This window comes from Kouleothrix sp. 19917, from assembly GCF_057073505.1.
On sequence record NZ_CP097099.1, the window covers coordinates 6,169,607 to 6,399,092 of the forward strand.

Genomic DNA, 229,486 nt, shown 5'->3' on the forward strand with positions numbered 1-229,486 from the left:
AGTGGCTGGTCGATCTTTCCAGCGCCAACCTGTTCAAAATCGGCGCGCTGGAAATTCGCGTGATGGTGGTGGCGGCGCTGATCATCGTCGCGATCTTTCAGCTGATGCTGACCTATACGCGCTTTGGCCGGCGGCTCTACGCAATCGGCTCCAACCCCGACGCGGCGCAGCTGGCCGGCATGCCTGCGCAGCGCACGCTGCTGGCGGCCTATGCGCTGTGTGGCGCGCTGGCCGGGCTGGGCGGCTTTATGTTCCTGGCGCGCTTTGGCACGATTACTGTCGTGGCCGCGCAGGGCATGGAGCTGCAAGTTGTGGCGGCGGTGGTGGTTGGCGGCGTCACGACCTTTGGTGGCTCGGGCACGATGGTTGGCGCGCTGCTTGGCACGATTCTGATTAACACGCTGGAACAAAGCCTGATCCGCTGGCCCGAGATCAGCGAGTTCTGGCGCGACGCAATTCAGGGCTTGCTTATTTTGCTGGCCGTCGCCACCGATGCCGTGATTATCGAGCGGCTGCGGCGCTTTTGGGCGCGCGGCGAGGCCAAATCGCAGCCAGCCGCCGAGGCCGCGCCCGGCAAGCCAGTCTGATACCCATGGGGTTTGTGCCTGGTGTGTTTTTGCGGCAAAAATGCAAGACTGGCAATGCAATGGCAAAATTTTCGCAAAAAAATGCCAGACCGGCAATGCAATGGCAAAATTTTCGCAAAAAAATGCAAGACCGACAATACAATGACAAAATTTTTGTCAAAAAATGCAAGACCGACAATGCAATGACAAAATTTTTGTCAAAAAATGCAAGACCGGCAGTGCAATGGCAAAATTTCTGCCAAAAAATGCAAGACTGGCAATGCAATGGCAAAATTTCTGCTTGAAAGGGACTCGTATGGCGCGTGCCTGGTCGCGGCTGCGTAGCTGGGAAGGCTTGCTGCTGGCCATCCTGATCGTTATCGTGCTGATCAACGTTGCCCAGGTGCCTTCCTACCTCGGGCTCGATAACCAGATCAACCTGTTTCAGCTTTCGATCGAGAAAATCATGATCGCGCTGATTATGACGGCGATTATCGTGAATGGCGAGATCGACCTGTCGGTGGCGTCGATTATGGGCCTTTCGGCGTGCGTGCTGGCCGCCCTGCACGAGCGCGGTGTGCCGGTGCCGCTGGGCATCGCTGCCAGCCTGCTGGTGGGCTTGCTGTGCGGCGCGTTCAATGGCTACTGGGTCGCCTATGTCGGCCTGCCCTCGCTGGCGGTCACACTGGCCGGCCTGATCGGCTACCGCGGCCTGGCGCGCGTGCTGCTGGGCGACCGCTCGGTGGGCGCGTTTCCCGCGTGGTTCAACGCGCTCGGCCAGCAGCCTTTTCTCGGCCCCTTTCCGCTGGCGCTGATCCTGTTTTTCGTGCTGGTGGTGCTGGCTGTGATTGTGCTGCAACGCTCGGCCTTTGGCCGCTACACCTACGTGATCGGCATCAACCGCGACGTGGCGCGCTACTCGGCGGTGAAGGTGCCGCGCGTGAAAATGCTGCTCTACGTCGTTTCGGGCGTGGTGTCGGCGCTGGCCGGCCTGCTGCTGGCGGCGCGCCTGGGCGCGGTGCGGGGCAACACGGCAGAAGGCTTCGAGCTGGATATCATCACCATGGTGCTGCTGGGCGGCGTGAGCATTTTCGGCGGCACCGGCACGCTCGTCGGCGTGATCCTGTCGATCCTGATCATTCTGAACCTGCGCAACGGCATGTCGCTGGTGAATATCAGCGGAAACACGCAAACCGGCGTGATCGGCGCGCTGCTGATTCTTTCGGTGCTGGTGCCGAACTGGGCGCGCAGCCTGCGCGGCGCATTCGCAAAACGCGCGTAGACCGCCCGACGAAACGAAAGGAGGCTTCTGCTCATTCGTCCACCGTGTTCGCCCGCTGTCATTGCCGACATAAGTCTGAATGGACTACGAAAGGATAGGTTCATGAGCAGATTCTTGAAACTGCTAAGCCTGCTTGTTCTTGCCACGCTGGTGCTGGTGGCCTGCGGCGGCACGCCCGCTGCCGCGCCAACCAGCGCGCCGGCCCCCACCGCTGCCGCCGCCGAAGCGCCAACTGCTGCGGCTGCCCCCACCGCTGCCGCCGCCGAAGCGCCAACCGCCGCCGCTGCGGAAGCGCCCACTGCTGCATCCGCGCCGGCTGGCGGCGTGGTGAAGGCCACCCCGGGTAAATCGCTGAAGATGATCCTGCTGCCGAAGTTCCTGGGCATCGCGGTGTTCGATCAGGCGAATGATGGCGCGCAGGAAGCCGCCAAGGAGCTGCAAAACCCAGGGCCAACGCATTATGAATGAAGCATAAAACGACGTTTTGTCTGTCAAACGCTTTCAGTATGGGCGAAACAAAGCAATGTGGTTCTTTATGCTGTTTTTCGTGCACTCGTGCATCAGAGTGAGCAACTCGCCATCGCGTTTCTGATGCTATAATCACCTCTCTGAATGGTTTCCAGCAGCAGGAGGTGTGTGGTGGAATTACCGACGTCGCTTTCTCGCCATTTTGGCGATCTGCCCGACCCGCGTATCGACCGCTGTAAACACCACAAACTGATCGACATCATCTCGATTGCCATTTGCGCGGTTTTGAGCAGTGCTGATGGCTGGACCGACATCGAAGCCTATGGCCACGCCAAACACGCCTTGCTGGAGCAGTTTCTCGAGTTGCCCGCTGGCATTCCGTCGCACGACACCTTCGCCCGTGTCTTTGCGCGTCTTAATCCCACCGCGTTCCAATCCGCCTTTCTCGCCTGGGTCGACACCATTCGTGCCAAACTGCCCGGCGATGTGATTGCGATTGACGGCAAAACCGAACGTCGTACCCACGACCGTGCGATCGACCTGTCGCCACTGCATATCGTCAGCGCGTTCTCGGCGGCCAATCACCTGGTTCTCGGTCAGGTTCGCGTGAACAGCAAATCGAATGAGATCACCGCCATCCCGCTGCTGCTCTCGCTGCTCGACATCAACGATTGCATCGTGACGATTGATGCGATGGGCTGCCAGGTGGCGATTGCCGAACAGATTGTGGCGCAGGGTGGTGACTATGTGCTGGCGTGTAAAGACAACCAGCCGCAACTGGCGCGCGACATTGCACGCATCTTTGCCGAGCCGATTGAAGAGGAACACCTGGATCGATGCATCATCACAATGGAAGGTCACGGACGGAGCGAACGGCGCGAATATCGCAGCTGTGACCAAGTGGAGAGCATCGTCGACCGCGCGCGCTGGTCGCAGTTGCGCTCGGTTGTAAGGGTGCATTCGACGCGCACGTGTGATGGTGTGACGAGCGAGGAGACACATTCGTACATATCAAGTTTGCCGCTGGGAGCCGAGCGGGTTGCAGACGCCATTCGGCAGCATTGGGGGATCGAAAACCGGCTGCATTGGGTGCTGGATGTGGTGTTTGCCGCCGATGACAGCCGCGCGCGAATTGGTCACTCAGCGCATAATCTGGCAATTATTCGGCACTTGGTGTTGAACCTGCTGCGCGAGGAAACGACGTTGAAGGCGAGTGTACGTCAGAAGCGGCTGCGTGCGACTTGGGACGATGCCTATGCGATGAAAGTGCTTCAGGTTGAGCCACGTCTGTAGAACATTTGTAATGCGTTGGCCCTGCTGCAAAACCCCGAGGCGCTCAACTTCACCGGCCCGACCGCCGAGAATAGCGTCGCCGGCCAGATCGAGATCATGACCAACGCCAAAACGCAAGGCGTCAACGCCGTGATGATCTCGAACAATGCCGGCGACCAGATCGGACCCTCGGCCAAGGCGGCTGCCGACGCGGGCATCAAGGTCGTGAGCTGGGACTCACCGGTTCCCTCGGCCGATGGTGAAAGTGTCTTTGTCGCGCAGGTCGACTTCAAGGAAACCGGCACGGTGATGGCCGACATGGCGCTCGACATTCTGGGCGCGGATGGTGGCAAGTTCGCGGTGCTGTCGGCCTCACCCGACGCGGCCAACCAGAACTCGTGGATCGCGGCGATGAAGGACGCGCTCAAGGATCCGAAATACAGCAAGCTGGAGCTGCTTGATGTGGTGTATGGCAACGACCAGAGCGAGGCGAGCTACAAGCAGGCGCTGGCGCTGGTGGACAAGTACCCCGACATGAAGCTGATTATGGCCCCGACCACGGTCGGCATTGCGGCGGCGGCCAAAGCCATGCAGGACGAAAACCTGTGCGACAAAGTCAAGGTGTCGGGTCTGGGCTTGCCGGCCGAAATGGCCAGCTACACCAAAAACGGCTGCGCGCCTGAGTTCGCGCTGTGGTCGTTCAAGGACCTCGGCTACCTGACCTACTACACAACCTACCTGCTGGCGTCGGGCGCGCTGAAAGGCGAAGCGGGCGAGCAGTTCGAGGCCGGGCGGATGGGCACCTACACCATCGAGAAAGACCCGACCCGCGACAAGGGCTTGCGCGTGCTGATGGGACCGTTCACCAAATACACCAAGGACAATGTCGAGGGCGAGGCAGGCGGCACACCGGCGGCGGGCAATGTTGCGAAAGCCACGCCCGGCAAGTCGGTCAAGATGATCCTGCTGCCGAAGTTCCTGGGCATCGCGGTGTTCGATCAGGCGAATGATGGCGCGCAGGAAGCCGCCAAGGAGCTGCAAAACCCCGAGGCGCTCAACTTCACCGGCCCGACCGCCGAGAACAGTGTTGCCGGCCAGATCGAGATCATGACCAACGCCAAGACGCAGGGCGTGAATGCCGTGATGATCTCGAACAACGCCGGCGACCAGATCGGACCGTCGGCCAAGGCGGCTGCCGACGCGGGCATCAAGGTCGTGAGCTGGGACTCGCCCATTCCCTCGGCCGATGGCGAAAGCATTTTCGTCGCGCAGGTCGATTTCAAGGAAACCGGCACGGTGATGGCCGACATGGCGCTCGACATCCTGGGCGCGGATGGTGGCAAGTTCGCGGTGCTGTCGGCCTCGCCCGATGCGGCCAACCAGAACTCGTGGATCGCGGCGATGAAGGACGCGCTCAAGGATCCGAAATACAGCAAGCTGGAGCTGCTCGATGTGGTGTATGGCAACGACCAGAGCGAGGCGAGCTACAAGCAGGCGCTGGCGCTGGTCGACAAGTACCCCGACATGAAGCTGATTATGGCGCCGACGACGGTCGGTATTGCGGCGGCAGCCAAGGCCATGCAGGACGAAAACCTGTGCGACAAAGTGAAGGTGTCGGGTCTGGGCTTGCCGGCCGAAATGGCCAGCTACACCAAAAACGGCTGCGCGCCTGAGTTCGCGCTGTGGTCGTTCAAAGACCTCGGCTACCTGACCTACTACACCAGCTACATGCTCGCCACTGGCGCAATCAAGGGCGAAGCGGGCGAGCAGTTCGCGGCCGGGCGGATGGGCACCTACACCATCGAGAAAGACCCGACCCGCGACAAGGGCTTGCGTGTGCTGATGGGGCCGTTCACCAAGTACACCAAGGATAATGTCGACAAGTAGGCGGTATTCAGGCGTCAGGCGTCAGGAGTCAGGAATCAGCGTATTCCTGGCTCTCTGAAAGCTCTGGTAAGCCTCACCTGATTCGCCAGAAAACGGCAGGGCTCGCGGAAATGAATGTTTCTGCGAACCCTGCTGTTTTGGAAACTATTGTCCAACCGCAAAGAGTTGAAAGTTGTGTGTTTGAAGGTTGCAAGTTTACAAGTTCCACGTTCGCATGTTAAAGACTACTGCTGACTGCTACGTGCCAACTGGCTACTTTCACCCTTTCACCCTTTCACCCTGTCATCTTGTCACCCGCTCACTGCTTCACACGCCCTCGCGCACAACCTGCTGCGCGCCCCGCGCGGCCTGCCGGCGGTACAGCAGCAGCATGCCCGAAGCCGCCACCAGCCCCACGCTTGCGAAGGTTAGCCACGGCAAGCCCGGCATCTCGCCCGCGCGCCCCAGCCCATACAGCAGCCCACCGCTGTAGTTCCCCAAACTGCCGCCAATCGCCAGCGCCAGCGAGTTCACACCAAAGTACGAACCAAGCGCGCTTGGGTTGGCGAAACTTGCCGCCACAGTCTGCTGGCTGGGCGCGGCCAGCAACGCGCCAGCCGAAAACAGCGCCACGCACAGCAGCAGCGCCGCCGTGCTCGTCACAAACGCCACGCCGCCCAGGCCGGCCGCCATAATCGCCACGCCCAGCACCAGAATCAGCAGCGGCGGCAAGCGGCGCTCGGCCAGGCGCAGGAGCGGGTATTGCAGCAGCACGCTCATGCCGGCGTTCAGCGCATACACCCAGCTCACCGCGTCGCTGGTGCCGCTCACCGCGTGCGCCTCCAGCGGCAGCGAGATCGAAAGCTGCACCCACATAAACCAGTAGCCCATCAGCAGCACATTGAAGGCCATAAATGGCCGGTCGCGCAGCGCCAGGCCGATCCCGTAGGTCAGGTTGTGGCGCTCGGTGGCAACCTGCACCGGCGGCAGGAAGATCAGCGTCACCAGAAATGTAACGATGTAGCAGCTGGCCGCTGCCAGCACCACAATGCGGAAATCCCAGCGCAGCAGCAGCGCGCCGATCAGCGGGCCAAGCGTCATGCCCAGGCCGCTCGCCACCCCTTGCAGCGAAAAGTAGCGCCCACGATTTTCGCTGGTGGTGAGCGCAGCCACCGCAGCCGCCCGCGGCGACTCGAACAGCGAGCCGCCAAACGCTGCCAGCACCGCGCTCGCAATCAGCAGCGGCAGCGAGCTAGCCCACACCATGCTGGCGAACCCCACGCAGCGGATCAGCATGCCCGTGCAGATCAGCCCCTTCGCGCCAACGCGGTCGGCCAGCATGCCGCCCGGCAGCGTCAGACCCTGCTGCGTAAGCTGCCGCAGCGCCAGCACCAGCCCAATCGACGCCGCCGGCCAGCCCAGCCCATCCACATAGTGCACCGAAATCAGCGGCACGACCATAAAAAAGCCGCCCCACATGAAAAACACATCGACCAGGATGGTGAGCAGCCCGCGCCGCCGCGCCGCTTCGCTCAGCGTAAATGGTGGGTTCATAGGGCTATCCTGTCAGGGCCGCGAGCCGGCAAAGGGCGTATTGCTATGCGCCCAGACTGAAGGGCGTATTGCTATACGCCCAGACTGAAGGGCGTATTGCTATACGCCCAGACCGAGAACGGCAAGAGGGTTTAGGGTCTGGGGTTTTGGGATTAGGCTTGCACCTGCAACCTTCTAAACCTGCGAACCTGCAACCTTCTAACCTGCAACCTGCAAACCTTCGCGCCCTTTGCGTTCTTTGCGGTGAAATATTCGGTTGTCGGTCGTCACGCAACCTTCGAACCTGCAACCTTCTAACGTGCAACCTGCAAACCTTCGCGCCCTTTGCGTTCTTTGCGGTTAATTTTTCTGTTGTCGCTCGTCACGCAACCTGCGAACCTGCAACCTTCCAACCTGCAACCTTCCAAACTAAGGTTTTGCAGAAATAGGCGAAAGCTCAGGGTAAAGCCAAACGGAGCTTGATATCGGACAGAGTCATGCCTTGGTGCGATTGTTCGATGGCCCAAGCAAGCGTTTTGCCCAAGGTCTCGCGAGCGATGGTGCGACAGGACTCGCCAATGGTCATCAGGCGTGTGTGAGCCCATTCGAAGGCACGATCATGCTTCAATTGGCGCATCAGAGCCGTGTACGCCAGGACGACGAGGTGCATGTGCCTGGTCTGGCCCATCCCGTCCCTGAGCTGACACTCGCCCATGCCCAAATGCTGCTTCCCGTCCCGATGAAAGGTCTCCGTCCCTGTCCAGCGCTTTTTGTAGACCTTCAAAATGCGATGAGCTTCCCACTGGGTTCGGTTGCTGATCAGGATCTTGCGTGGCGTCGCAGCTTCTGCTTCTGACCACAACACCAGAATACGCACTGGGTGGTTGACATTGGGCAGACGAACGGACTTGGTGAAGCTACCATTGCGTGTGACCGCCGACCGTAAACTTGGTGCGAACAAGCGGCGTGAGCGTTTTGACCCACTCAGTCACGCTGGTCTGCTTCCCGCTGACTACAATCACTCGGTTGGCTTTCAAATCACCGATGTAGCTGCGACCTTTGGCGTGGAGGGTGTTCATAATTGGCGCGTTGGTGAAGTAACTGTCGAAGGTGAAGTCGCCCGGTATGTCCTCAGCGACAACCCAATCGATCAGTTCCTTAGCGAGGTCGGTGTGATTCTTGAACGGGCGCTCGTCGTCGCACTGCTCGCGCTTGCGGAAGCGCCGGAAATCGAGCGGATAATGCTTCCCACTCGGGTTGACGTAGTTGGCAAACAGGTAATCGTGGGCGATCAGGTGGCGTTTGTCGGCATGGTCCCAGAAATAGCCGACATCCTCTATCAGTTTGCCGTCATGATCTATCAAAGTGTTATCGATCGCGATAACGCCGTCGTGACGATAGCGCGTTGCAGCGTCCTGTTGAAGCCATTCGAGCCGGTGCGCGTTGATGCGCTGGACATCCCAGGGCGCTTCAGTCAACCATCGATTGAGAGTGGATTGGTCGGGTGGGGCGGCAAACTCTCGCGTGATACCGCTCACGGTCTTGTGCTCCGCTACAAACAGCCCGGTCAGGTATTCGGCAAAGTGGCGGCGTGAAGGCTCATTTGGAAACAGGTCGGCGAACTGGACCAGCAGTTCCTCGACCACCTGTGGTATCGCGACAATTGCTGGCACCTGTGCCTCCCAACTGGTAGACCAACGCTCGCCTGATCATATGCTCAGAAGCTTGTTGCCGCAAATCTGCAAAAGTCCAGTTCCAACCTTCGCGCCCTTTGCGTTCTTTGCGGTGAAATATTCGGTTGTCGGTCATCACGCAACCTGTAACCTGCAACCTGCAAACCTGCAACCTGTAACCTACCCGCGCATTTCCATCAAATTGCCCGACTCATAGCGGCGCAGGCCCACGTAGAACACCAGCACGCCCGCCGCCAGCACGCCCAGCGCGCCGCCAAAGGTCAGCAGCGCATAGCGCGGTGCCAGGTCGCGCAGTGCCAGGTCGCGCAGTGCCTGCACCGGCAGGTAGCTCACAAAACCGCCGGCACCAGCGTATACAGCAGCAGCTTGATCGCGCCCTCGAACAGCACCGACGGATAGGTGCTGAACGTAATCATCGCAAAGCGCCACTGGTCGGCCAGGCTCGACGCATTGCCCATGAAAAAGCTCAGGCTGCCGGTCAGCACGCCAAAACCCACAAACACCAGCATGGCCGAAAGCGTCAGCAGCACAAACAAGAGGAAATGTGGCAGATCGGGCCGCACAAACAGCAGGTACACCACATAGCCGAACAGCGCGTCGCCCCAAGCGCTGGCGTGCATGCGGCCCAGCAGCATATGCGGCAGCAGCGCGCGCGGGTAGAGCATCCATGCGTCAAGCTGGCCCTGCGCCACCATTCCTGCCAGCATCAGCACATTGCCATAGACAGCGTGCGCCAGCCCAAAGCCCGAGGCTGTGAGCGCCCAGACCGTAATCACATCGGTGATCGACCAGCCGCGCAGCACTGGGAAGCGCGTGAAAAACAGCGTCCAGAACACCAGCCACACGCCGTCGTTCAGGAACATCGCCGCCACCTGCATCACAAACGCCCCGCGATACTCCAGCTGCGCGTTCAGGTTCAGGCGTGTATATGCGCCCACCAGGCCCAGGTAATTCGCAAAGCGTTTCAGCATATTTCTACCCGCCATTCGAATGAATGCGCCGCACGCCCGCGCGATACACCAGCGCAATAACGCCCGCCAGCACCGCAATTGCCAGCACCTGCCGCAGCGCCAGGTCGGCCAGAAACGCTGCGTCGGGGTGCACAAACATGCGCGCCGGCCCATAGATAATACTCGCAAACGGCAGCGCGCGGAGCCACGGCTGCGCCGCGTCGGGAAATAATTCCAGCGGAATGAGCATGCCACCCAGGATCATCGTAATGCGCGAGTAGATCAGCAGCAAACCACTGGTATCTTCCAGCCAGAAAGCCGCCAGCCCAATCAGAAACTGGTTCATGAAATCAAGCGTGAACGCTAGTGGCAGCGCCAGCGCAAACAGCAGCAGCCCGCCCACCGAAAACACAATCGGCCCAACGAACACCAGCGCAATCAGCGACGCCACGACCGTGTTCAGCGCAAAGCGCACCACCCGCTCGCCCAATGTCGTCCACAGGCGCGCCAGCGGGTAGCTCAGCGGGCGAATCAGCTGCACCGCCAGCGCGCCCGTGCGCACATCCTGGTCTACTTCGGGCGCAATGCGTGGCGTGGAAAGCGTGAGCGTCTCGGTCATCGCCAGGTACCAGAGCATCTGCGGCAGCGTCAGCCCGCCCAGTTGCGTCGCGCCGGTTTCACCATACGTTACCTGCCACAGCCGCAGGAAGATATAGAGGATCACGCCCAGAAAGACCATGCGCGCCACCACCTCGCTCAGGTAGGCCAGGTTCGAGCGCGCCGCCGTCAAACCGATCCATGTGTATTTTCGCAGTGCAAGCATATGCGTCACGAGCCAGAAATGAGGAGCTCAGAGTCGTTCTGATTCCTGATCCCTGGCTCCTGACTCCTCCCATAAATATGCGCGATCACTTCTTCCAGCGGCGGGTCTTCAATCGCAATATCGGCCACCGAACCCGCGCGCAGCACCTCGGTCATCACCTGCTCAATCGGCGTCACGCGCGTGTCGACTTCGAGCTTCAGCGCATACTCGCTTGCCTTCAGCGTCGTCACGCCCGGCAGCGCAAATGCGGCCGGCGGCGCGTGGAACTTCACGCTCAGAATTTTCGAGCCGAGGTACTGGCGGCGCAGCATCGAAACTTTGTCGTCGAGCACCACGCGCCCGTGGTTAATCACCACCACGCGCCGCGCCACCCGCTCGATATCGCCCGCGTCGTGGCTGGTCAGGAACACTGTCACGCCTTCGTCGCGGTTCCACTCAAGGATCAGGTCGCGCAGCTCCTGGCGGGCGATCACATCCAGCCCAATCGTCGGCTCGTCGAGAAACAGCACGCGCGGTGCATGGAGCAGGCTGGCTGCCACCTCGGCGCGCATGCGCTGCCCCAGCGAGAGCTTGCGCACAGGAGTTTGCAGAAATTCGCCCAGCCCAAAGCGCTCGATCAGCATGTCGCGCCGGCGCACGAAATCCGCGCGGTCGAGGCTGTAGATCCGCGCCAGGAGTTCGAAGGTATCGCGCGGCGGCAGGTGGTACCACAGCTGCGAGCGCTGCCCGAACACCGCGCCAATATGCCGCACCAGCGTGCGGCGTTCGCGCCAGGGCGTGTAGCCCAGCACCTGCGCCTGCCCCGAGCTGGGGTGCAAAATGCCGGTCAGCATCTTGATCGTCGTCGATTTGCCCGCGCCGTTCGGCCCAATAAATGCAACCGTCTGGCCGGCCGGGATGCTCAGGCTGATGCCATCGACTGCGATCACGCTTTTACGCACGCGGTTGCGGCCCCAGCCGCTGCGCAGCTCAAAGGTTTTCGAAAGATTTGCGAGCTCGACCGCTGTGTTTTGCTGTGTCATCGTGTGGTTCTCGCTGGCTGCCGGGCGCAATACACCGCGCCCGCTTGCTCATGAGGCGTTTGAAGCGAGGAAATAGTTACTCGCCAGCGCCCGATCTTCACTTCGCATATATCGTGTCAGCGTTTGGTATTATAGCGCCATGAACGAAACACGCTACGATGTAATTGTGATCGGCGCGGGGATTGGCGGCCTGACGGCGGCGGCGCTGCTCGCGCGCGACGGCTGCCGCGTGCTGGTGCTCGAAGGGCATATCGCGCCCGGCGGCTGCGCCTCTTCCTACGAGCGCAAGCGCCCCGATGGCGGGCGCTATATCTTCGACGTGGGCGCAACGCTGTTTGCTGGCTTCACGCCCGGCGGCGCGCACCACTGGGTGGGGGAAAAACTCGGCATTCGCTGGCCGGTGCGCCCGCTCGAACCCGCCATGGAGGTCTGGCTGCCCGACCGGCGGGTGACGCGCTATGGCGATGCGCGCTGGCGCGACGAACGGCAGGCCGCCTTTCCCGCGCAGGCGTGGGAGGCCGAAAAATTTTGGCGCGAGCAGGAACAGATTGCCGACATTGCCTGGCGTTTTGCCGCGCGTCAGCCGCCGCTCCCGCCCGAGCGACCGTCTGATCTGCTCGGTATTGGCCTGCGCGCCCGCCCCGAGATGGCACGGCTGCTGCCGCACCTGTGGCGCACTGCCGGGCAGGCGCTCCGCGCGCGCGGCATCACCGACCGGCGGCTGCGCGCCTACATCGACGGGCAGTTGCTGATCAGCGCGCAAACCGTCGCCGCCGACTGCTCATGGCTCTATGGCGCGGTCGCGCTCGATTTCGCGCGCATCGGTGCGCATTATGTAGAAGGCGGGGCGTGGAACCTGGCGCGCACACTTGAAGGAGCATTTCTGCGCGATGGGGGAGCGATTCGCTACCGCAGCTGGGTGCGGCGCATTCTGACGAAGGAGCGGCGCGCTGTGGGGGTGGAAACTGAGCGCGGCGAACGATTTAGCGCCCGGCACATCATTGGTAACCTGACCCTTTGGGACGCGCGGCGCCTGCTTGAAGGCGCAGCGTCTTCGCGCTTCGGGCGGGCAATCAATACCGCGCCGCAGGGCTGGGGCGCATTCACACTGTACCTGGGTGTCGACGCCAGCGCCCTGCCTCCTGGCATGGGCGAACATCACCAGATCATTGCCGACTACAACAGGCGGTTGGGCGAGGCCAACAGCGTGTTCATCTCGGCGCACCCGCCCGACGATACCAGCCGCGCACCGGCAGGTCACCGCGCCATCACCATCTCAACCCACACCAACGCCGAACGCTGGTGGCAGCTGCGCCAGGGCGAGGCAGCGCGCTACCGCGACGAAAAAGCCGCCATGACCGAGCGCCTGCTCAGCACGGCGGCAATCGCCCTGCCTGATCTGCGGCCCAATATCCACTACATCCAGGCTGGCACGCCATTCTCGTTCTGGCGCTACACCCGCCGGCACAGCGGAATGGTCGGTGGCCTGCCACAGCACCTCGCCAACTCTGGCCTGTTTAGCTTGGGGCCGCGTGCCGCGGGTGTGGATAATTTCTGGCTCGTGGGCGACAGCACCTTCCCTGGGCAAAGCACCGCCGCCGTCAGCCAGAGCGCTATTCGCACCTACCACGCTATTCGCGGCGATCTATAGGCTGCGCACACGCCGCAGGATCGCCTGCATCAGGCGGCGGCTGGGCTGTGGGGCGCCGGCCGGAGTAGAGCCCACATACTGTGCTGGTGCTGCTGGTGCCGACATTGTTGGCTGCTTCGCTGGCTGCGCGGCCGGTGCGGGCCAGCTTGTCTGTGCTCCAAAGGCTAGTTCCAGCCCTTCCTCGCAAGGGCAGAGCTCAAAGCGCTGCCGCGTGCTTGGGCATGGCTGCCCAGCGGAAATCACGCGCGTCGCAGACAAACGCATACGCCGATACTGATTGTCAAAACGCTCCGATGCAGGGCCAAACGTGCTCAGATCGTGCGAGAACGTGCAATCGACTTTGATGGGGGAAGTAATTGATGCCATTGGGAAGGATTTACTGGCGCTCGGCCGCACCGGGCCGAGCTGCACCAGATCTTCCGCGTCGCGAAAAATCGTGACAGGGCGATACAGCGTCGACCGATCGGGTTTGAAAACAAACTGTGCATCTTCCCAGTTGAAAACCTGGGCAATTGCTTCATCGCCACAAGCGATGAGCTGCTGGTGGGGCTGTTGCACTACCACGGCATCGATAACCCGGCCCATCGTGACGTAGAGCGAGGCGCGCTGTGCTGGGGCAAAGAGCTGGAGAATTCCCGATTTGCGATCCAGGTGAAACACTTCGAGCAGATCGGTAAGGGGCATGTCCTGGAGGGTACCTTCGAGTGACATTGCAGTGCTCTCTTTCTTGGAAAGCGGGTACAGCATTTCAGGGCTGTACTAGGTCGCAAAGTTTGACAACGTTGTATCGATGAGCCTAAAGTATACCGCGGCCATACTGGGGCGCGGTTTTTACTTTAGGACAGTGGAGCATTTCCTTGGCTCCCTGGGAGTATAGCAGCTAGGAATTACAAAAACATACCATCCACCGTTGGCTCTGGGGGTGGCTCGATTGTTTCTTCGGGAATACTACGGTCGATATGATCAAGCAATGTTATCAACACGTTTTTGACGCTTTCGCGCTCGGTGGCAACGCAGGGAAGCACTGGCACTTCGAATGGCAGCTGTAGTCGCCGCCGTATGTAGCTGATTGGTAGAGCCGTTGGATCATCCTGCTTGTTTGCCGCCACGACAAACGGCGCATCTGTGATAGTAGCAAATCGTGCTAATAGATTTTGTGTTTCAACAAAATGTGCCGGGCGGCAGCTATCCACCATCACAACGTACCCTACGCAACCTTCGCTCAGAACTTCCCACATGAAATCGAAGCGCGCCTGCCCAGGGGTTCCAAATAAATAGAGAACTACCTCGTCCGATATTTCAATTTTACCAAAATCCAGCGCAACAGTCGTATGATGCTTTAACTCACGCTCTTCGGCGTCAGTAACCTCATACTCCGTTGAAACCGGATCGATATCGCTAATCGAGCGAATAAAATTGGTTTTCCCGGCGGAATACGCGCCAGTGATAACTATTTTTACGGCTTGCACCCAGCGTTCTCCTATAATCCGCGCACTCGGCGCATGATTGCATTCATCAAGCTTTTACCCGGGTGGGCAGTTGAGCCCACGGCAGCGGCAGAAAGACGCCTTTGCGGGGCTGTATCGGCCGCTTGTGGCAGTAACGACCCTACGGGTTGCCGGATGGTCGGGGTGTGCATTGCCATAGAATGTATTGATGGCTCGGTATGAACCTCGATCAATCCAATGGCTATCAGCTCGGATGCAATTCGCAGCACTTCTTCGGCAGATACACTCACGTTTGCGCAAACTTCGCGCAGCGTGCTACAGATCGAGATCTGGCTAAGAATACGCCATTGATCAAGGTTTAAATTGACACCCTGATTGGATTGGGCCGAAAGTGTGGCCATAACCAGTCGTGAATCCAGCGTCAGCTGGTTTGCCGGGGGGCACTCATCCTTCTGGCTGCGCTGACGCAACCCTTCAATAATGAGTTCTTCAGTATCGCGGAAGATGCGCTGGGGGCGAGAAAGGATTTTGTTGTCGGCATTAAAAACAAACGTGGCTTCGTCCCAGCTAAACAGCTCGAGGAGGGCAGTTTCTGCCTCCATGAGAATATGCGCGGTTGTAGCATGTAAAACAGCCGCATCGACTGGGTTGCCATTGGCGACATAAACAATTGCGCGTTCTGGCGGCTTATTTAGCAGCAGGACACCTGTTTTGGGACCCATTCGAAACACATGGAGTAGGTCGACAAGTGACATGTCCTGGACGGATCCTTCAAGTGCCATGCTGTACTCCTGCCGCCACACCACACAAAAGATATACCAGCTTCCAAGTGAATCATACGGCGAGGTGTGAAGGATTGACGCCCTTCACACCTCGGTAATTGTGCTATCAGGCGCTGCAAAGCCATAATCGCAGGCGACGATGCTGGAAATTAGAGCGCGACCGGTTCGATGACATAGACGCACTCTTTTGCGCCACACGCTACACAGGAAGTTTCGTGGCCGCGCATTGGAATACCGGTAATGGCGTGGAGCGCGCCAATAAAGACGCCCAGTGTGAATGCGCAAATCGGCGTGCTCGAGACCTGGCCGGCTGTGCAGGCACCCTCAGTCAGGTGGACCTCGTAGCTGCCTTTGCTCTTTTGAATAATGCTTTTCACCAGGCACAACCGAGTGCCTTTCGGCCCGAGCGCTTCTTCAAGCTTGCTCTGAATAAGGCCAGGGTCTTCCGATGAACCAAGCAACTGTAGACTTTCGATCAAGTCGTAGCCACGCTTGCGGCCAGCAGCGACTATCGGTGCTCGATCGGCAACTTCTTCAGTACCAACACGCAGATACTGGAAACAAGTGAGGCTCATAAAGTTGCCAAGAGTTGGACGCTCGTTGGTTGCCATAGTGCTGTCTCCTCAAAGCCGTTATGGGTTGATATGGGACGCTAACCGTAGAGAATGGACAGGGAATGCTAGATAACTTTGCTGATCTCGCTCGCAGCATCCCGCGCCTCGATTCGCACCATACCCAGGTTTGCGCCCTGCTTGAGATTGACAGCCAGCATGGCCTGGTCGCCCGCTGGCAGCACAATAAACAGCCCATTGTTCGCTTTCAGAATCGCCTCTTCAGTCAAGCCCAATTTGAGCTCGCTCGAGACGCGTCGGCTCACGCCGACCATCGTAGCTGCCACTGCGCCGACGCGGTCGGCATTGACATCGCTGGACATGCGCGAAGCCAGCACAATGCCGTCCATGCTTACCGCGACGCTGCCGGTAATGTCGGCGCCGCCATTGGATGACAGGCGATCAAGGATTGCCAAAACTTGCTCTTGCCGTGTAGCCATGTTGAGCTGTCCTTTCGATAGTATTTCGATGTTTATGAGGGGGTTTCAGTGCCGAGCGGCATGCATCGAACTGGGGCTAGTGTATGCTCGTTGGATGCATTTGTGCATGCCAATTCATCAGCGAAAAGATTTCCAAACCGGATCGGCATCGCGTGCCAAAGCTCTATTTCGAGAAGGATCTAGCCTTTGCCTGAGAGAAGGAGACGCGCCAGACGTTCGCCGCCGACAAGCTCGGCGAGGTGCTTGAGCTGGTTATCTTCGTAGGCCTGATTGAAGATCGCGATGTCGAGCGCAAGAACCTTGTGAAAGGCTTTGAGCGCCGCATCCGAGTTGGCGCTGGTTTTGGCAACCTGTTCGCCAAACGGCATAATGACATCGATCATTGCGAGCGGGTAGCGCACTGGCAGACCGATCCGAACGTGAACATCGCCGATTGTCAAACGTTTTTTGGCGTATTGCTCGTCGTATGTGCCGCTGAACAGGTCGGTAAACCAATTTGCTACAGCCGCATGCAGGCGATCCATTGAGGCTTGCTGCAGGTATTCGGCGGTGTTGCTGTGGCTGAGCAGCCGCTGGTAAAAGGCGTCGAGCAGCGCGGGGGCTTGTGCGCGCGCCGCGCCCTGAAGCGCGCCAAGAGCAGCCTTTTCTTCGGCGCTAAGGCCCATCATTGCAATCAGTTCGGTCAGGATGTGATCGCCTTTGATGTGCCAGCTTGCATGGTCCATGGACATAATTGTTTGCCTCCTTTGTATAGGCGTGAAGCCAGGATTGTGACAGTTGAGCGCGGTGCTAACGCTTTGGCGTTAGCGAGAAGTTCGGGCGAAGGTGGGCAACCCTGCCGTGGGTGAACTGCGTGTATTGTAGGCGTGAGTGGATTTATATGGCAGTAACAATTCGGCAACGAAAGAATTCCAAACCAGCACTTTTCGCGGCAAACAAAAAGCAGCACCAGCTGATGCTGCCCAGGGGGAAAGCGATTGTTGCGCCTAGAATGGCTCGGGCGGGCGAATGCGCCAGGCCAGCGCGCCCAGCCACAGCGTGGCGCTGACCCAGACGAGGTAGCCGCCCATGGCGAGCACGATCCAGCGCCCGCCGCGCCCGCTGCGCCACAGCAGGGTGGCCACGCTGGATGCGCCAACTGCAATCGCCCAGGCCGAGAACATCAGCCAGCGGGTGGAGAGCGTTGAGCCGGAGAGGAACGGCAGCATGGCAAAGAACAGCGCGATCACAAACGTTCCGCCCGCCAGCAGCGCAACTGCCCGGCGAACCGATAGATTTGCGCCGCGCGGCCACGGCAGCGCCATGCTGAGGAGCGCCAGCGGAATGGCGAACAAGCCAAAGTGCACACGGAAGCCGGCATCCCACAGGGTGTTCCACAGCAGCGTGCGATCAACTGCGCCGCGCCCGGCCAGGCCAGTGAGCCCACCCGACGCAGTGGCGCGCGCCTGATCGAGAAACAGGCCGGTGTAGGCGCTGTAGAACAAGAACACGGCAACAAGCTGCGCCGCCACAAAAACGCCCAGCAGCCGCCAGCCCACGCCCCAGGCTACGCGCCCCCGGATCGCGGCGATGAGCAAGGCCAGCAAGCCCATGCCGCTGAGCAGCGACATATTCATCCAGAAGCCAAAATGCCCCAGGAAGACCAGCGATTGCATCACAAAGAGCGTGGCGAGCGCCAGCGGCCATGCGACCTGTGCGCCTGATTTCGTGCTGGCGAGCGCGCGCCAGAGCAAAACTAGCGCGGTGATCAACAGCAGATGGGCCCACTGCGCAAAGATGTGTGTGCTGAAGTTCCAGAACGTAGTCATGAGCGTGGCGGCGCTAAAGCTGTAGATGCCGGCAGCCAGCAGTCCGCGCTGGGCATGTTCCTTCGAGTTGCGTGCGCTGAGGCTGGTGGCAATGGCATAGACGAGCACAGGGCTGGCAGCGTCGAGCAGGGCGCCGCCGAGCTGAAGCAGCACGCGCCGATCGAGGCCGGTGAGCGAGAAGGGCGCGAGCAGCAGGTAAAAGGCTGGCGGGTAGGGGAAATCGACGCCGCGATTGCGCGAAAGCAGCAGCACGTTGCCATTCAGCACGTCGAAGTAGCGATTCATGTGGAAGCCAATGTCGCCCCACATGGCGAAGGGGTAGATTTTGCCGGCGTAGTGCGTGGCAAACACTGCCAGCGCGATCAGCAAGAGGCCAGCGCGTGCAAAACCCGGCACGGGCGGGGCCAAACGCGCGTACAGCGCGCCAAGCCGTGGGCGCAGCCAGCCGGCCAGCACAAGCGCCAGCGCGGCACCAGCCAGCGTCGCGCCAATCAGCGCGCCATCGCCGCCGAGCGGGATGAAGCGCGCCACCAACGCCAGCCCGGCCGCGCCAGCGCCAGCAAGCAGCAGGCCAGCCGGCGCCACCGTGAGCAGCAGCACGAACACTAGTCCCAGCGCGCCAATGGTCAGGGCAGTGGCGCTGCCAAACGCAAAGCGCGGCGGGTCGAGCAGGGCGGCGACGCACGCCAGACCGATGATGGGCAGCACGAGCTGGAAAGCGCGTGATGCACGCAGCCCGGTGCGGCGAATTGCCAGCCACAGGAGCACCGCCGCGCCAAGCCAGGTCGCGTCGGTTTGCCAGGGTGGGGCATAGGGGCCAGCAGCGGTGGAAATGCGCAGATCGTCGACGGGGGTGCCGAGCGCGCGCAGATCGCCGCTGGGCGTATAGGTTGGGCTGCTCAGAATGATCGTGTGATCGCTGGAGCCGGGTGGCGCGGGCGGCACCAGAATGCGGTAGCTCGCGCCAGTGCGCGGACGCAGTTCCAATGCGCCCAGCGTCTGGCCGTCGGCGCTGATGGCGAGTGCTTGCGGGCCGTGCTGGGCCACTTCGTCGTTTACGGGGAGCAGGCGCAGCGTGAGTTGGAGCGGGCGCGGGCCAAGGCCGGGCAGGCTGATTGTGGATTTTTCGGATGTCCAGCGCAGGTTGAGCGTTTCGTTGTTGGCCAGCTCGAAGGGGAAGAAGCCGGTGAGCATGGGCAGGTCGCTCGCGTAGCCTTCTTCCAGGCCAACATCCACCCGGTAGTCGAGCGGGGCTTGCTGGGCGACCAGCAGCAACGCGGCGAACAAAGCCAGCGCCAGCCAGAGCTGCCGTTCGCGCAGGGCGGCCAGCGCACACCAGAATTCGGCGCGCAAGGCACGGCCACCCGAACCGAGCAGTTCCATTCATTCCTCACAGGGCATCCTGCACCGGCGGGCGATTATCGCAGGGGCGCGGGGGCTTGTCAAACACAAGCGGGCGGCCGCGTGTGCAGCCGCCCGCCGGTTATGTTCGGGAAGAACGCGCTAGAGACCGAAGAAGGCGCGATTCTTGGCGGTGAACGAGTCCTGCCCATCGGGCACGGAGTCTTCGGCGAAGATGGCGCTCACCGGGCACTCCGGCTCGCACGCGCCGCAGTCGATGCACTCGTCGGGGTTGATGTAGTACTGGTCGTCGCCCTCGTAGATGCAGTCGACCGGGCAAACCGCCACACACGCCGCGTCCTTGGTGCCGATACAGGGCTCGGTAATCACGTAGGCCATTGGGGAACCTCCTCGTTGAACACGCGAATCGGGAGAATATGCTTCAGGAACATACCGCTATGCCGAGAAAAACGTGCGGTTCTTCTCCACAAAGGGCTGCCAATCCTCAGGCACAGAATCTTCGGCGAAAATCGCCTCCACCGGGCATTCCGGCTCGCACGCGCCACAGTCGATGCACTCGTCGGGGTTGATGTAGTACTGGTCGTCGCCCTCGTAGATGCAGTCGACCGGGCAAACCGCCACGCACGAAGCGTCTTTGGTGCCGATACAGGGCTCGGTAATGATATATGCCATAGCGTTTGCTGCCTGCCCTTCCGTTCAGGGTGAAACATCGCAACGATAGCACCGAGCGCGCATCCTGTCTGCTACTTTTGTTCCATTTCGTACAGATTTTTAACCAGCTGTGGCTAGCCATTGAGGATGCGCGCGAGCCCGGCCCGGTCGAGCACGATCACGCGGCCGCGTTCCAGCCGCACAAGCCCTTCCTGGGCCAGCTGGCGCAAGGCGCGCCCTGCGATCTCGCGCACGGTGCCAGTACGCTCAGCAAGCTCCTGGTGCGTCAGCACTGCTGCCCCTTCTCCGGCTTCGTGAAGCAACTGGCGTGCCAGGCGTTCGCGCACCGAGCGGAAGGCCAGGTCTTCGACCAGCACGACCAGATCGCGGAGTTGGCCGGCCATCTCGCGCAGCGCGGCCAGCGCCAGAGCCGGGTGACGGTGCAAAAGTGAAAGGAGCGCGTCGCGCGGCAGCAGCAGGCAGTGGACCGGGCTCATTGCGCGGGCGGTGGTGGGGTTGGGGTTGTCGTCGAACAGCGGCACGGCGTTGAAATTTTCGCCCGCGCCGACCATGGCCAGCACCTGCTCGCGGCCATCGGGGGCGGTGCGCGAAAGGCGCACGCGGCCGCGCTGCACAAAGAACAGGCCGGGCGGCTGCTCGCCTTCAAACAGGATGTGCTCGCCCGGGCGGTACTCGCAGCGCTGCACTTTGCGCGCAACATCCGCCAGCGTCTGGTCGTCCAGGTCGGCAAAGAAGGCAAGCTCGCGAAGTTCGCGTGGTGGCACCATGACCAATCCCTTTGCTGGCGCGTGCGCAGCATGCCCGGCATGTGCGACTTTTCACAGATGCCAGTATACCACGCTGCTGTTCGGGCGTTGCGTGGGGTATAATGCGGCCCGGCGAGAAGAAGAGGAGTTCTTTATATGCACATACGCCCCTGCCTGGCCGCGCTGGCGCTGGCAACCCTGGCGGCTTGCGGCCCGGCCGGCGCAGGCCCGGCCCCAACCGCAGCGCCGCCTGCCGCTACAAGCGCGCCCACCAGCGCACCAACTGCTGTGCCGCCAAGCGCAGTTCCCACGCTTGCGCCAACGGCCGCACCGCCGACGGCAGTTCCCACCAGCGCGCCAACTGCGCCGCCCACAGCTGCCCCAACAGCTGCCCCGCCGACCGCAGAAGCCAGCCCGGCCGCGCAGAACAGCGCGCTTGCCCCGCTCGACCCGCAGGCGCAAACGGCGGCGCTGCGGCCCGAGTTCGCGGGCGACATGGCGCGGGCGGGCGAGTGGAACCGCTACACCATCGCGGCCGAAGCTGACCCGGCGGCGCGCACGCTGAGCGGCCAGCTGCGCCTGGAATATACCAACCGCGACAGCGCGGCGCTCGATCGGCTGTACTTCCACCTGTACCCGAACTTGCCCGATTTCGGCGGGCGGCTCGACGTGCAGAACGTCGCGGTGGACGGCGCGCCGGCCGAGGTCGTGTACGAAACCAAGCGCTACCTGCTGCGCGTGAACCTGCCGCAGCCGCTCGCGCCCGGCGCGGCCACGGTGGTGGAGCTGAGCTGGAAAACCACCACCCCGCAGAATGCCGGCGATCGGCTGTATGGCGCGTTCAACAGCGAGGCGGGGCTGATGACCCTGGCCTCGGCCTACCCGATTGCGGCGGTGGTGCGCGGCGGGCAGTGGGACATTGCCTGGCCCGACCCGAAGGGCGATTTCGTGAATAGCGAGACGGCATTGTACGACGTGACGCTGCGACTGCCCGGCGACTGGCAGGCCGTTTCGACTGGCGTGGCAATTGACCGACAGGAAGCGGGCGGCGCGCAGACCCTGCGGATTGTGAGCGGGCCGCAGCGCGATTTCACCCTGGCGCTGGCGCAGTTCCAAGTGCTGAGCGCCGAGGTGGAAGGCACGCGCATCAACTCCTACTTTCGCGCCGCCAGCGCCAGCGGCGGCCGGGGCGCGCTTGACGCGGCGGGCAAGGCGCTGAGCGCCTTCAACAAGCGCTACGGGGCCTACCCGCTGCGCGAGCTGGACGTGATTGAGATCCCGGCGAACACCTTTCTGGGCGTCGAATACCCCGGCATGATCATGATTGCCGAGGGGTTGTATGGCGGCGGGCCCGACCTTGAGTTAACGGTTGCGCATGAAGTGGGCCACCAGTGGTGGTTCAGCCAGGTGGGCAACGACGTGCAGCTCAGCTCGTGGCTGGACGAGGCGCTGGCGAGCTACTCGCAAATTGTGTATCAGGAAGAATATGGCGGCGCCGCCGCCGCCGAGCGCGAGCTGAACGGCTTCCGCGAGCGCTACCAGCGCGCGCTGGCTTCGGGCCGCGACGCGCCGGCGCAGCAGGCCAACAGCCAGTTCCAGAACAATTACGTGCTGCTGGTGTATGGCAAGGCGGTGCTGTTCTTCCAGGCGCTGCGCCAGCAGATCGGCGACGACGCCTTCGACCATTTTTTGCACGATTACTATGCCAACAACCGCTACCGCTACGTCACAGGTGCGGACCTTGTGGCGGCGGCCAATCAGGCGTGCAGCTGCGATATTCAGCCGCTCTACGACGACTGGATTACGCGGGCGGTGCCGCTGGCGGTGCCGTAAGCGCGGGGGATGGGGGATGGGAGTTGGGGGATGAGGCGGGAGCAAGTGTAGTAGTTTATCCACAGATTTCGCAGATTACGCAGATATACCCATTTTTGTAGAACCAAGAACCAAGTAGTGCTTGGTTCTTAATGCCGTCACCACGCGCTCGAGCAAGGCCAGAACCATTCATGCAGAAGCATATGCCAGACAGAAGGCATGGCTCGATTTTGCAATTATTAGCGCATCTGCGTAATCTGTGAAATCTGTGGATGTTCTCGGCTTATTCCGCCACCACGCGCTGCAGCAGCGCCCACAGCGCTTCGACATGCGCGCGCTCGGTGCTGATGCTGCCAATCGACACGCGCACCATCCACTGGCCATCCAGCACTGCCGGCGTGAGGTAGGCCGCGCCCGAGCGGTTGGCGCGCTCGGCCCAGGCTTGTGTGTGCGCGTCGAGCGCCGCGCCGGCCAGCCCGGCTGGCTCGTGGCGGATGCAGATTGTCTGGAGCGGCACCGGCGCGAGGAGCTGCCAGCCCGGCGCGGCGCGCACATGCGCGGCAAACCAATGCGCGTTGAGCATGTCGCGGCGCAAACGCGCCTGCAGGCCACTCACTCCCTGCTCGCGGATCAGGCACCACAGCTTCAGCGCCCGGAAGCGCCGCCCCAGCGGGATGCCCCAGTCGCGCAGGTTCTTCACCTGGCTGTCGACCGTGCTTTGCAGGTAGCTCGGGTTGGTGCTCATCACGCGCACCAGGTGCTGCGGGTCGCGCACATAGTAGAGCGAGCAGTCGAACGCCGCGCCGAGCCATTTGTGCGCGTTCAGCACAATCGAGTCGGCGCCTTCAATCCCTTCCCACATCCAGCGACACTCGGGCAGGATCATGGCCGAGCCAGCCATGGCCGCGTCGACATGCAGCCAGATACCTTCGCGCCCCGCGATTGCGGCAATCGCCGCCACCGGGTCGAGCGCGGTGGTTGCGGTTGTGCCGGTGGTGGCGACCACCGCGCAGGGCAGCAGGCCCGCCGCGCGGTCGGCTGCAATCGCTTCGGCCAGGGCGTCGGCGCGCATGGCGTAGGCGTCGTCGGTGGGGACGACATGCACGTTGGCGCGGCCAAAGCCCGCCAGCAGCGCGGCCTTCTCCACCGAGCTGTGGCTCTGCGCCGAGGCATACACCACCAGCGGGCGCGGCTCGGCCTGCAAGCCGCCGCGCGCCAGCGAGTAGTTGCTGGCCCGTTCGCGGGCACTCAGCAGCGCCAGCAGCGTGCTGGTCGAGGCGGTATCCTGAATCACGCCGCTCCACGCTTCCGAAAGCCCCACCATCTGGCGCATCCAGTCGGCCACCACTTCTTCCAGCTCGCTCAGCGCCGGGCTCGACTGCCACGACAGGCCCAGCACGCCCAGCCCGGTGCTCAGGTAATCGCCCAGCACCGAGGCCAGCTCGCTGTTGGAGGGGAAGTAGCCAAAAAAGCTCGGGTGCTGCCAGTGCGAAAGCCCCGGCACGATAATCGCCTCAAGGTCGCGCAGCACGCCCGCAAAGGGCTCGGGCGCGTCGGGCGGGGCAGCGGGCAGCTGCGCGCGCACCTCGCCCGGCGCAACCGGTGACATCACCGGTAGCTCGGCCACGCGGGCGCGGTAGTCGGCAATCCAATCAATCAGCTCGTGGCCGGCCTGGCGAAATTCTTCTGCATTCATCGGGCGCTCCTGTCTGGCGGTTTTGTTCGCGCCATTGTACCGCGTTCACGGCGCACGCAAAACCGGCGGCCGAGCAATCTGCTCGGCCGCCGGTGCGCAAAGGAGATTTCGGGTTATCCGGCAACTGGTTCGGGCACCAGGTGGGCGCGTCGCAGCACCTTCAGCTCAATCGGCCGGGCGAAGAAATCCAGCCCGTAGTAGCCGACCGCCACGCCGCCCGCCAGGAAGATGACCATCCCGACGACCAGCAGATTCGGGTTGGTGCTGGTGGTGCCGGCGAACAGGTAGGCCAGGTTCATCAGGATGCCCATCAGCGCCGCGAAGTGGGTGAAGATGCCCAGGATGAGCGCCGCGCCAACCAGCAGCTCGCCAAAGGCCACCATGTAGCTAAACGTCGCCGCATTCGGCAGGAACACATCGCGCACCAGGTAGGCGTACCATTCCTGCACGGCCGGGTGCGGGTTCTTCACCGGGTCGAAATCGGGGGCCAGCGCCGACTTGGCCAGCGCGCCCTTCAGGAAGCCAGCGACCGCCGTGCCCGCCTTGGGGCCAACCCACACCGCGCTGCCTTCGCCAAAAACCTTTTCATACCCCGCCATCAGCCACTCGTAGCCAAGCCAAACCCGCGCGACCATCCAGAGGATGCCGGTGAACTTCGGTTGATTGAGCGCTTTCATCGTGTTTCTCCTGTATGTTTGGTGAAGAATTGTTTGTTCCGATGGACACAGCATACGCCATGGCGGTAGCCTTGTAAGAGAAGGCCGCGCAATTGTGGGTGAAGAAAAAATAACGATTTGTGATATATTTCACTTTACTCTATTGCCCCGCCGATGCCCGCATTTCAACCCCGAAAATGGCATTTCTTCGCCGCGAATGTGGTAGGATGGCCCGCGCCGAGCATAGACAGGAGGACCGGCTCATGTTCACGATCGAGAAGCTTTCCGCCCGCATCCCCGAGATCATCGCCGCCGCCGTGCGCGACCGCAGCCCCATCGACGGGGTTGCCACCGCCGTCGCGCCCGGCCCGGTGGCGCAAAGTGCTATGGCCCCGCCGCCCGCCGCCGACGACCCGGCCTGGCACCCGCTGGCCCTGCGCGAGCTGTGGGGCGGCCCGCCCGGCGGCGACCTCAACGCCCCGCGCGAAGAAATTGGCTGGGGCATCCCGGCCAGCGGCGGCGGCAACCACTGGCTGCGCGCCAGTTTCAGCGTGCCCGAGGCATGGCGCGGCCAGTCGGTGCACCTCGCGCTCGGCTGGGAAGGGCGCGACCAGGCCAGCCTGGAGGCGATCGCATACCTCGACGGCGCGGTGCTTTCCGGGCTCGACACCTACCACCGCACGATCCTGCTGTCGCCCGCCGCCCACGAGGGCACCCATGAGCTGATCATCCGCTGCTACACGCCCTACCCGCAGCCTTTTGGCGGCCTGAGCCTCGTGCTGCGCGACGAAACGATCTTTCGCCTGGGCCAGACCATGCGCGCCATGCTCGAAGCCGCGCCCACCTTCCGCGACAGCGAGCTCGCCGGGCACGATCTGCTCACGCGCCTCAACCGCGCCTACAACACGCTCGACCTGCGCGCAGGCTGGGCAAGCCCGCAATTCGCCGCATCGGCGCAGGCAGCCTGGGATGAGTTGCAGGTTGGCACGTTGGCCGGTTCGCAAGTTGGCGGAGCCGCTTCGCACCCTTCAACCATGCCAACCGTCATCGCCACCGGCCACGCCCACCTCGACGTGGCCTGGCTGTGGCCGCTGTGGCGCACGCGCCAGAAGGTCGCGCACACGGTGGCGAACGCGCTGCACCTGATGGAGCGCTACCCGAATTACCACTTCAGCATGTCGCAGCCGCAGGTGTATTCTTACCTGAAAGAAGACGACCCCGCGCTCTACGCCCGCATGAAGGAGCGCATTGCCGAGGGGCGCTTCGAGCCGGTGGGCATGATGTGGCTCGAACCCGACTGCAACGTCACGGGCGGCGAGTCGCTGGTGCGGCAGCTGGTGCAGGGCGCGCGCTTCTTCACCGAAGAGTTTGGGCGCACCAGCGAGATTGTGTGGCTGCCCGACGTGTTTGGCTACTCGGCCGCGCTGCCGCAGATCATGCGCGGCGTGGGGATCGCCTGCTTCATGACGACCAAAATTAGCTGGAATCAGTTCAACCGCATGCCCAACGACACCTTCCGCTGGCGCGGCATCGACGGCAGCGCGGTGCTGACGCACTTCATCACGGCCTCGCCCGACCCGGTCAGGCCGCCCGCCGACGCGCAGTACTACACCTACAACGGGCGCATGTCAGGCGCGGAGTCGTTTGGCTTGTGGAACCACTACCGCCAGAAGCCGATCAACCACGAGCTGCTGTATAGCTTCGGCTGGGGCGACGGCGGCGGCGGGCCGACCGAAGAGATGCTGGAGGCGGCGGGCGCGCTCGATGCGCTGCCGGGCTTCCCACGCATCGAGCTGGGGCGCGTCGAGGGCTTTTTCGAGCGGCTGTACGAGCGCGTGTGGGACGACCCGCGCCTGCCGACGTGGTCGGGCGAGCTGTACCTCGAATATCATCGCGGCACCTACACCAGCCAGGCGCGCGCCAAGCACAACAACCGCCAGGCCGAGCTGCTGTTCCGCGAGGCCGAGTGGCTGAACGCCTGGGCGCTGAGCAATGGCGCGGACAGCCAGCAGCCCATGCTCGACGCAGCGTGGCGCACGATCCTGCTCAACCAGTTCCACGACATCCTGCCGGGCAGCAGCATCTGGCAGGTGTATGCCGACAACAACGCCGACCACGCCGAAGTGCAGCGCATTGGGCAGGAAGTGCGAGAAGAAGCGACTCGCAGCATTCTTGGTTTGAACCAGGAACCAGGCGACGAAGCAAGCAGTTCTCAGTTCTCGGTTCCTGGTTCTACCGTCGTTCTGAACAGCCTGCCGTGGTCGCGCAGCGAGCCGGTGCTGCTGCCGCTCGCGGAGGGCGCGGCCGTGCCGGAAGGCGCGCAAACGGTGGACAACAGCGACGGCACGCGCGCGCTGCTGATGGAGGCAACGGTGCCATCCTATGGCTACGCGCCACTCGCCGGCACCGAGCGCGTTCACGAAGCCATGCTGATGGTGAGCAAAACCTCGCTGGAGAATGCCGAGCTACGCCTGGAGCTGGATGAAAACGGCGAGATTGCGCGCCTGTACGACAAAATCGCGGGCCGCGAGCTGCTTGTGGCGGGCGCACCAGCCAACCAGCTGGTCGCCTACGAAGACCGGCCAATGAAGTGGGACGCCTGGGACATCGATATTTTCTACGAAGAAAAACCCTACGCTGTGCGCGAGATCACCGACTGGCGGGTGAGCGAAGAAGGCCCGCTGCGCGCCGCCATCAGCATCACGCGGCGGCTGGGCGCGAGCACGATCACGCAGCACATCCGCATGTGGCGCGACTCGCGGCGCATCGACTTTGTCACCGAGGTCGACTGGCACGAGCGCCAGACGCTGCTGCGCGCCCTGTTCCCGCTCGACATCAACGCCACGCGCGCCACCTGCGAAATTCAGTTTGGCGCGGTGGAGCGACCCACGCACCGCAACACCAGCTGGGACTGGGCGCGCTTCGAGGTTTGTGCCCAGCGCTGGGTTGACCTGGGCGAGGGCGATTATGGCGTGGCGCTGCTGAACGACGGCAAGTACGGCCATAGCCTGCTGCACAACACGCTGGGCATTTCGCTGCTCAAGGGCGCAATCTTCCCCGACGCCAACGCCGATGTTGGGCAGCATCGCTTCACCTACAGCCTGCTGCCGCACCAGGGCGACTGGCGCGCAGCTCAGGTGACACGCCGCGCCTACGAGCTGAACGCGCCGCTGCGCGCGGTTGCGGGCACAGTCAGCGCCGCCGAGTCGTTCCTCAGCACCCCAACCGACAACATCGTAGTCGAGACGGTCAAGGCCGCCGACGACGGCAACGGCCTGATCGTGCGGCTGTACGAAGCGCACAACCAGCGCGGGCCAGCGGTGCTGCGCTTTGGGCGGGCGGTCGCCAGCGCCACCGAAACCGACCTGATGGAACGCGAAGTTGGCCCGGTCGAGGTGGAGGGCAACGAAGTGCGCTTCAGCGTGCGCCCGTTCGAGATCAAGACGCTGCGCGTGCAGCTTGCCTGACGGAGTTTTTAACCACGAAGACACCAAGGCACCAAGATTTTGCATGCTCAGCATCTGCTCAGTGAGCGAGCTTGGCTTTCGGCAGAGCAGTGCCTACTTTCTTTGTGTACGTTTTCCGCGCGTAGCGCGGAAAACGTACACAAAAATAATCAAAGGTACCTTGCTGCCGAACTTCCTGAGCTTGCCGAAGGGCAGGCAAAATTCCAGGCACTGGTGAGTTGGTGGTGTAACCTAGCGGAGCGACCATGAAAATTACCGACCTGAAATGCGCAATCATTGGCAACAACCCGATTGTGCGCATCACAACCGACGAAGGCATCTACGGCCTGGGCCAGGCGGAGTCGTTCAAGCCCTACCTCAAGCCGCACGTCATGTTCTACAAAAATTACATCCTCGGCGAAGACCCGACCAACGTCGAGCGCGTAATGCAGAAGATTCGCCGCATGGGTAGCTTCAAGCCCTGGGGCGCGGCGGTAAGCGCGATCGAGATGGCGCTGTGGGACATTGCGGGCAAGGCGGCCGGCATCCCGGTGTACAAGCTGCTGGGCGGCAAAGTGCGCGACCGCGTGCGGATCTACAATGGGGGAGTGCGCTTCGAGATGCCGGGGCACACGCCCGAGGATTACGCGAACGACGTCGCCAAAATGAAGGCCGCGCCGCAGGGCTTCACGATCATCAAGCAGGCGATTGGCTTCCACAGCCCCATGCCGAGCAAGGTGCCGAACTTCTTCTATGGCGACGTAGTGACTGGCCCGCCGCACCCGAATCGCGGCCTGATGACCGAGCGCGGGCTGAACCATGTGGTGGAGTGCGTGGCGGCGATGAAGGAAGTGCTGGGCGACGAGATCGGGCTGGCGCTCGACTGCGGGCCAGGCTGGACCGTCACCGACGCGATTAGGCTCGGGCGCGCGCTGGAGCCATACCACATCCTCTGGCTCGAAGACCTGATCACCGGCGACTACACGCCCTATGCGCTGGCCGATGTCTACCGCGAGGTGACGCGCAGCAGCCCCACGCCCATCCACACCGGCGAGCAGCTGTACCTGCGCCAGAACTTCAAGGAGCTGATTGAGAAGCACGCCGTCAATGTCGTCGGCCCCGACCCGGCCGACGTAGGCGGGCTGGCCGAGCTGAAGTGGATCGCGGAGTATGCCGACCTGCACGGCATCATGATGGCGCCACACGGCGTGTTCGACGGGCTGATTGGCCTGGCCGGGCTGGTGCACGTGAGCGCGGCGATGCCCCACAACTTCATCGCCTTCGAGTGCCCGATTGCGCGGCCAGCCTGGATGGCCGACATCGTGACCGGTCTGCCCGACCCAATCGTGAAAGATGGCTTTATCGAGGTTTGGGACACGCCAGGCCTGGGCGTTGACCTGAACGAAGAAGCGACGCGCCCCTACCTGGCCGAAGACGACGCCGACTTTTTCGCGTAACCGAATATTGTTTAAATAACCACCAAGGCACCAAGACACCAAGATTTTTAAGCATCCTGAAAACCTTGGTGTCTTGGTGGTATATTTCTTGAGGCTCTTATTTGATAAGCTTGCGTGGTCGGCGTTTTAGCCTTCGGCAGAGCGGTACTTTACGATTAAGGTGTGCCAATTTTGGCGCGGAGCGCCAAAATTGGCACACAAAATCAGGTAATTACCTTGCTGCCGCAGGCTAACGGCCACGTCACGCGGGTCACCGCGTAAGCCCTGTTATTTGAAGCGTAGCGCTCGGCCTTACACAGGCGGCTTGCCGCCATGCATATCCTCCACCAGATGCGAGCGCGTCTCGACCTCGGCCAGGCGTGTCGAGGCGTAGAGCGAGGCGGCGCGCATCAGCATTTCGGCCTGCGCGGGCGGCAGCGTGGTGAGCGCCGCCAGGCTGGTGCCCTGGCTGTGCAAATACTGCTCGATGTAGGCGCGTTCGAGCTGGCCCGGCTCAAAGGGAACCGGGGTGGCAGTTGGTTCGCGTTGCATGCTGCACCTCCTTGTGACTCATGCTGCCGCAATTGCGCCAACGGCTGGCCATTTCACTATAGCGCGCCAGGGGCGGCGGCGCGATACGCTTTCTGCACGCGCCGTGAACACATGGCTACGCAGCTTCGCCCGCCAGAATGCGCTCGATCTGCGCCAGCTCGTCGGCGCTGAGCGCGAGGTTGGCAACCGTGCCCACCGCGTCGTCGATCTGCTCGGGCCGGCTTGCGCCAATCAGCGCCGAGGTGACGGCCGTGTGGCGCAGTACCCACGCCAGCGCGAGTTGCGCCAGTGTCTGGCCGCGGCCCTGCGCCAGCGCGTTGAGCTTTTCGACCTTGGCGAGCTTTTCGTCGGTGACATGCTCGGGGCGCAGGAAGCCATGCGCCTTGGAGGCGCGCGAGCCTTCCGGAATGCCACCCAGGTATTTGTCGGTCAGCAGGCCCTGCGCCAGCGGCGAAAACACGATCCCACCAATGCCTTCGTCATTCAGCGTGTCGATCAGGCCATCCTCAACCCAGCGGTTGAACATGCTGTAGCTGGGCTGGTGGATCAGGCAGGGCGTGCCGAGATCGCGCAGGATCTTGGCGGCGCGGCGCGTTTCTTCCGGGCGGTAGTTCGAGATGCCCGCGTACAGCGCCTTGCCGCTGCGCACGATCTGGTCGAGCGCGCCCATGGTTTCTTCCAGCGGCGTGTCGGGGTCGGGCCGGTGGTGGTAGAAAATGTCGACATAATCGAGCTTCATACGGCGCAGGCTCTGGTCGAGGCTGGAAATCAGGTATTTGCGCGAGCCCCACTCGCCATACGGCCCGGGCCACATGTAGTAGCCAGCCTTGCTCGAAATAATCATTTCGTCGCGCCACGGCCGCAGATCCTGTGCCATAATCTGCCCAAACGTTTCTTCGGCCGATCCGGCTGGCGGGCCATAGTTGTTCGCCAGGTCGAAGTGCGTGATGCCCAGGTCGAAGGCGCGGCGCAGCATGGCGCGCGCATTCTCCAGCCGGTCGACGCCGCCAAAATTGTGCCATAGCCCGAGCGAAATGGCGGGCAGACGCAGCCCGCTCCGGCCGCAGCGGCGGTATTGCATAGTTTCGTAGCGGTTGTCCGCTGGCGTGTACATTCTGGCCTCGCTTTGTATCAGGTGGAAACAGGTGCGGCGATTGTACCACGCTTGCGGCGGCAGGGCGCGCGGCGCGACCACCGGGCGCGTTGGGGCGTCTTACTAGCAGCACGATCTTTTGCGCGCATTCAACCACCAAGGCACGAAGGCACCAAGATTCTATTTGAATCGCTTTATTAGCTAGCTTCGTTTAACCTGATCCTTGGTGTCTTGGTGTCTTGGTGGTAAAGACGTAGAGTTTTGCGTTGGAAAAGGAGCCGCCCATGCTGTACCGCGAACTCGCCTGCCACTACACCTGGTGGCGCGGCGACCCGTTGCCCGCGCTGGCGCCACTGGCCGGGTTTCGCGCCGCGCCCTGCGCCGACCTTGCGCTGCTGGCGCGGCTGCATGGCCTGGGCGACGACGAGATGGCCCAGCGTGTAGCTGGCGCAAACCATCCCTACGTGGCGTGGCTGGGCGATGAACCGGTGGCCTACGGCTGGGCGGCAACGGTGGCGTTTGGCGTGCTCGACGCCGGGCTGCACTGGGATCTGGAGCCGGGCGAGTGCGGCCTGTGGGACTTCGCAACCCTGCCGGCGTGGCGCGGCCGTGGCGTGTACCCGCGCCTGCTCCAGGCAATTTTCGAGCAGGAAGCCGAGGCTCGGAGCTTCTGGATCGGGCACCTGGGCGAGAACACTGCGTCGCGGCGTGGCATTTGCGCGGCGGGCTTCCAGATGATCGGCCTCACGGTTACGAATGCTGCGGGCGTGTGGCTTGAAGTGCCACGCGGACCGGAAGGGCGGGCCTACGCAAACCCAATGGCGCAGGGCCTGCCCTTCACAGATGCCGACGACGAAGAGATTTTATTCTACGCAGCGGAAAATTAACGCCGCGCAATGCGCACATGCATCACCGCTGGCGAGCAGATGTGCTCAACGACATGGTAGTGCTCGGGCAGGTGCGCCAGGTCGCCAAAGAGGCGTTCGCCCGTGCCAAGCAGAACCGGCGCAATCGCGAGGTGCAGCTCGTCGATCAGGCCCGCCGCGAGATACTGGCGAACCGTGGACGCCCCGCCCGCAATCTTGACATCCTGGCCGCCAGCCGCCTCCATTGCGCGCCCAAGCACTGCTTCGATCCCGTCATCCACGAAATGGAAGGTCGTGCCGCCCTGCATTGGCATCGACGGGCGCGGATAGTGCGTGAGCACAAAAGTCGCGTGGTGGTAGGGTGGCTCGTCGCCCCACCAGCCCTGCCATCCGTCGTCGGGCCACGCGCCGCGCTGCGGCCCAAACATATTGCGCCCCATGATCGTCGCGCCCACGCCCACATCGCTCGCCAGCAGGAAGTCGTTGTCGAGGCCTGCGCTGCCACCGGTTTCGCCAACCCGCTCGTGCCAGGAACGCGTCGCAAAGACCCAATCGTGCAGATCATGGCCGTGCTCGCCAATTGGCGCGTCGAGGCTCTGGTTTGGCCCGGCCACGTAGCCGTCGAGCGAGATCGCGAGGTTGCGCACTACTACTCTTGCCATTGTGATTTCCTTTTGTATAACCGCTTTTATAACCGCAAAGAGCGCAGAGAACGCAAAGTTTCTTGTGATATTTGCGGCCTTTGCTTCCTTTGCGGTTCAACCGTAAGAATACAACCGCAAAGAACGCAGAGAGAGAGCAAAATCTCTTAATTTATAATCTTTGCGGCCTTTGCGTCCTCTGCGGTTCAAAATTACTGCGTCCTTTGCGGTTCAAACTTCTACGCCATGGTTGCGAGATGTTCGGCGAGGTGTGCCAGCGTCTGGTAGCCGATCTCGACCGCGCCAAACGCCTGGTTGGCCTCGCGCTGCGCCACGGTGGGGAAAAGAACGCGCATGGTCAGGTGGGTTTTGCTGTCCCGCTCGCTGAACGTGACCGTCACCACAAACTGCTCGGGATCGTCGTCCTTGTCCGTGCCGTGCAGGTACACGATACGCTCGGGTGGGGTGAATTCGCGGAAGGTGATGCGATTGTCGTAGTCAGTGCCGTCGGGCGCGTGCATCAGGTAGCGCCACATACCGCCCGGCCGCACATCGATTGCGAGCGTGGTAATGGTGAAGTCGCGCGGCCCCCACCAGTGCGGAAGGTGCTCGGGCTCGGTCCATGCCCGCCACACCAGCGCGCGCGGCGCATCGAAATCGCGCTCCATGATGAGTTCGCGGTCGGCTTCAGAAGTCTGATCTGCCATATGATTTCTCCCGTTTCCCTGTAGGCAGCTTTGCAGTGGTACAATACTCGTGCGCCAAAACGGCGTTATGAGGTGCCGTATGAGTGTTCTTAATGAGATGGAACAGCTGCTTGGCGAACTGAGCCGTGCGGAAAAAGCGCAGTTGCTGCAATGGGTTGTGCGCGATTTAGGCGATGCGTTTCCCGGCATCGAGAGCCTGCCAGACGTCAATGGGGGCGAGCCTTGCATTGTTCGCACGCGCATTCCCGTGTGGGTGCTTGTGCAGGCGCGGCAGCTTGGCGCATCCGAAGCCGATCTTCTTCGCAACTACCCCAGCTTACGTGCTGAGGATCTGGCAAACGCCTGGGCATATGCTCGCGCCCATCGCGACGAAATTGAGCAGCAGATTGTTGAAAACGAAGCTGCGTAAGGTATGGCGCTGATCTACGCGAACGAAAATTTACCTCTGCGGGTTGTCGCCGCGCTTCGCGTGCTTGGGCATGATGTGCTGACTACCTCGGAAGCGGGTAATGCCGGCAAAGCAATTCCTGACGATGAAGTGCTGGCGTTTGCCGTGCAATATCAGCGCATTGTAGTAACGCTCAATCGTAAGCACTTCATTCGGCTCCACAATCAGCATCCCGAACATTATGGCATTGTGGTCTGCTCGTTCGACCTTGACTACGACGCCCTGGCTCGGCGTATTCACGAAGCAATAATTGCGGAGCCCCACATTCGCAGCCGGCTACTCCGCATTAATCGCCCAGGGTAGATCCAGCCTCACCTCAGGAAAACGCCTTCGCACTGCCTTATTCGGCACGTACCATATTTGCCGTGTAGCCCCCGCCCGGCCAAACCCACCCGCCGCTCACGGCGGTGCCGTCGGCGCTGAATGTGCCGCGATAGTAAGCTGGCGAACCGCGCTGGCCGCCCCAGATCGTCAGGGTATCGCCCTCAAGCTCGTAAACATAGTCCAGCGTGTCTCCATTGCTGGCGTAGAACCGCGACTTGACATCTTCGCTCGGAGCTTCGGAGCCGAATGCGCGCTCGTGGCCGATCACTTTGAGGCCCTGAATGTGGTTGCCGCCGTGGTCGATATCGACGTGCTGGAGCAGGAAGAAACCGCCCGGCAGCCACTCGTAGCGCACCTGGCCCACCGCCTCGCCCGAAACGTTCCATGTGCCGATCAGCCGATTCAGCGCCTGCATGTCGGCGGCGGGTGCCGCGCTTGTGTGCTCATAGCTCGTCATTAGTGTGCTCCTTCCATTGCATTCAAATGCGCTTCCAGTCGATCCATCGTTTCGCGCATGCCGCCTTCCATGCCCGAGGCAACATGGCCGTCGCGATCTTCAAACGATTGATACGCGCCGTGGCTCGTCAGCGTTGTGGTGCCGTCCTGCTCCACGAACGTGAGCGTGACGAGGTATTCGTGGCCGGGCATGCCTTCGTAGCCCTCGGTATACACCAGCCGCTCGGGTGGCACGATCTCGCGATATTCGCCGCCAAAGCCGTGCTCGCTGCCATCGGGCGCGCGCAGCACATAGCGCCAGCGCCCACCGGGCCGCAGATCGATCTCGCAGGTGGTGAATGTCAGGTAGCTCGGGCCGTACCAGTGGCGCACATGCTCGGGCTCGGTCCAGGCGCGCCACACCAGCGCGCGCGGGGCGCCGAAGGTGCGCGTGATCACGACGGTTGGCTCATCTGGCGCGACGGCGATGTGGGTGGGTTTATCCATCGTTGCCCTCCTGCTGTTTCATCGTTTCGAGGTAATCGGCCAGCCGGTCGAAGCGCTCGCTCCACATGCGCTCGAAAGGCTTGACCCAATCGTAGAGCGGCTTGAGGTTCTGGCCGTTCAGGCGATAGAGGCGCTGCTGGCCGGCGCCGCGCACGCTCACCAGCCCCACTTCCTTGAGCACGCGCAGGTGCTTGGAAACCTGCGGCTGCTTCATGCCCAGCGCCTCGACGATCTCGTTCACCGAGCGCTCGCCATCGGCCAGCAGGTTCACAATTGCGCGCCGCCCCGGCTCGGCCACGGCGTTGAAGACATCGGTTGTGGTTGCGAGTCGTGCCATAGCGCAATATTCAGCCGTCAGGTGTCAGAAGACAGTATGGTTTTAGCTTTTTGAAGCCTGCTTGCAGAACAAAGCTCGTTTATTGAAGCCAAATCATCCATGCACTTATTATATTCTTATATGGGAATATGTCAAGGGCGTTTTAGCACGAATTTTCGGAAATGTGGCGGCTAGTTCTTTCGGCATAGCGCAGAAAAGCCGCTGCGGGACGATGCACGGCGCGCGGGCGCGTGCGACACTATGGGCATTCTGCCTGTTTGGAAAGCGAGAAGCCCATGTATAAGCGAATTGTGCGCGGTATTCTGGCCGGGGCATTTGCGGGGCTGAGCGAGGGGCGCATCGGCGCGGTGACGGGCAAATTTTCGCGCGACGCCGAGCACTATTTCATTGGCGAACACGCGCTGGCGGGCACGCGCCGCACGCCCGCTTCCATCCAGCGCTGGTACGAGCGGCTGCTGCTGGTGTTTCCCGATATTCGCTTCACCGTGCGGCGCATCGACGTGAGCGGGCCGCCGTGGCGCACGCTGGCAACAGTTGACTGGCAGGAAACAAATACCGGCACCGACGGCGTGCGCACCACCAACACGGGCGTGAATGTGCTGGAAATACGCTGGGGCCGGGGGCGGCGCGTGTCGATCTACACCGACACGGCAATGCTCACGCGCACGCTCGACCGGCTGGCGCTGGCGGGCAACCCACACGCCCACGCCGCGCCAATCGTTGATCCGTGAGAATGCCGCAAAGACACAAAGACTCGAAGATCATAAAACCTTCGAGTCTTCGAGCCTTTGTGGCAAACGGGAAATATCAGCTCACCCCACCACAGGCCGCACCTCGATCGGGCCGCCGCGCGCCTGGGGCATTTGCGCCGCGATCTGAATCGCCGCGTTGAGGTCGCGCGCTTCGATAAAGAACAGGCCTGCCAGTTGCTCGCGGCTTTGCGCGTGCGGGCCGGCATCAAGCTCAACAGCGCCACCCTGCACGCGCACAATGGTTGCCATTGCGCCGCTTTGTAAAGCCTCAGCCGCCAGCAGGTGGCCGCTGGCGCGCAGCGCGGCGTCGTTGGCGGCGCAGGCATCGCACAGCGCGCCGCGCTCGGCGGGTGGCAGCGCATCGAGCAGCGCGTCGTCGCTGTAGGTCAGAAACACGTATTTCATGCGATGACTCCGTGCTGCTTCGTGGAGATTTAGCCTGCCCGCCCGTAGCGCAGCAGAACCGCTCCGGCAGGGAAGGGCCGCGCTTCGAGCAGCGCCAGCTCGGCGGCTTGCGCGAACAGCGGCAGCCCACCGGCCAGCACAACCGGGTGAACAATCACAGCGTACTCGTCGATCAGGTCGCGCTCGGCCAGCGCCTGCATAAAGGTTGGCCCGCCGTGGAGCAGGATCGGCTTGCCCGGCTCCTGCTTCAGCCGCGCGACCTCTTCGGCAAGGTCGCCGCTGGCGAAGCGCGTGCCACTCCAATCGGATTCGCTGAGCGTGTGCGAGAAAACGACCTTGGGGATTTCGTTCATCGGCGGGGCGAAGGGCTCGGTGGAATTTGGCCAGTAGGTGGCCATTTCTTCGTAGAGCTTGCGCCCTATGATGTGCGTGCCAGCCGCCCACAGCGTCGCAACTTCCCATTGTTGCAGTTCGTCGTCGTAGGTTTTGAACACCCAGTCCATCACATCGCCGTCGGGGCCGCGCACATAGCCCTCGAGCGAGGCGTGGATTTTCAGGATGAGCTTGCGCATCGAACGCTCCTTTCGTTTGCCTGTTCGTCAGGTAGTCGTTCGGCGCGCACGAAAATCGACAATCGCGTGCGGTTATTTCTTGCTTTCGCGCAATGTGCTGATCGCCTTTTCGATGCGGCGCTGGCGCGTTTCGGCCGATTTCGCGCCTTCGATTGCGAGCGTGTGCTGGCGCTTGTTGCTGTAGGAAAGGCGCTCGAACGCGCTCCGCGCATCGGGGTCGGCGTCGAGTGCGGCCTGGAAATCGGGCGGAACCTCGACCTCGCGCGGCGCAGTGTCGAGCTCGACCGTCACTTCGACCTCGTCGCCGGCCTGCACGCCTGCCGCCGCGCGCACCTCGGCGCTGACCGGCAGCATAAACACGCCGCCCATTTGCGCAACGGTGCTGCGATAGGTGTAGCCATTGAGCGTGACGCTGACGGCGGGGCGCTTGCCCGCGCCAAGGGCCTCGACCACTTCGGGCGGAACTTGCATGCCGGTGGCGGTTTTGCCGTTAAGCTCGATGGTAGTGCGGAATTTCATCTGTGCCTCCGAAATACCACGAAGACACAAAGACTCAGTGCAGGCAAATTCGCTCCCTGGGGGTCTTTGTGTCTTCGTGGCAGAAATGCGTTAGGCCCCGAAAAAAGCCGCCAGCGCCGGGCCGATCACATTCGGGTCGACATTATGCTGCTGGTCGGGCAGAACCTGATATTGCGCGCCGGGAATGATTTCGGCCACTTTTTCAGCGGTTGTCACGATAAACGGGAAGCTGGCGCTGCCTGCCAGCACGATTGTTGGCGTCTGGATTTCGGCGAGCCGATCAGCAGGGATCGAATAGTCGCCCATCACCTCGGCGTCGTAGGCCAGCGTGTGCGCGATGGCTTCCTGCTGCGCCCACCAGGGCTGCGTGCGCGCAAAGGCGGCGAACTCGGGCGGCAGGCCAACCAGTTCCGTCATAAAATACTCGGCAGCTTCGCCGCGCTTGCCCTGCGCTATGAAGTCGCGGAAAACCTGGGCGGTGTTTGCTGGCGGGAAGGGGCGCGTGCCTTCGACGATGTAGGGCGGCTCCCACAGCGCAAGCTTGCTGATCGTGCCGGGAAGTGTGCGGGCCGCCTCGGCAGCCAGCGCCGCGCCCGACGAGGTGCCGTAGAGAAAGGCGGTGCCGCCAGCCGCTGCTACCATCGCGGCAATGTCGTCGATCTCGCGCTGTATGGCGTACTCGGCGTTGTCGCCGCTGTCGCCGCGGCCGCGCCGGTCGTAGTTGTAGACAGTGAAGTTCGATGCCAGCACGTCGGCCAGCCCGGCGTTCGACGTGCGGTCGACCGAGCCGCCGCAGACGAGGATGACGGCCGGGCCGCTGCCGAGCTTGTCGTAGGCGAGCGTGGTGCCGTCGGTGGAGGTGGTGTGTTCCATGGTTATGTCTCCTGTTGGGGCGCAGCAGCCTGTAGTGCTTGCTCACGCAGGCAGAATCTACGCTGCTGCGCCCGTACTTCTGCTGGTGGGGCGTCGATAGCGTCGGCGTTGTCGTTGGGGCGAAGCATTGCTGCGATTTCGTTGTCGCTGGGTCGAAGCATTGCTGCGATTTCGTCGTCGCTGGGGCGAAGCATTGCTGCGATTTCGTTGTCGTTGGGGCGAAGCATTGCTGCATAAATGTAATCATCAAATACAAAGCCACACCTGCAGCAATGCTTCGCCCTTACAACGTCGCCTCCGATGATGATCTGCGGCGATGCTTCGCTCCTACCCGATGGTGAACGGCGCTTCGCCCTCGCGGTTGGCGCGGAAGCGCAGCGCCGACCATGTGTCGTCGATGGCGATCTGCGAGTTCGGGCGCAGGCCATACTCGGCCACGATCTTCCACAGACTGTCGCGGTTGATGTCGGTTTTGTTGCCCTTCGGGTAGGCGACCCACAGGATGCCCGGTGTGGCGAGATCGTTGCGGTGCGCGTCGAGCTGCTCGCGCAGGGCGGCGGCGCTGTCGCCAAAGATGATGCCGAGCGCGGCGCTTGCCAGGGTTTCGGCCACCTGCGCGCCTGCGGGCAGCGGGCCAATCAGCGCCTGCCGGTCGGGGTGCGAAAACCAGACCGCTGTGTTCGGCTTGATCTGCAATTTCTCGGCAATTGTTTTTGCCACGCTGTTCACCTCTCTGCGCATGCGCGCTGGCCCTTACCGGCGGAACGGGAAGATTTCGCGCAGACGCGCATCGCGCAGGAACAGGCCGCCCCACACCATCAGGCCAACGAGGATGGGGAAGATGACCGAGAAGGCCGGCGAGCCAGCGCGCACATGCGTGGCCATTGCGCCGCCGAACCAGCCGGTGAGCAGGATCGCGCCAAGCACGGCGGTGCGCGGGAATGCATACAGCGCCAGGCACACCAGCTCGGCCAGCCCGAGCGTGACGATGATGCCAGCCGGGTAGCCGAGCTGCACAGTCGATTCCACGGCGGGCGCGGCCTGCACGACCTTGATGATCGAGTCGAAGAGCAGGAAGGCGATTGCGAGGCCGCTGAGCGCATAGCTAGCCCATGTCATCGGTTTCGAGCTGGTGGTGTTTGCGGTGGTGACCATGATGTTTCTCCTTGGGGCAGAGTATGCTCTGCCCTTACGCTGGGCTGGGGCGAAGCATTCTTTCATGGCACTGAGGTGCCATGAAAGAATGCTTCGCCCTTACGATGATGGTGACGATGATGCGCCGGGCCATCGCGCCCCTACGCTGAGCCCGGGTCTTCGAGGTCGGCGTCCTCGACGACCTGGCGGATTTCGAGGCGGACGTTGCCGAGCACTTCGGCGTAGCGCCGGGCCCACTCGATCGCGGCTTGTTTGGAGGGCAGGTCGACGATGACGAAGCCGGCGATGAGCTCTTTTGCCTCGGCGAAGGGGCCGTCGGTGACGGTGAACTTGCCGTTTTCGTGGGTGAGGCGCGCGCCCTTGGAGCTGGCGTGTACGCCTTCGCCGGCCAGGAAGATGCCCTGCTGGATGGCTTCGCCCAGCACCTTGCCGACACCGGCGATCATTTCTTTGCTTGGCCGGATGCCCGCCTCGTTGTCTTCGTTGCTGTTGTGAATGATCATGAACCGCATCCCTGTGCTCCTTCTTGTGTCTTTACAGCTAGTCGTTCGGGCTTCAGCGAATTCGACAGATTGCCCGATTCGTTTTTGTTGCAGTTTGTGGTTCTCGCGCCACCGGCTTCATTTTTTCCTATTCACTGTATAGTCGCTTGAGCGCGGCCGAATTCGACAGTTGCGCCGACGAGTTTTGCCAGAATGCGCCGCTTTCTTGCGAGCGCTCAGATTGTAGCGCATCCTGGCAATTGACACGCGCCGCCGCCCGGCCTATACTCGCTGCGTTACCGCCTCGCCACCTGCAAAAGCCCAATCGTAACTGTGCTGTCCACTGGCTCTGCTATGATCAGCGCCGTGTGGAAATGTTCCCCGGAACAATGTCGATCAGGAGGCCCGCATGAGCGAGATACGCACCGATTCCGGCATCGAGGTGAAGCCCGTGTACCGCGCCGAGGATGCCGGCCCACCGCCGCCCGACCCCGGCCACTACCCCTACACGCGCGGCGTGTACCCAACGATGTATCGCGGGCGGCTGTGGACGATGCGCCAGTACGCGGGTTTTGCGTCGGCGCGCGAAAGCAACCTGCGCTACCGCTACCTGCTGGAAAAAGGCCAGACCGGCCTCTCGGTCGCGTTCGACCTGCCGACGCAGCTTGGGCTCGATTCCGACGACCCGCGCGCCGAAGGTGAAATTGGCAAAGTTGGCGTGGCGATCGACAGCCTGGAAGACATGGCTGTGCTGTTTGACAGTATCCCACTCGACAAAGTCACCACCTCGATGACGATCAACGCGCCGGCTGCCGTGCTGCTGCTGCTCTACGAGCTGGTGGCCGAGCGCCAGGGCGTTGCCTCGAACCTGCTGGGCGGCACCATCCAGAACGACATCCTGAAGGAATACGCGGCGCGCGGCACCTACATCTACCCGCCGCGCCCGAGCATGCGCCTGATCACCGACACCTTCGCCTACTGCCAGCAGCACATCCCGAAGTGGAACACGATCTCGATCAGCGGCTACCACATCCGCGAGGCTGGCGCGACGGCCGCGCAGGAAATCGCCTTCACGCTGTCCGACGGCATTGCCTATGTGGATGCGGCGATCCGGGCCGGCCTGCCGGTGGATGAGTTTGCGCCGCGCTTGTCGTTCTTCTTTGTGAGCAACCCGAACCTGCTGGAAGAAGTGGCGAAGTTCCGCGCGGCGCGGCGCATGTGGGCGCGCATTATGAAGGAGCGCTTTGGCGCGAAGAAAGACGCCAGCATGATGCTGCGCTTCCACACCCAAACCTCGGGCGCGAGCCTGACGGCGCAGCAGCCGCTCAACAACGTCGTTCGCACCACCATCGAGGCGCTGGCCGCCGTGCTGGGCGGCACGCAAAGCCTGCACACCAACGGCTTCGACGAGGCGCTGGGCCTGCCCACGCAGGAGGCGGCCACGCTGGCGCTGCGCACCCAGCAGATCATTGGCTACGAAAGCGGCGTGGCCGCCACCGCCGACCCGCTGGCTGGCTCGTATGTGGTCGAGGCCATGACCGACGCGGTGGAGGAGCGCGCCTGGAAGCTGATCGAGCAGATCGACGGCATGGGCGGCGCGGTGCCCGCGATTGAGCAGGGCTGGGTGCAGGCGCAGATTGCCGACTCGGCCTACGATTTCCAGCTACGCATCGAAAGCGGCGAGCAGGTGCTGGTGGGCGTGAACCGCTTTGCCGACGCGGGCAGCGCGGGCGTGCCGATCTTTGCGCCAAACGAGACGGTGGCGCAGGAGCAGGCTGCCGGGCTGGCGCGGCTGCGCGCCGAGCGCGACAATGCGGCAGTGAGCGCGGCGCTCGATGCGCTGCGGGCGGCGGCGCAGGGCAGCGAGAATGTGCTGTACCCGATGCGCGCCGCGCTGGGGCAGCTTGCGACCGTGGGCGAGGTGTGTGGGGTGCTGCGGGAGGTGTGGGGCGAGTACCGGCCCGAGGTGAGGTTGTAGTTATATTTTTGCGCATGTCGTGGGCGGACCTATGTGTCCGCCCTCCATCTTCCTGCGAGGGCTGCGCGCCCTCGCGCTCCGCGGTTAAGGGCCGCCGCCGGCCCCTAACAACCCCGCCGTCGGGGCCTTGCCCCGAACCCCATAAAGAGCGTGGTCGATAGATGGTATGCCCGTGGTCATGCCTCCGTTGTGCCAAAGGCTGGCAACAGACGATTAAAGAATCGGTGTTGATCGAAGCTATTAATCTGGCACATGCTATATCGTCAGATGCCGGCGCGGCCCGTAACGGAGGCATGACAGCCCGACGTCGTCATAGCCGACCACATCGAATTCGGGGTTCGGGGCGAAGCCCCGACGCCGGGTGCCGGGGCGGCGCGAGCCCCGGCGGCCCTGCGGCCCGAGCAAGCAGCATAACGGGTTGGCACAGTCCGTCCAGACATGCGCAGCGCCTAACAGAGTATGGTACACTTCACCACGATCCACCGACCTGAACAGAAACGCGTACCATGAGCATAGAAACTGCCCGCGAGCTTGACTTTGCACCCTACGGAATCGACTCGCTCTGGCTCGACCGCGCGCCGCGCCCGCGCACCATCCTGATCGCCTACCCGCACCCCGACGACGAGAGCTTTGGCAATGGCGGCACGATTGCGCGCTATACCGCCGAGGGCGTGGCGGTGCACTACGCCTGCGCCACGCGCGGCGAGTGCGGCACCGTCGATGCGCCGATGCTGGAGGGCTACGCCGACATTGCCGAGCTGCGCACCGCCGAGCAAACCTGCGCCGCCCAGGCGCTGAACCTTGCGGCGGTGCACTTCCTGGGCTTCCGCGACTCGGGTATGCCTGGCACTGCCGACAACCAGCACCCAAACGCCTTTATCCAGGCGCCGCTGGAGCGCGTGGCCGGCCAGCTTGCCGCGCTCATCCGCGCGCTGCGCCCGCAGGTGGTGCTGACGTTCAATCCCTACGGCGGCTACGGCCACCCCGACCATATCCATATTCACTATGCCACGCGCGCGGCCTTTGCCGCCGCTGGCGACCCGGCCCGCTACCCCGAGCAGATCGCGGCCGGGCTGGCACCCTGGCAGCCGCAGAAGCTCTACTACCCGACCTTCAGCACGCGCTTTGTGCGCACGGCGGTGACGGCTATGCGCCTGGCTGGCCGCGACCCGCGCCGCTTCGGGCGCAACAACGACGTCGATATGGTGCGGATCATCGAGGAGACGACGCCAATTACCACCACCGTGGCGTGCGGCGACCAGCTGGAGGCGAACCTCCAGGCGCGCGCCTGCCACCGCAGCCAGGGCGGCGGAATGCCGTTCGGTGGGCGCGTGCCGCGCCCGATCCTGCGGCGCATGTTTGGTTCCGAAAGCTTTACGCGCGTGGTGCCGGCCTGGAATGGCGGCCCGATCGAGCGCGACCTGTTTGCAGGGACGACAGCATAGGAGGCAGCCATGCTTGAGATCGACACGAACTCCGAGTGGGGCGCACGCGTTGCGCGGCGTTTGCGCGACGAGACCATGATCTGGCTGACGACGGTGAACGCCAGCGGCGCGCCGCAGCCCAGCGCGGTCTGGTTTCTGTGGTATGAAGGGAATGTCCTGATCTACAGCAAGCCCGACATGCCCAAGCTGCGCAATATCGCCCAAAACCCCTCCGTGGCGCTGCATTTTGACGGCAATGGGCGCGGCGGCGACCTGATAGTAATCACGGGGAAGGCCGAGGTGGGCCCGCAGACGCCGCCCGCCGACGAGATGCCGGCCTATGTCGAGAAATATGCGCCGAACATCGCGGGAAATGGCTGGACGCCGGCGCAGTTTGCGCAGATGTACTCGGTGGCGCTGTGGGTCACGCCGCTCCGTGCGCGCGGACATTAGGGGAGGACGAACGAAAAATTTACCACAGAGGCACAGAGGTACGGAGGGTAAGGATTTACGATTGACGATTGACGATTGACGATTGGGCCGAGCGACCACTGACAAGGGACGACGAGATGTATACCGCAAAGAGCGCGAAGGGTTGCATGTTTGCGAGTTGCAGGTTGTAGACCCAATCCCAAAATCCCAGACTCTGAACCCTCATGCGTTCGCAGACCCAATCCCTAAACCCTAAACCCCAGACCCTAAACCCCGATCAGGCTGATCGCCTCGGGGCGCAGCACCAGCGCAATGCGCTCGCCCACAGCGGGCAGCGCGTCGGCGCTAAGCTCGAAGGCGAGCGGCGGGCCACCGGCGGGCTGCACCACCACGCGCGTGTGGCTGCCGCGAAATGATCGCTCGGCCAGCGTGCCGCGAATGCGGTTTGGCCCTTCCTGAAACCCCGCGCCCGCCAGCTGTGCCGCCTCGGGCCGCAGCACCAGCAGCACGCTCGACCCGCGCCCCACGCCCGGCACGGCACCGGCGCTGATGAAGCGGCCCAGCGCGGTATCGACGATTACTTCTTTTTCTCCCACCCCCTGCACCCGCCCTTCCACCAGGTTGCTATGCCCCATGAAGCGCGCCACAAAGGCGCTGACCGGCTGGCGGTACACCTCTTCGGGCGGGCCTTGCTGGGCGATCTGGCCGGCCTGCATTAGCACCAGCCAGTCGGCGATGGCGAAGGCCTCGGCCTGATCGTGGGTGACGTAGATGCTGGTGACGCCGACGCGCTTGAGGATGTCGCGCAGCTCGTCGAGCAGGCGCTCGCGCAGCGCGCGGTCGAGCGCGCCCAGCGGCTCGTCGAGCATCAGCAGGCGCGGGCTGGGCGCGAGGCTGCGCGCCAGGGCCACGCGCTGGCGCTCGCCGCCGGAAAGCTCGTAGACGCGGCGGCGCTCGTAGCCGCGCAGGCCCACAAGGTCGAGCATTTCGGCCACGCGGGCGGCGATGCGCTCGGGCGGCAGGTTTTGCATGCGCAGGCCAAACGCGACATTGCCGGCCACGTCGCGGTGCGGAAAGAGTGCGTAGTCCTGAAACATCAGCCCGAAGCCACGCCGGTGGGTTGGCGTGTCGCCCAGCACGCGCCCCTCAAACGCGAGCGTGCCGCTGTCGGGCTGCTCCAGCCCAGCGACCAGGCGCAGCAGGGTGGTTTTGCCGCATCCCGACGGGCCAAGCAGGCAGACGATTGCGCCGGGCGCAACTTCGAGGCTGACGCCACGCAGCGCGGGCGCGCCATCGTAGGCTTTGTGTACGTCGCGGATGTCGAGGATGGGCGGTTCGGTGTGGTTCATAAGCTTGTGGAGCGGGTGAAGGGAGCGAGTTTGCAGGTTGCACGTTTTGAATGTTGAATGTTGCGAAGGTTCAGGGTCTGGGGTTTTGGGATTGGGCCTGCAACTACAGCCTGCAACCTTCAAACCCTTTGCGGTTTGGGCATGATGCATCGTGCCCTGACGGACAGACGGCACCGTCGTTGGTCGTCCTTTGTCAGTCGTCGCACAACCTGCAACCTTCAAACCTGCGAACGTTCCGCCGCAAGGTCGCGAATGCCGCCCAGCCCGATCTGAAAGCCGCAGCGCTCGTAGAAACCCACGTTCTCGGGCGTGAAATCGACATGGACGATGGTGATGCCCGCCGCAGCAACGTGCGCCACGGCGCGCTCCACCAGCGCCCGGCCAACGCCGCGCCCATGCCAGCGCGGGTGCACCATCACATCGAGCAGCACCGCGTGGCGCACGCCGTCGCTTATGATTGCGCACCACGCCACCAGCGCGCCGCCGGTCGTGCGCCCCGCAACCGTGGCCCAGTAGCCAGCCAGCGCGGCGGGGTAGTCGGCTTCCAACGCGCCCCAGCCCACAGCTTCGCGCAGCGCGACGATCTCATGCGCGGCAATGGGCGAGTTGACGGCGAAGGCAACGGGTTGTGCTGGCGGGGTGTGTGTGTTCATGCGGTCGGCAGTCGGCAGTTGGCAGTCGGCAGTCGGCAGGCGGCAGTCGGCAGTTGGCAGTTGGCAGTTGGCAGTTGGCAGTTGGCAGTCGGCAGTTGGCAGTTGGCAGTTGGCAGTTGGCAGTCGGCAGTCGGCAGTCGGCAGTTGGCAGTCGGCAGTCGGCAGTTGGCGGCGAGGGAGCGCAGAACCGCGAAGGGCGTATGCCATACGCTCAGACCAGGAACCTGGCAACCTGCAACCTGCAAACTTGCAACTCCAAAAATTTATCCGTGGTGAGCCTTCTAGCCAGTGCCGCGCGCAAACACATTCGGCCAGGCCTTGAAGCGCGTGAAGAAGGTCTCGGGCGTCTTCTGCACGCCGTTTTCGGTGATCACGCGATACACCGAAATATCCATCCCGCGCCGCGCGTGGTCGGTCTGCTTCACAGTGCCAGCCGCCAGCGTGTTGTCGTCCACATACACCGGGTTGCTGGGCGCAGGCACAATTTTCGTCACCTCCGGCCCGCGCACTTCGACGGTGCGGTTGGGCTTGGTGCCATACAGGCCCACCGTCAGCACCTGCGCCGCCTCATCGACCTTGGCCTGCATCAGCAGCCAGTGGCCGGTGTCGTTGACGAATTTCAGGTCGAGCACGCCCGTGAAGATTGTCGCGTCCATGCCGGGAGCAGAGTCGTTCGGGAAGCTGAAATCGTCGTACCAGCTGATATAGAAGGGGTGCGTGTGGCGCTCGGTGATTGGCAGGCCAGCCCAGAACGCCGCCCGAAACACCGTGGTCGAGTCCTGGCAGACGCCGCCGCCCCATTCGAGCTGGGTGCGGTTGCCGATCACGGCATAGCCCTGCACAAAGCCATTGCTTTCGTCTACCGCGCCAAGCTGCGTGTTGAACGAGAACTCCTCGCCCGGCGCGATCAGCACGCCATCCATGCGCGCCGCGCCGGCCTTGATGTTGGTGACGCGGTAGTCGGCCGAGCCGGCGAAGCTGGTTTTTCCCTCGCCCACCAGCTCGAGAATGCCGAGCGACGGCAGGCTTTTCGCCGTCACCTGCGGCGCGATTTGCTCGACGGGCAGGGCGATCTCGCGCTGCGCGAGCTGCAGCGTCTGGCTGATCTCCTGCGCGGCGGCTTCCTGCTTGAGCTTCCAGCCGTCCTGGCCGGGTTTAGCGATCTGCACCTTGCCCGAGCGGAAGGCCAGGCGCGGCTCGCTGGTGCCAGTGTCGACAACCTGGGCGAGCTTCTGCACAGCCTTGTTCAGCCGGTCGGCGTCGACGCGCACGGCCAGCTGGCGGCCTTCGGGCGCAATGGCGATCAGCTCCGCGATCTTGTTCGCGTCCCACACCCACTGCTGCTCGCCCTGGCGCAGCGTGAGCGGCTGGCTGAGCAGCTGCTGCGCGGTGGCCGTGGCGGGCGCGAGCGCCGCGTCGGTGATGCGCGGCTCCAGCGTGCGCGTGCGCAATGTCACAGCTTGCGGCGCAAGGGTTTGCAGCGCGCGCGCGATCTCGGCGGTGGTGTCGCTGGCCAGCACCTGCCGGCCAATCTGCGCGGGCGTGGGCAGCACCTTGCCCTCGGCAATGCTCAGTGCCGCGTCGCGCGGCGGCTGCTCAATTGTGGTGGCGACCGTGTTGAGGTAGGCCTGGAGCGCGCGCGTGTCGAGGCTCATGCGCGGGGCCACGTCCAGGCCGCCGCGCCAGATCGCCCACAGCTCGCGGGCGCGCGTGAGCGGGCCGCCGCTGTGCCCGGCCGCCAGTACCTCGGCGGCAACGTCGGCCGGGTCGAAGCGCACCCCCAGCTGCGCGAGCGTGGGCGTCCAGCTGCGCCCTTCAAAGGTAAGCGTGATCGGGGTGCGCTGGAACGCGGCATAGCGTGTGTCGAGCAGGGCGCGCACTTCGGCGGCGCTCTTGCCGGCCATTGGGACGCCTTGCAGGCTCACTCCGTCGGCCACGCGGTCGCCCGACCAGAAGCCCAGCGCGTAGGGCAGCGTGGCGAATACTGCCACGCCGAGCAGCACCACAAACAGCAGCACGCCCAGCCCACCCCGGCGGCGCGCTCGTGGTCGCGCGCGGCGGGCCGCCTGTGGCTGCCAGCTTTCATCCTCAAACGCATCGTCGTCGAGCGGCTCGACCGTGGTGGGGGCGGGATCGTCATACGGGCGGCGCGCAGTGCGGCGGCGGCTCATCGGCCCGTATTCCTGGTAATACTTATCGGGCATTGGCGCTTCCTGGGCGACGAATGGTTGGCTGAATCAGGCTTTATGAGAACATGAATTGCGTGTGGTTGTAAAGCCTATCACGTTTGCATGGCGCTGTCAAGAATCGGACCACCTCCGCCAGCGCGGCTGTGTGCAGGCGCGGCGCGGCGATTAGCCCTTTGCTTCGTGCCAGCGCCAAACGCGATGTGTGGTACTCTGTAAGCGCATTCAGGAAGGACGCTGCCGCCTGGCACACATGCGGGCGACGCCGAGCTTGCAGAGGAGGAAACCATGAAGGTTCTGTTCATTGGCGGCACCGGGCTGATCAGTTCGGCCTGCGTCGAGCTGGCGGTTGCGCGCGGCATGGACGTTGTGCTGCTGAACCGTGGGAACGCGCCGCGCCCCGTGCCCGCTGGCGTCACGGTGCTCCAGGGCGATATTCGCGACAAAGAAGCGGCTGCGCGCGTGCTCGGCGATATGAAGTTCGACGTTGTGGCCGAGTTTATTGCCTTCACGCCCGAGCATATCGCGACTGATCTGGAGCTGTTTCGCGGGCGCACGAAACAGTATATCTTCATCAGCTCCGCGTCGGCCTACCAGACACCGCCGGCAAGCTGGCCCGCCGTCGAATCGACGCCGCTGCGCAACCCGTTCTGGGCCTACTCACGCGCCAAAATCGCCTGCGAAGACATGCTGATGAAGGCGTACCGCGACGATGGCTTCCCCGTGACGATCGTGCGGCCTTCGCACACCTACGACGAGCGCTCGGTGCCGCTGGATGGGCGCTACACCGTGCTGGATCGCTTGCGCAAGGGCAAAAAAGTGATCGTGCACGGCGATGGAACCTCGCTCTGGACATTGACGCACCACCGCGATTTCGCCAGGGCCTTTGTTGGCCTGCTGGGCAACCCGCACGCGCTGGGCGAGGCCATTCATATCACCAGCGATGAGGCGCTGACGTGGAACCAGATTGTCGATTGCCTCGCGAACGCCCTGGGTGTCGAGCCCAACGTCATTCACATTCCGTCGGATTTGATCGCGGCCTATGACGAAAACTGGGGCGCTGGCCTGCTGGGCGACAAAGCGCACAGCATGATCTTCGACAACAGCAAGGTCAAGCGCCTGGTACCCGATTACGTCGCCACGATCCCATTCCATCAGGGCGCAACCGAAATCGTCGCCTACTACGAAAGCCACCCCGAGGCGCAAAAGGTCGACGAGCGGATGGACGCGCTGATGGACACGATCATCGCCGCGTACGAAAAGGCATGGCCGAAGTCGTAAGTAGCCCGAAGCTGGTGCAAACAACAGCCCGGCTGGCTTGCGCCGCCGGGCTTGTTTGTTGTGCGGGCGAGTGCCAGCCGCGCTAGACGTTCGCTTCCCTGGCGACGGGAATGCGCGCCTCGATCCACTGCACAATATCAGCCATTACGATCTCTTTGTCGGCATCGTTCAGCAGTGGCAGCCGGGCAGGGCTGGGCCGAGCAAGCCGCGCGACTGCTGGCAGCGGCCAATGCGCTGCGCACGCACATGGGCACGCCCGTGCGCCCGGTTCATCAGGAAGCCGTGGAAGGGGCATTGGCCGCCGCGCGCGCAGCGCTTGGGGAAGCAGATTTCGCCGCTGCCTGGGCCGCCGGGCAAACGCTGCCGGTGGATGAGATCGTTGGCGCTATAGCGTGATTTCACTAAATTTACCACAGAGGCACAGAGGGCGCTGAGATGTTTATTTCTCGCGCCCTCTGTGCCTCTGCAGCTACACTTCTGGCATGGTTCTGCGCTTACCCCATCGCGGGAATCACGCCCAACTGCTGCATCAGCCCCATGTCGTCGCTGTTGCCCCAATGCTCGGCGACCTTGCCATCCACCACGCGAAAGATGTTGATGCCAGAAATTTCGCCGCTGCGCCCGGTCGGCGGGATGCCGAAGAAATCGCCGCGGTGCGTGCCGCCCGCGTGAAAGCGCTCGACCACGCGGTCGCCCTCAGCGATGACGTCATCCACCACCGAATACACATCCGGGAATGCCGTCTTGAAGATATTCACCCACACCTTCACGCCCTCCGCGCCAGCGGGCAATCCGGGCGGCGCGCTGTGCGACACGAAATCGGGCGCGACCAGCTCGTCAAGGGCGGAAAGGTCGCTGTCGGCGTTCCAGAGCGCCGTCCACTGGTGCGCAATGCTTTTGATGTCGGCCACGGTCATGAGCATGCTCCTTTCGATTGAGAAATTACAGCCGTTCATACTAAATCCGCTATTAGAGCTACGCACTACGTACTATATTCTTCGCATCATAGTGCGTAGTGCGTATATTCGAGTGTTCACTCAGATAGAGTATCACCCTTTCACCTCCGTCACCCGTCACGCCAGCACCGCCTCGATCACATGCAGCGGCGCGGGTAGCTGCACGACGCGCGCCAGATCGAAGCCCGCCGACCGCAGCAGTGCGCGGTATTCGGCTTCGTTGCGCTCGCGCCCGCCGATCAGCAGCATCTGCATGTCGAGCAGCTTGCCGGGCGAAGGCGCATTGCCCGCTGGCAGCACTTCCTGCACAATCAGCAGGCGCGCGTTCGGGCTCATCGCCCGGCGGATGCTGCGCAGAATCGCGGCGGCCGGCTCGTCGGCGAAATCGTGAATGATGTTCTTGAGCAGGTAGGCATCGCCGCCGGCAGGTACGCCCTGGAAGAAATCGCCCGCCGCCAGCTCGCAGCGATCCGCCACCCCAAAGCGGTCGAGCAGCGCGTGCGCGCCATCCACCACTGGCGGCAGGTCGAACAGCACGCCATGGAGCGCCGGGTATTTTTGCAAAACTGAGCCAAGCAGGTAGCCGTGGCCGCCACCAACATCCACCAACTGGCCGATGCCGGCAAAATCATAGCCCGCGACCACTGCGTCGGCTTCAGAAACTGAGAAACTGGTCATGGCGCGGTCGAACAGGGCGAACTGCTCGTGGTGGCTCATGAAATACTCGAACACGCTTTGCCCGGTTGCGTGCACAATCGGTGTTTCGCCGGTCTGGACGCCGTGGAGCAGGCTGTTCCACACATCGGAGTGCCAGGGCGCGCCATAGAATTGCGCCAGCGCACGCAGCGAGCCGCTTGTGTCTGAGCGCAGCGTTTCGCCCATTGGCGTGAGGCCGAAGCGGCCCTGCTCATCTTCCTCAAACACGCCAACACTCGCCAGTGCGCGCAGCACCCGCCCGAGCGCGGGCGCGAGAGCGTTGCACGCCTCGGCCAGCGCCGCCACCGAGCGTGGCCCTTCCGCAAGCTGGTCGGCCACGCCAAGCTCGGCCGCCACATACAGCGCCCGCGAGAGGAACACGCTGCCCGCAATCATCTGGCTCATCGCCACCACCGGAGGAGTTGTGTCCATGTTCAAATCTCCTTGTTCCATGTAAAAACGAGTTCGCCATGGGTTTCAGCCACCATCGCCAAATCCACGCCCAGCAGCAGCCGAATTTGCTCGCACAGCCAGCGGTCGAATGGCGTGCCGGACGCGGCCAACTCGGTCAGCGCACCGGCAGGGTGCGCGGCGTCGAGCCAGATCAGCGCGATTTCGCCACGCATGCCCGGCAGCACCCAGGCGCGCAAGGAGCGAATGCCCAGGCCGCACGCGCTGGCGGCAAATGCCTCGGCCCGCGAGCCGGCCAGCTCCTGGCACAGCCGCCGCCACGCCTCTGCGCGCCCCGGCAGGATCGGCGCTGCCAGCATCACCACCACTCGCCGCTCCTTTCCGCCGCCGCCCGGGCTGCGCTATAATGACCGCGTCCACGTTGCGGATACTAGATTTCGGGCGATACAAGAGCGTTACAATAGGCGTTACATGCCATGAGCCGCTTGCATCTGGCCCTGCTCGGCGCGCCGCAGGCCGCGCTCGATGGGCGCGCGCTCAGCTTCCCCACGCGCAAAGCGCTGGCGCTGCTGATCTACCTAGCTGTCGAGAATGGCGCGCACACCCGCGCCCAGCTTGCCGCGCTGTTCTGGCCCGGCAGCGACGCCGCGCACGGTCGCCTCTCGCTGCGCCGCGCGCTTGGGCAGGTCCGCGACACGCTGGGCCAGCGCGCCGCCGAAAGCGCCATCCTGCGCACCGACGCCGAGATCGTCCAGTTCGTCGCCCAGGAAATCACCTTCGATCTCGATCTGCTGCGCGCACAGGCCACACGCGCCGACGTTGAAGCCGCGCTGCGAGCCTACCGTAGCGATTTTCTCGACGGCTTTGCGCTGCCCGACGCGCCCGAGTTCGACACCTGGGCCGGCACCGAGCGCGAACGCTGGCACCGCCAGCTTGCCCTGCTGCTCGGGCACGCTTCGGCGGCGGCGCTTGCGGGCGGCGACACGGCCTTTGCCATTGCCGCCGCGCAGCGCTGGGCCGCGCACGACCCGCTCGACGAAGCGGCGCACCGCCGCCTGATCGAAGCCCACGCCGCAAGTGGTTCGCGCACCCTGGCCCTGCGCGCATACGACGCGCTCAAAACGCTGCTTGCGCGCGAGCTTGGCGCCGCGCCCGCCACCGAAACCGACGCGCTGATCGCCCGCGTGCGCCACGCGCCAGAAGCCAGCGCCGCGCCGCGTGCGCCGCGCAGCGCGCCCGCGCAGCTTCCCGACCTGCCAATGGTTGGGCGGGTGGGCGAGCTGGGAACATTGATCGATGCCTACCGGGCGCTCGGGGCCGGCGGCGCGCGCGTGATTGCAATCGAGGGCGAGGCGGGGATTGGCAAGACGCGGCTGGCGACCGAGTTTGCCCACTGGGCGCGCGCCGCTGGCGCGGATGTGCTTGGAGGCCGCGCATTCGAAGCGGGCGGGCGCGTGCCCTACCAGCCGCTGGTCGATGCGCTGCGCCCGCGCCTGGATCGCGAAAACGCGCCCGACGACCTGCTGGATGATGTGTGGCTGGCCGAGCTGGCGCGGCTGCTGCCCGAGCTGCGCGGGCGCTACCCCGATCTCGCGCCCGCCGACGCCGACGAAAGCACCGCCCGCGTGCGCCTGTTCGAAAGCGTGGTGGCGCTGTGCGCAAGCCTGAGCGCGCGCGCGCCGTGCGTGTGGGCCGTGGACGACGCGCAATGGGCCGACGCAGCCTCGCTCGACCTGCTGCGCTACTGCGTGCGGCGGCTGAGCGAAATTGGCGCACCTTTCCTGCTGGTATGTACGATCCGCGCCGAGGATGTGCTGGCCAACGCCGCGCTGACAAGCTGGCTGGCTGGCCTGGAGCGCGACGGCGGCTTGTTGCGCATTGAGCTGTCGCCGCTGAGTGGGAACGACACGCATGGCTTGCTGGCGGCCTTTGCCAACCGTTCGGGCGGCGAGGCCGAGCGGTTCGCGGGCTGGCTGTTTGCGGAAACTGGCGGGCAGCCGCTGTACATGGTCGAAACACTGAAAGTGCTGCTCGACCGTGGCGTGCTGGCGCTCGAAACACGCGCAGGCGAGCCGCCGCGCCTCGTGCTGGCGAACGACCTCGCGGTGCTTCGCGGGCTGGTGCCGCCAACCGTGCGCGCAATCATCCGCGCGCGCATCGGCCAGCTCGCGCCCAACGCGCAGACCTTTCTGGCGGCGGCGGCGGTGCTGGGCCACGCCAGCGGCTTCGAGCAGATCGCGCGCGTCGCGGCCCTGCCCGAAGCCGCCAGCCTCGATGCGCTTGACGAAGCGCTGGCGCGGCGGCTGCTGGTCGAGCAGGCCGCGCAGCCCGGCCAGGGCAGCCCCGCGCGCTACACGATCTCGCACGACAAAATCCGCGATGTGGCGTACACCGAGGCCGGCGACGCGCGGCGGCGCATCTACCACCAGCGCGCATTTGCCGCATTAGCAAGCGCACCGCCCGCCGAGCGCGCCCACCATGCCCTGGCCGGCGGCATGGCCGAAGAAGCGTTTCGCTTCAGTATCCTGGCGGGCGACGAAGCGATGCGGCTGTTCGCCATCGACGACGCGATTGGCGCGTACCGGCAGGCGCGCGCACTGCTCGACACACTTTCGCGCGACCATGGCACGGCTGCCGAACAGGTGCCACACCTGTTTCTCCAGCTTGGCCGCGCCCACGAACTGCTCAGCGCGCTTGATCAGGCCGCCGCAATGTATGAAGAATTGCGCACCCTGGCGCGGGCGAACGGCTGGCCGGCCGCCGAAGGCGCGGCCCTGAACCGGCTCGCCACGCTGAAGGCGCAGCGCGCGCTCGACCTCGCCGCCGCGATTGAGTTTCTGCACCAGGCCCAGGCGCTGGCCGAGCGCAGCGGCATGGCTGCCGACCTGGCCGAAACCGAGTGGAACCTGGCGCAGCTGCATTTCTACAACTCGCAGCCCGCGCTCACGCTCCAGCACGGCCAGCGCGCCCTCCAGCTTGCCCGCCAGCACGATTTGCCCGAGCTGGCCGCGCGCAGCCTGAACGTGCTGGCGCTGGCGTGGTCGGCGCTGGCGCGCCCGGCTTCCTCGCAGCGCGCCGCCGAAGAAGCGAGCGAACTTTACCAGCGCCTCGGCAACCGCGCGCTCGAAGCCGACAGCCTGACGCTGGCCGGCAGCATGCAGATCAACCAGGGGAATGTGCTGGCCGGTTTGGCGCAGGCGCGCGCAGCCTATGCGCTCAACCAGGCGATTGGCAATGTGTGGGGCATGGCCTCAAGCGCGATGACACTGGCTGGCGGGTTCTGCGATGCCGGCCATTTGAGCGAAGCGCTGCGCCACGCCGCCGAGGCGGTGCAGCTTGTGCGCGAGCGCCCGCTCACCATGCTGCAAATTCTCACGCTGGGCGTGCTTGGCGCGGCGCAGCGCGCGACCCAGCAATTCGCAAACGCCCGCACCACCCACGAAGAAGCCTGGGCGCTGGTGGTGCCGACCGGCGCGCGCCTGCTGATCGACATGATCGCCGCCGAGCTGTGCGCCGATTGCGTATTCGCCGGCGATATGCCCGCCGCCGCTGGCTATGCGCGCGCCGGCCTCGATGTGCGCGACTACATTATTACGCTGTATATGGGCCGGGCGCAGTGGCAGCAAACAGCCGCGCTGGTGTGGGCTGGCGAGGCCGAGCGCGCTCGCGATGATCTCCAGCACTTCGCGGAGCGAATTGGCGATCAGCCGCGCTACCGGGTCGGCTTCTGGTGCGCGCAGGCCGAGCTGGCCCGCCACGACGGCGACGACACGGGCGCGCTCGCCGCATTCGAGCGGGCGTTGGGCGCTGCCGATTCGCTCAATCTTCCCGGCGAGCAATGGCCGATTCTCGTGGCGTTGGCGCGGCTGCACGCGGCGCGCGGCGATATCGGACCGGCGAATGAAGCGCGGGCGCGGGCTGCTGCAATCATCCAGCGCCTTGCCGCCGCCATTGATGATGCAGCGGGGCGCGCAACGTTTCTGCGCGAAGCTGATAAAGCCCTTTTATAAGCCACAGAGCGCACAGAGATCACGGAGGAGAATTACTCAAACTCGGTGATCTCTGCGGCTTACTCTACTGGCACTCGGCTCACATCCCAATACTGTTCCGATAAAACACATGGGACGTTAACCACGAAGGGACGAAGACACGAAGGGCTTCAGGAAGCTATAAATTTGGCGCCTTGGTGTCTTGGTGGTTATTTGAAGGTATTGGCACTAATCCCGCAATGAAGGCTGGGGCACTGCCACAAAACTCAGCAGCAAGCCCACAACGCCCGCCAGCATGGCCGCGCCCGTCCACAAATTCGTCGACCAGACGAGCTCGCCGCGCGCTTTGAGCAGCAGAAAATAAATCAGGTAGAGCGCGGCTGGCAAAGCAAACGAAAACACGCGCAGCGCCAGCGGTCGAAGGTATGCGGGCCGCAGCGCAAAGACCAGCACATCGCCAAATATGCCAGCCAGCAGCGCCGTCGGCAGCAGCGCATAGGTGTCGTGCTGTGTCGTCATCAGGAGCGCGTTGAGCGTAAACAGCAGCGTGACGCCACCGGGCAGCAGCAGCCCGCGCCGCAGCGCAAACAGGGTCGCGCCCACCAGCAAGGCCGACTGAACCAGCACGCCGGCAACGCCCATCGCATGCCCCAGAATGCCATCGTCGGTTGTGCTGGCCCACACATCGACAAAGGGGTTGGCAAACTGCGTCAGAAACGTCATCACCGAGAGCGCCCAGATGAGCGCCAGCAGAGCGGGTAGACGATGGAGCATCCCGCCCGCTGCGCCATTTCTTCCAACCGCCCGCAGCGGCGCGCTCACAATCATCGCCATGCCGGTGGCCAGCAGCAGGTGCGAAGGGCTCAGCAGCGGCTCGATGCCCACTTCAAAGCCAAACATCTGGTGCCAGATCAGGTCAAACACGCCGCCAAACGCAAACAGCGGCACGCCCAGCAAGGCCAGCTCGTAGCCCGCTGGCGCAGCATCGAGCCACGCGCGGCCACGCAGCAGCGACAAGGCGGCGGCACCAAGCACCAGCAGCGCCACCGCCAGAAAACCCGAGTAGAACACGGCGTGCCAGGGCGTGAAAAAGGTATTATCGACGCGGTGGTGATTATGTGCCCAACCGTCGAGAAACAGCCCGCCCACAAACCAGCCCGACAGCACAGCCATAGCCCAGTTGAGGCGCGTGCTGGCGGCGGGCTGCGCGACTACACGCGCCGGGGCTGCCTGTTCGGCAAGCTGGCTCGTCCCATTGATCAGCATAGCAAAGCTCCTTCGCAGCTATCGAAAGCCAGGCGAACCTGGCGTTTCTGGTCGTGATCCCTGTCGTTGCTTTCTGATTCAGCATAGCTGCAAAGTCGGCTTTTGTCATCAGCACATAGTCGCGCACCACGGCCACGTCAATGTGGGAGTGAGGAGCGAGATCTATCCACAGATTACACAGATTACGCAGATTATAGATTCATATCTGTGTCATCTATGGATACATGGTAGGACTTACGTAGTTGCGTTATTTGGCATACCAGCGCCGTACTTTTCGCCTGCGGCAGCAAAGTGGAAACGATCATTTTTGTGTGCGATTTTTCCGCGCTACGCGTGGAAAAATCGCACACAAAGAAAAAATCGAGTACCGCGGTTCCCGAACTTGATGAGGGGCTGCCGAAGGCTCAGCAGGCCAACTGCGTAAATTCTACATGCATGTCGTTCAAAATCGCAATGCACATGTTTGAATCAAACGATCGCTACGGTGCGACCGCCAAGGTGCCCAGCATGCCCGCCTGGCGCTAGCCCAGCAACGTGCCGTTAAAAGGCTTGCGGGCGGCTCAGCCAGCGATTGCGTCAGGCAGTGGCGCAACCTCGCGGCGCGGGCCGGCCAGCCGCCCGCCAAGCACTGCGCCACCCACCAGCGCAGCCGCTACGTCGCCGGCAAACAATACAGTAATCATCGTAGCGCGCTCCTCGGCACCCGGCCCGCCAACCTGCCAGCCGAGCGCTTCCATCCCCAGGTTCACCGCCAGAAACGCCAGCGCCGCCGCCAGGCCAGTGCGCGCGGCCAACGCGAACGATGCCCGACCCATTCGCAGCGCCCAGCCCAGCACCAGCGCGCTCGAACCCGCAATCAAGCCAACCGATGGCACGAACAGCGCGGTGAACAGGCGGTGCACGGGCAGTTGGGCGCTAAACACAAACGGCTCTGCCAGCGTCAGGCCCGCCGACACAAGGATCGTCATTGGCACGAAGCCGAGGATGCCGGCCCACCAGACGCGCCGGGTAAGGGCAGCGCCGGCCAGGCGTGCCATTCCAACACTCCAGAGCGTGCTGCCAAGCAGCATCGCCAGGCTGGCGCTGATTGTGGCGAGCACGCGTTGCAAGCCGGTCGATACCTTGAAATCCAGCGCACTATTTACGACCGACCCGACGACAAAGGCCAGCACAAGACCGCCGACAAGCGCAAACACTGTCAGAACTGCACCAAGGATCGCCTCGCGAACACGTGATCGGTGCATGTCGCCCTGCCTTTCTGCAAGAACACGGTCCTTGCGCGCGCCGGACTTCGATAGGCCAGCTACTCAACAATCAGCGTGCCGTGCATGCCTTCGCCAGTGACTTTATTATAGTGCGGCGTGCAGTAGAACCTGTATGTGCCGGGCTGCATCGGTTTGAACAAGGCCAGGCTGTTGCGGCCCGCAAGAAGTGGCGCATTCACGCCGAGTTCATCCACCACAAAGGCGTGCGCCACCGGGTCGGTATTTTCCAGGCGGAACGCAGCAGCCTCGCCGGACTTGACGCGAATCGTGCCGCCGTCGAACGCGGCGAGTGTGATCGCGGGCAGCGCCGCCAGCGTTTCCGCGCTCACACCCGACACATCGCCGCGTTGCGGGATGGCGCTCACCGCCGCCGCGCCCACGCTCAGGCCAGCCACCAGCAGCAGCGCGCCTGCCGCCCAGCGCGGGAAACGCCGCTCAGCCGAGCAGTAGTTCTGCACCGTTGCGCCAATGCTCGCGGCAAAGCCAACCGCCACCAGCGGTATCAGCAGCAGCACCAGCGGCACGATCGGCCCGCCAGCGTGCGTCAGCGTGTAAACGACCTCGCCCCCGACGCCGCCCACCAGCAGCAGCAGGAGCAGGCCAAAGACGAACGCGCCCAGAATTGGCGCCCAGCGCCAGCCGAGCGCCACTACGCCCGTAACAAGCAACGGCAGGGCGATGATCACGACCAGCAACAGATCAACTGCGTCGGCCAGCCGGAAGAGGATAATGCCCAGGAGCAGAGCGGTTCCAAGCAGTGCGGCGATTGTCAGGATGCCAAGCCCGGCCAGCGAGCGGCGCGTTTTCTGCGCGGGGTGTGCAATTGCGTGGGTAGCCATAACGAGCCTCCTTGGCGTTTGTATGTTGCGATTGATGCCCGCAGCATACCGCCCGACCGTCGGCTAATCGTTACGTGCAGCGTTACGAGAACCCACTTCGCGCAGCCAGATCCCGAGAAACTCCGGCTGCATGGTGCTGTCCACCACGCGCGCAAGCTCAGCAGTCAATCGTTCGAGGTCGGTTTCGTCGCGGGCGGCCAGCGCAAATGCCGCCAGCACCTGCTGGGCATCGTATTTGCGGCGGTAGAAACGCCGGTCGATGATGTTCTGAATGCGGCGGCGCAGCGGCAGGAGCAGCGCGGCGATCAACAGGGTAGAGGCTACAAGCGCCAATTCCGATCTGCCGATAATTGAAGTTAAGATTGTTTGGCTGAGTAGAATGCACCCGACATACATCGTGCCCAGCGTCAGCGTCAGCGCGCCATAGATCAGCGTGCGCCGGATGAGAATGTCGATATCCCACAGGTGGTAGCGTAGTACGGAAATACCGATGCACACTGGCAGCAGGCAAAACGGCAGCACCAGCAGGAACGTTTCGCTGAAGAGCAGGTAGAGCGCGTGCGCCAGCGTTGCTTCTTGCAGCGCAGGAATAATGTTTGGCAGCAGCGCGTATGCGAAAGGGCCAGCCGCCGCGCCGGCGAAACCAAGCACAACCCACTTGGTTTGCTGCCGTTCGACATGGTTCGATACGCGCCGGTACCGATACACCTGAGCCGCAATGCCAATCAGCATTCCACCGGGTATCAGCACGCCAAACCACAACATCGACGCACCGGTATCTGTACCGCCAGTGTATGGTGTGAGCAGCGACACAATGATCCAGATAACCCAGCCAATCACCAGAAAGCGCGTCCAGCGCGGCACCAAGCGCCCATTGGGAAACAGGTAGGTCAAGATCGGGAAGAAGCCAAGCGCAGCATTTTGCAGAAAGCGCACTGGTAACAACCAGGCTGGATGCGCAGAGATGAGCGGCTCCAGTATTGGCGATCCATTTACGCCAAACAGCGCCAGCCACAACGAGATCAACCAGGTGATGCGATCGTCGGAGCGGCGCCAGAACAGCAACCCGGCGGCTGTGATGAACAGTGCCGCAAACACGGCGATCTGGGCGGTTTGATAGATTGCGTAGAAGCCGGGCGAGAACCCCCATTGCTCCAGTAGCCGCACATCGTCAATCGTCAGACCCGTCACAGACGAAGCTTGCGGGTCGATAATTGTGCGCGTGGTGCGATAGAACAACGGGAGCGCTGCGATCACTGCCACGATGCTCAGGCCAACTACCGCGAACCAGAAAGCGCGCGCCGCAATGAGCCAGCCGCCACTGAGGCGCGTGCTGGTTGCTGGTTCTGCGCTCCTATCGAAACCATCGACCATGCTCATACCCGCCTACACTTCGTCACAGCGTTTTGATACACACAGCATACTGATAGATCGTCCGCTGATCGTTACGAAACATTCTAAAGCAAAAATTCCATCTTTCGGCGGATAATAACTAACGTTACTTACGATACTATTCCCGCAGGAAATATGCTGTAAAGATGGAAAAGCTATGGCCTTGTTCACCGCCACCGACGCCGACGAGCTGTATGACATTGTTCGCCGGCATTATGCCGCGCTTGGCGGGGCGCTTGGCAGCACGCCAGCGGCTGACCCGCCCGACACCGCCAGCCCGCTGTACCGCGACATCCAGCTGCTGATCGACGTGGCGAATGGCGTGCACACGCGCACCGACGCGCTGGTTGCGCACACCGAGCAGGCGCTGCTGCGCGTGCGCAGCTTGCTGCTTGCCAATGCCTTACACGCGCCCGTCGCTTTGCCCGAAGCCTTCTGGCAAACGAGGCCGGGCTGGCTGCTTTCGCGAACAAGCTGGTGGGTGTGGATGGACGACCTGATTACGATCAGCAACGCGGCAGCGCTGGCCTTTGGCGCGAACACGCAGGCCAACCGCATGCGCATCGCCCGCGCAATCGACAGCGGCGCGCTGGACTGGGTGCCCGACCCGAGCGTTTCCAACCGCCAGCACAACCGGCGCGTGCGGCGCTCGCAGGTGGAATGGCTGGCCGAAATGCGCCAGCTGCCCGGCAGTGATTGACGCACTATATGAATAGCCACGAGCAAAACGATTAAGCCACAGAGCGCACAGAGGACATTGAGTACTCTGGAAAATAAATTTCCTTATGCTCAGCTTCCAGGAAGCTCAGGCCTGTTTGCCTTCAACCTGATACCCAGATGAGCTTCCTGGAAGCTTGCCCGTTGGTGTTCTCTGTGGCTCAGGTATTTTGTTCTCGACAACAGAAATCGAGGGTTATTATGAACGATGTTCTTGCGGCGCTGCCGGCCGAGGTGCAATCGCGCGTCGCTCAGGCCCTGGCCGCCACCTTCCCCGGCGCGCAGATCGATGCGCTCGAATCGCTGAACGGTGGGCTTTCTGGCTCGCCTATGTACAAGCTCGCGCTTGGCGGGCAAGCCTATGTGCTGCGCGTGATGATGAAGCGCAGCCTGCTCGACGACCCTGCGCGCCAGATCGCCTGCGTGCGGCTCGCATCCGAGCGCGGAATCGCGCCGCGCCTGATCTTCGCCAGCACCGAGCTGGCCGTCAGCATCAGCGAGTTTGTTGCTCAGCCACCCGGCCCGCGCAACCTGCGCGGCAATCCAGAGCAGATTATGCAATTGGGCGGCCTGCTGTGCCACCTGCACACTGGGCCAGCGTTTCCGCCATTTCTCAGCCCGTTCGACATGATTCGTGGCGGGATGCAGCACCTGGCCCAGCACGATGTTCCCCTGCCGCGCACCACGCAAACTGCGCTGGCGCAGCTCGATGCCGTGCAGAGCGCGCTCGGGCCGCACCTGGTTGCCGCGCCCTGCCACAACGACCTCAACCCCGGCAATGTGCTCGCCGATGGCGCGCGGCTCTGGCTGGTCGATTGGGAGGCGGCGGGCATGGGCGAGCCAATGTTCGACCTGGCCGGCGCGATTCACTGGTTTATGCTTGGCGCAGAACAGGAAGCGACGCTGCTGCACGCCTACTTCGGGCGCGGCCCCACCGCCCACGAGCAAGCCAAACTTGCCCTGGCCAAGCATGTGTCGTGGTGGATGTACGCCGTGACCTTCCTGCTGGTGTGTTTGCAATGCGCCGGGCCGGGCAGCTTTGCGTCGGGCGAGCCAGAAGACGCGCCGAGTTTTGCGGCAACCATGGCGGCGGTTGGGCGGGGCGAGCTGCGCATGGGCGACCCAGCCACGCAGCAGCGCATGAGTCTGGCGATTGCCCGCCAATCGCTTAATGCGATGCAGGGGCCGGAGTTTGGCGCGGCGCTGGCGCAGCTGCGCGGGGCGTAACATATTCAGGCGTGCTGTTCGGTTTCGCCGAACAGCACGCCTGAAATGAGCGGGAAACAAAAATTCTTGTACTCAGCTTCCAGGAAGCTCAAGCTAGTTTTCCTCCAAGCTGATAGCCAGACAAGCTTCCAGGAAGCTTGCCCGTTGCATAAAAGAACTTTCTTTCCAGAGTAATCATGCCGCAGCGCGGCGTTCCCTGACGGGTAGCTGCGTGCCCAGGCCCGCCGCCTCGGCCGCCAGCACGAAATACTCCGTGCCCATCATTTCGGCCAGCAGCGCGCCGGGCAGCAGATCGGGCGCGATTGGATACTGGGTGCGGTGCGCGGCCACGGCAGCCATTTTTTGTGCCATAAACTCTGCCACATCGACGGTGAGCAGCACGTCGCCAAACTGCTCGCCAGCGCCGCCACCGGCCAGCGCCAGGGCATCGGGCCGCGCGTCGGCGCCGCGCCCGGCAAACGCGCTGGGCGCGCCCGGCGCAAGCACCAGGCAGGTCACATCGCCCGCTGCGATCACGTGGGCCGTGCGCGACACCTGATGCACAATCGCCAGTTCGCCAAAGAACTCGCCCGCGCCCAAGCGGTTCAGCACCTTCTCCGCGCCGCCCTCGTCTTCCTGCACCACCTCGGCCTGCCCCGAGAGGATCAGGTAGAGCTTGGCGCCGGGCTCGTTCTGCTCGACAATATGCGCGCCGGCCGGGTACCATTCCACGTCGGCATAATCGCTGGCATAGCGCAGCGTGGTCGCTTCTTCAACAAACAGCGGCAGCGCGCGAACGAACTCGGCGGTGCCCTGAAAGCGGGCGGGCGCTTCGGCCAGCCAGTGCGCCAGCCGATCACCGAGGCGCAGCCGGCTCGGCGGAAAGTAGCTGTAGTATAATTGCCCGGCCTGGTGCGGGCGCAAACCCGCGCCGAGCTGCTCGGGGAAAGCGCGCCGGCTGCCGGCCTGCGCAAAAGCGCGCTCGGTTGCCGCGCCAATCGCAATATGATCGGGGTGGCCATACGCGCCATCTGGCCCAAAGGTTATCATGGTGTCGGGCTGGAACTCGCGAATAATCGCAACCACCGACCCGGTCAGCTCGTGCAGGTCGATTTCCTGAAGCGTTCCGTCCATGTAATCGAGCGCGCGCGCATGGCGCACACCCAGCTGCGCGCAGGCCGCGAAAAACTCGCGCCCGCGCACTTCGCCAAGCGTCCGTCGCGTCGCCGCCTGCGGATCGCGAATCTGCCCGGCTTGCCCGGTCGTCGCTGTCACCACCATCACATCCCAGCCTTCCGCCACATACTTTGCGAGCGTGCCGCCTGCGCAGAAGGTTTCGTCGTCGGGGTGGGCAAACACCGCAAGCAGGCGCGGCTGCCGCTGTTTTTGCATTGAATACTGCATATCAGTCACTCCTTGTATTTCACGAAAGCGAGGGGTGGCTGCAAAACGACGAGAATACCTCGTTGGGTACAGACGAACCACGGCTGCAAAAGGCCGCATGAAATTTCCAATTGCGTGCGACCTGCGCGGCAGCTCGTTCGTCCTACTCTGCACAGCCATTGATTCGGCAATAGCGCGGAGGAAGTGATGACCGTTCTCAAAGAGCGCGCGCGCGGCTACAGCACACCGTTTGTCGGGCGAAAAGCCGAGCTGGCCAGCCTGGCCACGCGCCTCACCGACCCCGACTGCCGCCTGCTGACGATCACCGGGCTGGGCGGCTGCGGCAAAACGCGCCTGGCGCAGGAAGTCGCCGCCGCTGAAGCCGGGCACTTCGCCGATGGCGCGACCTTTGTCGCATTGCAATCCATTCCGCGCGCCGACCTCATCCTTTCGGCGATTGCGCAAAGCCTGGGGCTGGTGTTCTATGGCGATGCCTCATTCGAGCAGCTCGCCGGCTTTCTGAGCGCGAAAGCCATGCTGCTCGTGCTCGACAATTTCGAGCACCTGCTCGACGGCGCTGCGCTCGTCAGCGATCTGCTGGCCGCCGCGCCGGGCCTGACGGTGCTGGCCACCTCGCGCGAGCCACTGCACCTGCAGGAAGAATGGCTGTTCCCATTGGGTGGCCTCTCCGCGCCGCTCAGCGTTTATTCCAGCGCGCTGATGGAGTACGAGGCAGTGCAGCTCTTTCTCGCGCATGCCCGCCGCGTGCAGCCCTCTTTCGACGCGCAAAGCGAGAACGAGGCGGTGATCCAGATCTGCATGATGACGGGCGGACTGCCGCTCGCGCTGGAGCTGGCCGCCTCGTGGCTCAAGGGCCTGCACGCCTCGCATATTGCGCAGGCCATGCGCCACAACCTCGACCTGCTTTCGACCAACATGCGCAACATCGAACCGCGCCACCGCAGCATGCGCGCCGTTTTCGACCACTCGTGGGAATTACTGAGCGAGCGCGAGCGCCAGATTTTCGCCTGGCTGTCGGTATTTCGCGGCGGCTTCGCCAGCGCAGCGGCCGAGCAGGTGGCTGGCGCAACACTGGCCGACCTGGCCGGGCTGGTGGAAAAATCGCTGCTGCAGCTCGACGCGACCGGGCGCTTTGGCATCCACGAGCTGCTGCGCCAGTATGGCACCATGCAGCTCGCCACGCGGCAGGAAACCGATGCCGCGTTCGCCGCGCACAGCGGCTTCTACGCCACGCTCATGCGCCACCACGAAGCATCGCTCAAAAGCCCGCAGCAGCTCGAAACCATGCAGGCGATCGAGCTGGATTTTGAGAACTACCGGCAAAGCTGGGAATGGGCGCTGGCAAAGCAGCACAGCGCCAACCTGCACACCATGATGCACGGCCTGTACCTGTTCGGCTTTCTTGGCAGCCGCCATGTCGATACGATCCATATGTTTCAGCAAACCCTTGCCCAGCCAATTGCCGACGAGCGCCTGCTGGGGCGCTTGCTGGCGCGGCGCTGGGGTTCGCTGCACTGGTGGTTCCAGGCCGAAACCGACTACCGCGAGGCATTTACCGCAATCGAGCGGGCGCTCGCCATCGCCCGCGCCGCCAGCGACGATTTCGAAACTGCGTTCTGCCACCTCATGGCGGGCTATGCGCTTGGCGGCATGGGTCGCCGCGCCGAGGTTGCCCCGCACCTGGATGCCAGCCGGGCCCTGTTCGAAAAACTGGGCGAGCCCTACTATGTCGCCTGGGCGCTGAGCCGCCTGGGCTACCTCTACGCCGTTTTGAACGACCCCGACAAAGAAATCGTGTACACCGAGCAGAGCCTGGCCATTGCGCGAACCATGCACAACCGCTTTGTGCTGTTTACCTGCCTGTACAACCTCGGCTCCGACTATATTCTGAATGGCGACTACAGCACGGGCAAGCAGTATGGCCCCGAGGTGCTGCAGTTCGCAACCGAAACCGGGCAGATCTGCCAGATTTCACACGCGTGGAGCCTGCTGGCCTTGCAGGCCTTCTGCGAGGGCGATTATTCGGCCTGCCAAGAATATTCCGATCAATCGGTCAAGGTGATCGAAGAGATTATTCTGGTGGTTGTGCAGCCCTACAGCCTGGCGCTGCTCACGCTGCTGGCCTGCCTGCGCGAAGATTATGCCGAGGCTACTCGCATCAACGATTTTTCGAAACATCACAGTGTCAACACCATGGCGTTTCAGCTGCACCACTGGGCAAGCGCCGCGCTGGCGTGCGGCCTGGGCAACCTGGAAGAAGCGCGCAGCGCCATTCGCAAGGGGCTGGAAAGCATCGGCAGCAACCTGACGGCCACCAGCAGCATCTGGATGGTGCCATGCGCCGCCGCAGTTCTCGCCGCAGGCAAGCCGGCCCGCGCAGTGGAGCTGCTGGCCTGGGCGCTCGGCAACCCAACCCCGGCGCTGAACTGGGCGCGCCAGTGGCCCCTGCTGGGGCGCTTGCAGGCCCAGCTCGAAGCGGCGCTTGACCACGATACTTTTGCGGCGCACTGGGGGCGCGGCGCGGCGCTTACGCTTGAAGATGTCACCGCCGAGCTGCACCGCGAGTTTGGCGCGGCCCCGCTCCCCGCGCAGGCGCACAGCTACCTGCTCACCAGTCGCGAGCGCGAAATTCTGCTGCTGCTGGCGGCGGGCAAAACCAACCCGCAGATCGCCGATCAGCTGATTATTGGCGCGGGCACGGTAAAAACCCACACGCTCAATATTTACCGCAAGCTCGAAGTTGCCAACCGCACTCAGGCGATTGTGCGCGCCCGCGAGCTGCACCTGTTGGCGGCGTAGGGCGAAAGGAGCCACAGAGCGCACGGAGGCCACCGAGCTTTTGGCTTCTGTGTTTTCATATGCCACCGACGAGAAACGCTTTCTGGCGCGGAAAATGCAACTGCCTCCTGCCAACTGCTACACTATCAACCTTGCTTCACGGCCAAGGTCGCCGCGTCGCGCACCCCAAGCAGTTGACCAGCCGCAAATGCGCCCGCAAATGCGGCCTCGCCCAGGCCAGCTCGCACGGTATCGATACACTGTTGCAGATAGTCGGCGTGCGAGCCTTCAAGAAGGTCGCGGCGGAAGTGAAACTCGCTGTAGATCTGCTTTGCCGTCCCAAGTAGTGTTGCAGCGCGCGCCGCATCATCGCTCAACCATGCCAGGTCGGCTGCTATCGCCAGCGTGTCCGCAAGCGCCTCCATGTTCCACACATCCAGAAAGGTCTGCACGCACAGCGCCATCGATGCCTGTGCCTGCGCGTAGTCGCCCCGGCGCAAGGCCACGCGCGCGAGCTGCACATGCCAGTCGGCGGCGGCCGAGCGATTATTGGCAGCGCTCGTGATCGCGATGCTTTCCTCAAATGCCGCCTGGGCCGCCGCATCGTCGCCACGCGCAAACGCGATACGCCCGAGGTTGCCGATTGGGAAAGCGATGATATCCTGGTCGCCTGACGAGCGAAATGCCACGACGCTCTCACGGTATAGCTGCTCTGCACGTGCCATATCGCCAGCGCCGCGAAAACGGTCGCCCAGGTTGTAGAGAATGTTGCCAGCGTTCCAATGGTCGCCAGCCAGGCGCGCCAGCCGCAAGGCGTCTTCGTTCATCGCAATCGCTGCTGCTGGCTCTTGTTCGAGGTAGCTGCCTGAAATGCGCGCCCAGGCCATGGTCGCCGTGTCGTTGAGCGCGTCGCTCATGGGCCACCCTTGCCTGAGCCATGCGCTGAACGTCGCAAAATCGCCCATGCGCCCCGGCAGGCTCGACACCCCCACCAGCGCCCGCGAATACCAGAGCGGGTCGGCATCGCCGGGAAGCGCAAAGACGCTGCGCGCCCATTGGGTGCCTTCGGCCCAGTGCCCGCGCCAGAACCAATAGAACCACATGCCGGCGATCAGCCGAACTCCCTGCTGCTTGTCTTCGCGTTTGATCGCCCAGGCGAGGGCGGAGCGGATATTCTCGCGCTCGGCTTCGTAGCGCGCATACCAGTGCCGCTGTTCCGCTGTGCGCAGCTGTGGCTCGGCGTGCTGAAGCAGATCGGTGAGCCAGCTCAGGTGTGTGTCGTGCGCCGCCGGTTCTTCTTCAGCCAGGCGCAGTTTCTCGTGCGCGTAGTCGCGGATCGTCTCCAGCAGCTTGTAGCGCGTTTCCTCCGCGCGCTCCTCGACCACAACCAGCGATTTATCGACCAGCGATGTCAGGAGATCCAGGCAGACAGCCGCATTGCTGTGCTGGGGTACGCGCCCGGCGACAATTGCCTCGGCTGCTTCGAGCGTCCAGCCGCCCGAAAAGACCGACAGAGCGCGCAATAGTGCTCGCTCGTCGTCATTGAGCAGGGCGTAGCTCCAGTCGATTGTGGCGCGCAGGGTTTGCTGGCGCGGCGCTGCGGTGGTGCGCGCGCTGGTCAGCAAATTCAGCCGATCAGTCAGACGTTCGGCGATTTGCTCAACCGATAAGGCCCGCACGCGCGCTGCCGCCAGCTCGATCGCGAGTGGCATGCTGTCGAGGTGGGCGCAGATAGCCGCAACGACTGGTGCATTATGCGGAGTAAGAACAAAATCATGCCGGGCGTGGCGGGCGCGGTTGGCAAATAGTTGCAGCGCATCATCGTCGCTCAGGGCAGGCACGCGCCACGTCAGCGCGCTCAGGGTGCCGAAGGCTTCGCGGCTGGTTGCCAGAATCTGGAGGTGGGGGCAGGCCCGCAGCAGAGTTTCTGCCAGATGCGCGCAGGCCATTAGCAGATGCTCGCAATTGTCGAGCACCAGCAGCGTGTGGTGTGGGCGCAGATGGTCGATCAGCACACGCTCTGCAGCCCGGTCGCTGACGTGCAGCAGACCGAGGGCGGCCGCGATTGTTTCGCTCAGGCGCGGTGGATCGCTGAGTTGGGCCAGCTCGGCAATCAGCACGCGCTTGTCGCCGTGGGAAGCCACGCGCGCGGCAAGCTCGTAGGCCAGGCGTGTTTTGCCCATGCCGCCTGCGCCAACCAGCACCAGCAGGCGCGTTTGTTCGAGCAGGTGCAAACCCTCGCGCACTTCGTCGGCGCGACCAATGAAATGCGTTAGTGCAAGCGCGTGATGCGCGAACAGGTCGGAGGCATCGTTCTGCTCGCTTGGAGTGCCAGGATTCTCCTGGCTGGCAGGGCGCGTGGTAGCACTGGCCAGCGCAATGAGCTGTTCGGCAAGGGCCGGGTTGCGTTCAAGCCCGAGCGCTTCCACAAAAAGCGAGCTAACGACATGCAGATCGGGCAATCGCTGGCCGTTTTCCAGGCGGTTGATCTGCTCGCGGCTGTAGCCTACCGCAATACCGAGGTCGCTCTGGGTCAGCCGGGCAGCGCGGCGCGCATAGCGCAACGCTTCGCCAAATGTTGTCAGTGTCGGCAGCGAGGCAGGGCGCGATGCACGATCCATAAGCTTGCCCATGTAAGCCGCACACCAACTCGATCACATGCATTGGTCACATCATGTCACCTGTGTGCGGGTGTTTGCTGCTATGCTGCTCGTGTGGCTTCGGTAAGAATGCAAGGAGTACAATACCATGACCATTCAGGAGCGGCAACTGCGTGCGGTTCGCGACGGTGAGGACACACTCTACCAGTCGATGACCGACCAGTTTCGGATCAAGGCCAGCAGCGCGGATACCGACGAGGCGTATACCGTGCTGGAGGTAATTGTGCCGCCCGGCGGCGGGCCGCCCGGATTGCACACCCACCCGCAGCAGGAAACGTTTTACATCCTTGAAGGCGAGTTCGCCATCGACACGCTGCGCGACGGCAGCCCGGCCAGCGAAGTGGTGCATGCCGGCGATGTGGTCAATGTCCCGGGAATGGCCCCGCATAACTATCGCAACGTTGGCGCAACGCCCGGTCGTTTCATGAGCGTGCAGGTTCCGGGTGGCTTTGATCGCTTCCTGCTCGAGCTGGGGGTGCCAGTCACCGACCCTGCCAACCCACCACAATTTTCCGAGGTGCCCGATATGCAGCGTGTGATGGAGATCTGTGCAAGGCATAACGTGAGCTTTGTACAACCCTAGTGCGCTTTCGGCGCAGGGATTAGGGGATGGGGAATAGGGGGTGGTGACTGCAATGCAGACGTTCTTCCATGATTTCCGCATCGCTTTATTGATAATTCACTGGCCCTCATCAAAGTCCCAAAAATTTATCCGCAGATTACGCAGATGAGAGACATCTATCTGCGTAATCTGCGTAATCTGCGGATTGATGGCGTTCCCATTCCAACCTTGACATGACCCTGATTACTGGTCGCCGCCTTGTTCGTGCCGAATACTCAGCGCGAGCGCTACCCCAGCGCAGGCATTCGGTCGGTCAGAATAAGCATGAGCTGCGAGGGATCGCGCAGCACCACGCCATCGGCGCTGCGCTCGGCCGCAATGCCCGCCGCCTGCGCGCGCTCCACCAGCCGCTCGATGTCGGCGGCGCTCGGCAGCACCAGCGTGAAGTAGCGCATTCCAAGGGCATCGGCGGGCGCTGGCGGGATATTTTCGCCCTTCCAGGTGTTGAACGCCACGACATGCGGCTGCTGCGCATCCAGGCCGACTTCGCCCATGCGAAACGCGCTGAACATCGGCCCTTGCTCGAAGCCAAGCACGCCCGCGTAAAAACGCATCGAGCTGTCGAGGCCCGCCGCGTACAGGTGCATATGCCCGATGCGCATGCCTTCGGGCAAGGGCGTATCAAGCTGGTCGCTTTCGTCCAGCTCGGCAAACAGCGCCTCGACATCGAGCGGGTCGCGCCCGCTGCCCACGCGCCCGTCGGCGTAGCGCACGCGCATCTGGCCGTTGTGTACCTCAAACACGGCGTCGTCGAGCGAGCGCACATACAGCTCGATTGTATTGCCTTCAAGATCATCCAGGTAGGTCGTTTTCGAAACGCCATGGTCGGTGGGCGAATTGGGGTAGCGCAGCGCAAACAGCCGCGCAATCGCGCGCGCCAGCTCTTTGCGGCTGGGGTAGAGAATGGCGAAGTGGTACATGCCCGTGGCGCGCTGCACGCGCCGCGCAGCCGGGTTCTCGCTCAGGCGCAGCAGCACCTCGGCGGCCGTGCCAAGTGCGGCTTCCGCACCGTCGCGCCAGTGCAGCGTGAAGCCGAGTACCTGCGTGTAAAAGGCGATCTGCCGCTCCAGGCTCGCGACGGTGAGGTGAACGTGGCCGATGCGCGTGGTGGACGGGATGCGGAACGGAATGGTTTCGGTGGATTGAATATCGCTGATCATTGTTCTATGCCCTTGAATGCTGCTGAAAGTAAACTACTGGCCCCTGATTCCTGGCCTCTGACTCCTGCCTCCTGACTCCTGGCATCATTATATCGCAGCGCGGCGGGCTGTGCTGCCCACTACGCGCCAAACGCATACCTCAGCAGCAGCCCAAGCAGGCCCGCGCCCAGCACAATCCCGGCGACGGCGGTTTTCGCCTTCCAGGTGTACACTGCCAGCAGCGCCACGCCAAAAATCAGCGCCGCCTGCCAGCTTGTGAGCGTGGCGCGCGCAATATCGAGCGCCACCGCCGCGATCAGCCCCACCACGCCCGCCGTCACACCGTCGAGAAAGGTGTGCACGCCCGGCATGGAAATCAGCCGCTCAAGGTAGTCGTGCCCGACCAGCGTGAACGCAAAGGCGGGCAGGAAAATGCCGAACGTGATCGCCAGCGCGCCGAGTGCGCCGCCGCCCGCGTAGCCAACAAATGTCGAAAAGATGATCAGCGGGGCCGGCAGAATGCCCGACAGCGCGATGCCGTCGAGGAACTGCTGGTTGCTCATCCACCCGCCAGCCACCACAGCGTCGTTCTGCAAGAAAGGGATGGCCGTGTACGCGCCGCCAAAGGTCAGCAGGCCGGCGCGCAGCCCCGAAACCAGCAAGCCCAGCGTCGAGGTTGTTCCCGGCGCGGTGGCACTGCGCGCTGCTGCTGCCGCCGCCACAGGCGCGCCTGCGCCACTGAAGAAGAACAGCGCCGCGCCGACCAGAAAAGCAATTTCCAGTGCAATGGCGGCTGCACGCCAGCCGCGCCTGGAGCACACATAGGCCGCGCCCGCCACCAGCAGCGTGATCGCAAAATGTACGCCCAACGTGCTGCCAATGCCCGCCGCCAGCGCAATCGCAAGCAGCCAGCGGTCGACGAGCGCGTGCGCGCCAATGCGATGGATGGCGCGAATGATCAGCGCGACGACGGCGGCCTGAAAGCCAAAAAACACGCCCTGAAACAGCGCCGAGCTGATGCCGTAGGTGAAATAAAACCACGACAAGGCGAACATCAGCACGAAGCCCGGCAGCATAAAGCCCAGGCCAGCCAGAAAGCCGCCGACGCGCCCGCCAGCCAGGTAGCCAAAGTACACGCACAGCTCGTGCGCTTCCGGGCCGGGCAGCACCTGATACACCGCCAGCACGCGGTTGAAGCGCTCGTTCGAGACCCAGCGCTCTTCGTCTACCAGCTCCTGGCGGATCATGGCGATCTGCGCGACCGGGCCGCCCCAGGCCAGCAGCCCAAAGCGCAGAAAACGCAGGAACAGCCGCCGGTACGATTCGCGTGGCGGCTGCTCGGCGGCAATGGCCGTTTCATGCATAGTCGTTTGTTTCTCCGCCGTTTTGCTCTCGGCTGTAGCGAATTATCAGGAAAGTTATGAGGAAGTCTGAAAAAATTTCCGCATTGTAATCACCAAAACCTATCCGCTATCCCTTATCCCCTGCGCGGAAAGCGCATTAGGGAGTGTAACGGCAGCCGCGTGCTTACGCAAATCGAAACCGACGCAAGGCGAGCACAAGGCTAGCGCTGCGTCGGTGTGCAGAGCAATATAATTTTGCGCGTATCAGAGCGTAATTGGCTGCACATCCGCGGCGGCCAGCGCGCTTTGCACTAGCCCCAAAGCCAGAAATGCTGCGCGCATCTCCCCATTCTCAAGCTCGGCAACCAGCCCTTCCAGCAGCACGGTCGCCTGCGCAAATGCCGCCTGCGCCGCGCCCGCGTCGCCCGCGTGGGCGAGGGCCTGCCCAAGCGCAACCAGCGCCTGCGCCTGGTGGAACGGGTAGCCAATCGCCTGCCATTGCGCCGCCGCCTGCTGCAAGTGTTCCACGGCGCGTGCCATATCGCCCTCGCCCCACGCGACAATCCCACGCGCTTCGCTCAGGCCGGCGGCAGTAGCCGGCGCGTGAAACTGGGCGTCGGCGCGCTCGATCTGCGCGAGGCTGGCGCATACATCCGGCTCCATCGCGTCTGCGCGCCCGGCCAGCCAGCGGCACACCACCAGGTGCGACATCTGCGTGTCCCAATACACATGCTGGCCGCACAGCGCAACAAACTGGCGTGCCGCGCTGGTGGCCTGTTCGGCCTGCCCAAGCGCCGCGAAGGTGCGGATCTGCTGGGCGAGGTGCGGCCCGGTGGTGTGCAGCTCGGCGCGGTTCGCCACCAGGCTCTGCGCTTTTTCCAGCATCTCGCCCGCCTGCCCGGTGAGGCCCAGGTCGTTGCACATCCATGCAAACGCAATATCGGCCAGCAGTTCCAGGTAGCCGCTCGACTGGCCCTGCCCGATCCACGCGACCAGCTCTTCGTAGCGCATCAGGGCGCTTTCCCAGCAGCCGCAGAGCCAATCCAGCTTGGTGAGCGAAAGCAGTGCAAGGCCGGCATTCAGGTACATATAATGGCGCATCGCGTAGGCGTGCATGTCGGTGAACACCGCGCGCGCCTCGTCGGGCATGCCGTAGTAGGCCAGGCTGACGCCCAGGTTGTTGGCCGCCCGGCACGCGTCGTTAGGCAGAATAAGCTCAACTGAGCGCTGCCAACTGCGCCGCAGCATGGCGCGGCCCTGCTCGGCATCGCCAGCGCCAAAGCAGGCCGATCCGATATTCGCCAGGGCGTGGACCGCAACTTCCTCCGCGCCTAACTGCTCGGCCACGCTCAGCGCGCGCCGCCCCCAGGCGATCGCTTCGTCGTTTTCCGAGGCGAGCATGTGCATCTGCGAGATCGAACTAACGGCCCAGGCCAGCTCGACGCTTGTGGGGCACTGCTCCAGCAGCGCCAGGGCGCGCTGGTAATGGTCCAGCGAACGCTCGCGCTGGCCCATTTCCCAGAACAAGCGGCCCAGCAGGCGTTGCATCGCGCCAGCGCCTTCCAGATTGCCCAGCTTTTCATACAGCGCGTATGCCGCTTCGATCTGCGCGCGCGCTTCTTCCAGATGCCCGCGCTGCCACTGGCATTCGCCAAGCATGCGCGTCGCGCCAGCCCGCCCGCGGAGATCGGCCTGCGGCCAGGCTGCGAGCGCCACCGCGTAGAAATGCACTGCTTCCACCAGCGCCGCCGCCCGGCGCGCCTGGTTGCCAGCTTCCAGATAGTAGGCGGCGGCCTGCGCGGGCAGCTGCGCCGCGCCGAAATGCCAGGCCAGCGAACCAGCAATTTCGGTGGCGCGCTCGCCATAGAGCGATTCGAGCGCGTGCCCAACGGTTTCGTGCTGGTAGACGCGCTCGATCTCGTCGAGTGTGTTGTAGAGGTAGCGCTGAATCAGGATGTGCTGGAAACGGTAGCGCGAAAGCCGCAGATCGCCGTCGCGCCGCACGCCCAGCGCCTGCACCAGCCGGTGCGTCTGGTCGAGCTCGCGGCTGATCTGGCGCACAATGTCGTGCTCATTGGTGCCAAGCGCGCGCGCAAGCACCTCGGCGGTGAACTCTTCGCCCTCGACGCTCGCAACTTGCAGCAGCTCGCGCAGCCGCGCATCCAGCCGCCCAACGCGCTCGCCAATCGCGCCTTCCACGCGCGCGGGCAGGCTGCTCCACACCAGCTCGGGCAGCGCTTCCCACAGCCCGGCGGCGTTGCGCGCCAGCATGCCATGCTCTTGCAGGTCGCGCAGCAATTCGATTGTGAACAGCGGGTGGCCGGCAGTTTGCTGGTACAGCGCGGCGCGAAACGCTTCGTCGAGCTGGTTTGGCTCGGTGTCGATCAGCGCATCGACAAACGCCCGCCCTTCGGCGCGGCTCAGGTCCAGCACGATCTCGCCGAAATCGCGCCGCAGCTCGTTCAGCACGCGCTGGAGCGGGTGGCGCTGCCCGTCGCGACCGATCGCAACCTCGGCGGGGCGGTACGCGCCCACAATCAGCACGCGCTGCCCGCGCAGCCGCCGCCCAAGGTGCAAGAGCAAATCGCTTGAGCCTGGGTCGGCCCACTGGAGGTCGTCGAGCAGCAGCAGCAGCGGCGCGTGGCGGGCCAGCGCCTGCAGCACGCGCGCATACTGGTCGAACAGGTCTTGCTGCTGCTGGCCGCCCGGCGCGCTGGCCCGGCGCTCGGCGAGCGCGTGCAGCTCGGGCACGAACTGCGCCGCTGCGGCCGTGCGCGTGGCGCGCTCAAGCAGGCGCGGGGCCGAAACAAAGGTTCCCACCAGATCGGGGCCAGCTTCGAGCAGGGCTTGGGTAGCGGCGGGCAGCAAGTCGCGCAATCGCTCGGATGGCCCGCCCGGCAGGTCGGCTGCGGCGTTGCGCGCTTCAACATTGCCGGTCAGCAGTTCAAGAATTTCGCGAAATGGCAGGTATGGGTCGCCGTGGCCGGTGTAGGCGTTGCAACTGCCCCAGGCCACGAGAAGATCGGGATGCGCCTGCTGGGCCTGCCTCGCAAAGGCGTGGAGCAGCGCGCTCTTGCCCTGCCCGGCGTCGCCCACCACAAAAAGCACGCCGTTGCGCCCGGCCACGGCAGCGTCGAGCAAACCGTGCAGGCGGTCGAGCTCCTGCTCGCGGGCGACATAGCGCAGCGCCCCGGTGTCGGCGGGCTGCGGCGGATTCGTGGCTGGCGCGCGCTCGATTTCGGGTGCAGGTGTGGGCGGCGGTGGCGCAGCAGCGGGTGGGAGGGCGCTCGCGGCGGGGGCTGGCGCGGCAAACTGGCGGGCACGAATGCTGGCATGCAGCGCAGTTGTTTCTTCCTCGGGGCTGGCGCCCAGCTCGGCCTCGAGAATGCGCGTGCATTCCTGATACTGCCGCAGCGCGGCGGCGTGCTGCCCGGCCCAGGCATACAAACGCATCAGCGTGCGGTGCGCCGGCTCGTGGAGCGCGTCGAGCGCCACCCAGCGCCGCCCGACCAAAATCGCCGCTTCCCATTCCTGCTGCGCGCGATACGCCTGAATAAGCTGCTCGAGCACCTGGCCGTAGAGCTGGCGCAGGCTTTCGCGCTGGAAAAACTGCCACTCATCAAAGGCCGGGCTGTCGGGCAGCGTAAAGCCTTCCAGCATGTCGTCGGCATACAGGTCGGCGGCGGCGCGCAGGCGCGCAATGCGGGCAGTTTGGTCGTCGTCGGCGGTGGCGGCCAGGCCAGCGGTGGCGTGCTGGCGAAACGCGGCGCTGTCGAGCCAGATGTCGGCGCCGGGCGCGATGCGCAGCGTTTCGCCAGCGCTTTCGATTATGCCCTCGCCAATGGCCTGGGTGAGCCGGTGCAGCGTGCGGCGCAGGCGCGTGCGGCCCTCGCGCTGATCGCTTTCGGGCCACAGCATGGTCGCAAGCGCATCGCGGCTATACACGCGACCGCTCACCGCAAGGTAGGCAAGCAGCGCGAGCGCCTTGCGCAGATTGATCTCAAGCGGCCGGCCGTCGCGTTCCAGGCGGGGCTGGCCGAGAACGAACACATTCAGACGCGCCATGATGCACTCCTGTTGTGCCGCAATCGTAGGGAATTTTCGCCATTTCGGCAACCTTCTTAAGAACGACATCTGTTGGACGCGCCAGGCGACACGCAGGGGACAGGGTCATCTTACACTAGCGATCAATCAGTGCGATGCACTATCGCTGGCTATAGAGAGGAAAACCGATGACGCAGGGGCAACAGTTCACCTCACAGCCGCCCGTCTTTCGTACCCGGCACGGCGCGTTTGTGCGCATGCACCAGGCTAACCCAAACGATGCAGTGCTGATTTATACACTGCTGAGCCAGGCATCCGAGCGCGCGCTTCAGCTGCGCTACATGCGCTCGGGGCAGTTCCATACCGAAATGCTCTGGCTCGAAGCCCAGCGCATGGCGCAAACTGCGTCGCCGGAACAAACAACGCTGCTGGCGACGACCTGGCACAATGGCTTTGAAGAGTTCATTGCTGTTGCCGAAATGGTGCGCGACACGCGGCTGGGTGGCGGGGCGGAGATCGCGTTTCTGGTGCGCGACGACATGCAGCAGCAGGGTGTGGCGACGCGCCTGTGCCGGCGATTGATCGACATCGCGCGCGGCCAGGGCATCAGCCACCTCGACACTGCAATGTTTGCCGAGAACTTCGGCATGCGTCGCCTGATCACCAGCCTGGGGCTGCCGTACACCTCCTCAACGTCGTATGGCGAAACCACCATGCGCATCGCGCTGCTGGATCATGCGAAAGAAGCGAGTGTCGCCTCTGCTGCGTACAAGCTCGCCGCATAACCATTCGTTATTCGCACAGGCAGGCGTGCACAGCGCCTAACGTACAAAAGGAAAGAAAGGCTTCTCATGAAAAGCGTTCGTTCGCTCCCGGCCAGGATCGTGATCGTTGCGATGCTGCTGCTGGCCCAGGCGCTGATGGTGCCATTCGCGGCCGCTGCCGAGCCGCCCGCCGTGCCCAGCAAAATCGCGGTGCCGGCTGGCTCTGCGCTCTTATTCAGCCGCCATGCGCGCGGTGTGCAGGTGTATGCGTGTGTGAATAGCGCGTGGGCGCTGCATGCGCCGCGTGCCATCCTGTTCAACCCCAAGAGCAATAGGGCCGATGGCTTTCACTACGGCGGGATCGACCGCGACCGGGCGGCCGGCCCGTGGTGGGAATCCATTCGCGACGGCAGCGCAGTGCGTGGCGCGCGTGTCGACGGCGTGCCCAGCCCCGACCCAAACAGCATTCCGTGGCTGTTGCTGGCCGTGGTGGAGCATAGCGGCGCGGGCGAGTTCTCGCCGGTCACGCACATTCAGCGCCTGAACACCAGCGGCGGCGCCAGCCCAAGCGGCGCATGCAAGCCCGGCATGATGCGCAGCGTGCCCTACACCGCCGATTATTTCTTTTACGCGGCGCCGTAATAGCACCGACGACTGGAACGCAAAGGCGCGAAGGGCCACGATTTTGTGGCCCTTCGCGCCTTTGCTGTCAGATCGCGCTAAAGCTAGCCAGCCGCCGGCCAGATATTCACTTTCACCGGGCGCAGGGTCACCACCACGCGGCTTTCATCCGGCCCGTCCATTGCGCGCAGGTCTGCGCCGCCATATTTCGCGCCGAGCTTGCTGGCGAAAACGTAGTCGGTGTCGGGCGCGATCTCGGCGATGGCGCGAATTTCCAGCGTGCGGTAGGGGTTCGCAGGGTCGAGCACGAAAAAGGTGCATTCGGCGTGCCGCCCGAGGTTTTTGGTCTTCTGCCGGGTGGTATTCAGCGAAAGCTTGACCAGGCCATCGTCGTCGTAGAGAAACCACAGCGCGGTGACTTGCGGGAAGCCGTCGTGGCCCTGCGTGGCAAGCATGCCAACGCCCGCCGCCAGCAGATCGGCGTGCGATCCGGGAATTGTGGGATGTGTTGTCATAAGTTTGGAAACGTCCTTCGCTGTGTTTATGCAGTAAATCGACCATAGGCCACAAAGGCAGCCAGCAATAATAATACCAGATTGACAACAAGCATCGGGTTTTCGTGGCGGCGCAGGTGCGTTGCCATCGCGCCCAGCATGGTTAGCACCAGGCCCGCCGCCGCCAAGGGCGTGAGCCAGGGCAGAATGCCGGTGACCAGCGGCAGAATCAGGCCAATCGCGCCCAGCAGCTCCAGGCCGCCGATCAGCTTCACCGTATTTGGCGCAAAATCGTTAACCCACGGCATCTGCGCGGCGAGTTTCTCTTTTGGCTGGGTGAGCTTCATCAACCCGGCCATTCCAAAGGCCAGCGCGAGAAGCCCTTGGACAACCCAGAGTGCTACGTTCATGGTACCATTCCTTTTGTTTTTTAGGCCATAGTTGTTGGCTAGGCAACAAGTGTTGTGAATAGTATGCGCGTTGCCAGTAGCGCCTGTCAACCATCAGATATGCGGCTTTGTCGCTTAGGCAACAAAACTGGTAAAATGTCGTTTAACCTGCTTCAATGTTCAGGGAATCTCGGTGGCTGGCTATTCTGGAGCTGTGTAAGCGCATTTGGCAATATCTGTTGACTAGGCAGCACGCGTCGGGTATAGTTGGTGACGACCGAAGACTGTAGGGTTCACCACGGAGACACAGAGGCACGGAGGTTTTGAGTTCTTGGTTCTCGGTTCTCGGTTCTGAGGTTCTTGGTTCGTAGCTCACTAAAAACTCAGCACTCAACATTCAAACCTGTCACGCGCCCAGGAGTTAGCCCATGATCGCTGCCGAAGCCCGCATCGACCCGCGCATCACCCGCACGCACAAGCTGCTGGTGGATGCCTTTGTCGCGCTGCTGTCCGAAAAGGACTTTGAAGACATCACCGTGCAGGACATTGCCGCGCGCGCCACGGTCAATCGCGCCACCTTCTACGCGCACTTCACCGACAAATACGCCCTGGTCGATGAGCTGACGCGCATGGGCTTCACCCAGATGCTGCAGCAGCGCCAGTCCACCCGCGCCACCAACGCGGTCGATCAGCTCCGGCAATTGTTTCTGGCTGTGTGCGACTATCTGGCCTTTCTGCAAGACCACTGCAAGCACAAGAGCGTCACCATATTTGACTCTCTGGCGGAGGTGCAGATCAAAGCGCAGCTCCGCGAGCAGGTGCGCGCGGCCATGCTCGAGCGCAGCGCGCCCCGCACGCATAGCCACCCGCGCCTGGAGCTGCTGACGACGATTGTCAGTTGGGCGATCTATGGCGCGGCAATGGAGTGGAGCCAGCGCCCCGGCGCGCAGCCTGCCGAGGCCTTTGTGGACGAGGCGCTGCCGCTGATCGCGGCCAGCATCGGCGCGTTCGAGGAGCAGGCTTGTTAGCGATGCGGAAATTGGGAAAGAACAGCTGCATTGCAATCGCCAATCCCTATTCCCCAGGGCCATGTCAAAGTTGGATTGGGGACCAGATCTATCCACAGATTACACAGATATGGGAACTATAATCTGCGTAATCTGCGTAACCTGTGGATGAATTTTGGGACTTTGGCATGACCCTGCCCATCCCCTAACCCCTGCGCTGAAAGCGCGCTAGCGTGGTATCATCTCAGGCGCAAGACGACTGGCCAGAAGAGGATGCCATGAAGCTGATCAATGCCGTGCCCGCAGGCTGGCGCGACGTGCTGGCCGAGGAATTCGAGCAGCCCTACATGCACGACCTCGCCGCCTTTGTGGCCGAAGAGCGCCGCTCCTACACCGTCTACCCGCCCAAAACCGAGGTCTTTAGCGCGCTGGCGCTTACACCCTACGACGACGTGCGCGTGGTGATTCTGGGCCAGGACCCCTACCACGGCCCGAATCAGGCCCATGGGCTGGCCTTCTCGGTGCGCAAAGGTGTGCGCCCGCCGCCCTCGCTGGTGAATATCTTCGCCGAGCTTGAAACCGACCTGGGCATCGCGCCTGCGCCGCACGGCTACCTGGCCGAGTGGGCCGAGCAGGGCGTGCTGCTGCTGAACACGGCGCTGACGGTGCGCGCTGGCGTGGCCAATTCGCACAAGGGCCACGGCTGGGAGCAGCTCACCGACCGCATCATCGAGCTGGTGAGCGCGCGCGAGCAGCCGGTGGTGTTTGTGCTGTGGGGCAGCCCGGCGCAGCGCAAAATGGCACTGATCGACACCCGCCGCCACACGATCATCCGCTCGGTGCACCCTTCGCCACTTTCCGCTGCAAATGGCTTCTTTGGCAGCCGCCCCTTTTCCAAGGTCAATGCCGCGCTGGAGCGCTATGGCGAGCCACCGATCGACTGGCAGCTTTCGCCCTGACAGTATTCAGGAAAGGTCTTACGCAGTTGCGCTACTTGGCATTCCAACGGCGTGCTTTTCGCCTGCGGCAGCAAGGTGCTTTCTATTATTTTATATGCAGTTTTCCGCGCTCCGCGCGGAAAACTGCATATAAGAAAACGTTGAGTACCGCTCTGCCGAAGGCTAAAAATGCGGACCGCGTAAGTCCTGTCAGTAAGCGGTTTTAGTACCACATGCAATCATCCGTAGCTGAGCATCAGGTGTTGACAACGTAGCAGCTTCACAATATACTCCACAAATGAATGAACGATTCATTCATTTGCGGAGTGAGCCATGCAACAGCCCGACCAACCTACACGCATACCCCCCGAAGCGCAGCGCAGCAACATTCTCGCCGCCGCCCGGCGCGTGTTTGCGCACAAGGGCAAGGCCGCCACCATGGCCGATATTGCGCAGGCGGCTGGCGTCAGCCAGGGGCTGGCCTACCGCTACTTTCCCGGCAAAGACGCAATCTTTCGCGAGCTGGTCGAACAGGCGCTGACGCAGGCGCAGATCGACACAACTTCCCCCGCCGACGCGCCATCTTCAACGCCCGGCCAGCGCCTGGCAGCCCTGGTCACGCAGATGGTCGAATACCGGCGCGACAACGTCGAGTTCTTCCAGCTGCTCGATCAGGTCGTCAACTCCGGCCAGCCGCCCGACGACATCACCGCCATGATTCGCAGCCGCCGTACGGCATTTCTGGCCGAGCTGCGCGCGCTGATCGTTGCGGCGCAGGCCAGCGGCGAGTGCGCCCCCGACGACCCCGACCAGCTTGTGCTGGCGATTGCTGCCTGTCTCGACGGGCTGACACGCTTTGGCCTGCACCAGCCCGAACGTTTCGCCGCGCTATGCCCCCGCCCAGAAATCATTCTGCGCTTGCTCAGGCCGTAAGCGCACACTAGCGAGAAAGAAACACCCATGCGCGCCAAAGGCATCAACTACGACACGGGCTTTTTCAACAAGGGCGCAAGCTCGCGCGAGCCGTTCGACCTTGCGGAGGTGCGCCGCGAACTGGCGATCATTCGTGACGATTTGCATTGCAACGCGGTGCGCGTGACTGGCGGCGACGCCGCGCGACTGGATGCGGCTGCGCAGATTGCCGCCGAGCTTGGGCTGGAGGTGTGGTTCGCGCCCTTCACATGCGACCTGAGCGAGGACGAAATGCTCGACCTGCTGGCCGATTGCGCCGAGCGCGCCGAGCGCATACGCGCACGGGGTGCGGCGCTGGTGCTGGTGCTTGGCGCTGAGATCAGCCTGCTGAACCGGGGCTATATGCCCGGCGACACCCTTGGCGAACGGGTCGAGCTGCTGGCCGACCTGCCACGCCTGCGTGCGGCCATGCCCGCTGTGCCAGCGCGTGTAAATGCGTTTTTCGCCCGCGCCGTGCCGCTGGTTCGCGCGCGCTTCGGCGGGCCGATCACCTATGCGGCCATGCCTTTCGAGCAGGTGGATTGGGCGCGCTTCGACGTCATCGCGCTCGACAACTACCGCACCGCCGAGGTGGCCGACCGCTATGCCGACGCGATGCGCGCGCTGGCTGCGCAGGGCAAGCCGGCTGCAATCACCGAGTTTGGCTGCACGACCTACCGTGGTGCGGCCAGCCGCAGCTCGCGCAGCGGGGAGATTGTGGTGTGGGACGCCGAGACGGCCATGCCGGCCGGGCTAAATGGCGACTACGTGCGCGACGAAGCCGAGCAGGCGACCTACATCCGCGAGCTGCTGGAGATCTTCGACGCGGCAGGTATCGACAGCGCGTTTGTTTTCACGTTTGTGCAGTATGTGCTGCCCCACCGCGCCAACCCGCGCGACGACCTCGACATGGGTTCGTATGGCGTGGTGAAGGTGTATGAAGACCGCTTTGGCACGACCTACCCGGATATGCGCTGGGAGCCGAAGGCCGCGTTTGCGGCGCTGGCAGAGCACTACGGGCGCTGATCGCGCAAAAGCTGTGTAATGCGCTCGATCTGCCTGAGGTGCGGGCGCTCGTGCAGGGCGAGCCGATTGGCATAGGAATGCACGGTGAGTTCAAGCGGCTTGCCCGCGCCTGTGACTGTTGCGCCGCGCTGCCAATCTGCCGCTGGTAGCGATTCCAGCGCGGCCAGCAGCTCGGCGCGCTGCGCGGTGAAGGCCCGCAGCGAGCTGAAAAACTCCTGCGCGGGGTAGTCGGTGCGCTTGATCCAGGCGCGCGGGTTGATCGCGCGAATGGTCGGGTGCTGGCTGGCGAGCATGGCCGCGATCGCGCTGCCCCACATATCGGCGCAGGCGCGCATGTGCGCCAGCACCTCGTTCACCGACCATTCGCCGGCTTTGGGCGCGGCCTGCACTTGTGCGGCGGGCAAACCGGCGCAGGCGTCGGCGATGCGCTTGGGCGCGGCGGCAAGCAGGGCGACAAGCTCGGCGCTGGGGAGTGTTTCTTTCGCGATGGTGTGCTCCTTTCCGCTTCTGCTAGCGCCCGGTGCGGCTTTCTCTGGGGCATAGTCTATCATATTGTCGGTTTCACAGCGAGGGTTGTGCTGTGGCATTGTGCGCTTCGAGCTAGTTTGCTCGGCCCGCAGGATTGCCTGCCGGCACGGCTATGCTTTGATAGTGAAGCCAGTGCCACATTCAAGGCAGTTTGCTCAGGCCGCTGGCTGGGGTTTGGGGACTAGGGTTTGGGGTTTGGTACTGCGCCTGTTGCTGCCTCCAAACCCCCAGACCCAATACCCTAAACCCAAGAGTGCAGCTTGCTCAGGCCGCTGGCTGGGGTTTGGGGACTAGGGTTTGGGGTTTGGTGCTGCGCCTGTTTCTGCCTCCAAACCCCCAGACCCAATACCCTAAACCCAAGAGTGCAGCTTGCTCAGGCCGCTGGCTGGGGTTTGGGGACTAGGGTTTGGGGTTTGGTGCTGCGCCTGTTTCTGCCTCCAAACCCCCAGACCCAATACCCTAAACCCAAGAGTGCAGCTTGCTCAGGCCGCTGGCTGGGGTTTGGGGACTAGGGTTTGGGGTTTGGTGCTGCGCCTGTTTCTGCCTCCAAACCCCAGACCCAATACCCTAAACCCAAGAGCGCAGCTTGCTCAGGCCGCTGGCTGGGGTTTGGGGACTAGGGTTTGGGGTTTGGTACTGCGCCTGTTGCTGCCTCCAAACCCCCAGACCCAATACCCTAAACCCAAGAGTGCAGCTTGCTCAGGCCGCTGGCTGGGGTTTGGGGACTAGGGTTTGGGGTTTGGTACTGCGCCTGTTGCTGCCTCCAAACCCCCAGACCCAATACCCTAAACCCAAGAGTGCAGCTTGCTCAGGCCGCAGGGCCGCAGGGGCGGCGCCCGCCCCTGCACCCCGGCGTCGGGGCTATCGCCCCGAACCCCGAATTTCAGGTGGCCGCCACAGTATAAGATTGCTTCTCATGCCTCCGTTGTGCCAAAAAGCTGGCAGCAAACGATGAACGTATCATTGTTTATAGAAGCATTCAGGCTGGCACGCACTGTATCGTGTGATGCCTTGGCTGCATCCACAACGGAGGCATGACACACAAACATTTCGTTCTTGTGCCACGTTCTTTTTGGGTTCCAGGGCAGCGCCCCGGCAGAGTAGTGAGGCGCAGAGGACCGACACACTTGCGTACAAAGAAAGCCCTTAGCCTGCTTAGTCCTTTGCCTGCCCGATCCAGCCGGGCTCGGAGCCACGCTGCTGGCCGAGGTACATACGCATTTGCGCGCCATGTTCCTGAACGTGGCGCATGTTGTAGATGAGCAGTTCTGTATAGGTTGGTTCGCCCCAGTTAAAGCGCAACCGCCGTTCGGCCTGCTCGGCGGTTAGCGTGCCGAGGGTCGTGCGGCATTTCTGCCGGCAGTAATCGAGGTAGGTGCGCAGCTCAGCCTTGGCGTACACTCGCGCGGGGAGCAGCCCATTGGGATCGAATTCCGAAAGGTCAAACGGCTCTGGCGGCGTGAATGTCTCGGCATCGCCGGAAAGATAGAAATCGAGCCAGAACAGCGTGTGGTAGGCCACATACCAGAACTCCGCGAGATCCGGCCGCTCGGAGTGCTCGCCCCACATGGACTGCTGCCACAGCTCGTCGGGGCACTCATTCATCGCCTGCCCGAACATATCGATCGTGGCACCAAACTGCCGCCAGAGTATGCTGTTCAAACTGCTTTCCATCGTGCCTCCTTTGATGTTCGCTCGTCCTTCAAAATCCCCCTGCTTCTGCCGTCAATCGTGCGGGCATCAGGTGCCGGCCTGCGCGTTAAGCTCCAGCGACGCGCGCAGATAGCTCAGCGCCGCCGCGTCGTCGCCAGCGGCGCGGGCAGCCTCGGCGGCCAGCTCCAGCGCGCGCAGGGCGCGGGCCGGCTCTTCGGCCTGAAGCCAGTGGTGTGCGAGCTGCTGCCCATTGGTGGCGGCATCGCCAGCCGCTTCATACCATTCTGCGATGGCGCGGTGAATCTGCCGCCGCTGCGCGTACAGCAGCCGCGAGTACACCAGCTCGTGCGCGGCGGCATCGGCAAAGGCCCATCGCCGCGCTGCATCCTCCGCAGTGGCCGGGATCAGCAGGCCCAGCGTGGCCAGCGCGGCCAGCTCGGCCTTGCGCACTGCGCTGTCGGCAGGAAGTGGATGCGCCACCTGCACCATCGCTTCTTCAAACACCAGGCCAAGCACGCTGGCAACCTTGAGCGTAAGCTGAATCGCTGGCTCCAGCCGATCCACAACGCCGCTCAGGGCGTCGGGGCGGCGCTCGGCGAGCGGGCGGAACACCGTGACCGGGCGGGCTTTGCCCTTGACCGTGAGCGGCGGCAGCGTTTCAAATTGAACCTGGGCGCGCGCCAGCTCGTACACAGCCTCATCGCACAGAATGTCGTCGGCGGCCTGCATGAGCCGGGCAGCGAGGTTGGTGCGGTCGCTCAGCACGCCATAGGTGCGGCGGGTTGGACCGCCATACGCGCCGGCACGCATCTGCCCGTAGCTCATGCCAATGCGTACCCGCGAGACAAACGGCAGCTCGGGTGGTGGCGTGCGCAGTTCCAGTGCCGCCCGCACCGCCCGCAGGGCATCGTTCTCGTGGGCGATTGGCGCGCCAAAGGCGGCGTACAGGTAGCTGCCCTTGTCGCCAACGCTAAGCTGGATGAGCGCCGCGCCATAGCGTGCCAGCACGCCCTGCACCCAGCGCGTGATTGCGTCGAGCCGCTGCTGGGCAGCGGGGTCGTGCTCGTGATCCACGCCGTCGAAGGCGAGAAACAGCGCCGCCGCTGGCCGCAGCTCCGACAGAAAGGCGCTTTGCCCGCTGCGTACCCGATCATAGATTGGTTCGAGCAGCCAGGGGCGGAGCGTGGCATCGGCAAGCTGGCCGGGCGCAATTGGCGACCACGGCGCGGGCCGGGCCGGTTCGCGTACCGTCACGGGCGCAAATGCCACACCCGGCAGCGCGCTTGCGCGCCATTCACCCGGCAGGGCAGCCATGCCCGCTTCTTCCAGCGATGCAGCATCGGCCAGCACTTCGCCGGGGCCTGCCAGCTGCTCGCCCGCCGCCAGCCGATCCATGATCTGCCCGGCCAGCAATTCGATCTGCTGCACTGCCGGGTCGCCAACCAGCATGCGCCGCGCGCGGCCCGCCGCCACCGCCACCTTCAGGGTAAGCTGCACTTCCAGCCCGCCCGGCGTCGTCACCTGCCCAACGGCGGCCATGGCGCGCTGGAGTGCTGCGCCACAAGTAAGCGCGCGCGCCGCCGCCCCCCCATCAGGAGCTTCGCCAAACCAGCAGGTGATCGCATCGCCAGTGAATGTGATCACGCTGCCGCCATACGCATCGACTTCGGCGATCAGCGCGCCAAAAATGCGGTTGAGCCGCCGGGTTAGTTCTTCCGCGCCGCGCTGCAAACCCATTTCGCTGGCGAGTGCTTCGGTCAGCGGGGTGAAGCCAGACAGATCGGCTTCCAGCGCTGCGCCGTTCGCGCTGGGCGGCAGGTCTGCGCCGTGCAGCAGCGCGTGGCGGCGATCCAGGGGCAGGTAGACCGACACATCTTCGCCGCTGGCCTGCCGGCGCTCTTCGATATCCATGCGCAGCTGTTCGAGCTGCAAGCGCAGGCGGCGCTCGCGGGCATAGATCTCGGTGGCCATGCGCTGGAACACGCGCGCAAGCTGGCCTAGCTCGTCGGGGCGCTCGGCCACCGGGTCGAGGCTGGCAGGCTCGAAGCTAGTGTCTTCCACGGCAGCGGCGGCGCGCGTCACGCGGGTGACATTTTGCAGGTAGGCGCGCTCCTGGTCGCGCAGGTGCTTGGCTGCCAGCGAGGTGCTGAGCCGCGCGCGCAGCAGCGCGGCATTGAAGGGCTTGTGCAGGTAGTCGGTCGCGCCAAGCTCGATGCAGCGAATCGCGCTATCCAGCTCGTCTACGGCGGTAATCATGATCACCGGCAGCTCGCGCAGCGCCGGGTCGCCTTTGATCGCGGCCAGCACTTCGTAGCCGTCAAGGCGCGGCATCAGCACGTCGAGCAGCACAAGGTCGAAGGTTTCCGGCTCGGCGCGCAGAACCTCCAGCGCCGCTTCGCCATCGGCAGCGGCCAGGGTGCGGTGGCCCAGGTCGGCCAGGGCGCGGGCGAGCAGCTTGCGATTGACGAGGTTGTCGTCAACGATCAGGATATGGCTCATGGGCGGCGCAGCTCTAGCCTTCGGGCCGGGCAGCCAGCAGGGCGGCCAGCACGCGCTCGTACTCTGCGCCCGCCTCGGCCAGCATGGGCGCGGCGCCGTCGGTGCTGCCCTGCTTGCCGATATCTTCCAGCTGGCGAGCGAGTGTGGCGAGCGTGTGCGCGCCAAAGCCGGCGCTGTTCGATTTGAGCGAGTGGGCAGAGCGGCGCAGCAGGTCGGCATTGCCGCCAGCAACGGCCTGACCCAGATCGGCCAGCAGCTGCGGGCTATCCACGAGATAGGTGTCGATCATTTCGGCCAGAAAGGCTGTATCGCCGCCCACCATTTCAAGCATTGCTTGCAGGGCGGTGGGATCGAGTACGCGGGCGTCAGTCATAGCAGTTCCTCTTCTTGGGTCAGGGCGTATGCGATACGCCTGTTCGCAGGTGTGAAAGTTCGCAGGTTGCCGCCGGGGCGTATGCGATACGCCTGTTCGCAGGTTACTTCAAACTTCCACCCCAAATCTCTGTGTCTCTGTGGTGGACGTTTCCTCGTTCGTCCTTCGTCCTTCGTCTCCCATAATCTCCGTGTCTCTGTGGTGAGCGTTTCGTCATTCGTCGTTTGTCAGTTGGCGGGCGTGGGCGCGAATCAGCGCGCCAACCAGCTCTTCGATTTTGATTGGCTTGGCGATATAGTCGTCCATTCCCGCGCCGATGCACAGCTCGCGATCGCCTTGCATGGCGTTGGCCGTCATTGCGATGATGCGGGGCTGGCCGTTCGCCAGCGCGGTTGTGCGGATGCGGCGGGTCGCTTCCAGGCCATCCAGCTCGGGCATCTGCACATCCATCAGCACCACGTCGTAGGGCTGGCGTTGCAGCGCCGCCACTGCTTCCAGGCCATTGCCAGCTACATCGGCGCGGTAGCCCATCTGCGCCAGCAGCCGCAGCGCCAGCTTCTGGTTCACCATATTATCTTCGGCCAGCAGAATGCGAAGCGGGTGGCGCTGCGCCAGGCCCGGGTCGCCGGTGGGCGGCAGGCTGGCCGGTTTGCTCGGTGTGGCGCGCGCCTCGCCATGGAACAGGGAAACCAGCGCGTCGAAGAAATGCGAGGGCTTGAAGGGCTTGGCAAGCTGCGCCGCAAACAGCTCGGGCGCGCTGCTTTCCTGCCGCCCGACCGACGACCAGAGAATGATTGGCAAGGCTGTGGCCGGCCGCAGCGAGCGGATTTCTTTTGCCAGCGCCACGCCGTCCTGCTCGGGCATGAGCATGTCGAGCACCGCCAGCTCAAACGGCTCGCCGGCACGCACCCACCCCAGCGCCTCGCTGGGCGAGGCCGTATCGCGCACCTGCATGCCCCAGCGTTCGAGCTGAAGGCGCAGAATGCGCCGGTTGGTCGCGTTGTCGTCCACCGCGAGCACGCGCTTGCCGGCCAGCGCGGGTGCGCCATGGTCCAGATCGGGGCGCGGCTTGAGCGGCGCAGCAGCCGCCGCGCTGATGGTGAAGAAAAAGGTTGTGCCCAGGCCGGGCCTGCTTTCGACCCACATGGTGCCGCCCATCATCTCGGCCAGGCGCTTCGAGATCGCCAGGCCCAGGCCGGTGCCGCCATATTTGCGCGAAGTCGAGGCATCCACCTGCGAAAAGGACTGAAACAGCCGGTTCATGCGGTCGGCCGGGATGCCAATGCCGGTGTCGCGCACAGAGAAGACCAAGGACGAAAGACCAAAGACGAAAGCCCTGCCTTGTTCGTCGTTCGTCGTTCGTCGTTCGTCGTTCGTCCGTACCGTCACAACCACTTCGCCCTTTTCGGTGAACTTGATCGCGTTGGAAAGCAGGTTGAGCAAAATCTGGCGCAGGCGCGTTACGTCGCCGGCCAGCGCGGGCGGCACCTCCGCCTCGATCTGGTAGGCCAGGTCGAGGCGCTTCTGGGCCGCCGCGCCCGCAACCAGGTCGAGCGCGCTTTCGACGCAGTCGCGCAGATCAAAGGGCTGCTGCTCCAGGTCGAGCTTGTCGGACTCGATCTTCGAGAAGTCGAGAATGTCGTTGATGATGGTGAGCAGCGCGTCGCCCGAGGCGCGAATGGTTTCGGCGAACTCGCGCTGTTCGGCGGAAAGCTCGGTGCCGAGCAGCAGGCCCGTCATGCCAATGATGCCATTCATGGGCGTGCGGATTTCGTGCGACATTGTGGCAAGAAACGCGCTCTTGGCGGCGGTGGCCTGCTCGGCGGCGGCGCGTGCCTGCTGCGCCTCGTCGAACAGGCGCGCATTCTCAATCGCCACGCCCACATGGGCGGCGATCGTGCTCAGCAGGTGTACCTCGGCCTCGCCAAAGCGGTTTTCCTGGGCGGTGCTTTGCGCGCTCAGCACGCCAATCGCCCGCTCGCCCACCAGGATCGGCACGCCAAGGTACGATTTCGCGCTGACGCCGATTGGCTGCACGCGCATGGCTTGCTGCTGCACAACGGCATTCTGGTTCAGCAGCAGCGGCTGGCGCGTCTCGATGATGCGGCTGGTCAGGCCCTCGCCAAAGCGGATGGTGGTGAGATCTTCGCCATAGGTGTAGACAAAATCGATCAGGCCGCTTTGCTGGTTGTGCAAGGCCACATACACCACATCGGCGGCGAACGTTTGGCGCACCTGCTCGCCGGCCAGCTTGATCAGCGCGCCGAGATCCAGCTCGGACACCAGCGCCTGCGTGATATGGTTGACGGTCGCCAGCTCGGCGTTGCGCTGTTCCAGGCCGGCATTGGCTGCGGCCAGCTCGGTGGTGCGCTCGGCCACACGCCGCTCCAGGTCGGCGTAGAGCTGGGCGTTTTCCAGCGCTACGGCAGCCTGGTTGCCCAGCAGAGTCAGCATATCGAGGTCGCTCGCATCCAGCTGCCCAAACAGCGTGCGTATGTCGCCATACAGCAGGCCACGCATTCGGCCTTGCGCCAGCAGCGGCACCACCAGCGCCTGGGCTGCCTCGCCACTGGGCCAGCTGATGTCGTGTAGAACCGGGCGGTACGCAGCGCTTGCAGCATCAAGCAGCGGCAGGGCGACGCTTTCCAGCTCGGCGGCACTGGCCGCGCCAAAAACACCTTCCCAGCGCCGCTCGCCATCGGCATCGAGCAGCACCAGGGCGGCGCGCTCAACGCCACTCAATTCGACCAGCTCATCGAGAATGAAGCGGGGCAGCGCCGCAGGGTCGCGCAGTTCGCCCATGCGCGTGCCGGTTTCCAGCACCCGCCGAAGCTGGGCGTGCAGGTCGGCAGGCGGGCCGGCCAGGTTGGGGGCGGCGCTGGCATCCTGCATTGCAAAAATAATCGCCCGGTTGATCTGCGGCTTGCTGAAGTAGTTGCGGCGCAGGCCAGCGTCGCCAAGCGTGCTGACGCGTTCGAGCAGCACGGCAAACACGCGCTGAAGTGCTTCTTTGGCTGCTGCATTTTCGCCAGCGGCGCGGAGCGCCCGGTAGCGCCACCAGCAAACTTCCAGCGGCCCATAGTCTTCAAAGGTGTGGCCGGCGTCGTGAAGGGCGATTGCCGCTGCGGTGCTGGCAAGCGCGCCGGGAAGATCGCCCGCCGCAAGCTGGGCAGCGCCAAGCCAGCCGAGGGCATAGGCCTGCTCGCCGAAGATCTCGCGCTCGCCAAATGCATCGGCAACCGCCCGCAGCTGCGTGGCCGCTTCGGCCGGGTTGTCGGCGAGAAGGGCGCGGGCCATGCCGGCCTGGCAGTGCAGGGCTGTGCGCGTTGCACCCTTCGCCTCGGCATTCTGGCGCCCTTCGGCAAACATTGCGCTGGCTTCACGCGGATGCCCGGTTTCGAGCAGCGCATCGCCCAGGCCAAACAGCGGATATGACATGGAGTCGTAGGAGCCAATCGCGCGCGTCAGCTGCAAGGCTTGGTGGAAGTAGGACTGCGCCTGGCCAAACAGGCCAAGTTTCTGATAGCCAATGCCAAGGTTATACCGAGCCGTCGCCTCACGCTCACGAACGCCAAGCGATTCGTACAGCAGCAGCGCCGCTTTGCTGTAGGCGATTTGCCTGGCAAGATCGGGCGCAACGATGCCAAGGAAATTAAGCGCCTGCGCTTCATTGAAGCGATCGCCCTGGGCGCGCGCCAGAGCGACATACTCCTCGCCCTGCCGCAGCGCAAGATCGAACTGGCCGGACAGGATGCTGGCCATGACCGACGTATGCGAGGCGCGCAGCATGATTTCAGGCTCGCCGATCTGGGCAGCCAGCTCTGTCAGGCGCTCGGCGGCAACATGCAGGTGCGGGTAATCGCCCAGCGAGTAGTTGCTCATCGCCAGGGCAAACTGGCATATGGCTTCGAGGCGGGGCTGCCCGGCAACCCGCCCCAGCACGGCCTGGGCTATGTCGCGCCCGTCGGCAGCCTGCCCTCTGGTGCGCCACAGCATCACCTGGCGCTCGATCACTGCGACCTCGCGCGCGAGCGTGCCCTGGGCCAGTGCTTGCAGCGCGCCGATGTCGGCATCGGCCAGCGGGTACTCGCCCCACAAAAAAGCGGAATCAGCCCGACCGGAGCGCAGCGCATACTCGCGTTCAGGATCGCCGGCTGCCGGCAGCAGGGCCAGCGCCTCGGTATACTTCGCAATCGCGGTTTCGTGGTCACCGCTGGCGCGCGCGGTGTCGGCGGCGCGGCGTAGCGCATCGATCGTGTGTGTCACAACATATCCTCGGCATGTGTGGGGGTATTATAGCATTGGGTGGGGTGTTTGCTCGGGCCGCTGGCTGGGGTTTGGGGACTAGGGTTTGGGGTTTGGTGCTGCGCCTGTTGCTGCCTCCAAACCCCCAGACCCAATACCTTAAACCCAAGAGCGCAGCTTGCTCGGGCCGCTGGCTGGGGTTTGGGGACTAGGGTTTGGGGTTTGGTGCTGCGCCTGTTTCTGCCTCCAAACCCTCAGACCCAATACGCTAAACCCAAGAGTGCAGCTTGCTCGGGCCGCTGGCTGGGGTTTGGGGACTAGGGTTTGGGGTTTGGTGCTGCGCCTGTTTCTGCCTCCAAACCCTCAGACCCAATACGCTAAACCCAAGAGCGCAGCTTGCTCAGGCCGCAGGGCCGCAGGCAGTGCCAGCTTGAAGTCAGCTTGCTCAGGCCGCAGGGCCGCCGGGGCTCGCGCCGCCCCGGCACCCGGCGTCGGGGCTATCGCCCCGAACCCCGAATTTTAGGTGGCCGCCACCGTATAAGATTGCTTCTCATGCCTCCGTTGTGCCAAAAAGCTGGCAGCAGAATATGAAAGCTAGCTCGACCTAAAACGCGGTATAACACGTATCGCTCGATGCCTTGCTTTCATCCACAACGGAGGCATGACCACGGGCATTTCGTCCGTATGCCACGTTCTTTACGGGGTCCAGGGGCAACGCCCCGGCCGGGGAGTGCAGAGGGCCGCGGCCGGCCCTTTAGCGTCTATCCTGAGCTTGTCGAAGGGCGGGGCACGGGGCCGCACAGGCCCCGACAGAATTGCGGGGCACGGGGCCGCATAGCCCCGACTGAGTCGCGGGGCACGGGGCCGCACAGGCCCCGACAGAGTCGCGGGGCGCGGGCTGCTGCTCCATCGTTACTCTCAATGAATACCTTGATCGCATCGGCGAGTATCGCACGCCAGCGCATTGTAAAGCAGCAATACAGGCGCTGGTGCTTACCTGGTAATTGCCTTCACGTATCTTCCCAGGGTACCCATCATTCGCACGGTCATCGTGCAATTATATTGGAGGAGTGCCATGTCGCACATTCTTGCTTCGTCCCGCGCCAGATCATGGCAGCGCTTCCTGGCGGTGCTGGTGTTTGCTCTTGCTCTGGTTCTCATTCCTGGCCAAACCTTCGCGGCGCTGGTAGGCTGCCGTGCCGACCCCATTATCTACCTCTCCAATGGCATGAAGATTCAGCTCCTTGTGGCCGTCACCACCGACGCTGCCTCCGTTACCGACATCACCTACACCGTTCACGTTCCTGTCGGCGTCACCGCAAGCTCGGTGCAAATGGTCCAGTCCACCACAACGCTCATCCTGGCCAGCAAAGAGCACGTCGTCATGGTGTCCGATCTGCCCGCCAAGCAGTACAGGGCCAGCACTGTCGTCACTACCACCAAGCCCGCCACCGCCACGGTTACTGCGATCTTCACGCCCGGCACAACGCTCAACGCCAGCGGGCCAAATAACACGGGCATTCCGATCAGCTACACCAGCCCATAAGATCGAGCTGTCCATGATCGTCCGGGCCGGCCTGCGTGTCCGCTCGTCTACCTCGTCGGGCCGGCCTGCGTGCCGGCCCCTGTTTGTATCGCACACGCCCGCAGCCAGGTACGCGCCGGTATTGCGGCCTCGGCCCCTCAAATGTCGCCTTGTGAGTCGCCCTGTCCACGCTGTATCACCGAATCAAAGGCCAAGCACTATACCAGATCCAGTGCCACGCAGGAACGCCTGTATCACATGTCAAATAACCGCCCCAATATCCGGCTCCGCTATGATGTGCTGTTCTGTCGATTGAAATTCTCGGTTTTGCATAGGCAACCCGCTCAGTACCTACTGCCAGCGTAAGCGCAATGAAACAAAGCAGAATAAATTGAATAAAGCGTCGTTTTAGCATCTGTTTACTCCTCACTAACGGTGGTTGATGTGAGAAGTATAGCTGCTTGGCACACATTGCATATCCAGAGATTTACGTATCTTTAGCGCAATTATGATCTGCTCATACCAGCCCAGCATCGTTTGCCTGCGCCAGACGTCCTGCGCGGGCTTCTGCCGAAAATGCCGTATCAGCCCGATTTAGAGGCTTCACTGGGCGCGGCGGGCTGCACATCAAGCAATGGAGCAAAACTTGCAGTAGCGGGTCCTATGAAAAGCGATACCCATCTTGTAGCACTTGCACGCGCATATCTTGGCCATAGCCGCGCGCTGCAAGCCCCCGATCTCTCGCCGAAGCACCACAAACACCACAGCACCCAGCGCACACTGGCGCACAATGCCCTGATTGAAGCGCTTGGGCCAGCGTATGACCGCCCATTCGACATGCAGGCATGGTGCCGCACCTATCTCTTACATTTCTTCCTTCAGCAGAGCGGAAACGAGCGTCCCGATGCGTGGCGCAGGCTTGCGGAGTAATGGTGCATTGCTCTTTTTAGGGCCGCAGGCTGGGGTTTGGGGACTAGGGTTTGGGGTTTGGTGCTGCGCCTGTTGCTGCCTCCAAACCCCCAGACCCAATACCTTAAACCCAAGAGCGCAGCTTGCTCGGGCCGCTGGCTGGGGTTTGGGGACTAGGGTTTGGGGTTTGGTGCTGCGCCTGTTTCTGCCTCCAAACCCCAGACCCAATACCCTAAACCCAAGAGCGCAGCTTGCTCAGGCCGCTGGCTGGGGTTTGGGGACTAGGGTTTGGGGTTTGGTACTGCGCCTGTTGCTGCCTCCAAACCCCCAGACCCAATACCCTAAACCCAAGAGTGCAGCTTGCTCAGGCCGCTGGCTGGGGTTTGGGGACTAGGGTTTGGGGTTTGGTGCTGCGCCTGTTTCTGCCTCCAAACCCCAGACCCAATACCCTAAACCCAAGAGCGCAGCTTGCTCAGGCCGCTGGCTGGGGTTTGGGGACTAGGGTTTGGGGTTTGGTACTGCGCCTGTTGCTGCCTCCAAACCCCCAGACCCAATACCCTAAACCCAAGAGTGCAGCTTGCTCAGGCCGCAGGGCCGCCGGGGCTCGCGCCGCCCCGGCACCCGGCGTCGGGGCTATCGCCCCGAACCCCGAATTTTAGGTGGCCGCCACCGTATAAGATTGCTTCTCATGCCTCCGTTGTGCCAAAAAGCTGGCAGCGGACAAAAGATGTCAAACCAGTTTGTGATGCTCTCTCAATGACGATGAGTATTTTGTCCGATGCCCTGGCTGCATCCACAACGGAGGCATGACACACAAACATTTCGTTCTTGTGCCACATTCTTTTTGGGGTCCAGGGGCAACGCCCCGGCCGGGGAGTGCAGAGGGCCGCGGCCGGCCCTGAGCGTCTATCCTGAGCTTGTCGAAGGGCGGGGCACGGGGCCGCACAGGCCCCGACAGAGTCGCGGGGCACGGGGCCGCACAGGCCCCGACGAACTTACAGAAGCGCCAGCGTCTTCACCATGCGCACAAACGGCCGCTCATACAGCGTCGTGTGCTCAGTCACTGCGTAGCCCACGCGCTCGTAGAGATGCCGCGCTGCCGTGTTATCCTCCGCCACGTTCAGCGCGATCCGGGGGTAGCCATGTGCGCGGGCCAGCTCCTCGGCGCGCGCGAGCAGCTGCGTGCCAACGCCCTGGCGGGCCCAGTTGCTAAACACCGCCAGCGCATCGATATACCACTCGTCGTCGTGGGCCTCGTGCTGGAGCCACGGGCCAACCGCATCGTTCAGGCGCTCCTCATCGCGCCCGCCAAAGCTCAGCAGCACGCCAGCCACCGCGCCATCCACCTCGGCCACCTCGGTGACCTGGTAGCTAAAGCGGTTGCCCGCCTGCGCGAAGTAGCGCTCGAGGTGGCCGATAAAGCTGCCCGCCGGTTCCTCGCGCAGGGGAAACGTGATCTGAACGTGCGTGTAGGCCGAGTAGAGCAGGATCGCTGCTGGCTCGGCATCGGCTGGCTGGGCGGGGCGGATCTGCATCAAAGCTCACAATCGAAGGAATATCCACAGTCTGCACAGATTACGCAGATGAATCAAATCGGAACTACGCACTACGCACTACGCACTATAGATAGTAGTGCGTAGTGCGTAGTTGAAATCTACTCTGTACGCGGTGCAATCGTAAATCGTAAATCACCTACCCCAGGTGGTGCACCTCGCCCATGCCATACACCGGCGTGTCGAGGCCCTCCATGCGCGCCTTGAGCTGGAGCGAGAGAAACTGCGAGTAGTGGCGCGACTGGTGCAGGTTGCCGCCGTGGAACCACAGCGCCTCCTGCTGCGTCGGCTTCCACATATTGCGCTGCTCGCCCTCCCACGGCCCAGGGTCCTTGGTGGTGTCGGAGCCGAGCCCCCAGCACTTGCCGACTTTGTTGGCCACGTCCTGCGAGATCAGCCGCGCCGCCCAGCCGTTCATCGAGCCATAGCCGGTGGCGTAGACGATCAGGTCGGCAGGAAGCTCGCTGCCGTCGGAAAAGACCACCGAGTGCTCCTTGATCTCCTGCACCGCCACGCCGCTCTTGAGCTTGATCTTGCCGTCGATAATCAGCTGCGACGCGCCCACATCGATGTAGTAGCCCGAGCCGCGCCGCAGATACTTCATAAACAGGCCCGAGCCATCGTCGCCCCAGTCGAGCATAAAGCCAGCTTTGGCAAGCTGATCGTAGAACTCGGCGTCGCGCTCGGCCATTTGCTGGTAGAGCGGGATCTGGAACTCGTGCAGAATGCGGTAGGGGATCGACGCGAAGATCATGTCGGCAACGTCGGTGGTGATGCCGTTGGCCACGGCCTGCTCGGAATACAGCGCGCCAAGCCCGATGTCCATCAGCGTGTCGGATTTGACGATGTGGGTAGAAGTGCGCTGCACCATCGTCACGTCCGCGCCGTGCTCCCACAGGTCGGCGCAAATGTCGTGGGCCGAGTTATTCGAGCCGATCACCACGGCCTTCTTGCCCGCATAGGCATCGCCGCCGGGGAACTTGCTGGAATGATACTGCTCGCCCTTGAAGTTCTCCATGCCGGGGAAGCTGGGCTGGTTCGGCACGCCCGACATGCCGGTGGCCAGCACGAGCTGCTTGGGGTGCAGCACAACTTCCTCGCCATCACGATTGACGACCACGGTCCATTCCTGCTTGGCCTCGTCGTAGGTGGCGCTCCTGGCCTCGCTGCGCGTCCAGTAGTTCAGCTCCATGATCTTGGTGTACATCTCGAGCCAGTCGCCGATCTTATCTTTGGGCGAAAAGATCGGCCAGTGGTCGGGGAAGGGCAGGTAGGGCAGGTGATCGTACCAGACTGGGTCGTGCAGGCAGAGCGAGCTGTAGCGCTTGCGCCACGAGTCGCCGGGGCGATCGTTCTTCTCGATAATGATGGTTGGTACGCCCAGCCGTTTGAGCCGCGCGCCCAGACCAATGCCGCCCTGCCCGCCGCCGATGATCACGGCGTAGGGCTGTTTGGTATAGCCCAGCGCGGCTTCTTCTTCCTGCTTGCGCTCCAGCCAGTTCTTGCGGTCGTTGAATGCGCCGTGCTGCACGCCCTTGGGGCGCGTCGGGCCTTTGGCCTCTTCATAGCCCTTCAGCTCAGTCATGGTGGTCAGCAGCGTCCAGCACTTCTCGCCCTTCAGGCGGATCTGGCCGCGCCCGCGCGCAACTGCCGTTTCAAACGAGAACCAGCCCTCGGCTAGGGATGCGTCGCCCGTCGCCTCGCCTTCGATCTGCCAGTTGCTGGGCTGGGTCGTCTCCAGCGTTGCGTCCAGCATGTCGCGAATCTCGGCCTTGCCTTCCACCGTCTTGATGTTCCAGGTGAATGAAACAAGATCGCGCCAGTAGCAATCGTCGGCAAACATCTCAACCGCCGCCACAATGTCGTTCTGGCTCAGCGCCGCGCCAAACGCAGAAAGCCAACCGGACACCAGCTGTGTGGGTGTGCTCATGCCGCCTCCTTGTCGTCTTCGACTATTGCCGGATCGGGATGGGCAGATTATAGCACGGCTGGATGGGGTGGCTGGCAGTGGGGCGGCCGCTTCTGCGCGGCGCGTGGCCAATGTGATCGATTTCCTTGCAATGTTGTTGTGCTACTGGCATGGAGAAAGACGTGTCGTTTTGCTAGGATCGGAAGCATGAATCAGCTGCAAACACCCCAGGTCGTCTATGATTCCGCCGAGCGGGGCGCATGGCTGCTGCGCGAGCTGCGCGAGCTGCTGGCGTACCGGAAGCTGCTGCGCATGCTTGTGCTCAACCAGCTCAAGCAGCGCTATCGCCGCTCGCTGCTGGGCATGGGCTGGGTGCTGGTGAGCCCGCTGCTGAACACGGCAGTGCTTTCTATTGCCTTCAATGCGCTGTTTAAGAATAGCGTCCTCCAGTACCCGGTGTATGTGCTGGTGGGCCTGATCGCCTGGAACTTCTTTGCGCAAACCACCACGCTGGGGATCGACACCGCTGTAAGCGGCAGCGGCCTGCTTCAGCGCGTGTATCTGCCGCGCAGCCTGTTCATCATCGCAACGCTGGGCAACGCCCTGATCAATCTTGGCATTGCGCTGGTGGCACTGGCGATTGTGCTGCTGGTCACTGGCACGCCCGTCGCGCTCACCGCCCTGCTGCTGCCGCTGGCTGTCGCGCTGCTGGCGCTGTTTACGCTTGGTGTCACGCTGGCGGTGGCTATGCTGGCGGTGTTCGTTGGCGACGTGGTGCATCTCTACCCGCTGCTGGTGCAGGCGTTGTTTTTCCTCACGCCAATCGTCTACCCGCCAGACATTGTGCCGGCGCAGTTCCGCTGGCTGGTGCAGCTCAACCCCGTCAGCGTCTTTGTCGATCTGTTCCGCGCGCTTTTGTATCGTGGCGAAGTTCCCGCGCTGCACGTCTGGGGCATGGCAGCCGCAGTTGCGCTTGCGGCCCTGCTCATTGGGTGGTCGCTTTTCAGCTGGAAAGCAGACGAGAGTGTCTACTATATCTAGCCCCCACGCTTCAGCCAGTATCCCAGCCATCACAATGGAATCGATCGCGGTGCGCTACTGGCTCTACCAGGGCCGCCGCCCGCTGCTGCAAGATTATGTCAGCAGCATCGTTGCGCGCCGGCCATTGCGCCGCGATGTCTGGGCCCTGCGCGACGTGAGCCTGTCGGTGCGCTCGGGCGAAGTGCTTGGCCTGGCCGGCTCGAATGGCTCGGGCAAGAGCACGCTGCTCAAGGTGGTGGCGCGCATTCTGCGCCCCACCGCAGGCCGTGTGCTTGTGCGCGGCCGGGTTGCGCCCCTGATCGAGCTGGGCGCGGGCTTTCAGCCCGACCTGACCGGGCGCGAAAATGTGCTGCTGAAATCGGCCATTCTTGGGCACAACCCGCACGACACCCGCCGACGGATGGGCCGGATCGTCGATTTCGCCGGCCTGCACGAGTTCATCGACGCGCCGCTGCACACCTACTCCAGCGGCATGGTCGCCCGCCTGGCTTTCGCCGTCGCCACCGACATCCAGCCCGATATTCTGATCATCGACGAGGTGCTGGCGGTGGGCGACGCCGAGTTCCGCGAGCGCTCCGAGCAGCGCATTGCCGAGCTGCGCCGCGCCGGCACCACGATCCTGCTGGTGTCGCACAACAGCGCGGCGCTGCGCCAAAGCTGCGACCGGATCGGCTGGCTGGCGTATGGCAGGCTGCAAATGCTTGGCGAGGCCGGCGATGTGCTGCACGCCTACGAAAGCGGTTTGCAGGTCAGGCCCGGCGCGGTTGGCGCGAATGGCCTGCCCATCATTCGGAACAGTGGCGCGGCGGTGCCAGCGGTCGATTTGCATGCCGACGATAAGCTGTTTGTGCTGCGCGTGCCCGGCGCTGACGATGCCGCCTTTCAGGCAGCCGTCGAGCGCCACTTCGACCCCGAGCACATCAGCCCATTCCACAGCCGCGCCGAGCTTCCCGCTGGCGCGCGCATGGCGCTGGCACCGTACCGGCTGATCAGCGGAACCTTCTTCTACGACCAGATGGCGCGCCTGCTGAACCAGGCCCCAATCTGCGCCACGCTGCTGCCAGCGCGGGCACAGGAACTATCCCCCGGCCAGCACGACAACCCACTCACGCGCTTGCTGGGCTGCGCGCTCGCGCCAGGTGGCCGCATCCTGCATAACGACGCCTACCTCGCGCAGCCCGTCAGCCGCGACGACTTCCGGCGCGCGCGCGCCACGCTCGACGCGCTGGCCTTTGTGGGGCTTGCCGCCCGCCCGCAAGAATCGCTGCTGCTGTTCTGGTATACCTTCGGCTGGATGCCCGACCAAAGCCTGGCGCAGGCGCTCCTTCCGCCAGAAACCGCGCCGCACGACCTGCCGGAAGATGCGTTTGACCGCGAGCTCTACGAGCGCGCCTGCCACCTGTTCGAGCAGCGGATTGCCCGCATGACCCACGATCTCTGCGACCGCTTCGGGCATTTGTATGCGAACGAACTCGTGCCGCCGCTGCCGCTGGAAGTGCTGATCGGGCTGCTGCGCCAGCACCACGAGCGGCGTCGGGCCGAGCGCGGCGAGCCCACCGGGCTGCGCTTCACCTTCGACCGGCCCGTGCCGGGAACTGGCTGGTATGGCGTCGAGTACAACCCGCAGCACGGCACCTTCCGCTGGACTGGCCCCGATCGCCGTTCGACGCTTCAGCTGCCGCTTGAGCCAGCCATGACCGAGCGCAAGCAGTGGCTGCGCTGCCGCATTCTGCAAGCCAGCCGGCCGGGCGCGCTCAAAAGCCTGCGCTTCTTTGTGAACGACCAGCCCGTGCCGATGCGCCAAACGCGCGTCTGGGATGGCTCGATCCTGTGCGAAGGGCCGGTGCCCGCCGCCGCGCTGCACGGTCGTTCCTTTGCAACCATCCGGCTGGAAGTCGATAAGACGGTCGTTCCCGCCGCCAGCGAGCTGGCCTACGCCGAATCGCGCCATCTGGGCGTTGCGCTGAGCTGGCTCGAGCTCGCGCCACTGGATATCCACGAGCCAGCGCCAGCGAGCGCCGAGTTTCAACCGTAGCCGAAAGGGCACACCATGGGTGAGTTGCGCGCGGAAACCGCCACTATCTGCACGATCATTGCCAAGAACTACCTCGCCCAGGCGCGCTGCCTGGCCGAATCATTCTACGCGCAGCACCCGAATGGGCGCATGTTTGCCCTGCTGATCGATCAGCCCGACGGCTGCTTCGACCCGGCGGCGGAGCCATTCACGGTTGTGCCGATGGCCGATCTGCCGCTGCCCGACGGCGTGCAGATGACCTTCCGCTACAACGTGGTCGAGCTGAGCACGGCGGTTAAGCCCTTCTTCTTGGAGTATCTGTTCGACCGCTACGCCCTCGATCACTTGATCTATCTCGACCCCGATATCTACTGCTACCGCCCGCTCGCGCCGCTGCTCGACGCCTTGCAGCACAGCCGGGTGGTGCTCACCCCGCACCTGCTCGCGCCGCTCGACGACAGCTACCGGCCCAGCGAGATCGATATTCTGCGGGTGGGCAGCTACAACCTGGGCTGCATTGGCCTGGCGCGCAGCCCCGAGCTGCACACGCTGCTCCAGTGGTGGCAGCGCCACCTCCTGCGCGATTGCGTGATCGACTTCGCGCGCGGCCTGTTTGTCGATCAGCGCTGGATCGACATGCTGCCCGCCTTATTCGAAGGCGTGGCGGTGCTGCGCCACCCGGGCTGCAATGTGGCCTACTGGAACCTGGCGCAGCGCGACGTAACGCACAGCGCCAGCGGCTGGCTGGTGAATGGCGAGCCGCTGATCTTCTTCCACTTCAGCGGGCTGATCCTTGATGATGTCGAGCAGATCTCGCTGCACCAGAACCGCTATACGCTGGCAAAACTGCCCGCGCTGCGCCCGCTGTTCCGCCACTACGGCAGCCGCCTGCAGGCCCACGGCGTGGCCAGCGTGCGCCACTGGCCCTATAGCTACAGCGCGTTTGCGAATGGCGTGCCAATTGTGGAAATGGCCCGCCAGCTCTGGCGCGACAACGACGGCGAGCGCCGCTGGCCGCAGCCATTCGATTCCGGGGGCGCGGGAAGTTTTTTCAGCTGGCTGAACCAGGAAGCGCACGCCAGCAGCGACGCCCTGCTGCTCAGCAACCTTGCGCTTGAAGTGTACCGCCAGCGCATTGATTTGCAGCAAGCCTTCCCGGATGTGGTCGCCGCGCATCGCCGCGCCTATATCGAATGGTTTGTGCGCGATGCCGCGCCGCAGCACCAGCTCGACGCGGTGTTTGTGGAGCCAATGCGCCGCGCACTGAAAGCGGCAAGCGCGCCCGCGCAGGCCAGCACGAAATCAACGCCACGTGAGCGCGCTCGGGCATTGCTGCGTCGCACGGTGGCGCTGGAGCCGCTGCCGGTTGCGCCCCTTAGCGGCGAGGCATCGCTCGCGCGGCGCATCTACTACGGCATTCGCAACCCGCTGCGCCGGCTGGGCCTGCACAAGCCGCTGCGCCGCCTGCTTGGCCGCCAGGCCGTCATTCGCATCCACGCCGCCATGGTGCTGAACTCGGCCAAAGCCACGCCGGGCACGCGCGTCGAGCAATCGCGGGCCGAGCTGTTCAGCCACGCGCCCGCCAAAAGCCCGGGCCTGAATGTGGTGGGCTACTTCGATCACCTGACCGGCGTGGGCGAAGTGGCGCGCTCGCTGCTGCACACACTCGAAACCCTGCACTACCCCACCGTCGGCATCGAAACGCCAGCATGCGACACGCGCGGCGCAGACGAGCAACATGCCCCGTATTCCTGCAACCTGCTGTGCGTCAACGCCGACATGACCCCAGCGGTGCGCCAGTCGCTGGGCGCGGCCTTCTTCGACCAGCGCTACACGATTGGCTTCTGGCACTGGGAAACCGCCAACTTCCCGAGCGAGTGGCACGACCGCTTTGGCCTGCTCCAGGAAATCTGGGTGGCCAGCGAGTTCGTTCAGCAAACACTCAGCCCGCTGGTATCCATCCCCATCCGCCGCATCCGCGTGCCTGTCGCGCTCGCCGCGCCCGCGCATGTGTGCCGCGCCGAGCTGAGCCTGCCCGAGGATCGCTTCCTCTGGCTGTTTGCCTTCGACATGCGCAGCTACATCGAGCGGAAGAATCCGTTTGGCGCGATCGACGCCTACCGCCGCGCCTTTGGCACGCACAGCAACTGCACGCACCTGGTGATCAAGGCCAGCCATCTCCATGAACATCCCGAAGCGGCGGCGCGGCTGCGCGCGAGCCTGGCCGAAGTGGGCGGCACCCTGATCGACAGCGCAATTGATCGCGCGCGCCTGACCACGCTGTTTGCGGCCTGCGATGGCTACCTGTCGCTGCACCGCAGTGAGGGGTTTGGCCTGACGATGGTGGAGGCGATGGCGCTGGGCAAGCCGGTGGTGGCGACTGGCTACTCGGGCAATATGGACTTTATGACGGCGGAAAACAGCTACCCGGTGCGCTACCGCCTGGTTGAGCTAGAGCGCGACCACGGCCCCTACCGGCGCGGCAATCTCTGGGCCGAACCCGACCTCGACCACGCCGCCGAGCTGATGCGCGCCGTCTGCGCCCAGCGCGAGGAAGCCCACCAGCGCGGGCAAGTTGCCGCGAACGACATTCTGCGCTGGTATGGCCGCCAGCCCGCCGGCCAGGCGATCATTGATCGCCTGAATGTGATTGAGGGCCGCGTATGAGCAACACAATTGCAGCAGGCACCGTGGCATTTGGCTGCGTGGCCGAGCCGACGCCCACCTTCTATGCGCAGGTGCGCCGCATGATCCAGTCGATCCGCTGGTTTGGTGGCTCGCTCGCCAGCGCCGATATTTTTGTGTGCGTGGTTGGCGCGATCGACCCGGACGCGCGGCGCGAGTTTGTTGCGCTTGGCGCGCAGGTGCGCGAGGTGGCCGAGTTCAACCCGCTCAACCGCCACAGCAACAAAATTCGCTTTTTGGAGCTGCCCGAGCTGATGCGCTACGAAACGGCGGTGCTGCTCGATTGCGATGTGGCGCTGGTGCAAGACCCCGCGCCGTATTTCGACCAGCCCGCGCTGCAGCTCAAAATCGCCGACCTGCCAACCGTGCCGAACGCAATGCTGGCTAAGCTCTGCGCGCACTTTGGCCTGCCCACGCCCGATCCCATCTACACGACCACATGCTCGCAGGAGCCGACGATCTGGTATTGCAACACCGGCGTGATGATTGTGCCCACGGCGTGGCTTGCGCAGATCGTGCCGGCATGGCGCGACTATATTTTGCAGCTCAGCCAGGAGCCAGGGCTTTTCGGCCCGCCGTTTCTGCACGCCAACCAGGCAGCCATGGCGCTGGTCTACCTGGGCGGCGACATGCCATTCCGCGAGCTGCCGGTGGCGATGAACTTCCCGCTGAACCAGACCGATCGCCGGCCAGCGCCGGCACTCCTGCACGAAGACCCAGTTATTCTGCACTACCACGACCGGGTGGACAGCGATGGTTTGCTGCTGCCGGCACCCTACCCGCTGGCACAGCGGCGCATCGAGCAGCTCAACGGTCGCCTGCGCGAAGCAAGTGCAGCGCCTGCCTCACGGGCAGCGCCAGCAGCGCCCACACTGCGCGCCAGCGAACCGCCGCCCATGCCTTTTGTAATCGGCTCGGGGCGCTCGGGCACCACGCTGCTGCGCCTGATGCTCGACAGCCACCCCGCGCTGGCAGTGCCGTCGGAAACGCACTTCATCCCCGAGCTTGTGCGGGCCTGCCAGCGCCACGCACGCCCGGCTGAGCAATTTGTGGAAACGTTAACGCAGCATGCGCGCTGGGCCGATTTCCAGATCGACGCAGCGAGCTTGCGCGAGGAGATTATGGCGCTGGCCCCGTTTACGCTTGGCGATGGGCTGCGCGCCTTCTACCGGGCCTATGCGGCGCGTTTCGGCAAGCCGCGCTGTGGCGACAAAACCCCGGCGTACAGCCTGTGCGCCGAGCAGATTCAGTTGCTGCTGCCCGAGGCGCGCTTTATCCACATCATCCGCGATGGCCGCGATGTTGCGATGTCGTTTCATTCGATCTGGGGCGCGGCCAGTTCCATTGGCGAAACTGCGCGGCTGTGGGCCGGGCGAATTCGCGCCACGCGCCGGCAGGTGCCCGAGCTGAAACACTACCTTGAGGTGCGCTACGAGAACCTGGTGCTGGAACCCGAGCCCGCCTTGCGACGAATCTGCGAGTTCCTTGAGCTGGAGTGGGACCCGGCGATGCTCGATTACCACCAGCGCGCTGCCGGGCGTCTGGAAGAGCTGAAGCGGCCAATACGAGCGATTGATGGAACCATCCATATTGGCGAGCAGCGGCTTGCCATCCACCGCATGACCAGCAAGCCGCCCCAGAGGGAGCGCGTAACGGCATGGCAACGAAGTATGTCGCCCGAGCATGTTGCCGCAGTTGAGGCCGAAGTTGGCGATGTGCTGGAAGAACTGGGCTACCCGCTCACCAGCAGCCACAAACCCCAGGCACCCAAGCGCGTTGCTGTTTGTATCACAGGCATGCACCGCTCGGGCACATCGCTGGTGGGGCAGCTTCTGCATGCCTGCGGGCCATACCTCGGCCCCTGCCGATTGCTGGCCAAACCGGCCCCCGACAACCTGGATGGCTACTGGGAGCACCCCGAGGTGCGGCAGATCAACGACGACCTTCTGGCGCATTTTGGCGGCGGCTGGGATGTTGTGCCGGCCCTGCCGGAAGGGTGGGAAACACTGGCGGAGCTGGAGCCATTCCGCGAGCGCGCGCGCGTGCTGATCGGCCAGTTCGATGCGCAGCGCTTCTGGGGCTGGAAAGACCCGCGCACTGCGCTGACCATGCCCTTCTGGCGGCAGCTCGTGCCGGGCCTGAAGGTCGTGATCTGCGTGCGCAACCCGCTGGAAGTTGCGCGCTCGCTCAGCCAGCGCGGCATGTCGTCGCTGGCGTTTGGCCTGCGCCTGTGGCACGCATACTACGAGTGCCTGCTCCGAGCCGTGCCACCCGAAGATCGCATTATCAGCCACTACGACGCCTACTTCGTCGATGCGTCTGCCGAAACGCGCCGCGTGCTGGCCGCGCTTGGCATCCCAACATCGGAAGATCTGCTCGAGCGGGCATGCGCTGGCGCGGCCACAAGCATGCGCCACCAGCGCAGCACCCTGGCCGATCTGCTTGCCGCTGGCGCGCCGGCAGCGACGCTTCGGCTGTATGGCGAATTGTGCGGTGAAGACGCGGGCGCGCCGCCCGGAGCCGCGCTGGCGGGTGTTGGCGCGCCCAATGCCAATGCTGCACCTGCACCCAACGCATCGTTGCAGGCCGCGCTAACACTCTTGCAAAGCCATGAAACCGAGCTGGCCGCATTGCGCCCGCTGGCGGCATCCACCCAGACCGAGCTGGCGATTCTGCGCCCAATTCTGGCGGCGCGCGAAAAAGAAGTCGCGTTTCTGATGCCCGCGCTGGCTGCCCGCGAAGCCGAGCTGGCCAGCTATGCGCACGAACTTGCCGCCACGCGCGCGCTGCTGGCCGCGCGCGTGGGCGAGCTTGGCGGCTACGCCCGCGAGCTAGCTGCGCTGCGTGATCTGCTGGCCGCGCGCGAAAGCGAGATCCGCGCAAGCCATGACCTGCTGACCGCGCGCGAAGCTGAAATCGCCAATTACGCCCGCGAGCTAGCTGCGCTGCGCGAGCTGCTGGCCGCGCGCGAAAGCGAGATCCGCGCAAGCCACGACCTGCTGGCCGCGTGCGAAGCTGAAATCGCCAACTACGCCCGCGAGCTTGCCGGCACCCGCGAGCTACTTGCCGCCCGCGAGGACGAGATCCACGCAAGCCATGACCTGCTGGCCGCGCGCGAGGACGAGCTAGGCAACTATGCCCGTGAGCTTGCTGCCGTGCGCAACGTGCTGGCCGCGCGCGAGGACGAGTTAGGCAACTATGCCCGCGAGCTTGCCGCTGCACACGAACTGCTCGCGGCGCGTGAAGAACTTTTTGCGGTGGTTGCCGAAGATTAGTGCGGGCGGCTGGCTCTCGGGCGATGATTGCGACCCCCTGAAATGGCCCGAGCTGGTGCGGACAGTTCGCGACACGCCGCCCGGCGCGCGAATGGCCGGCGCAGCAGTATGCGCCGCTTTCGTGCTGCACCGCCCCAGGTGCGGCCAGCCCGTCACGACCCGGCTGCTTTCAATTGAGAACCGCTGATACGTGCAGGGTCGGAGCGCCGGGCCAGCGCACGTGTGCCTCTCGCCTTATACAGGGCGCTTTTTTCGGTGCGCACTTCGCGCGGCGAATTGGCGTGCCCACCATCCTTGCCGGGTGATGTATCATAGACACAGCTACGCCGAAACGCCAATCGCCATCGCTCATGGCTCGCGCGCACGGGCTGCGCCTCGCCCGATTGAGCGGCGCTATGCGAATGGAAGCCCCATGCCTGCCGACGCTGGCCACCTCAAATCGAACCTGCCAGCCATGCTTTCGAGCTTTGTTGGGCGCGAACACGAACTGCGCGCGATTCAGCAACTGGTGCGCGAGCGCCGGCTGGTTACACTCACTGGCACAGGCGGCACCGGCAAAACGCGCCTGGCTCTGCACGCCGCATCTGCCGAACTGGAGCATTTCCCCGACGGCGTATGGCTGGCCGAGTTTGCCGGCCTTGACACGGCCGAGCCCGTGCTGCGCACGATCGCCAAAGTGTTCGCGCTGCCCGAAGCGCCCGACCGCGCGCCGCTAGAGCAGCTTGGCGCATTTCTGCACGCCCGGCAACTGCTGCTCGTGCTCGACAATTGCGAGCATGTCATCGAAGAATGTGCGCGAACGGCCGGTTTTTTGCTTGCGCGCTGCCCGCGCCTCACGCTGCTGGCCACCAGCCGCGAGCCGCTGGCAATCGGCGGCGAGGCGGTGTTGCGCGTCCCGCCACTGCATGTCCCCAGCACAACGCAGCCAGCCGAACCAGCCAGCCTGCTCGATTTCGACGCCGTTCGCCTGTTTGCCGAGCGGGCGCATGCCATCGTTCCAGCCTTTCAGCTCACCGAATACAACGCGCAGGCTGTCGTCGAAATTTGCCAGCGGCTCGACGGCATCCCGCTGGCGCTGGAGCTTGCCAGCGCGCGCGTGAATGTGCTCACGGTGGACCAGATCGCCGCACGCCTCGACGGCCGCTTTGCGCTGCTCACGAACGGGTCGCGCGCGGCGCATGTGGCGCATCACCATACGCTGCGGGCCGCAATCGACTGGAGCCATGGGCTGCTCAGCGCCGAGGAACAAACCTTGTTTCGCCGCCTGGGGGCGTTTGCGGCCGGCTTCACGCTCGACACCGCCGAGGCTGTGTGCGCGGGCGAAGGGCTTGCCAAAGCGCGTGTGCTCGACGTGCTGGCATCGCTGGTGGACAAATCGCTGGTGGTGGCGGAAACAACCAGTCGCGCCCAGGCGCGCTACCGCCTGCTGGAAACGATCCGCGAGTACGCCCGCGAAAAGCTCGACGCGGCCGGCGAAACCGGGCAGCTGCGCCAGCGCCACCTCGACTTGTTTCTTGCCCGCGCCGAAGAAGCCGCGCCAAAGCTGCACGATACCTACCAGCAGCTCTGGCTGAACTGGCTGGAAGGCGAGCACGACAATCTGCGCGCCGCGCTGGCCTGCGCGCTGGAAAGCGGGCGGATCGAGCAAGGACTGCGTATTGCCAATGCGATCATTCGGTTCTGGGAAATACGCGGCTATGTGCAGGAAGGCTTGGCGTGGTTCGAGCGCTTGTTGGCTCGGGCGGATGCCAGCGTCTCGCCGCTGGTTCGCGCTTCCGCCTATAGCTTTGCTGCATTCCTGACGGATTTTCTGGACATGGCAGCCGCAACGCAAACCTACGGGCGCGAGGCTGTGGCCATCGCCGAGGCAGCCGGCGAGGAAGGCAAGCCGGTGCTGGGGCTGGCGCTGGGCGCGCTTGGCTCTGCCGCGCGGGCCGCTGGCGATTACGAGCAGGCCTATGCGCTCGCGGAACGCTGTGTGGATCTGTATCGCGACGAGCCATTGCCCGCAGTCTATCTCGGCATGACCCTGCTGGTTCAGGGCGGCCTGGCGATCGAGCTCGGCCTCTACGCCGCCGCACGGGCTGCACTCGGCCAAAGCCTGGCGCTGGCGCGCGCGGCGGGCGATGCCTTCCGCACGGCCCACGCCTTCAACACCCTGGGAGATTTGCACCGCTGCGAAGGGCAATACCTCGCTGCGCAAACGATGTACCAGCAGAGCATTGACCTGTTTCGGGACATTGGTGCCGCCCGCGATCTGGCAGCGCCGCTGCTCAACCTGGGCCACGCTTGCCTGCACCTCGGCGAGTTGGCGCGCGCCCGCGATTTTTTTGACGAAAGCCTTGCGATCATGGAAGGCAACGCGGAACGAAGCTGGCCTGGCCAGCCGGCGGTTGTCGAATGTTTGCTGGGGTTCGCGGCGCTTGCGATTGAAGCCGGGGCCGCAGCAGCCGGTGCGCGGCTGCTGGCCGCCGTTGGAACGCTTGGCATGCAGCACGCCAAATTTTCCTGGGCAGCCACGCGCACGGAATATGATTACTATCTCGCGCTGGCTCGTGCGCGCCTGCCCGACGCCGAGCTTCAGGCCGAGCAGGCGGCCGGGCGGGCCTTCACACTCAAACAGGCGATCGAATATGCGCGGCATTTACCCGGGCCAGCAGAAGCACTGCCCACAGCGCGCGAAACACCAGGCGACTTGACCCCACGCGAGCGCGAGGTTGTCGCGCTGATCGGGCAGGGCCGCTCGAACAGCGAGATCGCAGAAACGCTCGTCCTCAGCAAGCGCACCGTCGAAAAGCATATTGCCAACATTCTCGCCAAGCTGGGCCTCGCCAGCCGCGCCCAGATCGTGCGCTGGGCACTCGACCACGCCCTGGCGTAAGTCTTCCCCCACCACCGCCACGAATCAGCAGCCAGAAGCCGGGAACTGCGTTCTTGCGGCGCAAGATACGTGCGCGGCTACGTGCACGCACGCACGACAGCTGGCGCGCAGCTGCCGTACTGTAGAACAGGAGGCAGGAGTCGGGGGTCAGAATACATTCTTCAAACGCTCATCGTGTCATCGTGTCAGCGTGTCACACTGCCAACTGCAGACTGCCGACCGGAGTTTGCCCATGCTAAACAATCAAACAAACTCACTTCTTCGCCAGCTTTTGGAAAACGCGTTCGAGCACGGCGCATTTGCAGTTGTGGACGAAGTACTCGCGCCGGGCAGCGTCACGCATACCGCAGCGTGGGGCGTGCCGCCGAATCGCGAAGGGCTCAAGCGGCTGATCGCGCTGTTCCGTTCGGCCTTCCCCGACCTGCAATGCACGGTGGAAGACGAGATTTGTTCGGGCGACAAGCTGGCAGCGCACTGGACCATGCGCGGCACGCACACGGGCGCCTTTCTGGGCCACTTGCCCACCAACCGGCCATTTGTGGTCAGGGCCATGAGCTTTGCGCGCATCGAAAACGGCCAGATCGCCGAAAACTGGATGCTTGTCGACCAGATGAGCATCTTGCAGCAGCTTGGCATCGTTCCACCAGCTGGCTGTTGAGCACAAGGAGCACACCGATGAAATTCCTTTTCGCCGCTGTCCCGGGCGACGGGCACTTCAACCCGCTCACTGGCATTGCCATGCACCTCAGGGCCAGTGGGCACGATGTGCGCTGGTACGCCGGGCCGACCTATATTCCCAAAGTCGAGCGCCTGGGAATCCCGGCCTACCCCTACAAGCGGGCCAGCGAAGTCAGCGGGGACAATATTGGCGAGCTGTTCCCCGAGCGCGTGAACTTACACGGCCCCGCGCTTATCCGCTTCGACGGCAAGAACGTGTTTGTGGCAAATGTTGGCAACTACTTCGAAGATATTCGTGAGATCGACCAATCATTCCCCTTCGACGCGCTGATCTGCGACGACGGGTTTTACGCCATGAAGCCGGTGAAAGACAAGCTCGGCAAGCGTGTCTATTGCGTCGGGATCGCGCCCTCGATGGAAAGCTCGAAAGATGTGCCGCCGAACTTTGTTGGCCTGAAACCCGCCAAAACTGTCCTCGGCAAGCTCGTCCACCGGGGCATGCGCCTGATGATGGAGCGCATGGTGATGGACGATGTCAAAAGCGCGTACAACCACATCCTGACCGAGCTTGGCGTCGCGCCCGCCCAGGGGTCGCTGTTCGATCTTTCCTACCGCAGCCCGGATGTTGTATTCCAGAGCGGTGTGCCTGGCTTTGCCTACCCGCGCCGCGAGCGCAACCCCAGGATGATCTTCGTTGGCGCGCTTCAGCCTTACAAAGCGAGCATTGCAAGGCCGTTTCCACACCCCGAGAAGCTCGAGCGCTACAAGCGGGTTATGCTCATCTCGCAGGGCACCGTCGACAACAAAGACCAGAACAAGCTGATTGTGCCCGCGCTCGAGGCGCTCAAGAACAGCGGCGCGCTGCTGGTGGTGACGACCGCGCATTACGGCACCGCCGAGCTTCGCGCGCGCTACCCGCAGAACAATATCGTGATCGAGGATTTCGTCGACTTCGACTTCATGCTGAATCACTGCGACCTGTTCATCTGCAATGGCGGCTACGGCAGCGTGCTGCTGAGCCTGAGCAAGGGCGTGCCGCTGGTCGTCGCCGGCATCCGCGAGGGCAAGAACGACATCAACGCGCACATCGACTACTTCAACGTCGGGATCGACCTGCGCACCGAAAGCCCGCAGCCCAAGGCGATTCGCCGCGCCGCCGAGCGCGTGTTGAATGAGCCGCAGTGGAAAGCAAACGCCGCCCGCCTGCGCGATGAGTTCAGTCGCTACCAGCCCTATGAAGTGATCGACGCGTACCTCGCCAGCGAATCTGTGCACCGGCAAGACGGCCCGCTGCCCACCGAAGCACTGAAAGTGGCGCTGTAAGCCCACAGCTCGTGAAACTCGACATATTCAGAAAAGCATCACACACAACCGAAGGAGCCAGCCATGTTCGACATCCCAGGAATGCTTGTGCTTGTTGTTCTGATACTTTTGTTCGGCTTCCTGACCACGCGCGCCTGGCGAGTGAACAACCGGCTGCTGAAATGGATCGGCGTGCTCGTCGCTGGCTTGCTCACGATTATTCCAGCCTTGATCGGCGCGCTGGCCGTGAACGGCTATGCCAGGCTCAACCAGCGCTACGATAACCCGGTGCCGACGCTCAAGGCAACCGGTAGCAGCGCTCAGATCGCGCGCGGCCAGCAACTGGCGCACATTTGCATGAGCTGCCATTCCACAAGCAATCAGCTTCCGCTTGCGGGCACCGATTTTCTGACCAAGTTCGGTCTGCCGCCGCTGGGCACCTTGTACTCCCCGAACCTCACGCCCGGCGGCAACATCGATGGCTGGACCGACGGCGAACTGGTTCGCGCGATTCGCGAAGGCGTCAGCAAAGACGGTCGCTCGCTGCTGATCATGCCGTCCAGCAACCTGCGCAACCTGAGCGATGAGGATGTGCTGGCGCTGGTCGCCTATCTGCGCTCGCAGCCGCCCACCGGCAGCCCGACCCCGCCCACGCGCTTCAGCTTGTTTGGCGCGGTTTTCACCAACTTAGTGGATTTCCGCACGGCGCAGCCGCCAGCAGGCACGGTGATCGCGCCGCCGCCCCTAGTTGGCGCAACCTATGGGAAATACATGGTCAGTATTCTGGGATGCAGCGATTGCCACGGCCCCCGGCTCGAAGGGAAAGTCGATACCGGCGAGCCTGGCCCGCCGCCCGGCCCAAATCTTACCCAGATTGTGCCGCAGTGGACCGAAGCGCAGTTCATGGAATTCTTCAACACGGGCACGCGCCCCGACGGCAGCACCGTGCCGATACTCACGCTGCCAAGTGGGTTTACAGAGCCGCGCATGCCCTGGCCGGAATTTCGCGCGGCGGCCACCGACGACGAGCTGCGTGCGATGTATGCCTACCTGCACAGCCTGCCGCCAATCGATGGCCCGACGCAGTGACGAAGGTGATGCGAATGATGAGGAAAGATATGAACGTTCCTGCGCTTCTTCGCGTGGCAGCCTTCATGCATTGGTTCATTGCGGTTGGCTTTGGCGTGTTCTGCATTCCAGCCATACAAAATCTTCTGAGCGGGCGCGACATTCCCATTGTCATGGGCTTTCCCGCGTATGGGCGCGGGCCGTTCGAGCGCGTTGGCATCCCCACCACCGTCCCGCTGCTGGCCGCTTTTCTGCTCGTCTGCATCCTTGAAGCTGTCGCCGGTGTTCTGCTGTGGGGCGGGTACAAGTCCGGCGCTGTTCTTGCGCTTGCGCTGATTCCGTTCGGCGCACTATTCTGGTGGGGCTTTGCCCTGCCCATCCCGCCGGTCTTTGCGGTCGTCTGGACCATTCTGATTCTTCTAAACTGGCAGGCCCTCGGGTGACAGAACGTACGCGGTGCCCCGCGTGGGGTAGCAGTTAGCCTGCGGCAGCTAAGAATATGATTCCCTGCGATGCCGACGGCATAGGCAGAAGGGAGCGGGTGCTTCATGCTGGCACCCGCTCTCTGCTGCCCAACCTCATTCGTGTGTGGCCGGCGGCGCGCCAATAAAGCCGCGCTGCCTGAACCACGCCGCGCACAGAGCTGGCCACAGCGACACGCCCATATACTCCGCGCCTAAGCCCAGGCCATGCTGGCCCTGCTCGAAAACGTGCAGCTCGAACGGGACCTTGTGCTGCCGCAGTGCCGCCGCAAAAAACAGGCTGTTCTCAACGGGCACAGCAGCATCCTCGCCTGTGTGCCACAGAAATGTCGGCGGTGTCGCGCCCGTGACGTGGCGCTCGTTCGAGAGCAGAGCGACCATTTCAGGGTCGTTTGCGCGCTCGCCAAGCAGCGCCGCCCGGCTGCCCACATGGCCAAACTCGCCCAGGCTAATCACCGCATAGCACAGCACCAGCAGATCTGGCCGGCAGCCCACGCGCTCGATCGGGTCGTCTGCGGCGGGGTCGCCCGCGTCGTTGTGGGTGCCAAGCGTTGCAGCCAGGTGGCCGCCCGCCGAGAAGCCCAGCACGCCAATACGCTCCGCATCCAGGTTCCGCTCGCGCGCCCGGTGCCGAACCAGGCGCACGGCCCGCTGCGCGTCGCCGAGCGGAACGGGGTGCTGAAATGGCGATACGCGGTAGTTCAGCACCAACGACGCGACCCCAAGCGAATTGAGCCAGCGCGCAATCGGCTCGGCTTCGTGTGGCGCGCGGCCCATGTAGCCGCCACCCGGCAGAACAATCACTGCAGGATGCGGCCCAGCGCCATCGAGCAAATACGGGGTCAGGCTTGGGCAGCCGGCGTTCGGTTCCTGTGTTTCCAGCATCTGCTCGGGCCAGAGGTTGATGTTCATTGATGCGTCCCTCGTACATATATCGCGGCGCGATCGTCGAAAGCGTTATACCATAATGGCACAAATGACGCAGCGCCCGGCCCTGCACATCACCCGCGCAATCGGCACGCCCTGAGCTTGCCGAAGGGTCGTTCGTTGCAACCAGGTGCCTGTCACAAAACGCAGCCTTCGCTGGTCTTCATGTCAGAGAATCACGAGCGAGTTTGGAGAAATCGCATGAGTACTGCCGAGGCCACGCAGTTTGAAGCACACCGCCCGCTGATGCTGTCGATTGCCTACCGCATGCTGGGCAGCGCCACCGAGGCCGAAGACATTGTGCAGGAGGCATACCTGCGCTACCAGGCAACGCCCGCAGCCGAGATCGTGTCGCACAAAGCATTCCTGAGCACAATCGTTACGCGGCTGTGCCTGAACCAGCTTCAGTCGGCGCGGGCGCAGCGCGAGGCGTATATTGGGCCGTGGCTGCCCGAACCTGTGCTCACCGGCGCGGACGAACGATTTGCGCCCACGCAGCACGCCGAGCTGCACGAGTCGCTTGCGCTGGCGTTTCTGGTGCTGCTCGAACAGCTCAGCCCGGTCGAGCGCGCCGTGTTCCTGCTGCGCGAAGTGTTCGATTACGACTATGCTGAGATCGCAGTGATTCTTGGCAAAACCGAACCGGCCTGCCGCCAGCTGTTCAGCCGCGCCAAGCGCCATATCGCCGCTGGCCGCCCGCGCTTCACATCCTCGCCCGAAGCGCAGCGCGAAATTTTTGCGCAGTTTCTGCGCGCCACCGAGCAGGGCGATCTCGACGGCCTGATGCAACTGCTGGCCGACGATGTCGAGCTGTGGGTCGATGGCGGCGGTAAGGTGCAGGGTGCCGCCACGCGCCCGGTGCAGGGGCGCAACGCCGTCGCGCAATTCCTTTCGGCGGCCGGGCGGCGGGCCAGCCCTGGCACGCGTGTGGGCGTTGCCGACGTGAATGGCGAGCCAGCCCTGATGGTGCGCGACGCCGACGGCGTGCGCCTGGTGCTTTCGATTGGCGTGGAAGCCGGCCGCATTCGCACGATGCGCGCAATTCGCAACCCCGACAAGCTCCACGACCTGAACCGGGCATTGCGCGCGGCGGAAGGCGAGGAGGGGGCAGCGGATGGCACGATGACAGGGTAAGCGCAGAACCGAGAACCGAGAACCACGGAACCGAGGAACTGCAGAACCAAGAACCAATAATCGAGAATTGCAGGAGGGTTTTAGGGTCTGGGGTTTTGGGCCTGCAAACCTGCAAACCTGCAACAGGCGTATGCGATACGCTCCGGCTGCAACTTGCAAACCTGCAAACCGTCCCCGTCGGTGTGCTAAGTGTCGCTCTTTCCCAAACCCGATTGGTGTCAGCTTCTGTAACGAAAGGAAACCATGAAATGGTGGCTCGAATCACATCGTTCATTCTGCGCCTGTGCGGCTCACTGGCAGTCATCCTCGGTCTTGTATTCTGGACGGGCAATGCCATGAACCTCATTCCGATCCATATGCTGCTGGGCATACTGGTCGTGCTTGCGCTGTGGGTGCTTGGCGTCGGGCAGGCGCTCGCGCGCGGCGGCAGCTGGCCGCTGGCGATTGGCGCGCTGCTGCTCGGCGTGATCGTTGTGTTCTTTGGCATGCGGCAATCGTCGATCATGCCCGGCCAGTACCACTGGGTGATCAAAGTCGTGCATTTGCTGCTGGGCATTGCGGCGATGGGCGTGGGGCAGAACGCGGCGGCGCGCTGGCGCAACAGCAGCCCGGTTCGCGAAGAACAGCCCAGCACAGTGGCGTAAGATCGAAGCAATCCCTTGCCCGCCGCAGCGTAAACTGGTTTGATCGAAAGCCTTAGAAAGGAAGCGCAATGACGACAGTGAATGTTCGCTACATCGTGCGCGATGTCGGGCAGGCGATTGCATTCTACACGAGTCACCTCGGCTTCGAGGTGCAGATGCATCCCGGCCCTGGCTTTGCCAGCCTTATCCGAGGCAATTTGCGCCTGCTCTTGAACACAGCGGGCGGCTCGGGAGGGGCGGCTCAGGCGATGCCAGACGGCCAGCGCCCAGAGCCTGGGGGCTGGAACCGCATCCAGATCGAAGTCGGTGATCTTTCGGCTCTGGTCGCGCAGCTTCAATCGGCAGGTGCCCAGTTTCGTAATGAGATCGTTCGCGGGAATGGTGGGCAGCAGATTCTTCTGGAAGATCCATCGGGCAACCTGATCGAACTGTTCGAGCCTTATACATAGCAAAAGCACACCCAGTTTTGGGCATCGTACTCTGTAATTGCTGTGCTTTGCGGTAGCTCTTTCCTTTTGCCCGTATTACAACGTTTCGGAAATCGGTTGCTGGCTATAGCCAAAGACGAAGGACGAATGACCCCGCCATTCGCCCTTCGTCTCAGCAAGGAAAAACGAGCGCCAGCAAAGCTGCACTGCGCTACCAGAAGCGTGTTCATCCCGCCTTGCGATACCTTGCCGGCGGCATCCCCACCTCGCGCTTGAATGCCTTGCGAAAAGCCACCTCCGACTCATAGCCCAGCGCCTCGGCAATTTTCTCCACCTCGACATTGTTTTTCAGCAGGCGCGTGGCCTTGTGCATGCGCCAGCGGGTCAGGTATTTGATCGGCGGTTCGCCCACCAGCCGCGTGAAGCGCGCCGAGAAGACCGGGCGCGAAAGCGCCACTGCCGCTGCCAGCTCCTCGACCTTCCAGGCGCGCTCGGGCGAGCCGTGCAGCAAGGCTAGCGCCGTGCCGATCGGCTCGTCGTGCAGCGCCGCCAGCCAGCCCCGTGCAGCGCCCGCCTGTTGCTGAACCCAGACCCTGATGATCTGAATAAACAGCAGCTCGGTCAGGCGCCTGAGCATCACCTCGCTTCCCAGCCGGGGCGCGGCCGCCTCGCGCGCGATCAGTTCCACAATCTCGCGAAAGCCCGGCGCGATCTGGCCGTGCTGCGCAGGAATATGGATCACGTTTGGCAGGCTGTGCAGCAGCGGAAACGCTCGGGGATGCTCCAGCCGGAACGCGCCGCACAGCACGGTCATCCCCGAGCCTTCGCCGGCATCTGGCGCGAATCGGTACTCGCGCTGTGCCGAATAGGTTACCTGTAAGAGCTGGTTCAAGGGCGAGGCGGGTTCATCGCAGATCGAGTGGGCGTGCCCAAACGGGAAAAGCAGCACCCCGCCGCCCTCGATCCGCCGCGGCACCGGCTCGCCTTCGAGCGTCAGGTAGCCGCCGCCCGCGCTGAGCAGGTGAAAGATCATATCGTTGCTGGCGGCAAAAGCGTAGTGCCAGGGCGACACAAGCGCGCGGCGCGCGGCGATGCAGCCTCGCAGTTCAAGCGCATCCAAAACATCGGCCAGCACGTCCATGCGCTGCTCCACTCTTGAGACGATCGGACATATTTGGCGGCTATTATGTCATAGATCGGCTTGGCGAACGCATGTATAGTATCACAGACAGAATATTTGTGCTAATGCACGTAGCAAGGCAGAAGGAAGCTATGACACAGCGCACCGAAGCCCTCGCCGCAGCGTTTGAGGGGGCCGCCAACCGTCTCGCGCTCGCGGTGGAAGGGTTGAGCGACAAGGCCTGGGGCACAACTCCAGCGGGCGAGCAGCGCAGCGCCAGCCAGATCGCCTGCCACATGGCAGAGGTCTACCAGAACGTTGGCAATTGGGTTCTGCAAGCCGCAGCCGGGCAGCCTCTGCCGCCCCTGACGATGGACGACATCCACAGCATGAATGCTGAGCAGGCAACCCGTTATGCCGGCGCGGAGCGGGCACGCGCCCTGGAGCTGCTGCGGCACAACAGCGCGGCCACGGCCACCATGCTCCGTTCGCTGAGCGATGCCCAGCTCGACACGGGTGCCGTGTTCGTCGGCTTTGACTTGACCGTCGAAGGCATTGTTCAGAATGCGCTTGTGCACCACATCGATGAGCACCTTGCGAGTATCCAGGCTTCTGAAAGGAACGCAGAATGAGCAATCACACCATCGCATCGCAGGAAGCGTGGCAGGCAGCACGCGCCGAACTGCTTGAGCGCGAGAAGGAACACACCCGCCTGGGCGACGAGATCGCACGCCAGCGGCGCGACCTGCCGTGGCTCCGCGTCGAGAAGGACTACCGTTTCGACACCGACGCGGGCACGCAGACGCTGGGCGAGCTGTTTGGCGACCGCTCGCAGCTCCTGATCTATCACTTCATGTTCGGCCCAAGCTACGCGGCTGGCTGCCCGGTAAACTCGTCAATTGCTGACTCTGTCAACGGCGTGCTGCCGCACCTGCACGCCCGCGACATGCGCTTCATCTTCGTGTCGCAAGCGCCGCTTGAGAAGCTGCAAGCCTACAAGCGCCGCATGGGCTGGAGCGTTCCGTGGGTCTCGTCCGCCCGCACCGACTTCAACTTCGACCAGGGCTTTTCGCATACCGAGGAAGAAGGGCGCGAGGTCGTGAGGCAGATGATGGGTGGTGGAATCCCGCCAATTGCCGAGCAGAACGCCCGCGCGTCGGGCACCGACCTGGCCGGGTATATGACCGAAAGCCCGGGATTTAGCGCCTTTATCAAAGAAGGCGACGCGGTCTGCCAGACCTACGCAACCACCTGGCGCGGCCTGGAGTTCATCATGAGCTACTACCCGATCTTCGACCACGCGCCCCAGGGCCGCGACGAGGGCGCGGACTGGCAGCTCTGGCTGCGCCGGCACGACGAGTACGAGCGCGCGTGACGGGCGTATAAGGGCATGTTCGGGGTAGGAACTGCGTTTGGCAGCGCCTGCCCCGTTTCTTTTGCTACACCTGCTGGCAAACAGTGCTGCTTGCGTAAGTAAACCTTCCCGCGCTGTTATCGTCTCTTTTCGCTCCAGCGCGCCGCTGGCGCTATACTCAGCGTGTAGAAAGCAGGCCGCCTGTGCTGGGCACCCGCCACTGTACCTGCCCTGCTCCGTCAGAAAATGCCATCCCGTTCATCCCAAGCGGTTCGGCAGAAGCGGCCAAGTGTCGTTCATGCTGCGACCCGCAGCGTGTTGTGCACGCCGTCTGCTAAGCGCGGCGAGTGGGCATATGCGCTGCGGGGAAAGGAGATGCCATGAACAGCGCAACGCGAACCAACGTCGCAACCCTGGGCGTCATTTTGGGCCTGAGCGGAATGGCCCACGGCTTTGCTGAAACGTTGCAGGGGAATAACCCAACTGGCGGCATGCTCATCAATGCAATTGCTGCTGGCAGCAGCTGGACGCGCTGGAGCGCGGGTGGCGAGGCGGCGTTTACGCTCATTCCGAACTTTCTGCTCACCGGCATCCTGGCCATGCTGGTGGGCCTCGCCGTGATCGTCTGGTCGCTTGGCTTTGTCCATTCGCGCTATGGCGCGTCGATCTATCTGCTGCTGTTTGTGCTGCTCTTTCTGGTGGGCGGCGGCATTGGGCAGGTGGCGTTCTTTATTCCGGCCTGGCTGGTTGCAACGCGCATCCACACGCCACTGAACTGGTGGCGCGATACAGTGCCCGCCAACACGCGGCGAACGCTTGCGCTGGCGTGGTCGCGGCTGCTGTCGCTCGCGTCGGTGCTGCTTCTGGCGGGCTTGATTCTTTCGTTCTTTGGCTACCTGCCCGGCATAGAGGACATGGAGCGCGTGCTCGCCATCATGCTGTCGCTGGTTGGGGCGTCGCTGCTCGGCTTTCTGCTGGCTTTCGCCGCTGGCTTTGCCTGGGATATTGAGCATACCGAGGAGCAGATCGGTCGCTTGATCGAATGCGCAGTGTAGCTTTCTCGCCGCCTGTGGTACTATTGCGCCGCAGCATGCCCGAATATTTTGGCACACATGGCGGAGAAGATCGCATGAATGATCAGGGAACAGGCCGCGTCGCGCTGGTAACTGGCGCGGGAAGCGGCATTGGCAAGCGCACCGCGCTGCGGTTTCTGGAAGCGGGCTATTCGGTGGTGCTGGCGGGTCGCCGGCTCGAACCGCTCCAGCAGGCCGTTCAGGAAGCTGGCGTGCTAGGCTCGCGCACGCTGGTGATGTCGGTCGATGTCACCGACCCACAGGCGGTCGCGTCATTATTCGCGGCAACCGAGGCGCAATTTGGGCGGCTGGATGTGTTATTCAACAATGCTGGCGTGGGCGCGCCCGCCGTTCCGCTCGAAGAGCTGAGCTACGATCAGTGGCGAACGGTGCTCGACACCTGCGTGACGGGGGCATTTCTGTGCACGCAGCACGCCTTCAAAATGATGAAGCGACAGGATCCGCGCGGCGGGCGCATCATCAACAATGGCTCGATTTCCGCGCATGTTCCGCGCCCGAATTCCGCGCCCTACACGGCGGCCAAGCATGCTATCACTGGCCTGACCCGAGCTACCTCGCTGGATGGCCGCCCGTTCGATATCGCTTGCGGGCAGATTGACATCGGCAACGCTGCCACCGACATGACCGAGCGCATGACGCAGGGCGTGCTGCAAGCCAATGGCAGCATGGCCGCCGAGCCGACCATGGATGTTGAGCATGTTGCGCAGGCGGTGCTGTACATGGCGAGCCTGCCGCTGAGCGTCAACGTGCCGTTTCTGACCGTGATGGCGAACGGCATGCCATTTATCGGCCGTGGGTAAAGGGCTGCGCCAGCTACGAACCTGCCTCGTTCTCGGTCAACGCCCTGGGTAGCTGCAGGGCCTCATCGATCGCTTGCTCCAGGGTCAGCGCCTGGCCCGCCGCCCAGGCTGCCGCAAACCCTGCATTGCCGAGCGCGGCGCGTGCGCGTGCTACGGCTCGCTCGTAGGTGGCACGCGCGGCCGGCGCGGTACGCCCGCCGATCGCCGTGCGCAACTGCTCCGCCGCGCCCCAAATGCGCGCTGCCCGCTCAGCTTGCCCGTCCAAAGCTGCCGCACTTCCCAGGCTAGCAAGGCACCAAGCGGCAGGGAGATATTCGCCGATGTCGCGACACAGCACTATATTCGCTGCTAGCTGTGCCTGCGCTTGTGTCAGATCGCCTAGGGCCAGCGCGGTCTCACCAAGACTGTGTAACACCCAGGCTTCGCCTTGGCTTCCCTCGCCGAGCAATTCGCGAAAGGCAACCAGACTCTGCTGCTGAAAATGGATTGCCTGATCATAGTTACCACGGATCTGCGCGACATGCCCCAGATGGTTGAGCAGCCATCCTATGTAGAATTGAGCGTTATTCTCCCGCGCCAGCGTCGATGCCTGGGTGAGAATTCTTTCTGCCTGCTCGGGATCCTCCTGCATGACAGTAACCTGGCCCATCGTCGTCAGCACATCGATAATACCGTATTGGTCGCCAAGCTGATGGTAAAGTGAGAGACTCTCTTCCAATTTCGACCATGCTCCGGCTGCGTCGCCGCGCTCGCGCGCCTGCCACGCACTGCGCAGCAGTGCCCGCGCATATTTTGGCCCACCTTCCAGATCGCGAAACATTGCCAAGCTGCGTTCAAAGAGCGGTTGTGCGGCATTGTAATCACAGCGCATGGCACGCAGTTCCGCCACATAGAAACAGGCCTGAGCAGATGCAAAAGTGTGGCCCAGCCCGGCCCCATACCGGAGTGCGTCCTCCAGGGCATGCTGTAGCTCATACGAATATCTGCGTGCAGAGATATAATAGGCCAGGGGCAAAGCTATTTGTAATAGCAGCTCGGGATTATGTGCCGTGCGCCTCCAGGCTAGCACCGCCTGTAGATTGTCGCTCTCGCCATCCAAGCGCGGTAGCCAGTCGGGCGCGTAATTACCGTTCTCGGAAAAATCACGCTGGGCGAAGGCAGTAAAATATTCGGCATGCCGCTCGTGCAGCGCCGTGGCCTCGCCGCTGGCCGCCAGTTTGTCCGCAGCATACTGACGAATCGTCTCCAGCATGCGGTAGCGCGCATCGCCGGCGCGCGCGTCGGACTGGACCAGCGATTTGTCGACCAGACGCGCCAGCAGATCGAGCACATCGCTACGCAACCCCTCGCCGCAGATCGCTTCGGCCGCCTCCAGCGCCCAGCCACCCGAGAAGACCGCCAGCCGCCGGAACAGCGCCTGCTCCTCCGCCTCCAGCAGATTGTGGCTCCAGTCGATTAGCGCCTGAAGGGTCTGGTGGCGTGGCAGCGCCGCGCGACTGCCGTTGGTGAGCAGCCGGAACCGGTCATCCAGTCGCGCTGCAAGCTGCTCAACGGTAAGAATTCGCAATCGGCTCGCAGCCAGCTCGATCGCCAGTGGAATGCCATCGAGCCGCTGGCAAATCTGCGCGATGGCTAAACTGTTTGCAGCGTTGGCCTGAAAGCCCGCCTGCACGGCCCTGGCTCGCTCGACGAAAAGCTGAACCGCCTCGACAGTAACAAGCTGTTCGGGCGCAGCTAGCTGATGCGCCTCGGGTACGGCGAGTGGCGGGACGCTGAAGATCGACTCGCCACTGATCCGCAGCGGTTCACGGCTGGTAGCGAGGATGCGTAGCTGCGAACAGGAAGCGAGCAGCGCATGGGCTAGTTGCGCGCAGGCATCGATTAGGTGCTCGCAGTTGTCGAGCAGCACAAGCGCTCGTTTGGCACGAAGGTATGCGGTCATGCTTGCCATCAGCGAGCGACCGGGCGCTGAGCTTACGCCAAGCACGCCCGCAAGCGCCTGCTCAACCAGTGGCGCCTGCTCAACTGGTGCCAGCTCCACCAGCCAAACGCCATCGGGAAAACGCTCCTGAATAGCTTCGGCCAATTGTAGCGAGAGGCGCGTCTTGCCCGTGCCACCTGGCCCGGTCAGCGTCAGCAGCCGCGTTGCGGCGAGCTGTTGTGCGCCATTTGCGAGTTCGCGGGCGCGGCCAACAAAGCTGGTGAACTGCGCCGGCAGTGTGTGGGGCGCGCTGCCGTTTGCCGAGACGGCGAGTGCTTCGGTGGCTGCCGGGCTGCCCGCACCACTATCTCCGTTCGTTGCTGGCGCGGCCTGCACATCAGCGCGCGCCAGAGTTCCACTGCGGATCTGCTCATACAGCGCGGTTGTCTCGTCGGAAGGCTCGACGCCAAGCTCGTCGGCCAGGACCTTGCGGCAGCGCTCGTATTGCGCCAGCGCCGCCGAGCGTTGGCCCTTGTGGGCCAGCACGCGCATCAGGCAGCGGTGCGCCGCTTCGTCCCATGCCTCCAAGCCGAGCGTGCGCCAGGCGTATTGGCGCGCCTGCTCGTCCTCGCCAGTCGCCTCGTGATAGGCAAGGAGCTGTGCCAGCGCGTCGAGCGCCTGACGGTGCAGCCGCTCGCGCTGCAGTGTGACCCATTCATCGAACGCGGCGCTGGCCCGAACTGCCAGGCCGGCAAGAAATTCGCCACGGTAAAGCTCCATACTGCTCCGCAGGCGCTCGGCACACTCGGCACACAGCGCGCCAGCATTATGCTGATGTTCCGCAGTTTGGCGCAGTAGCTCGGCGAAGGTGGCAGTGTCGAGAGCGATATCGCTGGCCGGGTTGGCCTGGAGGCTGTCGCGAGTGGCGAGCAGGAATGGAACCGGGGCGGCTTGGTCGCCGAGGGCATGGCGCAGGGTGGTGAGCGCCACGCGCAGGCTGCGGCGGGCGGCTGCGGCAGGTTGATCGGGCCATAGCAGCTCGCACAGCGCATCACGGTTGTGTGGCCCGGTTTCGACCGCCAGGTAGCACAGCAGCGCGCGAACCTTGTCGTACGACAGGCCTGCGAGCGGTTGAGCGTCCAACTGCGCCTGCAACGGCCCAAGCAGGGAGAGCGTGAGGTGCGGCATCGCCCCCTCCAGTTATCCGCGAGTTATAGATTCATGATTTCCTTCATTATAACGCCGAATCGCCCCAATCTGGCACTTTTTGATTTTCTTTTAACACTATTTTTAGCGTTCTTTTAGCGTTGCCCAGGTATACTCGCATCACCGGCCCACTTCGAATGCAACCAAACGTTTGTGATGCGCTTGCTGCGCAGAGCGATTGCTTTCCGCCAGTATGAACAAACAGGAGGAACGACCATGTCTGGAACTATCATGCAGCTCAACTTCAAATTTCACGCCACTGCACAGCAGTACGAGCAGGCAGTCGCGACTCTGGCCGATCAGTTTGCGGCGCTCGATGGCCTGCGCTGGAAGATCTGGATGATTAACGCAAGCCAGCAGGAAGCCGGCGGTATCTACATGTTTGAGGATGCTCAGGCAATCCAGGCATTTCTCGAAAGCCCGCTGGCGGCGCAAGTGACCAGCCACCCCGCGCTGAGCGATTTTAGTGTGAAGCAGTTCGACGTGATGGAAGAGTTGACGGTGATCACGCGCGGCCCGCTCCTGGCGCAGGCAACTGTGTAGCGTGTGGTCGGCACACTCGTGCGTTGTGGGGTTGTGGTGGGGTGACGCGCCGGGCTGGAACTTCCAGCTCGGCGCGTCTGCATGTTTCGCTTAAGCGCAGTTACATTGCTGAGCGCGAAACTCATCCCGCATACGCATCGAACCAACTGCACCGTGTCCCGCGCTTCGGCAACATCGCTCGGCGCTGGCACCGAACCGCCATGCTGGTAGCCACACGCTTCATGGCATCGTTCACACGAACGATGCCATTTCTGTTGCCTGCCCGCGACAGTGCTTCACCGCCGCGCCAGCGGGACGTAGGTTATGTATTCCAGGCTGACCAGGAAGCTACCCAGAGAGGTGGCGTCAAGCGGGTTTCCGGCCTCGTCGAAGATTTGGCTGGCTTCAACTCCAACGGTGTACGTCCCATTATCCACGCCATCCCAGGCCCCGCCAGGCGCTGCGATCTGGTAGGTGGCGGTGCGCTGTGTGCCATTGCCGGCTGGCGCAACGCTCACGAACGTTGCGAGCTGGCTGAAGCCATCCGGCCCAGTCACACGAATGTCATTCCCGTCGAGGCTTGTGACATCAATCGCCTGATTGTCGCTGAAGCTGACCGTAAAGCTGTAGATCGTACCGCCGCTCACCGTGATGTCGGAACCGGTCAGGCTGCCAGCTGCTGGTGCAGTTTTATCGACGGTATACAGCTCGCCAGCCGAAAAATCGCCGTTGACGGTGCCGGTTCCGCCCAGTTTGTTGGTGGCAGTGTCTGTAATCGTGTCGTTGTCCTTGACATCCAGGCGGATGCTGCCATTGCCCGAGCCGGTGCTGGCACTGATGGTGTAGATGTTCGGCCCTCCGCTCACGCCGGTGATCGATGCTCCCACCAGCCCAGAACTTGTAGTCAGGCTGAAATCGCTGGCATCCACGCCGCTCACGGCCTCAGAGAAGGTGACGACGAATTGAACGCTGGCGGCTTTGCTAGCGCTGCTACTGGCGCGCACGCTGGAAAGGACACTCGGCGCGCTGGTGTCATACGAAAGGCTCAGCTGGCTGGCGGCGCTGTTGGTGTTGAGCAGGGAATCCTGCGCCACGCCAGCAGCAATGTCTGCCGTGACCGTTCCGTCGCTGGAGGGGATGAGGTCGAAGCTGTAGCTTGCGCCACTGCCCGCGAAATTGCTCACTGTGGCATTTCCAGCCGTAATATCGCCCGCTGCGAAGTCGGTGACGCTCTCGCTAAACGTCACAGTAACAGGTATCGCGGAAGTATTCGTGGGGCTGGTGATGCTGGTGCTCATCGAAACGGTTGGGCCAGTCTTGTCGATCGTGAAGCTCTGGCCCGCCGTATAGTCGCCATTGCCGGTGCCGGTGCCGCCAAGTTTATTGCCAGCGGCGTCGGTAATCGTGTCGTCGTCCTTGAGATCCAGGCGGATGCTGCCATCGCCCGAGCCGGTGTTGACCGTCACGGTGGCCGAGGCTCCATTGGCATAGGCAACACTCGACACGGATGCCCCGCTAATCGCCCCGGTGGTGGTTAGGATAAAGTCGCTGCTATTCAGGCCAGCAAGCGAACTTTCGGAAAAAACCACAAAGAAGTCGACGCTGCTGGCATTCGTTGTGGCGCTGGCTGGCGAGAAGCGCGAAATACCAACAACGTTTGGCGCAGTCGTCTCGATCGTAAAGGTATTGGTATTGGAATCGAAACTGCTGTTGCCCGCCGCGTCGGTTGCTTTCACCTTGACCGTGTGCGATGTGTTTCCAGTCAGCGCAGACGATGGCGTGTACGACCAGTTCCCGCTCGCGTCGGCAGCGGTTGTGCCATTCAGCGAACCATCAAAGTATACGCTAATGGTGGCGTTGGCTTCGGCTGTCCCGCTCGCCGTTGGGGTCGTGTCGTTGGTCAAGCCGCTGGGAGCGGGCGAGTTCACAACCGGGGCCGGGGGCGGTGTGCCATCATACGAAAGGCTCAGCTGGCTGGCGGCGGTGTTAGTGTTCAGCACCGAATCCTGCGCCACGCCAGCAGCAATGTCTGCCGTGACCGTTCCATCACCGGCTGGAACGAGATCGAAGCTGTAGCTCGCGCCGCTGCCGGTAAAGTTGCTCACTGTGGCATTTCCAGCCGTAATATCGCCAGCCGCAAAGCCGGTGACGCTCTCGCTAAACGTCACGGTAACGGGTATCGCGGAAGTATTCGTGGGGCTGGTAGTGCTGGTGCTCATCGCAACACCGGGTCGGGCGTCCTGGCTTTCATACGCGCCCATATCGCAGGTGCTGTTATACGGGCGGGTGGAACCACGCTGATCCTGGCTGAACAGGCCAGAGCCGCAACTGTTGGTGCCACTGGGGATGGCATCCTGCGCCGCGTTGCCGCCATACAGCAGGTGCGTCGCGGTGCTTCCGCCATTATTTGCCAGCGGGCCAAGCACGCTGGAAAAGACCGTAGCGGGTGTCACCGCCACATCATGCGCGCCAGCCAGCGCGCAACCCGTGCCACTGCCAGTCAGGTTATAATCCTGCGAGCTGAGCGTCCCGGCGCAGTCGTTATCGGCGGCGCTGCTCACGCCCTTCCTGTTCCCGGCCACAATGCTGCTGTTCAGGTTGATCGTGCCAGTGATACGATTGATGCCGCCGCCATCCAGGCTGCTGTAGGCGGTCGAACCATCGGCGCTGTTGCTGGTGTTGCTGGCAATTGTGCTGTAGTTGATGTTTATCGTTGCGCCATTGCTCAACACGCCGCCGCCGCCACGTATCGCCGAGTTGCCGCTCACAGTGGTATTGTTGAGCGTGAGCGTGCCCGAGCCAGCATAGATCGCGCCGCCCGACCCGCGCACACTCGATGTCGTATCGCTGGTGGTGACGCTATTATCGCTCAGAGTGCTGTTGTTGATGGTTATCGTGCCGCCGTTGAACGAAATTGCCCCGCCGTTGAGCCCTGCACCGCCGATATCTTTCACCTGATTATCGCTCAGCGTCACCGAGTTCAGGGTAAGCGACGAGCTGGCGACATTGATCGCCCCGCCGCTGGCTTCCACGCCATAGCGAAGGGTCATGTACTCCAGGGTGGCGTTTGGCACCGGGTTTGCGCCGGGCCGGTTTATTTTCACGATTCGATATGTGGCGGTTTCGGCGCTGGCTGCCGCCTGAATAATCGTGCTGGTGGTGCCGTTACCAGTGATGGTTATGTCAGTCGTAATGTCGGGCAGACTGCTGCTCAGGGTGATGGTGTAATTCGCGGCAAAGGTGATTGTGTCGGCCCCCGATCCTGCCGTACAGTCTGGGTAGGTGGCGGCGTCAGCATTGGCGTTGGTGATGGCCTCGCGCAACGTGCACAGCGCATCGGTGGTGGTGGTGTCTGCGTTGGTGTTGACGACGATACTGGCAGCATAAACGGGCCGGGCTGCGAGGATTGAAGCAAGTGCCCCGAACAAAGCGAGCAGCAAAAGTGCGCTGGGAAGATGTTGGGTGAAGCGGCGCATTATGTTCTCCATGAAGACAATACCACGAGAGTATGCCGTGATAGTAGGGGCGTGGGCGCAGCAAGTCAACGCATAGAATAGTTTCCAATTTCAATCCAAATGATCATTGACCTAATGCACAGCACGTTCTTGTCTTTGCAGACAAACGTCAGAGTCATGTCAACGTTGGAATGGGAACGTGATCAATCCACAGATGACGCAGATTACGCAGATGCGAGACCTCTATCTGTGTAATCTGCGTCATCTGTGGATGAATTTTGAGGCTTTGACCTGGCCTAAACCAACGCAATAGCGCCCTGCTGTAGCAAACATCATAGTGATGCTCGGTGCAGCAGGGCGCTACCGTACAAATATGGGCGCGCAGGTGGCTTAGCGCTGCGCCACGGGAGAATCCTGCACGGTTGTGTTGCGCACGCGCAGCCGCGCGCCGCACGATTCGCGCACAACCAGGCTGGTGGGCAGCTCCATATGCCGTGGTGGGCCAACCTGCCCTTCAATCCGGTTGATCAGGAGGTTGCCGGCGTGCATCCCCAGATCCAGGCGCGGCTGCGCCACGGTTGTGAGTGGCGGGCTCAGGTGGGCCGAATAGTTCAGATCGTCGAAGCCAACCAGCGCCAGGTCTTCAGGCACGCGCAAACCCCGCTGCTGTGCCATGCGCAGAATATCTACCGCCACCGAATCGTTCACGGCAAACACGGCGCTCGGCCGGTCGTCGCGCGACAGCAGCTCGCTGTACGGGTCGCCGCTGGCAGCGCCCACGCCGGGCTGCTGGCAGACCAGCGTTTCGTCGTAGGGGCAGCCATACTCCTCGAGCGCCTTGCGATAGCCCATCCAGCGGTCGCGCACCGAGGTTGTCAGCAGGCTGCCTTTCGGCGAATACACAAAACCGATCCGCCGGTGGCCCAGGATCAGCAGATGCTCGGTGACACGGTAGCCGCCGCCAAGATTATCGGCCACCACGTAGTCGGTATCCAGATCGGGGAAATAGCGGTCGACCAGCACAAACGGCATTTTATCCGCCTGCAAGCGCAGGATCGACTCGTCGTAGGTGAAATCGCTGACTGGGAAGATGATCATCCCGGCGACGCGGTCGGCGCGCAGGCGGGCAATATCGCGATCCTGCTGTGCGAGGCTTTCTTCGGCATAGGTGAAGCTCACCTGGTAGCCACGCGACTTGGCAGCATTCTCCACGCCAATCATAATATCTAAATCGAGCGGGCCGTCGGCGTAGTGCAGCACCAGCCCAATGCGCTTTTCGGCAAAGCGCGGGGCGGGCGCGCTGCTTGGCGGCAGCTGGCGCACAAAAGTACCCCGCCCCGGCAGGCGCTCGAGCAGCCCTTCCTGCACCAGCACACTCATGGCCTGGCGCACGGTGCCACGGCTGATATTGTACTGCTGCGCGATCTCCAGCTCGGTTGGCAGGCGTGCACCTGCTGGCAGGCTGCCATTGAGGATGCGTTCGCGGAAATGAAGCAGGAGCTGGCTATGGAGCGCCTTCGCATTTGATCGGCGATCAAGTATGTCCACAGAAGGGCGCTCCTGCGTCGTGGGTACAGCGCGCGATCGCAGTGTACCTGCTGCATAGTGCTCAAGGGTAGACGCTGAACTGCTGTTCGCCAGTGGGATAGGATGCGGGCAATATACGACATATACAGCCCTCCAGTGATCTTACCATTCCGGTGGTGCAGTGTCAAGCGTTTCTCGCTGTACAAAGTGATCGGGCATGTTCATACAAATATGGACATAGGTATATGCCAGAGCTTGACAATGTTATAAACGTTGTGCTATGCTTGGCGCGCACAGACGGACCAAGCAAACCTAATAGCCTCCCACGCGCCAGGGCATGTCGAGCGGTCGTTACCGGTTCGGCCGTAAAAAGGCGTTACACATGCTCAGGCCAGCCGAGGCTGCTGGGGTGTCATTCTGCATTTCCGCCTGTGGCACCAATACTCGCCGGGCCGATTTCTTTACAGAATGATGGCCAGCTTGAGTTTTCCTTTGGGGAGTAACAGGAGCCATTCTACTTTTCTTCCTAACCAGCCCTGTTTAGATTCTCGTGCGATTTGTGTTTCCAAGGAGGCAAACCATGGGTACGGGGAAGAACACGGATCGGCCGGCGATCAGCCGGCGCACATTCCTCCGAAGCGCTGCCAGTCTGGCTGGTGTCTCGCTTCTGGCGGCGTGTGGCGGGGCTGCTGCCCCGGCAGGCGGTGGGGCGGCCAGCGGCGCAACTTCGGCGCCAGCACAGAACGGCACGGCGCAGGTAACCGTCGAGTGGTGGGACTCGCAGACGGGTGTCGACGAGGAAACCACCAAGAAGATGATCGATACGTTCCAGCAGCAGAACCCCGACATCAAGATCAACCGTACCTACATTGCCCAGGACCAGGGCACCCAGGCTAACCAGAAGCTGCTGACGGCCATCGCTGGCGGCACCCCGCCCGACATCTACAAGTTCGACCGCTTTATCGTCGCCCAGTTTGCGGCCCAGGATTTCCTGACCGACCTGACCGACCTTGCTAATAAGGCCGGCGTGAAGCAGGACGATTACTGGCCCTTCGCGTGGGAAGAAGCCAACTACAAGGGCAAGCTCTACGCCCTGCCCTACGACACCGACACGCGCGCGCTGTGGTACAACAAGACCATCTTCAAAGAAGCCGGGCTCGACCCCGAGAAGCCGCCCACGACCATTCAGGAGCTTACGGATATGTCCGAGAAGCTCATGAAGAAGGATGGCGACAAGGTCTCGCGCTTTGGTTTCAACCCGATCACCGACCAGGCCTGGGGCTACACCTACGGCTTTGCGTGGAAGGGCGTGTTCCAGGACGAAGCGACCAAGAAGATCACGGCATCCAACCCACAGGTCGTCACGGCCATGAAGTGGCTGCAGCAGTTTGCGCAGGGCATCGGCACCGAGAACCTCGACGCATTTGTAGCCGCGTGTGCCGGCAACAACTGCAACGACGCGAACGACTACTTCTGGACTGGCCAGAACGCCATGGTGGTCAGCGGCGACTGGAAAGTCAGCCAGGCCAAGAAGTACAAGCCCGACGTGCAGTATGGCGTGGTTCCTTTCCCCGGCCCCGACGGCCCCGCGCCCTATGCCAGCTGGGCCGGCGGCTGGAGCTGGGTGGTGCCCAAGGGTGCCAAAAACGCCGAAGCGGCCTTCAAGGTCATCAACTGGGTGTGTGGCCCCGAAGGCCAGGATATGTTCTGCAAGGCAACCTACCACATCCCGACGAATAAGAAGACGGCGAGCGACCCGTTCTATACCGCCGATCCGCTGCACAAGGTCTTCATGGATCTGCTGCCCGTCTCGCACACGCGCCCGCCGATCCCGGCCGGCAGCCTGCTGTGGGACGAGCTGGTGAAGGCCCGCGACGACATCTGGCACGGCCAGGACCCCGAAACGCGCCTCAAGGCGGTGGACGATAAGGTGAACGCGGAGCTGGACAAGCTGGGCTACTTCAAGGGCTAAACTCTGGGCGGCAATGCGGCGGCGACGCTGCATTGCCGCCTTTCTTTCGGTGTCGCAGGTGAAGGATCGCTTCTATGGCGCCACAAAACAACACACAGGTGATTGCGGGGGCCCGCAAGCGGCGCAAGTGGTCGCCGCAGACCAGGCGCGACACGATCAACGGCATTCTCTTCGCGCTGCCGTGGATGATCGGCCTGGCTGTTTTCTGGATCTACCCGATCCTGGCCTCGTTCTACTACAGCTTCAACGATTTCAATGCAATTCAGAATCCAAAGTGGGTTGGCTTCGATAACTACACCAATCTGTTCAAAGACCCTGAATTCCTGATCTCGGCGTACAATACTTTCTACTTTGCGGTATTGTCGATTCCACTGGCGATTATTACCGCCTTTGGCCTCGCGCTGCTGCTGAATATGAATATTCGCGGCCGCTTTATCTACCGCACAGTCTACTTTCTGCCAACGCTGGTGCCAAGCGTGGCGCTCTCGCTGATCTGGATTCAGCTCTTTAACCCGGCCACAGGCGTGGTGAACCTGCCCTTTGACTGGATTGGCGTTCGCGGGCCGTGCTGGAATGCCTGCGCCACCTGGTCGCGCCCAACGATGGTGCTGCTGGCGCTGTGGATCATTGGCGGGCAGGTCGTGCTCTACCTGGCGGGCTTGCAGGACGTGCCGCAGGAGCTCTACGACGCCGCCATGGTCGATGGCGCAAACGTCTTCCAGAAATTCCGCGCCGTGACGCTGCCGATGATGACGCCGGTGATCTTCTTCCACCTGATCACCTCGGTGATTGGCGCGTTTCAGTTCTTCGACATCCCATACATCATGACCGGCGGCACTGGTCAGCCTTCTAACTCGCTGCTGTTCTACTCGATCTATATGTACAAGAATGCGTTCGCCTATTTCAAAATGGGCTACGCCTCGGCAATGGCCTGGCTGCTGTTCTTAGCCATCCTGATCATTACGCTCGCGATCTTCCGCAGCGCGCGCTACTGGGTGTATTACGGTGGCGTTGATCTCACATGAGGAGCGATTTACTATGGCAGTTCAGGCTTCTCGTAAACAAGAGCGCGCGATTGTGTCACGGAGCATGAAGGAGCGAATTCGCGGCCTGGCAGTCCATATCCTGCTGATCCCCGCGGCAATCGTCTTCCTGCTGCCATTCCTGTGGATGCTCTCGACGTCGCTGAAACCCGACTCGCAGCTTTATTCTTACCCGCCGATCTGGATACCAAACCCGCTGGAGTGGGCGAACTACCCCAAATCGGTCGCCTACGTGCCGTTTTTCACCTACCTGAAAAATACGCTGATCATCTCGATCAGCAGCATGGTCGGCGTGGTGGTATCGAGCTCGCTGGCGGCGTATAGCCTGGCGCGCATCCGCTGGCCGGGCCGCCAGATCCTGTTCCTGATGACGATCGCCACGCTTATGCTGCCGTTCCAGGTTACGCTGATCCCGGTGTTTCTGGTATTCAAGAACCTGGGCTGGGTTGGCGATTTTCGCCCGCTGATCCTGCCGCAGTTTTTTGGCTACGCCTACTATATCTTCCTGCTGCGCCAGTTTTTTACCAGCATCCCGATGGAGCTTTCCGAGGCGGCGCGCATCGACGGCGCGAATGAGTGGCGCATCTTCTGGTCGGTCATTCTGCCGCTGGCGAAGCCTGCGCTGGCGACTGTGGCGGTGTTCCAGTTTATTCGCTCGTGGACCGATTACCTGAACCCGCTGATCTACCTGAACGACCAGAACCTGTATACCCTGCAGCTGGGCTTGCAGCAGTACAGCAGCCAGTATGGCCGCGAGTGGGGCTTGCTGATGGCGGCGGCGGTGCTGATCACCCTGCCACCGATTATCATCTTCTTCCTGACGCAGCGCACCTTTGTGCAGGGCGTGACGCTGACCGGCATCAAGGGTTAGTTGCGCATACCGTCAGCGCCGCATGTACCAACATGCGGCGCTGTGCCTGCCTGGCTCAAGAACCATTCCCCACTCGCCCATCAGGGTGAAAACAGCTTCCAGTGCCCTTCGGAAACAACTTCGACCGTGCCACCGGCTACTTTGATTGCGGTCTGATCGTCAATCCCGTAGGTCGGCACGGGCACCTCGGCGGCCATTCTTTCCACCCTCTCGGCGCTGCTTTCCGGGTGGTCGGCGTGATCCATGTGTGGGAGCAGCGCAAAGTCAACCAGCCCCAGCCCGGTATCGATCACGAAGGGCGCGTTCGGGTCGTCGTAGGTTTCCCCGAAGGTTGGGGCCGTCACCATGCTGCCCGCGCTGATGCCCACATAGACCGTATCGCGCAGTGAGGGCAGCAGCCCCGCGAGGCCAGATTCGCGCATCCAGCGGCACAAATACCAGACATCGCCACCCTGTACCAGCAGGGCGTCAGCTTCCTGCACCGCAGCAACCCAGTGCTCTTTTCTGATGGTGGGCAACACCGTCAGCTCCAGCACGCCCAACGACTTCCAGCCCAGCTCGCACATGGGGCTGGTGGTTTGCCCGCTGATGAACCGATACGCCATTGTTGGCCCACCGGGGAAGGGATTGATTCCCGTAGGAATGCACAGCGCGCTTGCCTCGGCAATCGGCTTGCCCAGCAGGCTAAGCAGCGCGTTGTGAATGCTGGCGTTTTTGATGCCCGCCGAGGTAAGCAGATAGTTCATACGGGCTTTCTTTCTCTATTTGCCTTCTGCTACTTTCTCGCCTCATACCGCAGCGCCACCGCGCCCGACCCGAACTCCCTCCGGTCGACGAGCTTCAGGTCAACGAGCTGCGAGAGCCCTGCGAACAAGGTCGGCCCGTGGCCCGCAATTCTGGGGTGAACCACGAATTCGTACTCGTCGATCAATCCCATTTCCGCCAGCGCCAGCGGCAGCGTCACGCCGCCGGTGAACAACCCTTTGCCCGGCTGCTGCTTGAGCCGCTGAACAGCTTGCCCCAGATCACCGCGAATAAGCTCGGCGTTCCAGTCGACCTCGTTCAGCGTGCTCGACACGACATACTTCTTTGCTGCGTCGATCGTCTGCGCGAAAGGTTCCATCCAGCCAGGCATCGCCGCCGTCCGGTTCGACAAGCGCCACGCTTCTTCCATCATTCCATACGTCACGCGGCCAAAGAGCAGGGCATCGGCCTGGGCAAGGTTCTCGGCCCAGTAGCGGTGCAGCTCTTCATCCGTGATCCCAACGCGATGATCGACGCAGCCATCCAGTGTCACGTTGATCGAATACCGCAGTGGTCGCATTATGTTCTCCTAAGCGGCTGAACGCCCAAAATCAACGGAAAGCTCAGGCACCTCGCGGATGACATGACTACGCCTCGTTGTAGGCTCGCTCGAGTTCGGCCACGTCGAGCTTCACCATCGTCATCATGGCGTCCATCACAGCCTTGACCTTCCTGGGGTCGCTATCCTGGGTCAGCTCAGTGAATCGTCGCGGCACAATTTGCCAGGAGAGCCCGAAGGGGTCTTTGATCCAACCGCACGCGGTAGGCGTCGCGCCTGCCTTCACGAGCTTGTCCCAGTATTCATCGACTTCAGCCTGATCCGCACAATCCACGTAGAGCGAGACCCCCTCAGAGAAGCTGAAGTACGAACCTCCGTTGTAGCCCATGAAGTGTTGGCCGCCAACCACGAACTCGGCGGAAGTGATGGGGCCGTCCGTGCCTGTGCGGGCGACGTTGCGTATTTCGGAGTTTGGAAACGTCGCGGTGTAGAATTCGATCGCCGCTTCGAGCTGGTCGTTGAACATGAGGAAAGGGGTCACTTTGTTCATGGTGTCTCTCCTTTGTGCGATTCTCTTTTTGGCAGCAATGTTGCCTACCACAAGCCCAACTGCACCGCCGCGCGCCGCCCATCGAGCAGCACATACGGCGCGGCCCAGCCGGTGGTCACGCCGAGGGCGCGCAGGTGCGACATATCGCTCAGGCGGGCCTCGCGGCGGGCGGCGAGAATGCGGTCGGCGCTTTTGGGGCCGATGCCGGGGATGCGCAGTAGTTGCTGGCGCGTGGCGCGGTTGATCTCGATCGGCTCGTGGAGGTGCTGGTCGGCCCAGGCTTGCTTGGGCGTGCGGTCGCGCGGCAGCAGGCCCGTTTCGTCGAACGGCAGATCGGCGGCGCTGAAGCCATAGTCGCGCAGCATGAAATCGGCCTGGTACAGCCGCGCGGCGCGGATCGGGTCTTCGGCGGGCATGTCGGAGAAGGGCGACTTCGCGATTGGGTGAAAGGCGCTGAAATATGCGCGGCGCAAGTCCAGCTCGCGGTGCGCCCGGTCGACGGTGTCGAGTAGTTCACGGTCGCTTTCGCCCACCGCCCCCACGACGAACTGCGTGGTCAGGCTCCTGGCGGCTTTGCGCCCTTGCTGGCGGGCGCGGCGCATCAGCTCGGCGGCCCAGGCCAGCCGCCCCCACATGCTCGACGCAAACTCCTTGTCGGGCGCAAGCTCGTCGAGCCGGGCCTGGTTCGGCGCTTCGAGGTTCAGCGATACCCGGTCGGCCAGCTCGACCGCGCGCTCGACATACTCGAACGACGCGCCGGGGATGAGCTTGAGGTGGATGTAGCCGGTGTAGCCCTCACGCAGCCGCAGCCGCTCGACCGTGGCGAGCATTTTTTCCATTGTGGTGTTGGCGTCGGGGACGATGCCGGAGGAAAGGAACAAGCCGTCGACGCGGTTCTGCTGCTTCAGCGAGACAAACGTCGTCGCCAGTTCGTCGGGCTTGAACGTCGTGCGTTTGCGACGAATTGCGCAGGATGTGAAGCAGTATGTGCAGGCGTAGCGGCAGGCATTCGTTTGGAGCACTTTGAACAGGCGCGTTTTTCCGCCGCCTTCCTGCGTGGCGTTGTACACAAAGCCGGTTGCGTGCGTAATGCCCTGCTGAATGCTTTGTGTCGCAGGCACCTCAGTCACATCCTCGGCGGCTTCTTCACCCAGGATCGTCAGCTTCTGCTGAATATCGGGCTCCATGATGATGGTCGTCGCCATCGCGCCTCCGCTTGCACATCTGTGCTGAAAGTATAGCACATGCGTGCAAGGAGAGCGTGCGCTCGATAGGAATTTTCGGCGTGGGTTCTCTTGCTGCTGCCCACTTCGGCCACCGCATTCAGTCTGCATGCCTGGCAAAGCACCGTAAGATAGATTTATATCCTTCCGTAGCAAAATGTATCTAATCTTTAGATATAGCGCCTCACGATGCGGCCTGGCTTAATCAAATACTAAGACAGGCCAGGTATAGTTCCTCGCGTGGCACAACACTTGCCCATTGCTGCTACAACCTATATTAATAGTGGAAGTGACCACTCTAGAAAAAGGAAACCTGCTAATGCGTACAACATCGAAGAACCTGATTTGATTAGGCATTGCGCTGATCCTTGTTACCGGCCTTGTGCACTTGATCGACGCGCCCGACGCGTTTGAGGAAGTGACCTACAAGGGCGTGCTGTTCGTGGCCAATGGCCTTGGGGCGCTTGTTGCGGCATACGGCATCTGGAAGAACGAGCGCTGGGGCTGGGCGTTGGGCCTCGTCATCGCCGCTGGTTCGTTTGCCGCATATGTTGCCAGCCGCACGGTTGGCCTGCCGCAGCTGCCTGCCGAGCCGGACGAGTGGCTGGAGCCGCTGGGCGTGGTGTCGCTGGTAGCTGAGGGCTTGTTCACCCTTCTCGCGGTGCGCGTGCTTGCGCTCATGCCTTCGCGCTCGGGCCCTTCTTCGCCAGCAATGTAAGCACCAGCTGGAAATTTCGGGCACACAAACGCAGCGCTGGCACGGTGCCGGCGCTGCGCTTTTCATGCGGCGGCACGGCACTTGCGAAGCGGTAAGGCAGCACACTGGTTTGTTTGAAGCGCCGCGAGGCGCATGCTGAAAGCGAGGGAGCTTTATGGCCGAGAAGAACTATCAGGATGCCGTGCAGGCGCTCAAGGCGCGTATCGGCGGGCGCTGGGAAGGCAACGAAGCGGACGGTCGTGGCGAGATGGTCGACATTTTGCGCAACGATCTGGGCTTCAGCAGTGCCGAGGCGAACGATGCGATCGATGCGATGGTGGCTTCGAACCAATTGCGCTACCACACCACCACCGACACGAATGCCCAGATGGTTGGCGCACCTCCTGGTGAGCCGGGCTCTGTGCCGCCGCCGCTGACACCCCCAGGCGAGGGCATGGTGACGGGCATTCCGGCGACTGGTGGCCTGGGCGGGATGCCGCTCGCGCCGGGTATGATTCCCGCGGCCGGCTACTGGGAAGTTGGCGACAGCAGCGATGACGAAGCCGCCCCGGGCCGCGCTGGTCAGGTCACGCCCGACGGCTTGTAGCCTGGGTTCAATAGCACTTCATGCAGCGCGGGTCGCTTCGGCGGCTCGCGCTTTTGTGCGCCCAGCGCCGCGCCACGCCGTGGTACAATGCGCCGGGCGGCGCGGCGTTGCGCCGGCCCGTTTGCAATGATGCAAGCTAAGGAGCAAAACCATGCGCGATATTGCGATTATTGGCACGCCGGTCGATCTGGGCGCGGGCCGGCGCGGCGTCGACCTGGGGCCGGGCGCGATTCGTTACGCCGGCCTGAAAGAGCGCCTGGAAGAGCTGGGCTACCGCGTGCGCGACCGGGGCAATGTGGCCGTGCCGCTGGCCGAGCAGCTTGATCTGCCTGCCACGGGCGAGAAGCTGCGCTACCTCGACGCGATCACCGAAATCAACATCCAGCTCGCCCGCGAAGTGCAGGCCGCCGTCGCCGATGGCGCGTTCCCGCTCATTCTGGGTGGCGACCACAGCCTGTCGATCGGGTCGATCAGCGGCGTGGCGCGCGGGCGGCGCATCGGGGTGATCTGGGTGGACGCGCATGGCGATTTCAACACGCCCGAAACCACGCCTTCCGGCAACATCCACGGCATGAGCGTCGCCGCGCTGACCGGGCGCGGCCACTCGCGGCTGGCAAACCTGCTTGGCAACGGGCCGGTGCTGCGCGACAGCGATGTGGTGATGGTCGGCATTCGCGACCTCGACGCGGCCGAGCGCGCTGTGCTGCGCCAATCGGGCATTCAGGTCTTTACCATGCACGATATCGACCGGCGCGGGCTGGCCTCGGTGATGGAAGAAGCGCTGATGCGCGTGAGCATGGGCACGGCCGGCGTACACGTCAGCCTCGACATGGACGCGCTCGACCCGGTGGCCGCGCCGGGGGTTGGCACGCCGGTGCTGGGCGGCATTTCCTACCGCGAGGCGCACCTGGCCATGGAAATGGTTGCGCAGTCGGGCAAGCTGATTGGCATGGATCTGGTCGAAGTCAACCCCATCCTCGACGCGCATAATGTCACCGCCGAGCTGGCAGTAGAATTTGCGCTTTCGGCGCTGGGCAAGCGAATTTTCTGAAAAGCATCGAGGCAGGATGAGTCGTCGTTTTGTGCTGATGGTGCTGGGCTGCGCGGCCATCCTCACGCTCTGGTTTACCTGGCCGCTGGCCGCGCTGCTCGGCTCGCGCGTGCCGGGCCGCTCGGTCGATGCTGAGCAATTTCTGTGGGCGTTCTGGTGGTTTCGCGAAGCGCTGACGGCGCGGCATGTTTCGCCATTCAGCACCACCATGCTCTACTATCCCGACGGCGTGAGCCTGCGCTATTTTACGACCAACAGCTTCCACGCGCTTTTGTCCATCCCGTTCCAGCCGCTGCTTGGCCTGGTGCCGACGTTCAATCTGATCGGGCTGGCGGTGTTCGTCACCACCTGCCTGGGCATGGCCTGGCTGGCCTGGGATGTAACTGGCAGCCGCGCGGGGGCCTTGCTGGCCGGCATTGCCTTTGCCTTTGGGCCAACGCAGATCTTCCACTGGCGCGTTGGCCAGTACAACATGCTGTCGGTCGAGTTTCTGCCGCTCTACATCCTGGCACTGCGGCGGCTGCTCCGTTCGCCGGGGTGGAACTGGCGCGCAATTCTGGCGGCGGCCGTCACGCTGGCTTGCGCGGCGCTGTGCGAATGGCAGTTCGTGATCTACCTGGGGCTATATTCGCTGCTGGCGGTTGGCGCGGCGCTGTGGGCTGCGCCGCGCGCGTGGCGCCGCACCCTGCCGCCCGCGATTGTGGCGGGCGCGCTGGCGCTGGCGGTGCTGCTGCCCTATGTGGTGCCAATGCTGCGCGAGCTGGGCGGCGACAACCCCTACATGCTGCGCAAGGAAATCGACACAATCTACCACTCCGCCGATGTCGCAGAATTCCTCCTGCCTAACCCGGTCAGTCCGATCTGGGGCGCGTGGGCGCAGCGCGCAACCGATGCGCTGAACGCGCCGGGCATTATTGCCACGGTCGTCAGCACAAGCTACGTGATGCTGGCGCTGGCGCTGCTGGGCGCGCTGGCGAACTGGCGCGCTGCGCGCTTCTGGGCCCTGGTTGGCGCGATCTTCTGGGCACTGTCGCTTGGCCCGCGCCTGAAATGGTTCGGCGCGCAAACCGATATTCCGCTGCCGTACCTGGCCTTGTTTCAGTTCAAAATCGTGCAGATCACGCGATTCCCGGCGCGCTACTTTATGATCACCGAGATCTGCCTGGCGGTGCTGGCCGCCTTCGGCGTGGCCGCCCTGCTGCGCGCAGGCGCGAACGGCATGCTGCCGCGCTGGCGCGTGGCGCTGGCTGCGCTGGCGGGCGTGGCGCTGGTGATCGAACTGTGGCCCGCGCCGCGCTTTGCCGAGGCACTTGCGCCCGTGCCGAGTTTCTATGCCGACGGCACGCTTGCCCAGGCCGGCGCAATCCTTGAGCAGCCGAACCCTTCCAATCGCGGGATGTATTTTCAAACCTTTCACCAGCGCCCGGTGCTGTGGGGCGAGCTGAGCCGCGACAACCCGGCCGGCCCGCTGCTGAGTATGCTGCGCGACAGCCCACCCGCCGCCCAGCCCGATCTGCTCGACACGACGCGCAACTGGCAGTGCACGCTGGCGCAGCTCAACATCACCCATGCTGTGCGCTACCCTTCCGAAAAGCCGCTGCCACCCCTGCCCGGCGCGCGCGAACTCCGCGCCGACGCAGACGCAACGCTGTACGCGCTGGCCGACCCTGGCCCCGACGCAACCTGCGCGTGGCTCGACGCGGGCTGGCAGCCGCCCCCGGCCCGCAAGCTCGACGACGGCACGCCCTACCGCTGGACCGAGCAGCACGCGCAGTTCGCGCTGCTGCGCCGCACGCCCGGCAAGGTCGCGCTGAGCATGAACCTGCACTGCTTCGCCGGCCCGCGCCATGTTCAGTTGCGCCAGGGCAGCACAGTGCTGGCCGAGCAGCCCGCCTGTGGTTTCCCGCCCCAGCCGCTCACCGTCACGCTCGATCTGCCCGCCGGCTGGAGCTGGTTCGAGCTGGCAAGCGCCGAGCCGGCCAGCAATCCGGCCGACTTCGGCTACCCGCCGGGCGACCCGATTGCCATTGGCGTGTCGCGGCTGGAAATGCGGCCCTGAAACAGTAAGCAGTTGGCGGTTGGCAGGAAATCTAGCTGCCTGCTGCCCATTGCCTACTGCTCGCTGCCAACTGCCCGCTGCCACCTGCCAACTGCCCGCTGCCACCTGCCAACTGCCAACTGCCAACTGCCCACCGCACACTGCCAACTGCCCGCCGCCGAGTGTGGTATTATTGCCCGGCACAAAGGAGACCCCAAGGAGACCCGATGAAAAGCATGCCGACGCACCGCGTCGTTATAACCGGCATGGGCGCAATTACGCCACTTGGCACCAGCGTGCCGGAATTCTGGGATGGCATGGTCGCCGGGCGCTCGGGCGTGCGGCTCGCCACCCGCTACGACATTGCCGACTTCCCCTATGTGATCGCCGCCGAGGTGCAGAACTTCGAGCCGCGCGAGTATATGGATGCCAAGGCCGCGCGGCGCATGGCACGCTTTGCGCAGTTTGCGGTGGCTGCGGCTGGCGAGGCCCTGCGCGACAGCGGGCTCGATCTCGAGCGTGTGGACCGTTCGCGCGTGGCCGTCAATATCGGCACCTCGCTGGGCGGCACCGCCAACGTCGAAGAGCAGATACAGTCGTTTGTGGCGAAAGGCCGCAAGCGCGTCGATGCCTTCTACCTGCCCACATTCATCTATAACATGGCCGCCTGCCAGGTTGCGATTGCCTACGGCCTGCACGGCCCAACCACCGCGCCGGTGCTGGCCTGCGCCACTGGCACCTACGCCATCGGCGAGGCCGCGCGCGCCGTGCATCGCGGCGATGCGGTGGTGGCGCTGTGCGGCGGCACCGACGCGGGCGTGACGGCGCTGAACGCCATGGCCTTTGGCGTGATCGGCGCGATTGCCCCGCCCGGCGACGACCCGGCGCACGCCGTGCGCCCGTTTGACGCGGCGCGGAAGGGCACGGCCGGCGGCGAAGCCTGTGGTGTGCTGGTGATCGAGCAGCGTGAGCACGCGCTGGCGCGCGGCGCGCGCATCTACGCCGAGCTGGCCGGCTTTGGCGCCACCGAAGACGCCTTTCACCTCACCGCGCCCGCGCCCGGCGGCGAGTACGCGGCGCTGGCGATTTCGCGCGCAATTGAGGATGCCGAGCTGCGGCCCGAGGATGTCGATCACATCAGCGCGCACGGCACTGGCACGCCGCTCAACGACGCCGCCGAAACCGCCGCAATCAAGCGCGCGCTGGGCGACCACGCCTACAAGGTGTCGGTGAGCGGCATCAAGGCGATGCTGGGCCACACGGCGGGCGCGGCCGGCGCGCTGGCCGTGATCGGCTGCGTGAAAAGCATCGAAACGGGCATTGTGCCGCCAACGATCAACTACGAAACGCCCGACCCCGAGTGCGATCTCGACTATGTGCCGAACCGGGCACGCCAGCAGAATGTGCGCGTGGCGCTGGCGAACGCCTTTGGCTTTGGCGGGCAGAATGCTGTGATTCTGGTGCGCCGTTTCGAGGAGTAAGCCATGCCCGCGAAAGCCCGCCCGCGCCGCGCGCAAGCAGCGCGCCCAACCATTCGCACCGTCTACCGCCCGAGCGCGGCATTGCGCGGCGTGGCGCTGGGCCTGATGCTGCTGCTGGGCGCGGCTGCGCTTGGCTTCGCCTATTTCTCCACCCGCTCGCTTGTTTCCACGGCCTTTTGCGCGCTGCCGATCGGGCTGTTCTTTCTGGTGGCGCTTTCCTACCTCAGCTACCTGGCGCGGCGCACCTCGCTGGTGCTGAGCGCCGACGGCCTGGAATACCACACGCCCAACCTGAGCCTGCGCACCAGCTGGGAGAATGTCGCCCAGCTCGTCGACGACCCGCTGACGCCGCGCCTGGTGCTGCGCGAGCCCGTGCCGGTCGATTCGCACACGCCTGCCGCCCGCCGCGCCGAGGCAAGCGGCGGCGGGCGCGCCATCCCGCTGCGCATGTTTGGCTACACACGCAGTTCGGCGCTCGGTCGCGATCTTGCGCGGCGCGCCCCGCATCTCTTTCAGCCCGCCGAACGATCTCCTACATGAGCGCTGTTTCACGCGCGATCATGAAGGGAGAACAAAGCCGTGCACCGTCGAACGTTTTTCTCAGTAGCCGGCGCTGCGCTGGCAAGCTATGCCGGCCGCCGCTGGCTGGCGGCCCGCCCCGCCCAGGCTGCAACCTGGTCGCGGGCACAGGCGTGGGCACCGAACCCGAACGTCCTGTTTGAGTGGCGCTACATCGCCGGGCACATCACCAGCGGCACCGACGATTATGGCTTTATTGTCTCGATCTCGCGGCCAGCCCCGCTCTCGGGCCGCAACCCGGAGCTGCTGGTGATGCGCACGGATGCCGCCGGCGCGTTTTCTTCCACCACCTACCCCGGCACGCTCAGCTACGACACCGGCACCGCCACCTACACTTTCGCCGGCACCGGCGGCGCGGCCAGCGCGGTCGCCCGCTACGACGGGCAGGCCTACCACCTCAGCGTCACATCGCCCGCGCTCACCCTCGCCGACCTGGTGCTGCGCCCGCGCGGCCCAATCATCCCCGAGGGCGGCGACGGCCAGATCGAAGCGGGCGATCTGCTTGGTTTCTCGCTCGATTCCGACTATTATGCCGACTGGACGGTGGCAGAGATTGGCGGGAACAGCGTTGGCGTGGCCCGCGTAGATATGCAGGGCCTGCGCCCGAAAAGCATGGCTCCCGTGCCCAGCAGCGATTACGACCACCACTGGTTTGCGCTGGCCGGCACGCAGGCCACGCCCAGCGGCCCGCGCCCGGTATGGGTCAGCGCATGGCGGATCGTGTCGGGCGGCACGTTCTGGACCGTCACCATCGCCACGGGCAGCGCGCCAGCCGTTTCGTATACCGAAGCGAGCAGCGTCAGCGCGCCGCTGGCCGTGGCCGAAACTGCCTGGCAGGAGGTGCCGTCGATCACAAGCGGGTGGAACCACTTCACCGGGGCGGGCTGGCGTGTCACGGCTGGCGCCGGCGCGCCCGGCGACCTGCTCGACCTGCGGGTGGCAGTGCCGCCCGGCCAGTTTGCCAGCGGCGGGCGCGCCTTTTCCGATGGCGCGGTGCCGTTTCTCGAAGAAGGGGTTGGCTTTAGCGCCACCGGCACCGTGCTGGGCCTGCCGCTCAGCAGTGTGCAGCTCGTCGTGGCCGAAACCACGGTCGAGTTCGGGCACAGCTTCCTGCCAATCGCCCGCCGCTAGCGAAGAACGCTCCACAGATGCGCTTTTTGCCTGGGTCACGTGGGAATGATTGCCACGAAGTCGCGAAGGCACAAAGGTTTTTTGGATGACCTACAACCTTCGAGTCTTCGAGTCTTCGTGGCTATTTCAACGTATCGTGCGTAATCTGTGGATTATCTGATCGCCTCACTCCAGCACAATAATCACGCGTGTTTCGCCGCGGCGCGTTTCGCTGGTGTAGTGCGCGCCCATGCTCTGAATCAGGCGCAGTACCGGGCGATTTTCGGCCAGCATGTCGATCTGCAGGCGCCGCACGCCCTGCGCCCGCGCAAGCTCGCCAATGCGGCGGCACAGCGCCCGCCCGACCCCCTGGCGCTGGTAGTCGTCGCGCACCACAATCGCCACCTCGGCGGTGCCGGGCTCGTGCGGCAGCGGCACAAGTTGCAGCAGCGCCACCAGGTTCTGCACGCCATCCTCGCCCACGCTGCCAATCAGGCTGATCTGCCCGCCCGGCGCTGCCCCAACCGCCTGCGCCATTTCAGCCTGCAGCGCCGCGTCGGAAATGCCGTAGCGCGGCGCGCCATAGCGCAACCGAATGCTGCGCTCGGAAAGCTGCCGATACATGCGCACCAGCGCCTCGGTGTCGGCGGGCACGCCCTGGCGCACCAGCACGGCGCGCTGCTGACGCAGGGCAAAAATCACTCCCGGTATGCCCATATGAACCGCGTGCTGCGTGGTGTCAATTCCCATCATCATGGCCCCGCCCTCCTGCGACATTTCAGACCGTTCGGTCGGTTTTTGGGCAAAAAAAGTTCCTGTTATTGAAAGAATGGACTTCCTACCAGCCGCCGCTTTAGCTGACCGCAACCAGCGGGTCGCTTGGGGCGAGCAAGCCATCGATATACCAGTCGAGGTGCTGCTCGACATAGGCAAGATGGCGCGCGTCGTCGCGAAGCCGGCTGATCATAATCGCGCCTTCCAGCGTTGCCAGCAGCATGGTCGCCACGGCGGCGGGGTCGGTTCCGGCACGCAGCTCGCCGCGCTCAACGCCCTTCGTCACAACCCGCTGCACCATCTCGCACCACTCGTCCATTGTCGCGCGGGCGCGGGCGCGCAGCGCGGGGTGGGCGTCGTCGGCCTCAATGGCGGTGTTGAGCAAGGGGCAGCCACCCGCTACTGGCGGGTTAACCACCATGTCGCGCAGGACGCCAATAATCGCGCGCAGCCGCTCGGCGGCGAGGCGCTTGCCCGCCAGCGCATCAGCGAAACGCTGGCGCACCAGCCCCACCGAGTAGTCAAACGCCGCCAGCGCAAGGTCGTCTTTGCTCGCGAAATGATTGTAAATCCCGCCCTTTTCCAGCCCGGTCGCGCGCATAATATCGGCCAGCGATGCGCCGAAGTAGCCCATGCGATTGAACAGCGGTGCCGTGCGGGCCAGGATCATCTCACGCGTCTGCGCCCCTTTGGTCATGGCGTGCCCCCTTGCAACAGACCAATCGGTCTGAACGAAGTATAGTAGAATGGCGCGCAGGCGTCAATCATTCCTTTGGCCTAGCGCAGAAAGAACGTATATGATCCTGATCGCATCGGCAAATGGCGCAGTGGGCATGGATGCTGGCTGGGCGATTTTGCAGGCCGGCGGCAGCGCGCTCGACGCGGTTGAGGCGGCCACGCGCCCGGTGGAAGACAATCCCGACGAGCATAGCGTGGGCTATGGCGGCTACCCTAACCTGCTTGGCGAAGTCGAGCTCGACGCCTCGATTATGGAGGGAACGACGCTGCGGGCCGGCGCGGTTGGCGCGCTGCGCGGCTTCCGCCACCCGATCAGCGTTGCGCGCCAGGTGCTCGAGCAGCTGCCACACGTGCTGCTGGTGGGCGATGGCGCGGCGCGCTTTGCGGCCGAGCTGGGCATGCAGCCCGAAAATCTGCTCACGCCAGCCGCCGAAGCCGCCTGGCGCGCTGGGCTGGATGGCCGCCTGCCCGAAGAATTCCGCGACGCGCAGGGCCAGATTATGGAGCGCATGCTGGCGCGCGCCACCCGCCTCGCCACCGACCCCGAGCGCGTGGCTGGCACGGTGAACTTCATTGCGCAGGATGCGGCCGGCCGGATCGCGTCGGCGGTGAGCACCAGCGGCTGGGCCTGGAAATATCCCGGCCGCCTGGGCGATTCGCCCATTATCGGCGCGGGCAACTACGCCGACGATCGCTACGGCGCGGCGGCCTGCACCGGCTGGGGCGAGCTGGCCCTGCGGGCTGGCACTGCGCGCAGCGTGGTGATGTACCTGCAGCACGGCTATGCGCTCGAAGATGCCTGCCGCGCCGCGTTCCACGACCTGGGCGCGCTGGGCATGCCGCCCGAGCACTGCCTGATGAGCATGGTCGCGCTCGACCGGCACGGCCAGCACTGCGCCGTTTCCACGATTCCTGGCCGCACCTACGTCTACCAAACCAGCGACATGCCCGCGCCCGCCGAGCTGCCGCGCCTGATCGTGCAGGTCGCAGAGTCCGAGCGCCGCTAGGCGCCATCATCTTGCATCGCGCCGTGCCGCCGTGCTATAATCACGGGCAACATTGTTGGGTGCCGAAAGCGCGGTTCCGCCGCAGTCGAGCAGTGCCACGCTCGCCGTGGGCTGCTTTTTTGTGTGGCGCGGGGACGTGTTTGGAAAGCGAATTGGCTTGATCCCTCGGTTTGCGACCATACGCTGGCTGTGCCTGAGCCTGCTCCTTGTGCTGCTTGCCGGCTGCGCGGCGAGTGCGTCGCCAACCGAGCCTGCGCCCACAACGGCCGCGCCCGCCAGCACCACGCTCATTCTCTGGCATGGCTGGTCGTCGGTGGGGCGGCAGGCGCTTGGCCGCCTGGTCGATCGTTTCAACCAGCAGCATCCGTCTGGCCGCGTCATTCTGCAATCCATCCCGCTCGCCAGCTTCGATACCGACCTGCGGGCGGCGCTGGCATCGGGCGGTGGCCCACACATGGTGCTGATGCCCAACTCGTGGGTTGGCGCGCTGGCCGAAAAGGGCGCGCTGCTGCCGCTCGACGATCTGGTGGGCGCAGGCGAACGCCAGGCGCTTCTGCCCGCCGCCGTGGGTGGCGCGCAGGCGCGCGGCGCCGATGGAACGCAGCGCCTGTATGGCCTGCCAATCAGCACCGACACGCTGGCGCTCTTCTACGACAAGCGCAACCTCCTGCGCGCGCCCGAAGACACCGACACGCTGATCAGCAACGCCCACGGCCTGGGCGACCCGGCCGCGCCGCGCTGGGGTCTGGCCTTCAACCTTTCGCTCGACAACACGATTGGCTACCTGTATGCCGCCGACGGGCGCATCTTCGACGACAAGGGCGCGCTGGTGCTTGGCAGCACGGGCCGCGCCGGTGCCGAGCGCTGGCTGAACTGGCTGAAGCAACTTCACGACGACCCGCAGCTGCTCGCGCGCTCCGACAGCAGCATCGAGATCGACCGCGAGCTGAAAGGCGGGCGCGTGCTGATCAGCGTCGATTGGGCGCACCAGCTCGGCTTCTACCGCAGCCTGTGGGGCGAAAACATGGGCGTGGCCCAACTGCCGCGCCTGGCCGCCACCAACCAGCCGCCGCAGCCCTACCTGCGCAGCGATGTGCTGGCGATCAACAGCCGCGCCGCCGCTGCCGAACGTGCCGCCGCGCTGGCCTTCCTCGCCTACATGACCAGCGCCGAAGCGCAGGCTGTGCTGCTGCAAAACGACATCCAGCCCGCCCGCGATGGCCTGAACCTGAACGAGATCGGCCTGGATGCCGTGCAGGTCGGTGCAGCCGACGTATTTCGCAACCAGGCGCGCCAGGCGCTCCCAATGCCCAATTCGCCCACCCGCGACCTGGTGCGCCGCGAGCTGGCACAGCTCCAGCGCCAGGTGTTGCGCGGCGACGCCAGCCCAGCCGACGCGATCACCGAAACCGACACGCGACTGCGCGAACAGCTCGGAACCGCCCAACCATAGCTGGGTGAATTTCGCATAAGGCCCTGTTGCGGAATGATGACAAAATATTAGCAGATCAGGCTTCTATACCACATAGCTAGTTGCTCTCTGTCAAAAAGTGTAGTAGAATGACTGCTAGTTACCGCTTGCAATGCGATATCTTCATGCGTTTGGCACACGGTAGTAGCTTCTCGCATACGTCCTGGTTGCGCTTACGGCCTTTTGAGGAGGATCTGAATGGCTAGCAGAACCGATGAAATGGTACGGCATCTGAAGGCCTTGCAGATGAATACGCCTGATATTGAAGCATCTGCCGTCGTCAGCGTCGACGGCTTGATTATGGCTTCCCAGCTGCCCGCCGACGTCGAAGAAGATCGCGTGTCGGCAATGAGCGCCGCAATGTTGTCGCTGGGCGACCGAATTGCGAACGAACTCAAGCGTGGCCAGCTTGATCAGGTATTCGTCCGCGGTGAGGATGGCTATGTCGTCCTCGTGTCGATTGGCGAAGAAGCTGTGCTCACTGCTCTGGCGCTCAGCCGCGCCAAGCTCGGTCTGGTCTTCCTTGAAATGAAGCGCACCGCAAACGAGCTGAGCAACCTCGTCTAGCTTCCCCGCACAGATTCCCAAGGTCAGGTGGTTCGCCATCTGGCCTTTTTGGTTTCTGCGCAGTTGCCCGCCCTCCCTGTGGCGGGTATAATGGCGCGTGGCCCTGCTGAGCCGTAGCAATAAAGAAGGAGCGCGCTGTGGCGAATCTGAACGATCTGATTCGTAATATTCCCGATTTCCCCATTCCCGGCATTCAATTCAAAGATATCACCACGCTGATCGGCAATGGCCCGGCCTTTGCTCAGGTGATCGATACGCTGGCCGAGCGCTATGCCCCGCTGAATATCGACGCCGTGGTGGGCATCGAGTCGCGTGGCTTCATTTTTAGCGCGCCGCTGGCCTACCGCCTGGGCGTGGGGCTGGTGCCGGTGCGCAAGCACGGCAAGCTGCCCGCCGCCACGCACCGCGTCGAGTACGAGCTGGAATATGGCTCGAACAAGCTCGAAATTCATCGCGACGCCTTTCAGCCCGGCGCGCGCGCAGTGGTTGTGGACGACCTGCTGGCGACGGGCGGCACCGTTGCGGCGGCCTGCGAGCTGGTGCAGATGGCGGGCGGGCGCGTCGAAGAAGTGGCGTTTATTATCGAGCTGGAATTCCTCAAGGGCCGCGATAAGCTCACGCGCTACCCGGTCTATTCGATGTTGCAGTACTAATGCGGGGATCGTTTCTGCGGGCGGGGCGCGGCTTGTGGGCGCTGCTGGCGTGCTGCCTGGTGGCGTGCAGTGCGGCCCCGGCGGCGCCCGCCGCGCCCAGCGCCCCGCCCGCTGTGGCCGCGCCTTCAGCCACGCCAGCGCCGAGCGCTACGCCTACACTTGCTCCTTCTGCCACTCCCACCAGCGTGCCAAGCAGCACACCCACGCCAAGCCCAAGTGCCACACCCAGCCCAAGCGCGACGCCTGTGCCGCTTGGGCCGGGCGGCCTGCCCTACCCGCTGAAAACCGAGGCGCTGGAATTTGGCGTGGCAGCGCACCTGTTCTACCAGCGCAAAAGCCTGCCGCTGCGCCGCGCTGGCGAGGCTGGTTTTGGCTGGATTCGCCAGCAGATTCACTGGAAAGACCTGGAAGGGCCACGCGGCCGCTACGCCTGGGGCGAGCTCGATGCGGTGGTGAACGCAACGCACGAGGCCGGCTTCAAGCTGCTGCTTTCGGTAGTGCGCGCGCCTTCGTTTTACACCAGCAACGGCGGCAACGGCATGCCGAAAGATCCACGCGCGCTCGGTAATTTCGTGGCTGCGCTCACCCGCCACTACGCCGGCAAGGTGCAGGCGATTGAGATCTGGAACGAGCAAAACCTCGCGGTGGAGAACGGCGGGCGCGTGTCGATTGATGACGCCGGCCACTATGTCGAGCTGTTGAAGGAAGCCTACACGCGCATCAAGGAAGTCGACCCAAGCGTGTTTGTGATCGCCGGGCCGCCATCCTCAACCGGCATCACCAAAGCGCGCGTGGCAATCGACGATATGAGCTACTACGAGGCGATGTACAGCTACGATGGCGGCGCAATTCGCGATTACTTCGATGCGCAGGCAGTACACCCTGGCGGCTCGGCCAACCCGCCCGACACGATGTGGCCGGGCAACCCCAGCACCGCGCGCGGCTGGACCGACCACCCAACGTTTTACTTTCGCCATGTCGAGGATGTGCGCGCCCTGATGGAGCAGCACGGCCTGGCCGACCACCCGGTCTGGATCACGGAGTATGGCTGGGCCACGCGCAACAGCAGCCCCGGCTTCGAGTTCGGCAATCAGGTGTCGTTCGAGGATCAGGCCGACTATATTGTTGGCGCGATGCGGCGCAGCAAGGAGCAGTACCCGTGGGTCGGCGCGATGTTTTTGTGGAACCTGAACTTCGCGCTGTTCAAATCGCGCAGCCACGAGCAGTCGTCGTTCAGCATTCTCAACGCCGACGGCAGCCCGCGTCCGTCGTTCCTGGCAATTCAGGAATATCTGGCTTCGCTGCGATAAATGACGACGGAAATTTACCACTGAGGCACAGAGGCACGGAGGGTTTGAGGTGCGGGTTGCAGGTTGCAGGTTGCGACGACCAACGACCAGAAGAATGAACCGCAAAGAGCGCGAAGGGCGCGAAGAGTTAAAAGTTGCAGGTTAGAAGGTTGAAAGTTGTGCCAACTGCCAACTGCCAACTGCCAACTGCCAACTGCCAACTGCCAACTGCCAACTGCCAACTGCCAACTGCCAACTGCCAACTGCCTACTGCTTACTGCCACCTGTCACCCCTTCACCCTTTCACCCTTTCACCCCTGCCATTCCCCGCAGCCAGGCGCTGGCGGCGCAGCACGAACACCACATAGCCCACCAGCAGAATCACCGAAAATGCGAACCACTGGATTGCATAGCCCAGGTGCGGCCCTTCGCCCAGGTCGGTGAGCGGGTCGCGGCGCGGCAGGTCGGGGTCGTCCGTGGTGGGCAGCTGCTCGACAAAGACCGGCAGCAGCGGGTAGCCAAGCTGCTCGGTGATGCGCGGAATGTTGACCAGAAACCAGGCATCCAGGCGCGGGCGCACGGCGCTGAAGGGCGGGTCGGCCGGGCCGCCGAAATTCTCCTGCGAGCGGCGAATCTGCCCCACCACAGTGACCTCGCCCGCTGGCGCAGCATAAGCGGCGCGCGCCTCGGCACTGGCTGCGATATTTGGCAGCCAGCCGCGATCAACCAGCACCGCCTCGGGCGCGCCATCCGCGCCGGTGAAGCGCAGCGGCGTGATGACATGCACGCCCGTCACGCCATCGAGCGAGCGGTTGCGCAGCACGATTTCCTGCTTCGAATCGAATACGCCACGCAGCTCGACGCGCCGGTATTCTTGCGTGGTATCGGCGGCCAGCGCAGGCGTGAGCGGCACTGGTGGCTCGGCCTGGCGCGACGCAATTGCCGAATTGATCGCCCGCCGCTGCGCCAGCCGGTCGAGCTGCCAGAAGCCCAGCCGCACCAGCACGAGCGCGCCCACAATCATCAGCAGCGTGATCAGCAGCTGCCGCCCACGGAAAAACTGTTTTACCATGATCGTTATCCATCCAGCCGCACGGAAGCCAGACATGGCGCTTGTGCGAAGCATCACTATTGTACCAGCTCTGTGCGCGGGCCGTGCATCCTGCGCTGGTTGGCGCTCGTAACTGGATCGGGTACAATTCCAGCAGGTTGTCAATCATCAGAGGAGAAGATGACATGCGCACCGTTTTTGCCTTGCTCGCCATTGGCGGCGCGGCGGCGTGGATTGCGGCACTTCAGCGCCGCCTGAACGCGGCCCAGATGCGCGGCGATATGTACCGCGATATTGCAGTTCGGCTCGACCGCCAGCTTGCCGAGCACAGCACACGGGGGAACTAGCCGATGCAAGAGCGCATCGGCGTTATCGATCTTGGCTCGAACACAACGCGCCTGGTGGTGATGGGCTACACGCCGCACCACTCATTCCGCCTGCTCGACGAAGTGCGCGAAACGGTGCGCCTGGCCGAGGGCGTTGGCGACGATGGCCAGCTTCAGGCCGTGCCAATGGAGCGCGGCGTCGAAGCGATGAAAATGTTCCACAGCTACTGCAAATCCACCGGCGTCACGCGGATTGTGCCGGTGGCCACCAGCGCCACGCGCGATGCCGCCAACCAGAGCGCGTTTCTTGGCCGCGTTGCGCAGGAATCGGGTTTGAAGCTGCGCGTGCTTTCGACCGAAGAAGAAGCCTACTACGGCTACCTCGGCGCGGTGAACGCGCTCGATCTGCGCGATGGCTTCCTGATCGACATTGGCGGTGGCAGCGCCGAAGTGACGGCGATCCGCGGGCGCGGCTTTGTGCGCTCGTTCAGCCAGCCAGCCGGCTGCGTGCGCTTTTCCGAGCGCTATGTGCGCAGCGACCCGATCAGCAACCGCGATTTCAAGGCGCTGCAGGAAGCGGCCACCAGCAGCTTCGGCGGGCTCGACTGGCTGGCGAACAATGGCAGTACGACGCTGGCTGGCATTGGCGGCACCATCCGCACGCTGGCTGAAATCGATCAGAAGCTCAGTGGCTACCCGCTCGACCGCGTGCACGGCCACACATTCAGCCGCGCCCGCCTCGACGAAATAATCGAATTGCTGCGCCCCACCACCCTGCGCCAGCGCGCCGATTTCCCCGGCCTCAGTCGCGACCGCGCCGACCTGATTCTGGCCGGGGCGGTGATTTTGCAGCAGCTCATGGAGCATGGCCGCTTCGGCGAGATTACGGTCAGCGGGCAGGGCCTGCGCGAAGGCGTGTTTTACGAGCACTTCCTGGTTGGCGAAGACCCGCCGCTGTTTTCGGACATGCGCGGCTTCAGCGTGCAGAATCTGGCGCGGCTGTATAACTACGAGGCCATTCATAGCGCGAAGGTGCGCGAGCTTTCGATTTCGCTGTTCGACCAGTTGCGCCCGCTGCACGGCTACGGCGACTGGGAGCGCGAGCTGCTGGGCTATGCCGCGCAGCTGCACGATATTGGCGTGGCCATCGGCTACTACGACCATCATAAGCATGGCGCGTACTTGGTGATGAATGCGGCGCTGCAAGGCTTCAGCCCGCGCGAAGTGGTGCTGCTGGCCTTGCTGGTGCGCTACCACCGCAAGGGCGATGTCAACACCGACCCGTACAGGAAAGTGCTGCAGCCCGGCGATGGCGAGCGCGTGGCGCGGCTGGCGGCGCTGCTGCGGCTGGCGGAATACCTGGAGCGCAGCAAGAGCCAGGTGGTGCAGGGCTTGCAGGTTGAGCTTGGCGAAACGGTGCGCGTGGTGACAAAAACCATAGGCGATGCGACGGTAGAGATCTGGGATGCGAACCGGCGCGCTGGCTTGTTCCAAAAAGCCTTTGGCAAAGCCATCGAAATCGTCTAGCCGCCCCGCCTTCACCAAACGACCCAGCATAATATGAAGCGAATTCGTGGTTGCGGAAGCCATGAATTCGCTTTTTTATGCCACGCAAATGAACAAACTGCAATCTCTGGCACGCATCTCCGTTCATAATCCCGGCATTCTACCTGATACAAGTCGCTACTCGCGCCACGACTCGCGCACAGGGTTTTTATCGTTTATTTGTTATGCACCGAACTGAGCAGCAACACAAGCGAGGTGGACAATGGCGCAGATCTTAATTGTCGAAGACGCACCCGATAACCGCACGATCGCCGAGCTGATTTTGCTCGATGCCGGGCATACCGTCACGAGCGTGGGCGACGGTGCCAGCGCGCTCAACGTCGCCGCCAGCCTCCAGCCCGATGTTATTCTGATGGATCTTTCGCTGCCCCGGCTCGATGGCTGGGAAGCCACGCGCCGCCTGAAGCAAAACCCGGCCACCTGCACCATCCCGGTGATCGCCTTCACCGCCCACGCGCTCCCCAACGACCTCGACCGTGCGCGGGCGGCTGGCTGCGACGCAGTGATCGCCAAGCCCTTCGAGATCGATCATTTCCTGAAGCAGATCGACCAGGTGATTGTGCAGCCGCTGGAGCGCAGCCGCGGCAACGAGCGCGCCTAGCGCGCTTTCAGCGCCCGTTTTGGGCGCATCATGGCCTCGCGCAAAACGGTGTACAAAGCGAAACGCTCGTGATCGCGCCCGCCGGGCAGCGGCGCAAGCACCACTCCTCGCTACGATAGGGTTTTGCTTGTACTCTTTTTGCACCTACTTCGATCAACATTACCTGCCGCGCGGCCTGGCGCTCATCCACTCGCTTCAGCAGCATTGCACGCCGTTTCGCATGTGGGTGCTGTGCCTGGACGACGTATGCTACGCGACGCTCGCCCAGCTTGCCCTGCCCGAGCTGACGCTGATTTCGCTGGGCGAGCTTGAGCGCGCCTTGCCCGAGCTGTCCGCAGCGCGGCAGAACCGCTCGCTGGTCGAGTATTATTTCACCTGCACGCCCGCGCTGACATGGCATGTCCTTCAGCAAAACCCCGCGATCGACCTGCTGATGTATCTCGACGCCGACATGTATTTCTTCAGCGACCCGGCGCCGGTGGTGGCGGAAATGGCTCGCCACGCGGTCACGATCATTCCGCACCGCTACCCGGCCTACCTGGAAGGCATGAATATCTATGGGGTGTACAACGTTGGCCTGCTGGCGTTTCGGCGCGACGCGACCGGGCTGGCGTGCCTGCGGCAGTGGTACGAGCAGTGTGTGGAATGGTGCTACGACCGGCTCGAAGGCGAGCGCTACGCCGACCAGAAGTACCTTGAGCGCTGGCCCGAGCAGTTCGGCGATGTGCTGGTTCTGGCGCACAAAGGCGTGAACACCGCGCCCTGGAATATGATGAATTATCGCTTCAGTTTGCGCGGTGGGCGGGTGTTTGTTGGCGACGAGCCGCTGGTGTTGTTTCATTTTCATGGCTTCAAGCAGCCGCGCCCCTGGCTCTACGACACCCACACGGCGCGCTATGCGACCTACCCGCCGCGCATCGCCCGCACGCGTGTCTACCGTGTCTATATTGCTGCGCTGGCGGCCGCGCGCAGCACTGCGCAGATTGCGGCGGGCGTGCGCTACGCCGAGGCGCAGGCACCGCAGCGCACACCGCTGGCGCGGGCGCGGCGGCTGGCGCACTATGCGCTTGGCACGCTGCAGGGCCGCTACCTGATCGACGGGCGCGCTCTGCTGCTGAGCGGCGTGCTGCAGCATCTGTTCCAGCAGGCGCGCAGCCCGCTGGTGTATATCGAATGGCTGAACGGGCTTGCGCCGCTGGCACATCACGGTGGCTTCTGGTAGCGAATGAGCCGAGCGGAGTTGGAAACGTCCAACTCCGCTTTTTTTGTGCTCAGCGAAGCCCAAACAGGCAATCACCAACCTCTATTCACAACCTCCCACCCCCTGCGCTGCAAGCGCATTATCGTTTGCGCGCCAGGTACAGCACTGCAAGATATGATTTCGTGATCGTGCCGGCGTAGTGCTGGTCGATCAGTTCGGCAATAGCGCGAAATATCTCTGCGCGCGTAGTATCGTCGAGGCTGCGGTAGTTCGAGAAGGTGTTGTGCAGGCGCACAAATTCTTCCGCTGAGTAGCTGCGCGCCCACGGGTAGGTGCGGACAACGGTTGGCGCGAACAGGCCGGTTGCGTCGATCGTGGCGGCGCTGGCAGCAATTGTCGCGGTGAGGTCGGGCGGGATGCGCGGGTCGGGCCAGTCGGGCGTCAGGTTCTGTTCAATCGCGTGCAGGTCGGCGGCGAAGGCCGGGTCGAGCGGCAGGTGCTCGTGCGCGAAGATCGCCAGGCTGCCAGTAGGTTTCAGGGCTTCGGCTGCCTTGGGGTAGCCAATCTCGGGCGGAACCCAGTGGAACGCCGTGGCCGACATCACCAGATCGAACGCGCCCGCCTGCATGGGCCATTCCTCAAACGCGCCGTGGTGAAACGCGATGTGCGGGTATTCGGCGAATTTGCGCTGGGCAACCGCCAGCATCGCCGCCCCAATATCCAGGCACAGCATATGGTCGCCGCGCTCGGCAAAGGGCTGCGTGGCTTGCCCGGTGCCACAGCCGATTTCCAGAATGTGGGCCGGCGACGGCAGCGCGGCCAGCGCCACAATATCGTCGATCAGGGCGGGCGGGTAGCCGGGGCGCTCCGCATCGTACTCTTCAGCAACCTGGTCGAAGCTGGTGCGGAAATGGGTGGGGCGCGGGTCGGTGGGCATGTGCTTTCTCCACAAGGCTGGCGAATTCGCACAAGCACAATAGCATGGCGTGCCTGAATGGCGCGTCATTCTTTTTGGCGAATGTGCCGCGAGAGGAGCGACAGGATTATCTGCAAATTGAAATGAGGAACGACATCTATCCACAGATTGCGCAGATGACGCAGATTTCAGGTCTTATATCTGTGTCATCTGCGTAATCTGTGGATGGATTTTAGGACACGGAAATCATAAATTGCCGATTGCAATGGTATACTATCAGCTCACATAATGGCCCAAACCTCACCAGAAAGATAGCGCTATGCCCATCCCAATTCTCGACGACGTGGCCGCCGCGCGCGGCACGATTCTGCGCCGCATGCCGCTCGACGAAGTGGTGGTGCCGCCAGCCCTGCTCGACGGCATCGAGCGCATTTTTGGCGCGCGCCTCTCACCCGCCGAAGCCGTCGACCGGATCATTCGCGATGTGCGCGCGCGCGGCGACGAGGCCCTGCTCGACTGGAGTGCCCAGCTCGACAATGGCCGCCGCGATGCGCTTGAGGTGCCGCGCGCGCGCTGGCAGGCCGCCGCCGAGGCGCTCGATCCGCAGTTGCTCGACGCGCTGCGGCTTGCGGCTGCCGAAATCGAGCGCTTTCACCGGCGGCAGGCGCGCAACTCATGGGTCGATTTCAGCGTCGAAGGAGCACTGGGGCAGATCGTCGTGCCGTTGCAGCGCGTCGGGCTATATGCCCCGGGTGGCAGCGCGCCGCTCCCGTCGTCGCTGCTGATGGCGGCCATCCCTGCGCGGGTGGCTGGTGTCGATGAAATTGTCGTCTGTTCACCGCCGCAGCGCGCCACTGGCGAAATACACGATCTGGTGCTGGCGGCGGCGCATGTGGCGGGCGTTGATCGGGTATTTGCGCTTGGCGGCGCGCAGGCGATTGCTGGCATGGCCTATGGCACCGCGAGCGTGCCGCAGGTCGACAAGATCGCCGGCCCGGGCAACCTGTTTGTGGTGCTGGCGAAGCGCGCCGTCTATGGCGTGGTGGGGATCGAGGCGCTGCCCGGCCCGACCGAAACGCTGGTGATTGCCGACGCAAGCGCCGACCCGCGCCTGGCCGCGGCCGACCTGCTGGCGCAGGCCGAGCACGATCTGGTCGCTTCGGCGATCATGCTCACGCCCAGCCGCGCCGTAGCCGAAGCCACGCAGGCCGAGGTTGCGCGCCAGCTCGAAGCGCTGGAGCGCGCCGAGGTCGCGGCGCAGTCGATTGAGGGGCGCGGCGGCATTGTGGTGGTGCCCGACCTCGACGCAGCGTTTGCGCTGGCGAACGAATACGCGCCCGAGCATCTCTGCCTGCTGGTGGCCGAACCGTGGCAGCACGTGGGCAAGGTGCGCAACGCTGGCGGCATTTTCCTGGGCGAGCGCTCGTTTGAAGTGCTGGGCGACTACGTGGCCGGCCCGTCGCACATCATGCCCACGGGGGGCACTGCGCGCTACGCCTCGCCCGTCAACGTCGACGATTTTCGCAAAGTCATCTCGCTGGTGGGGCTGAACGAAGCCGCGCTCCAGCGAATCGGGCCGGCGGCTGCGCGGCTGGCCGATGCCGAAGGGCTGACGGCCCACGCGGCAGCGGTGCGCGCCCGCCTCGGCGAGCCATAATCAATCTGGTATAATACGGCGCAATCCCATTGCTATGCGCCTGTTAAGGAGGCAGCTCATGTCGTCTTTTCTCGTCAATTTCATCAACATTCTGTTTAATGTGCTGACGTTGGCGATCTTTGGCCGGGTGCTGGCGTCGTGGGTCGATCCGTTTGCGAACAACCGGATCACCCAGATTTTGCGCGACATCACCGAGCCAATCCTCGCGCCGATCCGCAGCCTGATGCCGAACACGATGATGTTCGACTTCTCGCCAATCATTGCGACGCTGCTGCTGCAAGCACTTGGGAAGCTGCTTCTGGGCGCGCTGGTGCGCTAGCTGATTTGGATCGCCGCAGAGAGCATAGCCGCCGTGTGATGGCCAACCCATCCCGGCGCGCTATGCTCTCTGTGGCATAGACGGAAAAGGGTTCTCATGGAAGGTGACATCCCCGCGCAGCCCCAAGCCGCGCAGCGCGAGGCAGCGCAAGGTTCCAGCCGTTTCCTGCTCCTGGTTGTGTTCCTCGCCGGCATCGGCACCCTCGGCATCGAAATGATCGCCTCGCGCCTGCTGGCCCCCTACTTCGGCACCTCGCAGCCAATCTGGGCGGTGGTGATCGGCCTGACGCTGATCTACCTCACCATTGGCTACCGCCTCGGCGGCTCGCTTGCCGACCGCCGGCCCGACGAAAAGACGCTCTACAAAATTATTACCTGGGCTGGCTTTATTACCGGCTTCATCCCGCTGCTGGCCGACCCGATCCTGCGCTTTTCGCAGGGCACGATTGCGCGCGTGGCGGTGGGGAGCTTTCTGGGCGCGCTGTTTGGCGTGCTGATCCTGTTTGCCGCGCCAGTGATCCTGATGGCAATGGTCAGCCCGTTTGCCATTCGCCTGCAGCTCAGGAAAGTCGAAAATGGCATCGCCTCGGCCGGGCGCACCGCTGGCTCGCTGTCGGCACTTTCCACCGTCGGCTCGATCGTCGGCACCTTTCTGACCGTGCTCTACCTGATCCCCGAGATCGGCACGGCGCGCACCACCTACCTGATCGCGGTTTTCCTGATTGTGGTGGGCCTTGTTGGCCTGCGCGACTGGCGCTACCTCGTGATGCTGCTGGTGGTGGTTGGGCTGTTCTTCTTTACCACCACCACGCGCGGCAATATCAAAAGCGCCGACTGTGGCGGCTGCACGCTGATCGACGAGCAGGAATCGGCCTATAACTACATTCAGATTGCCACCAGCGAGAGCCAATCGTATGGCCCGCAGGTGAATTTGATTTTGAACGAAGGCCAGGCCATCCACTCGATCTACCACCCGCGCTACGAGCAAACCAACAACCCGCTCGATCTGCTGACGGGCGGCGGGCCGTGGGATTACTTCACGGTCGCGCCGTATTTCTTCCCCGACCGCGATCCCTCCACTGTAAAGAGTTTTGCCATGCTTGGCTCGGCCACTGGCACGGTGCCGAAGCAGTTTCTGGCCGTCTATGGCGCCGACGCGAAAATCGACGCGGTGGAGATCGACCCGGCGATTATTGCAATGGGGCGCAAGCATTTCCAGCTTCGCGACGCCAGCGACGACCCCACCCACCCGAACTACAAAACCCACCCCGACGATGCGCGCTTCTGGCTTGCCACCCAGGGCGGCAGCTACGATGTGATTGGCATGGATGCCTACCACCAGCCCTATATTCCTTTTCACCTCGCCACCGTCGAGTTTTTTCAGCTGGTGAAAGACCACCTGACGCCCGATGGCGTGGCGGTGGTGAATGCGGGCAAAGGCCCCGACGGCGACGACCGCCTGGGCGTGGCGCTGGCCGGCACGATGCGGCAGGTCTTCCCGCAGGTCTTTGTGATCGACACTGCTGGCTTTGGCAACCAGATCCTGGTGGGCGTGAACCGGCCGGTGGGCGATGGCGCGCTGAACTTCAAGCAGAACTACGACCGCATGCAGGTGCCGGTGCTCCATACCGTGATGGACTGGGCGCTGCGCCTGGGTGCTGCGCCGGTGCACGAGTTTCTGCCGACTGATGCGCGCTATGCCGCCTTCACCGACGACAAAGCCCCGGTCGAGCAGTTGATCGACTCGCTGATTTTCGCGCAGATCAAATAGGGTTGTCAGGTTACAGGTTTATAGGTTGCAGGTTGCGCGTGTGCTGCCCGCTGCCAGCTGCCGACTGGTCACTGTCACCCTTTCACCCCGTCGTCTGCTCATTCGCTGCCCGCTGCCAACTGCCGACTGCTGACTGCCCACTGCTATGATCCTATCTGCCTTTGCCGAGGTGCTGCTGCCGGTCACACTGGTGATCGCGCTTGGCTATGCGCTGGCGCGCACGTTCCCGCTGGATGGCCGCACGCTCAACCGCATGAGCATGTACCTGCTCAACCCCTGCCTGGTGTTTGTGACGCTGCTGCGCACCGACATTGCTGGCGGCACGCTTGCGCTGCTGTCGCTCCAGATGCTGCTGGTGATGCTCGCCACCACGCTGTGCGCCATGCTGGCTGCTGGCTTCTTCCAGCTAAGCGGGCCGCGCCGCAGCGGCATGCTGCTCACCAGCACCTTTATGAACTCGGGCAACTACGGCCTCTCGGTTACGCGCTATGCCTTTGGCGACACTGGCTTTCAGTATGGCGTGATTGGCTACCTCACACAGACGATCCTTTCGCAGACCTTTGCGGTCTACCTGGCCTCGGCGGGCAGCCAGGGCCGCCGTGCCGCGCTGGGGCAGGTGTTTCGTGTGCCGCTGATCTATGCGCTGCTGCTGGCGCTGGGCCTGCGCGCGTTTGGCCTCCCGCTCGACGACTCGAATGGCGTGGTGGCGGCGAGCATCTATCGCGGGCTGCGCCAGCTGGCCGACGCCGCGCTGCCGCTGATGCTGCTGAACCTCGGCACGCAGCTCGCCAAGCGCCAGCCGCTCACCCTCGGCGCGCCACTGGCGGCAGCAACGTTTATTCGCCTGCTGCTGCCAATTCCGCTGGCCTATGGATTTGGCCTGCTGCTCGGCTTGCAGGGCCTGCCATTGTATGTTGGCACTATGCAGGCCGCCATGCCCACCGCCGTGAATATGGTGGTAATCGCGATTGAGTTCGACGCCTGGCCGGAATTTGTGAGCAGCGGCGTGGTCGTTACAACCTTGGGCAGCCTGATAACCCTTTCCGCGCTGCTGGTGCTGTTCCGCTAATCTCCCGCATACTGGTGGCAAGAAACCTGCTTATGCTGCTTCGAGGAGAGTTTGGCAGCGAGCCACCGGTATAGAGGAGAGACTTGATGACAACTTCGCGAATGGCTAGAATCATTGGCGCGTGCGGCCTGGCGCTGGCGTTGCTGGTGTTTGGCGGCGGGTCGGCGTTCGCCCAGAGCAGTGGCGCGCAGAGCTTTACGCTCCAGCCCAATGGCACTGCGACCATTACCTTTGAAGGATACTGCACGAACTTCGGGCTGAAATTCCCCACGTCAGTTCAGGCACCAAACGCCGTCGCGCCTGACAATATTCGCGGCGCGCTGGCATACATTCAGACGAACAATCTTTCGGCCAGCGCCGACAAGGCGCTTGAGGCGCAGTACGCTATTTGGCAGCTCAGCGGTGCCACCGACAGCCCGGCCGGCGGCGCGGATGCCAAAGCTGTGGTCGATGCTGCCAGCAGCGCGCCAGCCAACCCGCAGGGCACCTCGGTGATCGAGGCGGCCAAGGCTGGCCAGGTGACGCTAACGGTCGCTTCGTGGCAGCCGATTGGCGACAAAGTCGCGATTGGCGCAGCCAGCGATAACTTCTACGGCCGTGGCACGCTGACGGTGAAAAATGTCTCGAACGAGGCACTAACACTGTACCTGCCGCTGGGCGCGCTGTTCCCGCCCGCCACCGCTGGCGACCAGACCATGGCAGCCTACAGCACAAACACCGACGTGAGCAACCCGCAGCCGGCCAGCCAGGGCACTGGCAGCCAGCCGGGCCGCCTGCCACAGACGGCAGAAGGCGCGGCCGACCCTAGCTGGCTGTTCCTGGTGGGTGGCATTGCGCTGCTGGGCGCGGGCCTGGTGCTGCGCCGCCAGTTTGTGCGCAACAGTTAATTTTCCCGCGTGGCCCACAGGTAGGGCCATGACGAACGACAAACGGCCCTTGCACACCAGCAAGGGCCGTTTGTCGCTTGCTGCAATCTAGGCGGCGGCTGCGCTATAATATCGGGTGTGGACAAACCAAAACAATGGATGGAATGCGATGACCAAAGTACGTAACAATGATCGCACGCTGCCGCGCGGGGTGTATGCGCTGGCCTCGCTGCTGTTTCTGGCGGGCGGGGCGCTGCTGCTCGCCGCGCTCGTTCTGCCACTGCTGGGCACAGCCAGCGTGCCGTGGTTTATCTACCTGCTGTATGGCGGCTATTTTCTGGCGATTGGCTATGGCCTGTGGGGCGGCAAGCGCTGGGCCTTCTTCGCCACACTGCTGATGTGCGCGGTGCTGGGCTTCTACCAGTTTCAGAACGCGCTGGTGCTGGGGCGCAACGCCTTGTTCCAGGTGATTGTGCTGGTGGCGATTGCGGTGTATATGCTTCAGCCGACGGTGCGGGCCGCGTTTCTGCGCCCGGTGCAGCCGGCTGAGTAGGCACAAACCGGCTTATCAGGCTTGCTCGCGCCCGCGCTCGCGCCGAAACTCAATCGCCGCGAGCAGGTGGCTGGGGCTTACGGGCTTGGTAATATAATCGTCGGCGCCCGCCTGGAGGCAGCGCTCGCGATCGCCCGGCAGCGCCAGCGCGGTGAGCGCAATAATGGGAATATCGCGCAGCTGCTCGTCGGCGCGAATAGCCCGAATCGCTTCGAGTCCGTCCATCCCCGGCATCTGAATATCCATCACAATGATTGCTGGCCTGGCCGCGCGCGCGCTTGTAATAGCGGCCTGCCCATCATAGGCAGCCAGCACATCGTAGCCGTGGCCGCACAGGTAGTCTTGCAGCAGATCGCTGGTCGATCTGGTATCGTCGGCCAGCAGAATGCGTGGCAGCTGGGGCGAATTTGCGCCAGCGAGGCGCAGTTCATGCGGCGCGGCAGGCACTCCCTCGCTATGCTCGCCGGTCGGCGCAAGCTCGCGCCAGGGCAAAGTGACATTGAAGCGGCTGCCAACGCCAATGGTGCTTTTAACGCTCACATGGCCGTCGTGTATTTCGGCCAAGCGCTTCACCAGCGACAAGCCCAGGCCAGTGCCCGCGTAGCGGCGGTTCAGCGCGCTGTCGAGCTGCACAAAGGGCTGAAACAGGTGCGCAATCTGCTCTTCGCTGATACCGATTCCACTATCCCACACGCTAAACGTCATCGTCTGCTCTGCGATATTCGCCACCACGTCGAGCCCAACGCTGCCATGCTCGGGCGTGAATTTCACCGCGTTCGAAAGCAGGTTGACGAGTATTTGCTTCAAGCGCTGCGGATCGGCTGCAATGATCTGCGCTTCGGGCGCAATCGTGTCAGAAAGGGTGATGTGCTTTTTCAGTGCCAGCTCGGCCACAAAGCGCATGCTCTGGTGGCATACCAGTTCAACCGCGACATTCTCGATATGCAGTTCAAGCTTATCGGCTTCGATTTTGGAAAGATCGAGAATGTCGTTGATTAGCGTGAGCAGGTGCTGGCCGCTTTCTTCGATCTGGTGAACCGACGTGGTTTGTTTGTGGTTGAGCGGGCCAAAAATTTCTTCGAGCAGCAACTCAGAACGGCCAAGGATGGCGTTGAGCGGCGTGCGCAATTCGTGGCTCATTGTTGCGAGAAACGCGCTTTTAGCCTGGTTTGCGCGCTCGGCTTCCGCGCGCGACTGCATTGCGGCAAGCAGCAAACGCCCGTTCTCGATCGCCAGCCCGGCGCGGTCGGCCAGATCTTGCAGAAATCGCTGGTCGGCTTCGGTGTAGGCTGTGCCATGCCGGCCGCGCGAGACAAGGATTGCGCCGATGACCTGGCTTTGGGCACGCAGTGGCGCGATGAGTAAGGTGCCAATGTCAAGGCGCTCAAAAGCTGGCTGCTGTTCCGGCTGCATCCAGCGGTCGCGCTCGCTGGCGTCGACCACGGGAACCAGCAGCGACTGCCCATTTGCGATGACCTGCCCAACAATGCCTTCATGCGCCGGCGTTGGCAGGGCCGGGCGCAATTCGGCCAGCAGGGCATGCTGCGCAGGGTCGGTATGCGCGATTGCGGCAGTGTACCGCCACATGCCATCGGCCGAAAGCAGGGTAACCACACACGCGCCGCCAAAGAGCTGCGCAACGCGCTGAGCAATGGCCGCAAACAAGGGCTGCATGTCATGGCGCGTTTCGGCCAGCGCCTGCGAGAAGGATGCCAGCGCAATTGCGTGATCGGCCTGCTCCTGAAGCTGGCGGCTCAGCTCCGCGCGCTCGGCAACCTCGGCCGCCAGGGCAGTGTTCGCCTGGCGCAGGCGCGTTGTCAGGCGGGCGCGGGCGTAGGTAAATGCCACCTGGCCCGCAATCATCGTGAGCAAGTCGATATCTTCCGCGCTGAAGTCGGGTTCGTCGGGCGTGTTAATTGCTGTCAGTGTGCCAAAAACCTCGTCGAGGTAGATCAGCGGGATCACCACAATCGAGCCGGCCATTGTTTCGCTGCGGCGATGCTGGGTAAGCAGGCTTTCGCGCGGGTCGGGGATATTTTTGGGCGAGATCGCCGGTCGCCGCTCGCGCACGGCCCAGCCCGTCAGGCCGGACATTATTTCTTTGTAGCTTATGGCAGTGCTGATGAACGCCTTGCCCGGCCCGCCATAGACGAAGTGTTCGATCGCGCCCGCCTGCCAATCGAAGCACAGCAGCACCACCCGGTCGACGTGAATCGCTGTGCTAATATGCTCGACGGTGCGCTGCAAGCCGGCCGCAAGGTCATCGGATGCAATTGCATCATTCGTAATTTCGTAGAGTGCTTGCATGCGCTTGAGCATGAAGCTCAGCGCGGCAGTGCGCTCATTCACGCGCCGCTCCAGGTCGGCATTCAGTCGCCGCACCTCCGCTTCCGCGCGCACCCAGTCGGTCATGTCGCGAATGGTTGCCATACAGGCTGGCCAGCCATCCCAGGTAATATCGACGATGCGCATTTCGCCAACGCACTGCTCGCCTTTGCGAATAATGTCGATCTGAACGGTCTTTTCGTTTTCCACCGAAAAGCCCAGGCGCTCGCCAACAAAATCTTCGCGGCTGCGCCCAAACAAATGAAGCGCAGCCGGGTTTACAAAGCGCACCGCGCCTTCGTTATCGACAACCAGTGTCGCGTCGGGCGAAAGGTTCACCAGGCGCTGAATATCGCGCTGTTCGCGCTGTGTGCGGTTGCGCTCAATGGTGGTGAGCAGGCCGACATGCAGCGAACGCTCAAGATCAGCCGAGTACACTACATCCTGCGCGCCTTTGCGCAGCCATTCGCTGCGCAGCCCGGCGTGTTTATCGTCGGCAACAATAATGTATACCGTATTTTCGCGCACTTCCCGAAGCTGCTGGAGCGCTGCGTTGTTTGCTTCTGCCACGCGCATGTGGATCAGCACGGCGTCGAACAGCTCAGCTTCGAGCATTGTTGTGGCCTGATGCACACTCTTGGCATAGACAATCTCAAATACCGTATCTGGAAGCGCTGCGCAATACCGCGCTACAAGATCGGCACCTTCGAGATGTTCTTCAAGCAGCAGCAGCCGATATGGTTGGCCAGCAGCCATTATATCCTCTGTAATGCCCAGTTCGGGTACATGCTCTTTATTTGTCCATCTGAACCCTTTGGCTACGCTCAGGGTACGCACTGCGAGCGTAGAGTGAAGAATGCCTTGCTCGCATACGCGAGCAGAAGTACTCGTTCGTGTGCGCTATAACGCAGCAGCACACACTTTTTACTTTGTGCGCCGCTCCCGTGCGTACCAGCCCAAAACATCTTTTAACCGGCACTAGCTCTGCCTCCGCCATCCTGATGCGAACCAAACATGCCGCCGAGGCGCTGGCGCTCTTCGGCATACGAGTAGACTGGCGTGCCGCTCAGGATGCCGTGAATGCCGCGGAACGGCTCGCGGATGTGCATCCCCTGGTTGTCGATCACATACTCGCGGATGTCTTTTTCGTGCCACGTCCCCCGCATCTTCAGCACCGTCAGCCCCCGCCGCATCTCCCCGTGCAGCTCCACATACCGCAGCAGGATGATCGTGTCCGTGATCGTCGAGATGTGCGTTTCCGTGATCGTCTCCCCGCCCATCAGCATCGACGTCGTGTTCGTGAACAGGCCCGTGATCTCCTGCTGCTTGATGAAGCTTGTCAGCCCGATCACAAACTCCCGAAACGACTTCGGCGTCGACACCCGCTCGAACGCCGACATGCTGTCCACCGCCACCCGCTTCGGCTCGAACGTCTTGATGTCGCGCTTCAGGTGCAGCAGGTGGTCTTCCAGCCCCATGATCTCCGGGTAGCGGCAGATGATCTTCAGCAGCCCGTCGCGCTCGGCCTTCTCGAAATCCACCCCCCACGACGCCGCGTTGCGCGTCAGTTGCTCGCGGCTTTCTTCCGCCCCGAACAGGATCGCCCGCTCGCCCGCCTCGATCGCCGCCTTGATATACTGCGTCACCATCAGCGTTTTGCCCGTGCCGGTTGCGCCGCTGGTCAGGATGATCGAGTCGCGGTACATCCCGCCGCCGCACATCGTGTCGAGTTCGCGCACGCCCGACGACACGCGGATCTGCGACGAGCGCTGCTTCAGCTCGATCGCCGACAGCGGGATGATCATCACGCCGTCCTCGGCGTCGATCGTGAAGGGGTATTCGCCCTTCTGGTGCGTCGAGCCGCGGAACTTGAGGATTTCGATCGTGCGGCGGCGCTTTTCCTGGTCGATGCGATTGCGCAGCAGGATGACATTGTCGGCCACGAACTCTTCCACGCCAAAGCGGCCAATGCCGGCTTCCTCGCCGGTGCGCTCCATGGTGATCAGGGTGGTGACACCGAGCATGCGCAGACCGGCGTGGATGCGGTGCAACTCGCGTCGGACAACGTTGGCATCGGTGAACTGCGGAAACAAGGCACCGACGGCATCAAGAATGACGCGCTTGGCGCCGACCTGGCGAATGGCGTTTTCGATGCGGGCGAGCAGGGCAGAAAGGTCGTAGGCACCGGCTTCGATGGTGACCTCGCCGGGCTCGGGGGTGGCGTCGACGACGGCGATCTTGTGGTCGCGAACCATGGCCTGCAGATCCCAGCCGAAAGAAACGACGTTGCGCATGAGGTCGTCAGGAGTTTCTTCAAAGGTGACGAAGACGCCGTTTTCGCCAAAGTCGGAGACGCCAGAAACGAGGAACTGGAGGGCAAAGACGGTTTTGCCGCTGCCAGCCGTGCCCGAGATCAGCGTGCTGCGGTTTTCGGGCAAGCCGCCATTGGTAATCTGCTCGAACCCGGCTATACCCGTCGGGAGTTTTGGAAGCAATTGCTGTGCAGTGATCATATTGTTGTTTTCTCCACTTGTGATGCGGCGGGCGTTGGGTGTGCTGGCAGGAAATCGAGCCCAATCAGTACCTTTTCGCGGCTACTCAGATCGCCAATGATTTTGCGCACTGGCACCGGCAGCTTCTTCACCAGCGTTGGAGTCGCTATGATTTTTTCGTTTTCGGCAAGCTGTGGGTGTTCAAGAATATCGATCACTTCGACCTCGTACATTTCACGCAAATCGCGCTCGCAGATCTGGCGCAGGTTCTCGATCGCGCGGCGCGAGTGCGAGGTGTAGCCACTCACAAAGAGGCGAAGTCGGTATTTCATAGGAGTACTCCTTTATAGAAAACGGCGCCGCTGCCCGATGCGGTAGTAATCGACCAGCAGCCCCATCATCTCAAGCGCAAGTAACCGCCCTTCAACGGCTAAGGCATGGCCGCGCTCGGCGTTCTGCTTTACAACACTCGCATCGAGCGCAGCAACGTGAACATCCATCAGGTCACGCGGGCTGCCCCCCAGGTCGCCCAGGCGCGTAATCAGCAGTTCCATCTGATCGCGCGGCTTTTCTTTCTGGTGTACCAGGTATTCCATGTACACCGGCAGCAATGATCCGTAATCGCAAACGATCTGGCCAAATTCGCCACTGTGGCGCTCGCGCACCGCGCCGTTCAGAATGAGCCTGGCGGTGGTTTGCGTGCTTGCGCTTGCCGACGAAAGCTGGCGCATGCGCTCAAGCGTTTGCTGCAGCTCGCGGATCTGGGCTTCGCGCTGGCGCGTGATCGCGTAGCCAATCGCGCGGCGCAGCGTTTGCAGCCGCGTTTCTTCTTTTGCCAAATAATCCTGCGCGCCGGCATTGATACACGCCAGGCCAAGCTGTTCGTCATTGTGCGGGGTGAAAACAAGAATGGGAAGCTCTGGCGCCGAGGCGTGGATGTGTGCTACAGTTTCGGGCAGGCTGGCAGGCTTTTTCCACAGATCGAGCACAACGACTGAGAAGTGTTGAGTTTGAATCTCGGCAAGTGCGTCATCGACGCTGGTTGTTTTGAACAGATTGTACTGATAAGAGCCTAGCTGGCTGAGCATGGTTTCAACCAGCTTGTCTTGCGCAGATTGCTCTTCAACCAGCAAAATGGTGCGCAGCGCGGTTTCCACGTTTTAAACCTCCCACTTGCCCCGCCGCATGCTGGCGAAGTGGCCGCTTGTATATGATCTGATGCAGCGTGTGGTTAAGCCCTGTTCCTGGCAGCATGAAACCGATGGCAGCAGGCGCAGCAAGCCAGCATTCAAATCGTATGAGCCCTGGGTTATGCGTATCCTGGCATTCGATGGAGCACACCCTTCATTTCTGTAGCATAAGAATAGATGGAGAATGGTCTCCCGTATATCCATAAATTCATTGATTTTTGCGCATGAGAATCTACAGGAAAACCCTACGAAGAAATACATACGTGGTTTGGTAAAAGGGGTAAGCAGCAGGCTTGGGGAAACAACAAGGTGTGCCGCAGAGCAGTGCGCAGGAAGATGAAAGGGGCGTGGGCGCGCCAGCTAGACATCCTGCGGGATGGCTTGCATTGGGCCCATGCGGTCGTAGCGAATGTCGGACTGCACGTCTTCCAGCACGCGCCATGTGCCGGGCGTGCGCGGCAGGCACAGCACCGATACGCGCCCCTGGCTGGCGAGCCGTTGGGCTTCCGCGCCGTCGGCCAGCCAGATGCTGCCCATGTAGGTGCGGCGCGGCGCAACCGGGATGGCGCAATCGAGCAGCGCGCCTTCGAGCGCGCCGGAAGGGCTGCGGTGGGGCCGCAGGCGCAGCACATGCGCGCGGATGATCAGGCCGTTTGTTAGCAGCGCCAGGTCGTCGCGCACGCTCCGCCAGATGCGCCGCGCCGCCAGCCCGATCTGCGCCAGGATGATGATGCCGGGAATGGCGCGCAGCCAGGGGCTGGCATGCAGAAAATACAGCGCGAACAGGGCGAGCACGCACGCAATCGTCAGTGGCGGGAAGAAGGTGCGCAGCGGGCGGTCGAGCAGGTAGTCGGAGCAGAGGTTCATCAGCAGGCCGGGCGGCGTTGGGCGCGGCGGTGCCTGTTCAAGGTAGGCTGTATCAACATGTTCGGTTACACGCTGCATAGAATTTCTCACGCCGAGCCGCTGCCACAAACCTACGACATATTGTAGCGAGGTTGGCGAGGATGAGCAAGCCAAGAGCGTGGTGCGGAATCAATGTGGAGGTCGCACTAGTGCAGTATCAAAAAAGCGATGCGGAAATCAGAGAAGAGTTTGCATTGCAATCACTAAACCCTATTCCCCACCCCCTAAACCCTGCGCTAAAAGCGCACTAGCGGCTGATGAACAGGTAGACCAGCAGGGTGAGCAGCTGGAGCACGACGGGGATAAGCGCGCCGGCGATCAGCTGGCCGCCGCGCCAGCCAAACAATTCTTCCGACATGGCGGCTGCCAGCAGGAACGACCAGACAATTGCGCCAAGCCAGAGCAGCACCGGCAGGATCGGCACGCCCAGCAGCACCAGCACCAGCGCGCCCACCTGCGGCAGCAAGCGCGGCAGCTGGCTGGTGGGGTAGAGGTAGAGCGCGCGGTTGCCTTCTTCGCCGCCGCCGCTCATTTCGTCCAGCGTGGTCAGCCCAATGCCCACAATCGGCCACTCGACCAGGCCCAGCACCACCAGCACAATCGCGCTGACCACGAGCGGCACGCTTGGCAGGATGCCCTGCGCAATCGCGCGATCAAAGAGCAGCAGGAGCGCGGGCGGCAGCGCCAGCATCACCGCCGTGCCGGCCAGGCCAAGCAGGCGGCGCGTATCGGCCTTGGTGGTCGTTTCGTCTTCGCGCGCCTCGGCCACCAGCTTGTCGATGGTGGCGCTGGAGCGGAAGCTTAGCAGCAGCATATTCGAGCGCGCTTCGCTTTGCAGAATGGGCTGCGAAGCCTGCGCGGTGCCTTCGGCGTGGCGCGTCACTTCCAGCAGCACGCGCTGCAACACCTGCTCGAAATTCGCCAGCGCCGACGTGACCAGCACACCGGGCGTCAAGCTGCCCTCGTAGATCAGGCTGCTCAGCCGTTTGGCGGCGGGCAAGCCGCGCCGCGCCTGAATGAGCACGATCCGGCTTTCTTCCGAAAACTCGGTGACCTTGATCGAGCTGATCGCCGCCCACGGCACCACCAGCCAGCGCCCGAAATGGCGCACTGCCAGGCCCTCGGAGCGCGCTTCCAGCGCGGGCAGCAGGTTCCACACCGCCGCGATCACCCAGAGCATAATCAGCAGCAGCACATGTGCGGCCACCAGTAGCCACCAGTTCGCCGGCAACTGGTAGAGCGTCAGCCGGTCGAAGACGGGCATGGTTTGCAGTGCCGGGAATGTAAGCGCCAGGAAGGTGAGCCAGTAGGCAGCGTAGCGCAGCAGCAGGGCCAGCGCGAGCAAGCGCCCAACCCAGCTAAACAGCATCTGGATGCGGCGCGGGTAGGTGCCGCCAATTGGCGCGGAGCCGGCCAGATTCGGCACGGGCGTGGCGACGGGCTGGCCGGCGTCTTCGGTTTTGCTGCGCCGGCTGAAAAACGATGCCGGGCTCAGCACCAGCCGAAACAGCGGCGACGAGGCTTCTTCCTGCAAGCGCGCCGGCTTGATGTTATCGAGCACGCGGGCCACGCGGTCGGTTTCGGCCAGCAGCGTTTTGATCAAGCCCTGGAAGTCGCTGATTGCCGAGCCGATCAGGAAGCTGCGCCGGAAGCCAAAGCGGTAGAACATGCTGTAGAAGCGGTGCCAGCCGGTAAGCTGCTGCGGGTCGGTTTCGGCCAGCAGCACAAAGCGCTCGGCGGCCACGTCTTCGGTGACCTTGATGGCGCGCACGGTTTCCCAGGGGATGGGCAGCCAGCTCCCGCCAAACTCCACCAGAATGCCGCGCGCGCTGGTGCGAACGGTTGGCAGGCTATTGCGCAGCAGCAGGCCCAGCAGCAAGGCCAGCAGCAGCCAGCCCAGCGCGGGCAGCAGCTGCGACAGGCCGACAATAAAGGCCAGCAGGCCCAGTGCCTCTTCGCGGCGCGGGAAAGGCGTGCCGTTGCCAATTGCCAGCACAATTTCGGGCAGGTAGGGCACGCGCCCCAGCAGCGAGGTGTCGATGCCAAAGGTTGACCACACAAGCAGCAGCAGGGCGCGCCCAAGCTGGAGCAGCGCAATGGCAATCGCCAGGGCGCTCAGCACCTCGAACATCCAGACGATCCAGCGCGGGTAGCGATGCACCTGCTCGGCAACCATACCTTAGTCCTCCCACAGATTTGGCCGCGCGCCCGGGCCAACGTTCAGCTCCTGAATGCGCAATTCGGCCGCATCGAGCAGGCGCTGGCAGGCCGCCGCAACGGCCACACCTTCTTCGTACAGCGCCAGCGCTTCTTCCAGCGGCAGCTCGCCGGCCTCAAGCCGGCCAACGATCACCTGCATGCGCGCATACAGCGCCTCGTAGTTCATATCGGCAGTGTTTGTCATGGTTTCCACCTGATCTGCTGCGCGTTTGGGCCGAATTGCGATGCGCTCACTGTACGCAGCCGCCCGGCGCGCCGCAATAACCCAAAGGTCACGGTTTTGTGGTTTGGGCAGCGATCTCGCCGCCTTTGACGGTGATGGTGAGCGCTTCGCCGGGAGCGAGCTGTGCGGGGTCGGTGACGATTGCGCCATCGGCGCGGCGCACCACCGCATAGCCGCGCCCAAGCGTCGCCAGCGGGTTGAGCGCGGCAAGCTGCGCGCTGGTTCCGGCCAGTTGGGCGCGGTGCAGCGCTACGCTGTGCGCCAGGCGCGTGGCCGCGCGGCGTGCCAGCTCGTCGAGCAGTTGCCGGTCGCGCTGCAGGCGGCTGGCGGGCGAATACTGCGCCAAACGCCGTTCCACCCGGTCGAGATCGCTGGCGGCGTCGTCCAGTCGGCGGCGAAGCAATTCGGCGGCGCGGATGTGCAGCAATTCCATTGCGCCGGCCAGCTCGGCAATGTCGGGCGCGGCCAGCTCGGCGGCGGCCGAAGGCGTTGGGGCGCGCACATCCGCCACATAGTCGATGATTGTGGTGTCGGTTTCGTGCCCCACGCCGCTGATCACCGGCACCGGGCTGGCGAACACCGCGCGCGCCACCACTTCTTCGTTGAAGGTCCACAAATCTTCGGCCGAGCCGCCGCCGCGCGCCACAATGATCAGGTCAAGATCCTGCTCATAGAGCGCGTAAAGTGCCTCCACCACGGTGTCGGCCGCGCCGTCGCCCTGCACCTGGCAGGGGGCCAGCACCACCTCGGCCAGCGGGTAGCGCCGCCGCAGGATGTTCAGCATGTCTTGCAGGGCCGCACCAGTGGGCGAGGTTGCTAGGCCAATCCGGCGTGGCAGCTCGGGCAGCGGGCGCTTGCGCGTTTCGTCGAACAGGCCCTCGGCGGCCAGCCGCGCCTTCAGCTCTTCGAAGCGCGCATACAGCAAGCCAACGCCCGCCGGTCGGATCATGTCGACATAAAGCTGGATCTGGCCGCTGGATTCGTAGAAGGCCACCCGCCCGTGCGCCAGCACCGCGTCGCCATTCCCGGGCATGGTGCCAATCCGCGCCACCGACGAGCGCCAGCTCACCGCGCGAATCTGCGCTTCGCCTTCTTTCAGCGTAAAGTAGCAGTGGCCCGAAGAGGCGCGCGAGAAGTTCGAAACCTCGCCTTCGATCCAGATATCGCGCACAATCGGGTCGGCGTCGAGCAGCTCGCGCAGGTAGGTGTTGAGTTGAGAAACCGAGAGAATTTGCAGCATAGCTTTGAGTTTTGAGGATTGCGATTTGAGTGATTGCCACGCGCTCAGCACTCAAATCGCAGCCTTCAAAACCTAGAGTGGCTCGATGATCATCAGCGGCTGGCCATACTCGACCGGCTGGCCGTTTTTCACCAGGATGCGCGCAACCCGGCCACCAATTTCGGCCTCGATCTCGTTCATCATCTTCATGGCCTCGACAATGCCCACCCGGTCGCCGGGCTGGATCACGTCGCCTTCCTGCACATATGCCGTGTCTTTGGGCGACGGCGCGGTGTAGAAGGTGCCCACCATCGGCGCGGTGATCGGCTCGCCCGCCGGCACGCTATTTTCGGCCGGGCTGGTCGCGCGCGCCGCTTCATCGCTCGGGGCGGGCACGCTGGCCTGCTGGAAGGGCGGCGCAAGCGGCGGCAGCGGCGATTGCAGGTGCTGCGGCAGAGCAGCTGCCAGCGACGGCGTCACCAGAAACGGCGTGGTGTTCTGCGCGGGAGTTTGGCCGCGCCGAATATGCAGCTTCGAGCCGCCGCGCTCGATCTTGATCTCGGTGATGTCGGTTTCGGTGATGAGCTGCAGCACCTCGCGCAGCGCACTCAGGCCAAAATCATCAACAAATTCGCGCTGCTCGTCTGCATCATGCTTCATGAATGCGATGCTCCCATTTTGCTAGGACGTGTTGCGCTAGCCTATGCAACACAGCAGAGTTTACGCCCGCTCGATATAGGTGCCGGTGCGCGTATCGATGCGCAATTCGTCGTCGGCGTTTACAAACAGCGGCACCATCACGCGCAGCCCGGTTTCCATGATTGCCGGCTTCACCGCGCCCGAGGCGGTGTCGCCCTTGTAGCCCGGCTCGGTCTGCTCGACGCGCAGAATGACGTTGGGCGGCAGCACAATATCGAGCACTTCGCCCTCATAGGTCATCAGGTCGACCTGCTCGTTTTCCTTCAGGTAGCTCGCCGCGTCGCCAACAATGTCGAGCCCAACGGCCGGCTGGTCGTAGGTCTCGGTATTCATAAAGTAAAAGTTGTCTTCTTCGCGATACAGGTACTGCACCACCTGCTTTTCGAGCTGCGCGACCGGGAATTTTTCGCCGGCCTGAATGGTGGTGTTGACGGTGGCTCCCGTGCGCACATTGCGCAGCGTCAGGCGCACATAGGCGCTGCCACGGCCCTGCTTGACATGCTGAAAATCGACGATCCGCATCAGGTTGTTGTCGTAGATGATCGTCAGGTTTTTTTTAAGTTCGCCGGTCGAAATCATGCTGCTGGAGGCTCCTTGCGCAATTGCGTGGGCAATCGCCGTTGATGGTATGGTCGGCGCTGCACCTGGCAGTGGGCCGCGCTTCATGCGCCTGAGTGCATTGCAATGCCGCGGCCGTGTGTGAAACGTCAAGCGCGCATTATACCATAGCTTGCGAATTACGAACAAATGTGCTATACTTGGCACACTTCCCCGGCGCTTGCGCGCTTGTTCGCTCGACGCTATACTGACCGTGTTTTATGTCCATCACAAGGATGCTCGCATGCCAACGCCAACCTCGAATGCGCGCTCCCGGTCGTCGGGCGGCAGCACGGCGAGCGGCTCGCGCAAGCAGGCCGAAACGCACGATCTGCTGAACTACCGCCTGCTCGAGCGAATCGGCCAGGAAGAGCTTGCCACGGTCTATCGCGGCGCGCACCAGACGCTCGACCGCCCGGTTGAGATTCATATTTTGCGCCGCACCGACTGGATCTCGTCGAGCCGCTTTCAGCTGGCGGGCAAGCTGGCCGCGCGCCTGAGCCACCCAAACATCCTGCCGGTGGTCGATGCCGGGCACGACGAGCGCTATGGCGCGTATATGGTCACGCCGCGCCTGGAAACGCGCTCCTTGCACGAGGCGCTCAAGGCTGGCCCGCTCGACGCGCTGACGGCCCTGAAAGTTTTTACCCAGATCGGCGCCGCGCTCGACTTCCTGCACGGCCAGGGCATTGTGCATCGCGACGTTCAGCCGGCCAACATTCTGCTCACGCCGCAGGGCAATGCCTTCCTCACAAACTTCAGCCTGGCCGCCGCGCCCGACACACCCGACCTGTCGAGCATCGAAGAAGCCGACTACCTGACGCCCTACTCGGCCCCCGAGCAAAGCCTGGTGTCGGGCGAGCCAGCCGCCGCGCAGGATCTTTACAGCCTGGGCGCGGTGCTCTACCACATGCTGCTTGGCGAAGAACCGCCCCCGCCCGGCGGCGAGCCACGCTCGCTCAGCACGCGCGATGTGGCGCTGGCCGGCGGCGACCGGGTGATTCGCCGCTTGCTGGCGGCCCAGCCCGCCCAGCGCTATGCTGGCGCGGCCCAGGCGGCTGTGGCCCTGCGCCAGGCGCTGCGCCAGCAGATCGACGACACCACCGAGGATATGGAGGAGTCGCGCTGGGAGCCGGTGGCCGAGTGGCTGGAAAATCCGCTCGAAACCGTGGTGGGCAGCCTGCTCGATCACGATTTTGTGGCACGCAGCCGCGCCCGCGCCGACAACCTGCACCGCGCCGGGGTTATTCGCAAAGCCCTCGACCGCTGGAGCGCGGCTGGTTTTTTGCGCCGCCCGCTGCTTGGGCAGGTCATCCAGCCCACGCAGATCGTCAGCTACGACGTGTACCTTTACGAGCTGCGCGCCGACTACGAAACGCGCACGCCGCCGCAGACGCGCCAGGCCATCCCCGAAGAAGGCTCGATGACAGCCGCCACACGCGAGCCCGAGCTGTGGGATGTGCCGGTGCCCGAGCTGCCGCCCTTCTCCGACGCTGCGCCCACGCCAATCGCAATCCCCGGCTCGCAGCGCATGATCGCGTGCAGCGAGTGCGGCGGCGCGGCCAACGTCGTCTGCAAGAACTGTCGCGGCGAAGGCTACATCGAGCGCGTGCGCAAAGTGCGCGACACCGACGGCACCAACCGCAACGAGTCGCTCAAGGAGCAGTGCCCGATCTGCCACGGCTACGGCAAGCAGCCGTGCCCGCGCTGCGAAGGTGCCGGGCAGCTGCTGGAAGAAAAGTTCTTCACATGGTCGCGCCACGCCAAGCAATTCTTCAATGAAGACGACCTGACCGGCCTGCATAAGCTGACCATCCAGACGCAGGCGCAGCCCGTGTTCAGCGGGCGGATCGACCCGTATGAGGCGAAGTGGTACCAGATCGCGCCGCTGAAAGAGCTGCTCGAAACGGCGATCAATGGCGGCGGGCCGAACGCGCGCCTGCTCACCGCCGACCTCGACATCAAGGGCGTGCCCGTCACCGAGGTCGATTACACCTACAAGGAAAAACCGCACAGCCTGACGCTGATCGGCTTCACCGACGAGGTGCGCGGCGACGCGGCCCTGTTCGACCGCGAGCGCGCGATTTTGTATGGCGGGCTGGTGGTGCTGACGCTGCTGGCGGCGCTGCTGTTCTTCTTGCGCTTCTAGACGCCCCGCACAAAACATGCCGCAAAAAACCAGGAGGCCCCGCTCTAGGAGCGGGGCCTCCTGGCGAAGGAGGGTGAGAAGGAGTGCTGTTACTATACCTGAGCCTGCGGCCCAACGCTATCGCGCAAAGGTCCTACCGTGGCATAGGTACGGTACTAGTCTCCACCTATGACGTTTCGCAGGCATGCTATAATCGCCAGCAAAACGCGTGAAACGAAGTGCTGCGATGAAGACGATTGTGCTGGTTGGGGCCGCCGATACCGGGCGCGCACCCATCGCCGCCGGGCTGCTGCGCCGCCTGCTTGGCAAAGAAACGGCAGCGGTTGCGGTTGAATCGGCGGGCGTGCTGGGCCACGATGGCGACCCGGCCGAGCCCGAGGCGCGCGACACCATGGTGCACCTGGGGCTCGATATTAGCGAACACAGCGCCCGCTCGCTCGACGACGAGCTGGCCGAGCGCGCCGACCTGATGGTTGCGATCGATAGCGGCACCGCGCGCGTGATGCGCGGGCGCTACCCGGCCGCCTCGGCGCGCATCGCCACGCTGGGCGAGCTTGCCAACCGCAAGCGCGACGTCCCCGACCCGTTCCGCATGCAGATCGGCGCGTGGCTCACCTATGCACGCGAGCTGGACGACATGCTCCAGGCTGCGCTGCCCGCGATCCGCACGCGCCTGGGCGAGACAGCCACACCAGCCGGCGCCGCGCCAGCCGCGCCCATCAACATTGAGCGGAACGACGCTGCCGGGCGCGTTGCTCAGCTTTTGCAGCTTGCCGCGAACATGCCCGATGTAGTTGACTGGGCGGCAGCACGTGGCCGGCTCGAAAACGATCTCGCCGCCATTGCGGGCGCGCCAGCCGGGCCGGCCGATCTGGTGGCCGCCTATGTGGCGCTTCTGCGCGCTGCCTTCGCCATGCTTCCCACGCCCTCTGCTCGCCAGTTTGCCGCACTGCACGGTGCTGCCACGCGTCTGGCCGACCCAATCGATCAGGCCGCGCTGAACGAACTTTCTGGCCTGCTGCCAACTCTGCCCGCGCTGGCCTAGCCCGCCGCCTTTTGCACAGAAAACGCTATGAAAAAATCCCGCCCGCTATTTCTTGCCCACACCCTGTCCGGCTTCGAGGCAATCGCCAGCGACGAGATCGCGACGGTGCTGGAAGGCGCGCGAGTGCGCGGCACCCGCAGCGTGGCCGAAAAGAATAGCCTGGTGCTGTTCGATTATGCGGGCGACGCCGAGGACCTGCTGGCGCTGCGCACGGTCGAAGATGTGTTCGCCGTTGTCGCCACGCTCGATCACCCGCCGCCCACACGCGCCACATTGCAGCTCCTCGAAACGGCTGCCCTGCGCGCCACCAACATCGAGCCGGCCCTGGCGTTGCTGCGCCAGCTTGCGCCGGGGCGCGGCGGCAAGGGCAAGCTGCGCTTTCGGGTGATTGCGCGGCAGGTTGGCACGGCCCTGTACCGGCGCGTCGATGCGCAAATGGCATTGGAGCGCGGGCTTGCGCAGCGCGGCGACCACCGCTGGCAGGTGGTGGAAGATGGCGGCATCGAGTTCTGGCTGACACTGCTGCCCAGCGAGGCAATCGTGGCGCTGCGCCTGAGCGACGAGCGTATGCGCCAGCGCGAGTACAAGCTCGAACACATGCCCGGCTCGCTGCGCCCTTCGGCTGCGGCGGCGCTGGCCTGGCTCACCGGGCCTACGCCCGGCGATGTGTTTCTCGACCCGATGTGTGGCGCGGGCACCGTTCTGATCGAGCGCGCACACATGGGGCGCTACCGCCAGCTGCTGGGCGGCGATGCCAACCCCGACGCGGTGGACATGGCGCTGGGCAACATTGGGCCGCGCTACAAGCCGATTGAGGTGCAGCACTGGGATGCGCGCGCCCTGCCGCTCGACGCCGGCTCGGTCAACGCCGCAGCGGTGAACCTGCCCTTTGGCAAGCAGATCGGCAGCGTGGCCGAAAATCGCCAGCTCTACCCGGCCTTTCTGCGCGAAATGGTGCGCGTACTGCGCCCCGGCGCGCCGCTGGTGGCGCTCACTGGCGACCGGCGCACGCTGGAAGAATCACTGCGGCGCGCGAATATGCTCGCGCGCCGCAAGGTCTTTCCAGTGGAGGTGCTGGGCCAGCCAGCCAGCGTCTATGTGATCGAGCGGGGCAGCTAGGCTACTTCACGCGCTCAATGTAGTCGCCCGTGCGCGTGTCCACACGCACAACGTCGCCCTGGTTCACAAAGGCCGGCACCTGGATCACCGCGCCCGTCTCAAGCGTAACCGGCTTGGTGATGTTCGTGGCCGTGTCGCCGCGCACCGCCACCGAGGCCTCGGTCACTGCCAAATTCACGAAGAACGGCACCTCAACGCCCAGAATCTGATTGTCGTCGTAGAACAGAATGTCGGCCATCTCGCCGTCTTTCATGAACTTGGCCGGGTCGCCAATAGTGTCTTCGGTCAGTTCAATCTGCTCAAACGTCTCGTTATCCATGAAGTGGTAGGTGTCGCCGTCGCGATACAGAAACTGCATCGGGCGCTTGTCGACGCGCACAATCTCAATGTCCGAGCCGGCGCGCACGCGATCTTCGATCACCTTGCCCGTCTGGACGTTCTTCAGCTTCATAATCACCATAGCGCGCCAGTTGCCCGGGGCGTGGTGGTGAAATTCGACAACGCGGTGCAGCGTGCCGTTATAGCGAATAATAATATTCGTGCGAAGATCCGACGTCGTTGCCATAGGGTTCTCCTGTCCATAGAAAGCGCCGCCCTGTGTGAGCGGCGCAGTGAAAAGCCGTTAAACGCTGCATCTATTATAGCAGAAAGGCGCAAGCGGGCGCAAATGCCATAGTGGCAGCGAGGCGGCGCAGGGCGTGCTTACGCGGTAACTGTTCACAGTTATCCTAAGCTTATGCTATACTCGGCTGCATGACGCTTGAAGACGAAGTTGAGCGCCTGCGCGCAGTCAATAGCGATTTGCACGCTCGCGTCGGCGAGCTAGAGCAGGCCTTAGCGGCTGCTCTGGCTCGGATTGCCGAACTGGAACAGCACCACGACGAGCCACCACCCTTCGTCAAACCTAATCGACCCAAACCAGCCTCGCCAAAATCGCCGCGCAAGAAGCGAGCACCTCAGCACAATCACAACCGCAAGCGAATGACCCCGACCCGCTCGGTCGAGCATGCGCTTGAGCGCTGTCCCGACTGCCTCTACCGCTTACAAGGCGATAGCCTCGATTATTCGCGTGAGGTGATTGAACTGCCTCAACCGCAGCCGGTCGAGGTCGTCGAACATCGGGTAATCAAACGCTTCTGTCCGCACTGCCAGCGCTGGCACAGCCCCAAGCTCGATCTGAGTGGTCAGGTGCTGGGGCAAGGGCGTATCGGCGTGCGCATCATCAGCCTGCTCGGCTACTTGCGTACCACGCTGCGCTTGCCCATCCGCCGCATCCAGGCGTATCTGCACAGCGTTCATCAATTGCTGCTCAGCACAGGCGAAATCGTGGAATTACTCCATCAGTTGCGGCAGAGGTTGCAAGCCGAGCTCGAGGCGCTCAAGGCACAGGCGCGTGCCAGTCCGATCCTGCACGGCGACGAAACGTCGTGGCGCGAGGATGGAATGAACGGCTACATCTGGGCGTTTTCAACCCCAGGCGAGCAAGCTGTGCGCTACTACGACTACGACCACTCACGTGGACAGGCCGTTGTGAAACGCATGCTGGCTGGTCAGTTTGAGGGCCACCTGGTGAGCGATTTCTACTGCGGCTACAACATCTATGCCGGCAAGCATCAGCGCTGCTGGGTTCATCTGCTGCGCGCGCTGCGGGAGCTGAAGCAGCAGCACGCCGACGATGCGGGGGTACTGCAGTGGGCGCAGCAGGTACGAGCGCTCTACGACGATGCCCAAAGCTGGCTGCGTGAGCACGAGCAGCCGATACGCGAGCAGCGCGAGCAGCAGTACGTGCAACTGACGGCACGGGCGCACGCACTCGGGTTCGCCTATGCGCGGGTCAAAAAGCATGCCTGCCAGGCGCTGGCGAAACGGTTGCTGCGGCACGAGGAAGAGTTGTTCCAGTTTGTGCTGATCGATGGCTTGAGTGCGGATAACAATCTGGCCGAACGCAGCATCCGGCCGCTGGTTGTCATGCGCAAGATCAGCGGCGGCTCGCGCAGCCAGCAGGGAACCAAGACTCGGCTGGGCTTGGCAAGTCTGTTCGAGACCTGGCAGGCACGCAAGTGCAACCCGTTTGAGGAATGCGTCAAGCTGTTGAGCCAAGGCGCAACCTCTTCGACCGAATGTTCTTTACCCCAACAGTGAACAGTTACCTTACGCGGCGCAGTTGACAAGCATGCCATTCATGGCTATAATGCCGAACGTGCGCGCCGAGGTGGCGGAATTGGCAGACGCGCTAGGTTGAGGGCCTAGTGAGCAGTAATGCTCATAAGGGTTCAAGTCCCTTCCTCGGCACCACGGGCGATTAGCTCAGTTGGTAGAGCGCCTCGCTTACACCGAGGTTGTCGGCGGTTCGAGTCCGTCATCGCCCACCAGAGAGCGAGTTGCGGGTTCTCGGTTTTGAGTTTTGCGGTTTCCGTATTTCCAAAGCTCAACCCTCACAGCTCGAAGCTCGAACCCGCCAGGGTAGCTCAGTTGGTAGAGCGCATGTCTGAAAAACATGAGGTCACGGGATCGTCCCCCGTCCCTGGCACCAGCACTGGAGAGCGGTAAACCCGCTCTCTTTTGTTTTGCGCTTCTCTGCCACTCTGCTCACATAAAACCGTGGGCGGCCACGCCACCCCCAAACTCATTATGACCAAAAACGAAGGACGAAGGGCGAATGACCAGTGCGGCTTCATCCTTTGTCCTTCGTCTTTGCAACGCGAAACGCACGTCAACCGGGCCGCCCTAGCTCCTGAGCGCCCCCACTGCTTCCTGCAAGCTTGCATAGACCTTGATTGACAGCAGGTCGATATTCAGCGCAACGATTGTCTGGGCGATCTCGGGCCGAATGCCAACCAGCAGCGTGGTAGCGCCAAGCAGGCGCACAGCGCTTGCCAGCCGCATGAGCAACTGCGCAACATTGGTATCGATCAGCGGCACGCCCGTCACATCGAAGATCACCGCGCGGGCGTGCTGCTGCTCGGCGCGGTGGAGCACCTGATCGCTAAGCAACTGCGTGCGCTCGGTGTCGAGCGCGCCGATCATGGGCGCTACCAGCACGCCGGGCAGCACCGACAGCACCGGGGTGCTCAGATCGCGAATAGTGCTCTCGCTCTGCCGCAGCTCGTTCACCGTGGTGTTCAGCTGCGCCTCGCGTTCTTCAATTGCCTGCAGGGCGGCGCGCAGCTCTGCAGTTCGCTCGGCAATCACTTCCTCCTGCCGAAGCTGCGTCTGCTCAAGCGCCAGCTCGCGCGTTTGAGCCACCAGCAGCGCATCGCGCACCGCCATACTCGAACGTAAGTTCCTGAGCACGACCAGCCAGGTGAATAGAAACAATGTTACCAGCACCGCCTGCACACCAAATACAATCGGCGTTTGTCGCTGCTGCTCTTGCTGGCGTGACTGGACACTGCTCTGGATATAGGTCAGCAGCTTCGCCATGCCGTCCGCATAGATCTGCTTCTGCTGATCATAATTGCTGCTGAACAGGATCGTGCGCGCATCAGCAAGCCGATTCTGCTCAACTGCTGCGAGCGCGTCGGCCTCCAAATTCAGCAATTGAGTATTCGCGGCATCGGTTTCAGCCCGAATCTTCGAGGCAAGCTGCGACGGCACCAGGCTGATCGTTTCCTGAAGCGCGACATCGAGCTGCGGCACAAAAGTGTTGTAGCGGGCAATCCACATATGGTCGCCGGTGAGCGCGGCCATGCGGGCCGACATCGTCAGCACTTCGTCGAAATGCACGATTTCGCCACGCAACTCATACAGGCGAATATCGGAGGCGACCGTGGTGGAAAGCGCGCGATTGGCCGCATACACATCCCAGCTGAGCCAGCCAATGACGCCGAGCGTCAGAATGAGCGCTGTGAGCAGCAGTTTCGTCGGGGAAAGATGCATTCTAGACATCACGAGGTCCTTTTGCGATCTGTCAGTTGATGGCCAGTTCGTAGGCGCAGAATATTTTTCTTGAAGGCGATCGTCATTTTCGCGACAAGGAGCGCGGGAAAGCTGCGTGCTACCACGCGCCTGCCAACGGGTGCCGAAGCAAGCCGCTGCTCAGCAGCACAATGCCAGTAGAGTGAACCGCACGCCAATCTTTTGCGATACGAACATTTTATGCGGCAGCCGCCGCGGCGTTAGTCATGCTCTACTGAGCCTAATACGCAGCGATACACGCGCTCCTGCGGGCTTTCTCTCTGCGCTGCAGGTATTTTGCGCGGCCAAATCTTTTGGGTACGAATCTTGCCTGAACTCTGGCAGCACTGGCAAATTTCACAGCGATGAGGAGCGCTTGGGATGACAGATATACAAAATGCTGCCGATACCACGACTGTATCGCGTGAGCCGGGCGGTGGGCAGCGCGTGTTTGTGGTTCTTAACCCCATGGCTGGAAGCTGCACCGCCGATGATGTGCACACCGCACTTCAGCAGCATTTTGGCGACAACACCACCGTGGATATTTACGAAACTACCGGCGCCGACGACGAAGATGTGGCCGAAATTGTGCGCCGCGAAGCTGGCAAAGGCGCAGCCCTGGTTGGCGCAGCTGGCGGCGATGGCACCGTTTCCGAAGTGGCTGAAGGCCTGATCGGCAGCGATATTCCGATGGGCATCATCCCCGTAGGTACCGCCAACGTATTTGCACGCGAGCTTGCGCTGCCCATGACGCTGAATGAGGCCTGCGCGCTGCTGGCTGGCGAATATGGCACCACCAAAATCGACGCCATGAAAGTTGGCGACGATTATTTCATTCTTCAGATTGGCATTGGCCTCGACTCGCTCATGATCCGCGATACCGAGCGCGAAGCCAAGCGCCGCTTCGGCCGCGCCGCATATATCTGGACCATGCTGACGCGCCTGGTGGGCTACCAGCCGGTGCGCTTTACGATCATGGCCGATGGCCGGCGCGTGCGCCCGCGCGCCTCGCAGGTGCTGATCGCCAATGGCGGGGTGCTGGGCGTGCCGCCGTTCCGCTGGGGACCCAATATCGCGCCCGACGACGGCAAGATCAATGTTTGTATCGTCAGTGCGCGCACCGCGCTCGACTACCTGGGCCTGATCTGGCACACAGTTTTGGGGCAGCAGCGCCGCGATCGCAATGTGCGCTACCTCGATGCAGCCACCAGCATCGTCATCAGCGCCGACCACCCGCTGCCGGTGCAGGCCGACGGTGAAATCCTGGGCAATACGCCTATTCAGATTCAGGTGGTACCACACGCCGTCACGGTTATTGTACCCCAGACGGCGGCATTGCCACACGAAACACCACTGGCCGAGCGTGCAGTTGCGGCATAGCTGGCGGCCAGCGCCGCCTGTGGAAAGGAGCACTCGATGGCAGAAGAAGCGCAGCAAAATGCGAAACAGGACGATATGAATCCAGCCACCGCGCCGCATCCCTGGGATCAGCCCTCGCCCGAGGCGCAGGCTAAGGCCGGGCCTGCTGCCGAAGCGGTGAAGGCGGCTGTGAATACGATCAAAACGCCGCAGCAGGCCGAAAAGGTGGCGCAGGAGCTGGTGGCCGCCGCTTCGGGCACCACCGAGCGCGACATCCGCGAGCAGGCGCCTGCCGACGCCGAGCCGGCCCAGGCAATTCAGGCTGTGGCCGATGCCAGTTCCAAGCGCGAGCAAGCCCCAGCTACGATTGTCGAGGCGGCGATGCAGGTGGCGGGCAGCAGCGGCGAAACCCGCGAGGCGCTTGAGCAGGCAATTCACCAGGCCACCAACCCCGAGCAGCAGGGCGCAACACCGCCCGCCGAGCGCGAGCCGCTCGACATGCTGCGCGAAGCGATTATGCACCAGATGAAGCCCTACCAGGCTGTGGATGCGCGCGCCTACCTGGCGATTAACCACTTGCCGCACACACAGCTTACAAACCGGCTTATGTATGGCCTCACCTTCGTTATGACCGGCGGCTTTGGCTGGATCGCCGGCTTGGTGGCGGCCGCCGTTCTCGATAAGAAGCGAGGCCGCCAGGCGTTGCTGCAAATATTGCCGCCGCTGTGGTTCGCAACCATGACGGTCGAGTACCCGATCAAGTACTACTTCCGCCGCAAGCGCCCATTTATCGATATTGTGCAGGCGATTGCCGTGGGTAAAAAGCCCGGCACCTTCTCCTTCCCTTCCGGCCACTCGGCGGCGGCATTTGCTGGCGCGTGGCTGCTCAGCCGGCACTACCCCGAAATGCGGCCGCTGTGGTACACGATTGCCACAATGGTTGGCTTTTCGCGTGTGTACCTGGGCGCGCACTACCCCGGCGATGTGCTGAGCGGCGCGCTCACTGGCACGGCGCTGGCCGAACTGACGCGCTGGCTGATCGAGCAGGGCGACCAGCTCAACGATCAGGGTTTGCTCGAACAGCTGCGCGAGCGCTTTCTGAACGTGGCCGAGAGCGTCGTCGAGTCGGCGTAAGCACGCAATCCAATCACGAACTCCAGAGGCGCGGCGAGCCATTTGCGAGGCTTGCCGCGCCTTGAGCTATCGCAGGGCCATGCGAAGGCTGGAACTGGAGCAAGATCGACCCACAGATTGCGCAGATGACACAGATGTGAGGCATTTCATCTGCGTCATCTGCGCAATCTGTGCATGATTTTTGGGATTTTGACGTGGCCCTGAAGCTATTGTGCGCCGAATTGACCAAATAGAAACTATGACATAGCATGAGAGACTAAATCATCACGTACTACCATATAGCTTCGGAACGAACACTTCGCCTGCCTGCAGCTGCACCGGCGCGGTTTGGGGCGCTGGCAATAGATGATGAGGGGGTTATGCCGAACAATCGGATCACCGGCCCGCGCGGCTTCGAATTCCATGTCGCCCGCGACTCGCGCGACTACTATCGCTTCGACGATTGGCTTTACAGCATCAGCGGCAATGTGGTGTTCGCCAATTTCCGCGCCGCGCGCCAGTTCGCCCAGCGCATGAACGAAAAGCGCGATCTGCTCAGCTTCCCCGAACAGGCGGTCCGTGCCTCGCAGATCAACGCGCTGGCGCTCATCCACGAGCTCACACATTTTATGTTTCGCGCCTACGTCGAGCAGAACAACCCCGAGCTGGTTGCGAACTCGCTCGAATGGCTGAACCAGCAGGTTGGGGCCGAGGGCGTGGATGCCGCGCTGCGCAAGTTTGCCGACGAATTTCCGGCCTTTGCCGTGTACCGGCGCGATACCGACCTCGACACCTACCTGGCCGGCTCGACCGATGGCATCCCGAACCGCGAGATCGTGCTGGAAGAGATGCTGATGCTGTGGCTGGAAAACGCCAACCCAGCCTTTACGCCCTTCCAGGAGCTGTTCGACGACCACGAGCTTGAGCGCGAAACGCCCTACCCCACCGTTATGTCCTCGCTCTACAGCTTTTTCGGCTCGGCGGCGGCAGGCGGCGGCGGCGCGAGTGGTGGCGACGATGATGGCCCGGCTGGCGCGGCGCGCGCGGCAGGCGGCATCTTCGGCGGCGGCGAAAACCTGATCGACATGCTGCTTGCGCCATCGCGCGCCGCGCCCCACTCGCTCGAAGCGCAGCTTGAGTTCATTCGCTCGCGCTGGGGCATTACCCTGGGCAAAGAGGTCTACCGCCTGCTGGGCGGCCTTGACCTGATCAAGGAAGAAGAAAAGCCGGTGTTCTTCGGCCCCGGCCCAATCGAGATCCCAATCGGCTCGTTCGAAGGGCTCGAAGCCGAGCCCGAGCAGTTCAGCCCCGACAAGGGCTGGATGCCGCGCGTGGTGATGATCGCCAAGAACGCCTACGTCTGGCTCGATCAGCTCGCCAAGCAGTACGACCGCCCGGTTCGTACACTCGACGAAGTGCCCGACGAGGAGCTGGACCGCATGCAGCGCTGGGGCATCACTGGCCTGTGGCTGATCGGCCTGTGGGAGCGCAGCTCGGCCTCGCAGCGCGTCAAGCAGATGATGGGCAACGCCGACGCCGTCGCTTCGGCCTACTCGCTCTACGATTACACCATCGCCGCGCGCCTGGGCGGCGAGGGCGCGTGCGACAACCTGCGCCAGCGCGCCTGGAAGCGCGGTATTCGCCTCGCCAGCGACATGGTGCCCAACCACGTCGGCATCGATGGCCGCTGGGTTGTCGATCACCCCGACTGGTTTCTGTCGGTGTCCGAAACGCCCTACCCATCCTACTCGTTCAACGGCCCCGACCTTTCGTGGGACGATCGTGTTGGCATTTTCATGGAAGATCACTACTACGAGCGCACCGACGCGGCTGTGGTCTTCAAGCGGCACGACCGCCACAGCGGCGACACGCGCTATATCTACCACGGCAACGACGGCACCACCATGCCCTGGAACGACACTGCGCAGCTCAACTACCTCAACCCCGAAACGCGCGAGGCCGTGATCCAGACCATCCTGCACGTTGCGCGCCAGTTCCCAATCATCCGCTTCGACGCAGCCATGACTCTGGCCAAGCGCCATATCGAGCGGCTGTGGTTCCCCGAGCCCGGCGCAGGCGGCGCCATTCCCTCGCGCTCCGAGTACGCCATGACCAAGGCCGAGTTCGAGGCCGCCATACCCAACGAGTTCTGGCGCGAGGTCGTCGACCGCGTGGCGCAGGAAGTGCCCGACACGCTGCTGCTGGCCGAGGCCTTCTGGCTCATGGAAGGCTATTTCGTGCGCACGCTTGGCATGCACCGCGTGTACAACAGCGCCTTTATGCACCTGCTGCGCGACGAAGACAACGCCAAGTATCGCTCGCTGATGAAGCAGACGCTGGAGTTCGACCCCGAAATTCTCAAGCGCTACGTCAACTTCCAGAACAACCCCGACGAGAAAACCGCCGTCGAGCAGTTCGGCAAGGGCGACAAGTATTTCGGCATTTGCACCGTGATGCTGACGCTGCCCGGCCTGCCCATGTTCGGCCACGGCCAGATCGAGGGTTTTGCCGAAAAGTATGGCATGGAGTACCAGCGCGCCTACTGGGACGAGCAGCCCGACCAGTATCTGATCGAGCGGCACGAGCGCGAGATCTTCCCGCTGGTGCACAAGCGCTACCTCTTCGCGGGCGTCGATCAGTTCCTGCTCTACGATTTTTTCACCGCCGACGGCGGCGTGGCCGAAGACGTGTACGCCTACTCGAACGGCTTCAACGGCGAGCGCGCGCTGGTGCTGTACCACAACGCCTACGCCGAAGTGCGCGGCTGGGTGCGCCAGTCGGCCGCCTTCTCGGCGCGCACAGGCAATGGCGACGAGCGCGCCCTGGTGCAGCGTTCGCTTGGCGACGGCCTGCGCCTCTCGGCCGACGAGCAGGCCTTCTACATTTTCCGCGATTACGCCAGCGGCCTGGAATACCTGCGCAGCGGGCGCGAGCTGGTCGAGCAGGGTTTGTATGTCGAGCTGGGCGCCTACCGCTGCCACGTCTTCCTCGATTGGCGCGAGGTACATAACGACGCGATCAACCAGTACGCGCAACTGGCCGAATTTCTGGCCGGGCGTGGCGTGCCAAGCGTCGAGGAAGCCCTCAAGGAGCTGTTCCTCCAGCCGTTGCACTACCCGTTCAAGCAGCTTGTCAACGCCGATCTGTTCCGCCGCCTGATCGCCACCGCCGCGAGCGCCGCGCCTACCGACGCGGAAGAACCCGACGCAGCGGCTGAACCCGAAGCAGTGGCCGAACCCGCCGCGCCGGCCGCGCCAACAACAGCGGATGAGGATGCGGAAGAAACAAGCGCCGTGGCCGAGCCAGCCGAGTCGGCGGATGCCCCGCCCTCCGCGCTCGACGAAGCCGAGCAGAAGCTGCTTGCACTCCTGCAGGCGATTGCCGACTTTACCGGCAGCACCGTGCCTGCCGCGCCGATCGCCGCCGAGGTGCGCGCCGAGCTTGAGCGCATCCTGGAGATGCCCACGCTTGAGCGCGAGCACGCGGGCGCAAGCGCCGACCCGATCAGCGACGTGGCCTGGGGTGGCATGTTGAGCTGGGCATTCGTCCACGCCCTCGGCAAGCTCGACACGCCCACCGACTACGCCGAGCAAAGCCGCACCTGGATCGACGAGTGGCGGCTGGGCCAGATCATCACCGACGTGCTCTACGCGCTCGGTGCCGACGAGCCACGCGCCTGGCAGACAGTGCAGCTCGTGAAGCAGATGACCAGCTACCAGGAGTGGTTCCGCTCGCCCGAGCTGCGCCAGCCGGCCCGCCTGATCGAGGCGCTGCTGGCCGACACCGACGTGCAGCAGCTGCTGCGCATCAACCGCTACCAGGGCGTGCTGTGGTTCGACAAAACCGCCTTCGACACGCTGCTGGCCCAGCTGCTGCGCGTGGCGCTGGTAAGCCTGCCCGGCGGCACTCCCGCTGCCGACGAGCCGAGCATTGCCGAGTGCGTCGCGCTGATCGGGCAGCTTCATGCGGCGGCAGCCAGCGCCGGCTACCAGGTCGAGAAGCTGCGCGCGCTGGGGCAGAGCTAGCGCAACTCTTTGGAAGGCTGTTTCTGGCTCTGACCAAAGACGAAGGAAGAATGACCAAGCGCAAGGTGATCATTCTTCCTTCGTCTCAGCATCCAAGGCAAGGGGCAGGCGTGGCTGAAACACCGCGCCTGCCCCTTGCACAAACCCAATACCGTACCACCAAGACTCGCGAGCGCATTCTAAAGCCCTCTGTGCCTCTGTGTCTCTGTGGTGAACGTTCCCGGTTGCGCCTAAACCCCGCCCGCATTTGACGCGCCGTGTGCAGGCGGCTATACTCCCCGCCACTATGAGCGTCTTGCCGACACAGCAGCCCACGCAGCCCGCGCCCGCCACGTTTTCGCGGCGGCGGCGCTGGCTGTTGGCGGCGGCGCTTCTGCTGCTTGCCGTGCTTCTTCTTGCGGCGCTGGCAGCCCCGCTGGCCCTGTGGGCCTACGACATGGAGCGCGCCGGCCAGCTGCTCGACACAGGCCTGGCCTGGCCCACGCCACGCGCCGCCGCCAGCATGCCAAAAGCCCGCGATGCTGGCGCGCTCCGCGCCGCGCTTGCCTACCTGGAATCTGCCGCCGCCCGCCGCCCCGCCCACCCGCAAGCCTACCGCCTTGAAGGGCAAGCCTACCTCGCGCTTGGCGACCTCGACGCTGCCGCCGCCGCCTACGCGCGCGCCTTGGCGGTCGCGCCCGCCAACCAGCTCATCCGCTGGGAAACCAGCCTGGTGTACGCGCAAATGGCAGCCGTGGCAAAAACCACCCCGCGCACCGATCTGCTCGCGCAGTTGCTGGCCGGCCAGATCGACGCGCCGGGCAATCTCATAAAATCCCTGTTCTGCACCGACCAGGGCGCGGCCTCGTGCTACCGCGGGCAAACCGCCTACGAGCAAGCCTTCGCCACTGGCCCGCGCGGCCAGAAGCTGCGCGCCCCGGCCCTGTTTCTGCACCCACCCGCCAGCATTTCCATACCGCTCGCGGTGCCAGCAGAACGGGCCGCGCTGCACTTCCTCATCGGGCTCGACCCGGCCGCGCGCGAGTGGCAAACCGACGGGGCGACATTCCGCGTGTGGGTCACACCGGCCGATGGCAAGCGCGTGCTCGCCACTGAGCTAACGGTTGATCGAGAAACCGCGTTGCGCGGCTGGGTACCGGGCTGGGCCGATCTGCGCCCGTGGGCTGGCCAAAGCATCACGCTCACGCTGGAATCGGATGCTGGGCCGAACGGCGACCCCACCGACGACTGGTTCGCCTGGGGCGAGCCATCGCTCACCACACCACCCGCCGCGCGCTACGCCACCGAGCAGCCTGAGCTACGCGCCCAGGAGCTGCGCAAGGGCCTGAAGTAGTCGGCCCGCCCGCAAAGATGAAGGAAAATTCATCTTTAAGGCGTTACAGAGCCAAATACTATTCGAAATAGTAGCCTCTGTCATCATTCGCTCATCCCCAACTCTTTTCAGCGCCTCTTCTCTTCCCTACAATAGTTCTGTCAGCCCACGACGGCGTTGCCAAAAAAATTCGCGTAATTGTACCAAATCGATACCGCCTGAACCATGGCTTGGCAGGTTGCGCCAGCATGGAAACAAAGGCAGGACGCGTTGCAGGAGGAAGCGATGATAGCAGCACGTACACACACGGCTCGACCATCCATGCGGCCAGTATTTACCGAGAGGCAAGCGCCCAACGGCGAGTCAATCGACCCCACGCGCCTCGAGCTTGCAGCACTGCTGCGGCACAGTCTGGCCGAAAGCGAGCGTTTCTACCGTGGCATCCAGCACGACACGCGCTTCGCCTACGAGCTGTTTCGCCGCGCAATTGTCGAGCAGAACGACGTTGCCTGGGAGCATATCTACACCTACTACAGCCCGCTGGTCGAAAGCTGGGTGCGCCGCAGCGGGGCATTCCTGAGCAGCGGCGAAAGCAGCGAGTATTTCGTTGGGGCAGCTTTCACGAAGTTCTGGAAGGCGATCTCGGCGCGCTTCGAGCAGTTCCCGAATTTGGCCGCGCTGCTGCACTACCTGCAACTTTGCGCCGGCTCAGTCGTAGTAGATAGCGTCCGTGCCCAGTCGTGGGCCGAGATGCTGCCGGAAGAAGCGCTGCCTTCCGGGCAGGCGCTGCAGGCGGCGCCGGATGAGGAAGCGATGGAACGGGTGTTTTCCGAGGAGTTCTGGGGCTACATTGCCTCGCAGCTCAATAACGAAGCCGAGCGCGTGGTCGTGTACCGCTCGTTCGTCCTGGGCCTGCGGCCAGGCGACATCTTCCAGGCCCGCCAGGATCTGTTTTCGAGCATCAACGACGTGTATAACGTCAAGCGCAATGTGCTGGGGCGGCTCAGCCGCAACCCCGAGCTGCGCAGCATGCTGGCTTCGTAAAAACTTTCCCCAAGTACACTGATTGACCAGATTCTTCCGCGCGCAGGGTGGCCACCACCGCCCCGCCAGCGGCGAACTTCAGATGAGGTTCGCCGCTTTTTCGCCCCCACAGCCTAGCCCCTCACGTATATTCTAATTTTAACTTTTGTGACAAATGCTTTTTGCGGGCGTTTATGGCCTGATACTGCCGCCCGCCGGTAAGAAATCGGCGCGGGCAGGTATTTGCCACTTGTGTATTACCTGATGTTATGATAAAAAACTGCTGACATGTTAAGAAAAAGTATGCGCAAAATATGCGGCGAGCGACGTTCAATATTATAGAAACACTGGCAGGCCGATACTGCAGCGGAGTTTTGTATGCAGGCACCGATATGGGACGCGAGCAGATGCACGAGCTCGCCCGAGCTGGACGAAATTACGCTGATTGCGGCGATTGATGGCGAAGCGAGTCCCGATGTGTACGAGCATCTGAGGCAGTGCGGCTACTGCGCCGCCCGAGCACAACACTATGCCGACCTTCAAGGCTTTTTACGCAAACAATTTTTCCGCATGTTCTGCCCCGCCACCGACACCCTGGTTGCATTCCACGAAGAAACGCTTAGCGCCACACAATCGGATCAAGTTTGTTCCCACATAGCCACATGCCCCCACTGCAAACGCGAACTTACCTTCTTACGGCAGCTGGCCGCCGACGCAGTTGCCGGTCCGGCCCCGCCCGAGCAATGGTATACCATCTCCACCAACATCTCCCAAACCAAACCGACACATTGCCCAGCGCCACCCGGCGGCTCGGTACGCCAGGTTATTGCACAACGCACACAAAACCGCTCCACAAGCCCGCTTTTCGATTTCTACGGAGCGCCACGCAGCCAGGGCCACATTAGCCAGTACGCTTTTCAAGCCGAAAATCTTCAGATCACGATTGGTGTGCGCTCGGTTGCCAACCGTGCCGACCGCCGCGTTCTGACTGGCTCGCTGCGCCTTCACGACGAACCCCCAACCAGCCTTATCGATACAATTGCATACCTGTTTGACGCACACCAGCAGGCAGCGGCAGCCCGGCTCGATGAGCTGGGTAATTTTGTGCTCGATAATCTCCTTGCTGGCACCTACCGTCTTTCGTTTTGCCTGCCCGACCGCGAAGTCATTATTGAAACCATGACGCTCTAGCGCTGGCGCGTTCTGGCAGCTATCTCGTTAGGCCAAGCGATCAAGCCCGTGCTATGGTAAGATAGTGCGGCTGTGTGGTGCTGCGCAGTGCAACAAAGGAGAGCTTGATGGCAGGTGCATCCTTGCGCCGTAATGGCGCTGCCGCCCTGGGCCTGGCGCTTGGCGTCACTGCGGGCCGAATTGGCTATCCAGCCGCATCGCTCACGCGCATGATGTTTGCCGGCTTGCGCCAGCCGCTCTGGGCCAGCCCGCAGGCGCTGGGCCTTGCAGCCGAAGAAGTGGTGTTCGGCGCCAGCGATGGCGTGATTCTGCGCGGCTGGTTTCTTCCCCATAGCGGCGACACGAGCACGCCGGCCCCGACAATTGTTTTTGTGCATGGCTGGCCGTGGAACCGGCTAGGTAACCAGGCTGGAACGAGCTTGCTGCCCGACCGAACCATCGATTTTCTGCCCATGGCACAGGCGCTTGGCGCGGCTGGCTTCCACACCCTGCTCTTTGATCTGCGCAACCACGGCCAGAGCGGCTCCGCCCCGCCGGTGACCTTTGGCGTGCACGAGGCGCGCGATTTCATTGGCGCGGTGGAGTTTCTGCGCCGCCGTCCCGATGTCGACCCCCAGCGCATTGGCGCGGTCGGCTTTTCGATGGGCGCAAACACGCTGATCTATGGCATACCACGCAGCCAGCCCATTCGCGCCGCCGTCGCCGTACAGCCAACATCGCCGCTGGTGTTTGCGCCCCGGCTGGCGCGCACCGTGATTGGCCCGGCTGGCCCCGCGCTGCTCCATCTGGTCGAGCCGCTCTACCGCGCAATCGGCGGGCCGCCACTGGCACAGATCGACCTGGTGCGCGCTGCCGAGCACCTGGGCGAAACGCGCATGCTCTACATCCAGGGCACCGGCGACCAGCTCGGCACGGTTGCCGATGCGCAGGCAATCGCATGGGCCACGCCCAACGCGCTGCCGCTGGTGCGCCACCCCAGCACCGAGCGTTTTGGCGGCTACCTGTATGTACACGAGCACGCCGGCCAGATCGTGCGCTTTTTTCGCGAACAGCTGTAAGCTCATTTCTGCTGCGCCATAGCATTGCTGCGCCATAGCAGAAAACAAAAATGCAGGGTGGCGAAGCCACCCTGCACCTCCAGCACAACCACTGTTCTGCCGCACCAGCTAGCGCAGCGAGGCCTCCAGGCCCGCCTGAAGCTGCCGCATTTCCTCGGCCGTCAGGCGAGCTTCGGGATGCAGCAGCAGATACTCCCTGGGCGGCATCGAGCCGCGCCGAAACACTTTTGGAATGTCGTCGGTTTCCTGTTCGCTGTTGCTGGTGGTGCCGAATTCCGAGAAATTAAGCTTGTGGCGCCCGCGCTGAACATTGCGCGCCACCAGCCACGAAACCGGCGCAACATACGAATACGCCGGCCAGACGGTTTCGTTGCTATGGCAGTCGAAGCAGGCGCGCCTGGCAAGCGCACGCGTTTCCGGGCTATTCCAGGCTGGTTCCGCCCGTGTCGCCGGGTTGGGCGTTGGCCGGCCAATCGGCAGGAGCTGGATCACCACCAGCAAAACGAAAATACCAATAAATCCCAGGCGCACCAGTCGTGCAATCATCGCAATCACCACCACTACGATGCCGCCACCGTGCCGGCACCAACGAATCTTCCCAATTGTGCCATGCCTGCCTTAACATGCTATTAAACGCCACCCGCCCCATGATGAAAAAGAAGCCGGGAGCGGCGACGCCACCCCCGACCACATAACTGCCTGTGTTCTTCGCCGTGTTTAGCTGCCCTGGTTGCGCAGCTCTTCAGGAATATCAAGATCGCTCAGGCGCACCGTTTTGCGCGTGCCAAACTTCATGGTCTTCTGGCCCTCGCTGGAAAGCTGGCCGGTCTGCTGCAGGTTGCTGATTTCCTGCTGCATGGTCTGTGCCAGCTCGACCTCGCCCTGGTTGAGCAGCCGCGTCACCGCGCTTTGCAGCTTCTGGGTCGCGCCGCCCACATCGCCCGACTGCAGGTCTTGCAGGGCGCGGGTTTGCAGCTTGAACGCACTGACCTTCTCGACAATATTCATCACTGGGGCGTTGACCTGCGCGTTCAGGTTTGCATCGGCCGAGAAAGTCATCACCACGTCGGCGCGCGAGCGCTCGCCCTGCATGCTCAGCACTGGCACGTCGTACGACATTTCGACCTGGCCGATGCGGTACTGCCCGGCCGGGCGCGGGTCGACCAGCAGTTCGATCAGCAGGGTGCGGCCGCTGCCGGTTTCCAGCTCGCCAATCGGCACGCTGACATCGCGGTCGGAAACCGGGCGGTAGCCCAGGTTGTTGATCAGCGGAATAACCTGCCAGACAGCGCGCGGCGTGATGCCCTGCACCAATCGCAGGGTCAGGTTTGCGTTATGGATGGCCGTGGCCTGGGCGCGCTGCACCGTGTTCTGGAAGTAGGAGATGATCTTGTCGGGCTGGTCGATATAATCGGCAGTGCCGCCCGAGCGGTTCGCCATATCGATCAGCAAATCCTCGTTCCAGTCCTTGCCCACGCCCAGCGCGGTAACTGGCACGCCCATGCGGCCGGCGTCGTCGGCGCGCAGCAGGCATTCTTTTTCGCTCTCGGTTTGCCCATCGGTCAGCAGCACCATGCGCCGAATGGCATTTGCGCCGCCGCGCTCGATCTCGCGCAGGCCCTTCTCAACCGCTGGCGCGATCTTGGTGCCGCCGGCATCGCGAATACGGCTGATTTTATCTTGCAGTTCGCGCTGATTGGCCACCGGGCCAGCCGGAATAAGCACCTCGGTGCGGTGATCGAAAATCACCACCGAAGCAATATCCTGCGCGTTCAGCATCTCAAGGGCGCGGGCTGTCGCGCGGCGCACCCGGTCGATCTTTTCGCCTTTCATAGAGCCGCTGCGATCGAGCACAAAGCACACATTCACTGGCATGCGCACCTGCGCAACAGCCTGGCTTGGCTGCGCTTCGATCAGCAGATAGGCGACCTGGGGAGAGCCGGTGACCGGCAAATATGGCCGTGCCAGCGTTGCTCGAAGATTGACCTCACCGGCCATGGACTCGCTCCTTTCACAACACCCAACATGCGCACCACATCATACCAGTGTGCGGTGTCGCCGCTAGCTGGTACGTTCGAAAGGCGCACTGTGTTGCATGAACACGCGTAACATGCCTAGTATAGCATACCAGAGCCATCATGGAATACGCTTTCTGGCGGGGAAATCGTGCGCAGAGCGGCAATTGGCACTGCCTACCTGGGCCGGGCCGGCGCTTGCACAAACCACGTGGTGCCGTTCCGCTCGAAGAAGCCTTCCTGCCGCAGGCTTTCCAGCGCGCGGTTGACAGCGTCGCGCAGCTGGTAGGCCTCGATGGGCATTGCAAGCGCATACGGCTCCAGGGTCAGCGCTGGCCCTGCGGTTTGGAGCCCGGGCGCGTGCCCCAGGTCGATCAGCGCGGCGGCATTATCGGCAATCACCGCGTCGAGCTGGCCGCGCCGCAAGTCGGCAAGGGCTTCGGTGGGCGTATCGTAGGCCGAGCGCACATCAACATCGGCGTGGGACGCCGCAAACTGGCGCGCATAGGTATCTGCGTCGGTGCCGAGCGCCACGCCCAGCCGCCGCCCCACCAGCCCCTCAACGCCTGTGATATTCGCACCCTGCGGCACCACCAGCACCAGCCCAGCGTTGAAATAAAATGTCGAAAAACCGGCCCGCCAGCCCTGCTCGGGCGCGTAAGGCAGCGCCGAAGCGGCGATGTCGGCCCGGTGCGTGGCAAGATCGTCGTAGATCGAATCGAGGTTGCTTGGCACAAATTCCGCGCGCAGGCCCAGTTTTTGCGCAACTGCTCGCGCCAGGTCAATATCATAGCCGCTCGGCTCGCCATTTTGGAGCCAGGAAAAAGGGTAGTAGCCAAATTCGACTGCCACGCGCAATGTGCCCCGCTCGCGCGCAGCCGCCCACACTGGGTCGGGGCCCTGGCCGCCAATTTGCCAGCCCAGCTGCGTTGCAATGGCGAGCAGCGCGTAGGTAACCAGCACTGCCAGCGCCGCAGAATCGCGCCGCCGCCAGGCCCGCCGAGCGCGTTGCCATGCATCCAAAGCGCGTGTTCTCATCGTATGCTTATTCAGAATCCGTTGCGATTCGATCTTCAATCCAGTATACTTCAGGCTACAAAAGCAAGGCTTCCCCAAAGCAGGTACGTCTGGCCCGTTTTGTGTACGCGGTGGGCACGTTTCACTGCAACGCTCAGTTAGGATGACGATGTATGGACGAATACCGCGACCCGCAGCAGCCAATTGCTGCCACCCCCATGTACTCGCCACCGCCCGCTTACGCACCAAACACGGTTTCTCCCTACGCTACCCCAAAAGCTGGCCGCTTTGTTCGCTTCCGGCGAACAAGCCGTTTGGTGCTGCGGCGCCTGCTGCGCGGCGGGATCATTGCCGGGCGCGCGCTGCGGCCATACGCGCTGTTTGCCGTGCTTGTCATCGGGCTGCTGGGCGTGATCGGCTGGATGTCGTTTATGCTGTGGGGGCCGAAAGCCGCGCCCGCAGTCTTCTCGCGCGCCGACTCAATCCCGCCAGCGGCTGCGGTCGAAACCTTTATTCAGGGACAGAAAACGTTCAACGCCGATATTATGTGGGATGCATACAGCACGCAATATCAGGCAACGCAGCTCGCGAATGGGGCAACCAAGGCGACGCTCCAGGCGCAGGTCGATAATTTGCGCAACATTGGGCTGGAATTCCTGCACTACGACTATATTGGCGGCGTGAAGGAAGATGCCGGCGGGATGTATTTCTACACTGTTGATTTGCGCGTGCGCAACCAGCAGCGCCGCTTCCCAATCATCTTCCACGCCGATGCCGACGGCAAGATCACCGAGATTGAGTCGGTGCTGGCGCCGCAAAATGGTGCAAGCACGAACTCGCAGCAGTAGCTTCGCCCGTCTTGGCCGCATGACCCCTGTTGAAACGGAGTGTTGTCATGGCTTTGGAACCCTACACCCCACCCGCTGATCGCCGCTACCGCGACGACCTCGACCGCGAGATCGACCAGAAGCTCGACAAAATGTTCGACCGCTGGCCCACGAAAACATGGCGGCTTGCCCGCCGCATTGTTTTCGTGGTGATCGGCCTCTATCTGTTCTTCAACTATCTCGCGCCGTCGCTGGCTTCCTGGCTTACGCAAGGCAACCCGGTGCTCGACGCGCTGATGTTTGTCTTCCAGATGGCGCTGACGATCGCGCTGGCGATTATTCAGTTTGTCGCGATCTTCTGGTTCCTGGGGCGCGGCCGCACCTACTGGGTGAAACCGGGCGAGACGGGCGTATCATTCAAGGACTACCGTGGCAACCCCGAGGTGGTTGAGGCCGCGCAGCGCATTGTGACGCTGCTGAAGGGCGTCAAAGACTTTAAGGACATGGGTGGCGAGGTCACGCGTGGCTTGCTGCTGCTTGGCCCTCCCGGAACCGGCAAGAGCTACCTGGCGCAGGCGATCTCGACGGAGGCCGGGGTGCCATTTGGTTACGCCAGCGCGCCGTCGTTCCAGAATATGTTTGTCGGCGTTGGCCCGCTGCGCGTGCGTATGCTCTACGGCAAGGCGCGCAAGCTCGCCAAGGAATATGGCGCGTGCATCCTCTTCATCGACGAAATTGACGCGATTGGCGGCGCGCGCAGCCAGAACATGGCCGGCGGCGGTGGCATGGCAATGGGCGGCGGCATGATGGGGAATATGATGGGCGCCGGCATCCTGAACGAACTGCTGATGCAGATGGACCCGCCGCCGCAAGAAGTCAAGGCGCTGCGCAAGCTGCTGCGCAATCTTGGCCTGGTCAGGAAAAAAGTCGAGATGCCGCCTGTGCTGACCATGGGCGCAACCAACCTCGCCGAAACGCTTGACAAAGCCCTGCTGCGCCCCGGCCGTTTCGACCGGCAGATCATCGTCGAAGCGCCCGATAGCGAGGGCCGCCGCGATGTGCTGATGTACTACCTCAGCAAAGTAAAAGCCGAGCCGATGCCGATCGATCGCATGGTCTCGGATACGATCAACTACACGCCGGTGGCGATCAAGTTCGTCATCAACGAGGCGGTCATCCACGCCCACTTCGATGGCCGGCAAGCGATTAACTACTGGGACTTCACCGCCGCGCGCGAAGTGCATGAGTGGGGTCTCAAGCAGCCGATCCGCAACCTGCCCTATGAGGAGCGCCGCGGCACCGCCTACCACGAAGCCGGGCACGCCTACATTCAGGCCAAACTCATCAAGCGCGAGCGCATTGCCAAGGTCACGATTGTGCGCCACGGCCGCGCCGCCGGCTTTGTTGCGCAAAAGCCAATCGATGAGTACCACATCCCGAACAAGCAGGAAATTCTCGACGACATCACCATGACGCTGGGCGCGTACGCCGCCGAGGAAACATTTCTGGGCTACACAACCGCTGGCGTATCGATGGACATGATCCAGGCCACCGACATGGCCACGCGCATGGTTGGCTTCTGGGCCATGGACGACAGCTTCTTCTCGTATGGCGCGATGGGTGGTGTGGCAACGGGCGAGATCAAGCCGCGCGTCGAGCGCATCCTTGATCAGCAGTATCGTGTCGCCAAGCGCCTGCTCGAATCAAATAAAGAAGCCGTCATCGCAATTGCCGAGGCGCTGATCCTCCGCAACGAGCTGACGGACATCGACATCGCCGAGATTCTGACGCGTGTTGAGGCCGAGCATCCATTCGCCGACCCGCGCAACGCCGAGGAGCGCCCGTTTGGCCTGGTGGCAACGCGCGCCCTGCCCGAGCCAACCAGCATTCGGCGCAATGGCCGCCAGAACGGCAAACTGCCTGCCTCGCCTATGCCCGAGGTGCCTGTGCCGGCGGCCTCGCAGCCGCCCAGCGACCCATACAGCCCCAGCGCCCAGGCCGAAACGCAGGCAGGCGATGAGGCTGACAAACTAGCAGAAGAATAGCGCCGGCCGAAGCTTGTTTCAGGCGCTACAACGCGGGAGCGGCATTTGCCAGCTCCCGCGTTGTGTTTGTTCGGCGCCATAGACCTAACGACAGTCCATCATTGATTGTGAATAAATGTCGAAATCGTTAGCGGAACAGCATTGCTTATTACTTGCACGCTCATAGGGTTTCCGCTATAGTACCGCTATATGCGAGCACTCATTACCGGCATTAATGGATTTGTTGGCGGCCATCTGGCCGAATATCTCCTTGCCAGCGACGAGTGGGAGGTATGGGGCGTCGCCCGCCAGGCCGAGCTTGCAGTGCCGGGCTTGCGAGGCCGCGTACATATTGAGGCGTGCGATCTCAGCAATGTTGCCATGCTGAGTGCCGTGGTCATGCGCGCCCAGCCCACCGTCATTTTTCATTTGGCAGCCCAATCAAACGTGCCGCAGTCGTTTCAGGATCCCGCCGGAACGTTAACAACCAATATCTCAACACAACTGAATGTATTTCAGGCAGTCATCCAGAGTGATCTGGATCCACTGCTGGTGATTGCAACCAGCAACGAAATTTATGGCTATATCGAGCCAGCCGACCTGCCTTTGACCGAGCGCACGCCTTTCCGGCCGGTCAACCCCTACGCCGTCAGCAAGGCCGCCCAAGATCTCCTGGCCTACCAGTACCATATCAGCCACCAGCTGCGCACCGTGCGGCTGCGCCTGTTCAACCACATTGGGCCGCGCCAGGGCGAGCGTTTTGCGGTTGGCTCATTTGCCGCCCAGATCGCGCGTATCGAGGCTGGCCTGCAAGCGCCATGTATCCAGGTTGGCAATCTCACCGCCGAGCGCGATTTCACCGATGTGCGCGATATTGCGCGCGCCTATGCCCTTGCTGCGAGCTACGGTCAGGTTCCCTGCGCCTATAATGTTGGGTCGGGCCGCAGCGTGAGCATGCGCCACCTGCTCGATATTCTGCTGAGCCTGAGCACTGCCTCAATTCGTATCGAGCAGGACCCGGCGCGCATGCGGCCTTCCGATGTTCCACGGGTGGTCAGCGACTACAACCTTTTTCACGCGCATACCGGCTGGGATCCGCAGATCCCGCTTGAACAAACCCTTGCCGATATCCTGGCCTACTGGCGCGGCCAGTACCAAACAATGCTTCGTGCCCATTAGACGCATCGCCATCTTATTTTTCGCGGCGGTGCGCTCGACGTTTTACTTTCAATCTAGCCTAAAATTGCGGAGGAACCAATGAAAGCTGTTGTTCTTGTAGGCGGTTTGGGAACACGCCTGCGCCCACTCACATGCAATACGCCAAAGCCGATGATCCCGCTGGTGAACCAGCCATTCATCGAGCATATGATTGAGAATATGCGCGACCAGGGCATCACTGAGGTGATCCTGGCGGTGCAGTACCTTGCCGAACGCTTCCGCGAGACGCTGGGCGATGGTTCGCGCCTGGGCGTGAAGGTGCATATTGTCGAAGAACCCGAGCCACGCGGCACGGCCGGCGCGGTGAAGAATGTCGAGCACATGCTCGACGACACCACGTTTGTCTTCAACGGCGATGTGATGACCGACCTCGACCTGCGCGCGATGCTCGCATTCCACCGCGAGAATCAAAGCAAGCTGACGATTGCCCTGACGCCGGTGGAAGACCCGACCGCCTTTGGCCTGGTCGAAACCGACGCTGACGGGCACATTCGCCGCTTCCTCGAAAAGCCGCGCCCGGAAGACATTACCACCAACATGATCAACGCCGGCACCTATATTCTTGAGCCCGAGGTGTTTCGCTATGTGCCGCCGTCGCAGTATTACATGTTCGAGCGCGGTCTGTTCCCGGTGATGCTGCAAACCAGCGACCCCATGTTTGGCTACCCCTCGAATGCCTACTGGACCGACGTTGGCAAGCCGCAAGCCTACCTCGAAGTGCACCACGACATCCTGATCGGCAAGGTGAAATACAAGTTTCGCGGCAAGCCAGTGGCCGAGCGTGTGTGGGCCGAGGGCGATGTCGATATTCACCCGTCGGCGCAGCTGGTGGGGCCAGTGGTGCTTGGCGCGGGCGTGACGATCAGCGCGGGCGCGCGCGTGATTGGCCCGACGGTGGTTGGCGCAAACACAACCATTGGCAACGACGCGATGATTGAAGGCGCGGTGATCTGGGACGGAAATGAGATCGGGGCGGGCGCGGTGCTGCGCTCGTGCGTGTTGGGCCGGGGCAACCAGATCGGCCCGAAGACGCACCTGCTCGATGGCACGATCGTCAGCGATAACTGCACACTGGGCGCAGAAAACCGGCTGGAGCGCGGCGTGCGCATCTGGCCCGGCACCGCGCTGAAAGATCAGGCGATCTCGTTCTAACAGGCGCGCTGAAGCCAACGAAACGGCCGGCTGGGAATTCCCAGCCGGCCGTTTTTTAGCGCTTATTTACCTCGTTGATTTTGCCAAGCACCTCGCGCGAGCCAATCCGCCGGTCTGGCTCGCCGGGGCTGGCAGCCACTCCTGGCGGCGCGGTGCGCGTGGCTGGCGCGGCGCTGCCTGAGCTGGCGGGCGTGGCTGCTGCCCGGTTTTGCATCAGTGTCATTATGCCGCGCCCAAGGGCAAGCACGCTTACCAGCAGCGCCGCGCCCAGGAAGAGCCACGGCAGCGTAATATACAGCGCGTTGGCAAGCACGTTGGCTGCCAGGCTGGCTGAGGAATTGGCTTCGTGCGCAAATGCGTAGCGCAGCAGGAAGCCAACAATCAGCAGGGCGTTTACCAGCCCAAGCAGCGCGCCCATCAAACGCTGCCGGATGGGCCGATCGCCCGCGAGTTTGGGCAGCAACACTGCGCCGCCGTAGCCAACGCCCAGGGCGCACCACAGAAACAGCATGCAGCTCACCCACAGCGTCGCGCGCTGAATGTCGGTTGAGAAGCGGGCGGCCAGGTTGGCGCCCCACGGCGCGCCCCAGAAATCGACCAGGATGGCACCGCCAAGGGTGCCAAGCAGGGCGAGCATGCCACGGCGCAGATCGCGCAGGTAGCCAAATACCGCGAGCACAATCAGCACAAGTGCGATCCCGCCAGTAAGCGCAATTGCCATAAGCGTGGCCTTTCGAGCATGATGTATGTGCGGGGGTCGTATGGCCAATTGTAGCACAAAACACCAAAGGGCCACCGGCAGCAATTGTGCCAGTAGCCCTTTTCGCGGATTGTGTGTGGATCAGCACCCTGCCGCCGATTGCCGCCAGCGCGGCGCTAGCAGGCAGCGCAGCAAACGCTGCTACGCTACTTTAAACCCAAATACATGCGCCATGGTGCGCAGGGCGTTCTGGGCCGCGGCAATGTCGCAATCGGCCGAGGCATCGTGCAAAATGCGCTGCGCCAGGGCGTCGATCTGCGCCAGCGCGGCCGGCGACTGGAGGTCGTCGTCGAGCGCGGCGAAGAAGGCATGGTGCTCGGCAGCGCCATCGGTGCTGGCTGGCGCGCCGCCGCCAGGCGCAGACAGGGCGCTGTGCATACGCTCGACCTGCCCCTCGGCTGCAAGCACGCCATCGCGCTCGTAGTGGAAATCGTCGCGGTAGGGGAAGGAAAGCAGGTACCAGCGAAGTGCGTCGGCGCTATGCTCAGTCAGCGCCTGGCGGATGAACACCATGTTGCCAAGTGATTTGCTCATTTTCTCGCCGCCGAGGAAGGCCATGCCGCCGTGCATCCAGAAGCGCACAAACGGCTTTTTGCCGCTGTAGGCTTCGGTCTGAGCAATCTCAGATGGGTGGTGCGGGAAAATCAGGTCGCGCCCGCCGCCGTGAATGTCGATCTGATCGCCCAGGTAGCGGGTTGACATAGTGGTACACTCGATGTGCCAGCCGGGGCGGCCCGGCCCCCACGGGCTTTCCCAGGTGGGCTCGCCCGGCGCGGCGGCCTGCCACAGCACGAAATCCAGCGGATCGGCCTTATTCGGGTCGTTCGGGTCGTTGCCGCGCTCGTTGGCGACGGCCAGCATGTCGGCGTAGCCCAGCCGCGTCATCGCGCCATAGTCGGGGTCGGTTTTGATGCTGAAGTAGACGCTGCCGTTGCGCTCGTAGGCGTGGCCCTGCTCAATCAGCCGCTCGACGATAGTGAGCATCAGGGGGATTTCTTCGGATGCTTTGGGGTAATACGTGGGCGGGATCATATTCAGGTCGGCGCAATCGCGCACAAACTGCGCGGTTTCGCGGCGGGCCAGCTCGTCCCAGGCAATGTTATCGCGCGCGGCCCGCTCGAACAAGGGCGTATCGACATCGGTGACATTCTGGCAGTAGCGAACTTCGGCGCCGCAGTGGTTCAGGTAGCGAATAAGCAGGTCAAAAATCAGAAAGGTGTGCGCGTGGCCAACGTGCGTTGTATCGTAGGGGGTGACGCCACAGACATACAATGTGACTGGCCGGTCGGTTGGTACTTCGAGCTGAGCCTTCTCTCCCCGCAGGGTGTCAAATAGTTGCATAGGAAACTGCCTGATCCTCTTCTACACCGGTCTCATCCGGAGCAACTGCCGGCCGCACCGCGACGATGGTAATATCGTCGTGCTGTTCCATATCGCCCATATGCTCCTGCACCCGGTCGAGCACCAATTCGACCAGATCGCGCACATCATAGGGCTGCGAGTCGTTGAGCAGGCTTTCGAGCCGCTCGAAACCGAAAAGTTCGTTGTTAGAATCGTGCGCCTCGACAACGCCATCGCTCAGGAGCAGCAGCATGTCGCCAGGGGTGAAGCGCACCGTTTGCTCCTGGTATGTCGCGCCAGCGAAGGAGCCAAGCGGCAGGCCGCCCACATCGATGAACTGGCTGCCCTGCTTGGTGACTAATGCCGGCGCGATCATGCCCGCATTCGCCACGCGCAGCGTTTCCTCGCGCGGGTCGATCACCGCGAACAGCAGCGCCGCATTCATGTGGTTGGCGCGCAGGCGTGGTGCCAGCAAGTTGTTGAGCGCGGTAAGCACCTGGGCGGGATGTTCGATCTGGCGGCCCTGCGACTCCACTGCGCTCGATGTGAGCGCCATCAGGAGCGCAGCGCCCACGCCCTTGCCGGAAATGTCGCCAATCGCAATCGCCGCGCGCCCTTCCGACATTGCCAGGTAAGAATAGAAATCGCCACCAACCTCGTAGGCTGGCAACGAGCGCGCATACACGGCAATTTCGTCGCCATTCCAGGGCGGGCGGTCGGGCAGCAGGCCAATCTGGATGTCGCGGGCCAGCGCCATCGAGCGGCGCAATCGCTCGTTGCGGTGCTCGATCTCGGCCAGCGATTTTTGCAGGTGCTCGGCCATGCCATTGAAGGTGCGTGCCAACTCGCCCATTTCATCGTCGCCCAGGTCGCCGATGCGGTAGCTCAGCTGGCCGGCCCCAAGCGCATTCGCGCCATTGCGCAGCGCCTCAAGCGGCCGCAAAAACTGGCGTGCCTGCCGAAATGCGTAGAAGAGCGCGATCGCGCCCACAACAAGGACCAGCAGGCCCAGCACGAAAATACTGTTGCGCAGGCTGCCGAATGCCGTCAGCAGCGGCTGTTCGACAATAATTGTCCAGCCGGTTGACTCCTTGTTGTTGCGAAGCATCACTGGCGCCTGCGCGCCAATAACTTCCTGGCTGCGCGCGCCCGAATACTGTGCCACCTCGTTTGGCGAACGGATCAGGGTTTTCAGCCCACTTGGAACATTAAACGCGGGCTTGCCATCGTCGAGTATCACACTCCCGTCGGAATGCAATACCATATAGGGGTAGCTTTTGGAGTTTGCAATCGCGTTTGCCAGGCTGCTTGCCAGCGGCTCGGCGCTGAGCTCGGCGCGCAGCGCGCCAACAACAGTGCTGGCATCGTTGCGCACGGGCATGGTTATCACGTATGAGCGCACCCCAGAGCCGTTGCGCGCAATTGGCGAATAGGTGATCGTGCCATCGCGCAGCGCCTGCTGTACGGCCGGGTCGTCCTTGCGGCTGCCAAGCGTTTTGTCATTCAGCAGCAGCAGCTTAACCAGGTGCAAACGCTCGTTCGCGCCACCGTCGAGCAGCACAAAATCGAGCATATTCGGGTAGTTGCGGTTGACGAGGTCTTTCGCCAGATCGACAAGCTGTTCCTGCGAAGTGCTTGGGCGCACCTGGAGGGCAAACTGGTCGAGCTGGTTGCGCTGCTCTTCGAGGTGGCGCGACACATCCAGCTCAACACGTTTCGCAAGGTCGATCTGGTCGTTATACACGCTATTCTGCTGCGCGTCGGCATTGATCACCAAAAGCACCGCCCCGACAATCAGCAAGGGCAGTGTTGACGATAGTAAAAACGACCAGCGCAGCCGGTTGGCAATGCTTGTGCGGACGCCTGAGTTAAGGGAACCGGCAGGTTGACGCGGCAAACGAAGCCGCCGGGAACTCGGACGGCGCATTGAACAGCTCTCTATACGGGGCGTGCAGGCATCAGGCTTGAACGGGTTATCATTATAGCACAAGCTCGCCAAAAACGCTGGCTTTCTGAAAATATTGCTCGATTGACGCCAGGCTATTTTGCGATACAATCGCCGCTATGCCAAGCAACATGCCCAGCCGGATCGGCATTGATGCCAGCCGTATTGCGGTCGATACCCGCACCGGCACGGAACACTATACCTATGAGCTGATTGCAGCCCTGGCCGAACTCGACCGGCGCAATCGCTATACGCTCTACTGCAACCAGCGCCCCGCCGCGCTGCCGCCACTCGGGCCGAATTTCGCGCTGCGCAGCATGCCCTTCCGGCGGTTGTGGACACACGCGCGCCTTTCGGCCGAACTGGCGCTGCGCCCACCCGATACGTTATTTGTTCCCGCCCATGTGCTACCGTTAGGCGCGCCCCTGCGTCGCTTTCGCTCGGTCGCCACCATCCACGACATGGGCTACGTGCACTTTCCCGAAGCACATACGCCGCTGCACCGGCGCTACCTGCGCCTTTCGACATGGTGGAGCGCCCGCGCCGCCTCGCATGTAATTGCGATCTCGGGCGCCACGCGCGATGATCTGGTGCGCTATACGGGCGTCAATCCCGCCAAAATCACGGTGATTCACCACGGCCTGTCGCCGCGCTTCCGGCCCGTGCCAAACGCCCGCGCGATTGTGCAGGAACGCTATGGCATTGCCGAGCCGTATTTATGCTACATTGGCACCGTCCAGCCGCGCAAAAACCTTGTGCGCCTGATCGAAGCTTTTGCGCAGCTAGTGGCGCAATCGCCTGCCGATCCGCTTGCGCTTGTGATTGCCGGCAAGCGCGGCTGGCTTACCGAGGCAATCGAGCAGCGCGCCGCGGCATTTGGCGTTGCCGAACGAGTTCGCTTCACCGGCTACGTGCCCGACGAGGATGTGCCTGCGCTGCTCAGCGGCGCGCTCGCGTTCGCCTTCCCCTCGCTCTACGAAGGGTTTGGCATGCCGGTGCTGGAAGCAATGGCCTGCGGCACGCCGGTTCTCACCTCCACCACGTCTTCCCTGCCCGAGGTCGCCGGCGAGGCTGCACTCCTTGTCGATCCCGCCGATATCGCCGCGATTGCTGGCGGCCTGGGCCGGCTGCTGAGCGACGCAGCTTTGCGCGCCAATCTGCGCGCGCGCGGCTTAGCTCGCGCCGCCACCTTTACCTGGCAGCGCTGCGCAGCCGAAACCCTGCGCGTGCTGGAAGGGTAGAGCTACGCGTTTTCCAGCGTGTCGCGCACTTCGAGCGTGCCAGTCAGCGTGCGATGCACTGGGCACTTTTCCGCAATCTCAAGCAGGCGCGTTCGCTGCGCCTCGTCAAGCTCGCCCTTCAGCGTGATTCGCCGCTCAATCACATCAAGCTGCACCGGCTTATCGGCGCACTCCTCACAATCGCGGTGATAATCGCGCCGGTGGCTCATTCGCACCTCAACATCCTCCAGCGGCCACTGCTTGCGCCGCGCGTACATCAGCAGCGTCATCGAAGTGCACGCGCCGATCGCCCCAAGCAGCAGCTCGTAAGGATTAGGCCCACTATTGTCGCCGCCAACATCCGCTGGCTCATCGGCAATCAGCGTGTGCGCGCCTGCGTCGATCTCCTGACGCAAATTGCCAACGCTGTGAACAATCACTTCTGCCATAGAAGCACCCCTTTGCTGTATGCGAATTACCCTCGTAATACGTGCTGAAGCAAGTTTTGCAGCAACAGATTGCGCAGAGATTATACCCAATAGTTCGCCCATAAAATTCTTGACGATCTGGAACATACATGCTAAGATGACAGCATGTACTTCGCCGTTGCTGCCCATTCGCTATGCGGCAGTTGGTGGTGCATAGGTGAGTTTGTACGGTAAGGCTGAGTGGTACGATTCCGTAATTTCAAACACGAGGAGGAAAGCCATGGCAAAAGATCTCAACAAAGTGATGCTCACCGGCCACCTTGGTGCAGATCCCGAGATGCGCTACACCGCACAGGGAAGCGCAGTCACCACGTTTCGCGTCGCGTCGGGTCGCGCCTGGAAATCGTCCGACGGCTCGCAGCACGACGACACCGAATGGTTTCGCGTGGTTGCGTGGGACAAACTGGGCGAGATCTGCAATCAGTACCTAACGAAAGGTACGCGGGTCTATGTCGAAGGCCGCCTGCAAACACGCAAGTGGCAGGATCAGAATGGCCAGGATCGCTACAGCACCGAGGTCATCGCCAACGACATGATCATTCTGTCGAGTCGGCAGGATCGCCCGGCTGGCGGCAACGACTACGAAGCTCCAATGGAAGAAGACATTCCCGCCCCGGCGCCTGCCCGCCGCGCTGCGCCAGCACCTGCGCCTGCTGCCGCCCCGCGCCCTTCGAATGGCGGCTCGTCGCGGGCAGCGGCCCCGGCCACGCGCGCGCCTTCGCGGAATGTTCCTCAGGCAATCGACAACGACGAAGATCTGCCGTTCTAAAGATCTGAATATACTCACTAAAAACTCCGCGGCCCATAACGGGCCGCGGGGTTTTTAGTGGCAAATGCATACCCTACGAGTTCAGCTCAACAATATCGCCGCTGTCGATAAAAATCACACGCTCGGCAATATTGGTCGTTCGGTCGGCAATACGCTCAAGATTATGGGTCACAAACAGCAGGTCAACCGCGCGCGATGTTACCGACGGGTCGCTCTGAATCATCTCAATCAGGCCCGAGCGCATGTGCGAGACGAGCTCGTCCACCGTGTCGTCGGCATTGCTGAGCTTGCGCGCAGCAGCAGCGTCCTCGTTCACATAGGCGTCAAGCGCGCTGCCAAGCATATTAATCGCTTGTTCTGCCATTTGCGGAATATCCATCAAGGGCTTCACCAATGGCTGATCACCGTGGCGAACAGTTATTTTCGCAATGCCTTTGGAATAATCGCCAATGCGCTCAAGCTCACTGGCAATCTCAATCGCCGCAACAATGCGGCGCAGGTCGCGCGCCATGGGCTGCTGCGTAGCCATCACAACCAGCGCGTGTTCTTCCAGCCGGTATTGTGCCTGATCAATGCGATCGTCGTCGGCAATGATTTGTTTTGCAGCATCAATATCCTGCTGGCGAAGCGCAGCGATTGCGCGCGTTATCGACACGATGACCATCTGGCCAAGCGCCCGTAGCTCCGTGTGCAAACCTTCCAGCTGCTGCTCATAATGCTCGCGTGGTCGCATCACGTTCCTCCTCAATCTATCTGGTGTCCCACTCATCATTTCGATAGCGCCATTGTAGCATGCAAGCGCCGATCACAGAGTCTTAATCAGTCGCAAAAAAGAAACAGCGCGAGCATACGCTCGCGCTGTGTTAAAGAAGAGCAAATTTACTCTTCGCTCTGCTGCAAAATAACATAAAGCAGCTCAAGCAAAACTTGCTTTACGCTTTCTCGGTCGGAAGCAATACACGGCAGCACTTTGACATGAGCAGGCAGGCGCAAGGCAAGCCGCAGTTCATCGGGCGACCAGGCATTCGGTTTATCTTGCTTGTTCGCGGCCACGACATACGGCGTATCGCGATACGAGACGAAGAAATCGATGATTCGGTTCGTTTCGCGGAAGGTCTCAGGGCGGGTGCTGTCGACCAGAATTACCAGACCGAGCATACCCTCCGAAAGAATTTCCCACATGAAGTCGAACCGTTTCTGCCCGGGCGTGCCGAACAGATGGAGCACCAGATCATCAGCAATCGCGATACGGCCAAAGTCCATCGCGACTGTTGTCTCTTTTTTGATCAGCTTGGTATCGTCGGTAGCCCGCCGTTCGGTGGACACTACCTCGATTTCACTGATGGCTTTGATGAACTCGGTTTTACCCGCGTTCACCGCTCCGCTGATAACCATTTTTACCGTCTGCACACCGGCCCTCCGCTGCGGTGTAGTGCCTTAAACGACCGTTGCCGGCCAGAAAGACATACGGCGCTCTTTTTGTATATGCGGCTGCTCTGGCGAACGCCGCACCCGAGCATCACATTCCGCGAATACGATTGATGATCCGAGATACCAGCCCGCGCTTGACCTTTGGCGCTTCGGCCATTGGCCGCCCACTTGCCGTTACCGGCATGGGCTTCGGCTTCTTAATAACATCGACCAATCCAGCAGTGAGAAAGCCATAAACAATACGGCTCACATCAAATTCGCTCAGATTGGTTTTCTGTGCGATTTCCGCCAGCGTGTCTTTTCCATTGATTCGGGCAAACACGCGCCATTCTTCCGGAGCAAGCTGCACGCCTTTAGCTTTATCACCAGGCTGCTCTACGAACTTAACCACAAGATCGTTGCTTGGAATACGATCTTTGATTCGGCTCCACTCATCTATGCGCCGCACACCTTCCATAATCAGGTGTTCAACCGGCAGCGGTATTGGCATAATCGGCGCAGTCAGATCAGGACGCTGGTTTTGCTCGAAGCGGAACTCACCTTCGGGCCAACCAAAAAGCAAGTAGACCGATTCTTCGATATGCTGTTGCAAAACTTTTTGTAATTCTTCGCGCGAGATATACTCGTGCTGCAGTAAAATCTGCGAGAGATTTGCGCCACCGTTGTTGCGCTGCGCCTCGGTAGCCCCGCTAGCTTGCTGCGTGGTCAGTTTATTCTTGCTGACCAGCAAATCGGTAACCGATGCGTTCTGATCCTTGCGCGCGGCTGTAATCAGCTTTCCTTTGTCGAAATACAGCGACACTTCTTCATCAAGGCGGCTAAGGTGCAAGCAACCTGTTTTATAACCGCGATCAACGAGATATAAAAAGTCGGATAAACCGAAATCCCGTATGTTACCGACCAGCGCCATTGTCTTCCTCCGCTCACAGGCGTGAGAGGTTAGCGAGTTTCGAAGCCGCCAGTGTGCATAGCACGTGTTTTAGGTTAGACAAACGCCTGTTGAGCATCGGGCAGTGGCGTGCTTGGAGCAGGCAGCCCACCTGCCAGCGCCGGGTCATGTTCGCCAAGGGTAACGCCATCGGATGCAAGAACTGGCAGTAAGGCGGCAATTGCAACCGCAATCATGGTGTCATCGGGTTCGCGAGTGGTCAATTTCTGAAAGGCGAGTGACGGTGCAACCAGAACGCGCACCCATGCACGATGATAATTTGCTGCCGAAAGACGTAAAAGCTCGTAGCTAATTGCCGCAATCAGGGGAATCAGCGGGATATGGCTCAAAATACGCCAAAGCAACGGCCAGTCGCGAACAAGCAAAAACGATATAACAAAATTAAGTAATAGCACAACAAGCAAAAAGCTTGTGCCACAGCGTGGATGGATCAGCGTAAAATCGCGAACTCGGTCGACTGTGAGCGGAGCCCCGGCCTCGTAGGCATTAATTGTTTTATGCTCGGCGCCATGATAGCCAAATAAGCGCTTTACATCAGGCAGGAGACTTATGCCGCCAATATACCCAACAAAAATTGTGAGTTGCAGGATGCTTTTGATAGCTTCGCGAATGGTTGGTGTTGCCCCAAAACCTTCCGAGAAGCTCGCCACAAATGTTGGCAGAACAAAAAACAGGCCAACACCAAAAACGAGCGATAGCAACATCATGCCTGTGACCGGACCGTCGGCGGTGGGCTTTTCCGCAGTGGCCGGCTTGCCAGTTCGGGCGGCTTCGGCTTGCTCTTCGTCGGCAAGGGCCACAGCGGCCGAAAAGTTCAGCGCCCGTGTTCCCAGGCTCAGCGCGTCCCAAAGCATCAGAATTCCGCGCAGAAACGGGAGCGTTTCCCAGGCGTGCCGCTTCTTGACATTCAGTGCCTCGTGGCGAAAGACGATTTCGCCAGCGGCGTTGCGAACGGCGACGGTAGCCTGATGCAGTCCGCGCATCATCACGCCTTCAAGAACTGCCTGCCCACCATATGGAAAACGCTTGACACTCATGGAATAAACCTGACTACCCGGAAGCCGGAACGCATCTTGGTGTGGTAGGTATGCGAACCCGACCGACTGTATGATACCACGTAGCAACACGCCCGACAATAGGGATCGGGTACCACATGGGGGGGGGCCAACTGGGGTTTTTGATTATTGCTCGCCGCGCCGGGCAAGAAATGTGGCCGCCGCACGCACGCCAGCGATCAGGCCCGAGACGCGAATAACCGGCGAGACAACCTGCTCGGCCACATACGAGGTTGTTGTGCCAACCGAAGCGGTGGTGTCCTTCAGATTGCCGGTGATCGACTTGGTATTTTCTATCACGCCGTCGAGCTTGTTGGTGAGCAGATCGACTTTGGGAACGATGGTGTCGGTGGCGAGGCGCTTGATTGCGAAGACGGCATAGAGCACCGCCAGCAGCAGGGCCGCCGTCAGCAGCGCGCCGATCATCTGGAACACGGCCAGAATAACAATCGCGATGTCGCGCGTGGCTTCGCGAAAATCGGGGTACAAATATGATGCAACAATAAAGGCGATCGTAATCAGGGCAATTACGGCTAAGCCAATGCCGATCCATTTTTTCAAGACAATCTCCTCTACTGGCGCAGTGCGGCGTGGCGTCGCAACCAGGCTGAAAGTGTGCTCGATCTCTTTCAGAAGGGCTATACGGGCGCGATTATATCATACTCGTAATCGCGAGGCAACAGCAAGCAATATCCACGCCGCAAGCACCGCTTCGAGCACAGGAACGCCAGCAGGCGTGAAAAGCGGCAAGGGGAGGCGCAGGCCCGAGGCGTAGGCGACCAGGCAACCTGCAAAGGCGGCAAGCAGGAAGATTGGCAATTGGATGAGGCGCCGGCCCCACAGCAAGTGCGCGAGCGCGGCGCTGGCGGTTGCGATCAGCAGCAGCAGGACGATAACAGGCGACATAGATGTGTGTGGCGCGCCGCTTGATGACGCGCCATTTCCTTTATGTGCTATGCGCCAATGCGCCCGCCACCCAGTACCCGATCGCCGTCGTAGAGCACCACGGCCTGGCCGGGCGTGACGGCGCGCAGCGGCTGCGCAAAGGCAACGGTAAGCTCGCCATTGGCGCTGGGCGTGACGCTGGCTGCGACTGGATCGGCGTGTGAGCGGATCTGCGCGAGGCATTCGAATGGCTTCGCTGGCCACGCGCCATCCACAAAAACGACGCCGCTTGCCTGCAATGAGCCGCGCTCAAGCGCGGTTTTCGGGCCAACCACCACGGCATTGCGCGCCGAGTCGAGCGCGGTGACGTAGAGCGGCTCGCTGGCGGCGATGCCGAGGCCGCGCCGCTGCCCGATGGTATAGAGCGGCAGACCTTCATGGCGGCCAAGTTCGCGGCCCTGCATGTCGACAATCGGGCCGGGGCGCAGGCTGGCAGGCTGCTCTTCGCGCAAGAGGTTGCGATAATCGCCGCCCGGCACGAAGCAGATGTCCTGGCTTTCCGGCCGGTCGGCGCTGGCGAGACCGCGCTCGGCGGCGAGGGCACGCACCTGCGGCTTGCTGTATTCGCCGATTGGGAACATCAGCCGCGCCAGATCATCCTGCTGAAGCATGTGCAGCATGTACGATTGATCTTTGTCGCGGTCGCGGGCGCGCAGCAGTTGGTAAACGCCATTCTCCTGCTGAATGCGGGCGTAATGCCCGGTGGCGACATAATCCATGCCCAGTGCAGTGGCGCGCACCATCAGCGCGCGGAATTTGATGTCGCGGTTGCAGGCCAGGCAGGGGTTGGGCGTGTAGCCCTGCGCGTATTCGTTCAGAAAGTAGTCGATGACGTGGCGGCGGAATTCTTTCTGGTAGTTGAAGACATAGTAGGGAATGCCAAGCTGCGAGCAGACGCGGCGGGCGCTGTCGGTCATTTCCTGCGAGCAGCACAAACTCTCGGCCAGGCGGCCGTCGTCATCGTCCCACAGGTGCATGGTTACGCCAGTAACGTCGTGGCCGGCTTCGTGGAGCAAGGCAGCCACAAGCGAGCTATCGACGCCGCCGCTCATGGCGACAAGTATTTTTGCCATAGGAGTTGTTTCTGTATTGCTGATACCCGCGCTGTGGCGGGGTTCGCACCACGCGAACCAGCGGATATTATACCGTATCTGGCGCTGGCGCGCCGGAATATGGGGCGACGGTGGTTTCGAAGACGCGGCGCGCGCCAGCAGCTTTGAGCGCGTACGCGATCTGCGGGGCGGTTTCGGGCGTTGCCAGCGCGAGCATCACGCCACCCCAGCCAGCGCCAGAAAGCTTGGCACCAAGCGCGCCCGCCCGCATGGCCGCGGCCACCAGCGCGTCGAGCTCGGGCGAGGAAACGCCAATCTGCTGGAGCAGCGCGTGGTTCTGGCTGAGCAGCGGGCCGAGTTCAGAAATCGCGCCCGCCGCCAGGCAATCGCGGATGCGGTAGGCCAGCAGCGCAACGTTGTCGAACAGGCAGTTGTAGGCAGTGGTGCTGGCCTGCCAGCGCGCGCGTACCTCGCCCACGGGGGCGCGCGTCGGGCTGCGCACGCCCGTGTCGCCAACCAGCAGCGTAAAGGGCGTGGCAATGCTTGCTGGCTGGATGATCGGCGCGGGGCGGGCGGCATCGCCATCGGTAGGCGGGCGGATGTACCAGATTGGCTGTTCGAACGCGATCACGGTGTTGTCGATGCCGCTGGGCGTGCCGTGGAAGCGCTGCTCGCTGGCATAGACCATGGAAGAAATGGTGGCGGCGGTCAGTTTTTGGCCGAAGGAGCCGGCAAGTGCGCGCACAATTGCCGTGGCAACTGCTGCTCCGCTGCCCATGCCGCTGGCAATGGGAATGCCGGAACGGATGCTGATGCGCAGATCGGGCAGCGTGCCGGGTGCGAGCTGGGCGACGGTCGCGAGGATCAGCTCGTTCAGTGGGGTGTGTGGGTCTTCGGCAACGCGCCAGCGGCGGCGCAGCGAGGTGGCGAACACAACGATGCCCGTGTGCGGCGCACCGAGCCGCACGCGCGCGCGGGCACGAATATCGTCCAGCGGCAGCGCAATCGCGGGCCGGCCATATACCACGGCGTGTTCGCCGCAGAGAATGAGCTTGGCCGGCGCACTCCCAATCGCGTCGACCGGATTCGTTGGGCGTATTGTGGTTGTGTCAACAGCGTGCATAGATGCGGAAACGCCATCAGGCAGGATTGTTGATCGCGCCCATAAACAGCAGCGCGCCGCTGCGCTCGTCGCGAATGGCGCAGAAGAACGGGCGGTCGACCACCATGGAGAAGGTTTTCTTGGGCGAGAACGAAGCGCGCAGCATGCCAACGGATGTGACGGCGGCGGCCTCGGTGCCTTCTTCATTCACTTCAACAAAGGTCTTGTGGCGCACTTCGTCGATGCGCAGGGGCTCGCTGCCATCGGTCATCGCCCCAAAATCGGCGCGCTGCTCGAAGGCGATGCCCATACCAAGCGATTTGAGCGCGTCGTTCAGCTTGGCCTCGTACTTGGCGCGGAAGCGTGGCAGCACCAGCCGACCTTCAGTGGAGCTGAAATGGCTCATCCAACTATCCCAGCGCTTGCCGCTGAGCTGGTGGGTGAAATCTTCGAGGCTGCCGCGTGGCAGGAAGATGTACATGCACACGCGCCCGCCGCCGTAGGGCAGCGCCACGGCCTGAAAGGCGCGATCTTCGAGGTAGCGGAAGCGCCCGCGCTGCGCCATAAGCGGGTGCTGGATCTGCTGCCCGCCCGCCAGCGTGAACGGGCCATCCTGCGTGAGCTGGCGGTTGAACGGCTCGGTCCATTCGCCTTTGAAGTAGATTGCGTTCACCAGCATCAGCAGCGTGTCGCGGTCGACCTGCTCGACAATGCGCTCGATCTTCCCGGCCGTATGCTCTTCCACCCAACTGTTGATGATGCGTGCAGCGGGCTGGTGCGCGAAATCAAGCGGGCGAATCGCGGCGTCGTAGCAGCGCTCGGTGGTGCGCGCGAAATCATCGTCGAGCCGCACATTTTCGCTGACCCACAGGGCATTCGCGACCGAGAGCTTGATATGGTCGTCGAGGCGGGCGAGCTGCTGCTGAAGCGCGGCGCTGGCCTGGTTCAGGTCGTCGGCGTCGGCGCCACCGAGATCGAGCACGTTTGCCAGGGCGCGCTGGGTTTCGCCGCGCGCACCGCTATGGAGCATTGCCAGCGCCAGCGCGACACTGGCCGGCGACACAAACACATTTTCGCCCGCGCTGCGCTCGGCCAGCGTGGTGAACAGCCGGCAGGCAAACGTGGCGCTGACGGCGGCAATCGGGCTGCTTTTGATCATACGGGCGCTCCTTGCCAGCGACCGGGCTGGCGAACTGGTTGGGAAAGGCGGCCCAACAGGCCGCCCGTATGCAATATTGTAGCACAGCGCGTACCGCCGTGCCGGCCATGCGCTTGTCTGGCTCGCCTCTTCGATACGCGCTACGCGCACTCAGGAAGCTCGCCAGATTTTGGCGCTACACTTGGCTATTCCCACTCAATCGTGGAGGGCGGCTTGCTCGAAATGTCGTACACGACGCGATTGACGCCCGGCACTTCGTTGACGATCCGGCTGCTAACGCGGGCCAGCAGATCTTCTGGCAGGCGCGCCCAGTCGGCGGTCATGTAGTCCTCGGTGGTGACGGCGCGCAGGGCGATCACATCGGCGTAGGTGCGGCCATCGCCCATGACGCCGACGCTCTGGATGGGCAGCAGCACCGCGAACGCCTGCTGGGTGGCGCGATACAGGCCGGCGGCGCGCAGCTCGCCAATAAAGATCGCGTCGGCGCGGCGCAGCGTTTCGGCGCGCTCCCAGCTCACCGGCCCGAGGATGCGCACGCCCAGGCCGGGACCGGGGAAGGGATGCCGCCAGACCCAGTCTTCGGGCAGGCCCAGCTCCAGGCCAGCGGCGCGCACTTCGTCCTTGAACAGGTAGCGCAGCGGCTCGACCAGCTTGAGCTGCATGTCGGCCGGCAGCCCGCCGACGTTATGGTGCGTTTTGATCGTCACGCCCTTCTGCCGGTCAGGCGCTTTGCTTTCGATCACGTCGGGGTAAAGCGTGCCCTGCGCCAGGAACTCAACAGCCTGCCCCGAGCCAGTCGAAGGGTCGCCAATGCGGCGGGCTTCGCGCTCGAAGATGCGCACGAACTTCTCGCCAATGATCTTGCGCTTGCGCTCGGGGTCGGCTACGCCTTCGAGCGCGGAAAGAAATTCCTCGGCGGCATCGACGGCAACAAGCGGGACGTGAAAGTGCTCGCGGAAGGTTTCGACCACCTGCGCGGCTTCGCCCAGGCGCAGCAGCCCGTTGTCGACAAACACGCAGGTGAGCTGGTCGCCCACGGCGCGGTGAATGAGCAACGCCGCCACGGCCGAGTCGACGCCGCCCGACAGCGCGCAAAGTACCTTGCCGCTGCCGACTTGCGCGCGAATGCGCTCGATCGCTTCGGCGACAAAGCTGGATGCCTGCCAGTCGTTGCCGCAGCCGCACACGCCATGCACGAAATTCCGCAGCAGATCGCGGCCAAAGCGCGTGTGAACGACTTCCGGGTGGAACTGAATGCCATACCAGCGGCGCGTGTCGTCGCCCATGGCCGCGAAGGGCGAGTTCGCGCTGCGCGCCAGCGAGTGGAAACCTGTGGGCATGGCTTCCAGGCGGTCGCCGTGGCTCATCCACACCAGCTGTTCGTTCGGCGTATCAGTGAAAAGGGCGTGGGCGTCGAGAATTTCAATGGTGGCGGGGCCAAACTCGCGCTCGGCCGGCGGGGCGACCTGCCCGCCCAGCGCGTAGCTCTGGAGCTGCATGCCATAGCACACGCCCAGCACCGGCAGATTGGCGTTGAGCAGCCAGGAGGGCATTTGTGGCGCGCCCGGCTCGTACACGCTGGCCGGCCCGCCCGACAGAATGATGCCCTGCGGGTTGAGCCTGCGCACATCCGCTTCCGAAGCATCGTGCGGCAGCAGCTCGCTGTACACGCCCAGCTCGCGCACCCGCCGCACCAGCAGCTGCGCGGTTTGCCCGCCAAAATCGAGCACAGGAACCGAAACTTGAGTCATAATAGCATTTCCATCCATGCGTTTGGAAGTTCGAAGGTTGCAGGTTGCAGGTTTCAGCTGAAGCCCGGCCGGGCCTGATTATAGCACAGGGAGGCTTTGTGGAACTCTACTTTCTGCGACACGGCATCGCGGCCGATACCAGCCCCGACGGCAACGACGCCAGCCGCGCATTAACAAAAGAAGGCATCAGCAAGATGCGCGAGGTCGCGCGCGGCCTGCGCGGGCTGAACCTGCACCTCGACGTGCTGTTGAGCAGCCCATTGGTGCGCGCCCACGAAACCGCCCAGATCGTAGCGCGCGAGCTGAAGATCAGCCTGCAGCTGGCCGACGAGCTAAGTTCGGGCTGCGACCTGCCGCAACTGTTCAGCCTGCTTGGCGAGCACCGCATTGCCGAGCGCGTGATGCTGGTGGGCCACGAGCCCGATTTCAGCAGCATGATTGCCGAGCTGACCGGCGGCAGCAGCGTGCAGATGAAAAAAGGCGGCCTGGCGCGCGTTGACACCGAGCGGCTGGAAGCGGGCGCGGGCACGCTGGTGTGGCTGATGCCGCCGCGCGTGATGCGCAGCGTGGAGTAAGCCCATGCCAGCCGCCAATCACCCGTTCTTTTCGCTCTACACCCACGGCTTTGCGCGCGTCGCCGTTGGCATCCCAGGCGTGCGCGTGGCCGACCCATCCGCGAACGCCGAGCGCACGCTCGCGCTGGCCCGCCGCGCCTCCGAGGCCGGCGCCGCGCTGGCGCTTTTCCCCGAGCTTGGCATTTCGGCCTACAGCAACGACGACCTGTTTCACCAGGATGCCCTGCTCGACGCGACCATGGCGGCGCTGGCCGGCCTGGTGGAAGCGAGCCGCGAGCTGACCCCGCTGCTGCTGGTGGGCGCGCCGCTGCGCTTCGAGCAGAAGCTGTTCAACTGCGCGGTGGCGATCTATCGCGGGCGCGTGCTGGGCATTGCGCCGAAAAGCTACCTGCCGAACTACCGCGAGTTCTATGAAAAGCGCCAGTTTGCGCCCGCCCGCGCCGCGCTGGCCCGCGAGGTGAATTTTCTCGGCGCGCAGGTGCCCTTCGGCCCCGACCTGCTGTTTGAAGCCAGCACCCTGCCCAACTTTACCGTGCACGCCGAAATTTGCGAAGATGTGTGGACGCCCATCCCGCCGAGTACCTACGCGGCGCTGGCCGGCGCGACCGTGCTGGCGAACCTTTCGGCCAGCAACATCACGATCGGCAAGGCCGAATATCGCCGCGCGCTGTGCGCCGGCCAGTCGGGGCGCTGCATCGCGGCTTATCTCTACTCGGCCGCCGGGCCGGGCGAATCGACCACCGACCTGGCCTGGGATGGCGACGCGCTGATCTACGAGAACAACGAGCTGCTGGCCGAGTCCGAGCGCTTCGCCAGCGACGAGCAGCTCATCCTGGGCGACATCGACCTGGAGCGGCTGGCGCAGGATCGCATGCGCACCACCAGCTTCGCCGACGCCGCCGCCGACCATCGCGAGCACTTGCGCACTATGCGGCGCGTGGTGTTTGAGTTCGCCGTGCCGGCTGGCGCAATCACGCTCGACCGCGCCGTTGAGCGCTTTCCCTACGTGCCGAACGACCCCAGCAAGCGCGACGAGCGCTGCTACGAAGCCTACAACATCCAGGTGCACGGCCTGATGAAGCGGCTCGCCAGCACCGGCATCGAGCGCGTGGTGATTGGCGTCTCGGGCGGGCTGGATTCGACGCAGGCGCTGATTGTGGCGGCCCGCACGATGGACCGGCTCGGCCTGCCGCGCGCCAACATTCTGGCCTACACCATGCCCGGTTTTGCCACCAGCAGCACCACGCTGCACAACGCGCACGCGCTGATGGGGGCGCTTGGCGCGACGGCCGCAGAGATCGACATTCGCCCGTCGTGCATGCAAATGCTGCGCGACATCGGCCACCCCTACGCCAGCGGCCAGCCCGTCTACGACATCACGTTCGAGAATGTGCAGGCCGGCGAGCGCACCTCGCACCTGTTCCGCCTGGCGAATTACCATAACGCATTGGTGCTTGGCACGGGCGACCTGAGCGAGCTGGCGCTGGGCTGGGCGACCTATGGCGTGGGCGACCACATGTCGCACTACAACGTCAACGCCTCGGTGCCAAAAACGCTGATCCAGCACCTCATCCGCTGGGTGATCGACTCGGGCCAGTTCGACGCAGCCGCCAACAGCACGCTGCAATCGATCCTCGACACCGAGATTTCGCCCGAGCTGGTGCCGCACGATGCCGGCGACCAGAGCAAGCCCGCGCAAAGCACGCAGGCCACAATCGGGCCGTATGAATTGCAGGATTTTAACCTGTACTTCATTACGCGCTACGGCTTCCGGCCAAGCAAAGTGGCGTTTTTGAGCTACAACGCCTGGCACGCACGCGAGCGCGGCGAGTGGCCGCTGGGTCTTCCCGAAGGGTCGCGCAACGCCTACGATCTCGCGACGATCCGGCGCTGGCTCGAGGTGTTTCTGTTCCGCTTCTTCCAGATCAGCCAGTTCAAGCGCTCGGCCGTGCCGAATGGCCCGAAAGTCGGCTCGGGCGGCTCGCTCTCGCCCCGCGGCGACTGGCGTGCCCCCAGCGATGCTACCGCCGACGCGTGGCTGGCCGAGCTGCGCGCAAACGTGCCGGGCGAGTGAGGGAGACAAGGAGATGGGGAGACACAATGCCAATATTCAGTAGCCAGTTGGCACTATGCAGTTTGCAGTAACCTCTAACGGGCGAACGTAGAACCTGAAACTTGTAAACCTGTAAATCTACAATCTGTAAACACTCAAACCCGAAACCCTCCTCGCCCTTTGCGTCTTTGCGGTGATAATGTCGCTCGTCGGTCGTCAACCTGCAACATGCAAACCTGCAACCTTCCAACTAACCTCACCCGCTGGCAGCGCCTCTCCAACATCGTCTATAATGCGCGAATGTCGTTTCTGGAGAGGCTCGTTTTATGTCTACTCAATCGGTTGGCTACCTTGGGCTGCTGCGCAACAACATTGCATTCCGGCGGCTCTGGTATGGCCAGGTAGTCAGCCAGCTCGGCGACTGGTTCGACTCGATCGCGCTGTTTGCGCTGCTGCTGCGGCTGACCGGCTCGGGCCAGGCGGTGGGCGCGCTGATGGTTGCGCAATTTCTGCCCGCAGCGTTCGTGGGCATGTTTGCCGGCGTCATCGTCGACCGTCTGCCGCGCAAGCTGGTAATGATCGCTTCGAACCTGGGCTGCGCGGCGCTGGTGCTGCTTTTCCTGCTGGTGCGCGACGCCAGCCAGATCTGGATCATCTATGTCGTCGCGATTGGCAAAATGTCGCTGGTGGCGTTTTTCGACCCGGCGCGCACCGCGATCACGCCCAACATCACCACCCGCGACCAGCTGATCGCCGCGAATGCAATCAGCGGCGCGACATGGTCGGCCATGCTGGCGGTTGGCGCGGCGCTGGGCGGCGTGGTGGCGGGCACGCTCGGCACCGACGCGGCGTTCATTCTCGACTCAATCTCATTCGTGCTGGCCGCGCTGTTCATCTGGGCGGTGCCCGTGCACGAAACCCACCACCGCGAGCGCACGCCTACCAGCGGCCTGCACGAACTGCGCGAAGGGCTGGCGTATGTGTTCAGCCGCTATGATATCGCGGTGTACACCCTCACCAAAGGGCTGTGGAGCCTGGGCGGCGGCGTGCTGCTGCTGCTGACGCTGTTTGGGCGGCAGGTTTTCCCGCTCGGCGCGGATGGCGCGCTCAGCATTGGGCTACTATACGCGGCGCGTGGCGTTGGCGCGGGCATTGGCCCGCTGGTTGCGCGGCGGCTTGGCGGCGACGGCGCGCGCTTTCTGCGGCGTGCGATCGGCCCATCGTTCCTGCTTACCGCGCTGGGCTACATCGCCGTGAGCGGCTCGCCCTCGCTCGTGCTGGCGTGGCTGGGCGTGATGCTGGCGCACATTGGCGGCAGCACGCAGTGGGTGTTCAGCACCTCGCTGCTGCAAATGAATGTGCCGAACCGCTTGCAGGGGCGCGTGTTTGCGGTGGAAGGCGCGCTGCTCACGCTCACAAGCGCGCTTTCGAACTATGGCGCCGGGCTGGCATCCGACGCGGGTTGGGCGCCGCGCTCGCTGGCGCTGATAATGGCGATGGTCTTCGTTCCCACCGGGCTGTTGATGCTGGCGCTGCTGTGGCGCGCGCCAGCCGCACATGCCGAGCCAGTGCTGGCGGGCGGCGTGGGCGAGTGAAAGGAGCGGACGTGGAACTGCACGCAGCAATTGCCGAGGCCGAAGCGCGCATCCGGCCGTATGTGCGCGAAACGCCGCTGGATTTTGCGCCGGCACTGAGCGCCCTGGGCGGCGCGCAGGTGTTCCTGAAGCTGGAAAACGTTCAGCACACACACTCGTTCAAGCTGCGCGGCGTGATGAATAAGCTGCTGCGCATGCCCGCCGATCAGCGCGCGCAGGGCGTGGTGGCCGCGTCATCAGGCAATCATGGCGCGGCGCTGGCCTACGCTTGCGCGCAGCTTGGCACCCACGCGCTGATATTCGTGCCCGAGCGCGCCGCGCCTGCCAAGATCGCCGCCATCCGCCAGCGTGGGGCCGAAGTGCGCCGCCACGGCAACGATAGCGTGGTGACCGAGCGTTTTGCCCGCCAATATGCCGAAGAACACGGCCTGGCCTATGTTTCGCCGTATAACGACTGGGATGTCGTGTGCGGCCAGGGTACGGTCGCCGCCGAGCTGGCGCGCCAGCTGCCGCAGCTCGACGCGCTGCTGGTGGCGGTTGGTGGTGGCGGCCTGATTGGCGGCATGGCGGCCTTCCTCAAGGCGCAGCCGGCCCCGCCTACAATCGTTGGCTGCCTGCCAGCCAACTCGCCCGTGATGGCGGCCTCGGTGCAGGCCGGCCAGTTGCTCGATATGCCCACGCTGCCCACGCTGTCCGATGGCACGGCGGGCGGCATCGAGGCGGGCTCGATCACGTTTGAGCTGTGCCGCACGCTGGTGGACGAGTATGTTCTGGCCGAGGAGAGTGCCATTGCCGCCGCCATGCGCACCTGCCTGGCCGACGAGCACCTGCTGATCGAGGGCGCGGCGGGCGTGGCAGTGGCGGCCTACCTGCACGACCCGGCGCGCTGGCGCGGCAAAACCGTGGCGATTGTGATCTGCGGCGGCAATGTCGGCATCGAAACGATTCGGCAGATTGCGTAGGGCGGGGTTGCAGGTTTACAGGTTTACAGGTTGCAGGTTCCCGTAGGTCAAGGACAGCTGACGGAAGATTCACCACAGAGGCACGGAGGCACGGAGATTTGGTTTGCAGGTTTACAGGTTGCGGGTTGCAGGTTCCGTGGGCCAATGATGAACGACGAATAATGGAAGGTTCACCACAGAGGCACAGAGGCACGGAGATTTGGTTTGCAGGTTGCCGTGGGTGAACGATGAACGGCGACTGGCGAGAGTCAACTATGGCATCCTGAGTAGCGCGTAGCGCGTATCGAAGGGTGCTGGCAACCAATTGCCTTCGGTGAACTTGCGAACGTGCAACTTGCTAACCTGCTAACGATCAATTCAGCATTCAAAACTCAAAACTCAAAATTTGAACACGAGGAGGAGCGTCGATGGCGAGTGATTCATTCCAGGCGCTGGTGCTTGAGCAGCGCGACGGGCGCACGGTTGCGGGCATTCAAACGCTCGAAACGGGCGCGCTGCCGGCCGGCGATGTGCTGGTCGATATTGCCTATTCCTGCCTGAACTATAAAGATGGTCTGGCGATCACCGGGCGCGGCAAGATCATTCGCAACTTCCCAATGGTGCCCGGTATCGACTTTGCGGGCACGGTTGCGGAGTCGCAGCACCCCGGGTACAAGCCCGGCGACGCGGTGGTGCTCACTGGCTGGGGCGTGGGCGAAAATCACTGGGGCGGGCTGGCGCAGCGCGCGCGTGTGCGCGGCGACTGGCTGGTGCCACTGCCGGCCGGCCTCGATGCGCGCGCCGCAATGGGCGTTGGTACGGCAGGTTTCACCGCAATGCTGTGCGTGCTGGCGCTTGAGGAACATGGCATCGCAGCTGGGCGCGAAGTGCTGGTGACGGGCGCGGCCGGCGGGGTTGGCAGCGTGGCTGTGGCTTTGCTGACACGCGCCGGTCACACGGTGGTCGCTTCCACCGGGCGCGCCGATGAAGCCGCCTACCTGCGCGAATTGGGCGCGTCCGACGTGATTGGCCGTCTGCCCGCCGAGGGTCGCCCGCTGGAAAGCGAGCGCTGGGGCGGCGTGATCGACACGGTTGGTGGGCCGACGCTGGCGGCTGCGCTGCGCACTACGGCCTACTGGGGCAGCGTGGCGGCCTGCGGCAACGCCGGCGGTATGGAGCTGAACACGACCGTGTTTCCCTTTATTCTGCGTGGCGTGAAGCTCCTGGGCGTCGAATCGGTGCGCTACCCAGCCGAGAAGCGCCCGGCCGCCTGGGCACGCATCGCCCGCGACCTGCCGGCCGACCTGCTGAACCAGATGGTGCAGGTTGTGGCGCTGCGCGACGTTCCCGCCGTAGCCGGGCAACTTCTGGACGGGCAGGTGCGCGGGCGCGTGGTGGTGGATGTAAGCCAGGCATAATCGCAGGGCGCGGTGGTATACTACTGCCCGGAAACATCAACACATGAAGGGCAGGGTAATGAGCGAGCAGGAACTCCCAAAAATCGCAATGACCATTGTTGCGCATCCCGACGACGCTGAGTTCGGGTGCGGCGGCTCGGTGGCGGCGTGGGTGAAGGACGGCTGGGACGTGTATTTCGTGATCTGCACCGACGCCTCGGGTGGCGGGGCCGATGACGCCACCGACGTTGGGCCTGAAGCGCGACGCAAGATTACCGACATCCGTAAGGCCGAGCAGCGCGAAGCTGCCCGCATCCTGGGCGTGAAAGACGTGATCTTTCTCGATATTCCCGACGGCACGGTTCAGCCAACGCTGGATCTGCGCCGCGAGCTGGTGCGCCTGATGCGCCGCTACCGCCCCACCCGCGTGCTCTGCCAGTCGCCTGAGCGCACCTGGAAGCCAGCCTACGCCATTGGCCGCCACCACCCCGACCACCTCGCGGTTGGCACGGCCACCATCGCCGCGCTCTACCCGGCCAGCCAGAACGCCTGGGACTTCCCCGAGTTGCTGGCAGAAGGCTTGCTGCCGCACAAAGTGCGCGAGCTGTATGTGATGGGCGCGCCCGAAGTCAACCACGCCGTCGACATTTCTGGCTCGTTCGATACCAAGATCGCGGCGCTGCGCGCACACCAGAGCCAGCTTGGCCCGCGCATGAATGAGCTGGAGCCACGGCTGCGCCAGTGGGCGGGCGAAACCGGCAAGTCCTACAACATGGAATATGCCGAAGTCTTCCACCGCACCGAGAACGGCTAATGCATCTGGCATAGCTGCGAAGGCGCAGGAAAGCCATCATACGCACTACGCACTATCCTCACTGTCATAGTGCGTAGTGCGTCTGATGATCAGGCTTCCGCGCGATTTGCGGCTGGCGTCAGCGCGCCCGCGCAGAACGTATAGACCGCCAGCAGCGCGGCCGTCCCCAGGATCGCCACGGCATAGCCGAAGCGGTCGATCGCCAGCCCCGCCAGCCATGTGCCCAGCCCGCCGCCAATAAACAGGCTGAACGCGAACAAGGCCACCGCCGTGCCGCGCATGCTGGGCACCAGCTCGGTGGCGCGCGCCTGCAAGGTGCTGTGCGCCACAATAAAGCCCGCACCGGAAAACGCCATCGCCAGCGGAAAGAACAGCATGGTTGGCTGCAAGCCCACCAGCAGGTAAGCGAGCGTCATCATCGCGCCGCCGAGCAGCAGCATGCCGCGCTCGCCAATGCGCCGCACCAGCCCGCCCACAAAGCGCCCGGTAATCATGCTCGCCACGCCGCTGATCGTCAGCAGCGCGCCAATCAGCGCGTAGCTGTAGCCATCGCGCTCGAACAGGAGCGCGCCGAAATAGCCAGCCGTGCTGATTGCCGCCACGCCCTCGAAGAACACCAGCCCGTAGAGCGCCCAGGCGCGCGCGCCGGCCAGCCGGAAGATTGCCTGGTTATGGGCCAAGCAAGCCGCCTTCGCGCGGCGCTGGCGCGCGCACTCGCGTCACCGGCAGGCGCAGCAGCAGGGCAGAAACGATGCAGGCCAGCGCGCCATAGCCAATAAACAGCACCCGCCAGCTCACCAGCGCAGCAATCAGGCCGCCCAGCGCTGCCGACAGCACGCCGCCCATGGCCGAAATACTCACGACCTGCCCGAGCACCGCCTGCCGACGATCATACGGCACTGCGTCGCCCACATACGCCAGCGCGATCGGGATGACACCCGCCGCCGCGCCGCCGGTCGCCAGGCGCAGCACGTCGAGCATGGGCAGGTTGGGTGCAAAACCGCTCACACAGGTGCCGATGGAGAACAGCGCCAGCGCCGCGCCCATGACGCGCTGGCGGCTGAAGCGGTCGGCCAGCGGGCCATACACCAGCTGAAACAAGCCGTAGGGAATATTGTAGGCGGTGATTAGAATGCCCACGCTTGCGATTGATGTGCGAAAATCCTGCGCAATCGCGGGCAGCAGCGGCGCAATCACGCGCGCCTCGGCCGAAACCATAAACACTGCCGCGTAAAGCGCGATCATCAGCCGGCCATTGAGCGGCGGCAGCTCGGTGGGCAGGGCGTCGGCAGGCTCGTGGCGGTCGGCGGGCAGCGGCACTTCGACTTCGGACATGTGTTTCCTCAACAAAGACGTTCGGGAGCGGCCGTGCCACCCCCGAACGTACGGGCGAAATGAGAATTCTGGCAGGAAGCCCCGGCGATGCGTGCATCACCGGGGCTTCCTGATGGTTGAGGGTATCGAGCGAGGCTTATTCCTCGTCGCCGTAAATTTCCTTGAGCAAGCTGGGCTTCTTGGGGGCCGGCTTGTTCTTCTCTTCGCGGCGGCGGGCAGCGTCGGCCTGCTGGGCCTGGCTGGTCTGCAAACGCTTCATAAAGCGATCAACCTGGCCGGCGGTATCGACAATGCGCTGCTCGCCCGTGTAGAACGGGTGGCAGTGCGAGCAGATATCAACGCGAATGTTCTGGCGCGTCGACTCAGTCGGCCAGTTGGTGCCACAGGTCGTGCAGACCATTGTGGTGTTGTACACTTTTGGGTGAATATTATCTTTCAAGGGTTTCTCCAGTTTCGGGAATATGTGATTAGGCCGCGCTGCTTTCGGCTACCGGGGCGGTGTAGACGCTCACCTGCTTCTGCGTGCGCGAGTAGTGCTCGAAGGTGACCACGCCCTCGACCATTGCGTAAATCGTGTGGTCGCGGCCCAGGCCGACATTCACGCCCGGCTTGATCTTGGTGCCGCGCTGGCGCACAATCACTTCGCCGGCGTTGACACGCTGGCCGCCGTAGCGCTTGACACCAAGCATTTTCGGCTTGCTATCGCGGCCGTTGCGCGAGCTGCCGACACCTTTTTTATGCGCCATTGTTGCCTCCGTAAGGTAGAAATACGCGACCGGCCGAAGCAGGCCGCGCTATAGTTCAAAACGCAGCGGTTTAGCTCAGGATCTGGCTGATCGAGACCTTGGTGTACTGCTGGCGATGGCCCGTCCGGCGGCGATATCGCTTCTTGTTTTTGTACTTGAAGACGATGATCTTCTCGCCTTTGCTGTTGCCAACGACCTTGGCAAGCACTTTGGCGCCCGAAACCAGCGGGCTGCCAACCGTGACCTTGTCGCCGCCGCCAATCATCAGCACTTCGCCAAGCTCAACCTGGCTGCCGATGTCGGCATTCATCAATGCCAGTTCGACAACCTGGCCTTCTTCGACGCGGTACTGCATCCCGCGATCACGAATAATTGCGTACACGACGCCGCTCCTCAATACTTGGTGCTGGTGCTCAGGGCGCGCATGCGGCCCCAAAGCTTTCTTCACACGAAAAAAGAGTGGACCAGCCACTCTATGGATGGAGTGCCCTCGCATCAGACTGCGGGTGATTATAGCAAAGCGCGGCGGCTCTGTCAAATAGTTATGCGTTACGGAAATGCGCGGCTTCGCATTGCAAAATCATGAAGGATGCCACGCGCAGCGCGGTACGTTTTGCATGAGAGTGTGAAGCGTTTTGCCTTATGCGCGAAGACGCTTCACACCTCGCTGGGCCTGCCTAGCTCTCACGAATATCGACCACGCGCTCGACGATGGGGGCCAGCCGCTCGCGCAGCAGCTCGGGCTCGATGCCGGCGATCTTGCACATCACCAGGCTGTTCGAAGGATCTTCGCCGGCAAAAGTGCTGAGCGCAATGATATTGCCGCCCAGGTCGGCCACGGCGTGTGTGAGCTGCGCAAGCTGCCCGGCGCGGTCGGGCACCAGCACGGTGGCGCGCACGCCTTTTTCGCGCGCGCCGGTCATTTCGAGCAGCACGCGAAACAGGTTGGTTTCGGTGATCATGCCAACAATATGGTCGCCGCGCATCACCGGCAGGCCGCCGATTTTGTTGTCGGCCATGATCCGCGCCGCTTCTTCGATTGGCGTATTTTCGGCCACGGTCAGCACGTCGGCGCACATCACCTTCGCGACGGTCAGCTTGCTGAGCAGGTAGTTCAGCTCCCATACGCTCAGCGTCGTGGCAGATGATGCGGAAGCATGCAGCAGGTCGCGGTCGGTCACAATGCCAACCAGCCGCCCCTGATCGACGACGGGCAGGCGGCGAATCTTCTCGCGCCGCATCAGCGTCAGCGCCTCGGGCACCGACGTTTCGGGATGAACCGGAATTACCGGGTGGGTCATACGTTCGCCAACAAGCATCACTATGCTCCTTACACTTCATTGTGTGATTTTTCAAGAACCGAGAATCATAGAACCGAGAAGCCGGCAGTTGGCAGTCGGCAGTCGGCAGTCGGCAGTTGGCAGTCGGCAGTAACCTGCAAAGAACCAAGAACCGAGAACCGAGAACCGAGAAACCGGCAGTTGGCAGTTGGCAGTCGGCAGTCGGCAGTCGGCAGTCGGCAGTCGGCAGTCGGTAGTAACCTGCAAAGAACCAAGAACCGAGAACCGAGAACCATAGAACTGAGAAGCCGGCAGTCGGCAGTCGGCAGTCGGCAGTCGGCAGTCGGCAGTAACCTGCAAAGAACCAAGAACCGAGAACCGAGAAACCGGCAGTAACCTGCAAGCTGCAACCTGCAACCTGCCAACCGCAACAGAACCGTTTACGCCAGGCGCTCTACGCGCCGGATGCGGTTGTAGCCGGGCTGCCAGATCAGCGCATCGACATGCTCGGCGCTGCCGCCATTGGTCGCCACGCCCGTTTGCTCGGCGGCGACCGCCACGGCCACGGCTACTGCCCGCGCAACGTCGCGCACCGCGCTGATAGGTGGGTAGAGCGGCGCGGAGTCGTGCGAGTTCAACGGCGCGAAGCGGCTGAGCGCCTGCGCGGCTGCCACCAGCATCGGCTTGGTGATGCGGCGCGCGCCCGACGCAATCGCACCCAGCGCCACGCCCGGGAAAATAAACAGGCTGCTGAGCTGGCTGGACGG

The 229,486-nt window shown here is 63.1% G+C and carries 202 protein-coding genes, 3 tRNA genes and 1 pseudogene (2 of these 206 cut by a window edge); 100 read left to right on the top strand and 106 right to left on the bottom strand.

Annotation, left to right across the window (positions count from 1 at the left end):
* The 6 genes from M1P90_RS24905 to M1P90_RS24930 all read left to right on the top strand — a co-directional run.
* Positions 1-587 carry the 3' portion of an ABC transporter permease gene (locus M1P90_RS24905; RefSeq protein WP_483698240.1) on the top strand. 463 nt of this gene lie to the left of the window's left edge, so the window shows 587 of its 1,050 coding nt (coding positions 464-1,050); its start codon lies beyond the left edge, outside the window; its stop codon occupies positions 585-587.
* 59 nt (positions 588-646) lie between these two features.
* Positions 647-871, top strand: coding sequence for a hypothetical protein (locus M1P90_RS24910; protein ID WP_483698241.1), 225 nt, complete (start codon positions 647-649; stop codon positions 869-871).
* A gap of 11 nt (positions 872-882) precedes the next feature.
* Positions 883-1,848 (top strand): ABC transporter permease, encoded by a 966-nt coding sequence (locus M1P90_RS24915; RefSeq protein ID WP_483698242.1) that lies wholly within the window; start codon positions 883-885, stop codon positions 1,846-1,848.
* A 102-nt stretch (positions 1,849-1,950) separates the two neighbouring features.
* On the top strand, positions 1,951-2,316 hold the full coding sequence (locus M1P90_RS24920) for a hypothetical protein (RefSeq protein WP_483698244.1): 366 nt from the start codon (positions 1,951-1,953) through the stop codon (positions 2,314-2,316).
* 171 nt (positions 2,317-2,487) lie between these two features.
* Positions 2,488-3,609 (top strand): ISAs1 family transposase, encoded by a 1,122-nt coding sequence (locus M1P90_RS24925; protein WP_483696769.1) that lies wholly within the window; start codon positions 2,488-2,490, stop codon positions 3,607-3,609.
* Between the two features lie 15 nt (positions 3,610-3,624).
* Positions 3,625-5,475 (top strand): substrate-binding domain-containing protein, encoded by a 1,851-nt coding sequence (locus tag M1P90_RS24930; protein WP_483698246.1) that lies wholly within the window; start codon positions 3,625-3,627, stop codon positions 5,473-5,475.
* A gap of 306 nt (positions 5,476-5,781) precedes the next feature.
* Here the strand turns inward: M1P90_RS24930 and M1P90_RS24935 are convergent, their stop codons facing one another.
* The 6 genes and pseudogenes from M1P90_RS24935 to M1P90_RS24960 all read right to left on the bottom strand — a co-directional run bounded on the left by M1P90_RS24935 (position 5,782) and on the right by M1P90_RS24960 (position 11,476).
* Positions 5,782-7,008 carry an MFS transporter gene (locus M1P90_RS24935; protein ID WP_483698247.1) on the bottom strand — a complete coding sequence of 409 codons (1,227 nt, stop codon included), beginning with the start codon at positions 7,006-7,008 and terminating at the stop codon, positions 5,782-5,784.
* 436 nt (positions 7,009-7,444) lie between these two features.
* Positions 7,445-8,660: pseudogene (locus M1P90_RS24940) on the bottom strand (IS701 family transposase).
* A gap of 180 nt (positions 8,661-8,840) precedes the next feature.
* Positions 8,841-9,014 carry a hypothetical protein gene (locus tag M1P90_RS24945; protein ID WP_483698248.1) on the bottom strand — a complete coding sequence of 58 codons (174 nt, stop codon included), beginning with the start codon at positions 9,012-9,014 and terminating at the stop codon, positions 8,841-8,843.
* On the bottom strand, positions 9,011-9,652 hold the full coding sequence (locus M1P90_RS24950; RefSeq protein WP_483698249.1) for an ABC-2 family transporter protein: 642 nt from the start codon (positions 9,650-9,652) through the stop codon (positions 9,011-9,013). The genes M1P90_RS24945 and M1P90_RS24950 overlap by 4 nt, the downstream gene beginning before the upstream one ends.
* 4 nt (positions 9,653-9,656) lie before the next feature.
* Positions 9,657-10,454 (bottom strand): ABC transporter permease, encoded by a 798-nt coding sequence (locus tag M1P90_RS24955; protein ID WP_483698250.1) that lies wholly within the window; start codon positions 10,452-10,454, stop codon positions 9,657-9,659.
* Between the two features lie 5 nt (positions 10,455-10,459).
* Complete coding sequence (locus tag M1P90_RS24960) at positions 10,460-11,476, bottom strand: ABC transporter ATP-binding protein (protein ID WP_483698252.1); 1,017 nt, start codon at positions 11,474-11,476, stop codon at positions 10,460-10,462.
* A gap of 139 nt (positions 11,477-11,615) precedes the next feature.
* Here M1P90_RS24960 and M1P90_RS24965 point away from each other — a divergent pair, with 139 nt between their 5' ends.
* On the top strand, positions 11,616-13,127 hold the full coding sequence (locus M1P90_RS24965; protein WP_483698253.1) for a phytoene desaturase family protein: 1,512 nt from the start codon (positions 11,616-11,618) through the stop codon (positions 13,125-13,127).
* Here M1P90_RS24965 and M1P90_RS24970 read toward each other — a convergent pair.
* The 10 genes from M1P90_RS24970 to M1P90_RS25015 all read right to left on the bottom strand — a co-directional run bounded on the left by M1P90_RS24970 (position 13,122) and on the right by M1P90_RS25015 (position 21,017).
* Positions 13,122-13,874 (bottom strand): DUF4388 domain-containing protein, encoded by a 753-nt coding sequence (locus M1P90_RS24970; RefSeq protein WP_483698254.1) that lies wholly within the window; start codon positions 13,872-13,874, stop codon positions 13,122-13,124. The genes M1P90_RS24965 and M1P90_RS24970 overlap by 6 nt on opposite strands.
* Before the next feature lie 140 nt (positions 13,875-14,014).
* Positions 14,015-14,596: a GTP-binding protein gene (locus tag M1P90_RS24975; RefSeq protein ID WP_483698255.1), complete on the bottom strand. Its 582-nt coding sequence runs from the start codon at positions 14,594-14,596 to the stop codon at positions 14,015-14,017.
* Between the two features lie 11 nt (positions 14,597-14,607).
* Complete coding sequence (locus M1P90_RS24980) at positions 14,608-15,357, bottom strand: DUF4388 domain-containing protein (RefSeq protein ID WP_483698256.1); 750 nt, start codon at positions 15,355-15,357, stop codon at positions 14,608-14,610.
* Positions 15,358-15,506: 149 nt separating this feature from the next.
* Positions 15,507-15,968 (bottom strand): V4R domain-containing protein, encoded by a 462-nt coding sequence (locus M1P90_RS24985; protein ID WP_483698258.1) that lies wholly within the window; start codon positions 15,966-15,968, stop codon positions 15,507-15,509.
* A gap of 68 nt (positions 15,969-16,036) precedes the next feature.
* Positions 16,037-16,408, bottom strand: a complete 372-nt coding sequence (locus M1P90_RS24990; protein WP_483698259.1) for a roadblock/LC7 domain-containing protein — start codon at positions 16,406-16,408, stop codon at positions 16,037-16,039.
* A gap of 179 nt (positions 16,409-16,587) precedes the next feature.
* Positions 16,588-17,139: a protoglobin domain-containing protein gene (locus tag M1P90_RS24995; protein ID WP_483698261.1), complete on the bottom strand. Its 552-nt coding sequence runs from the start codon at positions 17,137-17,139 to the stop codon at positions 16,588-16,590.
* 255 nt (positions 17,140-17,394) lie between these two features.
* Complete coding sequence (locus tag M1P90_RS25000) at positions 17,395-19,599, bottom strand: hypothetical protein (protein WP_483698262.1); 2,205 nt, start codon at positions 19,597-19,599, stop codon at positions 17,395-17,397.
* Between the two features lie 120 nt (positions 19,600-19,719).
* Positions 19,720-19,956 carry an indolepyruvate ferredoxin oxidoreductase subunit alpha gene (locus M1P90_RS25005; protein ID WP_483698263.1) on the bottom strand — a complete coding sequence of 79 codons (237 nt, stop codon included), beginning with the start codon at positions 19,954-19,956 and terminating at the stop codon, positions 19,720-19,722.
* Positions 19,957-20,013: 57 nt separating this feature from the next.
* Positions 20,014-20,250: an indolepyruvate ferredoxin oxidoreductase subunit alpha gene (locus M1P90_RS25010; RefSeq protein ID WP_483698264.1), complete on the bottom strand. Its 237-nt coding sequence runs from the start codon at positions 20,248-20,250 to the stop codon at positions 20,014-20,016.
* A gap of 113 nt (positions 20,251-20,363) precedes the next feature.
* Positions 20,364-21,017 carry a Crp/Fnr family transcriptional regulator gene (locus M1P90_RS25015; RefSeq protein ID WP_483698265.1) on the bottom strand — a complete coding sequence of 218 codons (654 nt, stop codon included), beginning with the start codon at positions 21,015-21,017 and terminating at the stop codon, positions 20,364-20,366.
* A gap of 135 nt (positions 21,018-21,152) precedes the next feature.
* Here M1P90_RS25015 and M1P90_RS25020 point away from each other — a divergent pair, with 135 nt between their 5' ends.
* Positions 21,153-22,829 carry a M1 family metallopeptidase gene (locus tag M1P90_RS25020; RefSeq protein WP_483698266.1) on the top strand — a complete coding sequence of 559 codons (1,677 nt, stop codon included), beginning with the start codon at positions 21,153-21,155 and terminating at the stop codon, positions 22,827-22,829.
* Between the two features lie 262 nt (positions 22,830-23,091).
* Here M1P90_RS25020 and M1P90_RS25025 read toward each other — a convergent pair whose 3' ends face one another.
* Both M1P90_RS25025 and M1P90_RS25030 read right to left on the bottom strand, forming a co-directional pair.
* Positions 23,092-24,504 (bottom strand): pyridoxal phosphate-dependent decarboxylase family protein, encoded by a 1,413-nt coding sequence (locus M1P90_RS25025; protein ID WP_483698267.1) that lies wholly within the window; start codon positions 24,502-24,504, stop codon positions 23,092-23,094.
* Positions 24,505-24,617: 113 nt separating this feature from the next.
* Complete coding sequence (locus tag M1P90_RS25030) at positions 24,618-25,181, bottom strand: DoxX family membrane protein (RefSeq protein WP_483698268.1); 564 nt, start codon at positions 25,179-25,181, stop codon at positions 24,618-24,620.
* A 242-nt stretch (positions 25,182-25,423) separates the two neighbouring features.
* On the opposite strand from M1P90_RS25030, the gene M1P90_RS25035 reads away from it, so the two are divergent.
* Entirely contained in the window at positions 25,424-28,627 is a 3,204-nt protein-coding gene (locus M1P90_RS25035) for an alpha-mannosidase (protein ID WP_483698269.1), read from the top strand.
* 245 nt (positions 28,628-28,872) lie between these two features.
* Positions 28,873-30,063, top strand: a complete 1,191-nt coding sequence (locus M1P90_RS25040; RefSeq protein WP_483698270.1) for a mandelate racemase/muconate lactonizing enzyme family protein — start codon at positions 28,873-28,875, stop codon at positions 30,061-30,063.
* A gap of 291 nt (positions 30,064-30,354) precedes the next feature.
* Here the strand turns inward: M1P90_RS25040 and M1P90_RS25045 are convergent, their stop codons facing one another.
* Together M1P90_RS25045 and mgrA are read right to left on the bottom strand one after the other, a co-directional pair.
* Positions 30,355-30,594 carry a hypothetical protein gene (locus M1P90_RS25045; RefSeq protein WP_483698271.1) on the bottom strand — a complete coding sequence of 80 codons (240 nt, stop codon included), beginning with the start codon at positions 30,592-30,594 and terminating at the stop codon, positions 30,355-30,357.
* A 115-nt stretch (positions 30,595-30,709) separates the two neighbouring features.
* Positions 30,710-31,708 (bottom strand): L-glyceraldehyde 3-phosphate reductase, encoded by a 999-nt coding sequence (gene mgrA, locus M1P90_RS25050; protein ID WP_483698272.1) that lies wholly within the window; start codon positions 31,706-31,708, stop codon positions 30,710-30,712.
* 263 nt (positions 31,709-31,971) lie between these two features.
* Between mgrA and M1P90_RS25055 the strand changes: the two genes are divergently transcribed.
* Complete coding sequence (locus M1P90_RS25055) at positions 31,972-32,574, top strand: GNAT family N-acetyltransferase (protein WP_483698273.1); 603 nt, start codon at positions 31,972-31,974, stop codon at positions 32,572-32,574.
* On the opposite strand, the gene M1P90_RS25060 is transcribed toward M1P90_RS25055, so the two are convergent.
* Both M1P90_RS25060 and M1P90_RS25065 read right to left on the bottom strand, forming a co-directional pair.
* A complete protein-coding gene (locus tag M1P90_RS25060; protein ID WP_483698274.1) occupies positions 32,571-33,215 on the bottom strand; it encodes a dihydrofolate reductase family protein in 645 nt (214 codons plus the stop codon). The two genes, M1P90_RS25055 and M1P90_RS25060, sit on opposite strands and share 4 nt — an antisense overlap.
* Before the next feature lie 218 nt (positions 33,216-33,433).
* Complete coding sequence (locus M1P90_RS25065) at positions 33,434-33,901, bottom strand: SRPBCC family protein (protein ID WP_483698275.1); 468 nt, start codon at positions 33,899-33,901, stop codon at positions 33,434-33,436.
* Between the two features lie 97 nt (positions 33,902-33,998).
* On the opposite strand from M1P90_RS25065, the gene M1P90_RS25070 reads away from it, so the two are divergent.
* Positions 33,999-34,310, top strand: coding sequence for a DUF433 domain-containing protein (locus M1P90_RS25070; protein ID WP_483698276.1), 312 nt, complete (start codon positions 33,999-34,001; stop codon positions 34,308-34,310).
* 3 nt (positions 34,311-34,313) lie between these two features.
* Positions 34,314-34,652 (top strand): DUF5615 family PIN-like protein, encoded by a 339-nt coding sequence (locus tag M1P90_RS25075; protein ID WP_483698277.1) that lies wholly within the window; start codon positions 34,314-34,316, stop codon positions 34,650-34,652.
* Between the two features lie 37 nt (positions 34,653-34,689).
* Here M1P90_RS25075 and M1P90_RS25080 read toward each other — a convergent pair whose 3' ends face one another.
* From M1P90_RS25080 to M1P90_RS25090, 3 genes are read right to left on the bottom strand one after another with little or no spacing between them, the layout of a single operon-like run.
* Positions 34,690-35,130, bottom strand: a complete 441-nt coding sequence (locus tag M1P90_RS25080; protein WP_483698278.1) for a hypothetical protein — start codon at positions 35,128-35,130, stop codon at positions 34,690-34,692.
* Positions 35,130-35,615, bottom strand: a complete 486-nt coding sequence (locus tag M1P90_RS25085) for an SRPBCC family protein (protein ID WP_483698279.1) — start codon at positions 35,613-35,615, stop codon at positions 35,130-35,132. Before M1P90_RS25085 ends, M1P90_RS25080 begins: the two co-directional genes overlap by 1 nt.
* On the bottom strand, positions 35,608-35,952 hold the full coding sequence (locus tag M1P90_RS25090) for an ArsR/SmtB family transcription factor (RefSeq protein ID WP_483698280.1): 345 nt from the start codon (positions 35,950-35,952) through the stop codon (positions 35,608-35,610). Before M1P90_RS25090 ends, M1P90_RS25085 begins: the two co-directional genes overlap by 8 nt.
* A 275-nt stretch (positions 35,953-36,227) precedes the next feature.
* Between M1P90_RS25090 and M1P90_RS25095 the strand changes: the two genes are divergently transcribed.
* A complete protein-coding gene (locus M1P90_RS25095) occupies positions 36,228-36,683 on the top strand; it encodes a nuclear transport factor 2 family protein (protein WP_483698281.1) in 456 nt (151 codons plus the stop codon).
* Positions 36,684-36,764: 81 nt separating this feature from the next.
* Here M1P90_RS25095 and M1P90_RS25100 read toward each other — a convergent pair whose 3' ends face one another.
* The 7 genes from M1P90_RS25100 to M1P90_RS25130 form a co-directional block, all read right to left on the bottom strand.
* Positions 36,765-37,109, bottom strand: coding sequence for a YciI family protein (locus M1P90_RS25100; RefSeq protein ID WP_483698282.1), 345 nt, complete (start codon positions 37,107-37,109; stop codon positions 36,765-36,767).
* Positions 37,110-37,138: 29 nt separating this feature from the next.
* Entirely contained in the window at positions 37,139-37,681 is a 543-nt protein-coding gene (locus tag M1P90_RS25105; RefSeq protein WP_483698283.1) for a dihydrofolate reductase family protein, read from the bottom strand.
* Between the two features lie 72 nt (positions 37,682-37,753).
* Positions 37,754-38,200, bottom strand: a complete 447-nt coding sequence (locus tag M1P90_RS25110; protein ID WP_483698284.1) for a YdeI/OmpD-associated family protein — start codon at positions 38,198-38,200, stop codon at positions 37,754-37,756.
* Positions 38,201-38,290: 90 nt separating this feature from the next.
* A complete protein-coding gene (locus tag M1P90_RS25115; protein ID WP_483698285.1) occupies positions 38,291-39,073 on the bottom strand; it encodes an alpha/beta fold hydrolase in 783 nt (260 codons plus the stop codon).
* Between the two features lie 327 nt (positions 39,074-39,400).
* On the bottom strand, positions 39,401-39,793 hold the full coding sequence (locus M1P90_RS25120; protein ID WP_483698286.1) for a hypothetical protein: 393 nt from the start codon (positions 39,791-39,793) through the stop codon (positions 39,401-39,403).
* A gap of 33 nt (positions 39,794-39,826) precedes the next feature.
* Positions 39,827-40,228: a DoxX family protein gene (locus M1P90_RS25125; protein WP_483698287.1), complete on the bottom strand. Its 402-nt coding sequence runs from the start codon at positions 40,226-40,228 to the stop codon at positions 39,827-39,829.
* 140 nt (positions 40,229-40,368) lie between these two features.
* Complete coding sequence (locus M1P90_RS25130; RefSeq protein ID WP_483698288.1) at positions 40,369-40,740, bottom strand: YciI family protein; 372 nt, start codon at positions 40,738-40,740, stop codon at positions 40,369-40,371.
* 379 nt (positions 40,741-41,119) lie between these two features.
* Between M1P90_RS25130 and M1P90_RS25135 the strand changes: the two genes are divergently transcribed.
* The 3 genes from M1P90_RS25135 (at position 41,120) to M1P90_RS25145 (ending at position 44,565) form a co-directional block, all read left to right on the top strand.
* Positions 41,120-42,688, top strand: coding sequence for an acyl-CoA mutase large subunit family protein (locus M1P90_RS25135; RefSeq protein ID WP_483698289.1), 1,569 nt, complete (start codon positions 41,120-41,122; stop codon positions 42,686-42,688).
* 506 nt (positions 42,689-43,194) lie between these two features.
* On the top strand, positions 43,195-44,133 hold the full coding sequence (locus tag M1P90_RS25140) for a PIG-L family deacetylase (protein WP_483698290.1): 939 nt from the start codon (positions 43,195-43,197) through the stop codon (positions 44,131-44,133).
* A 9-nt stretch (positions 44,134-44,142) separates the two neighbouring features.
* Positions 44,143-44,565: a TIGR03667 family PPOX class F420-dependent oxidoreductase gene (locus tag M1P90_RS25145; protein WP_483698291.1), complete on the top strand. Its 423-nt coding sequence runs from the start codon at positions 44,143-44,145 to the stop codon at positions 44,563-44,565.
* A gap of 245 nt (positions 44,566-44,810) precedes the next feature.
* Here M1P90_RS25145 and M1P90_RS25150 read toward each other — a convergent pair whose 3' ends face one another.
* From M1P90_RS25150 to M1P90_RS25160, 3 genes are all read right to left on the bottom strand, one after another.
* Positions 44,811-45,893: an ABC transporter ATP-binding protein gene (locus tag M1P90_RS25150; protein ID WP_483698292.1), complete on the bottom strand. Its 1,083-nt coding sequence runs from the start codon at positions 45,891-45,893 to the stop codon at positions 44,811-44,813.
* Positions 45,894-46,111: 218 nt separating this feature from the next.
* Positions 46,112-46,546, bottom strand: a complete 435-nt coding sequence (locus tag M1P90_RS25155) for a GNAT family N-acetyltransferase (protein ID WP_483698293.1) — start codon at positions 46,544-46,546, stop codon at positions 46,112-46,114.
* Between the two features lie 281 nt (positions 46,547-46,827).
* Positions 46,828-48,750: a VanW family protein gene (locus M1P90_RS25160; protein WP_483698294.1), complete on the bottom strand. Its 1,923-nt coding sequence runs from the start codon at positions 48,748-48,750 to the stop codon at positions 46,828-46,830.
* A 270-nt stretch (positions 48,751-49,020) separates the two neighbouring features.
* Here M1P90_RS25160 and M1P90_RS25165 point away from each other — a divergent pair, with 270 nt between their 5' ends.
* Together M1P90_RS25165 and M1P90_RS25170 are read left to right on the top strand one after the other, a co-directional pair.
* Positions 49,021-50,013, top strand: a complete 993-nt coding sequence (locus M1P90_RS25165) for an SDR family oxidoreductase (RefSeq protein WP_483698296.1) — start codon at positions 49,021-49,023, stop codon at positions 50,011-50,013.
* Between the two features lie 174 nt (positions 50,014-50,187).
* Positions 50,188-50,409, top strand: a complete 222-nt coding sequence (locus tag M1P90_RS25170; protein ID WP_483698297.1) for a hypothetical protein — start codon at positions 50,188-50,190, stop codon at positions 50,407-50,409.
* A gap of 98 nt (positions 50,410-50,507) precedes the next feature.
* On the opposite strand, the gene M1P90_RS25175 is transcribed toward M1P90_RS25170, so the two are convergent.
* From M1P90_RS25175 to M1P90_RS25185, 3 genes are all read right to left on the bottom strand, one after another.
* Positions 50,508-50,930 (bottom strand): ester cyclase, encoded by a 423-nt coding sequence (locus M1P90_RS25175; protein ID WP_483698298.1) that lies wholly within the window; start codon positions 50,928-50,930, stop codon positions 50,508-50,510.
* Between the two features lie 156 nt (positions 50,931-51,086).
* Positions 51,087-52,097, bottom strand: a complete 1,011-nt coding sequence (locus M1P90_RS25180) for a methyltransferase (protein ID WP_483698299.1) — start codon at positions 52,095-52,097, stop codon at positions 51,087-51,089.
* A gap of 2 nt (positions 52,098-52,099) precedes the next feature.
* Complete coding sequence (locus M1P90_RS25185; protein ID WP_483698300.1) at positions 52,100-52,444, bottom strand: hypothetical protein; 345 nt, start codon at positions 52,442-52,444, stop codon at positions 52,100-52,102.
* A gap of 108 nt (positions 52,445-52,552) precedes the next feature.
* Between M1P90_RS25185 and M1P90_RS25190 the strand changes: the two genes are divergently transcribed.
* On the top strand, positions 52,553-56,086 hold the full coding sequence (locus tag M1P90_RS25190) for an ATP-binding protein (protein WP_483698302.1): 3,534 nt from the start codon (positions 52,553-52,555) through the stop codon (positions 56,084-56,086).
* 207 nt (positions 56,087-56,293) lie between these two features.
* On the opposite strand, the gene M1P90_RS25195 is transcribed toward M1P90_RS25190, so the two are convergent.
* Positions 56,294-57,331: a hypothetical protein gene (locus tag M1P90_RS25195; RefSeq protein WP_483698303.1), complete on the bottom strand. Its 1,038-nt coding sequence runs from the start codon at positions 57,329-57,331 to the stop codon at positions 56,294-56,296.
* A 291-nt stretch (positions 57,332-57,622) separates the two neighbouring features.
* Between M1P90_RS25195 and M1P90_RS25200 the strand changes: the two genes are divergently transcribed.
* Positions 57,623-57,856, top strand: coding sequence for a hypothetical protein (locus M1P90_RS25200; protein WP_483698305.1), 234 nt, complete (start codon positions 57,623-57,625; stop codon positions 57,854-57,856).
* A 35-nt stretch (positions 57,857-57,891) separates the two neighbouring features.
* Here the strand turns inward: M1P90_RS25200 and M1P90_RS25205 are convergent, their stop codons facing one another.
* The 3 genes from M1P90_RS25205 to M1P90_RS25215 form a co-directional block, all read right to left on the bottom strand.
* Positions 57,892-58,575, bottom strand: a complete 684-nt coding sequence (locus M1P90_RS25205) for a hypothetical protein (protein ID WP_483698306.1) — start codon at positions 58,573-58,575, stop codon at positions 57,892-57,894.
* Positions 58,576-58,634: 59 nt separating this feature from the next.
* On the bottom strand, positions 58,635-59,435 hold the full coding sequence (locus M1P90_RS25210; RefSeq protein ID WP_483698307.1) for a cupredoxin domain-containing protein: 801 nt from the start codon (positions 59,433-59,435) through the stop codon (positions 58,635-58,637).
* 63 nt (positions 59,436-59,498) lie between these two features.
* Complete coding sequence (locus tag M1P90_RS25215; protein ID WP_483698308.1) at positions 59,499-60,815, bottom strand: hypothetical protein; 1,317 nt, start codon at positions 60,813-60,815, stop codon at positions 59,499-59,501.
* Positions 60,816-60,984: 169 nt separating this feature from the next.
* Here M1P90_RS25215 and M1P90_RS25220 point away from each other — a divergent pair, with 169 nt between their 5' ends.
* The gene (locus M1P90_RS25220; RefSeq protein WP_483698309.1) at positions 60,985-61,527 is read left to right on the top strand and encodes a hypothetical protein; all 543 of its coding nucleotides are present in this window, start codon (positions 60,985-60,987) and stop codon (positions 61,525-61,527) included.
* Between the two features lie 218 nt (positions 61,528-61,745).
* Positions 61,746-62,771 carry a phosphotransferase gene (locus M1P90_RS25225; protein ID WP_483698311.1) on the top strand — a complete coding sequence of 342 codons (1,026 nt, stop codon included), beginning with the start codon at positions 61,746-61,748 and terminating at the stop codon, positions 62,769-62,771.
* Positions 62,772-62,945: 174 nt separating this feature from the next.
* Here M1P90_RS25225 and M1P90_RS25230 read toward each other — a convergent pair whose 3' ends face one another.
* Positions 62,946-64,154 (bottom strand): PIG-L family deacetylase, encoded by a 1,209-nt coding sequence (locus tag M1P90_RS25230; protein ID WP_483698312.1) that lies wholly within the window; start codon positions 64,152-64,154, stop codon positions 62,946-62,948.
* 186 nt (positions 64,155-64,340) lie between these two features.
* On the opposite strand from M1P90_RS25230, the gene M1P90_RS25235 reads away from it, so the two are divergent.
* Complete coding sequence (locus M1P90_RS25235; RefSeq protein WP_483698313.1) at positions 64,341-66,953, top strand: LuxR C-terminal-related transcriptional regulator; 2,613 nt, start codon at positions 64,341-64,343, stop codon at positions 66,951-66,953.
* Between the two features lie 125 nt (positions 66,954-67,078).
* Here the strand turns inward: M1P90_RS25235 and M1P90_RS25240 are convergent, their stop codons facing one another.
* Positions 67,079-69,553, bottom strand: coding sequence for a helix-turn-helix domain-containing protein (locus M1P90_RS25240; RefSeq protein WP_483698314.1), 2,475 nt, complete (start codon positions 69,551-69,553; stop codon positions 67,079-67,081).
* 127 nt (positions 69,554-69,680) lie between these two features.
* Between M1P90_RS25240 and M1P90_RS25245 the strand changes: the two genes are divergently transcribed.
* Entirely contained in the window at positions 69,681-70,175 is a 495-nt protein-coding gene (locus M1P90_RS25245; RefSeq protein ID WP_483698315.1) for a cupin domain-containing protein, read from the top strand.
* Between the two features lie 266 nt (positions 70,176-70,441).
* Here M1P90_RS25245 and M1P90_RS25250 read toward each other — a convergent pair whose 3' ends face one another.
* The 3 genes from M1P90_RS25250 to M1P90_RS25260 form a co-directional block, all read right to left on the bottom strand.
* On the bottom strand, positions 70,442-71,374 hold the full coding sequence (locus tag M1P90_RS25250) for a VOC family protein (RefSeq protein ID WP_483698316.1): 933 nt from the start codon (positions 71,372-71,374) through the stop codon (positions 70,442-70,444).
* Positions 71,375-71,493: 119 nt separating this feature from the next.
* Complete coding sequence (chrA, locus tag M1P90_RS25255) at positions 71,494-72,717, bottom strand: chromate efflux transporter (RefSeq protein ID WP_483698317.1); 1,224 nt, start codon at positions 72,715-72,717, stop codon at positions 71,494-71,496.
* A 243-nt stretch (positions 72,718-72,960) separates the two neighbouring features.
* Positions 72,961-76,761 carry an ATP-binding protein gene (locus M1P90_RS25260; protein WP_483698318.1) on the bottom strand — a complete coding sequence of 1,267 codons (3,801 nt, stop codon included), beginning with the start codon at positions 76,759-76,761 and terminating at the stop codon, positions 72,961-72,963.
* Positions 76,762-76,928: 167 nt separating this feature from the next.
* On the opposite strand from M1P90_RS25260, the gene M1P90_RS25265 reads away from it, so the two are divergent.
* Complete coding sequence (locus tag M1P90_RS25265) at positions 76,929-77,525, top strand: GNAT family N-acetyltransferase (RefSeq protein WP_483698319.1); 597 nt, start codon at positions 76,929-76,931, stop codon at positions 77,523-77,525.
* 66 nt (positions 77,526-77,591) lie between these two features.
* Positions 77,592-78,146, top strand: a complete 555-nt coding sequence (locus tag M1P90_RS25270) for a DUF3455 domain-containing protein (RefSeq protein WP_483698321.1) — start codon at positions 77,592-77,594, stop codon at positions 78,144-78,146.
* A gap of 83 nt (positions 78,147-78,229) precedes the next feature.
* Here M1P90_RS25270 and M1P90_RS25275 read toward each other — a convergent pair whose 3' ends face one another.
* Positions 78,230-78,640, bottom strand: coding sequence for a PPOX class F420-dependent oxidoreductase (locus tag M1P90_RS25275; RefSeq protein WP_483698322.1), 411 nt, complete (start codon positions 78,638-78,640; stop codon positions 78,230-78,232).
* A 26-nt stretch (positions 78,641-78,666) separates the two neighbouring features.
* The gene (locus tag M1P90_RS25280) at positions 78,667-79,029 is read right to left on the bottom strand and encodes a DoxX family protein (RefSeq protein WP_483698324.1); all 363 of its coding nucleotides are present in this window, start codon (positions 79,027-79,029) and stop codon (positions 78,667-78,669) included.
* A gap of 407 nt (positions 79,030-79,436) precedes the next feature.
* Here M1P90_RS25280 and M1P90_RS25285 point away from each other — a divergent pair, with 407 nt between their 5' ends.
* From M1P90_RS25285 to M1P90_RS25300, 4 genes are all read left to right on the top strand, one after another.
* On the top strand, positions 79,437-80,036 hold the full coding sequence (locus M1P90_RS25285) for a TetR/AcrR family transcriptional regulator (protein ID WP_483698325.1): 600 nt from the start codon (positions 79,437-79,439) through the stop codon (positions 80,034-80,036).
* A 257-nt stretch (positions 80,037-80,293) separates the two neighbouring features.
* On the top strand, positions 80,294-80,974 hold the full coding sequence (gene ung / locus M1P90_RS25290) for a uracil-DNA glycosylase (protein WP_483698326.1): 681 nt from the start codon (positions 80,294-80,296) through the stop codon (positions 80,972-80,974).
* 312 nt (positions 80,975-81,286) lie between these two features.
* Positions 81,287-81,886: a TetR/AcrR family transcriptional regulator gene (locus M1P90_RS25295; RefSeq protein ID WP_483698327.1), complete on the top strand. Its 600-nt coding sequence runs from the start codon at positions 81,287-81,289 to the stop codon at positions 81,884-81,886.
* A gap of 27 nt (positions 81,887-81,913) precedes the next feature.
* Positions 81,914-82,930: a hypothetical protein gene (locus tag M1P90_RS25300; protein ID WP_483698328.1), complete on the top strand. Its 1,017-nt coding sequence runs from the start codon at positions 81,914-81,916 to the stop codon at positions 82,928-82,930.
* On the opposite strand, the gene M1P90_RS25305 is transcribed toward M1P90_RS25300, so the two are convergent.
* The 5 genes from M1P90_RS25305 to M1P90_RS25325 all read right to left on the bottom strand — a co-directional run bounded on the left by M1P90_RS25305 (position 82,918) and on the right by M1P90_RS25325 (position 92,249).
* Positions 82,918-83,481, bottom strand: coding sequence for a DinB family protein (locus M1P90_RS25305; RefSeq protein ID WP_483698329.1), 564 nt, complete (start codon positions 83,479-83,481; stop codon positions 82,918-82,920). The two genes, M1P90_RS25300 and M1P90_RS25305, sit on opposite strands and share 13 nt — an antisense overlap.
* 1,132 nt (positions 83,482-84,613) lie before the next feature.
* The gene (locus M1P90_RS25310) at positions 84,614-85,132 is read right to left on the bottom strand and encodes a DinB family protein (RefSeq protein ID WP_483698330.1); all 519 of its coding nucleotides are present in this window, start codon (positions 85,130-85,132) and stop codon (positions 84,614-84,616) included.
* Between the two features lie 66 nt (positions 85,133-85,198).
* Positions 85,199-87,610, bottom strand: a complete 2,412-nt coding sequence (locus tag M1P90_RS25315) for a response regulator (RefSeq protein ID WP_483698331.1) — start codon at positions 87,608-87,610, stop codon at positions 85,199-85,201.
* Positions 87,611-87,623: 13 nt separating this feature from the next.
* The gene (locus M1P90_RS25320) at positions 87,624-87,983 is read right to left on the bottom strand and encodes an Hpt domain-containing protein (protein WP_483698332.1); all 360 of its coding nucleotides are present in this window, start codon (positions 87,981-87,983) and stop codon (positions 87,624-87,626) included.
* 213 nt (positions 87,984-88,196) lie between these two features.
* The gene (locus tag M1P90_RS25325; RefSeq protein WP_483698333.1) at positions 88,197-92,249 is read right to left on the bottom strand and encodes a response regulator; all 4,053 of its coding nucleotides are present in this window, start codon (positions 92,247-92,249) and stop codon (positions 88,197-88,199) included.
* Positions 92,250-93,303: 1,054 nt separating this feature from the next.
* Here M1P90_RS25325 and M1P90_RS25330 point away from each other — a divergent pair.
* Positions 93,304-93,774, top strand: coding sequence for a hypothetical protein (locus M1P90_RS25330; RefSeq protein ID WP_483698334.1), 471 nt, complete (start codon positions 93,304-93,306; stop codon positions 93,772-93,774).
* A 1,883-nt stretch (positions 93,775-95,657) separates the two neighbouring features.
* On the opposite strand, the gene M1P90_RS25335 is transcribed toward M1P90_RS25330, so the two are convergent.
* Both M1P90_RS25335 and M1P90_RS25340 read right to left on the bottom strand, forming a co-directional pair.
* Positions 95,658-96,197, bottom strand: a complete 540-nt coding sequence (locus tag M1P90_RS25335; protein ID WP_483698335.1) for a GNAT family N-acetyltransferase — start codon at positions 96,195-96,197, stop codon at positions 95,658-95,660.
* 157 nt (positions 96,198-96,354) lie between these two features.
* Complete coding sequence (locus M1P90_RS25340) at positions 96,355-98,145, bottom strand: NAD(P)-binding domain-containing protein (RefSeq protein WP_483698336.1); 1,791 nt, start codon at positions 98,143-98,145, stop codon at positions 96,355-96,357.
* Between the two features lie 186 nt (positions 98,146-98,331).
* Here M1P90_RS25340 and M1P90_RS25345 point away from each other — a divergent pair, with 186 nt between their 5' ends.
* The 9 genes from M1P90_RS25345 to M1P90_RS25385 all read left to right on the top strand — a co-directional run bounded on the left by M1P90_RS25345 (position 98,332) and on the right by M1P90_RS25385 (position 113,511).
* Positions 98,332-99,165 (top strand): ABC transporter permease, encoded by an 834-nt coding sequence (locus M1P90_RS25345; RefSeq protein WP_483698337.1) that lies wholly within the window; start codon positions 98,332-98,334, stop codon positions 99,163-99,165.
* A 34-nt stretch (positions 99,166-99,199) separates the two neighbouring features.
* Positions 99,200-101,200, top strand: a complete 2,001-nt coding sequence (locus tag M1P90_RS25350) for an ABC transporter ATP-binding protein (protein ID WP_483698338.1) — start codon at positions 99,200-99,202, stop codon at positions 101,198-101,200.
* 15 nt (positions 101,201-101,215) lie between these two features.
* Positions 101,216-103,846, top strand: a complete 2,631-nt coding sequence (locus M1P90_RS25355; RefSeq protein WP_483698340.1) for a glycosyltransferase — start codon at positions 101,216-101,218, stop codon at positions 103,844-103,846.
* Positions 103,843-107,139: a sulfotransferase gene (locus M1P90_RS25360; RefSeq protein ID WP_483698342.1), complete on the top strand. Its 3,297-nt coding sequence runs from the start codon at positions 103,843-103,845 to the stop codon at positions 107,137-107,139. Before M1P90_RS25355 ends, M1P90_RS25360 begins: the two co-directional genes overlap by 4 nt.
* Before the next feature lie 412 nt (positions 107,140-107,551).
* A complete protein-coding gene (locus M1P90_RS25365) occupies positions 107,552-110,020 on the top strand; it encodes a LuxR C-terminal-related transcriptional regulator (protein ID WP_483698344.1) in 2,469 nt (822 codons plus the stop codon).
* A 232-nt stretch (positions 110,021-110,252) separates the two neighbouring features.
* Positions 110,253-110,678: an ester cyclase gene (locus M1P90_RS25370; RefSeq protein ID WP_483698345.1), complete on the top strand. Its 426-nt coding sequence runs from the start codon at positions 110,253-110,255 to the stop codon at positions 110,676-110,678.
* Between the two features lie 17 nt (positions 110,679-110,695).
* On the top strand, positions 110,696-112,021 hold the full coding sequence (locus tag M1P90_RS25375; RefSeq protein ID WP_483698347.1) for a glycosyltransferase: 1,326 nt from the start codon (positions 110,696-110,698) through the stop codon (positions 112,019-112,021).
* Between the two features lie 63 nt (positions 112,022-112,084).
* Positions 112,085-113,089, top strand: coding sequence for a c-type cytochrome (locus M1P90_RS25380; protein WP_483698349.1), 1,005 nt, complete (start codon positions 112,085-112,087; stop codon positions 113,087-113,089).
* Entirely contained in the window at positions 113,086-113,511 is a 426-nt protein-coding gene (locus M1P90_RS25385; protein WP_483698351.1) for a hypothetical protein, read from the top strand. Before M1P90_RS25380 ends, M1P90_RS25385 begins: the two co-directional genes overlap by 4 nt.
* Before the next feature lie 135 nt (positions 113,512-113,646).
* Here the strand turns inward: M1P90_RS25385 and M1P90_RS25390 are convergent, their stop codons facing one another.
* Positions 113,647-114,462: an alpha/beta hydrolase gene (locus M1P90_RS25390; protein ID WP_483698352.1), complete on the bottom strand. Its 816-nt coding sequence runs from the start codon at positions 114,460-114,462 to the stop codon at positions 113,647-113,649.
* Between the two features lie 216 nt (positions 114,463-114,678).
* Here M1P90_RS25390 and M1P90_RS25395 point away from each other — a divergent pair, with 216 nt between their 5' ends.
* The 3 genes from M1P90_RS25395 to M1P90_RS25405 all read left to right on the top strand — a co-directional run bounded on the left by M1P90_RS25395 (position 114,679) and on the right by M1P90_RS25405 (position 116,704).
* Complete coding sequence (locus M1P90_RS25395; protein WP_483698353.1) at positions 114,679-115,611, top strand: RNA polymerase sigma-70 factor; 933 nt, start codon at positions 114,679-114,681, stop codon at positions 115,609-115,611.
* Positions 115,612-115,859: 248 nt separating this feature from the next.
* On the top strand, positions 115,860-116,255 hold the full coding sequence (locus M1P90_RS25400; protein ID WP_483698355.1) for a hypothetical protein: 396 nt from the start codon (positions 115,860-115,862) through the stop codon (positions 116,253-116,255).
* Positions 116,256-116,323: 68 nt separating this feature from the next.
* Positions 116,324-116,704: a VOC family protein gene (locus tag M1P90_RS25405; protein WP_483698356.1), complete on the top strand. Its 381-nt coding sequence runs from the start codon at positions 116,324-116,326 to the stop codon at positions 116,702-116,704.
* A gap of 205 nt (positions 116,705-116,909) precedes the next feature.
* On the opposite strand, the gene M1P90_RS25410 is transcribed toward M1P90_RS25405, so the two are convergent.
* Positions 116,910-117,824, bottom strand: coding sequence for an AraC family transcriptional regulator (locus tag M1P90_RS25410; RefSeq protein ID WP_483698357.1), 915 nt, complete (start codon positions 117,822-117,824; stop codon positions 116,910-116,912).
* Positions 117,825-117,955: 131 nt separating this feature from the next.
* Between M1P90_RS25410 and M1P90_RS25415 the strand changes: the two genes are divergently transcribed.
* From M1P90_RS25415 to M1P90_RS25430, 4 genes are all read left to right on the top strand, one after another.
* Complete coding sequence (locus M1P90_RS25415) at positions 117,956-118,435, top strand: DinB family protein (protein ID WP_483698358.1); 480 nt, start codon at positions 117,956-117,958, stop codon at positions 118,433-118,435.
* Complete coding sequence (locus tag M1P90_RS25420; RefSeq protein ID WP_483698359.1) at positions 118,432-119,178, top strand: DUF899 domain-containing protein; 747 nt, start codon at positions 118,432-118,434, stop codon at positions 119,176-119,178. The genes M1P90_RS25415 and M1P90_RS25420 overlap by 4 nt, the downstream gene beginning before the upstream one ends.
* 359 nt (positions 119,179-119,537) lie before the next feature.
* On the top strand, positions 119,538-120,212 hold the full coding sequence (locus tag M1P90_RS25425; protein WP_483698360.1) for a hypothetical protein: 675 nt from the start codon (positions 119,538-119,540) through the stop codon (positions 120,210-120,212).
* A gap of 74 nt (positions 120,213-120,286) precedes the next feature.
* The gene (locus tag M1P90_RS25430; RefSeq protein WP_483698362.1) at positions 120,287-121,051 is read left to right on the top strand and encodes an SDR family oxidoreductase; all 765 of its coding nucleotides are present in this window, start codon (positions 120,287-120,289) and stop codon (positions 121,049-121,051) included.
* 13 nt (positions 121,052-121,064) lie between these two features.
* Here the strand turns inward: M1P90_RS25430 and M1P90_RS25435 are convergent, their stop codons facing one another.
* Positions 121,065-124,160 (bottom strand): AfsR/SARP family transcriptional regulator, encoded by a 3,096-nt coding sequence (locus tag M1P90_RS25435; protein WP_483698364.1) that lies wholly within the window; start codon positions 124,158-124,160, stop codon positions 121,065-121,067.
* A 234-nt stretch (positions 124,161-124,394) separates the two neighbouring features.
* Here M1P90_RS25435 and M1P90_RS25440 point away from each other — a divergent pair, with 234 nt between their 5' ends.
* Positions 124,395-124,721 carry a YdhR family protein gene (locus M1P90_RS25440; protein WP_483698366.1) on the top strand — a complete coding sequence of 109 codons (327 nt, stop codon included), beginning with the start codon at positions 124,395-124,397 and terminating at the stop codon, positions 124,719-124,721.
* 275 nt (positions 124,722-124,996) lie between these two features.
* Here the strand turns inward: M1P90_RS25440 and M1P90_RS25445 are convergent, their stop codons facing one another.
* On the bottom strand, positions 124,997-128,176 hold the full coding sequence (locus M1P90_RS25445) for a beta strand repeat-containing protein (protein ID WP_483698367.1): 3,180 nt from the start codon (positions 128,174-128,176) through the stop codon (positions 124,997-124,999).
* 369 nt (positions 128,177-128,545) lie between these two features.
* Positions 128,546-129,703: a GntR family transcriptional regulator gene (locus tag M1P90_RS25450; protein WP_483698368.1), complete on the bottom strand. Its 1,158-nt coding sequence runs from the start codon at positions 129,701-129,703 to the stop codon at positions 128,546-128,548.
* A gap of 559 nt (positions 129,704-130,262) precedes the next feature.
* On the opposite strand from M1P90_RS25450, the gene M1P90_RS25455 reads away from it, so the two are divergent.
* From M1P90_RS25455 to M1P90_RS25465, 3 genes are all read left to right on the top strand, one after another.
* Positions 130,263-131,654, top strand: coding sequence for an ABC transporter substrate-binding protein (locus tag M1P90_RS25455; RefSeq protein ID WP_483698369.1), 1,392 nt, complete (start codon positions 130,263-130,265; stop codon positions 131,652-131,654).
* A 74-nt stretch (positions 131,655-131,728) separates the two neighbouring features.
* Positions 131,729-132,679, top strand: a complete 951-nt coding sequence (locus M1P90_RS25460; protein WP_483698370.1) for a carbohydrate ABC transporter permease — start codon at positions 131,729-131,731, stop codon at positions 132,677-132,679.
* A 13-nt stretch (positions 132,680-132,692) separates the two neighbouring features.
* A complete protein-coding gene (locus M1P90_RS25465) occupies positions 132,693-133,568 on the top strand; it encodes a carbohydrate ABC transporter permease (RefSeq protein WP_483698371.1) in 876 nt (291 codons plus the stop codon).
* 80 nt (positions 133,569-133,648) lie between these two features.
* On the opposite strand, the gene M1P90_RS25470 is transcribed toward M1P90_RS25465, so the two are convergent.
* The 4 genes from M1P90_RS25470 to M1P90_RS25485 all read right to left on the bottom strand — a co-directional run bounded on the left by M1P90_RS25470 (position 133,649) and on the right by M1P90_RS25485 (position 136,626).
* The gene (locus M1P90_RS25470; RefSeq protein WP_483698372.1) at positions 133,649-134,314 is read right to left on the bottom strand and encodes a Type 1 glutamine amidotransferase-like domain-containing protein; all 666 of its coding nucleotides are present in this window, start codon (positions 134,312-134,314) and stop codon (positions 133,649-133,651) included.
* 29 nt (positions 134,315-134,343) lie between these two features.
* Positions 134,344-134,892, bottom strand: a complete 549-nt coding sequence (locus M1P90_RS25475; protein ID WP_483698374.1) for a dihydrofolate reductase family protein — start codon at positions 134,890-134,892, stop codon at positions 134,344-134,346.
* A gap of 67 nt (positions 134,893-134,959) precedes the next feature.
* Positions 134,960-135,421, bottom strand: coding sequence for a VOC family protein (locus M1P90_RS25480; RefSeq protein ID WP_483698375.1), 462 nt, complete (start codon positions 135,419-135,421; stop codon positions 134,960-134,962).
* 44 nt (positions 135,422-135,465) lie between these two features.
* A complete protein-coding gene (locus M1P90_RS25485; protein WP_483698377.1) occupies positions 135,466-136,626 on the bottom strand; it encodes a radical SAM protein in 1,161 nt (386 codons plus the stop codon).
* A 382-nt stretch (positions 136,627-137,008) separates the two neighbouring features.
* Between M1P90_RS25485 and M1P90_RS25490 the strand changes: the two genes are divergently transcribed.
* The 4 genes from M1P90_RS25490 (at position 137,009) to M1P90_RS25505 (ending at position 141,058) form a co-directional block, all read left to right on the top strand.
* Positions 137,009-137,362: a hypothetical protein gene (locus tag M1P90_RS25490; RefSeq protein ID WP_483704688.1), complete on the top strand. Its 354-nt coding sequence runs from the start codon at positions 137,009-137,011 to the stop codon at positions 137,360-137,362.
* Between the two features lie 154 nt (positions 137,363-137,516).
* Entirely contained in the window at positions 137,517-137,948 is a 432-nt protein-coding gene (locus tag M1P90_RS25495) for a hypothetical protein (protein ID WP_483698378.1), read from the top strand.
* 151 nt (positions 137,949-138,099) lie between these two features.
* Positions 138,100-138,999, top strand: coding sequence for an arginase (rocF, locus tag M1P90_RS25500; RefSeq protein WP_483698379.1), 900 nt, complete (start codon positions 138,100-138,102; stop codon positions 138,997-138,999).
* Between the two features lie 16 nt (positions 139,000-139,015).
* Positions 139,016-141,058 (top strand): hypothetical protein, encoded by a 2,043-nt coding sequence (locus M1P90_RS25505; protein ID WP_483698380.1) that lies wholly within the window; start codon positions 139,016-139,018, stop codon positions 141,056-141,058.
* Positions 141,059-141,089: 31 nt separating this feature from the next.
* Here the strand turns inward: M1P90_RS25505 and M1P90_RS25510 are convergent, their stop codons facing one another.
* Positions 141,090-141,197 carry a hypothetical protein gene (locus M1P90_RS25510; RefSeq protein ID WP_483698381.1) on the bottom strand — a complete coding sequence of 36 codons (108 nt, stop codon included), beginning with the start codon at positions 141,195-141,197 and terminating at the stop codon, positions 141,090-141,092.
* 67 nt (positions 141,198-141,264) lie between these two features.
* Between M1P90_RS25510 and fabF the strand changes: the two genes are divergently transcribed.
* Genes fabF through M1P90_RS25525 form a run of 3 tightly spaced genes read left to right on the top strand, consistent with a single transcriptional unit; the run spans position 141,265 to position 144,228 of the window.
* On the top strand, positions 141,265-142,518 hold the full coding sequence (gene fabF, locus M1P90_RS25515) for a beta-ketoacyl-ACP synthase II (protein WP_483698382.1): 1,254 nt from the start codon (positions 141,265-141,267) through the stop codon (positions 142,516-142,518).
* A gap of 3 nt (positions 142,519-142,521) precedes the next feature.
* Positions 142,522-143,058, top strand: coding sequence for a hypothetical protein (locus tag M1P90_RS25520; RefSeq protein ID WP_483698383.1), 537 nt, complete (start codon positions 142,522-142,524; stop codon positions 143,056-143,058).
* Between the two features lie 39 nt (positions 143,059-143,097).
* Positions 143,098-144,228: a hypothetical protein gene (locus M1P90_RS25525; protein WP_483698384.1), complete on the top strand. Its 1,131-nt coding sequence runs from the start codon at positions 143,098-143,100 to the stop codon at positions 144,226-144,228.
* Positions 144,229-144,393: 165 nt separating this feature from the next.
* Here M1P90_RS25525 and M1P90_RS25530 read toward each other — a convergent pair whose 3' ends face one another.
* Positions 144,394-144,963, bottom strand: coding sequence for an N-acetyltransferase family protein (locus M1P90_RS25530; RefSeq protein WP_483698385.1), 570 nt, complete (start codon positions 144,961-144,963; stop codon positions 144,394-144,396).
* Positions 144,964-145,060: 97 nt separating this feature from the next.
* The gene (locus M1P90_RS25535; RefSeq protein ID WP_483698386.1) at positions 145,061-145,678 is read right to left on the bottom strand and encodes a TetR family transcriptional regulator C-terminal domain-containing protein; all 618 of its coding nucleotides are present in this window, start codon (positions 145,676-145,678) and stop codon (positions 145,061-145,063) included.
* 100 nt (positions 145,679-145,778) lie between these two features.
* Here M1P90_RS25535 and M1P90_RS25540 point away from each other — a divergent pair, with 100 nt between their 5' ends.
* The 5 genes from M1P90_RS25540 (at position 145,779) to M1P90_RS25560 (ending at position 150,727) form a co-directional block, all read left to right on the top strand.
* Positions 145,779-146,726 (top strand): glycosylasparaginase, encoded by a 948-nt coding sequence (locus M1P90_RS25540; protein WP_483698388.1) that lies wholly within the window; start codon positions 145,779-145,781, stop codon positions 146,724-146,726.
* 157 nt (positions 146,727-146,883) lie between these two features.
* On the top strand, positions 146,884-148,179 hold the full coding sequence (locus M1P90_RS25545; RefSeq protein WP_483698390.1) for a sugar ABC transporter substrate-binding protein: 1,296 nt from the start codon (positions 146,884-146,886) through the stop codon (positions 148,177-148,179).
* A 264-nt stretch (positions 148,180-148,443) separates the two neighbouring features.
* A complete protein-coding gene (locus M1P90_RS25550) occupies positions 148,444-148,764 on the top strand; it encodes a roadblock/LC7 domain-containing protein (RefSeq protein WP_483698391.1) in 321 nt (106 codons plus the stop codon).
* A 137-nt stretch (positions 148,765-148,901) separates the two neighbouring features.
* Positions 148,902-149,417 (top strand): adenine phosphoribosyltransferase, encoded by a 516-nt coding sequence (locus M1P90_RS25555; RefSeq protein WP_483698392.1) that lies wholly within the window; start codon positions 148,902-148,904, stop codon positions 149,415-149,417.
* Complete coding sequence (locus M1P90_RS25560) at positions 149,417-150,727, top strand: glycoside hydrolase 5 family protein (protein WP_483698394.1); 1,311 nt, start codon at positions 149,417-149,419, stop codon at positions 150,725-150,727. Before M1P90_RS25555 ends, M1P90_RS25560 begins: the two co-directional genes overlap by 1 nt.
* 274 nt (positions 150,728-151,001) lie before the next feature.
* Here M1P90_RS25560 and M1P90_RS25565 read toward each other — a convergent pair whose 3' ends face one another.
* The gene (locus M1P90_RS25565; protein ID WP_483698395.1) at positions 151,002-151,778 is read right to left on the bottom strand and encodes an SURF1 family protein; all 777 of its coding nucleotides are present in this window, start codon (positions 151,776-151,778) and stop codon (positions 151,002-151,004) included.
* A gap of 164 nt (positions 151,779-151,942) precedes the next feature.
* Here M1P90_RS25565 and M1P90_RS25570 point away from each other — a divergent pair, with 164 nt between their 5' ends.
* The 4 genes from M1P90_RS25570 (at position 151,943) to M1P90_RS25585 (ending at position 155,472) form a co-directional block, all read left to right on the top strand.
* Positions 151,943-152,104, top strand: coding sequence for a hypothetical protein (locus M1P90_RS25570; RefSeq protein ID WP_483698396.1), 162 nt, complete (start codon positions 151,943-151,945; stop codon positions 152,102-152,104).
* A 3-nt stretch (positions 152,105-152,107) separates the two neighbouring features.
* Positions 152,108-153,610, top strand: coding sequence for a Ppx/GppA phosphatase family protein (locus tag M1P90_RS25575; protein ID WP_483698397.1), 1,503 nt, complete (start codon positions 152,108-152,110; stop codon positions 153,608-153,610).
* A 241-nt stretch (positions 153,611-153,851) separates the two neighbouring features.
* Positions 153,852-154,250, top strand: coding sequence for a response regulator (locus M1P90_RS25580; protein ID WP_483698398.1), 399 nt, complete (start codon positions 153,852-153,854; stop codon positions 154,248-154,250).
* Between the two features lie 127 nt (positions 154,251-154,377).
* Positions 154,378-155,472: a hypothetical protein gene (locus M1P90_RS25585; protein ID WP_483698399.1), complete on the top strand. Its 1,095-nt coding sequence runs from the start codon at positions 154,378-154,380 to the stop codon at positions 155,470-155,472.
* A 118-nt stretch (positions 155,473-155,590) separates the two neighbouring features.
* Here M1P90_RS25585 and M1P90_RS25590 read toward each other — a convergent pair whose 3' ends face one another.
* Positions 155,591-156,388, bottom strand: coding sequence for a class I SAM-dependent methyltransferase (locus tag M1P90_RS25590; protein WP_483698401.1), 798 nt, complete (start codon positions 156,386-156,388; stop codon positions 155,591-155,593).
* 298 nt (positions 156,389-156,686) lie between these two features.
* Between M1P90_RS25590 and hisD the strand changes: the two genes are divergently transcribed.
* The 6 genes from hisD (at position 156,687) to M1P90_RS25620 (ending at position 162,601) form a co-directional block, all read left to right on the top strand.
* A complete protein-coding gene (hisD, locus tag M1P90_RS25595; protein WP_483698402.1) occupies positions 156,687-158,024 on the top strand; it encodes a histidinol dehydrogenase in 1,338 nt (445 codons plus the stop codon).
* A 58-nt stretch (positions 158,025-158,082) separates the two neighbouring features.
* Positions 158,083-158,343, top strand: a complete 261-nt coding sequence (locus tag M1P90_RS25600) for a YggT family protein (protein WP_483698403.1) — start codon at positions 158,083-158,085, stop codon at positions 158,341-158,343.
* A gap of 96 nt (positions 158,344-158,439) precedes the next feature.
* On the top strand, positions 158,440-160,113 hold the full coding sequence (locus M1P90_RS25605; RefSeq protein WP_483698404.1) for a spermidine synthase: 1,674 nt from the start codon (positions 158,440-158,442) through the stop codon (positions 160,111-160,113).
* A 145-nt stretch (positions 160,114-160,258) separates the two neighbouring features.
* A complete protein-coding gene (locus tag M1P90_RS25610) occupies positions 160,259-161,182 on the top strand; it encodes an AEC family transporter (protein WP_483698405.1) in 924 nt (307 codons plus the stop codon).
* Positions 161,183-161,268: 86 nt separating this feature from the next.
* Positions 161,269-162,069 carry a hypothetical protein gene (locus tag M1P90_RS25615; RefSeq protein WP_483698407.1) on the top strand — a complete coding sequence of 267 codons (801 nt, stop codon included), beginning with the start codon at positions 161,269-161,271 and terminating at the stop codon, positions 162,067-162,069.
* Between the two features lie 148 nt (positions 162,070-162,217).
* The gene (locus M1P90_RS25620; RefSeq protein ID WP_483698409.1) at positions 162,218-162,601 is read left to right on the top strand and encodes a hypothetical protein; all 384 of its coding nucleotides are present in this window, start codon (positions 162,218-162,220) and stop codon (positions 162,599-162,601) included.
* A gap of 15 nt (positions 162,602-162,616) precedes the next feature.
* On the opposite strand, the gene M1P90_RS25625 is transcribed toward M1P90_RS25620, so the two are convergent.
* From M1P90_RS25625 to efp (M1P90_RS25670), 10 genes are all read right to left on the bottom strand, one after another.
* Positions 162,617-165,682 carry a GAF domain-containing protein gene (locus M1P90_RS25625; RefSeq protein WP_483698410.1) on the bottom strand — a complete coding sequence of 1,022 codons (3,066 nt, stop codon included), beginning with the start codon at positions 165,680-165,682 and terminating at the stop codon, positions 162,617-162,619.
* A gap of 212 nt (positions 165,683-165,894) precedes the next feature.
* Complete coding sequence (gene kaiC / locus M1P90_RS25630) at positions 165,895-167,439, bottom strand: circadian clock protein KaiC (RefSeq protein WP_483698412.1); 1,545 nt, start codon at positions 167,437-167,439, stop codon at positions 165,895-165,897.
* Positions 167,436-167,750: a circadian clock protein KaiB gene (gene kaiB / locus M1P90_RS25635; RefSeq protein ID WP_483698413.1), complete on the bottom strand. Its 315-nt coding sequence runs from the start codon at positions 167,748-167,750 to the stop codon at positions 167,436-167,438. Before kaiB ends, kaiC begins: the two co-directional genes overlap by 4 nt.
* A gap of 12 nt (positions 167,751-167,762) precedes the next feature.
* Positions 167,763-168,575: a response regulator gene (locus M1P90_RS25640; RefSeq protein ID WP_483698415.1), complete on the bottom strand. Its 813-nt coding sequence runs from the start codon at positions 168,573-168,575 to the stop codon at positions 167,763-167,765.
* Positions 168,576-168,968: 393 nt separating this feature from the next.
* The gene (locus tag M1P90_RS25645; protein WP_483698416.1) at positions 168,969-169,553 is read right to left on the bottom strand and encodes a hypothetical protein; all 585 of its coding nucleotides are present in this window, start codon (positions 169,551-169,553) and stop codon (positions 168,969-168,971) included.
* 208 nt (positions 169,554-169,761) lie between these two features.
* Complete coding sequence (locus M1P90_RS25650; protein ID WP_483698418.1) at positions 169,762-171,690, bottom strand: hypothetical protein; 1,929 nt, start codon at positions 171,688-171,690, stop codon at positions 169,762-169,764.
* Between the two features lie 3 nt (positions 171,691-171,693).
* Positions 171,694-171,918 (bottom strand): exodeoxyribonuclease VII small subunit, encoded by a 225-nt coding sequence (gene xseB, locus M1P90_RS25655; protein ID WP_483698420.1) that lies wholly within the window; start codon positions 171,916-171,918, stop codon positions 171,694-171,696.
* 88 nt (positions 171,919-172,006) lie between these two features.
* On the bottom strand, positions 172,007-173,197 hold the full coding sequence (xseA, locus tag M1P90_RS25660; RefSeq protein ID WP_483698422.1) for an exodeoxyribonuclease VII large subunit: 1,191 nt from the start codon (positions 173,195-173,197) through the stop codon (positions 172,007-172,009).
* Positions 173,198-173,269: 72 nt separating this feature from the next.
* Positions 173,270-173,836 (bottom strand): acetyl-CoA carboxylase biotin carboxyl carrier protein, encoded by a 567-nt coding sequence (gene accB / locus M1P90_RS25665; RefSeq protein ID WP_483698423.1) that lies wholly within the window; start codon positions 173,834-173,836, stop codon positions 173,270-173,272.
* A gap of 60 nt (positions 173,837-173,896) precedes the next feature.
* Positions 173,897-174,454, bottom strand: a complete 558-nt coding sequence (gene efp / locus M1P90_RS25670) for an elongation factor P (RefSeq protein WP_483698424.1) — start codon at positions 174,452-174,454, stop codon at positions 173,897-173,899.
* A gap of 262 nt (positions 174,455-174,716) precedes the next feature.
* On the opposite strand from efp (M1P90_RS25670), the gene M1P90_RS25675 reads away from it, so the two are divergent.
* The 3 genes from M1P90_RS25675 to M1P90_RS25685 all read left to right on the top strand — a co-directional run bounded on the left by M1P90_RS25675 (position 174,717) and on the right by M1P90_RS25685 (position 178,785).
* Positions 174,717-176,621 (top strand): protein kinase domain-containing protein, encoded by a 1,905-nt coding sequence (locus M1P90_RS25675; protein WP_483698426.1) that lies wholly within the window; start codon positions 174,717-174,719, stop codon positions 176,619-176,621.
* A gap of 226 nt (positions 176,622-176,847) precedes the next feature.
* Entirely contained in the window at positions 176,848-177,666 is an 819-nt protein-coding gene (locus tag M1P90_RS25680; RefSeq protein ID WP_483698428.1) for an arsenate reductase/protein-tyrosine-phosphatase family protein, read from the top strand.
* A gap of 27 nt (positions 177,667-177,693) precedes the next feature.
* On the top strand, positions 177,694-178,785 hold the full coding sequence (locus tag M1P90_RS25685) for a methyltransferase domain-containing protein (protein ID WP_483698429.1): 1,092 nt from the start codon (positions 177,694-177,696) through the stop codon (positions 178,783-178,785).
* Between the two features lies 1 nt (position 178,786).
* On the opposite strand, the gene efp (M1P90_RS25690) is transcribed toward M1P90_RS25685, so the two are convergent.
* The gene (efp, locus tag M1P90_RS25690; protein ID WP_483698431.1) at positions 178,787-179,350 is read right to left on the bottom strand and encodes an elongation factor P; all 564 of its coding nucleotides are present in this window, start codon (positions 179,348-179,350) and stop codon (positions 178,787-178,789) included.
* 188 nt (positions 179,351-179,538) lie between these two features.
* Here efp (M1P90_RS25690) and tnpC point away from each other — a divergent pair, with 188 nt between their 5' ends.
* From tnpC to M1P90_RS25710, 4 genes are all read left to right on the top strand, one after another.
* Entirely contained in the window at positions 179,539-180,927 is a 1,389-nt protein-coding gene (tnpC, locus tag M1P90_RS25695; RefSeq protein ID WP_409569855.1) for an IS66 family transposase, read from the top strand.
* A gap of 64 nt (positions 180,928-180,991) precedes the next feature.
* A tRNA-Leu gene (locus M1P90_RS25700) sits at positions 180,992-181,080 on the top strand.
* 1 nt (position 181,081) lies between these two features.
* A tRNA-Val gene (locus M1P90_RS25705) sits at positions 181,082-181,157 on the top strand.
* An 85-nt stretch (positions 181,158-181,242) separates the two neighbouring features.
* Positions 181,243-181,318 (top strand) — tRNA-Phe (locus M1P90_RS25710).
* 194 nt (positions 181,319-181,512) lie between these two features.
* Here the strand turns inward: M1P90_RS25710 and M1P90_RS25715 are convergent.
* Positions 181,513-182,673: an STAS domain-containing protein gene (locus M1P90_RS25715; RefSeq protein ID WP_483698432.1), complete on the bottom strand. Its 1,161-nt coding sequence runs from the start codon at positions 182,671-182,673 to the stop codon at positions 181,513-181,515.
* 390 nt (positions 182,674-183,063) lie between these two features.
* On the opposite strand from M1P90_RS25715, the gene M1P90_RS25720 reads away from it, so the two are divergent.
* The 7 genes from M1P90_RS25720 (at position 183,064) to M1P90_RS25750 (ending at position 193,763) form a co-directional block, all read left to right on the top strand.
* The gene (locus M1P90_RS25720; protein WP_483698433.1) at positions 183,064-184,062 is read left to right on the top strand and encodes a diacylglycerol/lipid kinase family protein; all 999 of its coding nucleotides are present in this window, start codon (positions 183,064-183,066) and stop codon (positions 184,060-184,062) included.
* Between the two features lie 36 nt (positions 184,063-184,098).
* Positions 184,099-185,175 carry a phosphatase PAP2 family protein gene (locus M1P90_RS25725; protein WP_483698434.1) on the top strand — a complete coding sequence of 359 codons (1,077 nt, stop codon included), beginning with the start codon at positions 184,099-184,101 and terminating at the stop codon, positions 185,173-185,175.
* 359 nt (positions 185,176-185,534) lie between these two features.
* A complete protein-coding gene (locus M1P90_RS25730) occupies positions 185,535-189,179 on the top strand; it encodes an alpha-amylase family glycosyl hydrolase (protein WP_483698435.1) in 3,645 nt (1,214 codons plus the stop codon).
* Between the two features lie 295 nt (positions 189,180-189,474).
* Complete coding sequence (locus M1P90_RS25735) at positions 189,475-190,512, top strand: hypothetical protein (RefSeq protein WP_483698436.1); 1,038 nt, start codon at positions 189,475-189,477, stop codon at positions 190,510-190,512.
* A 264-nt stretch (positions 190,513-190,776) separates the two neighbouring features.
* Positions 190,777-191,535 (top strand): RNA polymerase sigma factor, encoded by a 759-nt coding sequence (locus tag M1P90_RS25740; protein WP_483698438.1) that lies wholly within the window; start codon positions 190,777-190,779, stop codon positions 191,533-191,535.
* Between the two features lie 456 nt (positions 191,536-191,991).
* Positions 191,992-192,705 (top strand): hypothetical protein, encoded by a 714-nt coding sequence (locus tag M1P90_RS25745; RefSeq protein ID WP_483698439.1) that lies wholly within the window; start codon positions 191,992-191,994, stop codon positions 192,703-192,705.
* A 107-nt stretch (positions 192,706-192,812) separates the two neighbouring features.
* Positions 192,813-193,763 (top strand): alpha/beta hydrolase, encoded by a 951-nt coding sequence (locus tag M1P90_RS25750; protein WP_483698440.1) that lies wholly within the window; start codon positions 192,813-192,815, stop codon positions 193,761-193,763.
* A 108-nt stretch (positions 193,764-193,871) separates the two neighbouring features.
* Here the strand turns inward: M1P90_RS25750 and M1P90_RS25755 are convergent, their stop codons facing one another.
* The 3 genes from M1P90_RS25755 to M1P90_RS25765 form a co-directional block, all read right to left on the bottom strand.
* Positions 193,872-194,309: a heme-binding domain-containing protein gene (locus M1P90_RS25755; protein ID WP_483698441.1), complete on the bottom strand. Its 438-nt coding sequence runs from the start codon at positions 194,307-194,309 to the stop codon at positions 193,872-193,874.
* Positions 194,310-194,480: 171 nt separating this feature from the next.
* Complete coding sequence (locus tag M1P90_RS25760) at positions 194,481-195,761, bottom strand: vWA domain-containing protein (RefSeq protein ID WP_483698442.1); 1,281 nt, start codon at positions 195,759-195,761, stop codon at positions 194,481-194,483.
* Positions 195,762-195,955: 194 nt separating this feature from the next.
* Positions 195,956-196,801, bottom strand: coding sequence for an ABC transporter substrate-binding protein (locus M1P90_RS25765; protein WP_483698444.1), 846 nt, complete (start codon positions 196,799-196,801; stop codon positions 195,956-195,958).
* 167 nt (positions 196,802-196,968) lie between these two features.
* Here M1P90_RS25765 and M1P90_RS25770 point away from each other — a divergent pair, with 167 nt between their 5' ends.
* From M1P90_RS25770 to M1P90_RS25785, 4 genes are all read left to right on the top strand, one after another.
* Complete coding sequence (locus M1P90_RS25770) at positions 196,969-197,643, top strand: hypothetical protein (RefSeq protein WP_483698445.1); 675 nt, start codon at positions 196,969-196,971, stop codon at positions 197,641-197,643.
* 47 nt (positions 197,644-197,690) lie between these two features.
* A complete protein-coding gene (locus M1P90_RS25775; protein WP_483698446.1) occupies positions 197,691-199,667 on the top strand; it encodes an AAA family ATPase in 1,977 nt (658 codons plus the stop codon).
* 189 nt (positions 199,668-199,856) lie between these two features.
* Entirely contained in the window at positions 199,857-200,825 is a 969-nt protein-coding gene (locus M1P90_RS25780; RefSeq protein WP_483698447.1) for a GDP-mannose 4,6-dehydratase, read from the top strand.
* A gap of 78 nt (positions 200,826-200,903) precedes the next feature.
* The gene (locus M1P90_RS25785) at positions 200,904-202,016 is read left to right on the top strand and encodes a nucleotidyltransferase family protein (RefSeq protein WP_483698448.1); all 1,113 of its coding nucleotides are present in this window, start codon (positions 200,904-200,906) and stop codon (positions 202,014-202,016) included.
* Between the two features lie 55 nt (positions 202,017-202,071).
* Here M1P90_RS25785 and M1P90_RS25790 read toward each other — a convergent pair whose 3' ends face one another.
* The 3 genes from M1P90_RS25790 to M1P90_RS25800 all read right to left on the bottom strand — a co-directional run bounded on the left by M1P90_RS25790 (position 202,072) and on the right by M1P90_RS25800 (position 205,891).
* Positions 202,072-202,737: a CvpA family protein gene (locus M1P90_RS25790; protein ID WP_483698449.1), complete on the bottom strand. Its 666-nt coding sequence runs from the start codon at positions 202,735-202,737 to the stop codon at positions 202,072-202,074.
* A gap of 180 nt (positions 202,738-202,917) precedes the next feature.
* Positions 202,918-204,117: a cysteine--tRNA ligase gene (gene cysS, locus M1P90_RS25795; protein WP_483698451.1), complete on the bottom strand. Its 1,200-nt coding sequence runs from the start codon at positions 204,115-204,117 to the stop codon at positions 202,918-202,920.
* Positions 204,104-205,891: a SpoIIE family protein phosphatase gene (locus tag M1P90_RS25800; protein ID WP_483698452.1), complete on the bottom strand. Its 1,788-nt coding sequence runs from the start codon at positions 205,889-205,891 to the stop codon at positions 204,104-204,106. Before M1P90_RS25800 ends, cysS begins: the two co-directional genes overlap by 14 nt.
* Before the next feature lie 290 nt (positions 205,892-206,181).
* Between M1P90_RS25800 and M1P90_RS25805 the strand changes: the two genes are divergently transcribed.
* Positions 206,182-207,303, top strand: coding sequence for a glycosyltransferase family 4 protein (locus M1P90_RS25805; protein WP_483698453.1), 1,122 nt, complete (start codon positions 206,182-206,184; stop codon positions 207,301-207,303).
* Positions 207,304-207,305: 2 nt separating this feature from the next.
* Here M1P90_RS25805 and M1P90_RS25810 read toward each other — a convergent pair whose 3' ends face one another.
* Positions 207,306-207,731 (bottom strand): OsmC family protein, encoded by a 426-nt coding sequence (locus M1P90_RS25810; protein ID WP_483698454.1) that lies wholly within the window; start codon positions 207,729-207,731, stop codon positions 207,306-207,308.
* A gap of 259 nt (positions 207,732-207,990) precedes the next feature.
* On the opposite strand from M1P90_RS25810, the gene M1P90_RS25815 reads away from it, so the two are divergent.
* On the top strand, positions 207,991-208,539 hold the full coding sequence (locus tag M1P90_RS25815; protein ID WP_483698455.1) for a single-stranded DNA-binding protein: 549 nt from the start codon (positions 207,991-207,993) through the stop codon (positions 208,537-208,539).
* A gap of 73 nt (positions 208,540-208,612) precedes the next feature.
* Here the strand turns inward: M1P90_RS25815 and phoU are convergent, their stop codons facing one another.
* From phoU to guaA, 10 genes are all read right to left on the bottom strand, one after another.
* Entirely contained in the window at positions 208,613-209,272 is a 660-nt protein-coding gene (gene phoU / locus M1P90_RS25820; RefSeq protein ID WP_483698456.1) for a phosphate signaling complex protein PhoU, read from the bottom strand.
* A 146-nt stretch (positions 209,273-209,418) separates the two neighbouring features.
* Positions 209,419-209,949, bottom strand: coding sequence for a GTP-binding protein (locus M1P90_RS25825; protein ID WP_483698457.1), 531 nt, complete (start codon positions 209,947-209,949; stop codon positions 209,419-209,421).
* Between the two features lie 109 nt (positions 209,950-210,058).
* Complete coding sequence (locus tag M1P90_RS25830) at positions 210,059-210,880, bottom strand: DUF4388 domain-containing protein (protein ID WP_483698458.1); 822 nt, start codon at positions 210,878-210,880, stop codon at positions 210,059-210,061.
* A gap of 74 nt (positions 210,881-210,954) precedes the next feature.
* Positions 210,955-211,956 carry a DUF1385 domain-containing protein gene (locus M1P90_RS25835; RefSeq protein WP_483698459.1) on the bottom strand — a complete coding sequence of 334 codons (1,002 nt, stop codon included), beginning with the start codon at positions 211,954-211,956 and terminating at the stop codon, positions 210,955-210,957.
* 144 nt (positions 211,957-212,100) lie between these two features.
* Entirely contained in the window at positions 212,101-212,535 is a 435-nt protein-coding gene (locus M1P90_RS25840; RefSeq protein WP_483698460.1) for a hypothetical protein, read from the bottom strand.
* 96 nt (positions 212,536-212,631) lie between these two features.
* The gene (locus M1P90_RS25845; protein ID WP_483698461.1) at positions 212,632-212,880 is read right to left on the bottom strand and encodes a hypothetical protein; all 249 of its coding nucleotides are present in this window, start codon (positions 212,878-212,880) and stop codon (positions 212,632-212,634) included.
* Positions 212,881-212,927: 47 nt separating this feature from the next.
* Entirely contained in the window at positions 212,928-213,992 is a 1,065-nt protein-coding gene (gene mnmA / locus M1P90_RS25850) for a tRNA 2-thiouridine(34) synthase MnmA (protein ID WP_483698462.1), read from the bottom strand.
* A gap of 67 nt (positions 213,993-214,059) precedes the next feature.
* Entirely contained in the window at positions 214,060-215,094 is a 1,035-nt protein-coding gene (gene mvk / locus M1P90_RS25855; RefSeq protein WP_483698463.1) for a mevalonate kinase, read from the bottom strand.
* 16 nt (positions 215,095-215,110) lie between these two features.
* Positions 215,111-216,232: a serpin family protein gene (locus tag M1P90_RS25860; protein WP_483698464.1), complete on the bottom strand. Its 1,122-nt coding sequence runs from the start codon at positions 216,230-216,232 to the stop codon at positions 215,111-215,113.
* A 185-nt stretch (positions 216,233-216,417) separates the two neighbouring features.
* Entirely contained in the window at positions 216,418-217,983 is a 1,566-nt protein-coding gene (gene guaA, locus M1P90_RS25865) for a glutamine-hydrolyzing GMP synthase (protein ID WP_483698465.1), read from the bottom strand.
* A gap of 98 nt (positions 217,984-218,081) precedes the next feature.
* On the opposite strand from guaA, the gene sixA reads away from it, so the two are divergent.
* The 6 genes from sixA (at position 218,082) to M1P90_RS25895 (ending at position 225,358) form a co-directional block, all read left to right on the top strand.
* A complete protein-coding gene (gene sixA / locus M1P90_RS25870; protein ID WP_483698466.1) occupies positions 218,082-218,558 on the top strand; it encodes a phosphohistidine phosphatase SixA in 477 nt (158 codons plus the stop codon).
* A gap of 4 nt (positions 218,559-218,562) precedes the next feature.
* Entirely contained in the window at positions 218,563-220,632 is a 2,070-nt protein-coding gene (locus tag M1P90_RS25875; RefSeq protein ID WP_483698467.1) for an NAD(+) synthase, read from the top strand.
* 305 nt (positions 220,633-220,937) lie between these two features.
* Positions 220,938-222,206, top strand: a complete 1,269-nt coding sequence (locus tag M1P90_RS25880) for an MFS transporter (protein WP_483698468.1) — start codon at positions 220,938-220,940, stop codon at positions 222,204-222,206.
* Between the two features lie 11 nt (positions 222,207-222,217).
* Entirely contained in the window at positions 222,218-223,168 is a 951-nt protein-coding gene (locus tag M1P90_RS25885; protein WP_483698469.1) for a threonine/serine dehydratase, read from the top strand.
* A gap of 407 nt (positions 223,169-223,575) precedes the next feature.
* Positions 223,576-224,565, top strand: a complete 990-nt coding sequence (gene acuI / locus M1P90_RS25890; RefSeq protein ID WP_483698470.1) for an acrylyl-CoA reductase (NADPH) — start codon at positions 223,576-223,578, stop codon at positions 224,563-224,565.
* Between the two features lie 58 nt (positions 224,566-224,623).
* Positions 224,624-225,358, top strand: a complete 735-nt coding sequence (locus M1P90_RS25895) for a PIG-L deacetylase family protein (RefSeq protein ID WP_483698471.1) — start codon at positions 224,624-224,626, stop codon at positions 225,356-225,358.
* 89 nt (positions 225,359-225,447) lie between these two features.
* On the opposite strand, the gene M1P90_RS25900 is transcribed toward M1P90_RS25895, so the two are convergent.
* The 7 genes from M1P90_RS25900 to maeA all read right to left on the bottom strand — a co-directional run.
* Positions 225,448-226,038: an MFS transporter gene (locus tag M1P90_RS25900; protein ID WP_483698473.1), complete on the bottom strand. Its 591-nt coding sequence runs from the start codon at positions 226,036-226,038 to the stop codon at positions 225,448-225,450.
* Entirely contained in the window at positions 226,028-226,693 is a 666-nt protein-coding gene (locus M1P90_RS25905; RefSeq protein ID WP_483698474.1) for an MFS transporter, read from the bottom strand. Before M1P90_RS25905 ends, M1P90_RS25900 begins: the two co-directional genes overlap by 11 nt.
* A 136-nt stretch (positions 226,694-226,829) precedes the next feature.
* The gene (gene rpmE, locus M1P90_RS25910; protein WP_483698475.1) at positions 226,830-227,132 is read right to left on the bottom strand and encodes a 50S ribosomal protein L31; all 303 of its coding nucleotides are present in this window, start codon (positions 227,130-227,132) and stop codon (positions 226,830-226,832) included.
* Between the two features lie 28 nt (positions 227,133-227,160).
* Positions 227,161-227,439 (bottom strand): 50S ribosomal protein L27, encoded by a 279-nt coding sequence (gene rpmA, locus M1P90_RS25915; RefSeq protein WP_483698476.1) that lies wholly within the window; start codon positions 227,437-227,439, stop codon positions 227,161-227,163.
* Positions 227,440-227,509: 70 nt separating this feature from the next.
* A complete protein-coding gene (rplU, locus tag M1P90_RS25920) occupies positions 227,510-227,821 on the bottom strand; it encodes a 50S ribosomal protein L21 (RefSeq protein ID WP_483698477.1) in 312 nt (103 codons plus the stop codon).
* A 295-nt stretch (positions 227,822-228,116) separates the two neighbouring features.
* Positions 228,117-228,758: a CBS domain-containing protein gene (locus tag M1P90_RS25925; protein ID WP_483698479.1), complete on the bottom strand. Its 642-nt coding sequence runs from the start codon at positions 228,756-228,758 to the stop codon at positions 228,117-228,119.
* Positions 228,759-229,159: 401 nt separating this feature from the next.
* Positions 229,160-229,486, bottom strand: the final stretch of a protein-coding gene (gene maeA / locus M1P90_RS25930) for an oxaloacetate-decarboxylating malate dehydrogenase (protein WP_483698481.1). It continues 1,389 nt past the right edge of the window; the window shows 327 of its 1,716 coding nt (coding positions 1,390-1,716); its start codon lies beyond the right edge, outside the window; its stop codon occupies positions 229,160-229,162.

What these genes read in the sequence shown, in the direction of transcription:
- M1P90_RS24910 (WP_483698241.1), top strand. Translation starts at nt 647, where the DNA reads ATGGCAAAATTTTCGCAAAAAAATGCCAGACCGGCAATGCAATGGCAA.
- M1P90_RS24915 (WP_483698242.1), top strand. Translation starts at nt 883, where the DNA reads ATGGCGCGTGCCTGGTCGCGGCTGCGTAGCTGGGAAGGCTTGCTGCTG.
- M1P90_RS24920 (WP_483698244.1), top strand. Translation starts at nt 1,951, where the DNA reads ATGAGCAGATTCTTGAAACTGCTAAGCCTGCTTGTTCTTGCCACGCTG.
- M1P90_RS24935 (WP_483698247.1), bottom strand. Translation starts at nt 7,008, where the DNA reads ATGAACCCACCATTTACGCTGAGCGAAGCGGCGCGGCGGCGCGGGCTG.
- M1P90_RS24950 (WP_483698249.1), bottom strand. Translation starts at nt 9,652, where the DNA reads ATGCTGAAACGCTTTGCGAATTACCTGGGCCTGGTGGGCGCATATACA.
- M1P90_RS24955 (WP_483698250.1), bottom strand. Translation starts at nt 10,454, where the DNA reads ATGCTTGCACTGCGAAAATACACATGGATCGGTTTGACGGCGGCGCGC.
- M1P90_RS24960 (WP_483698252.1), bottom strand. Translation starts at nt 11,476, where the DNA reads ATGACACAGCAAAACACAGCGGTCGAGCTCGCAAATCTTTCGAAAACC.
- M1P90_RS24965 (WP_483698253.1), top strand. Translation starts at nt 11,616, where the DNA reads ATGAACGAAACACGCTACGATGTAATTGTGATCGGCGCGGGGATTGGC.
- M1P90_RS24970 (WP_483698254.1), bottom strand. Translation starts at nt 13,874, where the DNA reads ATGCTGTACCCGCTTTCCAAGAAAGAGAGCACTGCAATGTCACTCGAA.
- M1P90_RS24980 (WP_483698256.1), bottom strand. Translation starts at nt 15,357, where the DNA reads ATGGCACTTGAAGGATCCGTCCAGGACATGTCACTTGTCGACCTACTC.
- M1P90_RS24985 (WP_483698258.1), bottom strand. Translation starts at nt 15,968, where the DNA reads ATGGCAACCAACGAGCGTCCAACTCTTGGCAACTTTATGAGCCTCACT.
- M1P90_RS24990 (WP_483698259.1), bottom strand. Translation starts at nt 16,408, where the DNA reads ATGGCTACACGGCAAGAGCAAGTTTTGGCAATCCTTGATCGCCTGTCA.
- M1P90_RS24995 (WP_483698261.1), bottom strand. Translation starts at nt 17,139, where the DNA reads ATGTCCATGGACCATGCAAGCTGGCACATCAAAGGCGATCACATCCTG.
- M1P90_RS25000 (WP_483698262.1), bottom strand. Translation starts at nt 19,599, where the DNA reads ATGGAACTGCTCGGTTCGGGTGGCCGTGCCTTGCGCGCCGAATTCTGG.
- M1P90_RS25005 (WP_483698263.1), bottom strand. Translation starts at nt 19,956, where the DNA reads ATGGCCTACGTGATTACCGAGCCCTGTATCGGCACCAAGGACGCGGCG.
- M1P90_RS25010 (WP_483698264.1), bottom strand. Translation starts at nt 20,250, where the DNA reads ATGGCATATATCATTACCGAGCCCTGTATCGGCACCAAAGACGCTTCG.
- M1P90_RS25015 (WP_483698265.1), bottom strand. Translation starts at nt 21,017, where the DNA reads ATGGTGCCACCACGCGAACTTCGCGAGCTTGCCTTCTTTGCCGACCTG.
- M1P90_RS25020 (WP_483698266.1), top strand. Translation starts at nt 21,153, where the DNA reads ATGCACATACGCCCCTGCCTGGCCGCGCTGGCGCTGGCAACCCTGGCG.
- M1P90_RS25025 (WP_483698267.1), bottom strand. Translation starts at nt 24,504, where the DNA reads ATGAATGCAGAAGAATTTCGCCAGGCCGGCCACGAGCTGATTGATTGG.
- M1P90_RS25030 (WP_483698268.1), bottom strand. Translation starts at nt 25,181, where the DNA reads ATGAAAGCGCTCAATCAACCGAAGTTCACCGGCATCCTCTGGATGGTC.
- M1P90_RS25035 (WP_483698269.1), top strand. Translation starts at nt 25,424, where the DNA reads ATGTTCACGATCGAGAAGCTTTCCGCCCGCATCCCCGAGATCATCGCC.
- M1P90_RS25040 (WP_483698270.1), top strand. Translation starts at nt 28,873, where the DNA reads ATGAAAATTACCGACCTGAAATGCGCAATCATTGGCAACAACCCGATT.
- M1P90_RS25045 (WP_483698271.1), bottom strand. Translation starts at nt 30,594, where the DNA reads ATGCAACGCGAACCAACTGCCACCCCGGTTCCCTTTGAGCCGGGCCAG.
- mgrA (WP_483698272.1), bottom strand. Translation starts at nt 31,708, where the DNA reads ATGTACACGCCAGCGGACAACCGCTACGAAACTATGCAATACCGCCGC.
- M1P90_RS25055 (WP_483698273.1), top strand. Translation starts at nt 31,972, where the DNA reads ATGCTGTACCGCGAACTCGCCTGCCACTACACCTGGTGGCGCGGCGAC.
- M1P90_RS25060 (WP_483698274.1), bottom strand. Translation starts at nt 33,215, where the DNA reads ATGGCAAGAGTAGTAGTGCGCAACCTCGCGATCTCGCTCGACGGCTAC.
- M1P90_RS25065 (WP_483698275.1), bottom strand. Translation starts at nt 33,901, where the DNA reads ATGGCAGATCAGACTTCTGAAGCCGACCGCGAACTCATCATGGAGCGC.
- M1P90_RS25070 (WP_483698276.1), top strand. Translation starts at nt 33,999, where the DNA reads ATGGAACAGCTGCTTGGCGAACTGAGCCGTGCGGAAAAAGCGCAGTTG.
- M1P90_RS25075 (WP_483698277.1), top strand. Translation starts at nt 34,314, where the DNA reads ATGGCGCTGATCTACGCGAACGAAAATTTACCTCTGCGGGTTGTCGCC.
- M1P90_RS25080 (WP_483698278.1), bottom strand. Translation starts at nt 35,130, where the DNA reads ATGACGAGCTATGAGCACACAAGCGCGGCACCCGCCGCCGACATGCAG.
- M1P90_RS25085 (WP_483698279.1), bottom strand. Translation starts at nt 35,615, where the DNA reads ATGGATAAACCCACCCACATCGCCGTCGCGCCAGATGAGCCAACCGTC.
- M1P90_RS25090 (WP_483698280.1), bottom strand. Translation starts at nt 35,952, where the DNA reads ATGGCACGACTCGCAACCACAACCGATGTCTTCAACGCCGTGGCCGAG.
- M1P90_RS25095 (WP_483698281.1), top strand. Translation starts at nt 36,228, where the DNA reads ATGTATAAGCGAATTGTGCGCGGTATTCTGGCCGGGGCATTTGCGGGG.
- M1P90_RS25100 (WP_483698282.1), bottom strand. Translation starts at nt 37,109, where the DNA reads ATGAAATACGTGTTTCTGACCTACAGCGACGACGCGCTGCTCGATGCG.
- M1P90_RS25105 (WP_483698283.1), bottom strand. Translation starts at nt 37,681, where the DNA reads ATGCGCAAGCTCATCCTGAAAATCCACGCCTCGCTCGAGGGCTATGTG.
- M1P90_RS25110 (WP_483698284.1), bottom strand. Translation starts at nt 38,200, where the DNA reads ATGAAATTCCGCACTACCATCGAGCTTAACGGCAAAACCGCCACCGGC.
- M1P90_RS25115 (WP_483698285.1), bottom strand. Translation starts at nt 39,073, where the DNA reads ATGGAACACACCACCTCCACCGACGGCACCACGCTCGCCTACGACAAG.
- M1P90_RS25125 (WP_483698287.1), bottom strand. Translation starts at nt 40,228, where the DNA reads ATGGTCACCACCGCAAACACCACCAGCTCGAAACCGATGACATGGGCT.
- M1P90_RS25130 (WP_483698288.1), bottom strand. Translation starts at nt 40,740, where the DNA reads ATGCGGTTCATGATCATTCACAACAGCAACGAAGACAACGAGGCGGGC.
- M1P90_RS25135 (WP_483698289.1), top strand. Translation starts at nt 41,120, where the DNA reads ATGAGCGAGATACGCACCGATTCCGGCATCGAGGTGAAGCCCGTGTAC.
- M1P90_RS25140 (WP_483698290.1), top strand. Translation starts at nt 43,195, where the DNA reads ATGAGCATAGAAACTGCCCGCGAGCTTGACTTTGCACCCTACGGAATC.
- M1P90_RS25145 (WP_483698291.1), top strand. Translation starts at nt 44,143, where the DNA reads ATGCTTGAGATCGACACGAACTCCGAGTGGGGCGCACGCGTTGCGCGG.
- M1P90_RS25150 (WP_483698292.1), bottom strand. Translation starts at nt 45,893, where the DNA reads ATGAACCACACCGAACCGCCCATCCTCGACATCCGCGACGTACACAAA.
- M1P90_RS25155 (WP_483698293.1), bottom strand. Translation starts at nt 46,546, where the DNA reads ATGAACACACACACCCCGCCAGCACAACCCGTTGCCTTCGCCGTCAAC.
- M1P90_RS25160 (WP_483698294.1), bottom strand. Translation starts at nt 48,750, where the DNA reads ATGCCCGATAAGTATTACCAGGAATACGGGCCGATGAGCCGCCGCCGC.
- M1P90_RS25165 (WP_483698296.1), top strand. Translation starts at nt 49,021, where the DNA reads ATGAAGGTTCTGTTCATTGGCGGCACCGGGCTGATCAGTTCGGCCTGC.
- M1P90_RS25175 (WP_483698298.1), bottom strand. Translation starts at nt 50,930, where the DNA reads ATGACCGTGGCCGACATCAAAAGCATTGCGCACCAGTGGACGGCGCTC.
- M1P90_RS25180 (WP_483698299.1), bottom strand. Translation starts at nt 52,097, where the DNA reads ATGGACACAACTCCTCCGGTGGTGGCGATGAGCCAGATGATTGCGGGC.
- M1P90_RS25190 (WP_483698302.1), top strand. Translation starts at nt 52,553, where the DNA reads ATGAGCCGCTTGCATCTGGCCCTGCTCGGCGCGCCGCAGGCCGCGCTC.
- M1P90_RS25195 (WP_483698303.1), bottom strand. Translation starts at nt 57,331, where the DNA reads ATGCTGATCAATGGGACGAGCCAGCTTGCCGAACAGGCAGCCCCGGCG.
- M1P90_RS25205 (WP_483698306.1), bottom strand. Translation starts at nt 58,575, where the DNA reads ATGCACCGATCACGTGTTCGCGAGGCGATCCTTGGTGCAGTTCTGACA.
- M1P90_RS25210 (WP_483698307.1), bottom strand. Translation starts at nt 59,435, where the DNA reads ATGGCTACCCACGCAATTGCACACCCCGCGCAGAAAACGCGCCGCTCG.
- M1P90_RS25215 (WP_483698308.1), bottom strand. Translation starts at nt 60,815, where the DNA reads ATGAGCATGGTCGATGGTTTCGATAGGAGCGCAGAACCAGCAACCAGC.
- M1P90_RS25220 (WP_483698309.1), top strand. Translation starts at nt 60,985, where the DNA reads ATGGCCTTGTTCACCGCCACCGACGCCGACGAGCTGTATGACATTGTT.
- M1P90_RS25225 (WP_483698311.1), top strand. Translation starts at nt 61,746, where the DNA reads ATGAACGATGTTCTTGCGGCGCTGCCGGCCGAGGTGCAATCGCGCGTC.
- M1P90_RS25230 (WP_483698312.1), bottom strand. Translation starts at nt 64,154, where the DNA reads ATGCAGTATTCAATGCAAAAACAGCGGCAGCCGCGCCTGCTTGCGGTG.
- M1P90_RS25235 (WP_483698313.1), top strand. Translation starts at nt 64,341, where the DNA reads ATGACCGTTCTCAAAGAGCGCGCGCGCGGCTACAGCACACCGTTTGTC.
- M1P90_RS25240 (WP_483698314.1), bottom strand. Translation starts at nt 69,553, where the DNA reads ATGGATCGTGCATCGCGCCCTGCCTCGCTGCCGACACTGACAACATTT.
- M1P90_RS25245 (WP_483698315.1), top strand. Translation starts at nt 69,681, where the DNA reads ATGACCATTCAGGAGCGGCAACTGCGTGCGGTTCGCGACGGTGAGGAC.
- M1P90_RS25250 (WP_483698316.1), bottom strand. Translation starts at nt 71,374, where the DNA reads ATGATCAGCGATATTCAATCCACCGAAACCATTCCGTTCCGCATCCCG.
- chrA (WP_483698317.1), bottom strand. Translation starts at nt 72,717, where the DNA reads ATGCATGAAACGGCCATTGCCGCCGAGCAGCCGCCACGCGAATCGTAC.
- M1P90_RS25260 (WP_483698318.1), bottom strand. Translation starts at nt 76,761, where the DNA reads ATGGCGCGTCTGAATGTGTTCGTTCTCGGCCAGCCCCGCCTGGAACGC.
- M1P90_RS25265 (WP_483698319.1), top strand. Translation starts at nt 76,929, where the DNA reads ATGACGCAGGGGCAACAGTTCACCTCACAGCCGCCCGTCTTTCGTACC.
- M1P90_RS25270 (WP_483698321.1), top strand. Translation starts at nt 77,592, where the DNA reads ATGAAAAGCGTTCGTTCGCTCCCGGCCAGGATCGTGATCGTTGCGATG.
- M1P90_RS25275 (WP_483698322.1), bottom strand. Translation starts at nt 78,640, where the DNA reads ATGACAACACATCCCACAATTCCCGGATCGCACGCCGATCTGCTGGCG.
- M1P90_RS25280 (WP_483698324.1), bottom strand. Translation starts at nt 79,029, where the DNA reads ATGAACGTAGCACTCTGGGTTGTCCAAGGGCTTCTCGCGCTGGCCTTT.
- M1P90_RS25285 (WP_483698325.1), top strand. Translation starts at nt 79,437, where the DNA reads ATGATCGCTGCCGAAGCCCGCATCGACCCGCGCATCACCCGCACGCAC.
- ung (WP_483698326.1), top strand. Translation starts at nt 80,294, where the DNA reads ATGAAGCTGATCAATGCCGTGCCCGCAGGCTGGCGCGACGTGCTGGCC.
- M1P90_RS25295 (WP_483698327.1), top strand. Translation starts at nt 81,287, where the DNA reads ATGCAACAGCCCGACCAACCTACACGCATACCCCCCGAAGCGCAGCGC.
- M1P90_RS25300 (WP_483698328.1), top strand. Translation starts at nt 81,914, where the DNA reads ATGCGCGCCAAAGGCATCAACTACGACACGGGCTTTTTCAACAAGGGC.
- M1P90_RS25305 (WP_483698329.1), bottom strand. Translation starts at nt 83,481, where the DNA reads ATGATAGACTATGCCCCAGAGAAAGCCGCACCGGGCGCTAGCAGAAGC.
- M1P90_RS25310 (WP_483698330.1), bottom strand. Translation starts at nt 85,132, where the DNA reads ATGGAAAGCAGTTTGAACAGCATACTCTGGCGGCAGTTTGGTGCCACG.
- M1P90_RS25315 (WP_483698331.1), bottom strand. Translation starts at nt 87,610, where the DNA reads ATGAGCCATATCCTGATCGTTGACGACAACCTCGTCAATCGCAAGCTG.
- M1P90_RS25320 (WP_483698332.1), bottom strand. Translation starts at nt 87,983, where the DNA reads ATGACTGACGCCCGCGTACTCGATCCCACCGCCCTGCAAGCAATGCTT.
- M1P90_RS25330 (WP_483698334.1), top strand. Translation starts at nt 93,304, where the DNA reads ATGTCGCACATTCTTGCTTCGTCCCGCGCCAGATCATGGCAGCGCTTC.
- M1P90_RS25335 (WP_483698335.1), bottom strand. Translation starts at nt 96,197, where the DNA reads ATGCAGATCCGCCCCGCCCAGCCAGCCGATGCCGAGCCAGCAGCGATC.
- M1P90_RS25340 (WP_483698336.1), bottom strand. Translation starts at nt 98,145, where the DNA reads ATGAGCACACCCACACAGCTGGTGTCCGGTTGGCTTTCTGCGTTTGGC.
- M1P90_RS25345 (WP_483698337.1), top strand. Translation starts at nt 98,332, where the DNA reads ATGAATCAGCTGCAAACACCCCAGGTCGTCTATGATTCCGCCGAGCGG.
- M1P90_RS25350 (WP_483698338.1), top strand. Translation starts at nt 99,200, where the DNA reads ATGGAATCGATCGCGGTGCGCTACTGGCTCTACCAGGGCCGCCGCCCG.
- M1P90_RS25355 (WP_483698340.1), top strand. Translation starts at nt 101,216, where the DNA reads ATGGGTGAGTTGCGCGCGGAAACCGCCACTATCTGCACGATCATTGCC.
- M1P90_RS25360 (WP_483698342.1), top strand. Translation starts at nt 103,843, where the DNA reads ATGAGCAACACAATTGCAGCAGGCACCGTGGCATTTGGCTGCGTGGCC.
- M1P90_RS25365 (WP_483698344.1), top strand. Translation starts at nt 107,552, where the DNA reads ATGCCTGCCGACGCTGGCCACCTCAAATCGAACCTGCCAGCCATGCTT.
- M1P90_RS25370 (WP_483698345.1), top strand. Translation starts at nt 110,253, where the DNA reads ATGCTAAACAATCAAACAAACTCACTTCTTCGCCAGCTTTTGGAAAAC.
- M1P90_RS25375 (WP_483698347.1), top strand. Translation starts at nt 110,696, where the DNA reads ATGAAATTCCTTTTCGCCGCTGTCCCGGGCGACGGGCACTTCAACCCG.
- M1P90_RS25380 (WP_483698349.1), top strand. Translation starts at nt 112,085, where the DNA reads ATGTTCGACATCCCAGGAATGCTTGTGCTTGTTGTTCTGATACTTTTG.
- M1P90_RS25390 (WP_483698352.1), bottom strand. Translation starts at nt 114,462, where the DNA reads ATGAACATCAACCTCTGGCCCGAGCAGATGCTGGAAACACAGGAACCG.
- M1P90_RS25395 (WP_483698353.1), top strand. Translation starts at nt 114,679, where the DNA reads ATGAGTACTGCCGAGGCCACGCAGTTTGAAGCACACCGCCCGCTGATG.
- M1P90_RS25400 (WP_483698355.1), top strand. Translation starts at nt 115,860, where the DNA reads ATGGTGGCTCGAATCACATCGTTCATTCTGCGCCTGTGCGGCTCACTG.
- M1P90_RS25405 (WP_483698356.1), top strand. Translation starts at nt 116,324, where the DNA reads ATGACGACAGTGAATGTTCGCTACATCGTGCGCGATGTCGGGCAGGCG.
- M1P90_RS25410 (WP_483698357.1), bottom strand. Translation starts at nt 117,824, where the DNA reads ATGGACGTGCTGGCCGATGTTTTGGATGCGCTTGAACTGCGAGGCTGC.
- M1P90_RS25415 (WP_483698358.1), top strand. Translation starts at nt 117,956, where the DNA reads ATGACACAGCGCACCGAAGCCCTCGCCGCAGCGTTTGAGGGGGCCGCC.
- M1P90_RS25420 (WP_483698359.1), top strand. Translation starts at nt 118,432, where the DNA reads ATGAGCAATCACACCATCGCATCGCAGGAAGCGTGGCAGGCAGCACGC.
- M1P90_RS25425 (WP_483698360.1), top strand. Translation starts at nt 119,538, where the DNA reads ATGAACAGCGCAACGCGAACCAACGTCGCAACCCTGGGCGTCATTTTG.
- M1P90_RS25430 (WP_483698362.1), top strand. Translation starts at nt 120,287, where the DNA reads ATGAATGATCAGGGAACAGGCCGCGTCGCGCTGGTAACTGGCGCGGGA.
- M1P90_RS25435 (WP_483698364.1), bottom strand. Translation starts at nt 124,160, where the DNA reads ATGCCGCACCTCACGCTCTCCCTGCTTGGGCCGTTGCAGGCGCAGTTG.
- M1P90_RS25440 (WP_483698366.1), top strand. Translation starts at nt 124,395, where the DNA reads ATGTCTGGAACTATCATGCAGCTCAACTTCAAATTTCACGCCACTGCA.
- M1P90_RS25445 (WP_483698367.1), bottom strand. Translation starts at nt 128,176, where the DNA reads ATGCGCCGCTTCACCCAACATCTTCCCAGCGCACTTTTGCTGCTCGCT.
- M1P90_RS25455 (WP_483698369.1), top strand. Translation starts at nt 130,263, where the DNA reads ATGGGTACGGGGAAGAACACGGATCGGCCGGCGATCAGCCGGCGCACA.
- M1P90_RS25460 (WP_483698370.1), top strand. Translation starts at nt 131,729, where the DNA reads ATGGCGCCACAAAACAACACACAGGTGATTGCGGGGGCCCGCAAGCGG.
- M1P90_RS25465 (WP_483698371.1), top strand. Translation starts at nt 132,693, where the DNA reads ATGGCAGTTCAGGCTTCTCGTAAACAAGAGCGCGCGATTGTGTCACGG.
- M1P90_RS25470 (WP_483698372.1), bottom strand. Translation starts at nt 134,314, where the DNA reads ATGAACTATCTGCTTACCTCGGCGGGCATCAAAAACGCCAGCATTCAC.
- M1P90_RS25475 (WP_483698374.1), bottom strand. Translation starts at nt 134,892, where the DNA reads ATGCGACCACTGCGGTATTCGATCAACGTGACACTGGATGGCTGCGTC.
- M1P90_RS25480 (WP_483698375.1), bottom strand. Translation starts at nt 135,421, where the DNA reads ATGAACAAAGTGACCCCTTTCCTCATGTTCAACGACCAGCTCGAAGCG.
- M1P90_RS25485 (WP_483698377.1), bottom strand. Translation starts at nt 136,626, where the DNA reads ATGGCGACGACCATCATCATGGAGCCCGATATTCAGCAGAAGCTGACG.
- M1P90_RS25495 (WP_483698378.1), top strand. Translation starts at nt 137,517, where the DNA reads ATGGCCGAGAAGAACTATCAGGATGCCGTGCAGGCGCTCAAGGCGCGT.
- rocF (WP_483698379.1), top strand. Translation starts at nt 138,100, where the DNA reads ATGCGCGATATTGCGATTATTGGCACGCCGGTCGATCTGGGCGCGGGC.
- M1P90_RS25505 (WP_483698380.1), top strand. Translation starts at nt 139,016, where the DNA reads ATGAGTCGTCGTTTTGTGCTGATGGTGCTGGGCTGCGCGGCCATCCTC.
- fabF (WP_483698382.1), top strand. Translation starts at nt 141,265, where the DNA reads ATGAAAAGCATGCCGACGCACCGCGTCGTTATAACCGGCATGGGCGCA.
- M1P90_RS25520 (WP_483698383.1), top strand. Translation starts at nt 142,522, where the DNA reads ATGCCCGCGAAAGCCCGCCCGCGCCGCGCGCAAGCAGCGCGCCCAACC.
- M1P90_RS25530 (WP_483698385.1), bottom strand. Translation starts at nt 144,963, where the DNA reads ATGATGATGGGAATTGACACCACGCAGCACGCGGTTCATATGGGCATA.
- M1P90_RS25535 (WP_483698386.1), bottom strand. Translation starts at nt 145,678, where the DNA reads ATGACCAAAGGGGCGCAGACGCGTGAGATGATCCTGGCCCGCACGGCA.
- M1P90_RS25540 (WP_483698388.1), top strand. Translation starts at nt 145,779, where the DNA reads ATGATCCTGATCGCATCGGCAAATGGCGCAGTGGGCATGGATGCTGGC.
- M1P90_RS25550 (WP_483698391.1), top strand. Translation starts at nt 148,444, where the DNA reads ATGAATACGCCTGATATTGAAGCATCTGCCGTCGTCAGCGTCGACGGC.
- M1P90_RS25560 (WP_483698394.1), top strand. Translation starts at nt 149,417, where the DNA reads ATGCGGGGATCGTTTCTGCGGGCGGGGCGCGGCTTGTGGGCGCTGCTG.
- M1P90_RS25565 (WP_483698395.1), bottom strand. Translation starts at nt 151,778, where the DNA reads ATGGTAAAACAGTTTTTCCGTGGGCGGCAGCTGCTGATCACGCTGCTG.
- M1P90_RS25570 (WP_483698396.1), top strand. Translation starts at nt 151,943, where the DNA reads ATGCGCACCGTTTTTGCCTTGCTCGCCATTGGCGGCGCGGCGGCGTGG.
- M1P90_RS25575 (WP_483698397.1), top strand. Translation starts at nt 152,108, where the DNA reads ATGCAAGAGCGCATCGGCGTTATCGATCTTGGCTCGAACACAACGCGC.
- M1P90_RS25580 (WP_483698398.1), top strand. Translation starts at nt 153,852, where the DNA reads ATGGCGCAGATCTTAATTGTCGAAGACGCACCCGATAACCGCACGATC.
- M1P90_RS25590 (WP_483698401.1), bottom strand. Translation starts at nt 156,388, where the DNA reads ATGCCCACCGACCCGCGCCCCACCCATTTCCGCACCAGCTTCGACCAG.
- hisD (WP_483698402.1), top strand. Translation starts at nt 156,687, where the DNA reads ATGCCCATCCCAATTCTCGACGACGTGGCCGCCGCGCGCGGCACGATT.
- M1P90_RS25600 (WP_483698403.1), top strand. Translation starts at nt 158,083, where the DNA reads ATGTCGTCTTTTCTCGTCAATTTCATCAACATTCTGTTTAATGTGCTG.
- M1P90_RS25605 (WP_483698404.1), top strand. Translation starts at nt 158,440, where the DNA reads ATGGAAGGTGACATCCCCGCGCAGCCCCAAGCCGCGCAGCGCGAGGCA.
- M1P90_RS25610 (WP_483698405.1), top strand. Translation starts at nt 160,259, where the DNA reads ATGATCCTATCTGCCTTTGCCGAGGTGCTGCTGCCGGTCACACTGGTG.
- M1P90_RS25615 (WP_483698407.1), top strand. Translation starts at nt 161,269, where the DNA reads ATGACAACTTCGCGAATGGCTAGAATCATTGGCGCGTGCGGCCTGGCG.
- M1P90_RS25620 (WP_483698409.1), top strand. Translation starts at nt 162,218, where the DNA reads ATGACCAAAGTACGTAACAATGATCGCACGCTGCCGCGCGGGGTGTAT.
- M1P90_RS25625 (WP_483698410.1), bottom strand. Translation starts at nt 165,682, where the DNA reads ATGGCTGCTGGCCAACCATATCGGCTGCTGCTGCTTGAAGAACATCTC.
- kaiC (WP_483698412.1), bottom strand. Translation starts at nt 167,439, where the DNA reads ATGATCACTGCACAGCAATTGCTTCCAAAACTCCCGACGGGTATAGCC.
- kaiB (WP_483698413.1), bottom strand. Translation starts at nt 167,750, where the DNA reads ATGAAATACCGACTTCGCCTCTTTGTGAGTGGCTACACCTCGCACTCG.
- M1P90_RS25645 (WP_483698416.1), bottom strand. Translation starts at nt 169,553, where the DNA reads ATGCAGCGTGTAACCGAACATGTTGATACAGCCTACCTTGAACAGGCA.
- M1P90_RS25650 (WP_483698418.1), bottom strand. Translation starts at nt 171,690, where the DNA reads ATGGTTGCCGAGCAGGTGCATCGCTACCCGCGCTGGATCGTCTGGATG.
- xseB (WP_483698420.1), bottom strand. Translation starts at nt 171,918, where the DNA reads ATGACAAACACTGCCGATATGAACTACGAGGCGCTGTATGCGCGCATG.
- xseA (WP_483698422.1), bottom strand. Translation starts at nt 173,197, where the DNA reads ATGCTGCAAATTCTCTCGGTTTCTCAACTCAACACCTACCTGCGCGAG.
- accB (WP_483698423.1), bottom strand. Translation starts at nt 173,836, where the DNA reads ATGAAGCATGATGCAGACGAGCAGCGCGAATTTGTTGATGATTTTGGC.
- efp (WP_483698424.1), bottom strand. Translation starts at nt 174,454, where the DNA reads ATGATTTCGACCGGCGAACTTAAAAAAAACCTGACGATCATCTACGAC.
- M1P90_RS25675 (WP_483698426.1), top strand. Translation starts at nt 174,717, where the DNA reads ATGCCAACGCCAACCTCGAATGCGCGCTCCCGGTCGTCGGGCGGCAGC.
- M1P90_RS25680 (WP_483698428.1), top strand. Translation starts at nt 176,848, where the DNA reads ATGAAGACGATTGTGCTGGTTGGGGCCGCCGATACCGGGCGCGCACCC.
- M1P90_RS25685 (WP_483698429.1), top strand. Translation starts at nt 177,694, where the DNA reads ATGAAAAAATCCCGCCCGCTATTTCTTGCCCACACCCTGTCCGGCTTC.
- efp (WP_483698431.1), bottom strand. Translation starts at nt 179,350, where the DNA reads ATGGCAACGACGTCGGATCTTCGCACGAATATTATTATTCGCTATAAC.
- tnpC (WP_409569855.1), top strand. Translation starts at nt 179,539, where the DNA reads ATGACGCTTGAAGACGAAGTTGAGCGCCTGCGCGCAGTCAATAGCGAT.
- M1P90_RS25715 (WP_483698432.1), bottom strand. Translation starts at nt 182,673, where the DNA reads ATGTCTAGAATGCATCTTTCCCCGACGAAACTGCTGCTCACAGCGCTC.
- M1P90_RS25720 (WP_483698433.1), top strand. Translation starts at nt 183,064, where the DNA reads ATGACAGATATACAAAATGCTGCCGATACCACGACTGTATCGCGTGAG.
- M1P90_RS25725 (WP_483698434.1), top strand. Translation starts at nt 184,099, where the DNA reads ATGGCAGAAGAAGCGCAGCAAAATGCGAAACAGGACGATATGAATCCA.
- M1P90_RS25730 (WP_483698435.1), top strand. Translation starts at nt 185,535, where the DNA reads ATGCCGAACAATCGGATCACCGGCCCGCGCGGCTTCGAATTCCATGTC.
- M1P90_RS25740 (WP_483698438.1), top strand. Translation starts at nt 190,777, where the DNA reads ATGATAGCAGCACGTACACACACGGCTCGACCATCCATGCGGCCAGTA.
- M1P90_RS25750 (WP_483698440.1), top strand. Translation starts at nt 192,813, where the DNA reads ATGGCAGGTGCATCCTTGCGCCGTAATGGCGCTGCCGCCCTGGGCCTG.
- M1P90_RS25755 (WP_483698441.1), bottom strand. Translation starts at nt 194,309, where the DNA reads ATGATTGCACGACTGGTGCGCCTGGGATTTATTGGTATTTTCGTTTTG.
- M1P90_RS25760 (WP_483698442.1), bottom strand. Translation starts at nt 195,761, where the DNA reads ATGGCCGGTGAGGTCAATCTTCGAGCAACGCTGGCACGGCCATATTTG.
- M1P90_RS25770 (WP_483698445.1), top strand. Translation starts at nt 196,969, where the DNA reads ATGGACGAATACCGCGACCCGCAGCAGCCAATTGCTGCCACCCCCATG.
- M1P90_RS25775 (WP_483698446.1), top strand. Translation starts at nt 197,691, where the DNA reads ATGGCTTTGGAACCCTACACCCCACCCGCTGATCGCCGCTACCGCGAC.
- M1P90_RS25780 (WP_483698447.1), top strand. Translation starts at nt 199,857, where the DNA reads ATGCGAGCACTCATTACCGGCATTAATGGATTTGTTGGCGGCCATCTG.
- M1P90_RS25785 (WP_483698448.1), top strand. Translation starts at nt 200,904, where the DNA reads ATGAAAGCTGTTGTTCTTGTAGGCGGTTTGGGAACACGCCTGCGCCCA.
- M1P90_RS25790 (WP_483698449.1), bottom strand. Translation starts at nt 202,737, where the DNA reads ATGGCAATTGCGCTTACTGGCGGGATCGCACTTGTGCTGATTGTGCTC.
- cysS (WP_483698451.1), bottom strand. Translation starts at nt 204,117, where the DNA reads ATGCAACTATTTGACACCCTGCGGGGAGAGAAGGCTCAGCTCGAAGTA.
- M1P90_RS25805 (WP_483698453.1), top strand. Translation starts at nt 206,182, where the DNA reads ATGCCAAGCAACATGCCCAGCCGGATCGGCATTGATGCCAGCCGTATT.
- M1P90_RS25810 (WP_483698454.1), bottom strand. Translation starts at nt 207,731, where the DNA reads ATGGCAGAAGTGATTGTTCACAGCGTTGGCAATTTGCGTCAGGAGATC.
- M1P90_RS25815 (WP_483698455.1), top strand. Translation starts at nt 207,991, where the DNA reads ATGGCAAAAGATCTCAACAAAGTGATGCTCACCGGCCACCTTGGTGCA.
- phoU (WP_483698456.1), bottom strand. Translation starts at nt 209,272, where the DNA reads ATGCGACCACGCGAGCATTATGAGCAGCAGCTGGAAGGTTTGCACACG.
- M1P90_RS25830 (WP_483698458.1), bottom strand. Translation starts at nt 210,880, where the DNA reads ATGGCGCTGGTCGGTAACATACGGGATTTCGGTTTATCCGACTTTTTA.
- M1P90_RS25835 (WP_483698459.1), bottom strand. Translation starts at nt 211,956, where the DNA reads ATGAGTGTCAAGCGTTTTCCATATGGTGGGCAGGCAGTTCTTGAAGGC.
- M1P90_RS25845 (WP_483698461.1), bottom strand. Translation starts at nt 212,880, where the DNA reads ATGTCGCCTGTTATCGTCCTGCTGCTGCTGATCGCAACCGCCAGCGCC.
- mnmA (WP_483698462.1), bottom strand. Translation starts at nt 213,992, where the DNA reads ATGGCAAAAATACTTGTCGCCATGAGCGGCGGCGTCGATAGCTCGCTT.
- mvk (WP_483698463.1), bottom strand. Translation starts at nt 215,094, where the DNA reads ATGCACGCTGTTGACACAACCACAATACGCCCAACGAATCCGGTCGAC.
- M1P90_RS25860 (WP_483698464.1), bottom strand. Translation starts at nt 216,232, where the DNA reads ATGATCAAAAGCAGCCCGATTGCCGCCGTCAGCGCCACGTTTGCCTGC.
- guaA (WP_483698465.1), bottom strand. Translation starts at nt 217,983, where the DNA reads ATGACTCAAGTTTCGGTTCCTGTGCTCGATTTTGGCGGGCAAACCGCG.
- M1P90_RS25875 (WP_483698467.1), top strand. Translation starts at nt 218,563, where the DNA reads ATGCCAGCCGCCAATCACCCGTTCTTTTCGCTCTACACCCACGGCTTT.
- M1P90_RS25880 (WP_483698468.1), top strand. Translation starts at nt 220,938, where the DNA reads ATGTCTACTCAATCGGTTGGCTACCTTGGGCTGCTGCGCAACAACATT.
- acuI (WP_483698470.1), top strand. Translation starts at nt 223,576, where the DNA reads ATGGCGAGTGATTCATTCCAGGCGCTGGTGCTTGAGCAGCGCGACGGG.
- M1P90_RS25895 (WP_483698471.1), top strand. Translation starts at nt 224,624, where the DNA reads ATGAGCGAGCAGGAACTCCCAAAAATCGCAATGACCATTGTTGCGCAT.
- M1P90_RS25905 (WP_483698474.1), bottom strand. Translation starts at nt 226,693, where the DNA reads ATGTCCGAAGTCGAAGTGCCGCTGCCCGCCGACCGCCACGAGCCTGCC.
- rpmA (WP_483698476.1), bottom strand. Translation starts at nt 227,439, where the DNA reads ATGGCGCATAAAAAAGGTGTCGGCAGCTCGCGCAACGGCCGCGATAGC.
- M1P90_RS25925 (WP_483698479.1), bottom strand. Translation starts at nt 228,758, where the DNA reads ATGCTTGTTGGCGAACGTATGACCCACCCGGTAATTCCGGTTCATCCC.